Source organism: Micromonospora sp. NPDC049044 (assembly GCF_040649215.1).
In the GTDB taxonomy this organism is placed as follows: Bacteria; Actinomycetota; Actinomycetes; order Mycobacteriales; family Micromonosporaceae; genus Micromonospora.
The window spans coordinates 57,672-252,299 of the sequence record NZ_JBEZFA010000004.1; the positions used below are offsets into that span (position 1 = coordinate 57,672).

General features: G+C 71.4%; 183 protein-coding genes, 1 tRNA gene and 2 pseudogenes. 86 read left to right on the forward strand and 100 right to left on the reverse strand.

Features of this window, described 5'->3' with window-relative positions:
- Nucleotides 1–50: 50 nt before the first annotated feature.
- From ccrA to AB0B85_RS04260, 3 genes are read left to right on the forward strand one after another with little or no spacing between them, the layout of a single operon-like run.
- A complete protein-coding gene (gene ccrA, locus AB0B85_RS04250) occupies nucleotides 51–1,382 on the forward strand; it encodes a crotonyl-CoA carboxylase/reductase (RefSeq protein ID WP_357403400.1) in 1,332 nt (443 codons plus the stop codon).
- The gene (locus AB0B85_RS04255; RefSeq protein WP_357403402.1) at nucleotides 1,379–2,377 is read left to right on the forward strand and encodes a ketoacyl-ACP synthase III; all 999 of its coding nucleotides are present in this window, start codon (nucleotides 1,379–1,381) and stop codon (nucleotides 2,375–2,377) included. Before ccrA ends, AB0B85_RS04255 begins: the two co-directional genes overlap by 4 nt.
- Nucleotides 2,365–3,234: a 3-hydroxybutyryl-CoA dehydrogenase gene (locus AB0B85_RS04260; RefSeq protein WP_357403404.1), complete on the forward strand. Its 870-nt coding sequence runs from the start codon at nucleotides 2,365–2,367 to the stop codon at nucleotides 3,232–3,234. The genes AB0B85_RS04255 and AB0B85_RS04260 overlap by 13 nt, the downstream gene beginning before the upstream one ends.
- Before the next feature lie 64 nt (nucleotides 3,235–3,298).
- Here the strand turns inward: AB0B85_RS04260 and AB0B85_RS04265 are convergent, their stop codons facing one another.
- Complete coding sequence (locus AB0B85_RS04265; protein ID WP_357403406.1) at nucleotides 3,299–3,856, reverse strand: MarR family transcriptional regulator; 558 nt, start codon at nucleotides 3,854–3,856, stop codon at nucleotides 3,299–3,301.
- 222 nt (nucleotides 3,857–4,078) lie between these two features.
- On the opposite strand from AB0B85_RS04265, the gene AB0B85_RS04270 reads away from it, so the two are divergent.
- Nucleotides 4,079–4,891, forward strand: a complete 813-nt coding sequence (locus AB0B85_RS04270; RefSeq protein WP_357403408.1) for an alpha/beta fold hydrolase — start codon at nucleotides 4,079–4,081, stop codon at nucleotides 4,889–4,891.
- 175 nt (nucleotides 4,892–5,066) lie between these two features.
- On the opposite strand, the gene AB0B85_RS04275 is transcribed toward AB0B85_RS04270, so the two are convergent.
- Nucleotides 5,067–6,650 carry an MFS transporter gene (locus tag AB0B85_RS04275; RefSeq protein WP_357403410.1) on the reverse strand — a complete coding sequence of 528 codons (1,584 nt, stop codon included), beginning with the start codon at nucleotides 6,648–6,650 and terminating at the stop codon, nucleotides 5,067–5,069.
- 186 nt (nucleotides 6,651–6,836) lie between these two features.
- Between AB0B85_RS04275 and AB0B85_RS04280 the strand changes: the two genes are divergently transcribed.
- From AB0B85_RS04280 to AB0B85_RS04290, 3 genes are all read left to right on the forward strand, one after another.
- The gene (locus tag AB0B85_RS04280; protein ID WP_357403412.1) at nucleotides 6,837–7,211 is read left to right on the forward strand and encodes a cupin domain-containing protein; all 375 of its coding nucleotides are present in this window, start codon (nucleotides 6,837–6,839) and stop codon (nucleotides 7,209–7,211) included.
- Between the two features lie 160 nt (nucleotides 7,212–7,371).
- The gene (locus AB0B85_RS04285) at nucleotides 7,372–8,577 is read left to right on the forward strand and encodes a cytochrome P450 (protein ID WP_357403414.1); all 1,206 of its coding nucleotides are present in this window, start codon (nucleotides 7,372–7,374) and stop codon (nucleotides 8,575–8,577) included.
- Nucleotides 8,578–8,588: 11 nt separating this feature from the next.
- Nucleotides 8,589–8,789 carry a ferredoxin gene (locus AB0B85_RS04290; RefSeq protein WP_357403416.1) on the forward strand — a complete coding sequence of 67 codons (201 nt, stop codon included), beginning with the start codon at nucleotides 8,589–8,591 and terminating at the stop codon, nucleotides 8,787–8,789.
- A 455-nt stretch (nucleotides 8,790–9,244) separates the two neighbouring features.
- Here the strand turns inward: AB0B85_RS04290 and AB0B85_RS04295 are convergent, their stop codons facing one another.
- The gene (locus tag AB0B85_RS04295) at nucleotides 9,245–10,324 is read right to left on the reverse strand and encodes a beta-ketoacyl synthase N-terminal-like domain-containing protein (protein WP_357403418.1); all 1,080 of its coding nucleotides are present in this window, start codon (nucleotides 10,322–10,324) and stop codon (nucleotides 9,245–9,247) included.
- 160 nt (nucleotides 10,325–10,484) lie between these two features.
- Between AB0B85_RS04295 and AB0B85_RS04300 the strand changes: the two genes are divergently transcribed.
- From AB0B85_RS04300 to AB0B85_RS04340, 9 genes are read left to right on the forward strand one after another with little or no spacing between them, the layout of a single operon-like run.
- On the forward strand, nucleotides 10,485–10,742 hold the full coding sequence (locus AB0B85_RS04300) for an acyl carrier protein (protein WP_357403420.1): 258 nt from the start codon (nucleotides 10,485–10,487) through the stop codon (nucleotides 10,740–10,742).
- A gap of 6 nt (nucleotides 10,743–10,748) precedes the next feature.
- Complete coding sequence (locus tag AB0B85_RS04305; RefSeq protein WP_357403422.1) at nucleotides 10,749–11,981, forward strand: beta-ketoacyl-[acyl-carrier-protein] synthase family protein; 1,233 nt, start codon at nucleotides 10,749–10,751, stop codon at nucleotides 11,979–11,981.
- A complete protein-coding gene (locus AB0B85_RS04310) occupies nucleotides 11,978–14,068 on the forward strand; it encodes a beta-ketoacyl synthase N-terminal-like domain-containing protein (RefSeq protein ID WP_357403424.1) in 2,091 nt (696 codons plus the stop codon). Before AB0B85_RS04305 ends, AB0B85_RS04310 begins: the two co-directional genes overlap by 4 nt.
- Complete coding sequence (locus tag AB0B85_RS04315; protein ID WP_357403426.1) at nucleotides 14,062–14,889, forward strand: alpha/beta hydrolase; 828 nt, start codon at nucleotides 14,062–14,064, stop codon at nucleotides 14,887–14,889. Before AB0B85_RS04310 ends, AB0B85_RS04315 begins: the two co-directional genes overlap by 7 nt.
- Nucleotides 14,889–15,788 (forward strand): thioesterase family protein, encoded by a 900-nt coding sequence (locus AB0B85_RS04320; RefSeq protein ID WP_357403428.1) that lies wholly within the window; start codon nucleotides 14,889–14,891, stop codon nucleotides 15,786–15,788. The genes AB0B85_RS04315 and AB0B85_RS04320 overlap by 1 nt, the downstream gene beginning before the upstream one ends.
- The gene (locus AB0B85_RS04325) at nucleotides 15,785–16,189 is read left to right on the forward strand and encodes a nuclear transport factor 2 family protein (protein WP_357403430.1); all 405 of its coding nucleotides are present in this window, start codon (nucleotides 15,785–15,787) and stop codon (nucleotides 16,187–16,189) included. The genes AB0B85_RS04320 and AB0B85_RS04325 overlap by 4 nt, the downstream gene beginning before the upstream one ends.
- A 35-nt stretch (nucleotides 16,190–16,224) precedes the next feature.
- Nucleotides 16,225–16,653, forward strand: a complete 429-nt coding sequence (locus tag AB0B85_RS04330; RefSeq protein ID WP_357403432.1) for a nuclear transport factor 2 family protein — start codon at nucleotides 16,225–16,227, stop codon at nucleotides 16,651–16,653.
- 8 nt (nucleotides 16,654–16,661) lie between these two features.
- Nucleotides 16,662–16,937 (forward strand): ubiquitin-like small modifier protein 1, encoded by a 276-nt coding sequence (locus tag AB0B85_RS04335; RefSeq protein ID WP_357403435.1) that lies wholly within the window; start codon nucleotides 16,662–16,664, stop codon nucleotides 16,935–16,937.
- 5 nt (nucleotides 16,938–16,942) lie between these two features.
- The gene (locus AB0B85_RS04340) at nucleotides 16,943–18,199 is read left to right on the forward strand and encodes an NAD(P)/FAD-dependent oxidoreductase (RefSeq protein WP_357403437.1); all 1,257 of its coding nucleotides are present in this window, start codon (nucleotides 16,943–16,945) and stop codon (nucleotides 18,197–18,199) included.
- 5 nt (nucleotides 18,200–18,204) lie between these two features.
- Here the strand turns inward: AB0B85_RS04340 and AB0B85_RS04345 are convergent, their stop codons facing one another.
- The 3 genes from AB0B85_RS04345 to AB0B85_RS04355 are packed head-to-tail and all read right to left on the reverse strand — an operon-like array spanning nucleotide 18,205 to nucleotide 21,023.
- The gene (locus tag AB0B85_RS04345) at nucleotides 18,205–18,999 is read right to left on the reverse strand and encodes an SDR family oxidoreductase (RefSeq protein ID WP_357403439.1); all 795 of its coding nucleotides are present in this window, start codon (nucleotides 18,997–18,999) and stop codon (nucleotides 18,205–18,207) included.
- 24 nt (nucleotides 19,000–19,023) lie between these two features.
- Complete coding sequence (locus AB0B85_RS04350) at nucleotides 19,024–19,830, reverse strand: beta-ketoacyl synthase N-terminal-like domain-containing protein (protein ID WP_357403441.1); 807 nt, start codon at nucleotides 19,828–19,830, stop codon at nucleotides 19,024–19,026.
- Entirely contained in the window at nucleotides 19,827–21,023 is a 1,197-nt protein-coding gene (locus AB0B85_RS04355) for a beta-ketoacyl synthase N-terminal-like domain-containing protein (RefSeq protein WP_357403443.1), read from the reverse strand. Before AB0B85_RS04355 ends, AB0B85_RS04350 begins: the two co-directional genes overlap by 4 nt.
- A 58-nt stretch (nucleotides 21,024–21,081) precedes the next feature.
- On the opposite strand from AB0B85_RS04355, the gene AB0B85_RS04360 reads away from it, so the two are divergent.
- Nucleotides 21,082–22,284, forward strand: coding sequence for a cytochrome P450 (locus AB0B85_RS04360; RefSeq protein ID WP_357403445.1), 1,203 nt, complete (start codon nucleotides 21,082–21,084; stop codon nucleotides 22,282–22,284).
- A 382-nt stretch (nucleotides 22,285–22,666) separates the two neighbouring features.
- Here the strand turns inward: AB0B85_RS04360 and AB0B85_RS04365 are convergent, their stop codons facing one another.
- From AB0B85_RS04365 to AB0B85_RS04385, 5 genes are all read right to left on the reverse strand, one after another.
- Nucleotides 22,667–22,924, reverse strand: coding sequence for an acyl carrier protein (locus tag AB0B85_RS04365; protein WP_357403447.1), 258 nt, complete (start codon nucleotides 22,922–22,924; stop codon nucleotides 22,667–22,669).
- Between the two features lie 112 nt (nucleotides 22,925–23,036).
- Nucleotides 23,037–23,405, reverse strand: a complete 369-nt coding sequence (locus AB0B85_RS04370) for a hypothetical protein (protein WP_357403449.1) — start codon at nucleotides 23,403–23,405, stop codon at nucleotides 23,037–23,039.
- Between the two features lie 5 nt (nucleotides 23,406–23,410).
- Nucleotides 23,411–23,818 (reverse strand): hypothetical protein, encoded by a 408-nt coding sequence (locus tag AB0B85_RS04375; protein ID WP_357403451.1) that lies wholly within the window; start codon nucleotides 23,816–23,818, stop codon nucleotides 23,411–23,413.
- A 1-nt stretch (nucleotide 23,819) separates the two neighbouring features.
- Nucleotides 23,820–24,137, reverse strand: a complete 318-nt coding sequence (locus AB0B85_RS04380) for a hypothetical protein (protein ID WP_357403453.1) — start codon at nucleotides 24,135–24,137, stop codon at nucleotides 23,820–23,822.
- Nucleotides 24,138–24,142: 5 nt separating this feature from the next.
- On the reverse strand, nucleotides 24,143–25,117 hold the full coding sequence (locus AB0B85_RS04385; protein ID WP_357403455.1) for an alpha/beta fold hydrolase: 975 nt from the start codon (nucleotides 25,115–25,117) through the stop codon (nucleotides 24,143–24,145).
- A 157-nt stretch (nucleotides 25,118–25,274) separates the two neighbouring features.
- On the opposite strand from AB0B85_RS04385, the gene AB0B85_RS04390 reads away from it, so the two are divergent.
- From AB0B85_RS04390 to AB0B85_RS04405, 4 genes are read left to right on the forward strand one after another with little or no spacing between them, the layout of a single operon-like run.
- Nucleotides 25,275–25,664, forward strand: a complete 390-nt coding sequence (locus AB0B85_RS04390) for a FabA/FabZ family ACP-dehydratase (protein WP_357403457.1) — start codon at nucleotides 25,275–25,277, stop codon at nucleotides 25,662–25,664.
- Entirely contained in the window at nucleotides 25,651–26,118 is a 468-nt protein-coding gene (locus AB0B85_RS04395) for a beta-hydroxyacyl-ACP dehydratase (protein WP_357403459.1), read from the forward strand. The genes AB0B85_RS04390 and AB0B85_RS04395 overlap by 14 nt, the downstream gene beginning before the upstream one ends.
- Nucleotides 26,119–26,148: 30 nt before the next feature.
- Complete coding sequence (fabG, locus tag AB0B85_RS04400) at nucleotides 26,149–26,892, forward strand: 3-oxoacyl-[acyl-carrier-protein] reductase (protein ID WP_357403461.1); 744 nt, start codon at nucleotides 26,149–26,151, stop codon at nucleotides 26,890–26,892.
- On the forward strand, nucleotides 26,889–27,617 hold the full coding sequence (locus tag AB0B85_RS04405; RefSeq protein WP_357403464.1) for a DsbA family protein: 729 nt from the start codon (nucleotides 26,889–26,891) through the stop codon (nucleotides 27,615–27,617). The genes fabG and AB0B85_RS04405 overlap by 4 nt, the downstream gene beginning before the upstream one ends.
- 24 nt (nucleotides 27,618–27,641) lie before the next feature.
- Here the strand turns inward: AB0B85_RS04405 and AB0B85_RS04410 are convergent, their stop codons facing one another.
- The 3 genes from AB0B85_RS04410 to AB0B85_RS04420 all read right to left on the reverse strand — a co-directional run bounded on the left by AB0B85_RS04410 (nucleotide 27,642) and on the right by AB0B85_RS04420 (nucleotide 30,788).
- Nucleotides 27,642–29,057: a DHA2 family efflux MFS transporter permease subunit gene (locus AB0B85_RS04410; RefSeq protein WP_357403466.1), complete on the reverse strand. Its 1,416-nt coding sequence runs from the start codon at nucleotides 29,055–29,057 to the stop codon at nucleotides 27,642–27,644.
- A gap of 56 nt (nucleotides 29,058–29,113) precedes the next feature.
- A complete protein-coding gene (locus AB0B85_RS04415; RefSeq protein WP_357403468.1) occupies nucleotides 29,114–29,473 on the reverse strand; it encodes a nuclear transport factor 2 family protein in 360 nt (119 codons plus the stop codon).
- Between the two features lie 151 nt (nucleotides 29,474–29,624).
- A complete protein-coding gene (locus AB0B85_RS04420) occupies nucleotides 29,625–30,788 on the reverse strand; it encodes an acyl-CoA dehydrogenase family protein (RefSeq protein WP_357403470.1) in 1,164 nt (387 codons plus the stop codon).
- A 250-nt stretch (nucleotides 30,789–31,038) separates the two neighbouring features.
- Here AB0B85_RS04420 and AB0B85_RS04425 point away from each other — a divergent pair, with 250 nt between their 5' ends.
- The 3 genes from AB0B85_RS04425 (at nucleotide 31,039) to AB0B85_RS04435 (ending at nucleotide 38,139) form a co-directional block, all read left to right on the forward strand.
- A complete protein-coding gene (locus AB0B85_RS04425; RefSeq protein ID WP_357403472.1) occupies nucleotides 31,039–32,466 on the forward strand; it encodes a UDP-glucose/GDP-mannose dehydrogenase family protein in 1,428 nt (475 codons plus the stop codon).
- Nucleotides 32,467–32,615: 149 nt separating this feature from the next.
- On the forward strand, nucleotides 32,616–37,505 hold the full coding sequence (locus AB0B85_RS04430; RefSeq protein ID WP_357403474.1) for a permease: 4,890 nt from the start codon (nucleotides 32,616–32,618) through the stop codon (nucleotides 37,503–37,505).
- 118 nt (nucleotides 37,506–37,623) lie between these two features.
- Complete coding sequence (locus tag AB0B85_RS04435) at nucleotides 37,624–38,139, forward strand: hypothetical protein (protein WP_357403476.1); 516 nt, start codon at nucleotides 37,624–37,626, stop codon at nucleotides 38,137–38,139.
- Between the two features lie 69 nt (nucleotides 38,140–38,208).
- Here AB0B85_RS04435 and purE read toward each other — a convergent pair whose 3' ends face one another.
- The 6 genes from purE to mca all read right to left on the reverse strand — a co-directional run bounded on the left by purE (nucleotide 38,209) and on the right by mca (nucleotide 46,143).
- Nucleotides 38,209–38,700, reverse strand: coding sequence for a 5-(carboxyamino)imidazole ribonucleotide mutase (purE, locus tag AB0B85_RS04440; protein ID WP_357403749.1), 492 nt, complete (start codon nucleotides 38,698–38,700; stop codon nucleotides 38,209–38,211).
- A 26-nt stretch (nucleotides 38,701–38,726) separates the two neighbouring features.
- Nucleotides 38,727–39,902, reverse strand: a complete 1,176-nt coding sequence (locus AB0B85_RS04445) for a 5-(carboxyamino)imidazole ribonucleotide synthase (RefSeq protein ID WP_357403478.1) — start codon at nucleotides 39,900–39,902, stop codon at nucleotides 38,727–38,729.
- A gap of 121 nt (nucleotides 39,903–40,023) precedes the next feature.
- Nucleotides 40,024–42,117: a thioredoxin domain-containing protein gene (locus AB0B85_RS04450; RefSeq protein ID WP_357403481.1), complete on the reverse strand. Its 2,094-nt coding sequence runs from the start codon at nucleotides 42,115–42,117 to the stop codon at nucleotides 40,024–40,026.
- Between the two features lie 93 nt (nucleotides 42,118–42,210).
- Entirely contained in the window at nucleotides 42,211–44,742 is a 2,532-nt protein-coding gene (locus tag AB0B85_RS04455) for a bifunctional diguanylate cyclase/phosphodiesterase (RefSeq protein WP_357403483.1), read from the reverse strand.
- Between the two features lie 178 nt (nucleotides 44,743–44,920).
- Nucleotides 44,921–45,214, reverse strand: coding sequence for a hypothetical protein (locus AB0B85_RS04460; RefSeq protein WP_357403486.1), 294 nt, complete (start codon nucleotides 45,212–45,214; stop codon nucleotides 44,921–44,923).
- Between the two features lie 47 nt (nucleotides 45,215–45,261).
- Complete coding sequence (mca, locus tag AB0B85_RS04465) at nucleotides 45,262–46,143, reverse strand: mycothiol conjugate amidase Mca (protein ID WP_357403488.1); 882 nt, start codon at nucleotides 46,141–46,143, stop codon at nucleotides 45,262–45,264.
- Nucleotides 46,144–46,345: 202 nt separating this feature from the next.
- On the opposite strand from mca, the gene AB0B85_RS04470 reads away from it, so the two are divergent.
- Nucleotides 46,346–46,786 carry a DUF4307 domain-containing protein gene (locus AB0B85_RS04470; protein WP_357403751.1) on the forward strand — a complete coding sequence of 147 codons (441 nt, stop codon included), beginning with the start codon at nucleotides 46,346–46,348 and terminating at the stop codon, nucleotides 46,784–46,786.
- 156 nt (nucleotides 46,787–46,942) lie between these two features.
- A complete protein-coding gene (gene greA / locus AB0B85_RS04475) occupies nucleotides 46,943–47,440 on the forward strand; it encodes a transcription elongation factor GreA (RefSeq protein WP_357403490.1) in 498 nt (165 codons plus the stop codon).
- Nucleotides 47,441–47,499: 59 nt separating this feature from the next.
- On the opposite strand, the gene ilvA is transcribed toward greA, so the two are convergent.
- From ilvA to AB0B85_RS04495, 4 genes are all read right to left on the reverse strand, one after another.
- Nucleotides 47,500–48,720 carry a threonine ammonia-lyase gene (gene ilvA / locus AB0B85_RS04480; protein ID WP_357403491.1) on the reverse strand — a complete coding sequence of 407 codons (1,221 nt, stop codon included), beginning with the start codon at nucleotides 48,718–48,720 and terminating at the stop codon, nucleotides 47,500–47,502.
- 134 nt (nucleotides 48,721–48,854) lie between these two features.
- The gene (locus AB0B85_RS04485; protein WP_357403492.1) at nucleotides 48,855–50,273 is read right to left on the reverse strand and encodes an amidase; all 1,419 of its coding nucleotides are present in this window, start codon (nucleotides 50,271–50,273) and stop codon (nucleotides 48,855–48,857) included.
- 12 nt (nucleotides 50,274–50,285) lie between these two features.
- Complete coding sequence (locus AB0B85_RS04490; protein WP_357403494.1) at nucleotides 50,286–51,428, reverse strand: cystathionine gamma-synthase; 1,143 nt, start codon at nucleotides 51,426–51,428, stop codon at nucleotides 50,286–50,288.
- A 113-nt stretch (nucleotides 51,429–51,541) separates the two neighbouring features.
- Nucleotides 51,542–52,591, reverse strand: coding sequence for a hypothetical protein (locus AB0B85_RS04495; protein ID WP_357403496.1), 1,050 nt, complete (start codon nucleotides 52,589–52,591; stop codon nucleotides 51,542–51,544).
- A gap of 227 nt (nucleotides 52,592–52,818) precedes the next feature.
- Between AB0B85_RS04495 and AB0B85_RS04500 the strand changes: the two genes are divergently transcribed.
- The 4 genes from AB0B85_RS04500 to AB0B85_RS04515 all read left to right on the forward strand — a co-directional run bounded on the left by AB0B85_RS04500 (nucleotide 52,819) and on the right by AB0B85_RS04515 (nucleotide 55,780).
- Nucleotides 52,819–53,241, forward strand: a complete 423-nt coding sequence (locus AB0B85_RS04500) for an HIT family protein (protein ID WP_357403499.1) — start codon at nucleotides 52,819–52,821, stop codon at nucleotides 53,239–53,241.
- Nucleotides 53,242–53,316: 75 nt separating this feature from the next.
- A complete protein-coding gene (msrA, locus tag AB0B85_RS04505) occupies nucleotides 53,317–53,979 on the forward strand; it encodes a peptide-methionine (S)-S-oxide reductase MsrA (protein WP_357403502.1) in 663 nt (220 codons plus the stop codon).
- A 365-nt stretch (nucleotides 53,980–54,344) separates the two neighbouring features.
- Complete coding sequence (locus AB0B85_RS04510; protein WP_357403504.1) at nucleotides 54,345–55,274, forward strand: ribonuclease Z; 930 nt, start codon at nucleotides 54,345–54,347, stop codon at nucleotides 55,272–55,274.
- Nucleotides 55,271–55,780, forward strand: a complete 510-nt coding sequence (locus AB0B85_RS04515; RefSeq protein ID WP_357403506.1) for a GNAT family N-acetyltransferase — start codon at nucleotides 55,271–55,273, stop codon at nucleotides 55,778–55,780. Before AB0B85_RS04510 ends, AB0B85_RS04515 begins: the two co-directional genes overlap by 4 nt.
- A 232-nt stretch (nucleotides 55,781–56,012) precedes the next feature.
- Here the strand turns inward: AB0B85_RS04515 and AB0B85_RS04520 are convergent, their stop codons facing one another.
- The gene (locus AB0B85_RS04520) at nucleotides 56,013–57,383 is read right to left on the reverse strand and encodes a cystathionine beta-synthase (protein WP_357403508.1); all 1,371 of its coding nucleotides are present in this window, start codon (nucleotides 57,381–57,383) and stop codon (nucleotides 56,013–56,015) included.
- A gap of 72 nt (nucleotides 57,384–57,455) precedes the next feature.
- On the reverse strand, nucleotides 57,456–57,812 hold the full coding sequence (locus tag AB0B85_RS04525; protein WP_357403510.1) for a YkvA family protein: 357 nt from the start codon (nucleotides 57,810–57,812) through the stop codon (nucleotides 57,456–57,458).
- 151 nt (nucleotides 57,813–57,963) lie between these two features.
- Here AB0B85_RS04525 and AB0B85_RS04530 point away from each other — a divergent pair.
- The 3 genes and pseudogenes from AB0B85_RS04530 to AB0B85_RS04540 all read left to right on the forward strand — a co-directional run.
- Nucleotides 57,964–59,042: pseudogene (locus AB0B85_RS04530) on the forward strand (SGNH/GDSL hydrolase family protein); the annotation flags it as partial.
- Between the two features lie 39 nt (nucleotides 59,043–59,081).
- Nucleotides 59,082–59,822 (forward strand): SGNH/GDSL hydrolase family protein, encoded by a 741-nt coding sequence (locus tag AB0B85_RS04535; protein ID WP_357403753.1) that lies wholly within the window; start codon nucleotides 59,082–59,084, stop codon nucleotides 59,820–59,822.
- Nucleotides 59,823–59,899: 77 nt separating this feature from the next.
- Complete coding sequence (locus AB0B85_RS04540; protein WP_357403513.1) at nucleotides 59,900–61,162, forward strand: acetyl-CoA C-acetyltransferase; 1,263 nt, start codon at nucleotides 59,900–59,902, stop codon at nucleotides 61,160–61,162.
- 38 nt (nucleotides 61,163–61,200) lie between these two features.
- Here the strand turns inward: AB0B85_RS04540 and AB0B85_RS04545 are convergent, their stop codons facing one another.
- From AB0B85_RS04545 to AB0B85_RS04560, 4 genes are all read right to left on the reverse strand, one after another.
- Nucleotides 61,201–61,521, reverse strand: coding sequence for a hypothetical protein (locus AB0B85_RS04545; protein WP_357403515.1), 321 nt, complete (start codon nucleotides 61,519–61,521; stop codon nucleotides 61,201–61,203).
- 249 nt (nucleotides 61,522–61,770) lie between these two features.
- Entirely contained in the window at nucleotides 61,771–62,529 is a 759-nt protein-coding gene (locus AB0B85_RS04550; protein ID WP_357403517.1) for a Bax inhibitor-1/YccA family protein, read from the reverse strand.
- Nucleotides 62,530–62,679: 150 nt separating this feature from the next.
- Nucleotides 62,680–63,495, reverse strand: a complete 816-nt coding sequence (locus AB0B85_RS04555; RefSeq protein WP_357403519.1) for a Bax inhibitor-1/YccA family protein — start codon at nucleotides 63,493–63,495, stop codon at nucleotides 62,680–62,682.
- A gap of 107 nt (nucleotides 63,496–63,602) precedes the next feature.
- Nucleotides 63,603–63,683: transfer RNA gene (locus AB0B85_RS04560), tRNA-Leu, on the reverse strand.
- 101 nt (nucleotides 63,684–63,784) lie between these two features.
- On the opposite strand from AB0B85_RS04560, the gene AB0B85_RS04565 reads away from it, so the two are divergent.
- Complete coding sequence (locus AB0B85_RS04565) at nucleotides 63,785–65,644, forward strand: hypothetical protein (RefSeq protein WP_357403521.1); 1,860 nt, start codon at nucleotides 63,785–63,787, stop codon at nucleotides 65,642–65,644.
- 64 nt (nucleotides 65,645–65,708) lie between these two features.
- On the opposite strand, the gene AB0B85_RS04570 is transcribed toward AB0B85_RS04565, so the two are convergent.
- The 13 genes from AB0B85_RS04570 to AB0B85_RS04630 all read right to left on the reverse strand — a co-directional run bounded on the left by AB0B85_RS04570 (nucleotide 65,709) and on the right by AB0B85_RS04630 (nucleotide 77,545).
- Nucleotides 65,709–67,040 carry an NAD(P)/FAD-dependent oxidoreductase gene (locus tag AB0B85_RS04570; protein WP_357403523.1) on the reverse strand — a complete coding sequence of 444 codons (1,332 nt, stop codon included), beginning with the start codon at nucleotides 67,038–67,040 and terminating at the stop codon, nucleotides 65,709–65,711.
- A 102-nt stretch (nucleotides 67,041–67,142) separates the two neighbouring features.
- On the reverse strand, nucleotides 67,143–67,706 hold the full coding sequence (locus tag AB0B85_RS04575; RefSeq protein WP_357403525.1) for a hypothetical protein: 564 nt from the start codon (nucleotides 67,704–67,706) through the stop codon (nucleotides 67,143–67,145).
- Nucleotides 67,703–69,142: a DUF58 domain-containing protein gene (locus tag AB0B85_RS04580; protein ID WP_357403527.1), complete on the reverse strand. Its 1,440-nt coding sequence runs from the start codon at nucleotides 69,140–69,142 to the stop codon at nucleotides 67,703–67,705. The genes AB0B85_RS04575 and AB0B85_RS04580 overlap by 4 nt, the downstream gene beginning before the upstream one ends.
- The gene (locus AB0B85_RS04585) at nucleotides 69,142–70,149 is read right to left on the reverse strand and encodes a MoxR family ATPase (protein WP_357403529.1); all 1,008 of its coding nucleotides are present in this window, start codon (nucleotides 70,147–70,149) and stop codon (nucleotides 69,142–69,144) included. Before AB0B85_RS04585 ends, AB0B85_RS04580 begins: the two co-directional genes overlap by 1 nt.
- On the reverse strand, nucleotides 70,149–70,730 hold the full coding sequence (locus tag AB0B85_RS04590) for a hypothetical protein (protein ID WP_357403531.1): 582 nt from the start codon (nucleotides 70,728–70,730) through the stop codon (nucleotides 70,149–70,151). Before AB0B85_RS04590 ends, AB0B85_RS04585 begins: the two co-directional genes overlap by 1 nt.
- Nucleotides 70,727–71,509: a DUF4129 domain-containing protein gene (locus AB0B85_RS04595; protein ID WP_357403533.1), complete on the reverse strand. Its 783-nt coding sequence runs from the start codon at nucleotides 71,507–71,509 to the stop codon at nucleotides 70,727–70,729. Before AB0B85_RS04595 ends, AB0B85_RS04590 begins: the two co-directional genes overlap by 4 nt.
- 21 nt (nucleotides 71,510–71,530) lie before the next feature.
- On the reverse strand, nucleotides 71,531–72,244 hold the full coding sequence (locus tag AB0B85_RS04600) for a uracil-DNA glycosylase (protein ID WP_357403535.1): 714 nt from the start codon (nucleotides 72,242–72,244) through the stop codon (nucleotides 71,531–71,533).
- 19 nt (nucleotides 72,245–72,263) lie between these two features.
- Nucleotides 72,264–72,950, reverse strand: coding sequence for a dienelactone hydrolase family protein (locus tag AB0B85_RS04605; RefSeq protein WP_357403537.1), 687 nt, complete (start codon nucleotides 72,948–72,950; stop codon nucleotides 72,264–72,266).
- A gap of 197 nt (nucleotides 72,951–73,147) precedes the next feature.
- Complete coding sequence (locus AB0B85_RS04610; RefSeq protein WP_357403539.1) at nucleotides 73,148–73,873, reverse strand: hypothetical protein; 726 nt, start codon at nucleotides 73,871–73,873, stop codon at nucleotides 73,148–73,150.
- Nucleotides 73,874–74,004: 131 nt separating this feature from the next.
- On the reverse strand, nucleotides 74,005–75,054 hold the full coding sequence (locus tag AB0B85_RS04615) for a hypothetical protein (RefSeq protein WP_357403541.1): 1,050 nt from the start codon (nucleotides 75,052–75,054) through the stop codon (nucleotides 74,005–74,007).
- The gene (locus tag AB0B85_RS04620) at nucleotides 75,051–75,383 is read right to left on the reverse strand and encodes a PadR family transcriptional regulator (protein ID WP_030328782.1); all 333 of its coding nucleotides are present in this window, start codon (nucleotides 75,381–75,383) and stop codon (nucleotides 75,051–75,053) included. Before AB0B85_RS04620 ends, AB0B85_RS04615 begins: the two co-directional genes overlap by 4 nt.
- A 160-nt stretch (nucleotides 75,384–75,543) precedes the next feature.
- On the reverse strand, nucleotides 75,544–76,485 hold the full coding sequence (locus AB0B85_RS04625; RefSeq protein WP_357403755.1) for a Ppx/GppA phosphatase family protein: 942 nt from the start codon (nucleotides 76,483–76,485) through the stop codon (nucleotides 75,544–75,546).
- A 22-nt stretch (nucleotides 76,486–76,507) separates the two neighbouring features.
- Nucleotides 76,508–77,545 (reverse strand): helix-turn-helix domain-containing protein, encoded by a 1,038-nt coding sequence (locus AB0B85_RS04630; RefSeq protein WP_357403543.1) that lies wholly within the window; start codon nucleotides 77,543–77,545, stop codon nucleotides 76,508–76,510.
- A gap of 97 nt (nucleotides 77,546–77,642) precedes the next feature.
- Here AB0B85_RS04630 and AB0B85_RS04635 point away from each other — a divergent pair, with 97 nt between their 5' ends.
- Complete coding sequence (locus tag AB0B85_RS04635; RefSeq protein ID WP_357403545.1) at nucleotides 77,643–78,533, forward strand: PHB depolymerase family esterase; 891 nt, start codon at nucleotides 77,643–77,645, stop codon at nucleotides 78,531–78,533.
- On the opposite strand, the gene AB0B85_RS04640 is transcribed toward AB0B85_RS04635, so the two are convergent.
- Genes AB0B85_RS04640 through eno form a run of 4 tightly spaced genes read right to left on the reverse strand, consistent with a single transcriptional unit; the run spans nucleotide 78,534 to nucleotide 81,597 of the window.
- Nucleotides 78,534–79,055 carry an amino-acid N-acetyltransferase gene (locus AB0B85_RS04640; RefSeq protein ID WP_357403547.1) on the reverse strand — a complete coding sequence of 174 codons (522 nt, stop codon included), beginning with the start codon at nucleotides 79,053–79,055 and terminating at the stop codon, nucleotides 78,534–78,536.
- A complete protein-coding gene (locus tag AB0B85_RS04645; RefSeq protein WP_357403549.1) occupies nucleotides 79,052–79,609 on the reverse strand; it encodes a DUF501 domain-containing protein in 558 nt (185 codons plus the stop codon). The genes AB0B85_RS04640 and AB0B85_RS04645 overlap by 4 nt, the downstream gene beginning before the upstream one ends.
- A 34-nt stretch (nucleotides 79,610–79,643) precedes the next feature.
- Nucleotides 79,644–80,282 (reverse strand): septum formation initiator family protein, encoded by a 639-nt coding sequence (locus tag AB0B85_RS04650; protein WP_357403551.1) that lies wholly within the window; start codon nucleotides 80,280–80,282, stop codon nucleotides 79,644–79,646.
- A 31-nt stretch (nucleotides 80,283–80,313) separates the two neighbouring features.
- Complete coding sequence (gene eno, locus AB0B85_RS04655; protein ID WP_357403553.1) at nucleotides 80,314–81,597, reverse strand: phosphopyruvate hydratase; 1,284 nt, start codon at nucleotides 81,595–81,597, stop codon at nucleotides 80,314–80,316.
- Between the two features lie 213 nt (nucleotides 81,598–81,810).
- Here eno and AB0B85_RS04660 point away from each other — a divergent pair, with 213 nt between their 5' ends.
- Both AB0B85_RS04660 and AB0B85_RS04665 read left to right on the forward strand, forming a co-directional pair.
- Nucleotides 81,811–82,506 (forward strand): hypothetical protein, encoded by a 696-nt coding sequence (locus tag AB0B85_RS04660; RefSeq protein WP_357403555.1) that lies wholly within the window; start codon nucleotides 81,811–81,813, stop codon nucleotides 82,504–82,506.
- A complete protein-coding gene (locus AB0B85_RS04665; protein ID WP_357403557.1) occupies nucleotides 82,503–83,423 on the forward strand; it encodes an NUDIX domain-containing protein in 921 nt (306 codons plus the stop codon). Before AB0B85_RS04660 ends, AB0B85_RS04665 begins: the two co-directional genes overlap by 4 nt.
- Nucleotides 83,424–83,476: 53 nt before the next feature.
- Here AB0B85_RS04665 and AB0B85_RS04670 read toward each other — a convergent pair whose 3' ends face one another.
- Nucleotides 83,477–85,096 carry a DUF885 domain-containing protein gene (locus AB0B85_RS04670; protein WP_357403559.1) on the reverse strand — a complete coding sequence of 540 codons (1,620 nt, stop codon included), beginning with the start codon at nucleotides 85,094–85,096 and terminating at the stop codon, nucleotides 83,477–83,479.
- Nucleotides 85,097–85,312: 216 nt separating this feature from the next.
- On the opposite strand from AB0B85_RS04670, the gene AB0B85_RS04675 reads away from it, so the two are divergent.
- Complete coding sequence (locus AB0B85_RS04675; protein ID WP_357403561.1) at nucleotides 85,313–85,756, forward strand: SUKH-3 domain-containing protein; 444 nt, start codon at nucleotides 85,313–85,315, stop codon at nucleotides 85,754–85,756.
- Nucleotides 85,757–85,772: 16 nt separating this feature from the next.
- On the opposite strand, the gene AB0B85_RS04680 is transcribed toward AB0B85_RS04675, so the two are convergent.
- The 3 genes from AB0B85_RS04680 to mfd all read right to left on the reverse strand — a co-directional run bounded on the left by AB0B85_RS04680 (nucleotide 85,773) and on the right by mfd (nucleotide 91,302).
- A complete protein-coding gene (locus tag AB0B85_RS04680; protein ID WP_357403563.1) occupies nucleotides 85,773–86,771 on the reverse strand; it encodes a nucleoside triphosphate pyrophosphohydrolase in 999 nt (332 codons plus the stop codon).
- 2 nt (nucleotides 86,772–86,773) lie between these two features.
- A complete protein-coding gene (locus AB0B85_RS04685) occupies nucleotides 86,774–87,580 on the reverse strand; it encodes a hypothetical protein (RefSeq protein ID WP_357403565.1) in 807 nt (268 codons plus the stop codon).
- Between the two features lie 80 nt (nucleotides 87,581–87,660).
- The gene (gene mfd / locus AB0B85_RS04690) at nucleotides 87,661–91,302 is read right to left on the reverse strand and encodes a transcription-repair coupling factor (protein ID WP_357403567.1); all 3,642 of its coding nucleotides are present in this window, start codon (nucleotides 91,300–91,302) and stop codon (nucleotides 87,661–87,663) included.
- A 443-nt stretch (nucleotides 91,303–91,745) separates the two neighbouring features.
- Here mfd and AB0B85_RS04695 point away from each other — a divergent pair, with 443 nt between their 5' ends.
- Nucleotides 91,746–92,660 (forward strand): cyclase family protein, encoded by a 915-nt coding sequence (locus AB0B85_RS04695; RefSeq protein ID WP_357403569.1) that lies wholly within the window; start codon nucleotides 91,746–91,748, stop codon nucleotides 92,658–92,660.
- 32 nt (nucleotides 92,661–92,692) lie between these two features.
- Nucleotides 92,693–93,628, forward strand: coding sequence for an AraC family transcriptional regulator (locus AB0B85_RS04700; protein ID WP_357403571.1), 936 nt, complete (start codon nucleotides 92,693–92,695; stop codon nucleotides 93,626–93,628).
- A 220-nt stretch (nucleotides 93,629–93,848) separates the two neighbouring features.
- On the opposite strand, the gene AB0B85_RS04705 is transcribed toward AB0B85_RS04700, so the two are convergent.
- Complete coding sequence (locus tag AB0B85_RS04705) at nucleotides 93,849–94,889, reverse strand: S66 peptidase family protein (protein WP_357403573.1); 1,041 nt, start codon at nucleotides 94,887–94,889, stop codon at nucleotides 93,849–93,851.
- A gap of 71 nt (nucleotides 94,890–94,960) precedes the next feature.
- Here AB0B85_RS04705 and AB0B85_RS04710 point away from each other — a divergent pair, with 71 nt between their 5' ends.
- Nucleotides 94,961–96,010, forward strand: a complete 1,050-nt coding sequence (locus tag AB0B85_RS04710; RefSeq protein ID WP_357403576.1) for a hypothetical protein — start codon at nucleotides 94,961–94,963, stop codon at nucleotides 96,008–96,010.
- 129 nt (nucleotides 96,011–96,139) lie between these two features.
- Nucleotides 96,140–98,926, forward strand: a complete 2,787-nt coding sequence (ppc, locus tag AB0B85_RS04715; RefSeq protein ID WP_357403578.1) for a phosphoenolpyruvate carboxylase — start codon at nucleotides 96,140–96,142, stop codon at nucleotides 98,924–98,926.
- Nucleotides 98,927–99,038: 112 nt separating this feature from the next.
- Here the strand turns inward: ppc and AB0B85_RS04720 are convergent, their stop codons facing one another.
- Nucleotides 99,039–99,872 (reverse strand): hypothetical protein, encoded by an 834-nt coding sequence (locus AB0B85_RS04720; protein ID WP_357403580.1) that lies wholly within the window; start codon nucleotides 99,870–99,872, stop codon nucleotides 99,039–99,041.
- Nucleotides 99,873–99,926: 54 nt separating this feature from the next.
- On the opposite strand from AB0B85_RS04720, the gene AB0B85_RS04725 reads away from it, so the two are divergent.
- Nucleotides 99,927–101,090 carry a DNA recombination protein RmuC gene (locus AB0B85_RS04725; RefSeq protein WP_357403582.1) on the forward strand — a complete coding sequence of 388 codons (1,164 nt, stop codon included), beginning with the start codon at nucleotides 99,927–99,929 and terminating at the stop codon, nucleotides 101,088–101,090.
- Between the two features lie 10 nt (nucleotides 101,091–101,100).
- Here the strand turns inward: AB0B85_RS04725 and AB0B85_RS04730 are convergent, their stop codons facing one another.
- Nucleotides 101,101–101,595, reverse strand: a complete 495-nt coding sequence (locus AB0B85_RS04730; protein ID WP_357403584.1) for a hypothetical protein — start codon at nucleotides 101,593–101,595, stop codon at nucleotides 101,101–101,103.
- Between the two features lie 40 nt (nucleotides 101,596–101,635).
- The gene (locus AB0B85_RS04735) at nucleotides 101,636–102,622 is read right to left on the reverse strand and encodes a 4-hydroxy-3-methylbut-2-enyl diphosphate reductase (protein ID WP_357403586.1); all 987 of its coding nucleotides are present in this window, start codon (nucleotides 102,620–102,622) and stop codon (nucleotides 101,636–101,638) included.
- Between the two features lie 257 nt (nucleotides 102,623–102,879).
- Between AB0B85_RS04735 and xseA the strand changes: the two genes are divergently transcribed.
- Nucleotides 102,880–104,106 carry an exodeoxyribonuclease VII large subunit gene (gene xseA / locus AB0B85_RS04740; protein WP_357403588.1) on the forward strand — a complete coding sequence of 409 codons (1,227 nt, stop codon included), beginning with the start codon at nucleotides 102,880–102,882 and terminating at the stop codon, nucleotides 104,104–104,106.
- Nucleotides 104,107–104,127: 21 nt separating this feature from the next.
- On the opposite strand, the gene AB0B85_RS04745 is transcribed toward xseA, so the two are convergent.
- Nucleotides 104,128–104,403 carry a DUF3349 domain-containing protein gene (locus tag AB0B85_RS04745; protein WP_357403590.1) on the reverse strand — a complete coding sequence of 92 codons (276 nt, stop codon included), beginning with the start codon at nucleotides 104,401–104,403 and terminating at the stop codon, nucleotides 104,128–104,130.
- Between the two features lie 196 nt (nucleotides 104,404–104,599).
- On the opposite strand from AB0B85_RS04745, the gene AB0B85_RS04750 reads away from it, so the two are divergent.
- Entirely contained in the window at nucleotides 104,600–104,821 is a 222-nt protein-coding gene (locus AB0B85_RS04750) for an exodeoxyribonuclease VII small subunit (RefSeq protein WP_357403592.1), read from the forward strand.
- A 42-nt stretch (nucleotides 104,822–104,863) separates the two neighbouring features.
- On the opposite strand, the gene AB0B85_RS04755 is transcribed toward AB0B85_RS04750, so the two are convergent.
- The 3 genes from AB0B85_RS04755 to AB0B85_RS04765 all read right to left on the reverse strand — a co-directional run bounded on the left by AB0B85_RS04755 (nucleotide 104,864) and on the right by AB0B85_RS04765 (nucleotide 107,742).
- Nucleotides 104,864–105,715 carry a hypothetical protein gene (locus AB0B85_RS04755; protein ID WP_357403594.1) on the reverse strand — a complete coding sequence of 284 codons (852 nt, stop codon included), beginning with the start codon at nucleotides 105,713–105,715 and terminating at the stop codon, nucleotides 104,864–104,866.
- Nucleotides 105,716–105,949: 234 nt separating this feature from the next.
- Nucleotides 105,950–106,762: a hypothetical protein gene (locus AB0B85_RS04760; RefSeq protein WP_357403596.1), complete on the reverse strand. Its 813-nt coding sequence runs from the start codon at nucleotides 106,760–106,762 to the stop codon at nucleotides 105,950–105,952.
- Between the two features lie 116 nt (nucleotides 106,763–106,878).
- Nucleotides 106,879–107,742, reverse strand: coding sequence for a DUF4245 family protein (locus tag AB0B85_RS04765; protein WP_357403598.1), 864 nt, complete (start codon nucleotides 107,740–107,742; stop codon nucleotides 106,879–106,881).
- Between the two features lie 158 nt (nucleotides 107,743–107,900).
- On the opposite strand from AB0B85_RS04765, the gene glpX reads away from it, so the two are divergent.
- A complete protein-coding gene (gene glpX, locus AB0B85_RS04770) occupies nucleotides 107,901–108,932 on the forward strand; it encodes a class II fructose-bisphosphatase (RefSeq protein ID WP_355027794.1) in 1,032 nt (343 codons plus the stop codon).
- A 29-nt stretch (nucleotides 108,933–108,961) separates the two neighbouring features.
- Nucleotides 108,962–109,900, forward strand: coding sequence for a DMT family transporter (locus AB0B85_RS04775; RefSeq protein WP_357403757.1), 939 nt, complete (start codon nucleotides 108,962–108,964; stop codon nucleotides 109,898–109,900).
- Nucleotides 109,901–109,919: 19 nt separating this feature from the next.
- Here the strand turns inward: AB0B85_RS04775 and AB0B85_RS04780 are convergent, their stop codons facing one another.
- From AB0B85_RS04780 to AB0B85_RS04810, 7 genes are all read right to left on the reverse strand, one after another.
- A complete protein-coding gene (locus AB0B85_RS04780; RefSeq protein ID WP_357403601.1) occupies nucleotides 109,920–111,707 on the reverse strand; it encodes a hypothetical protein in 1,788 nt (595 codons plus the stop codon).
- A 65-nt stretch (nucleotides 111,708–111,772) separates the two neighbouring features.
- The gene (locus AB0B85_RS04785; RefSeq protein WP_357403603.1) at nucleotides 111,773–112,741 is read right to left on the reverse strand and encodes an NAD(P)/FAD-dependent oxidoreductase; all 969 of its coding nucleotides are present in this window, start codon (nucleotides 112,739–112,741) and stop codon (nucleotides 111,773–111,775) included.
- Nucleotides 112,742–112,847: 106 nt separating this feature from the next.
- The gene (locus tag AB0B85_RS04790) at nucleotides 112,848–113,501 is read right to left on the reverse strand and encodes a rhomboid family intramembrane serine protease (protein WP_357403605.1); all 654 of its coding nucleotides are present in this window, start codon (nucleotides 113,499–113,501) and stop codon (nucleotides 112,848–112,850) included.
- Between the two features lie 112 nt (nucleotides 113,502–113,613).
- Entirely contained in the window at nucleotides 113,614–114,291 is a 678-nt protein-coding gene (locus AB0B85_RS04795; protein ID WP_357403607.1) for a lytic transglycosylase domain-containing protein, read from the reverse strand.
- A gap of 276 nt (nucleotides 114,292–114,567) precedes the next feature.
- Nucleotides 114,568–115,983, reverse strand: a complete 1,416-nt coding sequence (locus AB0B85_RS04800) for a PhoH family protein (protein ID WP_357403609.1) — start codon at nucleotides 115,981–115,983, stop codon at nucleotides 114,568–114,570.
- Nucleotides 115,984–116,397: 414 nt separating this feature from the next.
- Nucleotides 116,398–116,733: a hypothetical protein gene (locus AB0B85_RS04805; RefSeq protein WP_357076516.1), complete on the reverse strand. Its 336-nt coding sequence runs from the start codon at nucleotides 116,731–116,733 to the stop codon at nucleotides 116,398–116,400.
- A gap of 31 nt (nucleotides 116,734–116,764) precedes the next feature.
- Nucleotides 116,765–117,109 carry a hypothetical protein gene (locus tag AB0B85_RS04810; protein ID WP_354995764.1) on the reverse strand — a complete coding sequence of 115 codons (345 nt, stop codon included), beginning with the start codon at nucleotides 117,107–117,109 and terminating at the stop codon, nucleotides 116,765–116,767.
- 264 nt (nucleotides 117,110–117,373) lie between these two features.
- Between AB0B85_RS04810 and AB0B85_RS04815 the strand changes: the two genes are divergently transcribed.
- From AB0B85_RS04815 to otsB, 3 genes are all read left to right on the forward strand, one after another.
- The gene (locus AB0B85_RS04815) at nucleotides 117,374–117,817 is read left to right on the forward strand and encodes an XRE family transcriptional regulator (protein ID WP_357403611.1); all 444 of its coding nucleotides are present in this window, start codon (nucleotides 117,374–117,376) and stop codon (nucleotides 117,815–117,817) included.
- A gap of 162 nt (nucleotides 117,818–117,979) precedes the next feature.
- Nucleotides 117,980–118,333 (forward strand): hypothetical protein, encoded by a 354-nt coding sequence (locus AB0B85_RS04820; protein WP_357403613.1) that lies wholly within the window; start codon nucleotides 117,980–117,982, stop codon nucleotides 118,331–118,333.
- A 67-nt stretch (nucleotides 118,334–118,400) separates the two neighbouring features.
- A complete protein-coding gene (gene otsB / locus AB0B85_RS04825; RefSeq protein ID WP_357403615.1) occupies nucleotides 118,401–119,225 on the forward strand; it encodes a trehalose-phosphatase in 825 nt (274 codons plus the stop codon).
- A 40-nt stretch (nucleotides 119,226–119,265) separates the two neighbouring features.
- Here the strand turns inward: otsB and AB0B85_RS04830 are convergent, their stop codons facing one another.
- From AB0B85_RS04830 to AB0B85_RS04865, 8 genes are all read right to left on the reverse strand, one after another.
- Complete coding sequence (locus AB0B85_RS04830; protein ID WP_357403617.1) at nucleotides 119,266–120,036, reverse strand: isoprenyl transferase; 771 nt, start codon at nucleotides 120,034–120,036, stop codon at nucleotides 119,266–119,268.
- Nucleotides 120,037–120,067: 31 nt separating this feature from the next.
- Nucleotides 120,068–121,210 (reverse strand): geranylgeranyl reductase family protein, encoded by a 1,143-nt coding sequence (locus tag AB0B85_RS04835; protein WP_357403619.1) that lies wholly within the window; start codon nucleotides 121,208–121,210, stop codon nucleotides 120,068–120,070.
- A gap of 280 nt (nucleotides 121,211–121,490) precedes the next feature.
- Nucleotides 121,491–122,096: a response regulator transcription factor gene (locus tag AB0B85_RS04840; RefSeq protein WP_357403621.1), complete on the reverse strand. Its 606-nt coding sequence runs from the start codon at nucleotides 122,094–122,096 to the stop codon at nucleotides 121,491–121,493.
- Nucleotides 122,093–123,265, reverse strand: coding sequence for a sensor histidine kinase (locus AB0B85_RS04845; RefSeq protein ID WP_357403623.1), 1,173 nt, complete (start codon nucleotides 123,263–123,265; stop codon nucleotides 122,093–122,095). The genes AB0B85_RS04840 and AB0B85_RS04845 overlap by 4 nt, the downstream gene beginning before the upstream one ends.
- A gap of 20 nt (nucleotides 123,266–123,285) precedes the next feature.
- Nucleotides 123,286–124,017, reverse strand: a complete 732-nt coding sequence (locus AB0B85_RS04850) for an ABC transporter permease (protein WP_357403625.1) — start codon at nucleotides 124,015–124,017, stop codon at nucleotides 123,286–123,288.
- A 1-nt stretch (nucleotide 124,018) separates the two neighbouring features.
- Nucleotides 124,019–124,909 (reverse strand): ABC transporter ATP-binding protein, encoded by an 891-nt coding sequence (locus AB0B85_RS04855; RefSeq protein WP_357403627.1) that lies wholly within the window; start codon nucleotides 124,907–124,909, stop codon nucleotides 124,019–124,021.
- Between the two features lie 182 nt (nucleotides 124,910–125,091).
- Nucleotides 125,092–125,955, reverse strand: a complete 864-nt coding sequence (locus AB0B85_RS04860; protein ID WP_357403629.1) for a hypothetical protein — start codon at nucleotides 125,953–125,955, stop codon at nucleotides 125,092–125,094.
- Nucleotides 125,956–125,992: 37 nt separating this feature from the next.
- Nucleotides 125,993–127,837 carry a phosphoenolpyruvate carboxykinase (GTP) gene (locus AB0B85_RS04865; protein ID WP_357403631.1) on the reverse strand — a complete coding sequence of 615 codons (1,845 nt, stop codon included), beginning with the start codon at nucleotides 127,835–127,837 and terminating at the stop codon, nucleotides 125,993–125,995.
- 427 nt (nucleotides 127,838–128,264) lie between these two features.
- Between AB0B85_RS04865 and AB0B85_RS04870 the strand changes: the two genes are divergently transcribed.
- The 3 genes from AB0B85_RS04870 (at nucleotide 128,265) to AB0B85_RS04880 (ending at nucleotide 130,291) form a co-directional block, all read left to right on the forward strand.
- Nucleotides 128,265–128,813 (forward strand): GtrA family protein, encoded by a 549-nt coding sequence (locus AB0B85_RS04870; RefSeq protein ID WP_357403633.1) that lies wholly within the window; start codon nucleotides 128,265–128,267, stop codon nucleotides 128,811–128,813.
- 63 nt (nucleotides 128,814–128,876) lie between these two features.
- On the forward strand, nucleotides 128,877–129,575 hold the full coding sequence (locus AB0B85_RS04875; protein WP_357403635.1) for a GtrA family protein: 699 nt from the start codon (nucleotides 128,877–128,879) through the stop codon (nucleotides 129,573–129,575).
- A complete protein-coding gene (locus AB0B85_RS04880) occupies nucleotides 129,572–130,291 on the forward strand; it encodes a MaoC/PaaZ C-terminal domain-containing protein (RefSeq protein WP_357403637.1) in 720 nt (239 codons plus the stop codon). The genes AB0B85_RS04875 and AB0B85_RS04880 overlap by 4 nt, the downstream gene beginning before the upstream one ends.
- A gap of 102 nt (nucleotides 130,292–130,393) precedes the next feature.
- Here AB0B85_RS04880 and AB0B85_RS04885 read toward each other — a convergent pair whose 3' ends face one another.
- Together AB0B85_RS04885 and AB0B85_RS04890 are read right to left on the reverse strand one after the other, a co-directional pair.
- Complete coding sequence (locus AB0B85_RS04885) at nucleotides 130,394–130,966, reverse strand: PH domain-containing protein (RefSeq protein ID WP_357403639.1); 573 nt, start codon at nucleotides 130,964–130,966, stop codon at nucleotides 130,394–130,396.
- A 186-nt stretch (nucleotides 130,967–131,152) separates the two neighbouring features.
- A complete protein-coding gene (locus AB0B85_RS04890; protein ID WP_357403641.1) occupies nucleotides 131,153–132,028 on the reverse strand; it encodes a biotin--[acetyl-CoA-carboxylase] ligase in 876 nt (291 codons plus the stop codon).
- An 84-nt stretch (nucleotides 132,029–132,112) separates the two neighbouring features.
- On the opposite strand from AB0B85_RS04890, the gene AB0B85_RS04895 reads away from it, so the two are divergent.
- A complete protein-coding gene (locus AB0B85_RS04895) occupies nucleotides 132,113–133,696 on the forward strand; it encodes an acyl-CoA carboxylase subunit beta (RefSeq protein ID WP_357403643.1) in 1,584 nt (527 codons plus the stop codon).
- Nucleotides 133,697–133,707: 11 nt separating this feature from the next.
- Here AB0B85_RS04895 and AB0B85_RS04900 read toward each other — a convergent pair whose 3' ends face one another.
- The 4 genes from AB0B85_RS04900 to AB0B85_RS04915 form a co-directional block, all read right to left on the reverse strand.
- On the reverse strand, nucleotides 133,708–134,562 hold the full coding sequence (locus AB0B85_RS04900) for a hypothetical protein (protein ID WP_357403645.1): 855 nt from the start codon (nucleotides 134,560–134,562) through the stop codon (nucleotides 133,708–133,710).
- Nucleotides 134,555–135,055, reverse strand: coding sequence for a SigE family RNA polymerase sigma factor (locus AB0B85_RS04905; protein WP_357403647.1), 501 nt, complete (start codon nucleotides 135,053–135,055; stop codon nucleotides 134,555–134,557). Before AB0B85_RS04905 ends, AB0B85_RS04900 begins: the two co-directional genes overlap by 8 nt.
- Before the next feature lie 62 nt (nucleotides 135,056–135,117).
- Nucleotides 135,118–136,101, reverse strand: coding sequence for a 2-dehydropantoate 2-reductase N-terminal domain-containing protein (locus tag AB0B85_RS04910; RefSeq protein ID WP_357403649.1), 984 nt, complete (start codon nucleotides 136,099–136,101; stop codon nucleotides 135,118–135,120).
- Between the two features lie 165 nt (nucleotides 136,102–136,266).
- The gene (locus AB0B85_RS04915; RefSeq protein ID WP_357403651.1) at nucleotides 136,267–137,010 is read right to left on the reverse strand and encodes a M50 family metallopeptidase; all 744 of its coding nucleotides are present in this window, start codon (nucleotides 137,008–137,010) and stop codon (nucleotides 136,267–136,269) included.
- A gap of 101 nt (nucleotides 137,011–137,111) precedes the next feature.
- On the opposite strand from AB0B85_RS04915, the gene AB0B85_RS04920 reads away from it, so the two are divergent.
- Both AB0B85_RS04920 and AB0B85_RS04925 read left to right on the forward strand, forming a co-directional pair.
- Nucleotides 137,112–137,663: a Uma2 family endonuclease gene (locus tag AB0B85_RS04920; protein ID WP_357403653.1), complete on the forward strand. Its 552-nt coding sequence runs from the start codon at nucleotides 137,112–137,114 to the stop codon at nucleotides 137,661–137,663.
- Between the two features lie 125 nt (nucleotides 137,664–137,788).
- Nucleotides 137,789–138,541 (forward strand): GH25 family lysozyme, encoded by a 753-nt coding sequence (locus tag AB0B85_RS04925; protein WP_357403655.1) that lies wholly within the window; start codon nucleotides 137,789–137,791, stop codon nucleotides 138,539–138,541.
- 81 nt (nucleotides 138,542–138,622) lie between these two features.
- Here the strand turns inward: AB0B85_RS04925 and AB0B85_RS04930 are convergent, their stop codons facing one another.
- The gene (locus AB0B85_RS04930) at nucleotides 138,623–138,850 is read right to left on the reverse strand and encodes a hypothetical protein (RefSeq protein WP_196928367.1); all 228 of its coding nucleotides are present in this window, start codon (nucleotides 138,848–138,850) and stop codon (nucleotides 138,623–138,625) included.
- Nucleotides 138,851–138,915: 65 nt separating this feature from the next.
- Complete coding sequence (locus tag AB0B85_RS04935) at nucleotides 138,916–140,916, reverse strand: protein kinase (protein WP_357403657.1); 2,001 nt, start codon at nucleotides 140,914–140,916, stop codon at nucleotides 138,916–138,918.
- Between the two features lie 90 nt (nucleotides 140,917–141,006).
- Here AB0B85_RS04935 and AB0B85_RS04940 point away from each other — a divergent pair, with 90 nt between their 5' ends.
- From AB0B85_RS04940 to AB0B85_RS04960, 5 genes are all read left to right on the forward strand, one after another.
- Nucleotides 141,007–141,201 (forward strand): acyl-CoA carboxylase subunit epsilon, encoded by a 195-nt coding sequence (locus AB0B85_RS04940; RefSeq protein WP_357403659.1) that lies wholly within the window; start codon nucleotides 141,007–141,009, stop codon nucleotides 141,199–141,201.
- Between the two features lie 89 nt (nucleotides 141,202–141,290).
- Nucleotides 141,291–141,749 (forward strand): hypothetical protein, encoded by a 459-nt coding sequence (locus AB0B85_RS04945; RefSeq protein ID WP_357403661.1) that lies wholly within the window; start codon nucleotides 141,291–141,293, stop codon nucleotides 141,747–141,749.
- A gap of 1,369 nt (nucleotides 141,750–143,118) precedes the next feature.
- The gene (locus tag AB0B85_RS04950) at nucleotides 143,119–144,258 is read left to right on the forward strand and encodes a S8 family serine peptidase (RefSeq protein WP_357403663.1); all 1,140 of its coding nucleotides are present in this window, start codon (nucleotides 143,119–143,121) and stop codon (nucleotides 144,256–144,258) included.
- A gap of 204 nt (nucleotides 144,259–144,462) precedes the next feature.
- Entirely contained in the window at nucleotides 144,463–145,131 is a 669-nt protein-coding gene (locus AB0B85_RS04955; RefSeq protein ID WP_357403665.1) for a Maf family protein, read from the forward strand.
- On the forward strand, nucleotides 145,128–145,781 hold the full coding sequence (locus AB0B85_RS04960) for an O-methyltransferase (protein ID WP_357403667.1): 654 nt from the start codon (nucleotides 145,128–145,130) through the stop codon (nucleotides 145,779–145,781). The genes AB0B85_RS04955 and AB0B85_RS04960 overlap by 4 nt, the downstream gene beginning before the upstream one ends.
- Before the next feature lie 201 nt (nucleotides 145,782–145,982).
- On the opposite strand, the gene AB0B85_RS04965 is transcribed toward AB0B85_RS04960, so the two are convergent.
- The 3 genes from AB0B85_RS04965 to AB0B85_RS04975 form a co-directional block, all read right to left on the reverse strand.
- Complete coding sequence (locus tag AB0B85_RS04965; RefSeq protein ID WP_357403669.1) at nucleotides 145,983–146,738, reverse strand: ABC transporter permease; 756 nt, start codon at nucleotides 146,736–146,738, stop codon at nucleotides 145,983–145,985.
- A 17-nt stretch (nucleotides 146,739–146,755) separates the two neighbouring features.
- On the reverse strand, nucleotides 146,756–147,715 hold the full coding sequence (locus tag AB0B85_RS04970) for an ATP-binding cassette domain-containing protein (protein ID WP_357403671.1): 960 nt from the start codon (nucleotides 147,713–147,715) through the stop codon (nucleotides 146,756–146,758).
- Nucleotides 147,716–147,838: 123 nt separating this feature from the next.
- The gene (locus AB0B85_RS04975) at nucleotides 147,839–148,447 is read right to left on the reverse strand and encodes a PadR family transcriptional regulator (RefSeq protein WP_357403759.1); all 609 of its coding nucleotides are present in this window, start codon (nucleotides 148,445–148,447) and stop codon (nucleotides 147,839–147,841) included.
- A gap of 139 nt (nucleotides 148,448–148,586) precedes the next feature.
- On the opposite strand from AB0B85_RS04975, the gene AB0B85_RS04980 reads away from it, so the two are divergent.
- Both AB0B85_RS04980 and AB0B85_RS04985 read left to right on the forward strand, forming a co-directional pair.
- Complete coding sequence (locus AB0B85_RS04980) at nucleotides 148,587–150,338, forward strand: biotin carboxylase N-terminal domain-containing protein (protein ID WP_357403673.1); 1,752 nt, start codon at nucleotides 148,587–148,589, stop codon at nucleotides 150,336–150,338.
- Between the two features lie 124 nt (nucleotides 150,339–150,462).
- Nucleotides 150,463–151,902 (forward strand): GuaB1 family IMP dehydrogenase-related protein, encoded by a 1,440-nt coding sequence (locus AB0B85_RS04985; protein ID WP_357403675.1) that lies wholly within the window; start codon nucleotides 150,463–150,465, stop codon nucleotides 151,900–151,902.
- A 157-nt stretch (nucleotides 151,903–152,059) separates the two neighbouring features.
- On the opposite strand, the gene AB0B85_RS04990 is transcribed toward AB0B85_RS04985, so the two are convergent.
- Nucleotides 152,060–152,611, reverse strand: a complete 552-nt coding sequence (locus AB0B85_RS04990; protein WP_357403677.1) for a TetR/AcrR family transcriptional regulator — start codon at nucleotides 152,609–152,611, stop codon at nucleotides 152,060–152,062.
- Nucleotides 152,612–152,695: 84 nt separating this feature from the next.
- Here AB0B85_RS04990 and AB0B85_RS04995 point away from each other — a divergent pair, with 84 nt between their 5' ends.
- The 4 genes from AB0B85_RS04995 to AB0B85_RS05010 all read left to right on the forward strand — a co-directional run bounded on the left by AB0B85_RS04995 (nucleotide 152,696) and on the right by AB0B85_RS05010 (nucleotide 157,445).
- Nucleotides 152,696–153,142, forward strand: a complete 447-nt coding sequence (locus tag AB0B85_RS04995; protein ID WP_357403679.1) for a DoxX family membrane protein — start codon at nucleotides 152,696–152,698, stop codon at nucleotides 153,140–153,142.
- A 24-nt stretch (nucleotides 153,143–153,166) separates the two neighbouring features.
- Complete coding sequence (locus AB0B85_RS05000; protein WP_357403681.1) at nucleotides 153,167–153,649, forward strand: MarR family transcriptional regulator; 483 nt, start codon at nucleotides 153,167–153,169, stop codon at nucleotides 153,647–153,649.
- On the forward strand, nucleotides 153,643–155,376 hold the full coding sequence (locus AB0B85_RS05005) for an ABC transporter ATP-binding protein (protein ID WP_357403683.1): 1,734 nt from the start codon (nucleotides 153,643–153,645) through the stop codon (nucleotides 155,374–155,376). Before AB0B85_RS05000 ends, AB0B85_RS05005 begins: the two co-directional genes overlap by 7 nt.
- 146 nt (nucleotides 155,377–155,522) lie before the next feature.
- Nucleotides 155,523–157,445: an ABC transporter ATP-binding protein gene (locus AB0B85_RS05010; protein WP_357403761.1), complete on the forward strand. Its 1,923-nt coding sequence runs from the start codon at nucleotides 155,523–155,525 to the stop codon at nucleotides 157,443–157,445.
- Nucleotides 157,446–157,508: 63 nt separating this feature from the next.
- Here AB0B85_RS05010 and thrS read toward each other — a convergent pair whose 3' ends face one another.
- A complete protein-coding gene (gene thrS, locus AB0B85_RS05015) occupies nucleotides 157,509–158,726 on the reverse strand; it encodes a threonine--tRNA ligase (protein ID WP_357403685.1) in 1,218 nt (405 codons plus the stop codon).
- A gap of 520 nt (nucleotides 158,727–159,246) precedes the next feature.
- Between thrS and AB0B85_RS05020 the strand changes: the two genes are divergently transcribed.
- The 3 genes from AB0B85_RS05020 (at nucleotide 159,247) to AB0B85_RS05030 (ending at nucleotide 161,511) form a co-directional block, all read left to right on the forward strand.
- The gene (locus tag AB0B85_RS05020; RefSeq protein WP_357403687.1) at nucleotides 159,247–159,867 is read left to right on the forward strand and encodes a DedA family protein; all 621 of its coding nucleotides are present in this window, start codon (nucleotides 159,247–159,249) and stop codon (nucleotides 159,865–159,867) included.
- 94 nt (nucleotides 159,868–159,961) lie between these two features.
- Nucleotides 159,962–160,708 carry a phosphotransferase gene (locus tag AB0B85_RS05025; protein ID WP_357403689.1) on the forward strand — a complete coding sequence of 249 codons (747 nt, stop codon included), beginning with the start codon at nucleotides 159,962–159,964 and terminating at the stop codon, nucleotides 160,706–160,708.
- Between the two features lie 149 nt (nucleotides 160,709–160,857).
- A complete protein-coding gene (locus AB0B85_RS05030) occupies nucleotides 160,858–161,511 on the forward strand; it encodes a DUF998 domain-containing protein (protein WP_357403691.1) in 654 nt (217 codons plus the stop codon).
- A 40-nt stretch (nucleotides 161,512–161,551) separates the two neighbouring features.
- Here AB0B85_RS05030 and AB0B85_RS05035 read toward each other — a convergent pair whose 3' ends face one another.
- Entirely contained in the window at nucleotides 161,552–162,955 is a 1,404-nt protein-coding gene (locus AB0B85_RS05035) for an NAD(P)H-quinone dehydrogenase (protein ID WP_357403693.1), read from the reverse strand.
- Between the two features lie 106 nt (nucleotides 162,956–163,061).
- Between AB0B85_RS05035 and AB0B85_RS05040 the strand changes: the two genes are divergently transcribed.
- Entirely contained in the window at nucleotides 163,062–163,517 is a 456-nt protein-coding gene (locus AB0B85_RS05040) for a gamma-glutamylcyclotransferase (protein ID WP_357403695.1), read from the forward strand.
- 75 nt (nucleotides 163,518–163,592) lie between these two features.
- Here AB0B85_RS05040 and AB0B85_RS05045 read toward each other — a convergent pair whose 3' ends face one another.
- The 3 genes from AB0B85_RS05045 to AB0B85_RS05055 all read right to left on the reverse strand — a co-directional run bounded on the left by AB0B85_RS05045 (nucleotide 163,593) and on the right by AB0B85_RS05055 (nucleotide 166,028).
- A complete protein-coding gene (locus tag AB0B85_RS05045; protein ID WP_357403697.1) occupies nucleotides 163,593–164,336 on the reverse strand; it encodes a hypothetical protein in 744 nt (247 codons plus the stop codon).
- Between the two features lie 80 nt (nucleotides 164,337–164,416).
- Nucleotides 164,417–165,391, reverse strand: a complete 975-nt coding sequence (locus AB0B85_RS05050; RefSeq protein ID WP_357403699.1) for a hypothetical protein — start codon at nucleotides 165,389–165,391, stop codon at nucleotides 164,417–164,419.
- A gap of 4 nt (nucleotides 165,392–165,395) precedes the next feature.
- On the reverse strand, nucleotides 165,396–166,028 hold the full coding sequence (locus AB0B85_RS05055; RefSeq protein WP_357403701.1) for an MBL fold metallo-hydrolase: 633 nt from the start codon (nucleotides 166,026–166,028) through the stop codon (nucleotides 165,396–165,398).
- 113 nt (nucleotides 166,029–166,141) lie between these two features.
- Here AB0B85_RS05055 and AB0B85_RS05060 point away from each other — a divergent pair, with 113 nt between their 5' ends.
- Entirely contained in the window at nucleotides 166,142–167,185 is a 1,044-nt protein-coding gene (locus AB0B85_RS05060) for a DUF4349 domain-containing protein (RefSeq protein ID WP_357403703.1), read from the forward strand.
- On the opposite strand, the gene AB0B85_RS05065 is transcribed toward AB0B85_RS05060, so the two are convergent.
- Both AB0B85_RS05065 and AB0B85_RS05070 read right to left on the reverse strand, forming a co-directional pair.
- Entirely contained in the window at nucleotides 167,142–168,401 is a 1,260-nt protein-coding gene (locus AB0B85_RS05065) for an amidohydrolase (protein ID WP_357403705.1), read from the reverse strand. The two genes, AB0B85_RS05060 and AB0B85_RS05065, sit on opposite strands and share 44 nt — an antisense overlap.
- 444 nt (nucleotides 168,402–168,845) lie before the next feature.
- Complete coding sequence (locus AB0B85_RS05070) at nucleotides 168,846–170,429, reverse strand: methylmalonyl-CoA mutase family protein (RefSeq protein WP_357403707.1); 1,584 nt, start codon at nucleotides 170,427–170,429, stop codon at nucleotides 168,846–168,848.
- Between the two features lie 205 nt (nucleotides 170,430–170,634).
- On the opposite strand from AB0B85_RS05070, the gene AB0B85_RS05075 reads away from it, so the two are divergent.
- Together AB0B85_RS05075 and AB0B85_RS05080 are read left to right on the forward strand one after the other, a co-directional pair.
- Nucleotides 170,635–172,695 carry a serine/threonine-protein kinase gene (locus AB0B85_RS05075; RefSeq protein WP_357403709.1) on the forward strand — a complete coding sequence of 687 codons (2,061 nt, stop codon included), beginning with the start codon at nucleotides 170,635–170,637 and terminating at the stop codon, nucleotides 172,693–172,695.
- A gap of 47 nt (nucleotides 172,696–172,742) precedes the next feature.
- Nucleotides 172,743–174,419, forward strand: coding sequence for a phospho-sugar mutase (locus AB0B85_RS05080; protein ID WP_357403711.1), 1,677 nt, complete (start codon nucleotides 172,743–172,745; stop codon nucleotides 174,417–174,419).
- A 130-nt stretch (nucleotides 174,420–174,549) separates the two neighbouring features.
- Here the strand turns inward: AB0B85_RS05080 and AB0B85_RS05085 are convergent, their stop codons facing one another.
- On the reverse strand, nucleotides 174,550–175,227 hold the full coding sequence (locus tag AB0B85_RS05085; protein WP_357403713.1) for a GPP34 family phosphoprotein: 678 nt from the start codon (nucleotides 175,225–175,227) through the stop codon (nucleotides 174,550–174,552).
- Between the two features lie 74 nt (nucleotides 175,228–175,301).
- Nucleotides 175,302–175,934, reverse strand: a complete 633-nt coding sequence (gene upp, locus AB0B85_RS05090; RefSeq protein WP_357403715.1) for a uracil phosphoribosyltransferase — start codon at nucleotides 175,932–175,934, stop codon at nucleotides 175,302–175,304.
- 123 nt (nucleotides 175,935–176,057) lie between these two features.
- On the opposite strand from upp, the gene deoC reads away from it, so the two are divergent.
- The 10 genes from deoC (at nucleotide 176,058) to AB0B85_RS05140 (ending at nucleotide 187,909) form a co-directional block, all read left to right on the forward strand.
- Nucleotides 176,058–177,017, forward strand: a complete 960-nt coding sequence (gene deoC / locus AB0B85_RS05095; protein ID WP_357403717.1) for a deoxyribose-phosphate aldolase — start codon at nucleotides 176,058–176,060, stop codon at nucleotides 177,015–177,017.
- A gap of 6 nt (nucleotides 177,018–177,023) precedes the next feature.
- Complete coding sequence (locus tag AB0B85_RS05100) at nucleotides 177,024–178,454, forward strand: aldehyde dehydrogenase family protein (RefSeq protein WP_357403719.1); 1,431 nt, start codon at nucleotides 177,024–177,026, stop codon at nucleotides 178,452–178,454.
- Nucleotides 178,447–179,271 carry an aldehyde dehydrogenase family protein gene (locus AB0B85_RS05105; protein WP_357403721.1) on the forward strand — a complete coding sequence of 275 codons (825 nt, stop codon included), beginning with the start codon at nucleotides 178,447–178,449 and terminating at the stop codon, nucleotides 179,269–179,271. The genes AB0B85_RS05100 and AB0B85_RS05105 overlap by 8 nt, the downstream gene beginning before the upstream one ends.
- Before the next feature lie 438 nt (nucleotides 179,272–179,709).
- Nucleotides 179,710–180,171, forward strand: a complete 462-nt coding sequence (locus AB0B85_RS05110; RefSeq protein ID WP_357403723.1) for a BlaI/MecI/CopY family transcriptional regulator — start codon at nucleotides 179,710–179,712, stop codon at nucleotides 180,169–180,171.
- 10 nt (nucleotides 180,172–180,181) lie between these two features.
- Nucleotides 180,182–181,087, forward strand: coding sequence for a M56 family metallopeptidase (locus tag AB0B85_RS05115; protein WP_357403725.1), 906 nt, complete (start codon nucleotides 180,182–180,184; stop codon nucleotides 181,085–181,087).
- 325 nt (nucleotides 181,088–181,412) lie between these two features.
- A complete protein-coding gene (locus AB0B85_RS05120; RefSeq protein WP_357403727.1) occupies nucleotides 181,413–182,666 on the forward strand; it encodes a cytochrome ubiquinol oxidase subunit I in 1,254 nt (417 codons plus the stop codon).
- 18 nt (nucleotides 182,667–182,684) lie between these two features.
- Nucleotides 182,685–183,692: a cytochrome d ubiquinol oxidase subunit II gene (locus AB0B85_RS05125; RefSeq protein ID WP_357403729.1), complete on the forward strand. Its 1,008-nt coding sequence runs from the start codon at nucleotides 182,685–182,687 to the stop codon at nucleotides 183,690–183,692.
- A complete protein-coding gene (cydD, locus tag AB0B85_RS05130; protein WP_357403731.1) occupies nucleotides 183,689–185,365 on the forward strand; it encodes a thiol reductant ABC exporter subunit CydD in 1,677 nt (558 codons plus the stop codon). The genes AB0B85_RS05125 and cydD overlap by 4 nt, the downstream gene beginning before the upstream one ends.
- Nucleotides 185,362–187,167 carry a thiol reductant ABC exporter subunit CydC gene (gene cydC, locus AB0B85_RS05135; protein WP_357403733.1) on the forward strand — a complete coding sequence of 602 codons (1,806 nt, stop codon included), beginning with the start codon at nucleotides 185,362–185,364 and terminating at the stop codon, nucleotides 187,165–187,167. Before cydD ends, cydC begins: the two co-directional genes overlap by 4 nt.
- Before the next feature lie 67 nt (nucleotides 187,168–187,234).
- On the forward strand, nucleotides 187,235–187,909 hold the full coding sequence (locus tag AB0B85_RS05140; RefSeq protein WP_357403735.1) for a permease prefix domain 1-containing protein: 675 nt from the start codon (nucleotides 187,235–187,237) through the stop codon (nucleotides 187,907–187,909).
- Nucleotides 187,910–188,003: 94 nt separating this feature from the next.
- Here the strand turns inward: AB0B85_RS05140 and AB0B85_RS05145 are convergent, their stop codons facing one another.
- Entirely contained in the window at nucleotides 188,004–188,345 is a 342-nt protein-coding gene (locus AB0B85_RS05145; protein ID WP_357403737.1) for a helix-turn-helix transcriptional regulator, read from the reverse strand.
- A 160-nt stretch (nucleotides 188,346–188,505) separates the two neighbouring features.
- Here AB0B85_RS05145 and AB0B85_RS05150 point away from each other — a divergent pair, with 160 nt between their 5' ends.
- A complete protein-coding gene (locus tag AB0B85_RS05150; protein WP_357403739.1) occupies nucleotides 188,506–189,462 on the forward strand; it encodes a DNA primase in 957 nt (318 codons plus the stop codon).
- A 39-nt stretch (nucleotides 189,463–189,501) separates the two neighbouring features.
- Nucleotides 189,502–191,928 carry a transposase gene (locus AB0B85_RS05155; protein WP_357403763.1) on the forward strand — a complete coding sequence of 809 codons (2,427 nt, stop codon included), beginning with the start codon at nucleotides 189,502–189,504 and terminating at the stop codon, nucleotides 191,926–191,928.
- A gap of 255 nt (nucleotides 191,929–192,183) precedes the next feature.
- On the opposite strand, the gene AB0B85_RS05160 is transcribed toward AB0B85_RS05155, so the two are convergent.
- From AB0B85_RS05160 to AB0B85_RS05175, 4 genes and pseudogenes are all read right to left on the reverse strand, one after another.
- Nucleotides 192,184–192,777 carry an ATP/GTP-binding protein gene (locus AB0B85_RS05160; RefSeq protein ID WP_007455465.1) on the reverse strand — a complete coding sequence of 198 codons (594 nt, stop codon included), beginning with the start codon at nucleotides 192,775–192,777 and terminating at the stop codon, nucleotides 192,184–192,186.
- A 1-nt stretch (nucleotide 192,778) separates the two neighbouring features.
- Nucleotides 192,779–193,156 (reverse strand): DUF742 domain-containing protein, encoded by a 378-nt coding sequence (locus AB0B85_RS05165; RefSeq protein ID WP_030329021.1) that lies wholly within the window; start codon nucleotides 193,154–193,156, stop codon nucleotides 192,779–192,781.
- Nucleotides 193,157–193,254: 98 nt separating this feature from the next.
- Complete coding sequence (locus AB0B85_RS05170; RefSeq protein ID WP_030329023.1) at nucleotides 193,255–193,659, reverse strand: roadblock/LC7 domain-containing protein; 405 nt, start codon at nucleotides 193,657–193,659, stop codon at nucleotides 193,255–193,257.
- Nucleotides 193,656–194,552, reverse strand: a pseudogene (locus AB0B85_RS05175) (ATPase); the annotation flags it as partial. The gene AB0B85_RS05170 and the pseudogene AB0B85_RS05175, both read right to left, overlap by 4 nt.
- Nucleotides 194,553–194,628: the final 76 nt, after the last annotated feature.

Consider the following 194,628-nt stretch of genomic DNA (forward strand, 5'->3'; position numbering starts at 1 on the left):
GGGCAGCGCTCCGGGGTGACCTCTACCGCCCGCCGAAGGGGACGACCGAGATGGATGAACTCTCCGCCGCCGTGGTCGCCGGCGCCGCGCCCGACCAGCTCGCGGCGCTTCCGGTACCAGCCACGTACGTGGCCGCCCACACGCGTGTCGAGGATGTCGGGATGTTCAACGGGACCGCCGACAAGGACGTCCGCAAGTCCCTGCGGGTCGGGCCGGTGGACATGCCCCGGATCGCGCCCGACGAGGTTCTGGTCGCCGTGATGGCGAGCTGCGTCAACTACAACACCGTGTGGTCGGCGACCTTCGAGCCACTGCCCACCTTCGACTTCCTGCGGAACCTGGCGAAGCAGGGCGGGTGGGAGCGCCGACACGACCAGCCGTTCCACGCGCTCGGCTCGGACGGCGCCGGCGTCATCGTGCGCGTCGGCGAGGCGGTACGGCGGTGGAAGGTCGGCGACCGCGTGGTGCTCAGCCCGGTGCAGGCCGACGACCAGGAACCGGCGACGCACGCGGACGGCATGCTCGGGGTGGAGCAGCGCGCTTGGGGTTATGAGACCAACTTCGGTGGCCTCGCACACTACGCCGTCGTACGGGCCACCCAGCTGATCCCCAAGCCCACGCACCTGACCTGGGAGGAGGCGGCAAGCATCCCGGCGTGCGCGGGCACCGCGTACCGGATGTTGATCAGTGACCGCGGCGCCCGGATGAAGCAGGGCGACGTGGTGTTGATCTGGGGTGCCACCGGCGGTCTCGGGGTCCACGCGGTCCAACTCGTCCGCAGCGGCGGCGGCATCGCGGTCGGTGTGGTCGGCTCCGAGGAGAAGGCCGAGGTGCTGCGCCGACTCGGCTGCGACGTCGTGATCAACCGAAACGAGCTGGGGATCGGCCGCGACCTGGACGACCCGGCGACGGTGGTGCAGGCGGGCAAGCGCCTTGGCGCGATCATCCGTCGCGAGACCGGCGAGGACCCGCACATCGTCTTCGAGTACGTGGGCCGGGCCACGTTCGGCATCTCGATGTTCGTCACCCGCCGAGGCGGCACGGTGGTCACCTGCGGTTCCAGTTCGGGCTACCGGCACCAGTACGACAACCGCTACCTGTGGATGAAGCTGAAGCGCATCGTCGGCAGTCACGGCGCCAACATCCAGGAGATGTGGGAGACCAACCGGCTGGTCAACCTGGGCCGGATCAAGCCCGTGCTCTCCGCCCTGCACCCCTTGACCGAGGTGGCCGAGGCGACTCGCACGGTGCAGACCAACAGCCACTTCGGCAAGGTGGGCGTGCTGTGCCTGGCACCGGAAGCCGGCCTCGGAATCACCGATCCCGCGCTCCGGGACGAGTTGGGTACGGGGCGCGCCAACCCGTTTGGAGCAGGGATTTGAGTTCTCTCAGAAACGGCACCGGAATTCTTGGGACCGGCTCCTACCTGCCCCGCAAGGAATTGACGAACGACGAGATCGCGGAACGGTTCGACGTCACCGAGGAATGGATCCTCCGCAAGACCCGGATTCGGTCCCGACGGTACGCCTCGCCCAGCGAGGCGGTCTCCGACCTGGCGGTCAAGGCGGGGCGGCAGGCGCTGCGGGCGGCCGGGATCACCGCCGACCAGATCGACTATCTGATCGTGACCACCGGCACCGGCGACCACCCCTTCCCGCCCACCTCCTGCCTGGTACAGGCGATGCTCGGCGCCGAGCGGGCCGCCTGCTTCGACGTGAACATCGGGTGCAGCGGCTTCGTCTACGGTGTCGCCATCGCCCGCGGCCTGAGCACGTTCAAGCCGGACGCGTACTCGCTTGTCATATCGGCCGACCTCTACTCCCGGTTCGTCGACCCGGACGATCTCGGCGTGGTGGTGCTGCTCGCCGACGGTGCGGGCGCGGCAGTACTCGGCCCCGTCGCCGAATCGGCCGGCATCCTCGACGTCGAGCTGCGGGGCCGTGGCGACCGGAGTGAGTTGTTGAAGATCGAGGCCGGTGGCAGCCGCCGTCCGGCGTCGCTGAGCACGCTCGCGGAGGGCGGCCACTACCTGCGGATGATGGGCCGTGAGGTGACCTCGTTCGTGATGGAGACCGTGCCCGGCTCGGTGAGCGTCCTGCTCGACCGGGCCGGCGTCGACCCGTCCGACGTCGACCATTTCGTGCCCCACCAGGCCAACGGCGTCATCCTCGAACGGCTCGCCGACCTCCTCGAGCTGAAGAAGGCCCAGATCCACCGCACCATCGAGCGCTACGGCAACATGGGCAGCGCGTCGTTGGCGGTGACCCTGGACGAGGCCAACCGGGCCGGCCACCTGCACGACGGCGACCTGGTGATGCTCTCCGGGTTCGGCGGCGGGATGGCGCTCGGCAACTGTCTGCTGCGTTGGGCCGCCTGATGCCGGTCGAGGAGATCGCGAAGGTCGGCGTGGTGGGCTGCGGTGTCATGGGCGCTGGCCTGGTCGAGCTGTGCGCGCGGGCCGGTCTTCCGGTACGCGTCGCCGCGTCCAGCCGGCAGTCGGCCGAACGCGGACGGCGACGGCTGGCGTCCTGCTACACGGCGGCTGTCGAACGTGGCCGGATGTCGCTTGCCGAACGCGCCCGGGCCGAGGAACTGACGTCGTTCTCGGCCGACCTGGCCGACCTCGCCGACTGCGATCTGGTGATCGAGTCGGTCACCGAGGTCGAGGAACTGAAGGTCACGATCTTCAAAGGTCTGAGCACAGTCGTACCCTCCGGCACGGTGCTCGCGTCGAACACCTCGTCGATCCCACTTGACGCCCTGGTCGCTGCGGCCGGCGGGGTTCCGGTGCTGGGTCTGCACTTCTTCAACCCCGTACCGGTGATGCCGCTGGTGGAGCTTGCCCGGCCGGCGTCGACCGACGAGTCGGTGGCGAAGCGGGTGAGCGTCTTTCTCGCCGAGCGGCTCGGCAAGGAGGTGATCCGGTCCGCCAACCGGCCGGGCCTGATCGTCAACGCCCTGCTCGTGCCCTACCTGCTCGACGCGATCCGGATGGTCGAATCGGGCCACGCCACCGCCGACGACATCGACCGTGGGATGGTCGCCGGGTGCGGCTATCCGATGGGGCCGCTACGCCTCGCCGACATGGTCGGGCTGGACACGCTCGTCGAGGTGGCGGAGCGGCTCTTCCTGGAGCTCGCGAACCCCTCCTACAAGGCGCCCGCACTGTTGTTCGCGATGGTCGCCGAGGGGCGGCTGGGCCGCAAGTCCGGGCACGGCTTCTACCGGTACTGATCGCACGCCGTGACGGCCCGCCCGGCTTCCGGGCGGGCCGTCGCGTGTCGGTCGGGAACTCCGCTCACCAGAGGGGCCGCAGCGGCGGGATCACGTCACCCGCGCAGTTGCGGATCAGCCGGGCCAGCTGCGTCTGGAGCATCGCGAGCCGGTCCGGGCCGAGCTGGTGGGCGATCTGGCTCTCCAACTCGTGCAGGGTGCGGCCGGCGATCGCCAGGTGCGTCATCGCCTTGTCGGTCATCACGATGAGCCGCCGGCGGCCGCCCTGCGGGTGCGGTTTACGGGTCACATAGCCGCGTTCGGCCAGGAAGTCGACGATCTGGCCGATGGCCTGCTTGGTGACCCCCAGCTTCTCGGCTAGCTCGGTGCTGGTCGCGCCCTGCAGCCCGAGGGACTGGAAGAGCATGCCGTGCACCGGCCGCAGCTCGTGGTAGCCGAGGTCGTTCATCCGCAGCACGAATTCGCCGTGCACCAGCTGGAACGCCATGCCCAGCAGGAAGGTCAGCTCGGCATTGGCCAGCGGATCGGTGGAATTCGTGTCGGGCTGCACAGGTGCCGCACCAGCTGTGGCATCCGGAGTGGACAGTGCCCGAAGCCCTGCTGGATCCGTGTTGTCGGTCACGTGACGTCCCTCCTTCCACCGCCGTAGGCGGGTGCTGATCGTGTCGCCGCCGAGCCTTGATCGACCCGGGGTAAGCCTTGGCTCAGTTTAGCTTTGTCGCAGGTGAGACCCGACGGGAGCGCCCCTTACCGTCAAGTCTGGGGTTCCGGTAGGGGGTCGCACCGGGTTCTCCCGAGGAGATGCCGAACCTAGGCTGGCACCCACCGGGAAGGGAGCCCCCACATGTCCATCGGCACCGAACGATCGGGCGGCGCGGCGCCCCGGGCTGCCGATTCTTGGCTGCGTACCTTCCAGCCGGCACCGCAGGCCACCGTCCGGTTGATCTGCTTCCCGCACGCCGGCGGCTCGGCCACCTACTACCTGGCGACCGCCCGGGCACTCGCGCCCGAGATCGAGGTGGTGGCCGTGCAGTATCCCGGCCGCCAGGACCGGCTCGCCGAGCCGTGCATCGAAGCGATGCCCGACCTTGCCGAAGCGATCTTCGACGCGATCGGTGCCGTTTCCGGGCCGATCGCGCTCTTCGGCCACAGCATGGGTGCCACGCTGGCCTTCGAGGTGGCGCACCGCCTGGAAGCGGCCGGCCGCATCCCGGTCTGTCTGATCGCATCGGGCCGCCGTGCCCCGTCGCGGCACACCAACAGCGGGTTGCACCTGCTCGACGACGACGCGCTGCTCGCCGACCTGCGCCGGCTGAGCGGGACCAGCGCCGGCATCCTCGCGGACGCCGAGCTGATCCGGCTCTACCTGCCCGTCATCCGCTCCGACTACCGGGCCATCGAAACCTGCCCGCCCCGCGCTGACGTGAAGCTGCGCTGCCCGATCGTCGCCATCGGCGGCGACCGCGACCCACAGGCAAGCATCGACGACGTCCGCGCCTGGGCCGACCACGCCGGCGGGGGCTTCTCGTTCCGCGCCTTCAGCGGTGGTCACTTCTTCCTCGACAACCACGCTTCCGCCATCCTTGATCTGGTCCGGGCCGCCGTGCGGCGGTCTGCTCGACCGGTCGGCCCGGAGGCGTCGGCGCTCGGGGATTGAGCGTCCGGGGACCGAGCAGCGACTGGCTGAGGCGCGGCTCAGGTCTTCGGACTCACTCGGGGTCGGGTGGCGGCTGAGAAACCGCCACCCGGCCCCGAGATCCTGTCGGCAACACCGCCTTGACCCAGGGATTACGGCCGTCGGTCGGGACGGGCGGTGAGGGATCATCGACTGCTCAGGCTCCCGGGGCCGACCCTGGCCGGCCGGCGGGCTCCGGCTCGGCCGGGACGGCCGGCGAGACCGGGGCCGCGGCGACGGGCGGGGCCGGGGGCCGGCCGGGGAGGCGCAGGGCGACCAGCACCGCGAGCAGGGCGAACCCGGCGCAGATCAGCAGCCCCACCTGCATACCGGAGTGGTAGGCGTCGAAGACCTGGCCCCGCAGGCCGCCGACATCGCCGTCTCCGAGCACGTTCAGCGCACCGCCGATCGAGCCGGTTGCCTCGTCGCGCGAGCCGGCGGGCAACACGTCGGCCGCGTTGCCGAGCGAGTCGCGGTAGACAACGCCCAGGATGCTGCCGATCACCGCGACACCGAGTGCGCCAGCGACCTGCCGCACGGTGTTGGCCACGGCCTGACCCGCGCCGGCCTTGGCCATCGGGACCACTGACATCAGCGCCGCGGTTGCCGGCGCCAACACCACACCCCAGCCGAGGCCGAGCAGCACCTGCGCGGCGACGAGGACCACCGTGGGGGTGTCCCGCACGGCCAAGCTGAAGATCACCAGCGACGCGGTCATGCCGAGGGTGCCGGCGGCCACGACGCCACGGATACCGAAGCGCTTGATCAGCCGGGGGATCACGAACGAGACAGCGAATGCCGCAGCACCCATGGGGAGCATGAGCAGACCTGCCTGAGCCGGCTCGAGTCCGCGGACCGCCTGGAAGTAGACAGCGGTGACGAAGATGCCGCCGAGCAGGGCGAAGAATGCCAACGCGATGACGCTGGTGCCGGCCGCGAACCGCGTGTTGCCAAGCAGTACGACGTCGAGGGCGGGCGTCGCCATCCGGCGCTCGGTAAGCACCAGCACGAGGAGCAGGACGAGCCCGGCGGCAATCGGGCCGATCGAGTCGCCCGCCAGCCAGTCGTTGTCCTCGCCGCCGCGGACGATGCCGAAGGTCAACGAGCCGACGCCGAGCAGCGACAGCAGCACGCCGAGCGGGTCGAACTTCGCGTACTGCGGGTTGCGGGACTCCGGCACCAACCAGATGATCATAACCAGGCTGACCAGGATCAGGGGCACGTTGATCATGAAGATCGAGCCCCACCAGAACTTTTCGAGAAGTAGACCGCCGACGACCGGCCCGAAGGCGGTGCCGATGCCCGCCGCGCCGGCCCAGCCGGCGATCGCCTTGGGCCGCTCGGCCGGCGGGAAGACGTTGATCAGAATTGCCAGCGTGACGGTGGGCAGCGCGGCCGCACCAACACCCATCAACGCCCGCCAGACGATCAGCTGGTCGATCGAGCCGGACTGCGCCGCGAACAGCGACGTGATGCCGAAGATCAGCAGGCAGGCGATGAGCACTCTCTTGCGACCAAACCGGTCGGCGAGGACGCCCATGGTGAAGATGAAGGCCGCGAAGGTGATCAGGTACGAGTCGAGAGACCACTGAAGGTCGGCGTTGGACGCGTCGAGCTCGCGCTGGATCGTGGTCAGCGCGACGTTGAGGATCGTCAGATCCATAATCACGACCAGGACCGTCAACGCGAGCACCCACAAGATCAAGGGGCGCTTGCGCGCGTCGACTTCAGGAGTTTCCATCGTTAATCCTTCGATGTCGTGACACCGGGCTCCACACCGCGGTCGGGAAACTAAGTAAACTCGCTTTCCTCATGTGGGTCAAGCAGCTTTCCTTACCACCCCTACCGGGTATCGTCTGGGGTTGACAATGTCAAAGTCAAGAAGGTTTACTCGCCCAGTACCTCAAGTCTCAGCCCAGGAGTTGCCATGCCTGTCATCAGCGAAACCGAAGACCGCATCACCAGGAACCCCGCCGGCCTCGCGGCGGCACTCGCCGGCCCGAGCCAGGGCAGCAACCAGGTCAGCACGTGGCGGGTCGAGATGGCCGCCGGCACCGACGCCCCGGTCCACATGATCACCAAGGACCAGGTGTGGATGCCGATCAGCGGCGCTTTCGAGTTCGTCGTGGACGACGAGACCCTGCTGGTTCAGTCCGGCCAGGCCATCGTCATCCCGGCAGATGTCAAGCGCACGTTCCACGCCGTGGACGGCAAGGCCGAGGCGCTGGTTGCCATGGCCGTCGGAGGCGAGGCCTACGTGCCGGGCAGTGACGCCCGTCAGCAGCTGCCCTGGGCCAACTGAGGCCAGCGACATCATCGGTCCGTTCGGGAGGCACCTCGCACCCGAAACGGACCAGCTCGTCGGCAACAGCTAGGAGATGTGACCGCCCGCCCGGATCGCCGGCATGGGCAGGGCGGTCACATCTTCCTTCATTGCACCGGTCATCAACGGGAGGAAAATCATGACCGAAGCACAGGTCAAGGTGAGTTTTCCGATGGAAAGGAAATGCCCTTTCCAGCCGCCGGCGGAGTATGCCGAACTGCGCGAGAGCGAGCCGATCGCACTTGTCGACCGCGCGGCCGGCGGCACGACCTGGGTCGCCACCAAGCATGAGTACGTCCGTAAGCTCCTCGCCGATCCGCGGGTCAGTTCCGACCGCTCCCGGCCCAACAACCCCAGCCTGGTGCCGATCCCCCCGCAGTTCCTCCAACCCATAAACCGGCCATTGGTCATCCTCGACCCTCCCGAGCACACCCGGCACCGTCGTCTGATCATCAACGAGTTCACGATGAAGCGGGTGCAGAACCTGCGCCCCAACATCCAGCGCATCGTTGACACCTGCATCGACGACATCCTCGCCGGCGAGAATCCGACCGACCTGGTGGAAAATCTGGCTCGGCCGGTGCCCACCCTGGTGATCTGCGAGCTGCTCGGCATCTCGTACGAGGAGCGCAAGATCTTCTGGGATGCCAGCTCCCGGGTCTTCCGCGAGACAAGCACCCCGCAGGAGATCGGCGCGGCCTTCCAGGAGCTACGCGGCTTCCTCGACGCCCAGATCGCGGCGAAGGAGGCCAACCCGGGCGACGACCTGCTCAGCCGCCTGGTGGTCCGCTACCAGGAGGAGGGCATCTACGAGCGGGCGCGCATCATCAGCACGGCGCTCGGCCTGCTGGTGGCGGGTCACGAGACCACGGCAAACATGATCGGGTTGGGTGCCGCGGCGCTGCTGAGCCACCCAGATCAGCTCGCCGAGTTCCGGGCCGACCCCGCGCTTGCCGCACAGACGGTCGAGGAGCTGTTGCGCTACTGCAGCATCACCGACGTGATCACCGCCCGGACGGTCACCGAGGACATCGAGATCGGCGGGGTGACGCTGCAGGCCGGCGACGGCGTGGTGGCGCTCGGCGGTGCGGCCAACCGCGACCCCGAGGTCTTCCCCGAACCGGACACGTTCGACATCCACCGCACCAGCCGTCAGCACGTCGCCTTCGGCTACGGCCCGCACCAGTGCCTCGGTGCCAACCTGGCCCGGGTCGAGCTTGAGATCGTCTACACCACGCTCTTCAAGCGCATCCCCACGCTGCGCCTGACCGTGCCGCTCGAAGAACTCCCGTTCAAGAACCTGGCCCCTGTCTACGGCCTGCGTTCCCTGCCGGCAGCCTGGTGAGGGCGCCGGCCATGGCCCGAGTGACAATCGAGCGCGGCCGTTGCACAGGGGCGGCGACCTGTGTGTCCATGAGCCCGGACATCTTCGACCAGGACCAGGACGACGGCATGGTGCTGTTGCTCATCGACGAGGTCGGCCCGGACCGCGTCGAGGAACTCCGCGACGTGGTGGCCGCCTGCCCCACCCGCACCATCACCCTCCACGGGGCCTGACCGCCGATCGAGGCGGACTGGTCCACGGGCACGACGGCGAACCGCCCAGGCACCCGCCACCGACTGCCGCAGCGTCCACAAGTTCGGCGTTCGGCAGCTCGGGGCGGGCGCATGTCGCACCTGACCCGGGCACACCGCGAGGTGTACCCGGAGCACGCCGCCGTGCGCCAGAGCGTGCGGCCGGGAAGCGCACCCCGCCACCCCCGAGGGGCGTGCACCCCGGCCGCACGCGGGGCCAGCATCCTGAGCGGTAAACAATGTTGGCGAATCGCCCGGTTGGAATGATCCGTCAAGTAACCGACGCAGTGGGCACCTATTAGTCGATGGTATTGGCGCGAGCGGACCGCCGGCCGCACCGACGAGCCCCTGGCCCGGAATTGATCAGGAGCCTACCGATGATTGTGGGCAATGGGTCGAAAAGTACTGTCTCGCCCATTCAGCTCGAATCAATCGACTTAGACGATCACCAGTGCGCAGGAGACGGCCCCGTCCACTCCCATCGACGTCACCAGAGCTGGTCTGCCCAATTTTCGATCACCGTGAGCGGCGGCGAGCAGGGTCGCCACCTGGAATGCACCCAATGCGCTAAAACTGTTACCGATCTTCCGGCTGGGGGTCAACAGCAGCGGACGAGCCGACCCGAGCGCCCGCTCCACGGCGAGGCTCTCCGCGCGGTCCGCGTCGCCGTCCCCACTCTGCCCGAGGCTGACCGCCCAGAGGTCGGCCGGGTCGACGCCGGCTCGGCGCAGCAGGGTGCCGATCGCCTCGGCGAGCGCCTGCGCACCGTCGGCGAGCGGTGCCGTGCCGGCCTGGAAACCGGCGAGCCGGGCCACCGGAGGCGCGGTCTGGGAGCCCTCCGCGCGGGCGCGTTCGACGAGGAACAGAACGCAGCCCTCACCCATCGGCACCCGCTCGCCAGCGGGCCCGGCCGCGCTCCGCATGTGGTGCGCCGCCCAGGCGATCGGGGGCGAGAGCTCCTCGACGGCACCGACCAGCAACCGCTCGGCGTACCCACGGCGGATCATCCGGCTGGCGTACCGCAGAGCGGCGATTCCGGTGCTGTGACCTGCGGAAATGGTGCTGTTCAGCCCGCGCAGGCTATGCCAGATGGCGGTACGACCGGCGGCCCCGTTCATCACCGTGTTGGGGAAGTGCGCGGGGTTGACGAAGTACGGCTTGTCCTGGACGAAGGTGTCGCGCAGGAAGGTGGTGATGCTGTCGATGCTGCCGGCGCTGGTGCCGAGGACCAGGCCGGTGTCGGGCACCGCGGCCGCTGGTTGCTCGTCCAACAGCATGGTGCTCGTGGCGAGGACCATCATCGTCATCCGGTCCAACGTGCGGGTGCCCTTGCCACGCACCAGACCGGCCAGGTTGTCGGCGTCGATCAGATAACCGGGCGGCGGACCACCGTCGCCAACCACCGGCCCCGAGCGCCCCGGACGATCGGAGCGGAAGCCCTCCACGAAGGACTCGCGGCCGACGCCCCAGGGCGAGAGAGCAGACCATCCGACGATGCACGGCGCCGTCGTAAACACCACACCTCCCCGTTTACCGCCTGATTCGGACCGAATTTTGAACGGTGACAAGCGGCTTTTCAAACACTACACTCACTCACGAAGCTTTTGAAGCCACGGGGGGCCTGAGAGCGGGCGTCCGATCGCGTGGTTATCGCACAAGATCATGTGAGGTCGACGCATGTCTGTATTGAGCGAAACGAATCGGAAGCGCATCACCGACATCGTTTCCGAAATCCTCGAGATCGACCCCGACGAAATGTCCGAAACGAGTCTCTTCAAAGAAGATCACGACGCCGACTCACTGCGCGCCATCGAGATTTTGGCGGCCCTGGAGCGTGAGTTCAAGGTTGAGATCGACCAGGCCGAGCTGGCCCGGATGGTCAACCTGGCCGGCATCTACCAGGTGGTCGACGAGGCCGCCTCGGCCAAGGGCTGAGCGCTGATGCCGATGGTGGCCACTCCCGACGCGGAGCGGGTGGTGGTGACCGGGCTCGGCCCGGTCACCAGCATCGGCGTGGGGCTCGACGCCTTCGCCGCCGGGCTGGCCGCCGGGCGCAGCGGTGTGCGGCCGATCTCGGTCTTCGACACCGCCGGGTTCGGCCACGCCAACGGGTGCGAGGTGACCGACTTCAAGCCCGACTTCGACAACGTGCCGGCCGAGCGGCTCGGTCGAGCGTCCCGGTTCTCGGTCGCCGCCGCCGGGCTGGCGCTCCGCGACGCCGGGGTCCGGCCGGCCGACCTGGCCGGCAGGCCCGGCCTGGTCACCGTCGGCACGACCGACGGCGAGTCCGCCGACATCGACGCGCTCACCGAGCTCGCCGTTCGCAGCGGTCCCGAACATCTGCCCGCGGACGTGGTCGGGCGGGTCGCGGCCAGTTGGCTGTCCACCTCGGTGGCCCGGGAGTACGACCTGCGCGGCGCGGAGACGGCCACCCTGGCCACCGCCTGCGCGGCCGGCAACTACGCAATCGGGTACGCGTACGACACCCTGCGTCTCGGTGAGGCGGAGTACGCCCTGTGCGGGGGCGCGGACGCGATGTGCCGCAAGACCTTCGCCGGCTTCTACCGGCTGGGCACTATCGCGCCGACGGTGTGCCAGCCGTTCGACGCCGACCGCTCCGGCATCCTGACCGGCGAGGGCTCCGGCATGCTCTTCCTGGAGACGCTGGCGAGCGCGAAACGCCGCGGCGCCCGGGTCCACGCCGAGATCCTGGGGTACGGCATGACCTGCGACGCCAGCCATCCGGTCGCGCCCGACGGCGTCAGCATCGCGGCCTGCATCAGCAACGCGCACCGCAACGCGGGCATCGAACCGGGGCAGGTCGATCTGATCTCGGCGCACGGCACCGGCACCAGGGCCAACGACCTCACCGAGGCGGCCGCGATCCGCGCGGTGTTCGGCGAGACACCGCCGCCGACAGTGTCGATGAAGTCGATGATCGGCCACACCATGGGCGCGGCGAGCGCACTGGCCGCGATCGGCTGTGCGATCGCCATCGAGCGGGGGTTCATCCCGCCCACCATCAACCACCGGCGCACCGACCCGCAGATCGGTCTCGACTGTGTGCCAAACGAGGCGCGTCCCGCCGAGCTGCGCGTGGTACAGAACAACGGGTTCGCGTTCGGCGGCAACAACGCGATCCTGGTGCTGGCCCGGCCCGGCGGTGCGCGATGAACCTCGTCATCACTGGCCTGGGCATGGTCAGCGCGCTGGGCGGGGACGTGCGCTCGTCGTTCGACGCCTTCGTCGCCGGGCACACCGCCCGACGCCCGCTGCAGCAGTTCGACCCGACGCTGTACCGGGTGCGCCACGCATACCAGATCGACGGGCCCGACGAGCCCGGCCGGCCCGGCCGATGGCTCGCCGCCGCCGTCGAGGAGGCGCTGAGCCAGGCCGGCCTGCCCGCCGGCGTCCAACCGCCGGCCCTGGTCGGCACCGGTTTGGCCGAGCAACGCTCGATGGAGCTCTGGCACACCGCCGGCGCCACCGTGACCCTGGACGACCTGCACTTCGCCGGGGCGCTCGCCAACTCGACCGGCCTGTCGAGCGTTGTCACCTTCGTCAACGCGTGCGCGGCCAGCCTCAGCGCACTGGCCGCCGCGTCCGACCTCCTGGCGCTCGGCGAGGCCGAGGCGGTGGTGGTCGCCGGCACCGACGGGCTTTCCGAGAGCATGTTCGGCCTGCTGGACCGGGTGAACCCGAGGCCACCGGCCGAGGTCCGACCGTTCGACGCCGGCCGGGTGGGCGTCATCCTCGGCGAGGGCGCGGCAGCCGTGGTGCTCGAGCGTGCCGACCGCGCCGCCGCCCGGGGGGCCGTCGCCCTCGCGACCCTACGGGGCGTGGCCGCCACCTGCGACGCCTACCACGTGACAGCCCCGCTGCGCAGCGGGATCGGGCGCGCGTTCACCGACGCGTACCAGCGGGCAGGTGTGCGGCCCGAGGACGTCGACCTGGTGTTCGCGCACGGCACGGGCACGGTGCTCAACGATGCGACCGAGGCCGAGGCGCTCGGCGACGCGTACGCCGCAGCCCCCAGCCGCCCGGCGGTGACCGCACTGAAGTCCCTGATCGGGCACACGAGCGGCGCCTCTGGTCTGATGAGCCTGATCACCGCGGTGTGCGCGATGGCCGACGGCCAGGTGCCGCCGACCCGTAACCACACCGACCCGATCGAGCCGATCCGGCCGTTCCCGGTGGTGACCGGCGCGGCCCGGCACGCCGCGGTCGGGACGGCCCAGGTCGACGCGTTCGGTTTCGGCGGGGTGAACGCGGTGGCCGTGCTGGAACGCCCGTCCCCGACACCGCCGACGGGCGCAGGTCCGGCCGCGGCTGATGTGGTGATCACCGGGACCGGCGTCGAGGTGCGCGGCATCGCCAACGCCGCCGGGCTGTCCGGAGCGACGCCGTCCGGAGCCGACTTCGACCCCGTGCCGCTGTTGGGCCGCCGCGGTCTGCGCTACAAGGACCGGGCCACTCTTCTCGCCCTCTGCGCCGCGACGAAAGCGCTGACAGCAGCCGGGCTGAGCCGCCCGGCCGGACCGGCGCGACACTCCACCGACCCGCCCGACGACCAGTTCGGCGTGGTGGTCAGCACCGACCTCGCTCTGCTCGACACGGTCTGTCGCGTGGTCGACGAGTTGCACGCCGGCGGGGTTGTCGGCACCAGCCCGATGGACCTGCCCAACGTCTCCGGCAACGTGGCCGCCTCGCAGTTGGCGATCTGGTTCGGGCTCGGCGGGGTCAACCTGACCGTCTCGGCGGGTGCCACCTCGGGGCTGGAAGCGCTACGGCACGCTGCGGCCGCCATCCGTGCCGGCCGGGTACGCCGGATGCTCGTCGTCGGGGTGGAGCCGGACGGCCCGGCCGTGCGACGGCTGCTCGCCGACACGGCGAAGCGGCACGGCGGCCCGGTGCCGGCCGCGTTCGACGGCGCGGCCGCGGTGGTGCTCGAGGCCGCCGACCCGGAGCGCCGGCCGATGGCCACCCTGCGCAGGTACGACCGGTCCGGCGCGCCGACAGCGCCCGGCAGCGGGTTGTGGGGCCCGCCCTGCGCGGCACACGGCTCCCCCCGTCCTCCGGCCGGTGTCGACACGCTCGACCTGAGTGGGCTCGGCGAGGCGCGCGGGGCGTACGGGGTGTTGCAGGTCGCCGCCGCGGCGGACCTGCTCGCGGCTGGCTCGGCGACGCACTCGCTGCTCACCGCGGGCGGCTGTTGGGGCGCACCGTACGCGTCACTGACGTTGGAGGGCCCACGATGCTGAACGAGGTCGTGAGCGCTCGGCTGGTGCGTCCCGCGACCAGCACCCCGTCGACGATCACCGGGCTTCTGCACGGGCTGGGTTCGGGCACGAGTGTCTGGGAGGGGCTGCTTCCGCTGCTTCCACCTCAGCTCGAGGTGTGGGCCTACCAACTGCCGTGGGACACCGCCGGCGGCAGCGGCTGGGCCGAGCACCGGGACAGCCGGGTGTGGCTGGAGCGGGCGTTCGACAGCGCACCGGTGCGACCCGAACTCGTCGTGGCGCACTCGTTCGGAGCCAACGTCCTGCTCGACGCCATCTGTGCCGGTGCGGCGAGGCTGGGACGCGGCCTGGTCCTGATCTCGCCCTTCTATCGGCCGGCGCCACGGGCCTTCGACTGGGCCGCGATGAGCCACTACATGAACGACTTCGACGAGCTGATCCGCTCCGGCATCAAGGCCCGGCGCGGGCCGCGACTGGGCACCGCGTTCACCTCGGCCGGCGAGGACGACCTGCTGGAGGCCATGGTGGCGAAGGTCCGCGAGCGCATCGGACCGTACGGCTGGCTGCGGTTCTTCGACCTGTTCACCCAGACACCGTTCCTCGACCTGTCCGCCGTCGACGTGCCGTGCCTGGTCTTGGGCGGCGGTCGGGACACCGCCGCCTACCCGGCCGACGTACGCAGCCTCGGCGGCGCGTTGCCGGACGCCCAAACGCACATCCTGCCGGATTCCGGCCACTTCTCGATGATCGACGACACCGCTGGAGTCGCCGCGCTTGCCGGGCCATTCCTCGGTGGGCTGAGCACCGGCGTCATGAACCGCCAAGAGGGGAGCAGGACCTGATGGCCACCACGATGCCGGCGGCGCGCACCGAAGTGTTCGGTCGCCCGCGCTTCGAGGGATCGAACATCTGCACCTGGATCGGCTTCAAACACGTCATGTACCTGATCGAGGAGGCGGTGCTGGGCCACCTCCGGGAGGTCGGTTCGGTGCCCCGCCAGCTCTACGAGGAGCAGGGTCTGGGCGTGGAGATCGTGGAGAGCGACGCCCGGATCGCTTCGGCGTTGCACATGGACGACGAGGTCCGCACCGAGGTGACGGCCGGGGCACCGGAAGCCGACGGGACGCTTCTGCTCCGTACCCGATCGTTCGTCGACCGTCCCAAGGGCACCGTTCGCGCGGTGACCGCAACGGTTCGGGTCGCCATCCGTGAGCCTGGTCCGGCGGTGGCGTTGCCACCGGCACCGGCGAATCTTTTCGGACGCGGCAGCCTGGCCCCGGACCCGGACGTGGCGAAGCTGATCGAGGGAACCAACGCGGTGGCCTGGCGTTGGCGGATCCCCTACTTCTACTGCCACTTCTCCCGGCACATCCAACACTCCGGCTACCTACGGGTGATGGAAGAGGTCGTCGACCTGTTCCTGGCCGAGCGGGGCATCTCCATCCGGTCCTACCTGGACGGGCGGGCGTGGATCCCGGTGGTGCCGCGCGCCTCGGTGCGCATCCTCGAAGACGCGCTCATGGAAGAGGAGCTGCACACCGTCTACTCGGTCGAGGAGATCTACAAGGACTTCACCTACACATCCCGGATGGACTGCTACGTCAAGCGCGACGGGCGCCTGATCCCCACCGCGACCGGTCGCATCACCCACGGCTACGCGAAGGTGCTCAACCGCGCCGACTGGGAGCTGGTCCCCTTCGACGCGCGGACGTTGACCGCGCTGAGCGGGGGTGCGCGATGACCGGCACCACGCTCAACCTGCAGGCGGCCAAGCTCGCGATCGAGCTGTTCCACTCCGGCAAGGTCGAGCTGATGCGACAGATGCTCGCCGAGGATGTCGTGTGGAAGGTTCCGCACGTCAACCCGCTGGCCGCCGACATCATCGGGGTCGACGAGGTTCTCGAGTTCTTCCGGCGGGTGCAGACCGAAACCGCTGGCACGTTCGGTGCCGAGGTCCTGGAGATCGCTGCCAACCAGAACGCCGTCTTCTGCCTGATGCGGGTCCATGGCAAGCGCAACGGCAAGACCCTCGACCAGAAAGTCATAAACGTCTGGAAGCTCCGCGAATCGGACGGCAAGGTGACCGAACGCGAGCTGTTCATGGAGGACCAGCCTGCCTCAGACGAGTTCTGGGCCTACTGAAAATTGTCTGTTCAACCACGGAAGGGACACATCACATGACCGCGGGCACCACTGAGAAGACGGCGGCGGACAACCGCTTCATCCGGCTCCTGACCATCGGGCACGCCCGGTTCTACACGGCCCACCTCGAGCGCCTCAGCGAGGGGATCGACGAGAACGTCGTGTGGTACACGCCCGGCAACCACCCGCTGTCCGGGCGTATCGACGGGCTTCCCGGTGTGCTGGAGTGGCTGCGCAAGAGCGCGGAGGTCACCAACGGGACGTTCCGCGCCGAGACTCACAAGATCGTCGCCGACGGCGACACCGCCGTCGTGATCGCGACCTGGCGGGGCGAACGCAAGGGCCTGACCCTCGAGATGCCCGGCGTGCACGTTTTCAAGATCAACCCGGAGACCGAGAAGGTCGTCGAGGCACGCATCTGGGTCTACGACGACGTCTTCGTCAACAAGTTCTGGTCCGCCTAGGAGGCGACGTGAGAGTGCGGCTGCCCGCATCGCTGAGCCAGAGCGGCAAGGCCGGCATGGTTGACGTCGACGTACCGGCGGTCACCACGCTACGTGCCGTGCTGGCCGAGATCGAGCGAAAGATCCCCGGGGCCACCCGCAGGATCATGGACGAGGAGGGCAAGCTCTACCGCTTCGTCAACCTGTACGTCAACGGCGACGACATCCGGAACAGCGACGGCATCGACACCACGGTCCACAGCACCGACGAGGTGCTGATCCTGCCCGCGGTTAGCGGCGGATGAGCATCGTGCAACCAGCTGCAGCGAGCCGGGCGCCCGACTACGACGTGATCGTGGTGGGCGCCCGGACGGCCGGGTCGCCGACAGCGATGCTGCTGGCCCGCCGTGGATGGCGAGTGTTGCTCGTCGATCGGATGACCTTTCCGAGCGACATGATGTCGTCACACTTCATCCATGCCTACGGGGTGGCCCGCCTGGCCCGGTGGGGCCTGCTGGACCGCCTGCTCAAGACGGGTTGCCCGCCGGTCGACCGGTTGGCCTCCGACTGGGGGCCGATCCAGCTGACCGGCACTCCCCCGCCCTACGAGGGGTACCGGTTCGGGGTCTGCCCGCGCCGCATCGTGCTCGACCACCTGCTGCTCCAGGCGGCACAGGAGGCCGGCGTCGAGGTCGAGCAGGCCGCCGGGGTGACCGGCCTGCTCGGTGACGCCGACCGGGTCACCGGTGTCCGGCTGCGCCGGCAGGGCCGGGCCCCGGTCGACGTCACCGCGCGCTACGTGGTCGGGGCGGACGGAATGCGCTCCTTCGTCGCCCGCACTGTCAACGCCGAGGAATACCACACGATCCCGTCGCTGACCACGACGTACCTGACGTACTGGGAGAACCTCCCGATGGACCGGCTGCTGATCCACTGGCGGCCGGGCCGGTGCGTGCCCGCGATCCCCACCCACGACGGGCTCACAGTGGTCCTCTCCGGCTGGTCGCACGACGAATGGCGGCGCTACCGCAGCGACGTCGAGGGCAACTACCTGGAGACCGTGCGCACCCAGACCAGCCCGGAGTTCGCGGAGCGGTTCCAGGACGCGCGGCGGGTGCACAAGTTCGTCGGCACACATGACGTGCCGAACTTCTTCCGGAGGCCGTACGGGCCGGGCTGGGCGCTTGTCGGCGACGCCGGCTATCACAAGGATCCGGTGACCGCTCTCGGCATCTCCGACGCCTTCCGGGACGTGGAGCTGGTCAGCGACGCGCTGCACCAGAGCCTGGCCGGCGAGCGCACCGAGGAGGAGGCGTTCGGGCACTACCAGCGGCGACGCGACGAGTTGGCCGAGCCGATCTTCCGCTACACCATCGAGCAGGCCCGCTATCTGCCGCTGACCAACATGCAGATGCTGGTGCTGCGGGCCCTCGAGATCGACGACAACGCGCGGGACCGGTTCTTCGGGGTGCTCGCGGGCAGCGTGCACCCCGACGAGTTCGGCTCACTGTCCAGTGTGGCGACATTGCTGATGCGGACCGGTCTGATGCCCGGAGGGGCCAAATGACCTCGTCAGACGGTCAGGAACTCACCACCGTCGACGCCGATCACATTGCCGGTGATCCAGGACGATCGCGCCCGCGACAGCAGCACTACCGCCTCGGCCACGTCCTCTGGCGTGGTCAGACGACCGTGCGGGTTACCCAGACTGGCCCGCTCGCTCAGAGCGTCGCTGCCGGGGATGCGCCGGAACGACTCGGTGAGCGTGATGCCGGCCCGCAACGCGTTCACGCTGATCCCGTGCGGTGCCGCTTCCACGGCGAGCTGGCGCACGTGGCTCTCCAGAGCCGCCTTGGCCGCCGAGACCGGCCCGTAGTGGCTGGTGAAGCGTGCCGTGCCGGCACTGGTCATGGCGAAGACCTTCGAGCCGTCGACGAGCAGTCCCGCGGCGAACAGATCCTGGAACCAGTAGATCAGGCTGTTGGCCATCACGTTGAACGTCATGTCGATCTGCCTCGCGGTGGCGCCGGGCTGCTCGGGCAAGGGCAGCAGCGGCACCAGCGACCCGAAGGCCAGCGAGTGCATAAGCACCCGCACACCCGCCCCGTCGGTCAGCTTGCCCAGCTTGGCAACCACCTCGGCGCGGACGGAGGCGCTCGCCGCGTTGGCGTTGAAGAATTCGACGCGTACGCCGAAGGCACGCAACTCCTCGACCAACTGATCGACCTCGTGTTGCCGGCCCGACGTGTCGAGATGTACCCCGGCGATGTTGCAGCCGGCCGCCGCCAGACCGAGCGCGGTGCTCCGTCCCATTCCGGCCGAGACCCCGAGGATCAAGCTCCACTGGCCGTTCAACACGTCGTCCATCCGGTCCTCCTCGTTCCGTGCCGCTCAGCGGTCGCTCAACGTCAGTGCTGCCAGGTTGCCGTGCGGACTCGACGCGACCACGGTGGCCCGGCCGTGCACAGCCAGCAGGTCGAGCGCGGCGAGCAGGGGTGCGAGGGTCAGGTATGGCGCGTCGGCGGGGACGATCACCCAGGGCGTCCCGTCATCCTCCGGAGGCCGACCGTGGAAGCGACTGAAGCCGCCCGCCACTGTGGCCAACGGGGTGGCGCCCCGCTCGATCGCCGTCTGCCGCGACTCGAGCACCAGACAACACGCCCCTTCCCCGGCCATACCGCCCCCAGGTCGGTAGGCGGTGGGCCTTTCCTCGGTCGCACCGGCGAGGCCGAGTCGGGCCCGACCCCGTCGGATCGCCCCGGCCATCGTCAGGACCGCGTCGATGCCGGCGACCATCGGATTGGTCAGGGTCAGATTGAAGGCGCGCATCGCCCATCTCATCGACACGTGGCTGGCCGCCAGGTTCACCGAGAAGTTGGGCGCCTCGGCGGGGCTGAGCCAGTGCGCGCCCTCGGTGCGTACCGTCTGGTCGAGCCGACCGACGACCGGATCCGCGGCGAAGTTGGTGCCGACGGCCACACCCATCGACTCGGGTGCCATGGTCGCCGGGTCCAGCTTCGCGTCGGCCATCGCGAGCTGGGCGGTGGCGAGCAGAAACCGGGTTGCCGGCGTGAGGTACTTCCAGCCGCGGGCCCCGAGGTGCTCGGCCGGGTCGAACCAGCCGGCGGCACCGTCCGACGGGGCCGTTTCCGGTGAGACGAGAGAGGCCGATCCGGTCAACACCACGTCGCCGCTCATGCCACGCTCCCCAGCAGCACCGAGATGTTGTTGCCGCCGAACGCGTAGGCGTTGACCAGGGCGTGCCGTGCCCGGGTCGTGGACGCCACCTCCGGGAGGCGGATCGGGCAGGCGGGATCGGGATCGGCGAGCGGCACGTTGGGCGGGATCTCCCGACGCGCGACGATCAGCGCGGCGGTCAACAGGGCGAAGGCGCCGGCGGCTCCGCCGGTGTGGCCGAGCATCGCCTTCAGGCTGTACGCCGGCAGGGCGTCACCGGCCCCGAAGACCGCACCGAGGGCGCGGGCTTCGACCTCGTCGTTGAGCGGAGTGCCGGTTCCGTGCGGGACGACACAGTCGACCTCGTCTGGGCTGGCACCTGCCTCGGCCAGGGCGTCGCGCATCGCACGGACGATCTGCTGGGCGCCCCGGTCCGGCGCGGTCGGGTGGTGCCCGTCGCAGCTCCAGCCGGCTCCGGCCACCGTCGCGTAGCCGCGACGGCCGCGACGGCGGGCGCTCGACTCGGACTCGACCACCATCATCGCGGCGCCCTCACCGAAGATCGTGCCGCGGCGACCGGCGTCGAACGGCCGGCACACCACCGGGTCGAGCGCACCCATCCGGTTGAAGCAGGCCACCCCGACCCGCGTGTATCCGTCGGCACCGCCGGCGAGCACGATGTCCGCCGCGCCGTCACGGATCAGGTCGGCGGCCAAACTGACGCTGTACGCCGAGGCGGAGCACGCGGTGCTCACGCTGGTGACCGGACCGCCGAGACCGAGGCCGCTCGCGAGCGTCGCGGCGACCTTGAACGGGAACGCTGTGACGCCCTCCGGCCCGGGACCGTCGTCCGGTGCCCACTCGAAGAGGCTGACGTCGCCCACGCCGGTGCCCACGCTCACGCCGACCTCGGCGAGGTCGCCACCGGCCAGGCCCGCGTCGGCGAGCGCCTCCCGGGCCGCGGCGAGCGCGAAGGTCGACGTACGCCCCGGAGTGCCGGCACCGGAGTCGGATTCGACGGGCATCGGCGGCACCGCGTAGAGCAGCCGATTGTCCATGTCGGCCCGGGGATCGTCGACGGGTGCGGGAACGCTGCGCGCACTGGCGAGCCCGGCCCAATAGGCGTCCACCCCGTTTCCGACGCAAGAGGTGACGCCCAGGCCGGTAATGAGTATCCGCTCCAACTGTGCCCCCCGCGCCGCGAATTTCGACAACCGCTTCGAGTATAGGTATGCAACGCCGTGAACAACAGTCTCTGAGGGAGCCGCAGACGTGGAGCACGAAGTCGTTACCTACAACCCGATGTCGCCCGGATATTTCGCTGATCCCTATCCGCACTATTCGCAACTTCGGGCCGAGAACCCGGTTCACCTGACCAAATTCGGATTTTTTATCGTCACTCGATACGAGGATGTGCTGGCCGCGTACGAAAATCCGCTGCTCTCCCGCGACACGCGTGGCTGGAACGGATTCCGCGATTGGCGGCGCAGCCCCGACGACGGGCCGCTGGAGAAGATGATGAGCAACTGGCTCGTCATGATCGATCCGCCTCGACACACGCCACTGCGGGAGATCCACGAACGCGCGCTGAGCCCCGCCGTGCTGGCCGGCTGCCGTCCCGCGGTCGCCGCCCTGGTGCACGAACTGCTCGCGCCGGGGCTCGCGGCCGGCGGGCTGGACCTGGTCGGCGACTTCGCCAACCCGCTCCCGGTCTACGTGATCAATCATCTGCTCGGCCTACCTCGGGCCGACTGGGAGCAGTTCGTGGCCTGGTCCCGGGCCATCTCGCTGACGTCGGAGCCGATGCTGACCCGCAAGGTGCTCCAGGCCGGGCAGGACGCGTTGACCGCCATGTACGAGTACTTCGGATCACTCGTCGACAGGCGCACCGCACACCCCGGCGACGATGTCCTGAGCCTGCTCGCCCAGGGCACGACGAACGCCCGGATGACCCGGGAGGAGTTGCTGGACAGCCTCGTGTTCCTCTACCAGGCGAGTCACCCGACCGGCACCCAGATGCTCGCGCTGGGGCTGTTGTCGCTGGTCAACCACCCCGACCAACTGGCCGCACTGCGCGCCGACCCGGGCCTGCTGCCGACCGCGATCGAGGAACTCCAGCGTTTTGACGGCCCGGTGCAGATGAACGACCGAGTCGCGAGCGTCGATCTCGACCTCTTCGGCCAGCACATTGAGGCGGGCCAGCTGGTGCGACTCTGCCTCGCCTCGGCCAACCGCGACCCGGACGCGCTACCCGGCGCCGAGGAACTGGACATCACCCGCGAGAAGCCCCGCCACTTCGGGTACGGGCACGGTCTGCACTACTGCGTGGCCGCGGCGCTGGGGAGGATACAGACCCAGGAGAGCTTCGCCGCGCTGCTGGCCGGAGCACCTGACCTGCGAATCCCTGACGTCAAGCTGCGTTTCCTGCCGTCGGCGAGCAACCGGGGTCTGGCCGCCCTGCCGGTGTCGTTCTGACGGTCCGGTCCGAGCCGGGGCGGCAATTCCGCCCCGGCCACCGGGCCGTCCACGCGCGATCGCGCCCACCAGGGATCGCGCGGCCAGGCCCTCGGGCGCGCCGCGCGTCCCAGCCGGTCGGGCGCGCCCCGCGTCCTGGCCATCAGGGCGTGCCGTGCGTCCCGGCCATCGGGCGCCCCGCGCGTCCCGGCCGCCGTGATGGCGCACCCGGTGCCTGCGCCGCCCGGGTGCGACGTCGCCCTGGCCGATGTCGACGTGCCGGGCACCCAGGTCGACAAGCACTTGTAGGCGTGTCGGGCTGCGGTCGGGGCCGCGCCCGCGGAGCCTCCCCGGACATGGCGACGCGGCCGCAACGCTGCGGCCGCGTGGCACATGGGGCTGGTCAGGCTGCCGCCAGCTTCTCCTCGACCATCTCGCGCACCTCTCCGAACGAGGTCATGTCGCGCACCTCGTCCTCCGAGATCTTGATCTCGTATTTGCGCTCGAGCGCGACCAGCACCTCCAAGGCCTTCAGCGAGTCGACGCCAAGCTCGGCGACGAAATTCGCATCGTCGGTCACGCTTTCCGGATCGAGGTCGAGCACGTCGGCAACGAAACGGCGCAGCTCTTCCGGATCGAGTGTTCTAACGCTCGAGGACATCCGTCGACTCCTATTCAATCGCATCAGGACGCGACCCCCCGATGAGGACGCAAAAGCCGAATTCAGGTTACCCTGGAAGGGCAGTCGGACAACAGGGCTTGAGTGGTTCATATCAAAGGAACAAGATGCGCTCCGCAATGATCAACAGCTTGGTTATTTCATGATCCTCGGATACCCCTAGTCCCGGCAACAATCGCTTGTCCGACATTCCGAGCCGATCCAGCGCGCTAGCCGACACCAGCACTCGCGCGTCATCGTCGAGCAGTCGCCGGATGGCCGCCCGGTAGTCGGGATAGACACCCCAACCGGCGCCGCCCAGCTCGATCGGCCCCGGCGGTGCGGTGTCGATCGCATACGTCGCGGCGAGCCCGCGCAGCAGCACCACCATCGGGGACTGTCGGTGCAGGCCGTGCGCCAGCCACAACTCGTGCGCGTACTGCTCCTCGATCGCGCCGCGGTGGGCCCGCTCCAGAATCGCCACTGTCGTCATTTGGTCCCCAGCACCAGGCTCACGTCGGCTGCCCGGGAGCGCTCGACGAACTCGTACGGCGGACGGATGCGCACCGCCGGGATCTGCGCCGACGCCCCCCGCTCCTCGGCGCAGTAGCGGCAGACCAGCCACGCCAGCCGACCGGCGGACCAGTCGATCAGGTGTGTGGCGAGCGCAGCGGACGACGGGTAGTCGCGGTCCCACTCGGTCAGGTTGCGTGGCTTGGTCGGGGCCAGGCCGGTAACCGTCAGCGCGGTCGAGTAACCGCAGGTCCAGAGAGTCGTCTGATGGCCCTGCCGGACCGCCTCCTCGGCCATACGGACCGCCGTGGTGAAGAGATCCGACTCGTACGGCGCTCCGATCAACCCCAGAAACAGGGACCGGCCATCGGCAGGGGCAGCCATCTCAGTGCCACACCGGGACGCAGCCCGCCGCCATGAGCATGCTTACCAGATTGGGCATACCGCCCAGGCGAACGCCCTCGGGGTAGTCCTCGGGGAGAAGACCACGGGTGCGCACCGAACTCTCGTCGGCCCAGACCTCGACGCCGGCGTCGACCAGGCTCGTCACCGCCGGGGCACGTGCGCCGATCACGGCGTTCTGGATGAGGAAGACGGTCACCGGATGACCGGCGCGGCGCAACCCGGTGCCGAGCTCGAAGAACCGCGGCACGTCCGGGCTCTCCTGCTCGGCGCGGCTCTCCACCAGGAGGTACGACCGCACGACACTCACCCCGCCGGCCGCTGGAACGTGTCGCTGAGCAACGCCAGCACGCGCTTGTCGTACTCGTCGGTGGCGATCAGGCGCGCGGTCGTGTGGCTGGCACCGGGAACCCACCACACCTCGGCCTCCGGATAGTGCTTCAGCTGCGCACGGATGTCCTCCGGCCGGGCAACCGGGTCGGCCTCCCCCGCGATGAACAGCAGCCGGACGGAGTGATCGGATAGTTCCTGCGGCCAGGGCGCGGGCTTGAGGAAGAAGAGCGATGCCCGGGTGAAGAAGAAACGGGAGGCGGCCCGCATCGCCGGGCCGGCCAGGAAGCGCGGCAGCTTCGTCATCGTGGCGTCGAAGGTCCGCTTGATGGTGCCCTCGATGTCCAGAGTCGGCCCGCTGTCGCAGACCACCGCGCGGACCAGGCCCGGCTCGAGTCGGGCGCACTCCAGCGAGGTCCAGGCTGACATCGAGAAGCCGACGCAGGCGACCCGGAAGTCCCCAAGGTCGGACCGCGACCGCAACGAGGTCACGACGTTGTGGTGGTCGATCGCGTAGCGCGGGGACTGGCCTCGGAACAGTCGGTCGTCGGCGCTGTCGCCGTGGTTGCGCATGTCGAAGGTGAGGACGTGGTAACCCGCCTCGTGCAGGGTCTTGGCCAACGGCATGAGCATGCCGCTGTTGCGGCCCATGCCGTGGCCGAGGACGACGACGACCTGCTGTTGCCCGGCTTCCTCGGCGGTCTGCGCCACGGTGTCGCCGCCCGCCTCCGGAGCTGGGATGAACCAGCAGGCCAGGGCGACGCCGTCGGCACCGGCAACGGTGATTCGCTCGGCCGGCAGGTCGAACGACGCCGGTGTCTGCCGAACCGCTCGGCGCTTGGGGTGATAGACGCTCCAGGCTGCGCGGGTCATGACCCAGGCCGCCACGCCCAACGGGACGATCGTCACCACGCTCGCCAGGTCGACCAACCGGGACGGCTTAGCCCGCAAGTGCCTCACCCCCATTTTCCCATTGCATCCACTCTACATTTAGGGGTACCCCGAAAGACCACCCCTATCTTCAACTTCGGGGTGATCAACGATGGTGCACAGTGCTCAATGTCGGATACATCTCCGGTAGGCTCGTGGCCTCACGAGGGAAGGGGAAGTGTTGATCTCCAGAGCCACGCCTCTCTCACACTCGCCGCAGGTCGTGAGCCGCCACCCCGGCGGGCTCGTGTGCACAATGGATATTGATCCAGCCGAGCCGGTGCTCGCCGGCCACTTCCCCGGCTTTCCGATCTTCCCTGGCGTCTGCCTGGTCGAATGCGCTCTGCAGGCCGCCTACCAGCACCGACCGGCCGCCCAGTTGACAAGTGTCCACCGGGTCAGGTTCATCAAACCGGTGTTCCCGGGTGATCGGTTGACCATCAACATCGACTTTCCGGCTGATGCTTGCTCGGCCCAGATCTCGACCGGTCGACCTGACGGTTTGGTCAGCGAGGCGGCCTTGATCGTCCTACGTTTCGCGGAGGGCGGGGAGAATGGACACCGCTGAGATCAAGCGGATACTGCCGCACCGATTCCCGATGCTGTTGATTGATCGCGTCGACTCCATGATTCCGGGCGATTCGCTGATTGCGACAAAGGCCGTCACTGCGAATGAACCGTGCTATGCCGGCCTGCCCGACGAAGCGGCCGACTATTCCTATCCGTTCACCCTGCTCGTCGAGTCGTGGTGCCAGGCGGCCGGGGTCCTCGCCGTCCACGGCACGCCCAACCCCGACGTGCTCGCCGGTCGGGTGACGCTGTTCGGGGCGATCAACCGCATCGAGGTGCTCGCGCCGGTCCACCCGGGTGACCAGGTGACCCATCACGTGCGGGCACTCAAGCTGCTCTCCGACGCGGCGGTGTTCACCGGCGAGTCCACTGTGGCCGACGTTCCGGTGTTGCGGGTCGGTCAAGTGATCATCGCGCTACGCGAGGCTGCCGAGCTGCGCAGCCCCGCGTGACCCCGCAAGACTCGAGCTCGGGAGGTTGAGATGGACGAACGACGGCCGACCGCGGTGGTCACCGGCGGGTCACGCGGGATCGGGGCCGCGATCGTGCGACGCCTCGCCGCCGACGGCTTCGACGTGAGTTTCTGCTACCACGCCAGTCCCGTCGCGGCCGAACAGGTGCGCGAGGCGGCGTCCGCCGGTGGCACCCGGATCCGCGCCCACCAGGTGGACGTCCGCGACTACGCCGCGGTGAAGAAGTTCGTGGACGCCGCGGAGGAGGATCTCGGCCCGGTCGACGTGATGGTCACCAGCGCTGGCATCGTGCGTGACAACCCGATGGTGATGATGCGCCCGGAGGACTGGCGCGAGGTCGTCGACGTGAACCTCGACGGCACCTATAACGCCTGCCGGGCCACGATCTTCTCGATGATGAAGCGCCGCTCGGGCTGCCTCGTCACGCTCTCCTCCGTGGTCGGCCTGCGGGGCAACGCCACCCAGACCAACTACTCGGCCAGCAAGGCGGGCATCATCGGGTTGACCCAGTCGCTGGCCAAGGAGGTCGCCCAGTTCGGTATCCGGGCGAACGTGGTGGCCCCCGGCATGATCGAGACGGAGATGACGGCGGCGCTCACCGGACGGATCCGCGAGCGGGCGCTCAAACAGATCCCCATGGGTCGGATGGGCACGGCCGACGAGGTCGCCGACCTCGTCTCGTTCCTCGCCTCGGACCGGGCGCGGTACATCACCGGCCAGGTCTTCGCGGTGGACGGTGGGATCGTGCTGTGAAGGCCGCACGCTTCTACTTCTCGCTACGCAGCCCGTACTCGTGGCTTGCCTACCGCGATCTCGTGAGCGTCCACACCGACGTCGCCGACGTCATCGAGTGGCGGCCCTTCTGGGAGCCCGACGAGGAGTCGCGGGCAGCGCTCACCGACAGCGGCGGCGCATTTCCCTATGTGAACATGTCCCGCGCCAAGGCGCTCTACATCCTGCAGGACGTGCGCCGGCTCGCCCAGCGCCGCGGTCTCGCCATCACGTGGCCGGTCGACCGCGCCCCGCATTGGGAGGTGGCCCACCTGGCCTACCTCGCCGCCGAACGCCTCGGCCGGGGCCGCGCCTTCATCGATGTCGTCTACCGCGCGCGCTGGGAGGAGGGCCGCGACATCAGCGACCCCGCCACGATGGCCGCTATCGCCATCGAACTGCAGCTGAGCCCGGAAGAATTAAGCAATGCGGTATCCGACCCGCAGTTGCGCGCCGACGGGCTCGTCGCCCTCCGCCGCATCGACAAGGACGGCGTCTTCGGCGTTCCGTTCTTCGTGCACGGCCGCGAGAAGTTCTGGGGGCTGGACCGCCTCCCCGACTTCGTCGCCGCGGTTCGCGCCGACCGGCGGTCGGACAGCGAATCGGCGAAGCTGGTCGCGGCGACCGCCCCGACCAGCACGGACGACCAGGTATCCGTCACCGTGAGCCCGGGAGGCGATCAGGGCCACGCCGGTGGTTGCGGATAAGCGACACCCACAACCGCGGCCGGGTCAGACAGTCGTTTTCGAGACCGGCCGGGCCGGGGCGGGTTGGGGACGGCTCGGCGTGACGAGGAAGACACCGACCACACCGGCCAGAACCGCGAGAAGTGCGCAGAAGCCGAAGACCTCACGGTAGGCCGTCAGGCGAGCGGCGTCCTGCCCGGCGAGGACCGCAGCCAGGACGGCGACGCCGAGGGCTCCGCCGATCTGCCGAGCGGTCTGGTTGAGGCCGGTGGCGGCGGCGAAGCGCTGGGGCTGCACGGAGAGGGCGGCCGCCGTGGAGACGCCGGTGGTGATCACGCCGATGCCCACGGCGCCGAGCGCCGCGGCCGGGAGGAAGAAGGACGCGAAGTGGGGTGTGTCGGGTGCCCACAGCGCGAAGAGCCCGGCGCCCGCGGCCATGACGAAGGCGCCGAGGAGCACGGCGGCGCGCAGACCGAGCCGGTGGATGAAGCGGCCGGTCAGGACCGCGACCACTGCGGTCAGCACAGCGGTGGGACTCATCGCCAGGCCCGCCCGCAACTCGCGGTAGTGCCAGATCTCGGTCAGATACAACACCGAGCAGAGCATCCAGGCGAAGAGGGCCCCGCCGTACAGCAGGGAGGCGAGGTTGGACACGGCGAACCCGCGGTTGCGCCAGAGCGCGATCTCGATCGTCGGCACCGGATGGCGCAGCGACCGCCACACCGTGAGCGCTCCGGCCGCGACAGCTCCGGCCAGGCAGGCGATCGTCCGGAGGTCGCCCCAGCCCCAGTCACCGCCCTCGGTGACGCCGAGGACGGCCAGGCCGACCGCGCCCGCGAGCAGTGTCGTGCCGATCAGGTCGGGCAGACGGCCGCCCGCGCTCCGGCCGGCCGGCAGCACCACGGCCCCGAGCACGATGAGCACCCCGAGCGGCAGGTTGATCACGAAGACGGAGCGCCAGCCGAACGCGTCGACCAGGATGCCGCCAAGCGCCGGGCCGAGCGCCGCGGCGAGGGCACCCGCCGCGCTCCACGCCCCGATCGCGGCCCCGCGCCGGGCCGCCGAGGTGTCGTGCAGGACGATGGCGAGCGACGCCGGGATCATGGCGGCGGCACCGACCGCTTGGAGGCCCCGGCCGACCAGCAGTACGGCCAGGTTGGGCGCGAGCGCGTCGAGCAGCGACATCGCGGTGAAGATGCCGACGCCGGTCATGAAGAGAGCCCGCCGGCCGATCACGTCCGCGATGCGGCCCGCCGGCGCCAGCAGCGCGGCGAAAACCGTGGCGTAAATGGTGATGACCCAGGAGGCGTCGGCAACCGTCACGCCTGGGTACGACGTGATCAGATCGGGAATCGCCAGATTGACTACTGTGACATCGAGAAGAGCGAGAAATGCCGCTCCGCAGGACAACAGGAGAGGGAGCGAGGCTGATTTACCGACGACTGGAGCTTCATCCGGCACAATCCCGCCCCCGTCCGAGTCAACGCGGTTTACACTAGGTCGCGGCCGGAGTGGCGTCAAGACCCAGCGCTGTCCGCACCAACACTCATCGTGATCTCGCTGACCGCGACCATCCCGTCCCGCCAGCGGGTGAGCATCGCCCCCGGTGTGCCGTCATCCCACCTGAGCTGCACATGCGCGGTGTCCGGGCTCTCGATGCGCACCCCGTCGAGCACCATCGTCTGCTGCGGCGGACGCCGCCGGTAGGCCGCGGCGAGCGCGTCCCGCCCGACGATCGGTGGCACCGGAAGATCAGTGAATGTCACTCGCGCATCCTCGGTGAATGTCTGCGCGAACGCCTGCCAGTCGCCCGACCGCACGCATTCGTTGAACAATGCCGTGTGCGCCTCGACGGCTTGTCGCAAATCCTCGGCCATGCCGGCAGCTTACCGCCGCAATCGCGCCGCACCACCCCCGACGCGGGCCGATTCGCCATATCCGACGGCTGGTCCAATGATCCAGCAGACCCAACGAAGAGACGGCCACCTCGGACGTGTCCGAGGTGGCCGTCTGATCGCGAACCGCGCGTCAGCCCTTCAGGAGCTGCCGCGCCATCACGATGCGCTGCACCTGGTTGGTGCCCTCGTAGATCTGGGTGATCTTGGCGTCACGCATCATCCGCTCGACGGGGTAGTCCCGCGTGTAGCCGTAACCGCCGAGCAACTGCACCGCATCGGTGGTGATCTCCATGGCCGCGTCCGAGGCGAAGCACTTGGCCGCCGCGCCGAAGTAGGTGAGGTCCGCGTCGCCCCGCTCGGACCTGCCGGCGGCCGCGTACGTGAGCTGCCGGGCCGCCTCCAGCTTCATGCCCATGTCGGCGAGCATGAACTGGATGCCCTGGAACTCCGCCACCGCCTTGCCGAACTGTCGACGCTCGGCCACGTACCCCTTGGCGTAGTCGAGCGCGCCCTGCGCGATCCCGACGGCCTGCGCGGCGATGGTGACCCGGGTGTGGTCCAGGGTCGTCATCGCGGTGGCGAAGCCGGTGCCCTCCGCGCCGATCATCCGGTCGGCGGGAATCCGCACGTTGTCGAGGTAGACCTCGCGGGTGGGCGAGCCCTTGACGCCGAGCTTCTTCTCCGGTGCGCCGAAGCTCACACCGGCGTCGGACTTCTCCACCACGAAGGCCGAGATGCCCCGGGAACGGGCCGCCGGGTCGGTGACGGCGAAGACGGTGTAGAAATCGGAGACGCCCGCGTTGGTGATCCACCGCTTCACGCCGTTGAGCACCCAGTGATCCCCGTCACGCGCCGCCCGGGTCGTCATCGAGGCGGCGTCGCTGCCCGCCTCCGGCTCGGAGAGGCAGTACGAGAACATCGCCTCCCCGGCCGCGACCGGAGTCAGGTAGCGGCGCTTGAGCTCCTCGGAACCGGACAACAACAGCGGCATGGTGCCGAGCTTGTTCACCGCAGGGATCAGCGAGGAGGACGCACAGGCGGCGGCCACCTCCTCGATCACGATGGCCGTGGCCAGCGCGTCAGCGCCCGCGCCGCCGTACTCCTCGGGGATGTGCGGGGCGTGGAAGTCGGCCGCCCGCAGCGCGTCGTAGGACGCCTTGGGAAACTCCCCGGTCTCGTCGGCCTCGGCGGCGTGCGGGGCGACCTTCGCCGCGCAGACCTCACGAACCGCCTCGCGGATGGCCTGGTGCTCCTCGGGCAACCGGTAGACGTCGAACAACTCGCCTGCGGCCATGTTGGGCCCCTCCCCTTCACCGCTATCATGCGCAGTCTGTGACGACTCCTGACCGCCGACCGCGCAGACTGAAGACTACCGACTGCAGTTCAGGTGATGTTACCGGCGCGTAGGTATGGGCATGGGGGTGCACCCACGCCGCTGGGCGATGATGGAAGACAACAGTGAGCCACCCCTCCGGTGCCCGGCCAGGCGCCGCAGCAGAATGCGACGCGACGACGCGCCGCCAGTGCGAGCGGAGAAGACAGGCGTGACGATCCCCTACCCCACCATCCAGCCGACCCCCGCCATCGCCGCGGTCGCACCGCCCTCGGGCGCGCCTCGACCGCGGGTGACGTTCCTGGGGACCGGCTACCTCGGTGCGACGTACGCCATCTGCTACGCCGAGCTGGGCTACGACGTGCTCGGGTTCGACGTCGACGCCGACAAGATCGCGATGCTGAACGCCGGACAGGTGCCGATCCACGAGCCCGGCCTGGACGAGCTGCTGCGGCGCAACCTCGCCGCCGGTCGCCTCCGGTTCAGCACCGACATCGCCGAGACCGCCGACTTCGGTGACGTGCACTTCATCTGCGTGGGCACCCCACAGCGGGCCGACGGGATGGGCGCCGACCTGTCGTACGTCGAGGCGTCGGTGACCAGCCTCGCGCAGCACCTCACCCGCAAGGCGCTCATCGTCGGCAAGTCCACCGTGCCGGTCGGCACCGCCGACTGGGTGGAGCAACTGGTCGGCAAGCACACCCCCCACGACCTGGGCGTCGAGGTGGCGTGGAGCCCCGAGTTCCTGCAGGAGGGCTTCGCCGTCGACGACGTCCTGCGCCCCAACCGGATCGTGGTCGGCGTGAAGAGCGAGTGGGCCAACGGCATGCTCTACGCCGCGCACAAGGGCGTGTTCGACCTGGCCGCCACCGAGGACCGCGAGGTGCCGCTGGTGGTCACCGACTTCGCCACCGCCGAGCTGGTCAAGGTCGCCGCGAACGCCTTCCTGGCCACCAAGATCTCCTTCATCAACGCGATGGCCGAGGTGTGCGAGGCCTCCGGTGGCGATGTCAGCCAGCTCGCCCGCGCGATCGGCTACGACCCACGGATCGGCAACCGGTTCCTCCAGGCCGGCCTCGGCTTCGGCGGCGCCTGCCTGCCCAAGGACATCCGGGCCTTCCAGGCCCGCGCCCAGGAGCTGGGTGCCGGCGAGGCGCTGCGCTTCCTGCACGAGGTCGACCTGATCAACCTGCGCCGTCGTACCCGGGTGTTGCAACTCGCCTCGGATCTGCTCGGCCGCCGCTCCGGTCCGGCCGGTCCGGACTTCTCCGGCACCCGGATCGCCGTGCTCGGTGCGACCTTCAAGCCCAACACCGACGACGTCCGCGACGCTCCGGCGCTCGCCGTCGCCGCGCTGTTGCACAAGGCCGGCGCCGAGGTGCACGTGTACGACCCGCAGGGCACCGAGAACGCCCGCCGCGCGGTGCCCGAGCTGACCTACGAGACCGGCATCAACGAGGCGGTCACCGGGGCGGACCTGGTCTGCGTCCTCACCGAGTGGGCCGACTTCCGCAACGCCGACCCGGTCGCCCTCGGCGAGTTGGTGAACGGTCGCAAGGTGGTCGACGGTCGAAACTGCCTCGACTCGGCGCTCTGGACCCAGGCCGGTTGGGAATACCGGGGCATGGGCCGCCCCTGATCGGAGCACTCCCGCCGGTCGGCCACCGAACCTCTCGGTGGCCGGCCGGTGTCGTTGTTTGCCCCGGACCCGCCGACAACAGTCGAAATCCGGGCCAGCTTTGGGCATGCTGCGACAGTGGAAGTCCACAGTGCGGGTGGAGGGGTGTCGTGGCGAACTTTCAATGCTCCTCGTGCGGCCGGGAGATCAAGCCGGCCGTCCACTGCCCACACTGCGGGGCTGACCAGCCGCAATGGGTAGAACACCTGGCGGACATCGAGCGTTCCATAGCGGAGATGAAGGCGCGCGACGCCGCCATCGCCCGCGAGCAGCGGCAGATCGCCGCGAAGATGCAGGCCGCGCTCTTCCAGCGGGACATCCTCGCGCACGCCGGTGAGGAGCGGCTCAAGCAGGCCACCCGGCCCCGCCGGGTGCTCCGCCGCCGCCCCGGCCGGCGGCCACCGACCGCCGGCACGTCGGCGCCACCCCGGGTGCCCCGCCAGGGCACCCCGGCCGCCCCCGCGGACCCGCCCCCGCCGGGGCCGAGCTGGCTGGACGCTGACGATCCGGCGCACCCGCCGGAGGCCTCGTCGCGCGAGGTGCAGAACATCCCCCTCGGGCTCGGCGCGTTGCTGCTCGCGGTGGCCGCGGTGGTCTTCGCCGCGGTCGCCACCAGCTCGATGGACGCGCTGGCCCGGCTCGGCATCCTGGTCCTGGCCACGGTGCTGATGTTGCTCGCCCCACCGGCGCTGGCCCGGCGCGGGCTCACCTCCACCGCCGAGACCATCGCCGCGGTGGGCCTGCTGCTGGTGCCGCTCGCCGGCAACGCCCTCTGGGCCGTGGACCGGATCGGCGCCGGCGGCGCCTCCGGCACTGTCTTCGCCGGGGTGCTCTTCGCGGTCACCGCCGCCGTCGCCCTCGGGTACGCCGGCTGGACCGGTCTGCGCGCACCCCGGTTCGCCACAGTGCTCGCCGCGCAGCCGGTGCTGCCGCTGTTGGCGTACGACCAGGTCACCGGTCCGGGCGGCTGGGCTCTGGTGCTGGCCCTGGTCGCCCTCATCGACCTCTGGCTGGCCCGTTCCGGGGTGACCCTGGAACGCCCCGTCCGGCAGGACGTGCCATCGACGGGCACCACCTCGGCGCCCCGCCCGCGCAGCGCCGAGACCCGGCCGGAGGGCGACCCGGAGGAGGCCGGCGAGCTGATCGACGCCGGCGCGGGTTCCGCCGACACCCGGCCGACCCGCCCCGTCCCCGGGCTGGGCGAGCTGACCTGGGTGCTGCACGCGGTGGCGGTCGCGGTCGCGCTGGCGTACGCGGTCACCGCCCTGCTCCGGGCGCAGACCGTGCCGACCGCCACCGGGGCCGGGGTGGTGCTGCTGCTGGCCGCCACGATCGGGCTGGCCGGCGCGCTGGTGCTGCGTCGCCCGCCGCTGCCCGACGTCGCGGCAGGCATCGTCACGCTTGCCGTGATCGGGGCGCTGAGCCGGATCGCCTCGGTGGCCGTCCCGGGCCGGGCACTGCTGCTGATCGCCGCTGTCATCACGGTGACCGGGCTGGCCGTGCGTGCGGTCCCCGAGGCGGCCCGACGTGGCCCGCAGCTCGCCTCGGCGGTGGCGCTTACCGTCAGCGGGCTGGTGGTCGCCGGTGGCGCGCTGCGCGCCGGGGTGGCGCCGGTTCGGGCGGCACTGCCCGCCTGGGATGCCGACCTCGACAGTTATCCGGCCGAGTTGGCCGCCGCGGTCGGGCCGACCACGTGGCAGCTCGCGGCTGCCGCCTTCCTGCTCACCATCGCGGCGGTGCTGGCCCTGCCCACGGAGATCCGCCGGGAATTCGCGGTGGCCGGCGCGGCGCTCACCGCGTTGGCCGTGCCGGCCTCGCTCGGTCTCGGTTGGGCCACGGCACCCTGGCCGATGGTGATCACCGCGATCGGCATCGGCGTGATCGGGCTCTCCGCCCGCACCGACCGGGCGGCGACGGCACACGCCATCGGGGCGGCCGTGGTGGGCCTGCTCGGCGCGGGTGCCAGCCTGTCACGCCCCACCCTCACCGCAGCGGTCCTGCTCACTCTGTTCGTGGCCGGCACGCTTGTCACGCTGGCACCCCGGATCCGGATCGCCTCGGCCGCCTCCGACACGGTCACCGCCTGGGCCGCCGGTGGCGCGGCGTTCGCGCTGCCCGGGGCGGTGGCCGCGTTCGTGGCCGCCAACGTCCCCACCGACCCGACCCCCACCCCGGCCAGCCTCCGGGAGGCGACGGTTCCGGTCCTGGCGGCAAGCTTCCTGGCGGTCTGCGCGACCCTCGGCTACGCCGCCGTCGTGCAGGTCTCCCAGCGGCGCATCCCCGCACCGCTCTCGGTGGGCACCGGGCTTGGCGCGTTGCTCGTGACCGCCGCCGCGTTCGGGGCGCCCGGCGCGACCGTCGCCGACGCCTGGGTGGGCGCGCTGCTGCTGGTCGCCGCGGTGCTGCTGTTCCTGGCCCCATCCATCGACGCCGGCCGGCGCGCCGACCTCACCCTCGACGGCTCGGACCTGGCCGCCGCAGCGGTCACCACCGCCCTGATCGCCACGCTGGTGCGGATCGGGGCGGTGCTCGCCCCGGGCGGGCAGTTGGCGATGGCCGCCGCACTGGTCCTGGTGGTCGCCGTGGGCGCACGCACCATGCCGGAGGAGTGGCGACGCGGACCGATCCTCGGTCTCGCCGCCGGCGGGCTGCTGATCGGCGTACTCGCCGGTTGGTCGGCGGTGCGCGGTGGGGTCGGCGTGCTGGCCACCCCCGGCCCGATCTGGCGGGGCGACCTGAGCGGCTGGCCGGCCTCGCCCGTCGGTGGGGCCACCTGGCAGGCACCGGTCGCGCTGGCACTGTTGGCCCTCGCCGCCGGCATCCTGCTCCCGCCGCCCTGGCGGTGGGACGTGTCCGGCGGGGCCGTGGTGCTCGCCACTATCGGCGCCCCGGCCGCGTTCGATCTGGCCTGGTGGTCGCCGGTCCTGGTCGGCGGGATGGTCGCCACCGTGTACGGGATGGCCGCGGTGGCCACCGAGGAGCCACGCGCCGCGCTGTCCCGGGCCACAGTGGCCGGGGTGGTCGCGCTGCACGCCGCCGGAGCCGGCCTGGTCCGGCCCTGGACGACGGCGCTGGCCCTGGGCAGCATCGCGCTCATCGGGGTGGTGGTGGCGACGCTGGCCCGCGTGCTGGCCGGCCCACAGGTGACCGACATCGACACCGAGGGGATGCCACCGCACCTGGTGCAGATCGGTGGCGCGGCGATCGGTGCCGCGCTGCTGGCCCTCCCCGGAGCGGTGGCGGCGCTTGCCGCCGAATTCGACAACTCGGCGCAGGTGGTGCTGACCGCCGCGCTTGCCGCGTCCAGCCTCGGTCTGGCCGCCGTGGCCGCGGTCCGCCGGCAGGTGCCGCAATACCTGCCCTGGGTCAGCGTCGCGGTGGTCGGCGGGGCCAGCATCAGCGCTCTCGCCGCCATCCCCACCGGCCTCCCGGCGGGCGTCTACGCGGCCGCCGCCGCCCTGCTCGGCGTGTTGGCCGAGCTGATCCGAGCGGCCACCGTGCCGCCCACCGGCTCCGCCCAGCCGGTCCGACGCTGGGCGGTACGGCTCGACGGGGCACTGCGGCGACTGCCGGACGATCCGCAGCGGCGTCGGTGGCGGGTCAACCCGGCTGCGGGCGCACTTGCGGCGGCGGCCCTGCCGACCGCCCTGGCCCTCGCCTCGATCGCACCGGCGCTGGTCGTCGCACTGGTCGAGCCCCACCGCACCCTGACCCGGATCTGGCAGGGCCCGCCGCCGGAGTTGCTCACCCCGCCGGCCGATGTGGTCAACCCGACGCACGTGCTGACGGCGCTGCTGCTCACCGCGACCGCGGCGCTGGCCGCCACCGGGTTCAGCGGCGGTCGGCGTTCCCGGGCCGTGCCGGTGGTGCTGCCCGGGGCGGCCGTCACCCTGCTCATCGCACCCATCGCGTTGGGCCTGGGCTGGCCCGCCAGCACCGTCGCCGCGCTCTCCGTCTTCACCATCGCGATGCTCGGTCTCGCGCTTACCCCGCCGCCGCCGCTCGCCGAACGGGCCCGTTCGCTACGGCTGGCCCGGGTGCTGGTGTTCGTCATCGGTCTGGCCGGCGGCAGCGCCGGGCTGGCCGGCAGCCTGGCCGACCGGCAGCTGACCCTGTTCACCCTGGGCAGCGGTGTCGGGGTGGGCGCGGTCGGGGCGCTGTTCGGCACCACCCAGCGGGCGCGCATCCTCGGCTGGCTCTTCGCCTCCCTCATGGCGCAGCTCTTCGTCCTCACCGCCGGTCTGGTCGCCGGGCTGGCCGCGGTCTGGTCCGCGTTCGGGGTGCTCGCGGTCGGGGCGGTCCTGCAGGTGCTCGCCGCGACCCTGCCCCGGCTGCGCCGCCCCGAGGCGCAGCGGGAAGCATCCACTGTGGAGTGGACTGGTTACGCTGCCGCGCTGATCGCGTTGGCCCTGGCCTTCGACTCGCCGCGACACATCGCCGCCCTGCTCGCCGCCTGGGGTGCGGTCCTCGGTGTCGCGGCGACCCGGCCCGGCCGCCGCCCGGTGGAACGCCGGATCCTGTTCTGGGCCGTGGTGGTCTGCGAGATCACCGCGTGGTGGATCCTGATGCGGGTCGCCAACGTGGCGCTGCCCGAGGCGTACACGCTGCCGTTCGCCGCGTTGGCCCTGCTCGTCGGCGTCCTGGAGCTGCGCCACCGAGCGGACCTGAGCAGTTGGGTCGCGTACGGGCCGGCACTTGTCGCCGCGTTTGTCCCGACGCTGGCCATCGTGCTGGCCACCGAGTCCAGCACGGTGCGGCAGATGCTGCTGCTACTCGGCGCGGTCGCGGTGTTGATCTTCGGATCGTCCAGCCGGCAACAGGCACCGGTGATCGTCGGCGCCTCGGTCACCGCGATCGCCGCGATCCACGCACTCGTCAGCCTCGGCCCGTGGCTGGCGCTCATCCCGGTGGGCATCCTGCTACTCGTGCTCGGTGCGAGCAACGAGCGCCGCCGCCGGGCACAGGAACGCCTCCAGACCGCGCTCCGCGGCATGAGATGAACCGGAGGGCCACGGCGGGGTGGGTGCCGACGCAGGGTGAGTGGGCGCGGCTCAGGGCCCGGTTGGGTAGGGTCCGCCGAGTGATCTTTGCGGGCGCTGCTGACCGACGCGACCTACCGTGACCTCGATATCGCGGTGGCCGCTGCGCACGCCGGCAGCGGCGGTCGGGCTGCTGGCACTCGCCCTCACGCTCAGCGCCGCGACTATCTGCTACGACCTGACGAACTACGACGCGCTGTTCTACGTGCGCCCCGATGAGGCCGCCAACCGGAACGGCGTGGTGGATCTCGGCATCCAGGTCGTCATCCAGGTGACCTTGGCGGTGTGCGCGCTGAGCGTGGCTGGCTTGCTGCTGTGCATGGTGGGCCTCCTGCGCGGCCGCAGGTGGGCCCATGTGACGACCTGCATCCTGGCCACTCCGTACGCGCTCTGCGGCGGCCTGACTGTCGTCAACGATCCGGGCTCCTTCAGCAGCCAGCCGCAGCACGCATCGGCGCCGGCCTGGGTTCGCGTTGGAGACGCGCTGGCGCCGCCTCTGGTAGTAGCTGCGGCGATCGTCACGCTGATTCTGCTGTTCGTCCCGGTGGTGCACCGGCGCTTCCACCCACCGCAGATACCGGTGCGGCGCAGCTAGACGGGGCATGTGCCCGACTGTCTCCGCCGGCCACAGCCCTCGAGCCGGGGTGAGCGCCGGACCGGTGCGTTACCTGAGGCTCGCCTGGAGGGCGGCTTCCTTCTCCGCGACAAGCTTCTCCAGGTCCTGCTGGTAGGCCGCCATCCTGGCGCGCAACCCCTCGTCGGAGGCACCGAGGATCCGCACGGCGAGCAGGCCGGCGTTGCGGGCGTTGCCGATCGACACGGTGGCGACCGGGATCCCGGCCGGCATCTGCACGATGGACAGCAGCGAGTCCATGCCGTCGAGGTGCTTCAGGGGCACCGGCACGCCGATCACCGGCAGCGGCGTCACCGAGGCGACCATGCCCGGCAGCGCGGCAGCGCCCCCAGCCCCAGCGATGATCACCTGAAGGCCCCGGTCCGCGGCGGCCCGACCGTACTCGATCATTGCGACCGGAGTGCGGTGCGCCGAGATCACCCGCACCTCGTACGCCACGCCGAAATCGTCAAGCACCTCGGCGGCGGCCCGCATGGTTGGCCAGTCCGAGTCGCTGCCCATGATCAACCCGACAGTGGTCACCGTGGTCTCCTTCTCCACCGGGGCAGTCACTCCCGCCCCTCGCGCAGCCAGCGGGCGGCCCGCGCGGCGCGCGCCCGTACGTCGTCCAGGTCGTCGCCGAGCACCGTGACGTGCCCGATCTTCCGGCCGGGCCGTACCTGCTTGCCGTAGAGATGCACCTTGGCGCCGGGCTCGGCGGCGAAGAGGTGGTGCAACCGCTCGTCGATCGAGATGCCGCCCGGCTCGCCGCCGAGCACGTTCGCCATCACCACCACCGGCGCGGTGAGCCCGGTGTCGCCCATCGGGTAGTCCAGCACCGCCCGCAGGTGTTGCTCGAACTGCGAGGTCCGGGCGCCCTCGATGGTCCAGTGCCCGGAGTTGTGCGGGCGCATCGCCAGCTCGTTCACCACGATCGCGGGGCGACCGGCCTCGTCGCGCACCTCGAACAGCTCCACGGCCAGCAGGCCGATCACGCCGAGCGCGGTGGCCAGGTCGATGGCGAGTTGCTGGGCGGCGAGCGCCAACTCCTCGTCCAGGCCGGGCGCCGGGGCCAGCACCTCCACGTTGATGCCGTCGGACTGCACCGTCTCCACCACCGGGTACGCGGCCACCTGACCGAACGGCGACCGGGCGACCTGCACTGCCAACTCCCGGCGCAACGGCACCCGCTCCTCGACGATCAGCCGGGTGCCGCCGGCCAGCAGCGTGGCCGCCAGCTCGGTGGCCTGGGTGGCGTCGTCGACCATCCAGACGCCCCGGCCGTCGTAGCCGCCGCGCGCCGCCTTGAGCACCACCGGCCAGCCGACCTGCTCGCCGAAACCGACAAGGTCCGCGGGCTCACCAACCGGCCGCCACGCCGGGTTGGGCGCGCCCAGCTCGGTCAGGCGTTCCCGCATCACCTGCTTGTCCTGGGCGTGCAGCAGCGCGTCCGCCGGCGGGTAGAGGGTCACCCCTTCCGCCGCCAGCGTCCGGATGTGCTCCGAGGGCACGTGCTCGTGATCGAAGGTGACGACGTCGCAGCCCTTGGCGAAGGTGCGCAGCGCGGCCAGGTCGGTGTGGGCACCGAGCTGGACGTCGGCGGCGACAAGCGCCGCGCCGTCGTCGGGGGCGCTGGCGAGCACACGCAGTGACTGGCCGAGGGCGATCGCGGCCTGGTGGGTCATCCGGGCCAACTGGCCGCCACCCACCATGCCGACAACAGGCAGACCGGTACGGGAATCCATAGCGCGGCCAGCCTATCCGGGCCGCCGACCGGCCTACCCGGAGGGCCGGCGACCACGTCGTCGACCGGCCTGGCCACGCCGGTGCCCGGCGCGCGAGCAACTACCGGCAGTGGCCATGCGCTCAGCCCAGCTCGGCGACCAACTCCTCGACGGAAGTGACAGGCCGCTGGCAGACGAACCCCCGGCAGACGTACGCGGCGGACCGCGCGTCGACAAACGGGCGGTCCGCGAGCAGCGGCACCCCCGGCTGGTCCGGTTGCCCGGCGACGACCACCGCACCGGGCGGGGCGTGCCGGCGGGCCGCGGCCACCAGGGGGTCCCCCGCCGGGTCGTCGGTCACCACCGCGATCTCGTACGGCCCGGAGAGCAGCGCCTCGCCGACCATTGCCGCGTACCCGGTGAACCGGGGGTGCTGCCCGACGATCGGCGCGACAGTGGCGAGCGCCGCCTCGGCTGCCTCCCGGTAGCGGGTCTCACCGGTCAGCGCCGAGTACGCCACCAGAGCGGCGATCAACGCCGACCGGCCGGACGGGGTGGCGTTGTCGGTCGGGTCGGCGGGCCGGGCCACCAGCCGTTCGGCGTCGTCGGCGGTGTCGTGGAAGGCGCCACCGGGGGCGGCGAAGTGCGCCAACGCGGTGTCCAGCAGCTCGCCGGCGAGCGTGAGCCAGCGTCCCTCGCCGGTGAGCTGGTGCAGCGCGCAGAACGCCTCGGCCACACAGCCGTAGTCCTCCAGGACGCCGGCCGGCTCGCCGACCTTGCCGTCCCGGGAGACCCGGCGCAGCCGGCCGTCCACCAGGTGCACGGTGGCCAGGTGCTCAGCGGCGTCCCGCATCGCCCCGTCGGCGACGATCGTCACGCCCTCCATCAGGTTGAAGTCCTCGTCCTGCGGAGCCGCGTACAACGCGGCCACCTGGAGGAACTCGACGATGGCGGTGATCGCCAGGCCGTTCCAGGCAGCCACCACCTTGTCGTCGCGGGCCGGCTGGGGGCGGGTGTCGCGGACCGTGAGCAGCTGTCCGACCACCTGCTGCCAACGGACCCGGACCTCGGGGGCGGCGTCGTCGACGTCCCGGGCCAGCCTGAGCACGCTCATGCCGTGGTCGACGCCCTCTTTTCCGTCCGGAGTGCCGCCTTGCCGCCCGGAGAGGGAATGGAGGGCGAAGGTGCCCTCGTCGGTCACCGTGAACAGGTCGGCGGCGAACCGGCCGTCCTCCTCGCCCAGCGCCTCCACCAGCTGTGCGGGTGTCCAGGCGTAGGTGAGCCCCTCGACGCCCTCGGTGTCGGCGTCCAACGCGGACGCGAAACCCTCCCCCGGCCGGTGCAGCTCGTCGGCGAGGAACCGGGCGGTGTCCCGGGCCACCCGGCGGGCCAGCGGATCACCGGTGAGCCGCCACAGCTGGGTGTAGAGCCGCAGCAGCAGCGCGTTGTCGTAGAGCATCTTCTCGAAGTGCGGCACCGTCCAGTGCGCGTCCACCGAGTAGCGAGCGAAGCCGCCGGCGAGCTGGTCGTAGATGCCACCACGGGCCATCGCCTCGGCGGTGTGGCGGGTGATCTCCAGGCTGCGTGGGTCGCCGGTGCGCTGGTGGTGGCGCAGCAGGAAGAGCAGGTTCATGTGTGGTGGGAACTTCGGGGCGCCGCCGAAGCCGCCGTTCGTCGCGTCGTACTCGACGGCCAGCCGGCCGGCCGCGGCATCGAGCAGCGGCGCGTCAAGCGGGGCGGTGGGGCCACCCACTGCCTGCGCGCCGCCGATCGCCTCGACCACCGCGGCGCCCTGGCGCAGCACCTCCTCGCGCTGCTCCCGCCAGGCGGTGGTGACCGACTGGAGCAACTGGACGAAGTTCGGTCGCGGAAAGTAGGTGCCGCAGAAGAATGGGGTGCCGTCGGGGGCGGCGAAGACGGTCATCGGCCAGCCGCCCTGGCCGGTCATCGCCTGGGTCGCGGTCATGTAGACCGCGTCCACGTCCGGGCGCTCCTCGCGATCCACCTTGATCGATACGAAGTTGTCGTTCAGCAGGGCTGCGACCTGCTCGTTCTCGAACGACTCGTGGGCCATCACGTGACACCAGTGACAACTCGAATACCCAACCGAGATGAGCACCGGAACGTCGCGCCGCTTCGCCTCGGCGAACGCCTCCTCCGACCAGGGCCACCAGTCGACCGGGTTGTCGGCGTGCTGAAGCAGGTACGGGCTGGTGGCGTCGACGAGTCGGTTCACGTCACGACCATAACCAGCCCCGGCGCGCACCGCGCGGGCTCCACCGGACGTCCGCTACCCGGTGGCCCCCGGCAGGAGCCGGGCCGGCAACGGTCAGGAGGCGCCGTCGGCGCGCAGCCGGAAAACGTTCGACTCGGCCGAGTCGCGCAGCGACCCGAGCACCGCGCCGATCTTGTCGGCTGGCATCGGCTTGAAGAAGTGGTAGCCCTGCGCGGAGGTGCAACCAAGCTCGGCCAGGGCCAGCCGCTGCTCGGCGGTCTCCACCCCTTCGGCGACCACCCGCAGCCCCAGCTCGTGGGCGAGCCCCACTGTCGTCCGGACGATCGCGGCGGCCTCCGGTGAGTCCGCCATCCGGATCACGAACGAGCGATCCACCTTCAGCTCGTCCACAGTGATCCGGGTGAGGAAGGTGAGCGACGAGAAGCCGGTGCCGAAATCGTCGACGGCGAGCTGCACACCCATCGACCGGAGCGTGGCCAGCACCTCGTCGATGATCTCCAGCTCGCTCATCACCACCGTCTCGGTGATCTCCAGAACCAGCCGGCGCGGTGGCACCTGATGGCGGCGCAACGCCTCGGCGATCTCCGCCGGTAACCGGGGGTCGAGCAGGCTGCGCGCCGACAGGTTGACCGAGATCGGGACGTCGAGGCCCTCCCGGGCCCAGCCGGCGGCCACGCCGAGGGCCTTGTCCAGCACGTAGCGGGTGAAGGTGCCGAGCTGCTCGCTGTTTTCCACAGGGCGGATGAAATCGGCCGGGTTCAGCCATCCGCGCCGCGGATGATGCCAGCGGATCAGCGCCTCCACCCCGGTGGGTGCGCCGGTGGCCAGGTCGACAGCCGGTTGCAACGCCAGCACCAGTTGGTCGTCGACCTTCAACGCCTCGCGTAGCTCGGCAAGCAGGGCCAGCTGATCGGTGCTGGCCGCGTCGCGGGTGCCGTCGTACGCGGCGACGTTGCCGCCGCCCTCCTTGGCCTGGTACATGGCGATGTCGGCCCGGCGCAGCAGCTCGGTCAGGTCTGCGGTGCCGGCGTCGGCCACCACCACCCCGACGGAGACCTCGATCGACATCCGGACGCCGGCCACCTCGGTCGGCGCGGCAAGTCGTTCGGCGATCTCGCGGGCCTGACGCAGGGCGTGGGCCATCGGGGCGGCCCGGTCGCCGAGCACCGGCACCGCGGTGAGCAGCAGCGCGAACTCGTCGCCGCCGAGGCGGCCGAGCAGGTCGCCGGGGCGGGCCAGCGCGTTGAGCCGGTTGGCGGTCAGTCGTAGCAGTTGGTCGCCGGCGGCGTGACCGAGGGTGTCGTTCACTTCCTTGAACTGGTTGATGTCCAGCAGCAGCAGCGCCACCGGGTGATCGTGCGCGAGTTGCCGCAGCGACTGATCGCCCTTGCCGAGCATCGCCGCCCGGTTCGCCAGCCCGGTGAGCGGGTCGTGCACCGCCTCGTACGACGAACGGGCGGTGACCAGCCGCAGCTCCCGGTGGGTAGCGGCGTCGTGCAGCGCGGCGGCGAGCGCGTCACCGAACGCGGCCACCGCGTCGCGTTCCCGGGCGTTGGGCGGGGCGGAGCGGGGGAACCGGACCCGCAGCCGACCGACCGGAGCGGCACCCACCGACAGTTCCCGGCTCAGCTCGTGTTCGTCCGGCTCGGCCCGGTCTGGTGGGTCCGTCTCCCGGTCGACGAACTGGCCGGTGGCGTCTCCCCGGTACCGGTGCCAGCGGCCGTCGGTCCGCGCCACGTCGACGTCCACGAGCTCGGCGTTGAACAGCGTCAGCGCCCCGGTGACCGCGGCACTTGCCACACCCCGTTCGTCGAGCTGGTTGAGGGCCGCGGTGGCCTCGGCGAACGCCCGCCAGGTGCGGTGCTCCTGATCGGAGCGCAGCCGGTAGCGGTAGGTCTGCTGCAGCAGCCACAACAGCGGCGGCAGCAACAGCAACCACCGTGGGTCGATTTCCAGCAGGGCGACGACCACGAGGCCGACCGCGACGTTGCCGACGAACATCAGCAGCTTGCCGCGCAGCGCGGCGAGCAACGGCGGCCCGATCGGCAGCCCGTGCCGCAGGCCCAGCGTCACCCCGCCCAGCCAGGCGGTCACCAGGAGGTAGGTCACCGACCCGGCGATCACCGCCAACGCCAGCATCGGGGTGGGCGCGGCGAGCAACGGTCGCCCGAGCGCGGTGGTCACCGAGACGGCCAGTGCCGTCGCGGCGGCCAGCGACGCGGCGATCCGGACGATCTCCAGGACCGGACGGCGGTCGGTGTGCAGCGAGAGCATCGTCCAGGCCAGGCCGGTGCCGAGTAGCGTGGCGGACGGCAGCCAGCCGGCCGGCGTCAGGTGCAGGCAGACGATCAACGCCGCCTCGCCCCAGGTGATGCTGACCATGCCCGCGGCCGAGCGGAACCGTAGCCGAGCGAGTTGGGCGAGGGCGACAACGGCGACCGCGATGCCGAAACGGGCCGGCCCGCCGAGCGGGTCGTCGGCCGGCAGCCGGGCGGGAAGGGCCAACCCGACCGCGGCGGCGACAAGGGCGGTCAGTGTGACGGCGGCGGTGAGCACGAGCAGGCGGCCCGGTGTGCCCCGCACCCCGAGCCGGTCGAACGGGTCGCCGGCCGGACCGGAGGTCATCGACCTCCCCCGTCAGTCGACCGACCGACGATACGGCGGGCGGCCGGTGCTGTGCTGGTCATCGACGCCCCCTCCCGCACACGGCTCGGGGACTTTTGGTCCCCCGGCGGAAGGCTAAGCCAAACCGGGTGGTCGCAACAGGGGGCGACCACCCGGTTCGGCGTGATTCACGCGCTGGCTACCCGTTCCGGTGCTGCTGGTGCCCATTGGGGCCGGCAGTGGATGAATCACGCCCTCCGGTCCCGTCTGTCGGATCGACGACTGAAGCGTCGGCCCTGGTCGGATCGGCCGGCCTCGCCTGCTGCGGGAACCGGTCCGGCAGGCGGCGCAGCCGAGAGTTCATGTTGCGGATCAGCAGGATGGTCGCGGCGGCCAGCAGCAGGATGAGGAAGAGGCCCATCGGCCCGGCCAGACCACCCGTGCGGGTGTCTCCGAAGTTGTTCTCCGCGAGCACCTGGGCAGCGGTCAGCATGGCGTTCCTCCGATGTGCGGTTGGTAATCAGGGTAGCTCCGCCGGAATCAGCGTGCGTGCGCCGTCTCCCGCACCCCCGCGAAGAGGTCGGACTCGGGCAGCGGGCTGTCGACCATCGATCGAGCCAGCTCGAAGTCCTCGGTTGGCCAGGCGCGGCGCTGCAACTCCATCGGCACGTGGAACCAGAAGCCGTCCGGGTCGACCTGGGTGGCGTGGGCGCGCAGCGCGTCGTCGCGGACGGGGAAGAACTCGGCGCACTCCACCCGCGTGGTGATCCGCGGCCCCTTGTCGGGCCGGTCCTCCCAGCGCTTGATCCACTCTTCGTAGGGCGACTCCTTGCCCGCGGCCAGCATGCCCTCGTGCAGCGCCATGATCTTGGCCTTGGAGAAGCCGATGTCGTAGTAGAGCTTCAGCGGCTGCCAGGGCGTGCCCAGCTCCGGGTAGCGCTCCGGGTCACCGGCGGCCTCGAATGCGGCAACGCTCACCTTGTGGCACATGATGTGGTCCGGGTGCGGGTAGCCACCCTCCTCGTCGTACGTGGTCACCACGTGCGGACGGAACTCGCGCATCAGCCGCACCAGTGGGCCGGCGGCCACCTCGACGTCCTGCAGGGCGAAACAGCCCTCGGGCAGCGGCGGCAGCGGGTCACCCTCGGGCAGCCCGGAGTCGACGAAGCCGAGCCAGGCCTGCTCGACGCCGAGGATCGTCCGGGCGGCGTCCATCTCCGCGCGGCGGATCTCGCCGATGTTGGCCCAGACGTCGGGACGGTCGAGCTTGGGGTTGAGCACGCTGCCGCGCTCTCCGCCGGTGCACGTCACGACCAGGACGTCCACGCCCTCGGCGACGTACTTGGCCATGGTCGCCGCACCCTTGCTCGACTCGTCGTCGGGGTGCGCGTGCACGGCCATGAGTCGCAGCTGCTCTGCCAACGTTGGCGCTCCTCGTCTGTGCCAGCCGGTGGACCCGACCGGGCTCGACCGGCTGACCTGCCGGGATCCTCGCCCACCGCACCCTGTCGCCGGCCTGCACCGCAGGGCATGACCTGCCATTCCTGCCGCTGGACGGGGTGGGAGGATGGACTCTGTCATTCTTGCCGATGCCGCCGACAACAACGCCAGGAGATACCCGCCGGTGACTGAGACGCCCGCCACAATTTCATCCGGCGCTCCGGTTTTTCCCGCCGGACGCTACGGCCACCGCCGGGCACCTGGCGGCGAGCGTCGTCGCAACGTGCTCACCGCGCTGGTGCTGCTGGCGCTCGTGGCGGCGCTCACCCTGATCTCGGTGCGGCTCTACCGTCAGTACGGCGATCCGGTCTACGACGCCCACGTGATCACTTACACCGACATCACGGACAACCAGGTGTTTGTCGACTTTCGGGTAACCGTGCCGAAGGGCGGTTCGGCGGTCTGCGTGCTGCGCGCCCGGGACCGCGCGGGTGCCGAGGTGGCCCGTGACGAGATCACCGTCACCGCCCAGCCCGGCGACCGGCACGTCACCACCCGGCACCGCCTGACCACCACGGCGCGGCCGTTCATCGGCGAGGTCCTGCGCTGTCGGCAACCGGTCTGAGCTGCTACGACAGCCGCCACGACGAGCCTCGGCGGGCGCTTACCAGGGGTGTCGGATCCGGGCACCGGCGGTGATGGCCGACACGCTGTGTCGTACCGCACTGGTAACTTGGTAGTTCACCTGTCAGCCAGCCACGCACAACTGAGGAGAACGCCTGTGTCCACTGGCAACGAGGCGCCCGCCACCTGGCTGTCGCAGGACGCGCACGACCGCCTCCAGGCCGAGCTCGACGAGCACATCGCCAACCGTCCGGCGATCGCCGCCGAGATCAACGCCCGGCGCGAGGAGGGCGACCTGCGGGAGAACGGTGGCTACCACGCCGCCCGCGAGGAGCAGGGCAAGGCTGAGGGACGCATCCGCTACCTGCAGGAGTTGCTGCGCACCGCGAAGGTCGGCACGGCGCCGACCGCGGACGCGGTGTCGCCCGGCATGGTCGTGACGATCTACTTCGACGACGACACCGACGACACCGAGACCTTCCTGCTCGGCTCGCGGGAGATCGCGGCCACCACCGACCTGACCGTCTACAGCCCCGAGTCGGCGCTCGGCAAGGCGATCCTGGGCGGGCGCCCCGGGCAGACCTGCACCTACACGGCACCCAGCGGGGCCGACATCAAGGTGACAGTGGTCAGCTTCGAGCCCTTCTCCGGCTGACGTCGCCGGCTCCACCGCAGGCCCAGACGCACCGCCCCGAGGCGTGGCACCCACCGGTGTCACGCCTCGGCGGCGAAGACCACCTGGTAGCCGCTGGCCCGCAGGGCGCTGATCAAGGTGTCCGAGTGCTCCACACCCCGGGTCTCCACCGACAGCGCCACCTCCACCTCGCCGAGGCTGAGGTGCGGGTTGGCGCGCTGGTGCTCCACGTCCACCACGTTGGCCCGGTGCTCGGCGATCTGACTGAGCAGCGACGCCAGCTGCCCCGGCCGGTCCGAGCAGCGCACCGTCACCCGCAGGTAGCGACCCGCGGCGGCCAGCCCGTGCTCGATCACCCGGAGCATCAGCAGCGGGTCGATGTTGCCGCCGGAGAGCACCGCGACCACCGGCGTCTCCACCTCTACCGCGCCGGCCAGCAGCGCGGCGACGGCGACCGCCCCGGCCGGTTCGACCACCTGCTTACCGCGCTCCAGCAACATCAACAGCGCCCGGGAGATGTCCTCCTCGGAGACCGTGACGATCTCGTCGACCAGTTTGCGCACGTGGTTGAAGGTGATCTCGCCCGGCCGACCGACAGCGATGCCGTCGGCGATCGTGAAGAACGCCGGCAGCCGGACCGGCTCCCCGGCCACCAGCGAGGGAGGGAACGCCGCCGCACCGGCCGCCTGGACGCCGATGATCCGGACGTCCGGTCGCAACGCCTTCGCGGCGACCGCCATGCCTGAGATGAGGCCGCCGCCGCCGACCCCCGTGATGATCGTCTTCACCTCCGGGCACTGTTCGAGGATCTCCAGTGCCACGGTGCCCTGACCGGCGATCACGTCCGGGTGGTCGAACGGGTGGATCAGCACCGCTCCGGTGCGCTCGGCGTAGGTGTGCGCGGCGACAAGTGACTCGTCGACGGTGTTACCGGCGAACTCGACCTGCGCGCCGTACCCCTTGGTGGCGGCCACCTTCGGCAGCGGCGCGTTGACCGGCATGAAGACTGTGGCGTGCGTACCGACCAGGCCCGCCGCGAGGGCCACGCCCTGCGCGTGGTTGCCCGCGCTGGCCGCGACCACGCCGCGCTCCCGCTCCGCCGCCGACAGCCGGGAGATCCGCACGTACGCGCCGCGCACCTTGTACGAGCCGGCCCGCTGCACGTTCTCGCACTTGAGCCAGGTCGGCCCGCCAAGTGCCGCGCTGAGCGGACGGGAGGGCTCCAGCGGGGTGGTCCGGATGACCCCGGCCAGCAGTTCCCGTGCCGCCCGCACGTCGTCGAGACCGACCAGTTCCGTCATGCCCCGATCGTGCCACCCGGCCCCGGAGCCCTCTGCGGCGACACCGGCGTGGACGACGTTGATCCGCTCGACGTCGCTGCGACCGGGCCTCGACAGCGCGTTTCGCGGCCCGGGGTGGAGCGGACCGGAGTGGATCAGCCCTGGGACTGGACCTCCGGGGCCCCGAGACCGACCCGGGGGTAGCCGGGGGCGTGCCGCGCCCACGGTGCGGCCATCTCGAACTGGCCGGCCACACCGAGCAGCAGCAGCTCCGATCCCGGCGGACCGACGAGCTGCACGGCGACCGGCAGACCGTCCGGGCGACGCCCGACCGGCACCACGATCGCCGGCAGACCGGCGATGTTCCACGGAGCGGCGTACGGGGCGTACCTGATGTTGGTCGTCATGTTCGTCCGCCAGGACCGGTCGGACCAGCGGGCCGCCTCTGGCGGTGCAGTGGCCAGCGCCGGGGTGAGCAGCAGGTCGACCGAGTGGTCGGTGAAGAAGTCGACAGACCGTTGCCGCCACGCGGCCCGGTCCGCCTCCCGCACGTAGCCGCGACGCTGCGCCCACTCGCCCAACGCGACGTGCCGCCGGGTACGTCGTTGCAGACCCCGGCGGTCCAACCCGGCGGCCCGCACGTCGGTGGCGGCGGCGGCGAGCCAGGTGGCGATGCCCTGCAAGCCCAGCGCGGTGGGGTAGACCGGATCGGCCGGCACGGTGTCGTGCCCGGCTGCGGCCAGCAACCGACCTGCGGCGGCGACCGCATCGCGGTTGGGTGCGTCCGGCGCGACACCCCGCACCGGGGAACGCAGCGAGACACCCACCCGCAGCCGCTGCGGCGGGACCAGCTTCTCGGGACGCCGGCCGGCGAGCACCGAGAAGCCCACCGCCGCGTCGGCGACAGTGCTGGTCAGCATGCCGTGCTCGGTGAGGCCGAACCAGTCGTCGGCGCCGAGCTGGCAGGGGATCACGCCCCGACCCGGTTTGAGCCCGACCAGCCCACAACAGGCCGCCGGGATCCGGATCGAGCCGAGACCGTCGTTGCCGTGCGCGATCGGCACCAGCCCGGCGGCCACCGCGGCGGCCGCGCCACCGGAGGACCCACCGGGGGTACGCGTGCTGTCCCAGGGATTGCGGGTCACCGCGTTGTCGTCGTCGGTGACCGCCCACAGCCCCAACTCCGGCATCCGGGTCACCCCGAGGATCACCGCACCGGCACCGCGTAACCGGCGTACCACCTCGTGGTCGGCCTCCGCGACGTCGCCACGGGCCGCCGCAGACCCGTTCCAGGTGGGCAGGCCGGCGACCGGAGTGTTCTCCTTGACCGCCACCGGCACCCCGGCCAGCGGCAGGTTTGCCAGGTCCTCCTGCTCGTCGACCTTCTCCGCCTCGGTGATCGCCTCGCCGCCGCGGACGGCCCGGAACGCGGCCAGCTCACCGTCGGCGCGGGAGATGTACTCGAGGTGGTCGGCCACCACCTGGGTGGCCGACACGTCACCTCGGCGTACGCCCCGGGCGATCTGTTTGGCGGTCGCCCCGACCCAGGTCGCCATGATGTCCTGCACGGCCATCCTCCCCAGCGGTCAGCCCAGCGCCTGCTCCAGATCGGCGAGTAGGTCGTCGACCGTCTCGATGCCGACAGACAGTCGCACGAGATCGCCGGGAACTTCAAGCGGCGAGCCGGCAGCACTTGCGTGTGTCATCCGACCCGGGTGTTCGATCAGGGATTCCACGCCCCCCAGCGACTCGGCGAGCACGAAGAGCCTGGTGCGGTTGCAGATGTCCACTGCGTGCTCCTCACCACCGGCGGCACGGAACGAGATCATGCCGCCGAACCTGCGCATCTGCTTGGCGGCGACCTCGTGACCGGGGTGCGACGGCAGCCCGGGATAGAGCACCTGCGCCACCTCGGCGTGCCCGTCGAGGTACGCGGCGAGCCGTTCGGCGTTGTCGCAGTGCCGGTCCATGCGTACCCCGAGGGTCTTGATGCCACGCAGGGTGAGCCAGGCGTCGAACGGACCGTTGATCGCGCCCATCGCGTTCTGGTGGTACCGCAGTTCTTCCCCGAGCGCGGCGTCCGCGACGACGAGCGCACCACCCACCACGTCGGAGTGCCCGCCGATGTACTTGGTGGTGGAGTGCACCACGACGTCCGCGCCGAGCGCGATCGGCTGTTGCAGGTACGGCGAGGCGAAGGTGTTGTCCACCACCAGCAGCGCGCCCGCGTCGTGCGCCACGGCGGCCAGGGCGGCGATGTCGGCGATGCCCAGTAGCGGGTTGGTCGGCGTCTCCAGCCAGACGATCTTCGTGCGACCGGGCCGCACCGCCGCCCGGATCGCCGCCGGGTCCGAGACCTTCGCCGGGGTGAACTCCAGACCCCAGCGCTGGGCGACCCGGGCGAAGAGCCGGTACGTGCCGCCGTAGGCGTCGTCCGGGATCACCACGTGGTCGCCCGGCTGGCAGACGGTGCGCAGCAGGGCGTCCTCCGCCGCCAGACCACTGGCGAAGGCGAGCCCCACCGGCCCACCCTCAAGCGCTGCCAGGCACTCCTGGAGCGCATCCCGGGTCGGGTTGCCGGAGCGGCTGTACTCGTAGCCGAGCCGGGGCGCCCCGACGGCGTCCTGGGCGTACGTGCTGGTCTGGTAGATGGGTGGGATCACGGCGCCGGTCCGCGCCTCGGGGTCCTGACCGGCGTGGATCGCGAGTGTGTCGAAGCCGTGGGTCATTCTGGTGAGGCTAGTGCCCCGGCGGAGACGGCTGGAACGGAACCCGCGCTCCTGGGCGGGGCCGGACCCGCAGGCCCGGCCCCGCGCCCGCCGACCATCCGTCGGCGGGCCGGTCAGCCGGCCGGAACGGGCAGGACGTGCAGGGTGACCGGGCGGGTGCCGGTCCAGTCGTAGGAGACCGCGTAGACCCGGGTGCCGTTGGGCGCCCAGGCCAGCGCACCCGGGCTGAGCTCGTCGCCCAGCTCGAAGTGGGCCAGCTCGGTGCCGTCGGCCTGGAAGACGAAGACGTCCGGGTCATAGGAGGCGTCCGCTCCGCCGGCGATCCTGGTGCCGTCGCGGGACACCTCGACCGCATTCGGGTACGCGCCGGTGGGATAGGTCGCCGATGGGGTGCTGATGTCGGCGAACGGGAACGCCTGCACCTCGTACGGGGCACCGGAGGCGGTGAACACCGTGGTGCCGGTGGGGTCGAGCGCGACGTCGCGCAGGTTGCTGCCGACCGCCATGAAGGCGTTGGTCCGGGGTGCGCTCAGTGTGCCGCCGGTGCCGATCTCGTAGGCGTACACCGACGCGGGGCTCAATCCGGGCTGCCCGGCCAGCAGCACCGCGCGGTTCTGGCTCGCGGCGGTCAGCAGCGGGGCGTCGTAGAAGTCCTGGCCGGTGGCCACGCCGGTGGTGACCCGGGCCGGTTGGCGGCCGAGGTCGATCCGGCCGATGTTGCCGCCCCACTGGTCGCAGCCGTAGCCGAACCACAGATACCGCCCGGTCAACGCGAGCGACGACGGGCACTCCCCCGCGCCGGTGTCGTACCGGGCCGACTCGACAAGCGATCCGGTGTCGAAGGCGGCGATGGCGTTGGCGCTGGGCAGCGCCACGTAGAGGGTCTGCCGGTCGGCGCTGAGCAGCAGATCGGTGGGGCCGGGCAGCCCGGACAGGGCGCCGACCACAGTGCCCGTCGCGCTTGTCACCAGGACGTCGGTCGAGGAGCGGCCACCGCTGACGAAGACCCGGTCACCGGCCGACACCACATCGGCCGCCCCCGGCAGCGACAGCGGGGTGGCCGTCTGCGCGGGGGCCGCCTGGGCGGGGGCGGGGATCACTGCGGTCAGCAGCCCGACGGTCAGGGCGGCCAGCGCCACGGTCGGGCCTCTTCTGATGCGCAAGGTGCGTCCTTTCGGAGTGTCGACGGGCGACCCCGACGGCCGGGATCGCCGGGTCGCAGCGAGGTGTCTGGTCGGCGTGCGGGCGGCAGCGCGCCTCGGCCGGGCGGCACCGGCCGCGACAGCACGTCTCCCCCGTTTACTTATCCAGACCCGTCTATGACTATCACAGTCGGCGCGCGCCTGGGGGGCACCGCTACCGGTCCGCCCGCCGGGCATAGCCTGGGCCGATGAGTGGGTGCGTGTTCTGCGGAATCGTGGCGGGTGAGGTGCCGGCGTTCCGGGTCGCCGACACCCCGGACGGGGTGGCGTTCCTGGACACCCGGCCAGTGTTCATGGGGCATGTGCTCGTGGTGCCGCGCGTCCACCTGGTGACGCTTGCCGAGTTGCCGGCGGACCTACTGCCCGGCTACTTCGCGCTGGTCCAGCGCGTGGCAGTGGCAGTGGAGACCGGCCTGGGGGCCGGTGGGACGTTTGTGGCGATGAACAACAAGGTGTCCCAGTCGGTGCCCCACCTGCACACCCACGTCGTGCCACGGACCAAGGGCGACGGACTGCGTGGCTTCTTCTGGCCGCGCACCCGCTACCAGGACGACGCCGAGGCCCAGAGCCACGCGGACCGGGTGGCCGCCGCACTTCCGGGCGGGGCCTGACTCACACGGGCACGGGTAAGGAAGGTGGACCCACCGGTGTTACACGCTGGGAGAGGTACGAGAGGAGATCCCCACGTGTTTTTGCGCCGTATGAACGCTGAGATGGTTTCGCCCGACCAGGCCCTGCCGGGCCGGCCGATCGCCATGCCGGTCGCGGACCGCCACGAGGTGCTGGGCACCCCGCTGAAGGGCCCGTTCCCGGAGGGCCTGCAGGTAGCGGTCTTCGGCATGGGCTGTTTCTGGGGCGCCGAGCGGCTGTTCTGGACGCTTCCGGGTGTCTACACCACCTCCGCCGGCTATGCGGGTGGCATCACCAAGAACCCGACGTACGAGGAGACGTGTTCCGGCCGGACCGGGCACGCCGAGGTCGTCCAGGTGGTGTACGACCCCAGCAAGATCAATTACGAGGATCTGCTGAAGGTCTTCTGGGAGAACCACGACCCGACCCAGGGCATGCGCCAGGGCAACGACGTGGGCACCCAGTACCGGTCGGCGATCTACACGACCACCGACGAGCAGCGGACCATCGCGGAGTCGTCCCGCGACGCGTTCCAGCCGATCGTGAAGCGGGCCGGCAAGGGTGAGATCACCACCGAGATCGCTCCACTCGGCAGCTACTACTTCGCAGAGGACTACCACCAGCAGTACCTGGCACCGACCAAGAACCCGAACGGGTACTGCAACCACGGCCCGAACGGGCTGAGCTGCCCCGTCGGCGTGGCCCGCGTCGCCGGCTGACCACCACACCCGCACCCGCGTACTGCCCGGTCACCGGTGAGGTGGCCGGGCATTCCCGTTCGGCCCTGTGATCGAAATCTGTTGCCGAGCCCGACGAGAACTCGATAACGTGACCGTACACGTGAAAGGAGGTGGTCCAGACTTGTATAGCAATCGGACTCGTGAGGTGGCTGTCAGCTAGCCGCTGTCCTCGACAGTGATCGGTCCGCCGCGAGGCGGGCACCAGCACCATCGTCGAGACCGTGTGGCAGCGGTGCGGCGAATCCACGACAGCCACCCGACCCCCGGGGTGCCGGCCAAGTCCAGCCGGCCCGCGCACCAGCGCGGAGCGCCCCGGGGGTCGCTCCATATCCGGAGGACCGGCGATGTCCATGCGCGAACTGGTGGTGCTGGGCACGGCCAGCCAGGCGCCGACCCGTCAACGCAACCACAACGGGTACGTGCTGCGCTGGGACGACGAGGTGATCCTCTTCGACCCGGGTGAGGGCAGCCAGCGCCAACTCCTGCACACCACGGTCACGGCCAGCGACCTGACCCGCATCTGTGTCACCCACTTCCACGGCGACCACTGCCTCGGCCTGCCCGGCACCATCCAGCGGCTCTCCCTGGACCGGGTCCCGCACCCGGTCGCCGTGCACTTCCCGGCGGGCGGCGCCGAGTACTTCGCCCGACTGCGGCATGCCACCTCCTTTTACGAGACCGCCGAGTTGCAGGTCACCCCGATCGAGGAGGACGGGCAGCGGATCGCGCTGAGCTGCGGCACCCTGGAGGCACGCCGGCTGCGGCATCCCATCGAGACGTACGGCTATCGCCTGGTCGAACCGGACGGCCACCGGATGCTGCCGGAGAAGCTTGCCGCGTACGGCATCGCCGGGCCGGCCGTCGGCGAGCTGATCCGCGTCGGGCACCTGGACCTCGACGGGCGGCGCGTCACCCGCGACGAGGTGAGCGAGCCCCGGCACGGGCAGCGGTTCGCGTTCGTGATGGACACCGGCCTCTGCGACGGGGTGTACGCCCTCGCCGAGCACGCCGACCTGCTGGTCATCGAGTCGACCTTCCTGGAGTCGGAGGCCGCGCTCGCCGCCGAGGTCGGCCACCTGACCGCGGCGCAGGCCGCCCGGGTGGCCACCGAGTCCGGGGTACGCCGGCTCGTGCTCACCCATTTCTCCCAGCGCTACGCCGACCCGCGCCGGTTCCACGACGAGGCTCGCGCGCACTTCGACGGCGACCTGATCATTGCCGAGGACCTGACCACGGTGCAGCTCCCACCCCGCCGGGTAGCCTCGGCCGGGTGACCGTCACGCTTCGCTCCGCGACCGGCGACGACCTGATGGCGGTGGGTGCCCTGCACCAGCGCTCCCGGGTCGCCGCATACTCCGCCTTCCTCCCGGTCGAAGCCCTGGCCGACCCGACACCGGAGGCGATGGGGCGGTACTGGATCGAGCGGTGGCGCTGGGAGCGGGACAACCACCGGATGACAGTGGCCGAGCGGGCCGGGACAGTTGTCGGGTTCAGTTACCTGGGTCCGGACGACGAGGACGACCCGGGCACCGGGCTGCTCAACGCCATTCATCTCGACCCGCGCGAACAGGGCCGGGGCATCGGTCGGGCGCTGATGGTGGACGCCCTGGACGCCATGCGCGCCCGGGATTGGCGTCGCGCGGTGCTCTGGGTGCTCCGGGAGAACGCCCACGCCCGCGCCTTCTACGAGCGCGGCGGCTGGACGTCGACGGGCGTGGAGCGCGAAGAGCACATCGGCACCGCCCTAACCCCCCAAATCCGCTACACCCGCCCCCTGTAACCCCCCAGCCTCCCCGCCCCCGCCCCCGCCCCCGGCCCCGGCCCCTGCCCTGCCCCGCACCCCAACTCCGGCGTCGATCATGGAGTTGTGGTGGGCGATTCAGGTGCTTATGCCGCTTCTGTGCGGCACCACAACTCCATGATCGACCGGGCGAGGGTGGACGGGGTTGGGGTTGGGGTTGGGGTTGGGGTTGGGGTTGGGTTGGGGTTGGGGTTGGGGCGGGGCGGCGGGGTTAGTGGGCGCCTAGGTGGGCTAGGAGGTCCTGGCGGGTTAGGACGCCCTTGGGCTTGCCGTCGACCAGGACCAGGGCGGCGTCGGACTTCTCCAGCAGGCCGACGGCCTCGCTCACCGGCTGACCACCGCCGATCATCGGCAGCGGGTCGCCCATGTGCCGCTCGATGGTGTCGTGCAGGTGCGCCTGGCCGGTGAAGAGCGCGTCGAGGAGGTCCCGCTCGGCGATCGAGCCGGCCACCTCGCCGGTCACCACGGGCGGCTCCGCCTTGAGCACCGGCAGCTGCGAGACGCCGTACTCGCGCATGTAGTCGATCGCGTCGCGGACCGTCTCGGTCGGGTGCACGTGCACCAGCTCGGGCAGGCCACCCGGCTTGCTGGCCAGGGCGTCGGCCACCGTCGGCTCGGCGCCGGAGTTGTCGAGGAAGCCGTACCGGGCCATCCACGAGTCGTTGAAGATCTTGGAAAGGTAACCCCGGCCGCCGTCCGGAAGCAGCACCACCACCACGTCGTCCGGGCCGGCCCGGCGGGCGACCTCCAGCGCGGCGACCACCGCCATCCCGCACGAGCCGCCGACCAGCAGCCCTTCCTCGCGGGCCAACCGCCGGGTCATCTCGAAGGACGCCTTGTCGGAGACCTCGACGATCTCGTCCGCGATGGCCCGGTCGTACGTCTCCGGCCAGAAGTCCTCGCCGACGCCCTCCACCAGGTACGGCCGGCCGGTGCCGCCGGAGTAGACCGAACCCTCCGGGTCGGCCCCGACGATGCGCACCCGACCCTCGGAGGCCTCCTTCAGGTACCGCCCGATGCCGGAGATGGTGCCGCCGGTGCCCACGCCGGTCACGAAGTGGGTGAGCCCGCCCTCGGTCTGCTTCCACAGCTCCGGGCCGGTGGTCTCGTAGTGCGAGCGCGGGTTGGCCGGGTTGCTGTACTGGTTGGGCTTCCAGGCGCCGGGGATCTCGCGGGTCAGCCGGTCGGACACGTTGTAGTACGAGCGCGGATCCTCCGGGGCGACAGCGGTCGGGCAGACCACCACCTCGGCGCCGTACGCCCGGAGCACGTCCTGCTTGTCCTGGCTGACCTTGTCGGGGCAGACGAACACGCACTTGTAGCCCTTGAGCTGGGCCACCAGGGCCAGCCCGACACCTGTGTTGCCGCTGGTCGGCTCGACGATGGTGCCGCCGGGCTTGAGCAGGCCGGCGGCCTCGGCGTCCTCCACCATCCGCAGCGCGATCCGGTCCTTCACCGAGCCGCCCGGGTTGACGTACTCCACCTTGGCCAGCACGGTGGCCTGGATGCCCGCTGTGACGTTACGCAGACGCACCAGCGGGGTGTTGCCGATCATGTCGACGACGTTGTCGTAGAACTGCACGGTGTGCCCTTCGTTGCGGCGCCGGCAACGACGGCCGGGCAGACGTTTCCTCGCCGCCCAGCGTACGTGCCGTCAGGGCACCAGGCCCCCGGGGATGACCGAGCTGCGGACGGCCTCCCACTTGAGGAAGCGCTCGGTCTCGGCGAGCACGCTGCCGGCCAACCACGTGATCATGACGGCGTCGTCGGCCAGCCCGAAGATCGCCAGCGGGATCTCCGGGAGCAGGTCGATCGGGGAGACGATATACGCCGTCGCCGCGGTCATCAGGGCCAGCCGAAGGCCGCCGTCGTACTCCCCCTTGGTGGTGGCCCGGATCATCCGGGGTAGGGCGGCCAGCCGGGTGCCCAGCGACGGCCCGCCGCGTGCCCCTGCCGTCAGTGCCCGCGCCAGTGCCGTGAAGGCCGCGCTGCGCTTCAGTGTCTTACCCATCGTCGCGCTCCTCTCCGCCGAATCAGCGTGGCGGGTCGGCGCAAGTCGGCCGGCCTCTGCCCTACCGATACCCCGCCGCGTCGGTTTCCAGGCACCCCGGGTGGCAGCACGACGACAGCGGCATGTCGGGGCGGCGCGATAATGTCGCGGTATGGGGGTGGCTGATTCCGTCGTACCCGATGAACGCTGGCGGCAGACCCTGCGGTTCGCCCGCCTGGCGGCGATCGGGACGCTCGCCACCGCGGCGGCCGCGGTGGCGACCGGCGGAGTGCTGCTCGGCCAGGCCCGACAGGCCCGACGCACCATCCCGATGGCCGAGGCACCACCACCGCGCTGCGACGGGGTCTACGGCGCGAAGTTCCCCGGCCCAACCCTCACCATGGTCGTGCTCGGTGACTCGTCGGCCGCAGGCTACGGGGTGCACCGCCGTCGGGAGACGCCCGGCGCGCTGCTCGCCACCGGCCTGTCCCGCCGACTGCACCGGCCGGTGCGGCTGCACCGCTTCGCGGTGGTCGGTGCCATCTCGGCGGCGCTCCGTCACCAGGTGGAGGCGGCACTGGAGTGCCAACCCGACATCGCGGTGATCCTCATCGGCGGCAACGACATCACCAACCGGACCCCGCGTGGGCTGGCGGTGCGTTACCTCGTCGAGGCGGTGCACACGCTGCGGGACGCCGGCTGCGAGGTGGTCGTCGGCACCTGCCCCGACCTGGGTGCGATCCGCCCGATCCAACCCCCGCTGCGGTGGCTGGCGCACCGGTGGAGCCGGCAGCTGGCCGCCGCCCAGACGGTCGCGGTGGTGGAGGCGGGCGGTTGGACGGTCTCCCTCGGTGATCTCCTCGGCCCCCGGTTCGCGGCCGAGCCGACCCGGATGTTCGCGTGGGACCGGTTCCATCCCTCCGCCGTGGGGTACGCGATGGCCGCCGCCGCGCTCCTGCCGACGGTGCTGTCCGCGCTCGGCGCAGGGCAGGAACGACGGGCCACACCGACGTGGGCAGAGGGCGTACGGTCGCTGCCAGAGGCCGCACAGGAGGCGGCCCGGCACGCCGGCACCGAGGTCAGCGGCGTCCAGGTCCGGGGCCGCGACCGGGGGCCGGCCGGCCGGTGGGCGCAGTTGCGCCGCAGGGCCTTCTTCGGCGTCGGCGCGGTGCCGCAGCACGGGACCGCCCCGGACACCTCGACAGTGGAGGAGCTGGCATGAACGAGCGCAGCGAGCGGGGCGCAGCCGCCGGCCTCGCCGGCCGACTGGGTCGGGCGGCGGCGTTCTCGCTGCTCGCCGGCACCGTGGGCGGCGCTGCCGTCCTGGCGGGTGAGGCGTTCGTCGCCCGGCACCGGCGCTATGCCCAACCGGAGCTGGGGCTGGCCCTGCGGGCCACTGTCGGCCGGGCGGGCGCTCCGCCGCTGCGGCTGGTGTTGCTCGGCGACTCGTCGGCGCTCGGCGTGGGCGTCGACCGGCTGGAGGACACCATCGGCGGGCAGTTGGCCAACCTGCTCGCCGAGGGCCCGGCCGGCCGACGCGTCCACCTGTCAAGCGTCGGCGTCTCGGGTTCCCGCTCGACGGACCTGGCCACCCAGGTCGCCCGAGCCCTACTCGGTGAACGGCCCGACGTGGCGCTGATCCTGATCGGCGCGAACGACGCCACCGGGTTGCGCCGCCCCTCCGACGCGGCGGCCTATCTCGCCGCCGCGGTGCACCGGCTGCGGGAGGCGCGGGTCGAGGTGGTGGTGGGCACCTGCCCCGACCTCGGCGCGGTGCGTGCCATCGCGCCGCCGCTGCGCCAGGTGGTCGGCTGGTCCGGGCGTCGGATGGCCCGCGCGCAGACCGCCGCCGTGCTTGACGCGGGTGGCTCGGTGGTCGATCTCGCCACCGAGACCGGGCCGGTTTTCCGGGCCGACGCGGGGACGCTCTGCCACGACGGCTTCCACCCCTCCGCCGACGGCTACCGGGTGTGGGCGCACGCGCTGCTGCCCGCCATCGTCGCCGCGGCAACTGTCGCGACCCGGCGCTAGATCGTTCCGGCCAGGGTGACATTTCCCGCCGCGCCGGCTCCTTCCGCGCCATGTTACTGACGGGTTAACGTTGGCTCATGCCGATTGAGTCGTCCCGCGACGCCGTCATCGTCGCCACCGCCCGCTCCCCCATCGGCCGGGCGCACAAGGGGTCCCTGCGCGACGTCCGCTCCGACGACCTCGCCGCGACAATCGTCCAGGCGGCTCTGGACAAGATCCCCGCGCTCGATCCGACCACCATCGACGACCTCTACCTCGGGTGCGGCCTGCCCGGCGGCGAGCAGGGCTTCAACATGGCCCGGGTGGTGTCCACCCTGCTCGGTCTGGACACTGTGCCCGGTGCCACGCTCACCCGCTACTGCGCCTCGTCGTTGCAGACCACCCGGATGGCGATGCACGCGATCCGGGCCGGCGAGGGCGACGTGTTCGTCTCCGCCGGTGTGGAGATGGTTTCCCGTTACGCCCGGGGCAGCTCGGACGGGCTACCCCCGGAGGCGCAGGCGCTCGTCGGCGGCGGTTGGGAAAATCCCCGCTTCGGAGCGGCCGGCGAGCGCTCGAAGCGCCGCGCGCAGGCCGGCGCCGAGGTCTGGACCGACCCACGTGACAGCGGCGAGCTGCCCGACATCTACCTGACCATGGGGCAGACCGCGGAGAACCTGGCCCAGGTGTACGACGTGACCCGCGACGACATGGACGAGTTCGGCGTACGCAGCCAGAACCTCGCCGAGAAGGCCATCGCCGACGGCTTCTGGGCCCGGGAGATCACCCCGGTCAGCACGCCGGACGGCACAGTGGTGAGCACCGACGACGGCCCCCGGGCGGGCGTCACCCTGGACGCGGTCGCCGGTCTGAAGCCGGTGTTCCGTCCGGACGGCCGGATCACCGCGGGCAACTGCTGCCCGCTCAACGACGGCGCCGCCGCCGTGGTGGTGATGAGCGCCCAGCGGGCCGAGGAGTTGGGGCTGACCCCGTTGGCCCGGATCGTCTCCACCGGCGTGACCGCCCTGTCACCGGAGATCATGGGCCTCGGGCCGGTCGAGGCGTCCCGGCAGGCGCTGCGCCGGGCCGGCATGACAATCGACGACGTCGACCTCGTCGAGATCAACGAGGCGTTCGCGGCCCAGGTCATTCCCTCCTACCGCGAGCTGGGCATCCCGGAGGAGAAGCTGAACGTGATGGGCGGCGCGATCGCCGTCGGTCACCCGTTCGGAATGACCGGCGCCCGGATCACCGGCACCCTGCTCAACGCCCTTGAGTGGCACGACAAGACCATCGGTCTGGAGACCATGTGTGTGGGCGGTGGCCAGGGCATGGCCATGGTGCTCGAACGGCTCAGCTGAGCTGACGCCGGCCCGCCCCGCAGCTGGCGGGGTGGACCTCATAGCGCGCTGCGGGTCGCCGTCACCTCGGCGGCGGCCCGCGCCAGCACCTCGTCGCTGGCGCCGGTAGCCCGCAGGTCGGCCGTCACCACCCGCAACTGATCGGGCAACGCCAGGTCGTTGTCGAGCCGGGGTACGGCCCGACGCGGTTCGCCCTCGGCGTCGGCGGCCAGGTTGGCGATTTCCTGCACCAACCGGTGCACCAGGTCGGCGCGGGGCACGTTGCCGGTGGCCGCGACCGCCGCCCAGCGCGGCTGCTCCCAGTGCCCGACCTGACGGACCAGCAACTGCACTGCCTGATCCAACTCCGCTGCGCTCATCGCCATCGAGTCTACGGCCGGCCGGCGCCGCGCCCGAGATCGACTCGGCCTCCGGGAAACCGGGGTATCACCGCGCCCCGGACACCCCGCATCGAAGAAAACCGAGTCGATCACGCCGGTCGGGCCGAAGGACAGGCCGCCGGGAGAAAGGCCGTCGTGGGTAGGGCCGGTCGGCCGGAGGGCGGGTCGCCGGGGGCCGCTCGGCCGGAGGGCGGGTCGCCGGGGGCAGTGCGGTCGCGGGGGCGGCGGTCACCGGCGCAGGTAGCTGAGCAGCCGCAGTAGCTGCCAGTAGAGGAAGACCAGGCCGGTGAGCAGGCCGAACGCGCTCAGCCACGCGTACCGGCGGGGTCGACCGTCGCGCACCGACCGTTCAACGAGGTCGAAGTCCAGGATGAAACTGAACGCCCCGGCGATGATCGCCACCACCGAGAAGGCGTACGGCAGCCAGCCCACCTGCCCACTGACGCTGTAGACGGCCAGGCCCGGCCGGCCGGAGATCAGGTACGACACCAGGTTGACCACGCTGAGCACGGCGATCCCGAGCAACGTCCCGATCACCAGGCGGGCCAGCCGGGGCGTCGCCCGGATCACCCGGGCCCGGTAGAGCGCCGCCATGCCGAGGAAGACGCCGAACGTGCCGGCCACCGCCTGCACCACGATGCCCGGGTAGACCTGCTCGAAGGTGCGACTCGCCACCCCGAGCAGCAGGCCCTGAAGTACTGCGTACCCGACGATCGGCACCGGGTTGGTGATGCCCCGCAACGAGATGACCAGCACCAGCGCGATCGAGGCGAGCGCGCTGCCGGCCAGCGCGGCGCCGAGCCAGACCGCGTCCGGGATCACCAGCCACGACACCGTCGCCGCCACCCCGGTGACCAGCAACAACCCGACGGTACGGATCACCACGTCGTCGACAGTCATCGGCTCGACGTCGCGGGCACCGAGCACCCGGGCCTCCACCCGGCCGGTCTCGTCCAGCCGGTTGAGCACCGGGTTGTCGCTGCGCACCGCTGCCTCCTCCGCCCGCGTACCCCAGGGGTGTGTGCCCTTGCAGTCACTCTGCCCCGGGCGGACCGGCGGCGGCGGGGAAACGGCGTTGACGACGGCGCCCGCCCCCGCCGAAGCGGGAGCGGGCGCCGGTCGGCAGTGCGGACGAGGTCAGTCGTCGCCCTGGAAGTAGCTCAGCAGGCGCAGGATCTCGATGTAGAGCCAGACCAGGCTGACCAGGATGCCGAACGCGGCCACCCAGGAGTAGCGCTGCGGCAGGCCCATCCGGACGCCGTCCTCGATCTCCTTGAAGCTGAGCACGAAGCTCAGCGAGGCGACCACGATGCAGACCAGGCTGAAGCCGATGGCCAGCGGGCTGCCGTCACGCAGGCCGGTGTTGACGCCGAACAGCGCCAGCACCAGGTTGATCAACATGACCGCGAAGAGGCCGGTCATCACCGCGATCATGCCCTTGACGAACGCCGGGGTGGCCCGGATGACCTTCGCCCGGTAGAGCATCGCCATCAGGAAGAAGATGCCGAAGCTGGCCGCTGCGGCCTGGAGCACGATGCCGTCGTACGCCGTCTCGAAGGCCTTGCTGACCATGCCGACGAAGACACCCTCGACGACCGCGTACGCGATGACGAGCGCCGGGTTGGCCATCCGGGAGAACGAGATGATCATGCCGAGGACCAGGCCGACCACCGCCGCGCCGATCCAGGCGGTGCCGACGAGCGCGTCGGGCACGAGCACCCAGGCTGCCGCGGCGGTGATGCCGAGGATGCCGAGCAGAGCGACGGTCTTGACGACGACGTCGTCAACTGTCATCGGCGCCACGGTGGGCGGCGCGGCCGGGTAACCGGCCTGGGACGGGTACTGCTGGGGAATGCCGGGCTGTCCGTACGGCCCGGCCGGGGCGTACCCGGCGGAGCGCTCCCGCTCGGCCGCCTGGCCGAGCCGGGCGAGCACCGGGTTCGAGGTCTTCACTGTCTGGCCTCCCTCAGGGGGTCGTTTGCACGTGAACGTGCCCTCCAAGAGTAGACGGCGCGGCCAAGCCCGGGTGATCACGAATGAGAATGTGTCGAGCTGGAAGGTGCCCGGGGCGGGGGTCGAACCCGCACGCCTTGCGGCAGCCGCTTTTAAGGCGGCCGTGTCTGCCGTTCCACCACCCGGGCGGGTGGCACCGGCGCGTCGACACGCGCGGTGCAGTGTCACCGTAACCGGTTAGCGGCGACCCGACGTACCCAGCAGGGCATGCCACATTAGGGTCGGTGCCGTGAGCAGCGCAGCCCCGACGGCCCCCGACGCCGCCCCTGAGCAGGCCCTGCGCCTCGCCCGACGGGTCGACCGCCGGCCGCGGGCCGCCCGGCTGCTGGCCGCCGTGCACCGACACCGGGCGGATCTGCTCGTCGGTCTGGCCTGGGTGGCGCTGGCCGGCTGGCTCACCCACGGGCTGTGGCCCGATCCGGCCGGCCGCACCCTGGCGCTCAACCCAGAAGACCAGACCCTCTACGAATGGTTCCTGGCGGTCGACGCCCGTGCGCTGCTCGGGGACTTCGACCTGCTCACCGACCGGCTCAACGCGCCCGACGGCGTCAACCTGATGGCCAACACCACGGTGATCGCGCTCGGTGTCGTCGTCGCGCCGGTCACCCTGCTGCTTGGCGCACCGGTCAGCTTCGCGCTGCTCGCCGCCGCCAACCTCGCCGGCACCGCCGTCGCCTGGTACCTGCTGTTGCACCGGATGCTGCGTGCCCGCCGGCTGGCTGCCGCGCTCGGCGCGGGCCTGTGCGGCTTCGGCCCCGGCATGGTCTCGCAGACAAACAGCCACCTGCACATGACCGCCCAGTGGCTGGTGCCGGTGATCGTCTGGCTGGTGGTCCGGCTGCTGCGGGCGGCCGACCCCGGGCCGGTGACACCCGACCAGAGCGGGCCGGTCCGACCCGAGAGCCCGGATCGCCGCCGGATGGTCACCTCGGCGGTCGGGCTGGCCGGCGCGGTGAGCGCGCAGGTCTTCATCGGCGAGGAGGTGCTCTTCCTGGCCGCCCTCACCCTGCTGGTGATGGCGATCGGCTACGCCGTGGCGGACCGGGACCTGGCCCGGCGGGCACTGCCCGGCTTCGCCGGTGGGCTGGCCATCGCCGCCGGGCTCGCCCTGCTGGTGCTCGGCTATCCGCTGTGGTTCCAGTTCGCCGGGCCGCAGGGGGTCGCCGACGGCATGTTCACCCCTGCCTACTTCTCCGCCGACCTGAGCAGCTGGTGGGCGGTGTCCCCGCTGTCGGTGGCCGGCAGCGACGAGGCGGCCCGGCTGACCACCGGTCCGGCCGAGTACAACACCTTCCTCGGCTGGCCCCTCCTGCTTGTCACGGTGGCCTGCGCGATCTGGGCCGGGCGACGCCGACTCGTCTTCGCCTGCGTCGTGGCCGGCCTCGTGATGGGTGCGCTCTCGCTCGGCCCCGAGGTGGTGCTCGGTGGCACCAAGACCGCGCTCCCCGGCCCGTACGCGCTTGTCGGCGGGCTACCGGTGGTGGACGGCGCGTTGCCGATGCGGTTCGCGCTGGCGTTGCTGCCGATCGTCGCGACGCTGCTCGTGCTCGCCGTCGACCGGGCTCTGCGCAGCACCGGTCGAGCCCGGCGGCTGGTGCCACTGGCCGTCGGCGCGGCGCTGCTGCCGATCTTCCCCACTCCGCTGCCGACCGCCGACCGACCCGCAGTGCCGGAGTTCGTCACCGGCGGCCACTGGCGGCAGTGCGTACCACCCGGTGGAGTGTTGGTTCCGGTGCCGCTGCCCACGCCCAAGGAACCCGGGCCGATGCGCTGGGCCACCGCCGCCGACGCCGCCTTCAGCCTGCCCGAAGGGTTCTTCATCGGCCCGTACGGGCGGGGCGGCACCGCGGCGATGGGCACCTTCAAGCAGCCCACGTCCGCACTGCTGGCGGACGTCGCCCGGCGCGGTGACCAACCGGCCATCGGTGACGAGCAGCGCCGGCAGGCCGCCCGGGACGCGGACTTCTGGGGCGCCTCCTGCGTGGCGCTGGCCGACGACGCCCCACACGCGGAGAGTCTGCGGGCGACCCTGGAACAGCTCTACGGCCCGGCCACCCGGATCGCCGACGCCTGGACCTGGCGGGTCTGACGGTCTGTCCAGGCGTACGGAAGGACCCCTTCCAGATCGGAAGGGGCCCTTCGCTACAGCTGGGTCAGACGCGCGGGGCGCCGACCGGCTGGGATGCCTCGGAGAACTCCTCGCGCGGGTCGTGCAGCTGCCCGAGGGCTACCACCTCACGCTTGAGGACGAACGCCAGCGTCCAGTCCACCACCACGCGGACCTTGCGGTTGAACGACGGGATCCGGCTCATGTGGTACGTCCGGTGCATGACCCACGCCGGCCAGCCGGTCATCTTGATCCCGTACACCTGGGCGACGCCCTTGTGCAGACCGAGGCTCGCGACGCTACCGACGTGCTTGTGCTTGTAGTTGACCGGCTCACGGCCCCGGACCACGGCCACGATGTTGTCGGCCATCCGGGCGGCCTGGCGCACCGCGTGCTGCGCGCTCGGCGAGCAGAAGTTGCCCGGCTCCTTGGTGAGGTCCGGCACCGCGGCGCAGTCACCGGCGCTCCACGCGCCCTCGACCACCTGGTCGCCGTCGACCACCTGGAGAGTTGGCAGGCAGGTGATCCGCCGACGGTCGTCGCGCGGGAAGTCGGTCGCGTCGAGCATCGGCGACGGCTTCACGCCGGCCGTCCACACGATGGTGTCGGACCGGAAGCTGTCCCCGTCGGAGAGCTTGACCACCCCGTCGACGCAGGACTCGAGCCGGGTGTCCAGCCGGATGTCCATGTTGCGCTTCATCAGCTGCTGCACCGTGTAGGCGCCCATGTCCCGGTCGACCTCGGGCAGCACCCGCTGGGTCGCCTCGACGAGCACCCAGCGCACCTCGTCCTGGTTCAGCTCCGGGTAGTAGCGCAGGGCGTCGCGAGCCATGTCCTCCATCTCGGCGAGCGCCTCGATGCCGGCGTACCCACCACCGACGAAGGTGAAGGTGAGCGCCGAACGGCGAACGTCCGCATCCGCCGTGGCGGCCGCGACGTCGAGCCGGTCCAGGACGTGGTTGCGCAGGTAGATCGCCTCGCCGATGGTCTTGAACCCGATGCCCTGCTCGTGCAGGCCGGGGATCGGCAGGGTGCGGGACACCGACCCCGGGGCCACGACCACGTGGTCGTACGTGATCTCCCGGGCCGGGCCGCTGATCGGCTGGACGGTGGCCACCTTGCGGTCGTGCTCGATCCGCGTGACAGTGCCGGCCACCATCTTGCACCGCCGCAACTCCCGCCGCAGCGGCACCACGGAGTGCCGTGGGGAGATGTTGCCCGCCGCCGCCTCGGGCAGGAACGGCTGATAGGTCATGTGCGGCTGGGGGTCCACCACCATAACCTCAGCCTCACGGGAGCTGAGCTTCTTCGACAGGCGCAGCGCCGCGTACAGACCGACGTGCCCGGCACCCACCACAAGGATCCGCTTCGGATTCACGTTGTCTATCTTTCCCCGGCCGGCTCAGGTAATGCCGCTCGCGGCCCCCATCTGTGACGGAGCACAACCCATGTGACCTGCGTAACCCTCAGGTCGCAGCGGTCACCGCCGTCGCAACAGCCAGCCCAGCAACGCCGCCGTCGCCACGGCCAGCACCAGCCCCAGCACCGTCACCCACTGGTATCCGGCCTCCCCACCCATCCCCGCGGCCTGCAACAACAGCACAGCGAGCACCGCGGTGCCCAGCAGGACGCCGCCCGCCCGCAGCAACCACCGGCTGACCAGCGCCGGGTCCACCACCGCGTCGTAGGGCAGCAGGGCGGCAAGCGCGCAGAGGGTGTGCGCCAGGTAGAGCAGGGCGGCGACGGCGAGCAGCCGCCAGAGGGCGACCGGGCGGCCGTACCCGTCGGTGGCGAGCAGCCAACCGCCAACCGTGACCAACGCCGTGAAGACCGCCCAGAGCCGGCGCGGACCGAATGCGGGCAACAGCGCGGCGAACGCCAGGAAGAGGAGCGGCCGGCCGGAAAGCGCCTCGGCGGGGAAGGCCAGGGCGAAACCGGCAAACACGATGACGAAGATCCCGGCCCGGACCAGCAGCGGGGCGAGGCTGATGCGGGCCACCGCGTTCTGGGCGGCCCGCACCCGCCCGGTTACCGCCTCGATCATCTGCCACCAACCCTCGGAGCCGTCGCCAACCGGGCCACGTCCCGCAGCACCTGATCCAGACTGCCGGCGCCGGCCCAGCGCACCACAGGTACGCCGTGCTCCCGGAGCTGCCCGATCATGACGTCCCGGTCCAGGCGCCACAGCCGGTACGCCACCTCGGCCCAGCCCTGGTTCTTCGGCGACGCCAGGTCGGTCGGCAGGGTGTCGACTGCCACCACGAACCGTCCGGCGCGGGCCAGCCGGGCGAGCATCTGCGCCGACCGTTCGTCAAGCAGCGGGGTCAACACCACCACAAGCGCGTCCGAGGAGAGCAGTTGCGGGCCGAAGACCTGGTCGTACGGCTCGTGCGAGGAGGGTTGGACCTGCACGTCGAGCAGCCACTCCAGCACTGTCAGGTACTGCCGACGCCCGGCCGCCGGACGCAACCGGCGAGCTGCCGGCCCGTACTCCAACAGCGAGACCCGGTCGCCACGGTGCAGGTAGTGCTCGGCGATCGCGGCAGTGGCCCGGACCGTGGTGTCGAGCACCGAGGCGGCGCCACTCACCCCGCCGGAGCGGCCGGCCTCGGCGAGCACGTCGAGCAGCACCACCACCTCCGCGTCGCGGTCGGAGAGCGTGGCTGCCACGTGCAACTGCCGGGCGCGCAACGACACCCGCCAGTCGATGCGACGCAGCCGGTCCCCCGGCGCGAAGATCCGTACCCCGGCCAGCTCGCCACCCTCGCCGGGTCGGCGGGAGTGGTGCGCCCCGACCAGCCCGGCGGCGCGGGGCATGGCCTCGACGGCCTCGAACGGCTCGGTACGCGGGTACACCCGCACCCGGACCGGCTCGGTCAGCACCGCCCGGGAGACCAGCAGGCCGCCGGCCGTGGCGACCCGGGCACCGGCCGGTCCCACCGGATGCCGGCCCCAGCGCGTGGCCTGGCCGGCGAGTTCCAGATCCGCCACCGTCGCGGTGGGCACCGTCGTCACGAACGGTCGGTCGGCGAGGGAACGGCCCCTGCCGGCCGGGGCCCCACCGGCGGCCGCCGTGGTGGCGGCCGGTGGCACGTCGTCGGCGACGCCGTCCTGGGCGAAGCCGGCCCGGTCGATGCGCAGCCACGGCGACACCCGGGAACGCACCACCACCAGGTCGTAGTCGACAGTGTCCGGATTGCCGACGCTCACCAACGCCGTCACGTCGCCGCCCTCGACAAGCGGCCCGTCCGCACCCTGGGTGATCCACACCTGCGGCAGCGCCGTGGGCCGCCGACGCAGCGCGTACGCGGTGCCCAGCGCGAACGGGGCGGCCAGCACGATCAGGTCGACCCGCCCCAGCAGCACCCCCGCCACCAGCAGCAGACCGGCGAGCAGCACCGCCCGGCCGAGCGCACGGGTGGGCGCCCAGCCGGCAGCCGGTTCCGGCTCGGTGGCCGTCGGCACTGTCGGTACGGTCATCAGAGCCGAGGCCCGCCAGCGGCGTAGCTGGGCAGCGCGCCGCTCGCCGGAGCGGGGGTTGACTCCAGCACCTCGCCGACCACGAACGCCGGGTCTACCCGGCGCAACCACATCTCCGGGCGCAGGGTGATCCGGTGGGCCAGGGCGGGCGCCGCCACCTCCTTGACGTCCTCCGGCACCACGTAGTCCCGGCCGCCGAACACCGCGCGGACCCGGGCCAGCAGCAGCAGCGCCAACGATCCACGCGGGGAGGCGCCGACAAGCACCGACGGGTGCTCCCGGGTGGCCGCGGTGAGGGCGACGATGTAGCGGCCGATGGAGTCCTCCACCACCACGTCTTCCAGGGCGGCCTGCATGGCCCGCAGGGTGGCGGCGTCGACCACCGCCTTGATGTCGGCCTCCTCACGGCGGCGGCTCATCCGGCGGCGGAGCACCTCCCACTCCTCCTCGTGCTGCGGATAGCCGAAGGAGACCCGCAGCAGGAACCGGTCCAGCTGGGCTTCGGGCAGCGGGTACGTGCCCTCGTACTCGATCGGGTTGGCGGTGGCCAGCACGTGGAACGGCTCGTCCAGCTTGTAGGTCACCCCCTCCACCGAGACCTGCTTCTCCTGCATCGCCTCCAGCAGCGCGGACTGCGTCTTCGGTGGCGTCCGGTTGATCTCGTCGGCGAGCAGCAGGTTGGTGAAGACCGGCCCGGCCCGGAAGGTGAAGTCGCCGTTGCGCTGGTCGTAGAGGAACGAACCGGTGACGTCGGCGGGGAGCAGGTCGGGAGTGAACTGCAACCGGCGGAAGTCCAGGCCCAGCGCCTGGGCGAACGAACGTGCGGTGAGCGTCTTGCCCAGCCCCGGCAGATCTTCGAGCAGCACGTGACCGCCCGCCAGGATGCCGGCGAGGACCAACTCCAACGCGTCCCGCTTGCCGACCACGACGGTGCCGACCGCGTCCAGCACCGCCCGAGCCAGGTGGCCTACCTCGGCGGGGGCAATGCTCCGGTCCACGTCGTTCATCAGATCTTCTCCAGTTCGGCGACGATCACCGCGAGGTCGCGTGGCGACGGGGTGCGGCGAGGCGGGGTCTCCAGGAACGTCCACAGCAGGTCACCCAGCAGGACACGGGCGCGGGCCGGGTCCGACTCGCGGGTGACGCCGTGCTTCAGGCGCATCCGTTCGTCGGCCAGTTCAGCGATGCGGGGCAGGACCACCCCGGTGAAACGTTCGGGTCGGCTCGTGGACCAGTCCAGCGGCCATTCCCAGCGATTGATCGCGGCGCGCACCGCGTCCCGGGCACCCCAGTTGTAGCTGCCGTCCTCCTCACCCGTCCCGCTCCGGCCAGCCACCGGCAACGGCGGCGGCGCGAGCAGGGCGCTGACCCGGCGGACCGCCAGCACGGCGAGCACCCCGGCGATGAGGACGGGCAGCGAGACCTGGAGGCCAACCGCGCGGAGGCCGACGAGCAACACCGCGACGACAGCGGCGGCCCACGCGAGGGCGCGCACCACCGGGCCGATCCGGGAGCGGGGCGGCTCCGGCCCTCTCGGCGCCGGCTCCTCCTCGAACGTGAGCAGGTCGTCGATGCTTGTGCTGCTCATGCCGTCACCGCCGTGAGCTCTCCGCGCAGCCGACGAAGCGCGGCGCGGGCCTGGTCGCGGGTGCGTTCGTCGACCGGGCGGGTGGCGTAGCGGGCCTCCCGGTAGACGTGTGCGAACTCGGCGAGCACGTCGGCGCTGACGATGGCCGGGACGCCGGCCGCCGGGTCACCCTGCAGCAGCCGGCTGACCAGGTCGGTGGGGGTGTCCCCGGCGAGCCGTGGCACGCCGGCCGCGGCGGCGGCCTCCTCCAGGCGCACCCAGCACGCGATCACCGCCACCCGGGGATCGGTGTCCCGGTCGTCGAGCTCCACCAGGCCGGCGTCGAGGGCAGCCACCACCTCACGGGCGGTGCCCTCGGCGGTACGTCGGGCCCGCTGCGCCGGCAGGGCCCGGGTGCCGCGGCGCAGTGCGCCCCGGATCAGAATCCAGGACAGGTAACCGAGGGCGGCGAGGATGGCCAGCCCCAGCAGCACCAGTGCCACTGTGGCGACCCACTGCGGGATGTGCGCCTGAGTGGCCTCACCGGCGGTACGCGGCTCGACCGGAATGGACGGCGACGGCTCGGCGGTCGGGTACTCGGGCACCCACGGGACGTTCTCCGCGGCCGGCGGGATGCGGCTGGCCCCGATCGACGAGTGCGCGGACGCCAGCGCGGCACCGGCGAGCAGCGCGGCGACCGTGACGACCGGCCACCACCGGCGCAGCAGACCGAGCGCCGGGCGCACCACCCCAGGCTCGGCGGCCCGCACCGGGGTGGCGGGGCGTGTTCCGTCTGTCATCGCCACCACCCCACGCGCGTCTCAGTCCACCCCGGCCAGCTGCTTAGCCTGGTCGAAGACATCGTCCAGCATCTCTGGTGTCAGCCGCCCGGTGAAGGTGTTCTGCTGGCTGACGTGATAGCAGCCCAGCACGTCCGGAGCGGCTGTGCCGGACCAGTGTGCCCCATGACCGAACGCCGGTCGCGGGCTGGGCGGGCGCTGCCCGTACACCTGGCGAAGCACCGGCCACCACGCGGCCCAGGCGAACGCACCGAGCGCGACGACGACACGCAGCGTGGGCTGGATCAGCGTGACCTCGCGGTGCAGCCAGGGCGCGCAATTGTCCCGCTCCGACGGGGTCGGCTTGTTGTCCGGCGGCGCACACCGGACAGCCGAGAAGATCCGCAGGTCCCGCAGGGTGAGCCCGTCGTCGGCGGCGACGCTTGTCGGCTGGTTGGCCAGCCCGGCCCGGTGCAGCGCGGCGAACAGCACGTCACCGGACCGGTCACCGGTGAAGATCCGGCCGGTGCGGTTGCCGCCGTGCGCGGCGGGGGCCAACCCGAGGATGGCGATCCGCGCGTCGCCGGTGCCGAAGCCCGGCACCGGGCGGCCCCAGTATTCCTGGTCACGGAAGGCCGCCCGGCGGGTGCGAGCGACCTCTTCCCGCCACCGGACCAGCCGGGGGCAGGCGAAACAGTCGCTCACCGCTGCGTCCAGGTCGGCCAGGTCGGTCGCCCGCGCTGCGCGGGCGACCACCTGCTCGGGGGTACGCGACTCAGCCAAGCTTGGCCCGGAAGAGTTCGAGGGTGCGGGCCCAGGCACTGGCGGCGGCGCGCTGGTCGAACGCCTCCGGTCGGTCGTCGTTGAAGAAGGCGTGCGAGGTGCCCGGATAGTCGTAGAGGTGGCAGTCGCCGCCGGCTTCCTCGATGGCCCGGCGGGCCGTCTGGATGCCCTCGGCGGTCGAGGTGCCGTCCTCTTCGGAGCAGTGGATGACCGCGGCCTTGCCGGCGTAGTCGGCCCAGTCGGGGCGCATCGACTCCCACGGCAGCACCGGATAGAAACCGGCGGTAGCGACGATCCGCTCGGAGACGGTGGCCGACCACAGCGCGAGGCTGCCACCGGCGCAGAAGCCCACCGCACCGACCTTACCGGTGACCTCGGGCCGCCCGGCGAGATAGTCGGCAGCGCCGGCGATGTCCTTCGCCGCCTCGTCCATCCGCATCGCCATCAGCAGCCGCTGCGCCTCGTCCGGCTCGCTTGTCGTCTCCCCGTGGTAGAAGTCCGGGGCGAGAGCGACGAAGCCGGCCTCGGCGAACCGCTCCGCAACCGACCGGATGTGCGGAACCAGGCCCCACCATTCCTGGATGACGATGACGGCGGGGCTGGCCATGCCACTGGCGGGTATCGCGAGATACCCCTCGCTCGTACCCCCGTTGCTGCGGTAGGTCACCATTTCGCCCATGGGCCGTCCTCCTAGCGGTCAGTCATCGTTGGCTGGTCGCCCAGTGGTCCTAGTGCCGAAAGCCTGCCATGCCGCGCCGCCGCCGGGAAGACGCCGGAACAGTGGCATTCACCTCCCGTTTGCCCGCCGGTGACGTCGGGTACGCCGACGGCGGCGGGGTAGGCCCCCGCCGCCGTCGATGTCGAGTTGCCCCTTGGTCAGGCCTTCTTGGTCAGGCAGAGCACGTAGCCCGTCTTGCCGGGCAAGATGCTTGAGTAGATGTAGCCCTCTTCTTCCGGCTTGAAGTACTGCTCGCACGCGGTGTCGGCTCGGGCCTGGGCCTCGGTCTGGTCGTTGACCCGACCAACCACGTTGTACGCCGCCTCGGTGGAGCTGCACTCGACGATCCGGGCGTCGGTGACCTTCTCCTGCTTCGTGCCGGTGACCTCGGGCAGCTCGGCGATGCAGTCTCCGGCCTTGGCGGCAGCCGTCTCGTCCTTGTTGACGACGTTGGCGATCGCCGAGACGACACCGAACTTCAGGCCGGCGACGACGACGACCGCGAGGACCGCGCCGACGATGCCGAGGATCTTCGTCGCACCGGACTTCTTCACCTCCGGCTCAGCCGACTGCAGCTCAGCCGACTGCAGCTCAGCGGACTCCGGCTCGGCCGACTTCGCCTCAGCGGACTCCGGCTCAGCGGACTCCGCCTCAGCCGACTTCGGCTCAGCCGACTTCGACTCAGCCGACTCGGGCTCAACGGACTTCGACTCAGCGGACTTCGACTCAGCCGACTCCGACTCAGCCGACTTCGGCTCGGCCGGGCGCGGCTCCGACTCGGCCGGACGTGACACCGCCGCCTGCGGCTCGGTCGGCTGCGTCTCGACGGCCGGCTCAGCCGGTGCGGCGTCGGACGCGGGTGGCGATGCGACCTGCTCTGGCACGGGGGGTTCCTTCCGAGGGGTTGATGAGCAGACGACACCGTAACGATCATTGATTTCCGGTGCCGTCCCGCTCGCCTCGTCCGTTCAGTTATTTTCCAGCCTCGCCCGCATGATCCAATTCACACCGTAAATCAACTCGTCGGGGTGGGGCTCGGCGTGCCGGCCGGCGTCGCGGTCGGCTCCCCCGAGGGTCGGTCGGTCGCCGTTCCGCTCGGCGTCGGCGTGCTTGTGGGCTCGGCCGTCGGCGTGCTTGTCGGCTCCGCCGTTGGCGTGCTGGTCGGCTCCGCCGTCGGCGTGCTGGGCAGCGTCGCGGCGGGGTCGGACCCGGCCGGCCCGCGGGGGCCGAAGGGCGCCCGGTCCACGCAGTACGGGTACGGCCGCAGCAGCGGATTGCCGTCCTCGCTGACCGGACCACAGTCCGGGTAGCCCAGGCGGATCGGGTTGCCGTCCTGGTCGAAGAGCCGGGCATTCTCCACCAGCCGGCCCTCACTGTCGTAGACGAAGACGTCCCGGACCCGGACGTACTGGCTGTCGGTTGAGGTCTGGTCGTAGTAGTAGTCGTTGGCGTGCTGACCCTCGGCGTTGACGAGCCCGACGAGCGCGAAGATCACAAGCACCGCGCTGGCCACCTGCACCGCCGAGCGCGGCCAGCGGGTCAGCTGGGCGGACCGGCGACCGAGCCAGATCGAGGCGAGGACGAAGCCGACCAGCATGATCAGGCCCGCCAGCAGCTCGCCACCGAAGCGGGGCAGCAGACCGAAACTGTCGCCGGTGCTCATCACGGTGACCAGCATCGCCGCCAGGTAGCCGCGCAGCACCCACCAGCCCGGGCGCAACAGACGGAGGAAGTCGCTGGCCGTCGCGTACCCCAGGGGTGGGCCGAACTGGGTGTCGATCGCGTTCAGGCGGCGGCGGAGTCGGACCATCGCGGTAGCGACCCGCTGGTCGAGATTGCGCCCGCCACTGCCCGGCGCGGCACCGGCCGCGGCGCGCAGCTCGGCCGCGTACGTCTCGGGCTCGCCCAGCCGCTCGACGAGGGTGCCCTCGGCCTCGGCGGCGACCTCGCTGAGGTGGTCGGCGAGGTCCTCGGTCAGCTCGTCGCGTTGGGTGGCCGGCAGGTCGGCCAGGGCGGCCCGGACCCGCGCCACATAGTCGGTGATTTCCTGCTGCACGACGGTCATGCCGCCATCCCCCGATCGTCGAGCAGACTGTCCATTGTGGTGGCGAACGAGCGCCAGAGCTTGCCGGAGCGGGTCAACTGGTCCCGCCCCGCGGCGTTCAGTGAGTAGTACTTGCGGTGCGGCCCGGATTCGCTCGGCACGACGTAGGTGGTGAGCAGACCGGCGGCGAAGAGGCGGCGCAGCGTCCCGTAGACCGAGGCGTCGCCGACCTCCTCCAGGCCGGCCTCACGCAACCGGCGCAGGATGTCGTAACCGTAGCCGTCCTCCTCCCGGAGGACGGCCAGGACGGCCATGTCGAGCACGCCCTTCAGCAACTGTGTGGTGTCCACGCATTGCACACTACTGTGCAATGCGAAGTAGCGTCAACGATGTCGCCCCGACACGCGCCGGCACGGGCGCTGGCGTGATCCACTCGGGTTCCTGGAAGTCGGGGCGTCAACCCGACCCGGACACCCCGACGTTACGAAACCGAGTCGATCACGCGCTCGGCTAGCGCCCGGAGGGCTGGAGACTCCAGGCGATGCCGTCGAGGATGTCGTGCTCCGAGGCCACCACCGACGGCATCCCGGCCCGCTCCATGATCACGCGGAGCACCAGCGCGCCCGCGCCGATCACATCGGCCCGGCCGGGGTGCATCACCGGGTTCGCCAACCGTTGCGCACGGGTCTGACCCAGCAGGTCCGCTGTCACCTGGGCAACCGCCTCGTACGACACCCGGGCGTGGTGGATGCGCTCCGGTTCGTACCCCCGCAGGCCCTGCGCGATGGCCACCACAGTGGTGACCGACCCGGCGAGGCCGACCAGGGTGGCCGCCGCGCGGCCGGGCACCACGGCGAGCGCCCGGTCCACCGCAGCCGCGATGTCGGCCTCTGCCGCCTTGACCTGGTCGGACGTCGGCGGGTCGGCGGGCAGGTGCCGCTCGGTCATCCGGACACAGCCGATGTCCACCGAGATCGCCGCCTGCACCCCCGCGCCCCGGTCACCGACCACGAACTCGGTGGAGCCACCGCCGATGTCGACGACCAGGAACGGCTCCTTCGCGTCGGCTGGCAGGCCGCGCACCGCGCCGGTGAACGACAGTCGGGCCTCCTCGTCGCCGGTGACGACCTCGGGTGTGACGCCGAGCGTGCCCCGCACCATCTCGGTGAAGTCGTCGGCGTTCGTGGCATCCCGGGAGGCCGAGGTGGCGCACATGCGCACCCGCTGCGCACCCAGCTTCTCGATGTCCGCCGCGTACGACGCCAGCGCCACCCGGGTCCGTTCGATCGCCTCCGGGGCCAACCGGCCGGTGCTGTCGACGCCCTGCCCCAGCCGGACGATCTCCATCCGCCGGGTCAGGTCGACAAGCGGCGCCTGCGGCCCGGCCGACGCGTCGGGCAGGTCGGCCACCAGCAGCCGGATCGAGTTGGTCCCGCAGTCGATGGCCGCCACACGCGTTGTCACGGCAGCAACCTTACGGCAGGACGGGCGCGCACTCCGCTGCCTGGCCGGGTGGCTGCCGGTCGGGTGATTCGGCGGACGAGCAGTTCGCCAACGCCGCGCCGAGCGCGGTCAGGTGATGCCGAACCGCCCCGCCCTCGCGCTCGCTGGCCACCAGACCGGCGGACCGCAGCGCGGAGGCGTGCTCCGAGGCCGAGGAGAGACTGATCCCGACGGCCCGGGACAGCACGGTGGTGGTCAACGCGCCGTCGACCGCCAGCCGACGAAGCACGAGCGCCCGGGTGGCGCCGAGCAGCCGACCGAGGGAATCACCCTCGGTGGTTGCCCCGAGCGTGGGCAGCACCGTCGGATAGACAAGCAGGATCGGGTGACCGGGCTGCACCAGCACCCGTGGGCGGGGTCCGGCCAACGGGGAGGGCAGCAGGGTCAGCCCGTGGCCGGTGCCGGGCAGATTTCCGCTCCACCACGTCCGCACCTCGAGCACCGGCTCCCGCCACCGGATCATCGGGTGCAACCCCGCGAAGAGCCCGTCCAGGCCATGCTGCGCCAGCCGCTGGCCGGCACAGGTCACCTGCTGGCGGTACGCGCCGGTCAGCTCGGGCCAGAGCGGGGCCAGGACCGCGTCGAACCAGGTCCGGACGGCTCCGCCGAACAGGTCAAGCACCTCCTGGTCGGCAGCCGCGAACCGTCGCCGTAGCGGGGTGACCGCCGTGTGCGCGTACGCGGCGGTGGCCTCGGCACGGATCCGCCGTGCCGGTGTGGCCCGGATCGCCGCCAGGCCCGCCTCGACCGACTCCCGGCCGGACAACGGGGTGACGAAATCCGGCAGGCGCCCCCGGGCCGGCAGCAGGTGCCGCAGCGTCGCGGTGGCGGCCCGCGCGGCGCCGGTGCCCTCGACCGCCGCCGCCCGGTCGGCAAGTGCCGGTGCCAACGCCGCAACCGTCGGGTCCCGTAACCACTGACCGGCCAGCAGCGCGGTGCCGACCGGGTGCAGCCGGTCGGCGAACCGCACCCGGCAGAGGTCGGCAGACCCGAGCTGGAGACGAAGCATGAGTCACAGCCTGCCTCCCTTCGCCCAGGGCCGAAAGGGTTGATCCGCCAGCGGGCCGCCCCCAGTGTGGATTCGGGTCGAACGGGGGGTGGTCGACGTGCGGCGGACGGCGGCGGTGTTGACGGCGGTCTGCGTGACTGTCATGGCTACGGCCTGTGGTGAGCGGGGGCGGCCCGCGCCGGCCCCGCCAACCGCATCCCCGCCGCCGAGTGAACGGCCCGCCCCGGGCGACCACGACCTCACCCTCAGCCACAACGGCCTGGACCGCACCTACCTGCTGCACGCGCCACCCGGGTACGAGCCGAGCCGGTCGCCCGCGCTGGTCATCGCGTTGCACTTCTATCCCGGAAGCGCCTCCTCGATGCGGGAGCTGGCCGGTCTGGACGCCAAGGCCGACAAGGACGACGTGCTGGTGGCCTACCCCGACGGGGTGGACGGCGGCTTCAACGCGCTGGTCTGCTGCGGCAAGGCCGACGACGTCGGCTTTCTCACCGCCCTCACCGAGCACCTGGTGCAGACCTGGCACGCCGACCCCAACCGGGTCTTCCTCACCGGCATCTCGAACGGCGGCGACATGAGCTTCCGGGCGGCGGTGGAGAGCACCGGCACGTTCGCCGCGATCGGGGTGGTGAGCGGTGGTTACAGCGGACAGCTGACCACGGCCGCGGACTACGTGCCGAAGCGCCCGGTCTCCGTGATCACCTTCATCGGCGGCCAGGACCGGTACGCCTCGACGTTCCAGACCGGCATGCAGACCTGGCAGCAGCGGCTCACCTGCCGGCCGAGCCCGAAGGCGTCCGGGGTGGCGGGCGTGACGCACACGGTGGCGGGCTGCGCGGACGGCAGCGAGGTGAGCGTCTACACCCTGCCCGAGATGGGCCACAGCTGGCCGGGGGCGAAGACCGGTTCGCTCGCCGCATCGTCCGCGGGCTTGTCGGCCACCGACCTGATGTGGCAGTTCTTCGCGGCGCACCCGCGCAGGGCCTGACTACAGCCGCAGCAGCATCCGGGTGTTGCCGAGGGTGTTCGGCTTCACCCGCTCCAGATCCAGGAACTCCGCGACACCCTCGTCGTACGAGCGCAGCAGCTGCTCGTACACCGGTTGCGGCACCGGTGCGCCGTCGATCTCCCGAAAACCGAACGCGCCGAAGAACTGCGTCTCGAAGGTGAGCACGAAGATCCGCGCCACGCCCAACTCCCGGGCCGCGTCGATCAGCTCGCCGACCAGCCGGTGCCCGATGCGCCGGCCCCGACAGGACGGGTCCACGGCCACCGTGCGGATCTCGGCCAGGTCCTCCCACATGACGTGCACCGCGCCGCAGCCCACCACGACGTCGTCCTCGGCCCGGACCGCGACCCGGAACTCCTGCACCTGCTCGTAGAGGGTGACTGTCGCCTTGCTCAACAGTCGCCGGTCGTTCGTGTAGGTGTCGACGAGCCGCCGAATGCCGCGCACGTCGCCGGTGCGAGCCCGCCGTACCGTGATTTGATCCGCCGTCTGCGCGTTCACTCGCCCGCCGGGACGTCCACGCACGGGCCCGCCGTCCACCAGGGCTCGACCAGTTCCAACGTCTCGTCCCCGAACGGGTTGACCCCGGGGCCGGCGCCCAGCGCGTGCCCCAGGTGCACGTGCAGGCACTTGACCCGGCCCGGCATGCCGCCCGCCGAGATGCCGGCGATCTCCGCCACCTCGCCGATCGCCTCGCGGCGGGCGAGGTAGTCCTCGTGCGCGGCCCGGTAGTGGGCGGCCAACTCGGGGTCCGTCGTCAGCCGGTCCGCCATCTCCTTCATCAGCCCCGCCGACTCCAGCCGGCTGCACGCAGCTGTGGCCCGGGGGCAGGTCAGGTAGTAGAGCGTGGGAAACGGCGTGCCGTCGGCGAGGCGGGGGGTCGTCTCCACCACGTCCGGGAGTCCACACGGGCAGCGGTGCGCCACCGCCCGGGTGCCCCGGGGCGTGCGGCCGAGCTGCGCGGCCACGGCGGCCAGGTCGGCCTCGGTGGCCGGCTCACGCTGCGGCAGGGGTACGGAATCCGCCGCCGGCTCCGACGGTGGTACGACAGTCACGGTGCCCATCTCTCCTGGTGTGCTGATCGGTGGATCACTTGCCCGGCTGTTGGCTGTCCGCCGCCTGCACGCTCGACCAGAGCGTGTCGTACCAGGTCGATGGCCCGGCCGGGGCGGCCGAACCGGCCAATTTCCCGGCGTCCCGGGCGGCGCCCTCCGGGTCGTGCAGCACCACCATCATCTTCTCGCCCGGCGGGCCCAGGAAGAACCGCTCCCGGGCCTGGGTCTTGATGTACGCCGGGTCCTTCCAGTTGGCGGCCTCGGCGGCCAGCTTGGCGATCTCCGCCTCCTGCACCGCCTGGGCCGCCTCCATCCGCTCGATGTCGGCCTGCTGGTCGAGGTAGACCCGGACCGGATAGGTGTAGGCCAGCGCGAGCGCGATCAGGACCGCGAACAGCACTGTGGCCCGACCGGTGAAGCGACGGGGGTGGGGTGCGGTGAGCCGTTTGACGGCACCACCGGCGGCAGTACGCCGAGCGGCGCCCGGACGATTCGCGGAGCGCACGCCCTCGGCGCCCCGGGCAGCACCCGGTGCGCGACCGCCCGCGCGCGGCTCGGCGCGGACGCCGGTCTCGCGGACCGATCCACGGGTGGCCCGGCCACCGCCCGGCCGGCCGGACTGAACCGGCCGGCGGGCGGGACGTTGACCACCCGGTGTGCGGCGCTGCTGCATCGTCACACCCCTCCCCCGAGGCTTCGCGCGCTCAGGCCGAACGGTAGCGCGGGAACGCGCCGGCGCCGGCGTAGCGCGCCGCGTCGGCCAGCTCCTCCTCGATCCGGAGCAGCTGGTTGTACTTCGCGACGCGGTCCGAGCGGGCCGGTGCGCCGGTCTTGATCTGGCCGCAGCCGGTGGCCACCGCCAGGTCGGCGATCGTGGTGTCCTCGGTCTCGCCGGAACGGTGGCTCATCATGCACTTGAAGCCGGCCCGGTGGGCCAGGTCCACCGCGTCCAGGGTCTCGGTGAGCGAACCGATCTGGTTGACCTTGACCAGGACCGCGTTCGCGGACTTCTCCGCGATGCCGCGGGCGATGCGCTGCGGGTTGGTCACGAACAGGTCGTCGCCGACGATCTGCACCCGGTCACCGATCGAGGCGGTGAGCGTCTGCCAGCCACTCCAGTCGTCCTCCGCCAGCGGGTCCTCGATCGACACGATCGGGTAGTCGCCGGCCAGCTTCGTGTAGTAGTTGCTCATGTCCTCGGCGGACTTCGCGGCACCCTCGAAGGTGTACGTGCCGTTGTCGAAGAACTCGGTCGCCGCCACGTCGAGCGCGAACACGATGTCGGTGCCGAGCCGGTAACCGGCCTTCTCGACCGCCTCGGCGATCAGGTCCAGGGCTGCCGCGTTGGTCGGCAGGTTCGGCGCGAAACCACCCTCGTCGCCGAGCCCGGTCGACAGGCCCTTCTTCTTCAGGACCGACTTGAGCGCGTGGTAGACCTCCGCGCCCGAGCGCAGCGCCTCCCGGAAGGTCGGAGCGCCGATCGGCGCGATCATGAACTCCTGGATGTCGACGTTCGAGTCGGCGTGCGCGCCACCGTTGAGGATGTTCATCATCGGCACCGGCAGGAGGTGGGCGTTCGGGCCGCCCAGGTAACGGAAGAGGCTCAGCTCGGCGCTGCCGGCAGCGGCCTTCGCCACCGCCAGGGAGACCCCGAGGATGGCGTTCGCGCCCAGCTCCGACTTGCTGTCCGTGCCGTCGATGTCGAGCATCTTCTGGTCGATCAGCCGCTGCTCGCTGGCCTCGTACCCGATGATCTGGTCGACGATCTTGTCTTCGACGTTGGAGACCGCCTTCTCCACGCCCTTGCCCTGGTAGCGGTCGGCGTCACCGTCGCGCAGCTCGATCGCCTCGAAGGCGCCGGTGGAGGCGCCGGAGGGCACGGCGGCGCGGGCGACCGTGCCGTCGTCCAGGCCGACCTCGACCTCGACCGTCGGGTTGCCCCGCGAGTCGAGAATCTCCCGGGCGACGATTCCCTCGATGGTTGCCACTAAGTCGCTCCTCGTTGTTGTGATCCGGTCCGTGGGTGGGCCGCGACGGTGCGGCTGAGGCAGGTGTTGAACGCAGCGTATCGGGCCGCGCGAACGGGCACGGCGTCGCCCGCGCACCCGACTCGCCCCACGCTGCCGGACATTCCCGGATTTCCGGGCGTCAACCGGCAACGGGTTTGCGCTGCGCGGACCAGATCCACCAGGCTGGTCGGCATGCCCGCCGCCTCGACCACCCTCCGCATGCTCGCCGTGTCGGTCATCGCGTCGCTCACGGTCACCGGCTGTCAGACATTCGAGGACGCCGGAGTCGCCATGGGCCGCTCGGAACTCGTCAACGACCTCGCCGCCCGGCTGGACCGGGCGCTGGAGCTGACCTACTCGGCCGACTACCAACTCCCGGGCGGCCAGAGCGCCGCGATCGTGCAGGCGCAGGATCCGGCCCGGTCCGCGTACACCTATCCGGGCGGGCGACTCACCGTCACCCCGGAGGCGATCACCCGGTGTACGACGACCGGCGCCCGCCCCGAGTGCACGCTCGTCGCCCCGCCGACCCCGGGAAGCAAGCCCACCGTGACGCTCTTCGGTGAGGCCAACCAGCAGGGCCTCGCCACCCCACCGGTGGTGGTCGGGCTGCTGACCGCCGCCGCCCTCGACCCGCAGGCGGTCATCAAGCAGAGCGACAGCACTGTCGCCGGGCACCACGCCGCCTGCGTCGAGGTGCAGGGCTCGTCGTCCGGCGACTTCACCGCCTGCGTGACCACCGAGGGCGTGCTCGGCAGCTTCACCGGCCCGATCGACGGCAAGCCCATGGAGCTCGCGCTGAGCCGCTACACCGAAAGTGTGGACAACAGCGCGTTCGACGTGCCGGCCGGGGCCGGTGTGGTCGACCGCCGGCCGGGCGGCGCGTGACCGGGCCGGCCGTCGGGTCCGCGTCCGCCGCAGCACACGGCGGGCCCGCGTCCGCCACGCCACCCGGCGGGTTCCTGCCCGCCACGCCACCCGGCGGGTTCCTGCCGGGGGCAGACCGGAGCCGGCCGCCGGCCGCCGGTGATCTGGCCCTGCCGGTGACCGGCGCGAAGGTGCTGACCAGCTCCGCCGGTGGGCTGCTGCGGGTCGCTGACCTACCCGCCGACACCGACTGGGTGCCGCTGGGCACCCTCGACGGAACACCCGCGTGGGCCACCGACGTGTCCACCGCCGACGAGCTGCCCGGCCAGGCGCGGGGCTGGGCCGCGCTCGCCGGCGAGGTGCCGGAGCCACACGCCACGCTCGCCGGCCGGGCGTTGGCCGTGGTCACCTGGCGGCGTACCCACAGGTGGTGCGGGGCCTGCCGAGCCGAGCTGGCCGACGTCCCCGGCGAGTCGTCCCGGCGCTGCCCCGACTGCGGCCTGTACGTGCCGATGCAGCTCTCCGCAGCGGTGCTTGTCGCGATCACCCGGCCCGGTCCGGCCGGCCAACCCGACGAGCTGCTGCTGGTGCGGCACGCCACCGGACCGACCGGGCTGTGGGCGCTGGTCGCCGGTTTCGTCGAGGCCGGCGAGGCGCTGGAGGCCGCCGCGCACCGCGAGGTCCGCGAGGAAGTCGGGCTGAGCCTCGACCCACCGACCTACTTCGGCAGCCAGCCGTGGGCCCTCTCCGGCCCCGGCGTGCTGCTCGCCGGTTTCACCGCCACCGCCGCCGACCCGCACGCCGAGCCGGTGGTAGACGGGCGGGAGCTGACCGAGGCCCGCTGGTTCGGCCTGGATGCGCTGCCGGCGGAACTGCCGCCCGCGTACTCCATCTCGCGCTGGCTGATCGACGCGACGGTGACCGCCGGGCGGCATTGACCCCGCCGGGCGCGGCGATGTCCGCGCCCGGCGGGCCGATCGGGGCGGGGCGCTCAGAGACCGAGCAGCGTGCGCAGGTGGCGCGGGGGCGGGCAGTCGTGGGCCAGCATCGCGTCGTGCCAGTCGCGGACCGACACCCCGTCCGGGCGGGCCGCGGCGATCTCGGCCATCTCGCTGTACCCGACGAAGTAGGTGGAGAGCTGGGTGGAGGTGAGCAGCGCCCGACGCCACTTGCCGGCAGCCTCGCCCTCCTCCTGGAAACCGCGTTGGGTCATCAGCGCCATCGCCTCGGCCTCGGGCAGGTCCTCGGCGTGCACCAACTGGTCGAGCAACGCGTTGATGGTCATCCGGAGCTGCATCTTGAGTTGCTGCAACCGGACCGGGAGGCCGCCGAAGCCGAGCCCGGCCATCACCTCCTCCGCGTACACCGCCCAGCCCTCGATGAACGGCCCGGACTCGGCCAGGGCCCGGACCCGGGTGGCACCGACGTAGCGGCGGGCGTGGGCGAGCTGGAGGAAGTGCCCCGGCATCGCCTCGTGCACGGTCAGGTTGCGGATCATGTGGTCGTTGTACTCCCGGTAGAACGACTCGACCCGCTGCGCCGACCAGTCCGCCGGGGTCGGCGCGATGCAGTAGAAGGTGGGCACGGGGGCGGTCTCCAGCGGACCTGGCGAGTCGCAGTAGGCCACCGCGACGCCCCTGGCGAACTCCGGCATCTCCTGGATCACGCACCGGTCGTCGACGAGGGTGACCAGGTCGTGCGCGCGGACGAAGTCGGTGGCCTCGTCGAGCGTGCTGCTGGCCAGGTCGACGATGGTCCCGTCGTCCGGGTGCTCGGCGGCGAGCAGGTCGAGTGCCCGGCGGACGGCCGCGTCGTCGGCGGGGCCGCCGACCAGCTCGACGGCCGCCTCCCGGATCTCGGCGGTGACCCGGTCCAGGTTGGCCCAGGCGCGGCGCTGGATCTCGGCGGCGCCCAGCTCGGTGTCGAGGGTGTGCCAGAGGCGGGCCTCCCAGCGGCGGCGGCCCAGACGCGGATCACGGCCCGGGGCGGCGTCGGCGGCCAGGCCGGCCCGCAGCCAGGCGACGAACTCCTCAAGTGCGGCGATCGCCGCGGTCGCCGCCGGCTCGACCCGGTCGAGGGTGTGCGGCGCCTGGGCGAGCAGCGCCGGCACCTCGTCGCGGATCAGCGCCGCCGTGCCGGTGAACTGCCCGACCGCCGTCTCGGCGTGGATCCGCGGCATGTCCCGCAGCGTCGCGCGGGCGGTGGCGAGAGCGTCCGGTACGGCGGCGAGTCGGCCGGCGAGGCTGGTCAGCCGGACCTCCACCGGCGCGAACGGGCGGGCGAGGAGGGCGTGCAGGAGCGGGCCAGGATTGTGCGCCAGCGGGTCCCACTCGTGGGCCCGCATCTCGGTCGACTCGAACAACCCCCTGTCGACGAGCGAGCTGAGCAGCGCGTGGTCGACCTGCTCGGCGAGGTCCAGAGCAGCGGGATCGATGTCGGAGAGCGCGTCGGCGGCCTCCTTGAGCATCGCCCGGTCGGCGGCGACCCCGTCGGCGGAGAGGTCCGGCAGTCGGTCGTCGTAACTGTGGTCCCCCACGGAGGTGGCGAGGCCGGGCCGGCTCTCCAACACCGCGTCGACGATCCGCTCAGCCAAAGGCACGAAGGACTCCATGCCCCGACCCTAGACGGCACCTCTGACCCAATCCGCCGCAGCAACCCCCGGTACGTCCGGTCGAGCGGTCGGCCACCGGCACGGGGCTGACTGGTCCGCCGGTTGTGGATAGCCTCATCCACCGGCGACGTCAGGTCGGCTGCGGAGCGGGTGGACGCGCTGATCCAGCAGGTGAGCGTCGCTCTCCGAGGTACCGGATCGCAGAAGGGGCGGGCGATGGCCGAGGCACACGACTGGGCGTCGGAGGTCGTCGCGCACCTGACCGCCGCCGGCTGGCGGCCCGACCGGCAGATCGACCTGCGCGACTGGGCTCGGCAACTGGCCGATGGCAGTGGCTTCCACCTGCATGCCGCGGCAGCGCGCTTCCTCGGCGAGTTCGGCGGGCTCAACGTGCCCCAACGCCGTGACCGCGGGCAGGACGTCGCCTCGGTCACCTTCGAGCTGGATCCCCGCAACGGCGCGGGCCGCCGGGACTGGTTCCGTGCTCTCGGCTGCCCGGCTCACGGGGCGCTCTACCCGATCGGTGACGCCGGTGGCGGGCACGCCATCCTCGCCATCGACGAGGACTCCACGGTGTTCATGCTCTTCGGCACCGAGTGCCGGCGGATCGGCACCGGCCCGGAGGCGGTCGCCAACCTGGTGACCGGACGACGCCCCTGAGCCGCCCGCCGCCAGGTCAGGGGGCGGGGAGATCCGGCGGCGGTGAGTCGGATTCGGCGGCGCGCACGGCCTCGGCGTAGGCGAGGGTGGCGCGGCGAAGGGCCGCCTCCGGGTCGATTCCCGCCTCACGGGCTGCCGCGACAGTCGCCAGCAGGCTGGCGCCCAGCCGCGCTTCCGGGTCCACCTGGCTGTCGGCAAGTGGCGGCGGGACCGCTCGACCGGCGCGGGCGGCGCGGGCCAGGATCTGCGCGGCAAGGGCCAGCGCGGGCTGGCTCAGGGCCACCCCGTCCAGCACCGAACTCCGTGCCTTCTCCGCCCGCTTGATCCGCTCCCAGTTCTCGGTGATCTCCTCGAGCGTGCCCGCCTGCGCCCCGGCGAAGACGTGCGGGTTGCGCCTGATCATCTTGTCGACCAGGCCACCCGCCACGTCGTCGATGGTCCACCGCTCGTCCTCGGGCAACTCCTCGGCGAGCCGCGCGTGCAGGACCACCTGCAACAGCACGTCGCCCAACTCCTCGCGCAGCGCGTCGGTGTCGTCGGCGCTTATCGCGTCGTACGCCTCGTAACTCTCCTCAAGCAGGTAACCGGCGAGGCTGCGGTGCGTCTGCGCCCGCTTCCACGGGTCGCCACCCGGTGAGGCGAGTCGGTCCAGCACGGCCACCGCGTCGAGCAGCCGGGCGCCCGGCGGGTCCCACGAGCCGTACATCAACTCCATCTCGGCCAACCCGGGCTGCCGGGCCAGCCGCAGACCCAACTCGCGGGCCAGCGCCTCGTCACCCGCGGGGCCGGCCAACCACACAGCAGTGCCGTGGGTGGCCACCGCGTCCAGCAGCGGCTGCGTCGCCGGACCGTCCACCACTGTGACCTCGGCGCCCGCCTGGCGCACGGCCGTGGCCAACTCGCTCTCCGCGCCGGTCAACACCGGGTGCTGGCGTACGACGTCCCAGGCCGCGGAGGTCAACAGGCCGGCCGGCAACCGGGGTGAGGTGACAAGCAGGACGATCCGTGCCGTCATGCTCAGCTGGCCGTGCCCTGGTCCGGCGCCGGGCCATCGGCACTCGGGGAGCCGGTCGACGGCACCGCTTCGGGGGTGGAGATGTCGGTGACCGGACCGTCCTCGTTGATGTAGGGCAGTGAGTAGAAGACCGGCGTCTGGCCCTTGTTCACAGTCGACGGCACCCCGACCGCCCGGAAGCGCGGGTTGATCGAGACCTTGGCCCGGGTCGCCTCTTCTTCGAGCACGGCGCTCAACGCGGTGGCGCTGCGGACGAAACCACCGTCGCCGAACGCCTGGCGGACGTCGCTCACCGGCATTCCGGCCGGGATCGCGTCGACCTTCACCAGGGCGTCGTAGACGGCCATCAGCGATTCGTCGCTCAGCTCGGCCGGTGGCAGCTGCTGGCTGAGCACCGCGGACAGGTCTGCCCACTCGGCCCAGAGCTTCGCGTACTCGGTGGTCGCCGGCACCCGCAGGCTCTGCTCGATCTGCTCTGCGGTGATCTGGTCGGTCACCTGCACGTTCTTCGCCGCCACCACCCGCTTGCCCAGGTCCAGGCTGATGAGCAGGTCGACCACGTCCTGCCGGGTGACGGTGGAGCGCAACTGCTCCGGCGACGGCGTCGCCCCCGCCTGAGCACCCTGCTGCCGGACCGCGTCGCCGTACTTCGCCTGCACATCGGCGTAGATCGCGTCGACCCGCTTCAACGAGTAGGTGGTGTCACCGACGTACGCGGCGACGTCCGGCGCGGACCTGCCGCAGGCGGCGAGGGAGAGGACACCCAGCGCCGCGACGCTGGCGGCGACGATCACACGACGAGCACGCATGCCCGTCACTCTCTCATGCCCTCGTCCGTGCTGTGACGGCCCCCACCGCAACCCGGCCCCACCTCATCCCGGCCCCCACCTCATCCCGCCGCGACGGCGAGCGGGGCGGGGGCACCCAGCACATCGGAGAGCAACTGCGCGCACCACTGGAGCAGCGCCTGGTCACGCAGCGGCTCGCCACCGACCCGACGGGTGCTCGGGCGGGGCACGCTCACCTGGTCGGTGGCCAGCTTGTAGACGGCGTCCGGGTGGTAGCGCTTGAGCCGCAGCTGCTTCGAATCCGGCAACGGCAGCGGGCCGAACCGGACGTGCTTGCCCTGCATTGACACGTCGGTGAGGCCGTACCGGCGGGCCAGCAGGCGGAACCGGGCAACCTCCACCAGGTTCTGCACCGGGGCCGGCGGCTCGCCGTACCTGTCGGTCATCTCGGCGACCACCTCGCCCAGCCGCTCCTCGTCGCGGGCCTCGGCCAGCTTGCGGTACATCTCCAGGCGCAGCCGTTCCACGCTCACGTAGTCGTGCGGCAGGTGCGCGTCGATCGGCAGGTCGATCTTGACGTCCGGCTCGTCCTCCGACCGCTCACCCTTGAACGCGGAGACCGCCTCGCCGACCATCCGCACGTACAGGTCGAAGCCGACGCCCTCGATGTGCCCGGACTGCTCGCCGCCGAGCAGGTTGCCGGCGCCCCGGATCTCCAGGTCCTTCATCGCCACGTACATGCCGGCGCCCAACTCGGTGTGCTGGGCGATGGTCGCCAGCCGCTCGTGGGCGTGTTCGGTGAGCGGCTTCTCCGGCGGGTAGAGGAAGTACGCGTACGCCCGCTCCCGACCCCGGCCGACCCGGCCCCGGATCTGGTGCAGTTGGGCCAGGCCGAGCAGGTCGGCCCGCTCCACGATCAGGGTGTTGGCGTTCGGGATGTCGATGCCCGACTCCACGATCGTCGTGCAGACCAGGACGTCGAACTCCTTCTCCCAGAAGCCGACCATCACCTTCTCCAGGGCCTCTTCGCTCATCTGGCCGTGCGCCACGGCGACTCGCGCCTCGGGCACCAGCTCCCGCAGCCGCCGCGCCGCCCGGTCGATCGACTCGACCCGGTTGTGCAGGTAGAAGACCTGCCCGTCACGGAGCAACTCACGGTGGATGGACGCCGCCACCTGCCGGTCGTCCTGCGCGCCCACGAAGGTCAGCACCGGGTGCCGCTCCTCCGGCGGGGTGGCGATAGTGGACATCTCCCGGATGCCGGTGATGGCCATCTCCAGGGTGCGCGGGATCGGGGTGGCCGACATGCTCAGCACGTCGACGGACGCGCGCAGCGTCTTCAGGTGCTCCTTGTGCTCGACACCGAAGCGCTGCTCCTCGTCGACGATCACCAGCCCGAGCTGCTTGAACCGGGTGGCCGTCTGCAACAGCCGGTGGGTGCCGATGACGATGTCGACGGTGCCGTCGGCGACCATCTCCAGCGTCCGCTCGGTCTCCTTCGGGGTCTGGAACCGCGACAGTTGCCGGATCTGCACCGGGAACTGGCTCATCCGCTCGGCGAACGTGTTGTAGTGCTGCTGCACCAGCAGCGTGGTCGGCACCAGCACCGCCACCTGCTTGCCGTCCTGCACCGCCTTGAACGCCGCCCGGACCGCGATCTCGGTCTTGCCGTAGCCGACGTCGCCGCAGATCAGCCGGTCCATCGGGACGGTCTGCTCCATGTCCCGCTTGACCTCGTCGATCGCGGCGAGCTGGTCCGGCGTCTCCTGCCACGGGAACGCGTCCTCCAGCTCCCGCTGCCACGGCGTGTCCGGGCCGAACGAGTGGCCCTTGGACGCCTTGCGGGCGGCGTACAGCTGGATGAGCTGGGCGGCGATCTCCCGGACCGCCTTGCGGGCGCGGGCCTTGGACTTCTGCCAGTCCGAGCCGCCCATCTTGTGCAGGGTCGGCTGCTCGCCGCCGACGTAGCGGGAGAGCTGGTCGAGCTGGTCGGTCGGCACGAACAGCCGGTCGCCCGGCTGACCCCGCTTGCTCGCCGCGTACTCGATGACCAGGTATTCGCGGCTGGCGCCGTTGACGGTGCGCTGCACCAACTCGACGTACCGGCCGATGCCGTGCTGCTCGTGCACCACGTGGTCGCCGGCCTTCAACTCCAGCGGGTCGATGGTGTTGCGCCGCCGGCTCGGCATCTTGCGCATGTCCCGCGTCGAGGTGCCCCGACCGCCTGTCACGTCGTTGCCGGTGAGCAGCACGAAGCGGGATGCCTCGTCGACGAACCCGCTGCTCAGCGCGCCGCAGGTGACCACCAGCTCGCCGGGGGCGGGTGCGGTCGGCACCTCCTCGGTCAACCGGGCACCCAGCCCGGCGTCGCGCAGCACCTCCACCGCCCGTTGGGCGGGGCCGTGCCCCTCGAACACCAGCGCGATCGACCAGCCCTCGCCGGCCCAGCGCTTGAGGTCGTCGACCACCCGCGAGGTCTCACCGTGATAGAGCGGCGCCGGCTGGGCGGACAGGGTCACCGCGATGGCGTCGTCCGGGGTTACGGCGGCCTGCTCCGGCGCGTCCTCCCAGGGCTGCCGCGTCTCGGCGGTCTCCCCCTCCACCAGACCGAACGGGGACAGCGTCCACCATGGCTGGCCGAGCTTGCCCGCGGCGGCGCGTACCTCGCCGAGGGTGCGGAAGGCGGCGGCGCCGACGTCCACCGGGGCTTGACCGCCGACCGCGGCGGCGGCCCAGCTGGCCTGCAGGAACTCCTCCGAGGTACGCACCAGGTCGTGCGCCCTGGTGCGGATCCGCTCCGGGTCGCACAGCAGCACGTGGGTGCCGGCCGGCATGGCGTCCAGCAGCAGCTCAAGTGAGTCGGGGCCGACAAGCACCGGAGCGAGGGACTCCATCCCCTCCACCGGGATGCCCTCGGCCAGCTTGTCCAGGATCTCGGCCAGCTCGGGGTGCTGCTCGGCGAGCGCGGCGGCCCGCTCCCGCACCGCCGGGGTCAGCAGCAGCTCCCGGCAGGGCGGCGCCCACAGCAGCGGCACCTGCTCGATGGTGCGCTGGTCGGCGACGGCGAAGGTGCGGATCTCCTCCACCTCGTCGCCCCAGAACTCGACCCGGGACGGGTGCTCGTCGGTCGGCGGGAAGACGTCCAGGATGCCGCCGCGCACCGCGAACTCACCGCGCTTGGTGACCAGGTCGACCCGGGCGTACGCCATGTCGACAAGGCGGTGGGCGACCTCTTCGAGGTCGGCCTCCTCGCCTGCGGCGAGCTGCACCGGCTCCAGGTCGCCGAGCCCCTTGAGCTGCGGTTGGAGCAGCGAACGAACCGGGGCCACGACCACCCGCAGCGGCCCGGTGCCGCCGTGCGCGTCTGTCGACTCCGGGTGCGCCAGGCGGCGCAGCACGGCCAGCCGTCGACCCACCGTGTCGGAGCGGGGCGAGAGCCGCTCGTGCGGCAGCGTCTCCCAGGAGGGGAAGACCACCACCTGGTCGGCCGGCAGCAGCCCACCCAGGGCGGCGGCCAGGTCGTCGGCCTCGCGGGTGGTGGCGGTAACGGCCAGCACCGGTCGCCCGGCCCCACCCGCGGTGCCGTCAGGGTCGGCCGCGACGGCGGCGACCGCGAACGGGCGCAACGCCGCCGGAGCGGTGATGTCGAGGCCGTCGACCTGGGCGGCACCGGAGCGCGCCAGGTCACGCGCCCGGGTCAGCCCGGGGTCGGCCAGGGCGGCGGAGAACAGACCGGTGAGCAAGGGAATCCTTCCAGGGAGCCGACGCACACGACGGCGGCCCCTCGTCCAGCCGGACGGGGGGTGCACGACTACAAGCCTATCCCCGTCCACCGACACCCACCCCCTTCCGCCCAGGTCCGCCACGCGCCGAACGCAACGCCCCGCCCCGCGCGTCCCGTCGCCCCGTCGCCCCGCCGCCCCGCCCCGCCGTGCCCCGTGCCCCACGCCCCACGCCCCACGCCCCACGCCCCACGCCCCACGCCCCACGCCATGATCGTGCTCAATCCTGGATGTAGTGGCCTCGCCGACGCGTCGTCACCACTACTTCCTGGTTCTTGCGCGATCTTGGGGGCGGGACGACCTTCGGCCGAGCATCCCGGCGCACGAAGCCCGCCGACCGTGGCCCCAGCCATCATCGACGCGCGGATCTTGACCGCCGCCGGTCAGCGTGTTCGGGTTGGGGGATGAGTGAGCAGTGGCGGGCACAGTTCGACGCGGAGGTGAGCTTCGCCAACGGCGGAGGGCTGCGTACCGAGGGATTCCGGCTGGACATCCCGGGGCGGGAGATCACCGACGACGACCTGGCGGCGTTGTTCGTCAGGCATCTCGGGTTGCTGATGGTCGCCGAGGTCCGGATCAGCGAAAAGTCGATCATTCAGGAGCCGCACAAGGGTGGCCGGGGCGTGACGGTCGATCAGCCCACTCCCGGCCGCAGACTGGTCGAGCTGAGCCACGTGATCAGCGAAGGGATGACGACCCTGCCCGGTTGGCCCGGCCCCCGGATCACCGACTGGCTGACCTTCGCGGCGTCCAGGGACCGGTACGCGCCGGGCACCGAGTTCCACGTCGCGCGGATCGACCTGCTCGCCAACACCGGCACGTACGTGGACACTCCCGCCCACCGCTGGTCCGGTGCCGACGACCTGACCGGGATGTCGCTGGACCGCCTCGCCGACCTACCTGGGGTGGTGGTCCGGGTGCCGGCCGGCACCCGAGCGGTGGATCGGCTGATGCTCGCCCCGTACGAGGTGACCGGGCGCGCGGTGCTGCTGCACACCGGGTGGGATGCGCACTTCGGCACCGAGCGGTACGGCGCGCCGGAGGCGCCGTACCTGACCGGGGACGCCGCCCGGGCGCTGGCCGACGCGGGTGCGGCACTGGTCGGCATCGACTCGATCAACATCGACGACATGACCCCGGCGGCCGGCGGCGAACGCCCCGCGCACAGCACGCTGCTCGCCGCCGGCATCCCGATCGTGGAGCACCTGACCGGCCTGGACGCGCTGCCGCCGACCGGCTTCCGGTTCACCGCGGCCCCGCCGATGGTGGCCGGTATGGGCACCTTCCCGGTCCGCGCCTTCGCCGTCCTCAACCCCTGACGCCGCCCAACCCCCAACCGTCAGGAGGAACGATGCCCGCCGAGGGAGTCGGCAGTGATCCGCGTCGCCGTACCACCCCCGCCCGGTGGCGGGTCCTGGGTCATCCCCCCGGGATGCTGATCTACCAGGTGCGGTGCATCGTCGAGAACCACGGCTGGACGGAGCCGGCCGCGGTGGGCCGTCACCAGGTCCTGCTGGGGCGCTCCGGGGTGTACCGGCGCCGGCTCAACGGTCACGTCGAGTTGTCCGATGCCACGTCGGTGCTGCTGACCCGCCCCGGTGACGAGCTGTCCGTCGCGCACCCCTTCGGGTGCGGTGACTCGTACACCTGCCTGGAGATCGATCCGACGGTGCTGGCGGAACGGTCGGACGCGGCGGGTTGGCTGCGCAAGGACGGCTGGTCCGGTGCCTCGGACGCCGCGCTGGACCTCGCGCACCGGCTGTTGGTCGCCGAGTTCCGGCGTGGGGTGGACGGCTTCGAGATGGCCGAGCGGCTGCATCGGTTCCTGGCGCACCTGCTGCGGCACAGTGCCCTCGGCACCGACACGGCGGGCGACGAGGTCGATCGTTCGGTACGTCGGCGGCCGGCGACGCTCGCCGCGCACCGGCGGCTTGCCGATCGGGCCCGGGAGGTGCTGGCGGGCTCGGACTACACGCTCGGCCTGAACGAGGTGGCCCGGGAGGTCGGCAGCTCACCGCACCACCTCAGCCGGGTGTTCCAGCGGATGACCGGCAGCAGTCTGACCGCCTACCGCAACCGGCTTCGGGTGCGGGAGGTGCTGGACACTCTCGCCGAGCCGGACGGACGTCCGCTCGGTGCGCTCGCCAACGAGTACGGGTTCGCCGACCAGGCGCACCTGACCCGGGTGGTCAGGGAGCAGGTGGGCCACCCGCCGGCCCGGCTGCGCCGCCTGCTCACGCCGTCCGCAGAGGGAGCCCGAGCGGGACGAGCGACCACGAAGGCGTGACCGCGTCCGCGGGAGGTCTCGCGGCTCGACACCGCGCGACCTCCGCCCGAACGGTCGCACCGGAGGGCCGGCCGGGAGTCGGGCCTCCCCGAAAAGGTCCGCGTACCCGGCTTCGACACCCACCCACGTGGACGCCCTCCGAACCGACGTGAACCATCTTCGAATCGCGGGGGCGTCCCGGTCTTGAAGAAAATTGCGCGAACGCCGGGCGCGGCCGGTGTCAGTAGCGCACCGAGATCCGGCGCTCGACGGCGTCCACCCGGATCTCCCCTCCGTACGGGACGATGACCTGCGGGTCGGTGTGGCCGAGGTCGACGTCGAAGACCACCACCGCGTCGGCGTTGTACGGCGTGAGCGCCCGCGTGATCGCCTCCCGTTGCGCCTCGCCCCACGCCTGTCGTTCCGGCACCGTCAGCGGCTTGCCGAAGTCCCACGCCTTGGGGCGGCCGACCAGGACGGCGGGGAAGGCGGCGAGCAGGCCCCGCTCCCCCATGTTCCGCACGATCCGGAACACCTCCTGGGCGCTCGGCATCTCCTGGGAGGTCTCGATGACCAGCACAGACCCGGTCAGTTCGGCGGCGGTCGGCACCCGGTCGGCGGCCGACAGCCAGTGCAGGATCTCCAGGTTGCCGCCCCAGGTGCGTCCCCGCACCACCCGTTGCGGCCCCTGCCAGCGCCAACCCTCGCCGGGCAGCATCTCCGGCTCGTACGCCAGCGTCTCCGGCTCGGTCCACGGGTTCGGCCGGTCACCCCATTCCCGGGCGGGCGTCAGCTCGTACCAGTCGCTGCTGAACAGGGCCGCGCGCAGCGACGCGAAGGTCAACGGGTGCGGTGCGCCCGGCCGACCGAGGTGCACCAGCACCGATCCGCCGTGGTAGGCGACGATGCCCAGCCGGTACAGGTGGTTGAGCACGTTGGTGTTGTCGGAGTAGCCGAAGTAGGGCTTGGGGTTGGCCCGCAGCACGTCGTCGTCGAGGTGCGGGGTGACCGTGATCAGGTCGTCGCCGCCGACCGTGGCGAGCACGGCGGTGATGCTCGGGTCGGCGAACGCGGCGGTCAGGTCGCGGGCCCGGTCGCGCGGGTCCGCACCGATGGCCCGGGTCGTCGGGTACTCCACCGGCTCCAGGCCGAACTCGTCGCGCAGGCGGCGCACTCCCAACTCGTACACGTGCGGGAAGAGTCCCGGCAGGCCGGCGGAGGGTGAGACGACCGCGACCCGGTCGCCCGGCCGTGGTTTCGGTGGATAGATCGGTGTCCCCATGATCGAAGGCTAACCACCCGGCCAACCGGTTTCGGTCCTGCCGTTCACCGAACGGACATTAGGCTCCTCATGTGGATGAAGCACCGCAAAGGCCCGACCGTGACTGGGCGCCGCGCAGCATCGGGCTGCTCATCGGCACGCTCGCGCTGGCCACCGCGTTCATCGCGGCCTACGTCGGGGCACTGCACAAACCCACACCCCACGACCTGCCGATCGGCGTCGTCGCCGGCGACCAACGCGCGCGGGCGACGCTCGACGCCGTGCGCGAGCAGACCGACATCCTCGAACCCATCGAGTACGACGACCCGCCCGCCGCCGAGCACGGCCTGCTCAGCCGGGCGGTGTACGCCGTGCTCAGCAGCGGCCCCGACAACGGCCTGCGCCTCACCGTCGCGAGCGCCTCCGGCCCCTCGGCCACCAGCGCGATCAGGGAGGTCCTCAGCACCGCGGCCACCCGCGCCGGCACCCCGTTGCAGGTCGTCGACCAGGTGCCGGTCACCCCGGACGACCCGCGCGGGGTGGTGCCCTTCTACCTGAACGTCGGGTACGTACTCGGCGGCTACCTGGCCTCGACGGTGCTCGGGATCTCCGCAGGCACCACCCCACGGACGGCGCGTCGGGCGGGCCTCCGCATCGCCGCCCTGGCGGTCTACAGCGTGCTGCTCGGCATCGCCGGCGCGATAGTGGTCGGGCCGGTGCTGGACATCTGGCAGCACGACGTACCGACGATCGCCGCTGTCGGCGCGCTGGCCGTCTTCGCCGCCGCGATGTTCGCCAGCGCCATCCAGGGTTGGCTCGGCGTCGCGGGCACCGCGCTGGTCATCCTGTTGCTGGTGGTGCTCGGCAACCCCGGCTCCGGTGGCATCTACGCGCCGGAGTTCCTGCCCGGGGTGCTGCGCGGCATGCACCGCTGGAACATCCCCGGGCTCGCCAACGACCTGACCAAGGCGGCTGTGTACTTCGACTGGCGGTCCGCCGGCTGGCCCGCGACCGCCCTCGCGCTCTGGACGGCGCTCGGCATCGTCGGGTTGGTCAGCGCCAGCGTCGTCCGCGGTCGCCGGGCCGCCGCCCACCACGGATCGCCCCGTCCGGACGCCGCTGCCAACCGGCACGGTGGTTGAGATCACGCCCGAAAACGCCGCCTCGGCGACAGTGGATCACCAGGGGGCCCTCCAGACACCCGGTGCGCGCGGATACCATCCAGTAAGTCGGACAGCGCTGTCCTTCGTAACCACGTGAGGGAGCGCACCGTGACTGACCAGCACGACCACGACGGCCCCGACGCCGCGCTGCGTGCCGACATCCGCCGGCTCGGCACCCTGCTCGGGCAGACGCTGGCCCGCCAGGAGGGCCGACCACTCCTCGACCTCGTCGAGGAGATCCGCGCCCAGGTCCGCAGCGACGTTCCGGCAGCCGCCCACCGCCTCGGCGGGCTCGACGTCACCACCGGCACCAAGCTGGCCCGCGCCTTCTCCACCTACTTCCACCTGGCGAACATCACCGAGCAGGTGCACCGGGCGCGGGATCTGCGCCGCCGCCGCGCGATGCAGGGCGGCTGGCTGGACCAGGCCGCCAAGATGATCGCCGAGCGCGGGGTGCCGGCCGAGGAGATCGCCAACGCGGCCCGTCGGCTGGCGGTGCGCCCGGTCTTCACCGCCCACCCGACCGAGGCGGCCCGCCGCTCGATCCTGTCCAAGCTGCGGGCGATCGCCGACGAGTTGGACACCGAGACCGCAAACGCGATCCTCTACGGCGCCAGCGACGAGGGCCCGGCCAACCGCCGGCTGGCCGAGCTGCTCGATCTGATGTGGCAGACCGACGAGCTGCGCCTCGACCGGCCGGACCCGACCGACGAGGCCCGCAACGCCATCTACTACCTGCGCGACCTCTACGCCGAGGCCGCCCCGCAGGTGCTCGACGACCTGGCCGACACGCTGCGCACCCTCGGCGTGGAGACGTCACCGACGGCCCGGCCGCTGAGCTTCGGCACCTGGATCGGCGGCGACCGCGACGGCAACCCGTTCGTCACCCCGGCGGTCACCCGCGAGGTGCTGACCATCCAACACGAGCACGGCATCGCGGCCACCGAGAAGGCGATGGACCACCTCATCAACGAGGTCTCCGTCTCCCGCCGGCTGCGCGGGGTGTCCCTGGACCTCTCCGCCAGCCTCGCCGCCGACCTGGACGCGCTGCCCGAGGTGGCGACGCGGTTCCGGCGGGTCAACGCGGAGGAGCCGTACCGGCTCAAGGCACGCTGTGTGAAGGCGAAGCTCGCCAACACCCGGCAGCGGCTGCGGCAGGGCACCGCGCACGTACCGGGCCGGGACTACCGGGGCTCCGCCGAGCTGATCGCCGACCTGGACCTGCTGCGCGCCTCGCTGGCCCGCAACTCCGGGCAGCTCACCGCCGTCGGCCGGCTGGCCTCCACCATCCGCACGGTCTCCGCGTTCGGCCTGCACCTGGCCACCATGGACGTCCGGGAGCACGCCGAGGCACACCACGCGGTGCTCGCCCAGCTCTACGAGGCCGTCGGCGAGGTCTCCGACTATCCGGCGCTGACCCGGCTGGAACGCACCAAGCTGCTGGCCGACGAGCTGACCGGCCGCCGACCGCTCTCCACCCTCGACACGCCCCTCACCGAGCCCACCCGCAAGACGTTCGACGTGTTCAGCACGATCCGGGAGGCCCAGGACCGGTTCGGCACCGAGGTCATCGAGTCGTACATCATCTCGATGACAATGGGTATCGACGACGTGCTGGCCGCTGTGGTGCTGGCCCGCGAGGCCGGCCTCGTGGACGTGCACAGCGGGCGGGCCCGGATCGGGTTCGTGCCGCTGCTGGAGACCCCGGCCGAGCTGAACGCCGGCGGCGAACTCCTCGACGACCTGCTGTCGCTGCCCGCGTACCGGGCCCTGGTGAGCGCCCGCGGCGACGTGCAGGAGGTCATGCTCGGCTACTCCGACTCGAACAAGGAAGCCGGGATCACCACCAGCCAGTGGTCGATCCACCGGGCGCAGCGCGCGTTGCGCGACGTGGCCGCCCGACACGGGGTGCACCTGCGGCTGTTCCACGGCCGGGGTGGCACGGTCGGGCGCGGCGGCGGCCCGACGCACGAGGCGATCCTGGCTCAGCCGTACGGCACGTTGGACGGCGCGATCAAGGTGACCGAGCAGGGCGAGGTGATCTCCGACAAGTACACCCTGCCGTCACTGGCCCGGGAGAACCTGGAACTCACCCTCGCCGCTGTGCTCCAGGCGACCCTGCTGCACACCGCACCACGGCAGCCGGCCGAGATGTTGGAGCGCTGGGACGCCACAATGGACGTGGTCTCCGAGTCGGCGTACCGGTCCTACCGCTCGCTCGTCGAGGACCCGGACCTGCCGGCGTACTTCTGGGCGTCCACCCCCACCGAGCTGCTCGGCGCGCTGAACATCGGCTCCCGGCCGGCGAAGCGCCCGAACACCGGCGCGGGGCTCTCCGGCCTGCGGGCCATTCCATGGGTGTTCGGGTGGACGCAGACCCGGCAGATCGTGCCTGGTTGGTTCGGCGTGGGTTCCGGGCTGGCCGCCGCCCGCGAGGCAGGCCTGGCGGACGTGCTCGCCGAGATGCACCGCAACTGGCACTTCTTCCGTACGTTCCTGTCGAACGTCGAGATGATGGTGACAAAGACCGACCTGAGCATCGCCCGCCGGTACGTCGAGACCCTGGTGCCGAAGAAGTTGCACCCGATCTTCGAACAGATCGAGCAGGAGTACGAGCTGACCAAGCGGGAGGTGCTGGCGGTGACCGCCTCGCCCGCCCTGCTGGAAAACTCGCCGGTGCTCCAGCGCACCCTGGCCGTACGCGACACCTACCTGGAGCCGCTGCACCATCTCCAGGTGGCGCTGCTGCGGCAGTACCGGGAGTCCGGTGCCGCCGGCCGGGCGGTGGCCACCGCACCTGGCGGCCGACGCGCGCCGAGCGACGGCACCGCCCTGGAGCGGGCACTGCTCACCACTGTGAACGGCATCGCCGCCGGGATGCGCAACACCGGCTGACCAGGCAGAACCGACCGTCGACCTAGTCGATCATGGAGTTGTGGTGGCCGCTTCGCCCTCGTAAGAGGCTTTTGCGGGGCACCACAACTCCATGATCGACCGACTGGGCAGGTTAGAAGTCGCCACCACCGAAATCGCCACCACCGAAATCGCCGCCACCGAAGTCCCCAAAACCGCCGAAGTCGCCAGCGGCGTAGTCCCCGCCGCCGTAATCCCCGCCGGAGTCCCCACCCTGGTCGCTGCCGCCGAAGTCCCCACCCTGGTCGCCGCCGTCGCCGCCCTGGTCGAAACCGTCCCCGAAGCCCTCCTGGTAGCCGGCGTCATAGCCGTACCCGGGGTCGGCGAAGGCCGGCGAGAACAGCGCGTCGGCGATCAGGATGCCGCCGAGCACACCGGCGCCGGCGCCCAGTGCCGTCTTCCACCACGGCGTCGAGTACCAACCGGCCGGCACCGGCCGACCCTGATAACGCCCACCGGGGTAGTAGTAGGGCGTGTCCCGGCCGGGCTGCGGGCCGGCGCGGAAGGTCTGCCCCTGCACGTCGACCTCGCGCTCCTTGGTGAGCTGCCCCACGCCGCGGGCGGCGGCCAGCGTCGGCACCTCCGGGCCCGGGTCGATACCCAGCGCGGTACGCGCCGCCCGGATGTACGCCAGCCCTTCCAGCGCGGTTTCCCGGGCCAACCCGAACTGGTGCGGCGTACGGGCCTGCTCCAACTGCGAGCCGGCCGCGTTGTACCGCTCACCGGCGTCGGCAAGCGCCTGGCGGACCGCTGGTTCGTCACCGTGCAGGTTCATCAACTGGCCGCCGAGACGCTCGTACCACCGCTGCGCCTCCGCACGGGCGTCGCCGAGCGCGGTGCGTTGGCGGGCACTGGCCTGGGCGCGGACGAGCGCCGCGGCACCCAACGCGCCAACCAGCACGACGGCGAGGCAGAGCACAAGTTCCATGACAACGAACGTACCCCCGGCCCGCACGTCGTACCGGTCTGGCAAGCTCCGGTGATGGACGTCTCGACGCTGCTCGTCGTGATCGTGTGCCTCGGTGCCGGCGGCGCGGTGGGTTGGCTCGCGGCCCGGTCCCGTTCGGCAGCGGACATCGCCCGCCTCGATGCCACCCTGGCCGCCACCAGGGAGGGCGAGGGCCGGCTGGAGCAGTCGATGCGGGCGTTGGGTTACGAGGCCACCGCGCAGTCTCAGGAGGCGGTGGCCCGGGCGGTCGCGCCGCTGCACGACACCCTGCGTCGCTACGAGCAGCGGGTGGCCGAGCTGGAACACGACCGGGTCGACGCGTACGCCGAGCTGCGTGAGCAGGTCCGGTCGATGACCGCCGTCTCCGGTGAGCTGCGCACCGAGACCAAGCAACTGGTGGCGGCGCTGCGCGCGCCGCAGGTGCGCGGGCGGTGGGGTGAGCACCAGCTGCGCCGGATCGTCGAGGCGGCCGGGATGCTGGAGCACTGCGACTTCGCCGAGCAGGTCACCGCCGCCACCGACCAGCAGGTGGTCCGACCGGATCTGGTGGTCCGGCTGCACGGCGGCCGATCGGTGGTGGTGGACGCCAAGGCGCCGTTCGACGCGTACCTGACGGCCATGGAGGCCCGGGACGAGCGTGGTCGCGACACCCACCTCGACGCGCACGCCCGGCACCTGCGGGGGCACGTCGACGCGCTGGCGGCCAAGTCGTACTGGTCGGCGTTCGACAACTCGCCGGAGTTCGTGGTGCTGTTCGTCCCCGCCGATCCGTTCCTCGACGTCGCACTCCAGCGTGACCCGACGCTGCTGGAGCACGCCTTCACCCGCAACGTGGTGCTTGCCACGCCGGCGACGCTCGTCGCCCTGCTCCGCACTGTCGCCTACTCGTGGCGGCAGGAGGCGCTGGCCCGCAACGCGCTCGCTGTGCACACCCTCGCCCGCGAGCTCTACGGTCGGCTCTCCACCCTGGGCGACCACGTGGGCAAGCTCGGGTCGTCGCTGGCCGGGGCGGTGACCGCGTACAACCGGGCGGTCGGCTCGTTGGAGGCCCGGGTGCTGGTCAGCGCCCGTAAGCTCGCCGAGTTGGGCGTGTCGGACGAGGAGTTGGCCACGCCCGCGCAGGTCGAGTTGACGCCCCGACAGCCGCAGGCACCCGAGCTTGCCGATCCGGCAGACGACGAGGTCACGGCCCGCTAATCGGCGCCGGTCAGGAGCGGTTGGCGTTCGACACGACGAACGGGGTGCCCTGCTGACAGGTGGTCATCATGCCGGGCTCGGCCCGGCCGGTGACCTCCACCCGCGTGCCCGGGGTGAGCACGTCCCGCGGCCCGCCGAGCAGCAGGTAGCCGTCGAGCAGGACGCACTTTGGCTCCACCCCGGCCCGCACGACGCCGCTCAGGGTGGTGGCCCGAACCCCCGGGGGCGTGCTCGGACCGCCCGGCTTCGGCCGCGACGGCGTGCTGCTCGGGGCGGGGTCGACGATCGACGGCGTGCTGCTCGGGGCGGGGTCGACGATCGACGGCGTGCTGCTCGGGGCGGTGGTGGTCGGGTCGGTGGTGGTCGGGCTGGTCACCGGCTGCGTCTCCGTGGGCGTTGCCGGCGGGGTCGCAGTGGGGGTGCCGCCTCCGGCGTTCCCGCTGCCGCAGGCGCTCAGCGCCACGCAGATGGTCAGCGCGGAGACGGCGAGCCGAAAGGTCCTCATGCCGGATCTGACGTACGCCGGGTCGACTTCGTTCCCGCGATCAGCCGCGCGCCGCCGCTGCCTTCATGTCCCGCTTCAGCTCCTGCGGGAGGGAGAACGTGAGCCGCTCGTTCGCGGTGGTGATTTCCTCGACGTCGGCGAAGCCCCGGGCGGCGAGGTAGGCGAGCACCTCCTGGACCAGGTCGTCCGGGACGCTCGCGCCGGAGGTCAGGCCGACAGTGTTGGCCCCCTCCAGCCAGGCGTCGTCGATCTCGTGGGCGAAGTCGACAAGGTGACCGGCGCGGGCGCCCGCGTCCAGGGCGACCTCGACCAGTCGGACCGAGTTGGAGGAGTTCGTCGAGCCGACCACGATCACCACGTCGCACTCGGGGGCGATCTCCTTGACCACGTGCTGCCGGTTGGAGGTGGCGTAGCAGATGTCGTCGCTGGGTGGGGACTGCAGCAGCGGCAGCCGCTGCTTGAGCCGGGCCACCGTCTCCAGCGTCTCGTCGACCGAGAGCGTGGTCTGGGAGAGCCAGACCACCTTCTCCGGGTCGCGGACGGTGACCTTGTCAGCGCCGTCCGGCCCGTCGACAAGTTGGATGTGCGCGGGGGCCTCACCGGCGGTGCCGACGACCTCCTCGTGCCCCTCGTGGCCGATGAGCAGGATGTCGTAGTCCTCGGCGGCGAACCGCTTCGCCTCGTGGTGCACCTTGGTGACCAGCGGGCAGGTCGCGTCGATCGCCTTCAGCGAGCGCTGCCTGGCCTGCTCGTAGACCTCGGGGGCGACGCCGTGCGCGGAGAAGATGACGGTGGACCCCTCCGGCACCTCCTCGTTCTCCTCCACGAAGATCGCGCCCTGGGCCTCCAGGGTCTGCACCACGTGCTTGTTGTGCACGATCTGCTTGCGCACGTAGATCGGGGCGCCGTAGAGCTTCAGTGCTTCCTCGACGGTCTGCACCGCGCGGTCCACGCCGGCGCAGTAGCCGCGCGGCTTCGCCAGGAGCACGCGCTTGCCGGTCCGGAGAGTCGCCTCAGCCTCAGTCACCCACCCATCGTACGTGCCAACCCCCCAACGGCCACCACACCACAACCCCACCCCGAACCCACCCCCACCTTCGTCGATCATGAAGTTAGCGCTGCGACACGCCGACACAGAGGGCAATAACTTCATGATCGACGGGTCAGGCGGGCCGGGTCAGGCGGGCCGGGTCGTAGGGTGGGCGGGTGAGCTTGGGGGCTGGGGCTGGGGCTGGGGCTGGGGCGGGGGCTGGGGTGGGGACTGGGACTGGGACTGGGGCTGGGATGGGGACTGGGGCTGGGGGCGGGGCCCGGAGCAGCGCTGAGGAGCCCTGGCCCGTTCGGGTCGTGTCGCAGAAGGTGGGGGCATGGATCGCCAAGCTGGGCTGGGTGTGGGTGGATGGGCAGGTGGCGCAGATCAGCCGCCGCCCCGGGGCCAGCACCGTCTTCCTCACCCTGCGTGACCCGTCGGCCGACCTGAGCCTGACCGTCACCACCAACCGGGACGTACTGGACGCCGGCGCCCCGGAGCTGCGCGAGGGTGCCCGCGTGGTGCTGCACGCCAAGCCGGAGTTCTACGCCGCCCGGGGCACCCTGAGCCTGCGCGCCGACGAGATCCGCCAGGTGGGGCTCGGTGAGCTGCTGGCCCGGTTGGAGAAGCTCAAGAAGCTGCTCGCCGCCGAAGGGCTCTTCGACCGGACGCGTAAGCGTCGGCTGCCGTTCCTCCCCAACCGGATCGGGCTGATCACGGGCCGTGCGTCGGCCGCCGAGCGGGACGTGCTGACCAATGCCCGGCGGCGCTGGCCGGCGGTGGAGTTCCGCACCGTCAACGTGGCCGTACAGGGGGCCGCCGCGGTGCCCGACATCGTCGCGGCGCTGAAGGTGCTCGACGCCGACGAGAGCATCGACGTGATCGTCATCGCCCGGGGCGGTGGCGGCATCGAGGACCTGCTCCCCTTCTCCGACGAGGCGCTCTGCCGGGCCGTCTTCGCCTGCCGTACCCCGGTGGTCAGCGCCATCGGCCACGAGACCGACGCGCCACTCATCGACTACGTCGCCGACCTGCGGGCCTCCACCCCCACCGACGCGGCCAAGCGGATCGTCCCCGACCTCACCGAGGAGGTACGCCTCATCGGCCAGGCCCGGCACCGCCTCGAACGGGCGGTCCGCAACCTGGTGGACCGGGAGACGCACCGGCTCGACGGGCTGCGGTCGCGGCCGGTGCTGGCCCGCCCGCAGGTGATGGTGGAGCATCGGGCCACCGAGCTGGCCGCGCTGCGCCAGCGGGCCGGCCGCTGCCTGGATCACCGGCTCACCGCCGCCGACGATGATCTGCGGCACACCCTCGCCCGGCTGCGCGCGCTCTCCCCCGCCGCCACCCTCGACCGGGGGTACGCGATCGTGCAGCGCACGGACGGCCACGTGGTGCGCGCGGCGGCCGAGGTGGGCAAGGGCGACCCCCTGCGGGTACGCCTCGCCGAGGGCGAGCTGAGCGCGACCGTCGACGGCTGAGCCTGGGCATCCCCGCCCGTGTCACACGTCCGGCTCGTAACCCGATGCGGCCAGGTGAGCCCGAACGCGCTCCACCTCCGCCGGCAGTGGCCGTCGGGTGCTCAGCGCCGCAGCGGCATCGTTCTCCACGACCACTACCTCACCGTCGACGAACTCCGCGACCAGGCGGGCAAGCCCTCGTTCGGAGAAATCCTCGGACATCACGACGAGAAGTGGCAGGTAGTCCTTCTCCGGCAGGCCGTCCGGATAGGCCCGACGGAGGACGTGCAGGGACGGCAGGAGCCAGTCCGGCAGCACGACGACCTCCTGAACGAGTTCGACTGATGGACTGCGACGTCGAGATCCACCTCGGGGCGACTGCGCCCCGCGAGGTCGCAGTCAGCGGTGCGGATCGGATCGCGCTCGGACGGGACGTCTCGCGTGCCACGACGCGCCGGCCGGCAGGCGGACCCGCGGCCGGGCAGCCCGCCGCCGGTGTGGTGGGATGGGTGCGATGAGCGACGAGAAGGATGCCGGGCCGGACGAGCGGCTCAGTTACGAGCAGGCCCGCGCCGAGCTGGCGTCGGTGGTCGAACGGCTGGAGGCCGGCGGCACGTCCCTGGAGGAGTCGCTGGCGCTCTGGGAGCGTGGTGAGGCGCTGACGGTGATCTGTCAACGCTGGCTGGACGGCGCGCGGGCACGCATCGACGCCGCCCGGCCGGAGCCCGGGTCCTGACCGACGCCGGTGGGGCGGCCGGAGCCGCCCCACGCGGGCAGGTCAGTTGTTGAACAGGCTGTACAGCTCGGCCGGCGCCTCGACGACCTGGTCCGCTGGCGGCTTCTGCGCGGCGGTGGCGGCGTCGTAGTCGGAGTACGTCATCTTGATCTCCTGGGCGGCGGTCTGCCCGGCGGCTGGCAACTGCAGCACCAGTTCGCTGAGCCGGCCCTGCGGGTCCACCTTCGCGGTGAACGGGACCGTCTTCGCCTGGGTGCCCAGCGCGGCGATCGTGGCCGCGTTCAGCGAGCCCGCCTCGGCGGCCTTGGTGATGTCGATGGTGCCCGCGTACGCGCCGGTGCCGGTGCTGCGGACCTCGGTGATGCCCTGGGTCAGCACCGCGCTGCCGGCCGGGTCGACCTTGTCGAAGTCGAAGCCGAGGTTGCGGTTGCCCTTGATCCGGGCCTGGTCCAGGTGCTGGTACTTGCCGAGGTTGAGCTGTTTGATGGCGGGCAGGCTGTCGGCGGTCGGTCCGGTCAGCTCCAGTTTCACCCAGCTGTCCGGCTTGAAGTGGATCACGTCGAGCTTCATCGCGAGGTCGGATGAGGGGCCGCCGATGGCGAACTTCATCGCCGCGCTCTGGCTCGGCTGGTGCACCTGCCCCTCGGCCGTGGAGCCGGCACCGGCGAGGGTGAACCGGAAGTTTCCGTTGCTGATCGCCTTGGTGGAGTCGAGCAGCGCCTGCTTGGCGTCACCAGCCGCCGGGGCACCGGAGGGGGCCGCCGTGCCGGACGCGGTCACCGTCGGGGCGGCGGTCGAGCCGGTGGTGCCGTTTCCGCCGCTGGCGCAGGCGGCCAGCGCGGGCGTGATCAGGGCGGCGGCCAGCAGGCCGGCGCTGAGTCGTCGAACAGTCATATGTGTCTCCCAAGAGGGTCACCCGACCACCTTGACGGCGCCGGACACCGGGCGACGCGGCAGCACCGTCGGCCACGCCGCGCGATCCGGGCCGAGCAACGCGCCCGGGTCACTCCCTCCTTGTTCCCAGTCGACGCGTCGAACAATCACCCTTATCGTCCGGTTGCTCGCGCCAACCTGCCCCGAAAAGCGGGATCGGGGTGGCCCAGGGCCACCCCGATCCGTCGTGCCGACCTACTTGAACATCTCGTACGTCGCAGCCGAGGCCTCGACGACCTTGTCCGCCGGCGGCTTCTTCGCGCCGGTGCCGGCGCCGTAGCCGGCGTACCCGATCTTGATGTCGTGCGCGGCGGTCTCGCCGGCGGCCGGCACCGAGATGACCAACTCGGTGAGGCGACCCTGCGGGTCCAGTTTGGCGGTGAACGGCAGCGCCTTGGCCTGCGCGCCCAGCGCGGTGACGACATCCTCGTCGAGAGCGACCGACTCGGCGGAGGCGCTGATGTCGATCTTGCCGGCGTAGGTGCCCTCGCCGGTCTTCTGCACGTCCGTCACGGCCTTGACCAGCGTCTCGCTGTCGGTCGGGTCGAGCGCCTCCGGGTCGAGCTGGAGGTCCTTGATGCCCTTGACCTTGGTCTTGTCGAGGTGCTGGTACTTGCCCTTGTTCTTCGCCATTTCGGGGACCATGGCGGCCATGGCACCGCCGACGTCCAACTTCACCCAGCTCTCCGAGTCGATGTAGATGAGGTCCATCTCCATCGACACGTCCTGGGAGGCGTCGCCCAGCTTCATGGTCAACTGCGCGCTGTTGCTCGGCTTGTGCACCAGGCCGCTGCCGGCCAGGTTGGCGCCCGCCAGCGTGAAGGTGAAGTCGCCCTTGGCGGCCTCCTTCGTGGAGGCGAGCAGCGCCTCCTTCGGGTCGGCCGGCACGGCCGGCGCGGCCGGGCTGGATGCGGCGGCCGGCTCGGCAGCGTCGGACTTGCACGCGGCCAGGCCGGGGACGAGCAGGGTGGCGGCGAGGAAGCCGAAGCTCCACCGTCGAATGTTCACTGAGATCTCACTTCACCAGGATGGACATGGCCCGGCCGCATCGTGCGGACCGGACCGAGCCGAGGGAGCGTAACGGATCCCGCCCGGCGATGCGGGGGCGTATCGATCTCAGGCTGTCAGCGCAGCGCGCCAGCGAGTTCGCGCAGCTCGTTGTCCCGGGCGTCACCGACGACGAGCACTGTGCGGGTCGGTTCCAGCAGAACCAGCGCCTGCTGGTTCCCCCGGGCCGTGTAGCGCTGCCAGGTGCGCCCGGCCAGCTCCGTCGGACCCTGTGGCTGACTCTGGTCGGTCAGCTCGACGGGGAGCAGTCGCTCTGCGGGGACGTTGCTCTGCAGCAGCTGGACACCCCGCCCCTCCGGCGTCAGGTAGCCGATCCGCAGGTTCGCGCCGCCCTCGACGGTCTGGTAGCGGGCGCTGACCGTACGCCAGCCGGAGCCAAGCCCCTGCGGCTCACTCACCGGGAAGGTGTTCGCCGAGCGCGCCTGCTCGATCGCCGGGGCCGCATCGACAGTGGTGGGCTGGTCGCCGCCGAGGAAACCCCTGTAGAACGCCAGCAGCAGCGCGATCGGGATCAGCAGCACCAACAGCGAGATCGCCATGTCCTTGGGCGAGCGCTCGGCCTTGGTCGACGCCGCAGCCACCCGTGGCGGTGGGGCGGGCCGCTCACCGGTCCCCGTGGCATCGGCGGCATCACCCGGTCGGGCGACCGAAGGCCGCGCCGACGGGTCCGGCGCCGGCTCACCAGCAGCCGGCGCTCGCTCACCAGCGACGAGGGCCGGCTCGCCGGCAGCCGGAGACGAGCCACCGACGACATGGGCCGGCTCGTCGGCAGACGGAGACGACTCACCGGCGACAAGGGCCGGCTCGCCGGTGGCCGGCGCCGTCGGACCGGTCGCGGCGGGCTCGGCGTCGACCGGCGGCTGACCGTCGGGTGGCGTGCGGTCGGCGGGTACGCGGTCGGCAGGCTGTGCGGGTTCCACCCCACCATCTTCGCAGCCGCCCGACCGGCGGTATCCAGGCCATCACCGCCCCGCGCCGACGCCCGGTCGGCCATCGTGTGAGGATCAGCGACAAAGCCGGCAGCGGGTCCGCTCCGCCGCCGGCCGTCCCCGCACCGTCGCGAGGAGGAGCAGCCGTCATGACGAACACCAGGACGCGGATCCCACAGGATCTCGACCGTAACCTCGCCCTCGACCTGGTCCGGGTCACCGAGGCCGCCGCGATGGCGGCCGGTCGGTGGGTGGGTCGGGGAGACAAGGAGGGCGGCGATGGCGCGGCCGTCGACGCCATGCGCAAGCTGATCAACTCGATCCAGATGCGCGGCGTGGTGGTGATCGGTGAGGGCGAAAAAGACAACGCCCCGATGCTCTTCAACGGCGAACACGTCGGCGACGGCACCGGCCCCGAGGTGGACGTCGCCGTCGACCCGGTCGACGGCACCACGCTGATGAGCAAGGGCATGCCGAACGCCGTCGCGGTGCTGGCCGTCTCCGAACGGGGCGCCATGTTCGACCCCAGCGCCGTCTTCTACATGGAGAAGCTCGCCGTCGGGCCGGCGTACGCCGACGTGGTGGACATCAACGCCGGGGTGGCCGAAAATCTGCGCCGGATCGCCAAGGTCAAGGGCACCGACGTCTCCGAGGTCACGGTCTGCGTGCTGGACCGCAGCCGCCACGACGACCTGGTCACCCAGATCCGCCGGACCGGGGCGGGCATCCGGTTCATCTCCGACGGTGACATCGCGGGCTCCATCGCGGCCGCCCGGGGCGAGTCGGAGGTCGACGTGCTGATGGGCATCGGCGGCACGCCGGAGGGCATCATCTCCGCCTGCGCCCTGAAGTGCATGGGCGGTGCGATGCAGGCCAAACTCTGGCCGCGCGACGAGCAGGAGCGGGAGAAGGCGCTCGCCGCCGGGCACGACCTGGACCGGGTGCTGGGCACCGACGACCTGGTCACCGGGGACAACTGCTTCTTCGTGGCGACCGGGGTGACCTCCGGGGACCTGCTGCGCGGGGTGCGGTACCGGGCCGGCGGCGCGTACACCCAGTCGATCGTGATGCGGTCGAAGAGCGGCACCATCCGGGTGATCGACTCGTACCACCGGCTGGAGAAGTTGGCGCTCTACTCCGCTGTCGACTTCGACGGTCGTCCGTTGGCCGAGCAGGAGTGACAGCCGTCCACACGGAAACACCGCAGAGCCTGTCGGCCGCCCGCCGGATCACCGGCGTCGCGCTGGCGTCCGTCTCCGGGGTCGCGGTGGCGTTGCAGTCCCGGATCAACGGCGAGTTGGGAGTACGCCTCGGCGACGGCTTCGCCGCCGCGATCATCTCGTTCGGCATCGGCCTGTTGGTGCTCCTGGTGCTGGTGCCCGCCACCGCGGCCGGACGGCGGGGCCTGATCCGGGTGCGGCGTGCGCTCACCACTGGCACGCTGCGGCCGTGGCAGTGCCTCGGTGGCATGTGCGGCGCATTCCTGGTGGCCTCCCAGGGCCTCACCATCGGCACGCTGGGCGTCGCGGTCTTCACCGTGGCCGTGGTCGCCGGTCAGTCCGGTAGCAGCCTCGCCGTGGACCGGGCCGGCATCGGTCCGACCGGTCGACAGCCGGTGACCCGGCAACGGCTGGCCGGCGCGGCGCTCACCGTGCTCGCTGTCGGCCTGGCGGTCGGCGACCGGCTCGGCACCCCGGGCACGCTGGCGCTGGCCCTGCTGCCGCTGGTCGCCGGGATGGGCACCGCCTGGCAGCAGGCGGTGAACGGGCGGGTCCGGGCGGCGGCCGACAGCGCGTTGACCGCGACACTCGTCAACTTCGCCGTCGGCACCGTCACCCTGCTCGTGGCGTTCGCCATCGACCTCGCGGTACGCGGTTGGCCGACCGGTCACCTGCCGAGCGAGCCGTGGCTCTACCTGGGCGGCCCGATCGGCATCGTGTTCATCGCGATCGCCGCCGCGATCGTGCGGTTCACCGGGGTACTGCTGCTCGGCCTGGCCACGATCGCCGGCCAGATCGTGGGGGCGGTCCTGCTGGACCTGGTGCTGCCCACGGCGGCCTCCCACCCGGGCCTGAACACCCTGCTCGGTGCCGCGCTGACAATGGTGGCGGTGCTGATCGCGGCGTTGGCACCACCGGCCCGCCGCTGACCGGGGCGTCGCCGAACGGTCAGTCCGGCGGGAGCTGCGCCGGGTAGGGCGGCCGGAGCTGCGGCGGAGGCGGGTCAGGTGCCGCCGGTAGGCGCGGAGGGTGGGGTGCGTTCGGGTAGGGCGGATCGGACGCCGCCGGCGGACGCGGAGGGTGGGGCGCGCTCGGGTACGGCAGATCAGACGCCGCCGGCGGACGCGGAGGGTAGGGCGCGCTCGGGTAGGGCGGATAGGGCGGGCGCGGCGGGTACCTGTTCTCGAACGCGCGGACCGGGTCGACCAACCCGGCGATCCGGAGGGCCAGCAGCATGCCCGGCACCGTGCCCAACAGGGCGAGCAACACCGCGAACCGGGTCTGCGACGGGGTGCCGTGCAGCCAACCGATGAGCGGCAGCCCGGCCATGACGACGGTGAGCAGGAGCCCGGCCAGGGCCCATCCGATCCAGCGGGGCAGCGCCCCCTGGTAGGAGGCTCGGACCATCAGGGTCACCGCCGTCAGGAGGCACGCCGGCAGAACGACGACCATCAGGGAATCGAATGTCGAGTAGTCGTCGTTGCGCTCCCAGGCCAGGGCCAGCACGATCCCCGCGGCCAGCATCACCCCGCTGCCGGCGACTCCCCACCAGCGTGGCCCTCCAGCACGTCGGATCGCCAGGTGGGCGGCGAGCACTGTGACAGTGACACCGAGGCTCAGCGCGAGCGCGAAGGCGAGCAACACATCGGTCTGGCGGTCGCCGGGCTCGCCCCGTTCCAGCACTGTCGGATCGTTCCAGCGGGTGTCCGGGGTGTCCCGCTGGCCGGGGAAGCCGTCCCGTCGCCACCCGCCGTCCGACCCCCGGCGCAGGAAGCCGTCCCGACCGTTTGCGACAAGCACCTCGTGGCCACCGGCGCCGGCGGGATAGACGATCAGATCACGGGAGGCGAAGTGCTGGCTGATGTCGCCCGGACTGTCGAACCGGCGGGCGAACGCCTCCCGACGCGTGTCCGACACCTCCCAGGCCACCTGCCACGTCGTACCGGCGTCGTCGCTCTGCTCCACCCGCAGGTGATTGGGGACCACCCGGTAACACCGCTGCGGCTGGGCCGGCACGCACGCCTGCCGCTGCCCGACCTCCGGCCCTGACAACAGCTGTTCCTCGGCGACCTCGGCGGGTCGCCAGGTGTTCCCCCCGTCCGCACTCACCGACCACTTGCCGTCGGCTGGCTCAACCGGCCAACTCTCATTGTCGTAGCCCGAGCCGATCGACACCGCCGGCTGACCGTCGAGCAGAGCGGTGCCCACCGCGTACGGGAAGTGCAGCACGCTCGTCGCGGCCACCGCCAGCACCGCCGGCGGCAGCAGCACGAACAGTCGGACCAGCCGGGCGGTGCGTCGGCGCACCGGTCGGCGACGTGACCGGGTCCAACTCCACAGGGCCAGACCGAGCGCCGGCAGGGTCAGCAGGTCGGTCCGGTCGGCCCGGACCAGCGACGGCCCGGCCAGCACGGTCCAGGCCGACGAGGCCACCTCGGCGGCGTACCCGCTGGATTTGACGAGCGCGAACCCGGCGCCCACCGCGACCAGCCCGCTCAGCGCGGCCACCCGAGCCGGCAACCGCGGCACCAGGAGGGTCAGCAGCACCGCGACCAGCGGCGGGGCGAGCACCAGGCCGGCGACGTCGCTCAGCTTGCCGGTCAGCGGGCCGGGGAAGGCCGGCTTCAGCACATGGTCGTTGACAGGCAGCAGGACCAGGGCGAGCAGGGTGGTGGGGTGGCCGAGCCAGGAAAGGGTCGTCGGTGCGCCGTCGTGCCGTGCCTCGGGGCCGGTCATCCTCTCAGGGTCCGACCGAGGTGTCTCGATCCGGACACGGGTCGGTCCGAGTCCGATACCGACGGTCAGCCGGCGTCGGAGGAGTGCCCCGGAAAAAGGTGTGCGCTCGGGTCGATGGCCACCGCCGCGTTGTTGACCGCCGTCGCCGCCTCACCGAAGCCGGTGGCGATCAGCCGCACCTTGCCCGGGTATTCGGTGATGTCGCCCGCGGCGAACACCCGGGGCAGGTTGGTGGCCATCGCGCTGTCCACCAGGATGTGCCGGCGGTCCAGCCGTAGCCCCCACTCGGCCAGCGGGCCCAGGTCGGCGGTGAAGCCCAGCGCGGCGACCACGGTGTCCACCGGCAGCGTTTCGGTGGCACCACCGCGGACGGTCACCTCGGCGGCGGTCACCGCGCCCTCCCCGATCAGGCGGCTGACCTCGGCGTTCACCACCACCCGTACCGGTAGGGAGAGCACTCGGGCGACCGTCGAGGCGTGCGCCCGGAACTTTTCCCGGCGGTGCACCAGGGTCACCGATCGGGCGAGTGGTTGCAGCGCCAACGCCCAGTCGAAGGCGGAGTCGCCACCACCGACGATCAGCACGTCCCGGTCGGCGAGCTCGGCCGGCTGGGTGACGAAGTAGACGATCCCGGTGCCGGGAGCGCCGTCGGCGCACGGCAGTGGGCGCGGGCTGAAGCTGCCGAGGCCGCCGGTGATCACGACCGCGCCGCAGCTGAGCTGCTCGCCCCCGGCCAGGCCGAGCACCGGGCGGCCGTCGGCGTACGAGAGTTTCTCGGCACGGGTGTTGAGGAGGTACCGGGGTGCGAACGGGGCGGCCTGGGCGACCAGGTTGGCCACCAGGTCCCGGCCCTTGATGGCGGGGAAGCCGGCCACGTCGAGGATCAGCTTTTCCGGGTACATGGCGGTGACCTGACCACCGGGCTCGGGCAGCGCGTCGATCACCGCCACCGACAGCCCCCGGAACCCGGCGTAGTACGCGGCGAAGAGACCGGCCGGACCGGCCCCGATCACGGCGATATCGACCTCACGCATGGCGTACCGTCGCTTTCCGCTTACGGATCAACGCTTGCTGATCTCGACCGTAGGCGGGCGGCGGCGGTCCGGCAAGCACGTCTCAGGAGCCACGCCGGGGAATTGGTCAGGGCATGCTGAGCGTGGAACCGGAGTAGTCCGGCCCGTCCACCGTCGGGCGTCGACGACGGAACAGGATCGCCGCCACCACCCCACCGAGCAGGCCGAACAGGTGGCCCTGCCAGGAGATCCGCTCGTCGGTGGGGAGGATGCCGACAAGTTGCCAGCCGTAGAGCAGGCCGACAAGCAGGAAGACCGCGAAGTTCCACCAGCTGCGTTCGACGATGCCCCGGGTGAGCAGGATGCCGAGGTAGCCGAAGATGACTCCGCTGGCGCCGACAACCACCGAGTTGGGCGAGCCGGTGAACCAGACGCCGAGCCCGCTGACCAGGATGATGATCAGGGTCGACCAGAGGAAGCGGCGGGCGCCAGCCGCCAGCACGAAGGTGCCCAGCAGGATCAGCGGGATGCTGTTGCTGTAGAGGTGGTCGAAGCCGTGGTGCAGGAACGGGGAGAAGAAGACCCCGTCCAACCCTTCGATGCGCTGCGGGATGATGCCGGCGTTGGCGTCCAGGCCGAACGCGAGCCCCTGGTCGACGGCCTCGATGAGGAAGAGGAACGGGACCACCGCGCACATGGCGACGAACGCCCGGCCGAGCGCGGCGTAGAACGCCTCGGTGCCGAACCGGTTGGGGTCGCCGCTTGGCGGGTGCAGGGTCACCTGACAACTGCTATCAGCAAATGCGGCCGACCGCCACTCGCGTCCCGGCTGAGGACGACGTACGCGCGACGGCGGGGCGGGTGGTCGTCCACCCGCCCCGCCGTCGACGTCGTCAGTAGTGGCCGTGACTCTGGAAGTAACTCCAGGCACCGCAGGGCGAGTTGTACCTGCCCTTGATGTAGCCCAGCCCCCACGTGATCTGGGTGGCCGGGTTGGTCCGCCAGTCCGCGGCGACCGTCCCCATCTTGCTGCCCGGCAGGGCCTGCGGGATGCCGTACGCACCGGACGAGGTGTTGGCGGCCTTGTGGTTCCAGCCGCTCTCCTTGGTCCAGAGCTTCTCCAGGCAGGGGAACTCGGAGATGCCGAAGCCCTTGTCGATCATCAGGGCGCAGCCGATCTTGCGGTTGCCGCTGAACTCCTCGCAGGACGCCGGGATCGGCCCCTCGTACGGCTTGGCGGGCGCGTTGGCAGCGGCCCGCTCGCGCTTGCGGGACGCCGCGGCGGCCTCGGCCTTGCGGGCTCGCTCGGCGGCCTCCTTGGCGGCCTGGGCCGCCCGCAGCTTGGCCTGGTATTCGGCGGCCCGCTGCTTGGAGAACTGCACCTGGTGGGCGGCCTGCCGCTCGCGCTGGTACGCGAGGTCGGCCTGGTCGACCTCGCGGCTGACCTGCTCGGTCAGCCCCTGTTGCTGGGTTTCCCGGTTTTCGCCCAGGTAGAAGCCGCCGGCAACGCCCACGGAGAGCAGCGCCACAGCAGCCGTACGGGCGCCCAACCGGCTCCACAGCCGACTCACGAAGTGGTCCCTTCGTCGGGGGCACGGACGCGGCGCGGAGCGGCCACAGGTGGACCGTCAGCCGTGCCACGAGCGCCCCGACCGTCTGCCGGTCGCGGCGACGCACCGACCGCCGCCGATGTCGTCCGCCTCGCGACGTTCGATCACCAACGATCCTCGTGGTGCGTGGACGCTCGTGGGACACGATTGCGCACAGTGAGGCTGATGGGAAACCAACAGCACTGTTTGTGATCTGCGCCACACTAAAAATGCGGACAAAAGCCCACATAAACACCGTCAGATCGGGATGTCCTCCAGGAGATCCGTGACCATCGCGGCGATCGGCGACCGCTCCGACCGGCTGAGCGTGACGTGGGCGAAGAGCGGGTGACCCTTGAGCGCCTCGATGACCGCTGTCACCCCGTCGTGCCGGCCGACCCGCAGATTGTCCCGCTGCGCCACATCGTGGGTGAGCACCACCCGGGAGCCCTGCCCGATCCGGGACAGCACTGTCAACAACACCCCGCGCTCGAGTGACTGGGCCTCGTCCACGATCACGTAGGCGTCGTGCAGGCTGCGCCCCCGGATGTGGGTGAGCGGCAGCACCTCCAGGATGCCCCGCGAGGTGACCTCCTCAAGCACGTTCTCGTGCACCACAGCACCGAGCGTGTCGAAGACCGCCTGGGCCCACGGCGACATCTTCTCCGACTCCGAGCCCGGCAGGTAGCCCAACTCCTGGCCGCCGACGGCGTACAGCGGGCGGAACACGATCACCTTCTTGTGCCGGCGGCGCTCCATCACCGCCTCCAGCCCGGCGCAGAGCGCCAACGCCGACTTGCCGGTGCCGGCCCGGCCGCCCAGCGAGACGATCCCGATGGACTCGTCGAGCAGCAGATCGAGGGCGATGCGCTGCTCGGCGGAGCGGCCGTGCAGACCGAACGCCTCACGGTCGCCGCGGACCAGCCGGACCGACTTGTCCGGCAGCACCCGACCGAGCGCGGAGCCCCGCCCCGAGTGCAGCACCAGGCCGGTGTGACAGGGCAGACCGGCCGCCTCGTCGAGGTCGAGTGTCTCGCCGGCGTACAACCGACCGATCTGCTCGTCGCCCAGGTTCAGCTCGGACATGCCGGTCCAGGTCGGATCGCTGGCCTGGCCGTGGCGGTACTCGTCGGCGCGCAGGCCCACCGACGCCGCCTTGACCCGCAGCGGCATGTCCTTGCTGACCAGGGTCACCTCCCGCCCCTCGGCGGCGAGGTTGAGCGCGACGGAGAGGATCCGGGCGTCGTTGCTCTCGGTCCGGAAACCGGGCGGCAGCACGCCGTCGTCGGTGTGGTTGAGCTCCACCCGCAGGGTGCCGCCCACGTCGTTGGCGGGCACCGGCGTGTCCAGCCGGCCGTGGCGGACGCGCAGGTCGTCGAGCATCCGCAGCGACTGACGGGCGAACCAACCCAGCTCGGGATGGTGCCGCTTGCCCTCCAGTTCGGTGATGACCACCAGGGGCAGCACCACCTCGTGCTCCGCGAACCGGTGGAACGCCGCCGGGTCGGAGAGCAGCACGGAAGTGTCCAGGACGAAGGCCTGGCCGGCTGGTCGCGGCTCCTTCGGGTCGGCCGGCGCGGCGGCCGCCGAACGGCGGCTCCGGGTGGCACGGCGGGTCGTGGCAGTCGCGGCCGGGCTCTGGTCGGCACCGGCGGTGGTACGGCGAGTCGTCACAGGCCTGCTCCGACGGATGGGCACCCGCCACCCGTGTTCCGCCTCCTCCGGTGCCCGGGGACACGGGGTCGGATGCGGAACCCCGTGCGCGAGGTCGCAGATCCGGGCGGACCGGCTGGCTCGGGAGAACCCCGTGCCATGCCTAGACGCTAGCCCCGACTGACCCTTCCGGCTAGGGGTCGGACGTGGATCTACCTAGACGGGCGGGTGAACGCGGCTTCCCCGGGCCGCTGACCACCACGAAGGCCAGTGGCGGGCAGGGCGGAACCGGCCGGGATGCATGCCCCCTGCGCGCACCCCGGCCGGTTGGGGTCACTGTCACCGGTCTGACGTGACCCCGACGGTGCGTGTCCGCCGCGGACGACGCACCGCGTCGGTGGTGCCGGTCGGCGGGCGCACGCTCGCCGACCGACCTCAACCGGTACGTCGAACGAGCGTGCCGGTCGGGTGCCGCCCGGTGATCGGGGCGGCCGGCGCGCTGAACGACGAGCCGGTGTACGTGGTGCCGGGTCGGGCGACGGTGCTGGCCGAGCGGACGACGCCCGCCGGGGAGACCGACAGGGCGGAGGCGATCGCGGCCTGGGCGTCGCGGCGCCGCCGGTTCCAGGCGCCCCGGTCACCGTCGAAGTAACCCTGCCGGTAGCCGAAGCGGTAGCCGATGCGGTAACTGAGCTGCCCGTGCAACCGGCCGGCCGCGTAGCTTGTCGCGCCGAGCACGAGGACGAGGAATACCGCGAGGAACGGGCTCATCGGGCGACCCCGGCCCGGCCCGGAAGCCCGGTCATCGCTCCTCCGGCTCGATCGTTGTGGGATCCGCGACGAGTAGCCGGTCCAGGTCGTCGGTGCTGACCTCCTCGACCAACTCGACGCTGATCCGGCAGCCGTCCAGCACGATCTCGGCCACCGAGGAACGGCGGATCTCACCGCCGGCGTCGTAGACCCGGACGCTCAACTCCGGGCAGCCGAGGTGGGTACGCCAGGCGTTCCACTCGGCGCGGTCGCCGACGCTCAGCGACAGGTAGCGGCAGCCTCGGGCGAGGTAGAGGCGCCAGGGGGCGGTCAGCCCCGCGGCCACCCCCTCGGCGATCAGCCCGAAGGCCTGGGCGCGGGTGGCGAGCTCGGTCACCACACCCCCTCGGAACCGGGGGCGTGACGCATGTGAGCACCAATCGTCTCATGCACGTGACACACCGTAGATTGTCCCATGGGCGTGACAGTATCAGCTTTTCGTCCGCTTACGCTCACCACTACGGGCATCTATTCTGCCCGCGTGACACCCCTCAACAGTGGCACTGAATCGTTTACCGGAAATCCGAAGATCCCGTCACGTATGCGTGACAGTGGCGAGCCGGGGCGCACGCCCACCACCGGCTGGCCGTACGGTCACGGGGTGACCGAGACGGCCAATGCGCGGAAGATCGCCTTCGCCACCTTCGTCCGCCGCGCCCTGGACGAGGCACGCGCGACCCGAGCCTGGAGTGGCACCGAGGTTTCCCGGCGCACCGGGGTCTCCCGACAGACCATCAACCGGTGGGTCCGGGGCGACTGGGCCAGCGACCCGGAGGCCGAACGGGTGGTCGCCTTCTGCGAGGGCCTGGGGCTGAACCCGGCCGCCGCCTTCGCCGCGCTCGGCTGGGACCGCACCGCGACCGGCCCGCGCGGTGGCCAGCCCACCCCTCCGATGGACCCGGACGTGGAAGCCCTGCTCCGCCGACTTGTCGATCCGAACGTCTCGGACGCGGAGAAGTTCCACATCCGGGAAACCATCAGATATCTCGCATACCGCCCAACGCTGCCGGTCGATGTCCGAAATAGAGGCAATCAAGCAGGCTAGTTCCTCAGATGGCGAAAGAACGCCTGGTCAGGTTCATTCGTTTGCCTCCGGGGCCGGAACGGGCACGCTAGCGTCCGTACTCGTACTGCTTGGGCTCGTCATCGGCGGGGGGACGGGACAAGGCCGAACCCAGCCCTGCGGGACAAAAGGAGGGGTCTGTCCATGACCCTGAAGTGGTTGGCAGTCGTGGTCGCGACCGTGTCGATGACACTGTGGGCGACCGGCAACGCGGTGACCCTCGCGGTCAACGGCGGGCAGCTTCCGCTGCTCGTCAACCTTTTCGTACTCATCACCGCCGGCACCGCGGTCATCCTGGCCGTCGTCGCCGAGCTGCACGAGCGGATGAACGACCGGATCAGCGCGCTCACCGAGTTCCTGGTGGCCCGGCTCAACGAGATCGAGAACCACACCGGAGATCGCAACACCGGGTTCGTGGAGGGCTACCTGTTGAGCCACGGCCAGGACGCGGCCGTGGTGCCGTTCGGCCGGCGTGGACGAGGAGCCGCCGAACGCTGATCGCCCACCGCGCAACGGGTCCGCTCGGCCAGGAATGAGCCTGGATCGCCGGGGTACGCTGACGCGCGTGCCGCCGTTGAATCTGGGCAATCACCAGCCGAGAACCCCGTTGAACGCCGACCAGGCCTGGCGGACCACCGCCCGCCGGGCGGCCGGTACCGTGCTCTTCTTCGACTTCGACGGCACGCTCGCGCCCGTCGACGACGATCCGAGCGCGGTACGACCGGCGCCCAAGGCGTTGGCCGCGATCGAGGCACTGGCCCTGGTCGTGCAGCGGGTCGCGATCGTCTCCGCCCGGCCCGTCGAGTTCCTCCGGGATCAGCTCGGCGGGCTCGAAGGCGTGGACCTCTACGGCCTCTACGGGCTGGAGCACAGCCACTCCGGCGGGGAGACCGTCACCGAGCCGGCCGCGTTGCCCTGGGTGCCGACAATGGTGGAGCTGGCCGACCTCGCCCGGGCGGAGCTGCCGCCCGGCACGCTCGTGGAATACAAGCGGCTCTCCGTCGCCCTGCACTGGCGTACCGCCCCGCAGCTCGGCTCGACGGTGCAGCAGTGGGGGCAGGCCCAGGCCGACCGACTGGGGCTGCGCGTGCAGGCCGGGCGGATGGTGCTGGAGCTCAAACCACCTGTCGACCGGGACAAGGGCATGGTGATCGGCGAGGCGATCAAGGGCGCCACCGGCGCCTGGTACTTCGGCGACGACGTCTCGGACATCAAGGCCTTCGCCGCGCTGCGCGCCCGCGCCACCGCCGACCCGGACTTCCTCGGCGTCTGCGTGGCGGTGGCCAACCCGGAGACCGGCCACGAGGTGGCGAACGCCGCCGACCTGACGATCGAGTCCCCGGCCGCCCTTGGCGACTTCCTCACCCAGGCACTGACCCACCTGCCCTGACCCGGCCGGCGCGACGACAGGCGCGTCGCCCGCCGCCGGCTCAGACGCCGTAGCGGCGTTGTCTGGTCGCGTACGAGCGCAGTGCGCGCAGGAAGTCGATGTGCCGGAAATCCGGCCAGTTGAGCTCGCAGAAGTAGAACTCCGAGTGCGCGGACTGCCAGAGCATGAAGCCGGACAGCCGCTGCTCTCCGCTGGTGCGGATGACCAGGTCGGGATCGGGCTGGCCACGGGTGTAGAGGTGCTCGGAGATGTGCTCGACGTCAAGCACCTCGGCCAACTCCTCGAGCGTGCCGCCGGCGGCGGCGTGCTCCAACAGCAGTGAGCGGACCGCGTCGGTGATCTCCCGGCGACCGCCGTAGCCCACCGCGATGTTGACCTCCGCGCCGCCGGTGCGCTCGCGGGTGCGTTCCTCGGCGCCCTTGAGCGCCGCCGCGGTCTGCGCCGGGAGCAGATCGAGCGCCCCGACGATGCGCAGCCGCCAGGGATTGCCCTCCTCCGACAGCTCCACCACCAGGTCCTCGATGATCTTGAGGAGTGGGTCCAGCTCGCTGGCCGGCCGGCGCAGGTTGTCGGTGGCCAGCAGGTAGAGCGTCACGTGCCCGACGCCGGCCTGGTCACACCAGCCGAGAACATGCTTGATCTTTGCCGCGCCGACCCGGTGCCCGTCGTTCGGGTCGACGAAGCCCATCTCCTTCGCCCAGCGGCGGTTGCCGTCGCACATCACCCCGACGTGCCGGGGCACCGGCTTACCCGCGAGCTTCGCCGTGAGCCGGCGCTCGTACACGGAGTAGATAAGGTTCCGCAGCGTCATCACCTAGCAGCGTAGCGACCCTTCGACCAGATCACCGCCTCGGAGCCCCATCCCCGCCCGGCAGACCGATGCCGATCATCGCCAGCGTACGGGCGGTGAGGCGTCCGTCACCCAGTCCCAGCTCGACCACGTCATAGAACACCCGGTCGTCGCGCCGGGCCGCCCGGACCGCCGCGTCCACCACTCGACGACGCCGGGCCAACCAGGCCGCGACCGAGCTGTGCCGCAGGTGGGTGCCGAGACGGCGGCGCAACCCGTGGGCGTAGCGCTGCGCGGCCGCCTCGGGTGCCTGGGCCGCTGCCGCACCGGCGAGCGCACCGGAGAGCAACGCGTAGAAGATGCCCTCCCCGGTGAACGGATTGATAAGTGACAGCGCGTCTCCGGCGAGCAACGCGCGACCCCGCCCCGGTGTCGGTCGGTGGGTGGACAGCGGCAGGTGATGGGCGCGCAGCGCGGTCACCGTCCCCGGATCGGTGTCGGGCAGTAGCGCGGCCAGCCGGTCCAGCAGGTAGGCCCGGCTCAACGGCTCACCGCGCAGCACCTCCCCGTACCCGACGTTGGCCCGTCCGTCGCCGATCGGAAACGACCAGGCGTACGCCGGCCAGCGCGCCCGCGACGTGACGATGAGCTGCTCGGACGGGCCGGGCAGGGCCGGCGCGTACCCCCGGATGGCAAGCGCCAGGTGCCGGTCGGGATTCTGCGGGTGGCCGAGCGCCCGGCGTACCACCGAACCGGCGCCGTCGGCACCCACCACCACGCGCCCCGACAACTCGCCGTCGAGCACCACCCGGTCGGCGCGCGGCTCGACCCGGCGCACTGTGTGCCTGCGCAACTGCGCGCCGGCCGCCACGGCCGCCGCCACCAGCCGCGCGTCGAAAACCTCCCGGGGCACCGTGTACGCGGGTCGGGGCAGCGCCCGCGCCACGGCGCCGCCACCCGGCGCGATCATGCGTAACGCGGGCAGCGGCGCGTAGCCCGCCACCGCCTCGCTCACCCCCAACTCGGCAAGTACGTCCACCGAGTGCGCGGCGATCCCGTCGCCACACGCCTTGTCCCGGGGGAAGTCGGCCCGGTCCAGCAGCAGCACGCTGGCGCCCGCCCGGCGTGCCGTCAACGCGGCGGCCGCCCCGGCCGGCCCCGCGCCCACCACCACCACGTCGAACTCGTCGCTCACCGCGCCTCCCTCTGTTCGGTGGGCGGCCGGTTCCTACCCCGTCCGGCGATCCGCCCGCGTCGCGGACGCCAGCCGCTGTGGCCGACGCCACCCGCCATCCTGCCCCCCGCCCGCTCACCAGTACCGATGCCGCACGGCGCGGTTCCCGGACTCGCGACGTCGATCATGGAGTTGTGGTGGTAGACGTAATACGCGCACAGTGGCAAGCCGGGCACCACGACTCCATGATCGACGCGGTCGGGGTCGGGGCGGGGGCGTGGCGCACCAGGGCGGGTTGACGTCAGATCCAGCCGTTGGCGCGGGCGTGGTGGGCCGCCTCGATCCGGTTGCGGGTTCCGGTCTTGCCGATGGCGGCCGACAGATAGTTGCGGACGGTGCTCTCGGACAGGTGCAGGCGGGCGGCGATGTCGGCGATGGTGGCACCGTCCACGGCAGCGGTCAGCACGTCCCGCTCCCGCTCGGTGAGCGGGTTCGGGCCGGCCGACAGCGCCGCCGCCGCGAGCGCCGGATCGATCACCCGCTCGCCGGCCAGCACCCGGCGGACGGCGACCGCGAGCTGCTCGACCGGCCCGTCCTTGACCAGGAAGCCCGCCGCGCCGGCCTCCATCGCCTGTCGCAGGTAACCGGGACGACCGAACGTGGTGAGGATCAGCACCCGGCACTCGGGCAACTGCTCCCGCAGGATCGCCGCGGTGTCCAGACCGCTGCCGTCGGGCATCTCGATGTCGAGCAGTGCCACGTCCGGACGGCTCGTGCGGGCCGCCTCCAACGACTCGGCCACGGTGCGGGCCTCGGCGACCACCTGCATGTCGGCCTCAAGGTTCAACAACAGGGCCAGCGCGCCGCGCATCATGCCCTGGTCCTCCGCGAGCAGCAGCCGGATCATCCGGTCACCGTCGCGATCCGGCTCGTGGGAACCCGGACGGTGAGCAGCAGACCTCCGCCGCGCGCCGGACCGACCTCCAGGGTGCCGCCCGCCTGCTCCAGCCGCTCGGTGAGACCACGCAGACCGTTGCCGAAGGTCGGCCGGCCACCCACCCCGTTGTCCCGAACGGTGAGCACCGATCCGTCGGCGTCGGTGTCGATCCTGATGTCGCACCGTGACGCCCGACTGTGTCGCAGCACGTTCGTCACCCCCTCCCGGAGCACCCACGCGAACACGTCGTCGGTCTCGACGTCGAGCTGCCCTCCCATCCGCACGCTGACCGCGATGCCGACATCCGCCAGGACGGTACGGGCGTTGTCCAACTCCCGGCCGAAGCTGTGCTCGCGGTAGCCGGTGACCGCCTCCCGTACCTCGGCGAGGGCGGTGCGACCGATCCGCTCGATGTCGGCTGCCTCCACGGTGGCCCGCTGGGGGTCTGTCGGAGCCAGCCTGCGTACCACCTCGGCCTTGACCACGACCAGCGACAACGTGTGGCCGAGCAGGTCGTGCAGGTCCTTGGCGAACCGGAGTCGTTCCCGCTCCACCACCGTGCGGGCCAGCTCTCGCTGGGTGCGGCGCAACTCGTCGACCAGACGGGCCACCCGGGCGAACGCCAGCGTCATGGCACCCGCGAGCAGCGTGATCAGCGCGATCTGGGCCATGTTGTCGGCTGGCAGACGTCGGGCCACCCCGATCACCAGCACCGCCACGACGCTGCCACCGACCCAGCCGAAGCCCCACCCGACCTGGACCAGTCCCACCGCGCCGGCGGAGCACACGTACATCAGCAGGGCCAGCCAGCCCTCCGAGGCACCGGCGTACGCGGTAGCGAGCGTCACCCCGAGCAGCGCGAGCAGGGCCAGCCCGGCGTGGTGCAGGGCCGGTCGGATGGTCAGTCCGACCACGGGGACCGCCACCAGGGCGAGATAGAGCAGGGCGAAGAGGGCCAGCCCGGCCGCTGCCATCGCCACCGGGTGGACCTCTCCCCGCACGATCGTGGCGGCCGGGGGCAGCAGCAACCACAGCCACAACGTGTGAGCCAACACGAGCACGACGCCGCGGCGCCGCCGACTGCGGTCGACGGACACCGTCGTGTCGGCGGTACCAGGCAGGTCGGCCGCATCAGGCATGGCGAAAACCGTATCGGTGGTCAACGGCCCACGGCCGCGCGCCGGTAGGCCCACGCCGCGACCGCTGCGAAGAGCAGGGTCCAGGCCAGGAGCAGGCCCAACCCGGACGGGGTGGGCGGCAGCCCGGCGACCGACCGCCAGCCGAGTTCGGCGTACCGGTAGGTCGGCAGCAGGTGCGCCAGGTGCCGCAACGCGGCGGGGAAGTACGTCACCGGCAGCAGCAGGCCACCAAGGACCGACAGGCCGAGGAAGGCCAGGAAATTGACCACCTGGGCCACCTGCGGGGCGAGCCCGTAGCCGATGGCGAGCCCGACCAGGGCGAACGGTATCGAGCCGGCCCACAACAGCAGCAGGAGCGCGGTCCAGCGGGCCGCGTCCAGGTGGACGTCCTGTTGCAGCCGCCCGGCGACACCGACCGCGACCACCGACGGCACCCCGGTCAGGGTGCTGACCAGCGCCTTCGTCACGACTGCCCGCCAGGGCGGCAACGGGGTGACGCGGAGCTGGTGCAGCCAGCCGACCGCCCGCTCCTGGGCGACCGCCGACCCCACCGAGAGCACGCCCGCGACGGCGCCGTATCCGGCCAGGCCGACCATGAGCGCGGCGGGCGCGGCCACGCCCTCCAGTTGGTCACCGCTACCGGCGAACCCGGAGAAGATCAGGTACGTGAGCACCGGCCCCAGGACGGAGAACAGCATGAGACGCGGGTCCCGGATCAGCCGACGCACCTCGAATCGTAGATAGGCGCGCATGTCAGTTGTCCCCTCCGGCGTCGGTGAGAGTGAGGAAGGCGGGCTCCAGCGCGACGGAGACCTCCAGTCCGCGGAAACCGCGGGTGCCCGCCAACGCGATGACTGTGGCGTCGGCATCGTCGGTGGTGAGCACCACCCGGTCGCCCCGCACCTCCACCGAGCGGACACCGGGCAGCGACTCCAGCCCGGTGATCGCTGCGCCGGCAACGTCGAAGGCGACGGTACGGCTACCCGCGAGGGCACGGATCTGGGCGGGCGGCGCGTCGGCAACCACCCGGCCGGCGGCCAGCACCACGATCCGATCGGCGTACTCGTCGGCCTCGTGCAACTGGTGCGTGCTGAACAGGACGGTGTTGCCCTCGGCGGCGTACCGGCGCAGGGCAGCCCAGAATTCCCTCCGGGCGGCGACGTCCATGCTCGCGGTGGGTTCGTCGAGGACCAACAGCTCCGGGCCGCCGGCCAACGCGAACGCGAACCGGGCCCGCTGCGCCTCCCCACCGGAGAGTCGGTCCAGCCGACGATTCGCCTGGCCGGTCAGCCCCGCCGTCGTCAGGATCCGATCGGTGGCCGACGGGCGCGGATACAACGCGCGGGCCAGCTCGATCACCTCTCGAACGGTGGCGGCGGACACGACCCCGGCCCCCTGCGGCATCGCGCCGACCCGGCCGGCCCGGGCCGCCTCGGTGGGAGACCCACCGAACAGGGCCACGGTCCCGGCATCGGCCGGGGCGAGACCGAGCATGATCGAGATGGCTGTCGTCTTGCCCGCGCCGTTGGGCCCGAGCAGCGCGACGATGCTGCCCCGCGCGATGCTCAGGTCGATGCCGGCAAGGGCTCGCACAGGTCCGAACGATCGGGTCAGTCCAGTGAGACGTACAACGATGTCACCCATGCCCAGAACGCTACGAACGCCCAGAGCCCGCCGGCAGAGCCGCCAATACCGGCCGGGCAGTGACAAATGTCCCGGGCTACGGCCCCCGACCGCTATTTTGCACTTCTGTCGCCGGTTAGCACCTTTCGCACCTGTTTGTCGCGACAGAGCCGTGCAAGATCGACGGGGGCCAGGGTGGGGGGTCAGGGTGGGGTTGGGGCGGGGTGCGGGGCGTGGGCCGCGCGGCGCAGGCCGTAGAGCGTCAGCGCCGCGGCGGCGAGCAGCGGGGCGCCGTCGCGGACCAGGCCGTCCACGCCCAGCAGCCACCAGCACAGCGGCAGATCCACGGCGAGCACTACCACTGTGACACCGACGAGCAGGCCCCGCGCCCAGTCCTTGCCGCGCATCAGGAACGCGGTGCAGAACAGCACCGCGTAGCTGGCCGCGATGCCGGCGCCGAACCAGAACAGCACGGCCGGCAGCGCGGTCAGTCGACCGTCCAGGATCGAACCACCGGCCACCAGGGCTGGCACCAGCATCAGCGGGCTGTAGGTGAACGCCGCCACCCGGCTGGTCAACAGCCAGGCGTTCGCCTCCGGCCGGCGCGGCGGGGTTTCCCGCCAGGAGAAACCGTCGCGGTCGATGACCAGCCGGGGCCGGTGTCGGACGAGGTGCCCGGCGAGCGCCGACGAGCGGTACAACAGCCAGACCACCGCCACGCAGAGCGTGGTGAGCACGGCGAAGCCGAGCAGGCCGGGCAGCGGCGGCACCCCCTGCCGGGGCACGATCAGCCGCCCGACCGCGAAGACCGTGGTGACCGCGAGGATCAGCCCGAACGGGCGGGCCACCGTCCGACCCCGACGCACGTGCCCGATCAGCAACAGGAAGCCGAACGAGCGCAGCATCGCCCAGCCGGTCCGCACGGCCAGCCCGAAGCCCTGCTCCGGGGCGTACCACCAGTTGAGCAGCTCGACCACGACGGTGGCCGCGGCCGTGGTGGCGAGCAGGATGGTGAGCACCCGGACGGCGGACGGCCGCCGGACCTGGGTCTCGGCGGCCGTCCTCATGGGATCAGATGATGCCCGCGTGGGGCGATCTTCACACCTACCGCTGCGGCTGCGTGGCGTCCAGGCGGGCGCGCAGCGCGTCCAACTCGGCCCAGAGCACGCCCGGCAGCTTGTCACCGAACTTCTCGAACCACTCGGTGATCATCGGCAGCTCGTTGCGCCACTCGTCGGGGTCGACCTTCAGCGCGATGCGGACGTCCTCCGGGGTCATGTCCAGACCCTCGACGTCGAGCGCGTCCTGTGCCGGGACCATGCCGACCGGCGTCTCGACCGCGTCGGCAGTGCCCTCGATCCGCTCGACGATCCACTTGAGCACCCGGGAGTTCTCCCCGAAACCCGGCCAGAGGAACGAGCCGTCGGGGTCCTTGCGGAACCAGTTGACGTAGTAGATCTTCGGCAGCTTCGCCTCGTCGCCGTCGGTGCCCTTGCCCATCTCGATCCAGTGCCGGAAGTAGTCGCCCGCGTGGTAGCCGATGAACGGCAGCATCGCCATCGGGTCCCGGCGGACCACGCCGACCGCGCCGGACGCGGCGGCCGTCGTCTCCGACGACAAGGTCGCACCCATGTAGACGCCGTGCACCCAGTCGCGGGCCTCGGTCACCAACGGGATGGTGTCCTTGCGCCGGCCACCGAAGAGGATCGCGTCGATCGGTACGCCGTTCGGGTCGAAGTACTCGTCGGCGAGGATCGGGCACTGGGTGATCGGGGTGCAGAACCGGCTGTTCGCGTGGGAGGAGAGGCTGTCGCTCTCCGGCGTCCAGTCGTTGCCCTTCCAGTCGATCAGGTGCGCCGGTGGCTCCCCCATGCCCTCCCACCAGACGTCCCCGTCGTCGGTGAGGCCGACGTTGGTGAAGACGGAGTTGCCCCGGTCCAGGGTGCGCATGGCGTTGGCGTTGGTCTTCCAGTCGGTGCCGGGCGCGACGCCGAACAGGCCGTACTCCGGGTTGACCGCGTAGAGGCGGCCATCCGGGCCGAACCGCATCCAGGCGATGTCGTCGCCGATGGTCTCGACCTTCCAACCCGGGATGGTCGGCTCCACCATGGCCAGGTTGGTCTTGCCGCAGGCCGAGGGGAACGCGCCGGCGATGTGGTGGACCTTGCCCTCCGGCGAGGTGATCTTGAGGATCAGCATGTGCTCGGCGAGCCAGCCCTCGTCGCGACCCATCACGCTGGCGATCCGCAGCGAGTAGCACTTCTTGCCGAGCAGCGAGTTACCGCCGTAGCCGGAGCCGTACGACCAGATCTCCCGGGTCTCCGGGAAGTGCGAGATGTACTTGGTCTCGTTGCACGGCCAGGCGACGTCCTGCTGACCGGGGGCGAGCGGGGCGCCGATCGAGTGCAACGCGTGCACGAAATTGGCGTCGTCGCCCATCGCCTCCAGGACGCGGGTGCCCATCCGCGTCATGATGCGCATCGAGGCGACCACGTACGGGCTGTCCGTGATCTCGACACCGAACATCGGGGACTCGGCCTCGACCGGGCCCATCACGAACGGGATCACGTACATGGTCCGGCCCCGCATCGAGCCGCGGTACAGCTCGGTCATCGTCCGCTTCATCTCGGCCGGCGCCATCCAGTTGTTGGTGGGGCCGGCGTCCGCCTCGTCGACGGAGCAGATGAAGGTGCGTTCCTCGACCCGGGCCACGTCGGTCGGGTCGGTACGCGCGTAGAACGAGTTGGGCTTCTTCTCCGGGTTCAGCCGGATCAGGGTGCCGGCTTCGACCAGCTCGTCGGTGAGGCGGCGCCACTCCTCGTCGGACCCGTCCACCCAGACGACCCGGTCGGGGGTGGTCAGTTCCGCGACCTCGCGGACCCAGGCGAGCAGTTTCGGATGGGACGTCGGGGCCTGATCAATACCCCGCACAACAGCCGGAGCAACCATGACACATCTCCTTGTGGTCGACGCTGACCGATCTATGGGATGCACGAGACTCGGCGGCGCGATGCGTCGCCTTCGTGGAAACCTGGGATTGGCCTCAGCGTAAACCGGGCAGCCTTCCGAGTCAGTGGGACTGGTTGTGAAGAACTGCACAAGCTACGGTCACGCTGCGGCATCACGATCTGATACCCGCTTTCCTGCGCAGTTTCACGCAAATCTTGTTGTGCACCCCGGCAGACGCTTGGTGTGGTCGGGCCGTGGACCTGCCCCGCCGACCGGTGCGTGGATTCCCGCTCCGAGCCGCGTCAGTCCTCCCAATTGGTTACGCTGCGTACGACGGTTTCGCGCACGGTGATCAGCTCCGTCGGCCGACCACGCCCGCTTGCGGTAGCTACCCCGCTGACCGGTCCAGAGCCGGTAGGCTCGCTCCGTGGCCGCCACGATGACCGGGGAGCAACCGGGTCCCCGGCAGACCCGACGGGGTCTCGCTGGCAAGCTGCTGGACCGCTTCGGTCACCTCGTCCGCGAGCTGAGCAAGTTCGCCACGGTGGGTGGCATCGCCTTCCTCGTCGACTTCGCGCTCTTCAACTACCTGACGAGCACCCGCGACGTCGAGGAGCTGACCGCGAAGACGGTCTCCACCGTCATCGCGGCCACCGTCGCCTTCGTGGGCAACCGGTTCTGGACCTGGCGGCACCGCCAGCGCAGCAACCCGGCCCGCGAGTACGCGCTGTTCTTCTTCTTCAACGTGGTCGGCCTCGGCATCGCGGTGGCCTGCCTGGCCATCAGCCGGTACGGGCTCGGCAGCATCTGGCCGGCAGTGTTCCAGACGCGCCTGGCGGACAACGTCGCCAGCTACATCGTCGGCACCGGCCTCGGCACGCTGTTCCGATTCTGGTCGTACCGGCGGTTCGTCTTCGTCGAAGCGGGAACCCGAACCGTTCCGCAGGTAAGACCCGACCCCGACCTCGGGGCGTGACCTGCCGCTCACCCCGTTTGGCCGGTGATCGCCGGTCACACCGACTGCCCTAAGGTGTTTCGCATGCGTCTTGTCCGTCTGCTGCCTGAGCGCTGGCAGAAGTTCATCCACGAGGCGCTCAAGTTCGGCATCGTCGGTGGCATCAACACCGTCATCAATTACGCGGTGTTCAATGCCCTTGCACTAACCGTTTTCGTCAACGGTCAGCTGAAGGCGACGGTGATTGCGACAGTCGTCGCCACTATCACCTCGTATCTGATGAATCGGCACTGGACGTACCGGGATCGCCCGAAATCGGCGTTGCGCCGGGAGTACGTCCTGTTCTTCCTGTTCAACGGGGCTGGCCTGCTCATCGAGCTGGGTGCCGTGGCGGCCGCCAAGTACGGCCTCGGCGTCCATGGCCTGCTGGCGCTGAACGTGGCAAAGACCGCCGGCGTCCTGCTGGCCACGCTGTTCCGCTTCTGGTCGTACCGGACCTTCGTCTTCCAGCCCGTCACTGGCGAGGACGAGACGAAGCCCGAGCCCACCTGGCACGACATCCCGCGCGACGAGTGGGACACCATGGCGGGGATGGACCCGGTCGCCGAGCTTGCCGAGTCCGTCTCGGAGTTGGAAGAGGCGGAGGCCGCGCGCCGCGCCGACCCACCGCCCGGCGCACCCACCCAGGGCCGCCCCCGCTTGAGTGTCAGCCCCGCCGCCGACCTTGACGCGGAACTCGCCGCGGAGTTGCACGTCGGCACTCGCCGCGCGCCCCGCCGGTGACGTCTCCCGACGCCCGCTCCGGCACCGGGCAACCCGCCGAGCTGTTCTTCGAAGATCTTGTCCCGGGGCTCACCGTCGACCTCGGTGTGGTCACCGTGGAGGGCGACGAGATGGTCGCCTTCGCCCGCCGCTTCGACCCGCAGTGGTACCACGTCGACGCCGACCTGGCCGGGGCCAGCCGGCACGGTGGGCTGATCGCCAGCGGCTTCTACACGGTAAGCCTGTTCATGCGCGCCTACGTCGACCATCTGCTGTCCCGGGCGGCCGCGGACGCGTCCCCCGGCCTGGAGGAGCTGCGCTGGCTCGCCCCGGTACGCGCCGGTGACCGGCTGGCCGTTCGGGTCGACGTGATGGGCGCCCGACCGTCGACCGCCCGTCCGGGGCTCGGCACCGTCAGCCTCACCGGCACCATGCTGCGTCTCGGCCCGGACGGCAGGCCCGAGCAGGAGGTGCTGCGGACCCGCTTCCGCGGCTGGTTCGCCGTCCGGCCAGCCGACGCCGACCCAGCCGCAGTTGACCCAGCCGCAGTTGACCCCACCGGGGCCGATCCAGCCGCAGCCGACCCCACCGCAGCCGGCCCGGCCAAGACCGACCCCGCCGAGGGTGGATCGTCCGACGCCGGCCCGTCGGCCGGTGGGCCAGCCGACGCGGGCCCGGCCGAGATCAGCCCCGAACGACCAGGAAACGGCCCGCCCCGGACCGAACCACCCGACTGACCCGCCCCGACCCTTGGGGTCCGGTTCATAAGAGCTGGCCGGCCGCCCTTATGAAACAGACCCTGGGCCCCAGGGGCGGGCCTCGACCGCGGTCGACCCGGATCAGGTGGTGGTGTCCCGCAGCGGCTTGCCCTCGCGCATGTCGGCGAGGATGTCGCGCATCTCCCCGTCGCCCAGCGAGTGCTTGTCGTGCTGCGCCTCGACCAGCTCGTAGAGGGTGGTCTGCACCCGGCTGACACCCGGCACGTCGGCGAGCACCGACTGGCCCCGTTCGCCTGCCGACTCGATGGTGAGCGTGCCGCAGCCGAGCAGACGCTCGACGAACCGCTGGTTCATCGAGTGGTCGTTGACCCGGGTGAGCGGGAGATCCCGCCGGTCGCGGGAGAAGACACCCTGCTGGATCAGCACCCGCTCGTTGGTGAACAGGTAGTGGGTGGTGCGCCAGACCAGGAACGGCCACAGCCCGAGCCAGAGCACCCCGACCAGGGCGATCACTCCGATCACGGCCAGCGCGATCGAACCACCGCTGCTCTCGGGCAACAGGAGCACACCGACCACCACCGCGGCGATGGCCAGCACCAGCACCACGATCGGCCGAATCAACGCCTTCCAGTGCGGGTGCAGATGGAGCACGACATGCTCGTCCGCGGTGAGCACGTCTTCAGGAAACGCCACGACAACCTCCATCGCCATTTTTCCGACGCGCAGACGGTAAGCCCCCAGGACGCGCCAGCACATCCGCCACGCGGCCCCACCCGAGTCTTCACGATCTTGCGCGCCGCTCGCCGCTCGCCGCGCGCCGCTCGCTGGCCTCCGCCCGTTCGACCCGGGGCAGCGGGCGCGGCGCCCCGGATCGGGTGGTCAGCGCAGGTGCAGGACGTCGCCGGCCGCGAGCGTCCGGGGCCCCGTCGGGGTGCTGAGCTGGAGTTGGCCGTCCGGGTCCACGCCGGTGGCGGTGCCGGTCAGGGTCTCGCCGTCGGGGAGCAGGACGCGTACCTCACGGCCGACCGTCGCGCAGGCCGCCAGGTAGGCGTCGCGCAGGCCGCTGGCCACCGCGTCCCCACCCGCCGAGCGCCAGCGGTCGTACCAGTCGGCGACCCCCCGCAACAGCGCCCGCAACAGCGGATCCCGGTCGGTCGCCGCCGCACCGGCCAGTTGGAGCGAGGTGGCCGACAGCCCGGTCGGGTTCACCGGCAACTCGTCGGCGCGCAGCGTCACGTTCAGCCCGATGCCCAGCACGATTGCCGGCGGCTGCTCCGGTGCCCGACCGGGCACCGCCTCGGCCAGCACGCCCGCGCACTTCGCGTCGTCGACAAGCAGGTCGTTCGGCCACTTCAGGGTGGCGTCCAGCTCGGCCAGCCGGGCCACCGCCTCGACCAGCGCCACGCCGGCCAGCAACGGCAGCCACCCGTACCCGGTGGGTGGCACCGGCAGCCAGTCGCGGTCCGGCACTGCCGCACCGGGCCGCAGCAGCACGCTCGTCGCGATGCCGGCCCGCGCCGGTGACTGCCAGACCCGTCCGCGCCGACCACGCCCGGCGGTCTGCCGCTCGGCCACCACCACCAGACCCTCGGGTTCGCCGGACCGGGCCGCCTCGGCCACGTCGGCGTTCGTGGAGCCGGTCTCGGCGCGCAACTCCAGGCGGGCCCACGGTCCGTTCGGCGCGACCAACGCCCGGCGCAGCCGGGCCGCCGACAGCGGCGGACGGTCCAGATCGGTGTACGGGGAGCCCGACATTCCGCCAGCCTACGACGGTGGCGGCGTCGACACTGAGGGGTACTGCACAGCGGCACCTACCTGAACCATCGTTATATTCCGTGGGTGACTACCGAGACCGGGACCAACATCCACAGCACCGCGGGCAAGCTGGCGGACCTGGAGCGCCGGGTCGACGAGGCGGTGCACGCCGGGTCGGCCCGTGCCGTGGAGAAGCAGCACGCCCGCGGCAAGAAGACCGCCCGCGAGCGGATCGAGATGCTGCTCGACGAGGGCTCCTTCGTCGAACTCGACGAGCTGGCCCGGCACCGCTCCACGGCGTTCGGGCTGGAGCGCAACCGCCCGTACGGCGACGGTGTGGTCACCGGCTACGGCACTGTCGACGGCCGGCAGGTGTGCGTGTTCGCGCAGGACTTCACGGTCTTCGGCGGTTCGCTCGGCGAGGTCTTCGGCGAGAAGATCGTCAAGGTGATGGATCTGGCCATGAAGATCGGCTGCCCGGTGGTCGGCATCAACGACTCCGGCGGTGCCCGCATCCAGGAGGGAGTGGTCTCGCTCGGTCTCTACGGCGAGATCTTCTTCCGCAACGTGCGGGCCTCCGGTGTCATCCCGCAGATCTCCCTGGTGGTCGGGCCCTGCGCGGGCGGCGCGGTCTACTCCCCGGCGGTCACCGACTTCACGGTGATGGTCGACCAGACCTCGCACATGTTCATCACCGGCCCGGACGTGATCAAGACGGTGACCGGCGAGGACGTCGGCATGGAGGAGCTGGGCGGGGCCCGCACGCACAACACGCGCAGCGGCAACGCGCACTACCTCGCCACGGACGAGGACGACGCCGTCGACTACGTCAAGGCGCTGCTGTCGTACCTTCCGTCGAACAACCTCGACGAGCCGGTGGTCTTCGAGGCGCCGGCCGACCTGGCGATCAGCGACGAGGACCGGGAGTTGGACACGCTGATCCCGGACTCGGCCAACCAGCCGTACGACATCCACACCGTCATCGACCACGTCCTGGACGACGGGGAGTTCCTGGAGGTCCAGCCGCTCTACGCGCAGAACATCGTCATCGGCTACGGCCGGGTCGAGGGCCGGCCGGTGGGCGTGGTCGCCAACCAGCCGATGCACTTCGCCGGCACCCTGGACATCGCCGCGTCGGAGAAGGCCGCCCGGTTCGTGCGCACCTGCGACGCGTTCAACATCCCGGTGCTGACCTTCGTGGACGTGCCCGGCTTCCTGCCCGGCACCGGCCAGGAGTGGGACGGCATCATCCGCCGGGGCGCCAAGCTCATCTACGCGTACGCCGAGGCGACAGTCCCGAAGGTCACCGTGATCACCCGCAAGGCGTACGGCGGGGCGTACGACGTGATGGGTTCCAAGCACCTCGGCGCGGACCTGAACTTCGCGTGGCCGACCGCCCAGATCGCGGTGATGGGCGCGCAGGGCGCGGTGAACATCCTCTACCGCTCCGAGCTGGCCGGTGCCGACGATCCGGCGGCGGTCCGGGCCGAGAAGATCGCCGAGTACGAGGACACCCTGGCCAACCCGTACGTGGCCGCCGAGCGCGGGTACGTCGACGCGGTGATCCCGCCGCACGAGACGCGTACCCAGATCGTCCGCGCACTGCGGGTGCTGCGCACCAAGCGGGAGACGTTGCCGCCGAAGAAGCACGGCAACATCCCGCTCTGATCGGGCCGGGGTCAGCAGGCCGGGTTGGCGGCGACGCACATCCGGCGCGCGGCGACCTCCGCCAGCTCGCGTAGTTCCCGCTCGGTGCCGGCCTGCCCCAGGCTGAGCACGGTGATCAGATCGCCCACCCGGACCACAGCCGTGGTGGTCGGCCGGGGGGCCGCACCGATCGGCTCGCCCGTCTTCTGGTCGACGGGCGGCGAACCGGTGTGCCGCAGCAGCGCGGCCCCGTCGCCGGCGAAACCCCGTTGGACCACCGTCCAGCGGTGCGTCGCCGCTCCGGTGCCCGTCGCACCCCCCACCTTGTACCCTCCGACGCTTGTCCACTCGGCGCACGGGGCGACCACGTCGTCCAGGGTGGCGAGCAACTGGACGGCCTCGTCGGGAGTCAGCCGGAAGAGATCCTGCGTGACCAGACCGTCCGCCTCGGTGAGGATCGTCGAAGCTCGCTTCGGCAGCAGGGTCTGCGAGCGGGACAGGATTGACATCTGCCAGCCGTCCGACAGCCCCTGGCTCGTCCGGCACGAGCCGAGCATCGAATCCAGCAGCACCGGCTCGCCCAGCCCTGACTGGCTGAGCTGCACGTGAACCGGCTGCGGCAGGTCGGCCGGCTGCAACAGGGCGTCGGTGGTGATCTCGTGCCGGGCCGGCGGGGCCGAGGCGACCGGCTGAACCGGTGGCGGGGACTGCCGCGGCGCGGCGACCGCCACGGCGGACACCCCGGCGACGGCCAGCACGACGGTGGCCACCACCACTCGGCGCTGGCTGCGGCGGCGGGCCCTGGAACGGAGTTCCTCCGGGGCCAGCCAGCGCACGTCCCGCAGGTCCCGCTGAACCTGTTCGACGAATCCCGGTTCGTCACGCATCGGTGGCCTCCTCCAGATCAGAGACGGCAAGCAGCCCGGCGAGCGCGGTCCGCCCCCGGGAGAGTCGGGCCTTGACCGTGCCCACCGGCGCGGCGGTCTCCCGCGCCACCTCGGCGACCGGCATACCCACCAGGTAGTAGAGGGCGATCGCGACGCGTTGCTCCTCGGGCAGCCGACGCAGGGCGGCAACGACCTCGACGGTGTCGGTGCCTGGCCCGGGAACGGTTTCGGTGGCCCCGTGCCGCAGGTACGCGCGGGCGCGGCTGCGCAGACTGCGCCACCGGCTGACCGCGATCCGGCTGGCCACCACCCGCACCCACGCCTCCGGTTCGTCGTACGCACGGACCGTCGACCAGCGCTGCCACGCCCGGATGTACGCCTCCTGCACGGCGTCCTGAGCCTCGACCCGGTCACCGGTCAGGGCGTAGACGAACCCGAGCAGCCGTTGCCGGCTCCCCCGGTAGAACTCGTCGAACTCGTCGACGTCCGGCACCCGCTACCTCCCCGTGTCGGTCGCAGGGAACACGCGCCGCGACGGGCCGTCGGTTGCCCCGATCAGGAGATCATCTTGTCCAGTTCGGCGAGCGGGAACGCGCCGGCCGCGATCCGCTCCCGAACCGCCCGGCGTACGGCCCGCTGGACGGCCACGTTTGCCGGCGTCGGTACGCCGTGCAGCCGGCCGAGCAGCGCGATCTCACCGTTGAGGTGGTCGACCTCTGTCGAGCCGGCGCCCCGGGCCAGACTCTGCCAGGTGGAGCCACCGGAGCGGGCCTCGCCGTCGACCGGGCGGTGCTGCACCAGGTCACCGCGTTCGGCCTGCTCCTGCTCCGGCGTGGTGTGCGCGATCCCGGCCGCGGCAAGCGCGGCGACACCTTCGGCGCGTACCCGCTCGGCCAACGCGTCCGGGATGTCCCGGCCGAGCAGCGCCTGGAGGCCGTTGCCGAGGTTGCTGAGCAGCTTGCCGTACTTCCAGCGCAGCACGTCCGCGCGGACCGGTGCGACGAACCCGGCGGCGCGCAGATCGGCGGCGATGGCCCGGTCGGTGTCGTCGGCCCTCTCCGGGTACCGTCCGATGTGGAGCATCCCCGGGTGCGGGTAGCCGTTGGCAACCACCACACCCGGGTCCAGGTGGGTGGCCGGCAACCAGACGCAGACCGGGTGCACGTCGGCGAAGAGCCGCAGCGCGGCCCGCTCGTTCGCCACCCCGTTCTGGGCGGTCACCAGGGGCAGCCGCTCTCCCGCCGTGCCGCCACCGACCACCGGCGCGTCCACCCAAGCGGCCAGCGCAGCTGCGGTGTCCTGCGACTTGACGGTGAGGATCAGCACGGTATCCGCCGGCAACGGCTGGTCGCCGGGCCCGGCCAGGGCGGCGAGCCGGGCGGTGACCTCCCCGTCGGGCTGCCGCAGGGTCAATCCCCGCGCCCGGATCGCCTCCAGGTGGGCACCACGGGCCACCACTGTCACGTCCCGCCCGGCCCCAGCCAGCCGCACGCCGATGGTCCCGCCAACCGCCCCAGCCCCGACAATCACGTATCGCATGCGCCTAATCCTCCCCTCCCCGCCCCCCGTCCCGCCCCACCCTCCAACCCCGTCGATCATGGAGTTGTGGTGCCCGAGTCAGGAGTTTTTGCGGCTTTTATTACCACCACAACTCCATGATCGACCGCGTGAGGGGGCGGGGGTGGGGGCGGGGGCGGGGGGCGGTCAGAGCGTGGGGTCGGGGTTGGTGACGATGGGGCCGGCTAGCAGGAGCGCCCCGGCGACCAGGGCGAGCACGTTGACAATGGCGAAGACCGTCACCCAGAAGAACGCCGGAAACGGGGTGAGGCCGGCGAGCTGGTCGGCGTCGGAGGCGGGCATCCGGCCCCGCGACCGCAGCCGTTGCAGCTCGACCACCGGTCGCACCCCGCCGAGCAGCAGGAACCACACCCCGGTGTACGCGAACGCGGCCTGGACCTGCGGTGTCGCGTACCACGAGACGGCGAACACCAACGCGCCGGTGACAAGCAGTGACACCACGCCGAAGGCGTTGCGGATCATGATCAGCATGGCGAGCAACAGCACCACCGCCACCCAGAGCAGCAGGGTGATCCGGTTGCCGCCGAGCAGCCAGGCACCGGCCAGCCCGACCAGCGGCGGGGCGACGTAACCGGCGAGCAGGGTGAGGATCATGCCCGGTCCGGTGGGACGGCCGGCGGAGAGCGTCAGGCCCGAGGTGTCCGAGTGCAGCCGGATGCCGCGCAGCTTGCGGCCCGTGAGCAGGGCGACGAGGGCGTGCCCACCCTCGTGCGCGATGGTGATGGCGTTGCGGGCGATCCGCCACGGCAGCCGGGTCGACACCACCACCAACGCGACAGCCGCGGTGATCAGCACCAGCAGCGGGGGCGGGTCCGGCTGAGCGCCGAACAGCGTGTCCCACTTCTCGCCCAGCCCGTCGATCGACATCATGGGGCGCGAGCCTACCGGCGGCGTTCCGGGTCGCTCCCGGAGCACCGGCTCGTATCCTGGAAGACTGATCGGGTGGCGAGTGAAACGGGAGGTGAGCGCCGATGAGTGCGGAACCCCTGGAACACCACGTCGGGCTCTGGACCGAGGCCGATTATTTCGCCCTGGGCGAGACGCCGGACCGCATCGAACTGCTCGACGGGAGCCTGCTGGCGAGCCCTGCCCCGAGCCGACGGCACCAGCGGGTGTCGCGCCGGCTGGCGAACAGCATCGAGGCCGCAGCAGATCCCAATGGCCTCCTGGTCTACGACGCGATCAACGTCCGGCTCGGCATCGACCGGGTCGTCATACCGGATCTCGTCGTGACCGACTTGGACGACGAGGGCACTTTTCTCGACGCCGACCGGGTGTGCCTGGTTGGGGAGGTCGTCTCGCCCGGCAACGCCGCCGCGGACCGGCTGGTCAAGATGCAGCTCTACGCCATCGCGCGGATCCCCTGGTATCTGCTTGTCGAGCAGGACGGCGACGACCATTCGTTGCGGCTGTTTCGGCTCGACGGTGAGCACTACGTCGAGGACCAGGTGGCCAAGCCCGGAGAGACGCTGAGCGTCGTCGAGCCGTTCCGTTGGCAGCTCGACCCGGCCACGCTGCGCTGACCCGTCCCGCCCCGGCCATCGGGCCTTCACGATCCGTCAATGAAGCTTTTTTCAGTCACCCTTGCGATCTAGGGCACTTATCTCCAAAGATGGTTGTCGATAGAGCGACCCTCTTGGAGGCACTCATGGCCCGTACCCCGTCATCGCTGCGCCGCGCCCTCGCGGCCAGCCTCACCGTCCTCGCCACCGCGGCGGCGGCCCTGGTCGCGACCGCCGGACCGGCCGCCGCCGCCACCACAGCCGGCGTCGACGTGTCCCGCTACCAGGGCAGCATCAACTGGACAAGCGTCCGCAACGCGGGTATCGAGTTCGCGTTCATCAAGGCGACCGAGGGCACCAGCTACAAGGACCCCAACTTCAACGCCAACTACGTCAACGCGTACAACGCCGGGGTGATCCGCGGGGCGTACCACTTCGCCCGGCCCAACATCTCCGCCGGCTCCACCCAGGCCAACTACCTGGCCTCCAACGGCGGCGCCTGGTCGGCGGACAGCCGCACCCTGCCCGCCGCGCTGGACATCGAGGGCAACCCGTACGCCGGTGGCTACTGCTACGGCCTCAGCACGACCGGCATGCGCAACTGGGTACAGGACTTCCTGAACACCTACCGCTCCCGCACCGGCCGGTACGCGGTCATCTACACCACCACGAGCTGGTGGAACCAGTGCACCGGCAGCTGGACCGGCCCGTGGGCGAACCACCCGCTCTGGCTGGCCCGCTGGGCGAGCGCGCCCGGCACCCTGCCGGCCGGCGCTCCGGTGTGGAGCTTCTGGCAGTACACGAGCAGCGGCGCCGTCTCGGGGATCAGCGGCAACGTGGACCGGAACTACTGGAACGGTGACCGCAGCCGACTCATCGCACTGGCCAACAACACCTGATCGGGTCGTTGGCGGCAGCGGGATCGACGGTCACCACACGGTTGACAATCGGTCCGGCTGCCGCCACACACCGGTTGCGGGTCAGGCCCGCCGTCGGCTCAACGCCGGCACCACGGCTTCCTCGCGGGCCAGCGCGCCCCGGCGGGTCAACCGCCAGGCGGCCACGCCAAAGCCGGCAACGATCACGACGCCGAGCAGTGCGACGAGCACCGAAACCCCCGCGCTGACCAGCAGCAGGATCGCGTCGCCGAGCGCCACGAGCATCCACAGTGCCAGCCGAGGCCGGGTGTCCCTCCGTCGGTAACCCATGTCGTGCCTCCCTCCGTCGTCGACTGTCAATTACCCAGAACGACAGAGAGTCATGCGAATGAGTTTCAGTCCTGGCGGTCGGGCACGAACCCCTTGGCGATCCGGTCGAAGTTGGGCAGGTTGGCCTGCCAGTCCTTCTCCGCGATCTCCCACCGCAGTGCGTAGCCGCGGTTACTCGCAGTCACGAACCCGCGGTTACGAACGTGGATGCGCGTCCCGTCGCGGGTCTCCAGCCACTCCCAGTCGGCGCAGGTCTTCCAGAAGTTGCAGTGCTCGATGCTGAGGTACTGGTAGTTCGTGACTTCGTCCTTGCGGTAGCCCTCGATGCTTTGCCAGTCGGCATATGCGTCCTTCTTCGGCGTGGGGGTCCACTGCACGAGCAGCTCCCCCGGCCCGTTGGACTCGTCGAAGACGACGGTGTCGCTGCGGGGCTGCCGGCGCACCCAACCGTCGGGGATCGGCAGGGCGAAGCCGGCCGGGTCCTTGTGCAGCTTCCAACCCGCCGGCAACGCGTTCGGGTCGACCGAGGGCGAGGCCGAAGGTGTCGGACTCGGTGCGCCAGCGGTGGGTGGGGGCACCGCAGCGGCCGAGGTCGGCGCCGCTGCCGATGTCGCGGCGGCCCCGGTCGGGTCGGCCTGCGGGGTCTTGTCGTCGTCGCCTTTGCTGAGCAACGGCACGACCACCGCGAGGCCGATCAACAGCAGGACGACCACCGCCCCGATCAGCAGGTTGCGCCGGGTGTTGTCCGGCTTCGTGCCGTCCTGCAGCGGCACCGCCGCACGACCGGAGGGACCCACCGGGGGCATCAGCGCCGTGGGCGTCGACGGCTTGCGCTGCTCCGGTGCCACCGGCGGACCGTCGACGACAGTCGGCTCGTCGTCGTCGGTCGTCGTACCCCCGCCGGTCGTGTCGCTCGTCGCCGTGACCTTCGCGGTCGGGTCGGCGTCGGACGAGGCCGGTCGGTCGATCGTGGCGGTCGGCTCCGACGTGGCCGGGTCGGCGGCCGCACCGGACGCAACCACTGCGGTGGGGGTGGCGTCGGTGGCCGTCGGCGTGGCGGCGGCCGGAGCCGGGTCAGCGGCCGGGGTGACGGCGGCGGCCGAAGCGGCGGCGGCCGGTGGCGGCGACACCGGGCGGTCGGCCCGCTCGGCCGGTCGCGGTGCCGGCACCAACGGCGGGCGCGGCTCGCGCGGACCGTTCGGCCCCGGTCGGCGTACGCCATCAAGCAGCGAGATCCCCCGCGCACGCTTGCCACCGGCGCGGCGCAGCAGGCGTTCGGCCACCTCGGCGGTGATCCGCTCGTTCGGATCCTTCCGCAGCAGCCCGTTGAGCACCGCCTTGAGTGGACCGGCGTTCTTCGGCGGCGGAATCGGCTCCGTCGCCAGCGCCGCGAGGGTGCCGATCGCCGACGGCCGGGCGTAGGGCGACTTACCCTCGACCGCCGCGTAGAGGGTCGCGCCCAACGACCACAGGTCCGCCTCCGGACCGGCGGTGCCGTCGCGGGCCCGCTCCGGCGAGATGTACGCGGGCGAGCCCAGCACCATGCCGGTGCGGGTCACGTTCGGGTCGCCCGGGATGGTGGCGAGACCGAAATCGGTGAGCACCACCCGACCGTCCTCGCCCAGCAACACGTTGCCGGGCTTGACGTCGCGGTGCATGACGCCCGCCTTGTGCGCGGCGCTGAGCGCACCGAGCACGCCGAGGCCGATCTCCACAGTGCGGGCCACCGACACGGGACCATCTTCGGCGAGGGTGTCCTGCAACGACTTCGACGCCACGTACTCCATCACGATCCACGGATCGCCATCGGTGCGCAGCACGTCGAAGATGCGGACGACGTTCGCGTGGTTGAGGCGGGCGATGGCCCGCGCCTCCCGCAACGAGCGCTCGCGCATCTCCCGGCGCTCCTCGTCGGTGAGACCCGGCGGCGGCACCAACTCCTTGATGGCGACGTCCCGGTGCAGCACCTCGTCGCGCGCCTTCCACACCCGGCCCATGCCACCCTGGCCGAGCGGCGACAGAAGCCGGTATCGGTCAGCGACGAGTTGGGGAAGCGCGTTCGACATCGGTGAGACGGTACCCGGACCCGCCGACGCTCACACCGCCGGCACGCCACTGTCCGCATCCCGTAACTTCGCGCCGCGTACCCTGGCGTCATGTCTGCCGAAGAGCCGCTGTTCCGGGTCGTCCGGGGCGTGCCCACCGCGGAGGAATTAGCCGCCCTGGTGGGGGCGGTCATCATGCGATCCCGCCCCGCCGCCGCACCCACGCCGCCGGCCACGTCCGCCTGGGCGCGCAGCGGCCGGCCGGTCGGCCCCGGCGGGTGGCGCAGCGCCGGCCTGCCCCGCTGACCCGACCCTCCCGGGCGGGGGCTGCCAGGGGCGCGTGCAGCGGTTACCCTCACTCAGGGAGACGGCGTCGTGACAGTTAGGGAGGGCCCGTGATCCCCGAAGAGGACCGGCCAGCGCCCTGGTTACGCGACTACGGCGGCATCGAGGCCGACATCAGCCAGCTCAGAGAGTTCGCCGACCGGCTCGCCGACGAGGTCGAGAGCAACTACGCGCCGCACCTTCCGTACATCGCCGAAGACATGTCCGCACGGCTACCCAACCCGTGCGACGCCTTCATCGAGCTGGTCCACTTCCTGCACGCGCACCACGAGACACAACAGGCCACCGCCGACATGGTCTACGCGGTCCGCGGCGCCACCGGCCACCTGGCCGCCGCCGCCAACCAGGTCGCCACCCGGTACGCCGACAGCGACGCCTTCACCGCCGCGCGAGTGGTGGACGTCCGACAGGCCCTCGCCGACCCGACAAGCATGCTGCCCGGCGGCCCGACACCGCTGCTTACCGACCCGACCGGCCCCGACGTCGAAGGCCCGGTGATCCTGCCATGATCGAACGGGGCGCCGGCCGCACCTCCGGCCTCACCGACTGGCAACTGATGGACGTCAACAGCATGTGGGCGTGCCTTCAGGACCACGACACCGACAACCACTGGAAGCAGGTCGCCGGCTGGCGCAAGGTCTGCGACCTGGCGCAAACCCACCTCAGCCGCCTCCAGGAATACCGGCGCGGGCTCGCCGCGGCATGGCCGCCCGAAACCAGCGCCGCCGCCAGCGTCTACCTCGCCGAACTCGACGAGCTGATCGACAAGGTGCAGCGCACCCACGACGCCGCCGCCGCGAACTACACGGCGCTCGCCGCCGCCACCCAGGCCATCGGCACCACCCGCGCCGCGCTCCGCAAGATCCACGAGGAGTACGCGACCAAGTCCCAACAGAAGCAGGCATTCGAATCGATGGCCGCCGACCCGAAGGCGGTGATGGGTAATCGGGTCACCGAAACGCCCGTTACCGACGGGGACCTGGAACGGCTCAACGTTCAGGCCCGGACAGCCATGTTCAACCTCAGCGGCGAACTCCAACAAGCCCAAGCAACCCTCCAAAAACCACCAGCAGCGCCACGAAGCGCGAGGCAGCCGGAAGATTCCGATGTGTATGGCGGTTATCCGGCCCCGGTGATTCCGCCTATCGTGCCAGCGCCTTTGTCCACTGCCCCAATGGCTCAGACGGCCAGCGGAAGCGCTGGGAGGGTCGGGCCCGTATCCCTGGCACCAGCAACCGGGCCAGTTCTCGGGAGTGCCGTAGCGGGAGTCTCATCGCCATCGCCTATCACTGCCACGCCCACGATTCAGACATCAGCGACAGCCGGCCCGCTAACCGCCGGGTCTGGGCTCGCACAAGCGACCCCCCTTAGCCCTCCGATGAACTCGTCACCCTCGCCTGCATTGCGGGCAAGTCAACCAGGGTCGCTGGGAAGGCCAGTCCATGACGGCACCGATGGAAGCGCAGCGCGACCCACGCCGCCTGCCCGCCCCGCCCCCTCTGCTGGAGGGGTGATCGGAGGTGCGCCAGGGTTGGGTACTGGTCAAACTTCGGGGAACGCGGGTGCCCCCAGAAGAGTCAATCCCGTTGGCGGGGTCATCGGCGGCGGTGGCGCAGGTACAGCGCCCACCGGTTCAGCAGGAAGCCGACCAGGTGGGGGACGCGGCATTAATGGAAGCGTAGGCGGTTTCCCAATAGGTGGTGCACCTGGGGCACCCGCAGGCGCTGGGCGCCCAGGAACGCGGCCTGAGATCGACCAAAATTTCCGTCAATGGGATCCAGACAACCCCTGGGAAACCGACAAAGGCGTTCCTCCAGTGGTCCGACCTCCGGACCGGGATGATCCGATCGACCCTGGGCCGGCAATCGGTTTTAGTAGATGATTGGGCAGTTCCTGGCAGGAGCATTGGGGGTAGCGCTGGCCGGGGTGCTACTACCCGGGGGCATTGCCGCCCCAACACAAGAGGCGGACCTCATCCGGAGCGACCAATGGCATCTTCCATTCCTCCACATTGACCGGGCACATCTGTTGAGCCAAGGGTCTGGCGTGATCGTTGCGGTGCCGGACACAGGAGTCGACGCCCATCCCGATTTACGCGGAAACTTACTCGAAGGAACAGACGTCATTCCTGGCGGAAGCGGCGATGGGCGCCAAGATCGAGACAGTCATGGAACTTCGATGGCGGGGTTAATAGCCGCACATGGAGGGGAAGACGGTCGGGGAGCTCTTGGCATCGCGCCTAGAGCAAGGATTCTTCCGATCTTTGACACGCCACCGAACGGCTTGGGTGATCCTGATGCACTGGCATCCGGTATCGAATTCGCGATCGCGAGGGGCGCCGACGTTATTAGCATCTCGGCGGTCGCTGGTGCCAGCGTGCGACTTCAGCAAGCAATTTTGTCCGCCCAGAATGCGGACGTTGTAGTGGTGGCCGCGGCAGGTAATCGACCCATGGACACCCTTGTGGGTTATCCGGCAAGCGAAGAGGGCGTAATCGCCGTTGGGGGTATCGGTCGAGACGGACTGCATGCCGCCATCTCGGTGACCGGGCCCAGAGTCGACGTGGCTGCTCCCGCTGTTGACATCTACAGCACCAGTTACGACGGAAAGTATTCGAAGGGTACTGGCACATCTAGCGCCACGGCGATTGTGGCGGGGGCGGCGGCGTTGATTCGGTCCAAGTACCCGCACCTGCCGGCGCGGGAGGTGGCGCACCGGCTCACTGCGACGGCGATCGACAAGGGTGCGCCTGGGCGTGACGACGAGTACGGCTATGGCGTGATCGATCTGGTGGCGGCGCTGACTGCGGACGTACCGCCGCTGGGGTTTGAATCTGTGACCGCGTCGGCTGGTGCTGGCCCGACGACGGCTGTTGCACAGCCCGGCGGCGACGAGGGTGCCGCGACGGCGCGCGGGCTGGCCACGCTTGGGGTGATTTTGGCCGCGGGGGTCGGATGGGCGGTGGTGGCGCGGCGGCGTCGGCGCGGTGATGATCCGCCGCCCAGGATTAGCCGCTGATTGGTCGGCGGTCTGGCGATCAACTCGGGTTTCTTGATGTCGCGGTGTCCGGGTCGCTGGGATGCCCCGATATCAGCGAAGGCGAGTCGATCATCGCGCGGCGGGCGCGGCGGACAGCGGACAGCGGGCACGGCGGGCGCGGGCGCGCGGTGGTTGCGTGGCGGGAGGTCGTTGTGGGGGTGGGTAGCCGGTAACGTCGGATGGGTGTCTGAGAATCTGCCGCTCCGCCTTGTGCTCGCCTCGGCGAGCCCCGCTCGTCGCAAGTCCCTCCAGGCTGCCGGGATTGAGCCAGATGTGCTGGTCAGCGGGGTGGACGAGTCGTTGGTGGTGACCGATCGGGCTGAGGAGTTGTGCCTGGAGTTGGCGCGGCTCAAGGCGCAGGCGGTGTTGACCCGGCTGAGCCCCGGCGCCGACCAGCGGACGCTGGTGATCGGCTGCGACTCGGTGCTCGAGTTCGACGGGGAGATTCTCGGCAAGCCAGCGGATCCGACGGACGCTACCGGGAGGTGGCTGCGGATGCGGGGGCGCAGCGGCGTGCTGCACAGTGGGCACTGCCTCGTCGACGTCACCGCCGGCCGGCGCGCGGAGGCGGTCGCCTCGACAATTGTCCACTTCGCTGACATCAGCGACGACGAGATCGCCGCGTACGTGGCAAGTGGCGAGCCGCTGGCGGTGGCCGGCGCGTTCACGATCGACGGGTTGGGCGGGCCATTCGTGGAGCGGATCGAAGGTGACCCGGGGACGGTGGTCGGGCTGTCGATGCCGTTGCTGCGTCGACTCCTCGCGGAACTCGGCCTACGGATCATTGACCTGTGGACGAAGGTCGCGCCGGGGGGTCAGTCGGTCGATCCGGTCGGTAACGTCCGGTCATGACCACCAAGTCGATCCCGCTGACTGACGAGCTGCACGCCTACCTGGTCGCCCACGGTTCCCCGCCGGACGAGATCATTCAGGATCTGGCCGAGGAGACCCGGTCGGTGCTGCCAGAACACGCCACGATGCAGGTGGCACCCGAGCAGGCGGCCTTTCTGACGTTCCTCACCCGGCTCCTCGACGTACGGCAGGCGGTCGAGGTCGGCACGTTCACCGGCCTCTCGTCGCTGGCGATCGCCCGTGGCCTACCCGAGGGCGGGCGGTTGACCTGCTTCGACATCTCCGAGGAGTTCACCGGCATCGCCCGGCGTTACTGGGCGCGGGCCGGCGTACAGGACCGGATCGAGCTGCGCATCGGCCCGGCCGGTGAGACGTTGCGGGAGTTACCGCACGAGCGCTACCTGGACTTCGCGTTCATTGACGCCGACAAGACGGGCTACCCGGTCTACTGGGCGGAGTTGGTGCCCCGGATGCGCCCCGGTGGAGTGATCGCAGTCGACAATGTCCTGCGCGGCGGACGGATCGTCGCGCCGCAAGACGAGGGCGACCGGGCGATCGCCGCGTTCAACGATGCGGTGTTGGCCGACGTACGGGTGGACCCGGTGATGCTGCCGATCGCGGACGGCCTCACCCTCGCCCGGGTGCGCTGAGCGGCGACGCCACCCCTTGATCCTCTCGGTTTCCTGAAAGTCGCGGCATCCCACGCGGTAGGACACCCCGACTTTCAGGAAACCGAGTCGATCACGCCGGGCCGGGCCGGCACTCCGAGCGACCGGGCCCGCCGAGCCAGCCAGGCACGCCGAGCCAACCGGGCACACCGAGCCGGCCGAGCACGGCCGGGCACGAGCGGGTCAGCGGACGCTGCGGGCGAACTGGCGGGCGGCCCAGTAGACGCCCAGCGCGGCGAGCACTGCGGTGATGCCGAGGCCCTGCCAGACCTTGTCGCTGGCCAGGTCACCGGCGAAGAGCGCCCGGGTGCCGTCGACCGCCCAGGAGAACGGGTTCCAGTTGGCGATGCCCTGCAACCAGCCGGGGGCGTAGGTGAGCGGCAGCAGGATGCCGGACAGCAACAGCACCGGCTGCGCCACCGTGTTCATCAGGGGAGCCAGCGCGTCCTCGCTCTTGACCTTGAGGGCGACGCCGTAGGAGACGGCCGAGGTCATGAGGGCGATCAGGGCGAGCATCAGGTACGCCAGCAGCAGGTCTCCGATGAACACCCGCAGGTCGAACAGGAGCGCCAGCAGGGTGATGATGACCGCCTGCACGATGAGCGACACGACGTCGCGCAGCGAGCGGCCGAGGAGCAGGGCGAACCGGCTGATCGGGGTGACCCGGGAGCGTTCGATGACCCCGGCGCGCAGCTCGGCGATCAGGCCGAAGCCCTGGAACAGCCCACCGAAGATCGCCAGTAGCACCAACAGACCGGGTACGAAGATCTTGTAGGCGGCGGCCTGGGTGGGCGCGTTCAGGGCCGGCTTGAGCAGCGGGGCGAAGAGCAGTAGGTACATGACCGGCTGGAACACCCCGACGAAGACCCATACCGGGTTGCGCAGCAGGAGTTGAGTCTGGCGTTGGAAGATCAGCCAGGTGTCACGGGCGAATTTCATGAGTGATCTCCGGATTGTCAGGACTCGCGCAGCGAGCGACCGGTCTTGGTGAGGAAGACGTCGTCCAGGCTGGGGCGGTGCAGCTCGATCGAGCGCAGCTCCAGGCCCGCGTGGTCGAGTCGGCGCAGCACCTGCGGGATGGCGGTGGCGCCCTCGTCGACGTAGAGGCGCAGGCCGCCCTCGTCGACGGTCTCCAGCTTGTTGACGAACGGTTCGCCGTCGAGGGCCTTGGCGGCCTGCGGGGTGGCGGTCAGGTCGAGGCCGACAAGCACCACGTCGCCGGAGATCTCGCGCTTGAGTTCGGTGGGGGTGCCCTCGGCCACGACCTCGCCGTTGTCCATGATCGCGATCCGGTCGCAGAGCGCGTCGGCCTCGTCCAGGTAGTGGGTGGTGATGAAGACGGTCATCCCGTCGGCGCGTAGCCGCCGGATCTCGTCCCACATGTGCGCGCGGCTCTGCGGGTCGAGGCCGGTGGTCGGCTCGTCCAGGAAGACGATCTTCGGCTCGTGGATGATGCCGAGGGCGATCTCGACCCGCCGACGCTGCCCGCCGGAGTAGGTCTTGCACTTGCGGTCCGCGTACTCGGAGAGCTGGAAGGCGTCCAGCGCGCGGACGGCGCGGCGCTGCGCGTCGGCCTTGCCGATGCCGTACATGCGGGCGTGCAGCACCAGCTCCTCGCGCGCGGTGGACTCGTCCCAGGTGCTGCCGCCCTGCGGGACGTAGCCGATGCGACGGCGTACCTCGGCCGGGTCCTTGCGGAGGTCCGCGCCGGCGATGGTGGCTTCGCCGCCGTCCGGCTCGATGAGCGTGGCGAGCATCCGCAGCGTGGTGGTCTTGCCGGCGCCGTTGGGACCGAGGAAGCCGAAGATCTCGCCCTCGGCGACCTCAAGGTTGACGCCCCGCACGGCGTCCACCGTCTTCGTCTCTCGACCCGCGCGGGAGCGGAACGACTTCCGCAGCCCCCTGGTCTCGATCATTTTCGCTCCTGGTCGTTCGGGCCGGTCGAGCCGGCCGCCGAGTGGGACGACGCCGGACGGCGCACTCCCCCGCTGTGCCACAGCAGGGTAACGCGATATAACTTTCTTAGTCAACGTTGATTATTACGCGCTGGGCGCGGGTCGCTCCTCGCCGTCCCGCCACCCCGACCAACCATCCGCGTTCTCCATCTGAGCAGGCAGGTACGACACACCGGACTCGACCCGTTCCGCGATTCGCTCGCACCACGCCACCTCCGCCTCGGCGCGGGCGGACCAGAGCTCCACCATCCAGCTGACGTGCACCGGCTTGGCGTTTCGGACCCAGTCCGATTCGAGCGAGGCACGCATCGAGGCGACGTTGGCCCGGAGCAGGTTGGCCCGGTTCCGCAGGGCGGCCGCCGCCTCCGAACGGGGCATCGCCGGCAGGAAGGAGAACGCCGCCGCGAACGGGTCGGGCGGCTCGCTGAGGTTCCACCAGAGGTTGCGCAGCAACGTCTCGAACTCGTCCTCCCCCTTGGGGGTCACCTCATAGGTCGTCCGCGCCGGACGTCCGCCGACCTGCTCGGTCGCGACGGCGTTGAGCAGCCCTTCCTCGGTCAGTTTGCGCAACGCGTGGTAGATCGAGCCGGGCTGCACGTTCGCCCACTTGTCGGCACTCCAGCTCAACAGCTCACGGCGCACGTCGTAGCCGTGCACGGGCTGCATCCACCGCACCAGACCAAGGATCATCATTCGAGTCGCAGACACCCCGCAAGCGTAATAGCCAAGTTTGACTATAGTGAGTGCCACATTCCACACTGAGCGATCGTTAGGGCAACCGAGGCGGCCGATACACTCCCGGTCAGTAACCTGCCGGGGAGGAGCCACGAAGGTGCGCAAGGTACTCATCGCCAACCGCGGCGAGATCGCCGTCCGGGTGATCCGTGCGTGCCGCGACGCCGGCCTGGGCAGCGTCGCCGTGTACGCGGACTCCGACCGCGACGCGCTGCACGCCACGCTCGCGGACGAGGCGTACGCCCTCGGCGGAGACAGCGCGACCGACACGTACCTGCGCATCGACAAGCTGCTCGACGTCGCCGCCCGGGCCGGCGCCGACGCCGTACACCCGGGTTATGGCTTCCTCAGCGAGAACGCCGACTTCGCCCAGGCCGTCATCGACGCCGGGCTGACCTGGATCGGCCCCACCCCGCAGGCGATCCGCGACCTGGGTGACAAGGTCACCGCCCGGCACATCGCCCAGCGCGCCGGCGCTCCGCTGGTCCCCGGCACCCCGGACCCGGTGGCCAGCCCGGACGAGGTGATTGCGTTCGCCGTCGACCACGGCCTGCCGGTCGCCATCAAGGCCGCCTTCGGCGGTGGCGGACGCGGCCTCAAGGTCGCCCGGACGATGGAGGAGATCCCCCAACTGTTCGAGTCGGCCACCCGGGAGGCGGTAGCGGCGTTCGGCCGGGGCGAGTGCTTCGTCGAGCGCTACCTGGACCAGCCCCGCCACGTCGAGGCTCAGGTCCTCGCCGACCAGCACGGCAACGTAATCGTGGTCGGCACCCGCGACTGCTCGCTGCAACGCCGGCACCAGAAGCTGGTCGAGGAGGCCCCCGCGCCGTTCCTCACCGACGCCCAGCGTGCCCAGATCCACGACAGCGCCAAGGCGATCTGCCGCGAGGCCGGCTACCACGGCGCCGGCACTGTCGAATACCTGGTCGGCAGGGACGGCACCATCTCCTTCCTGGAGGTCAACACCCGGCTCCAGGTCGAGCACCCGGTCACCGAGGAGACCGCCGGCATCGACCTGGTCCGCGAGCAGTTCCGGATCGCCGACGGCGAGAAGCTGCGGAGCACCGAGGACCCGACGCCGCGCGGCCACGCCATCGAGTTCCGGATCAACGGCGAGGACCCGGGTCGCAGCTTCCTGCCCGCCCCGGGCACTGTCACCGCGCTGCGGCTGCCCTCGGGGCCCGGCGTCCGGGTGGACACCGGCATCTCGGCCGGCGACGTGATCGGCGGCAACTTCGACTCGCTGCTCGCCAAGGTGATCATCATCGGTGAGACGCGGACCGAGGCACTTGAGCGCGCCCGCCGCGCACTTGACGAGATGGTGGTCGACGGGATGGCCACCGCGCTGCCGTTCCACCGCCTGGTGGTGCGCGACGAGGCGTTCACCGCCGAACCGTTCACCGTGCACACCCGATGGATCGAGACCGAGTTCGACAACACCGTGCCGCCGTTCACCGCCGCCGCCGGCGCCGTCGACGCGCCGGCCGAACGCGACACCGTCGTGGTCGAGGTGGGCGGCAAGCGCATCGAGGTCAGCCTCCCCGCCGGCTTCGGCGGGAGTACGACCACCGCCGCACCCGCCACCCGCAAGCCGACTCGGCGCGGTGGCGCGGGCAAGGCGGGCGCGCCGGTAGGCGGCGACGCCCTCGCCTCCCCCATGCAGGGCACCATCGTCAAGATCGCGGTCGCCGAGGGGGACACGGTGGCCGAGGGCGACCTGGTGGTGGTGCTGGAGGCGATGAAGATGGAGCAGCCGTTGCACGCCCACAAGGCGGGCACGGTCAGCGGGCTCACCGCCGAGGTCGGTGCCGTGATCACCGCCGGTGCACCCATCTGCACCATCACCTGAAGGAAGGCGCCGGGCGCATAGGAACGGGCCCTTCCTTACGCTTTGTCGGGCTGCAGGGCGTGCGGCCGGGTGGTTTGCGGCACCGACGTGGGCGATGGCGACCGAGGGCGGGAATGATGGCCGGGTGCGGTTCCTACACGGCGCGGTTCCCGCGCACGACCTGACCTATACCGACGTCTTCATGGCGCCGGCCCGTTCCGACCTCGGTTCCCGGCTCGACGTCGACCTGTCCACCAGCGACGGCACCGGCACCACCATCCCGCTCGTGGTGTCGAACATGACAGCGGTCGCCGGCCGGCGGATGGCCGAGACGGTGGCCCGTCGGGGCGCGATCGCGGTGATTCCGCAGGACATCCCGATCGAGGTGGTGGCGAATGTCGTCGCCTGGGTCAAGCAGCGGCACCTGGTCTACGACACGCCCATCACGCTTGGCCCGACGGAGACCGTCGGGGACGCCATCCACCTGCTGCCGAAGCGCTCGCACGGCGCGGTGATCGTGGTCGACGAGGCCGGCCGGCCGGTGGGCGTGGTCACCGAGGCGGATACCACCGGGGTGGACCGGTTCGCCCAGCTACGTCATGTCATGTCCACCGAGCTGCACACCGTGCCGGCGGACGCCGACCCGCGTACCGGTTTCGACAGGCTCTCCGCCGGCCGTCGCCGGCTCGCTCCGGTGGTGGACGCCGACGGTCGGCTGGTCGGGGTACTGACCCGCCAGGGCGCGCTGCGCGCCACCCTCTACACGCCGGCGGTGGACGACCGGGACCGGCTGCGCATCGCGGCTGCCGTCGGGATCAACGGCGACGTCACGGGCAAGGCCCGCGCCCTGCTGGAAGCGGGGGTGGACACGCTTGTCGTGGACACCGCACACGGCCACCAGGAGCGGATGATCTCGGCGTTGCGGGCGGTCCGCAAGCTGGACCCGGGCGTCCCGGTGGCGGCTGGCAACGTGGTCACCGCCGAGGGGGTACGCGACCTGGTGGAGGCCGGCGCGGACATCATCAAGGTCGGCGTCGGGCCGGGCGCGATGTGCACCACCCGGATGATGACCGGCGTGGGCCGGCCGCAGTTCTCCGCAGTGCTCGACTGCTCGACGGCGGCCCGGGAGCTGGGCCGGCACGTCTGGGCCGACGGCGGGGTGCGGCACCCCCGCGACGTGGCACTCGCCCTCGCCGCCGGCGCGTCGAACGTGATGATCGGCTCCTGGTTCGCCGGCACCTACGAGTCTCCCGGTGACCTCTACACCGAGCCGGACGGTCGGCGGTACAAGGAGAGCTTCGGGATGGCCTCGGCGCGGGCGGTCAGTGCGCGTACCGCCGACGACAGCCCGTACGACAGGGCCCGCAAGGCGGTGTTCGAGGAGGGCATCTCCTCGGCGCGGATGTATCTGGACCCGACCCGACCCGGCGTCGAGGACCTGATCGACGAGATCATCGCCGGGGTACGCAGCGCCTTCACCTACGCCGGCGCGCGGGACCTGACGCAGTTCCACGAGCGGGCGATCGTCGGTGTCCAGAGTGCCGCCGGCTTCACCGAGGGAATGCCCCTCCCCACCAGCTGGTAACCCCACCCCCACCCCCACCCCACCCCACCCCCACCGCTCCACCTCGTTGATCATGAAGTTATTGCCCCGACACGCCGATGCGGAAGGCAATAACTTCATGATCAACCAGAGAGGGCGGGGGGCCGGGGGGCCGGGGGGCCGGGGGCCGGGGGTGGGGTTAGGGGGTTAGGCGGCTTAGGACTTGGCGGGCTGCTTTGCTCGGGTTGTTGCCTACCCGGGCCGGGAGGGCGTTGGCCAGCCAGAGGGTTGCGAAACCGTGGGCGATCGACCAGGCGGCGAGGGCATCCCGGTCGGCGTCGCCTCCGGCTGGCAGTGCGGCGACCCCGGAACGCAGGGCGGCGCCAGCGCGCTCCCGAGCGGCGACCAGCTCCGCATCGTCGGCCCGGTACAGCTCGGGCCGGAACATCACCTCGAAGTGCGCGCGGTGCCCGACGGCGAAGTCGACGTACGCGACTCCGGCGGCCAGCAGGTCGTCTCCCGCCGCGCTCAACGCCTGGGCAAGCAGGTCGAAGCCCTGAGCGGCGAGGGCGGTGAGCAGGCCGGCCTTGTCGCCGAAGTGGTGGGCGGGCGCGGCGTGCGAGACACCGGCCCGACGTGCCAGGTCGCGCAGGCTCAACGCGGCCGGCCCGACCTCCTCGATCGCGTCGAGTGCCGCTGCGAGCAGGGTGCGCCGGAGGTCGCCGTGGTGGTAGCCGCGCGTCTCGGTCATGCCCAAATCCTATCTTGTCATTGACAAGATGCCACTCCGTCGCGCAATCTTGCCAATGACAAGATTGCGCTGAGGAGGATTTCGATGGCACCCCTGATGGCCCTTTTGATCGGCACCACGATGGCCCGACTGGCTGGCCTGGCCGGTGTCGCCGCACTCGACGGCTGGCACCCCGCACTGCGGGTCGGGCTGGCACTGCTGTTCCTGGTGACCGGCCTCGCGCACTTCGTCGGCAAGCGCCGGGACGGCCTGATCGCGATGGTCCCGCCCGGCCTGCCCCGGCCGGATCTGCTGGTCACCGTCACCGGCGCGCTGGAGCTGGTTGGCGCCGTCGGGCTGCTGATCCCGGCCACCGCCCGGTTGGCCGCGGCCGGACTCGGCCTGCTCATGCTCGCGATGTTCCCGGCCAACGTCTCGGCCGCGCGCCGGAGGCTGACCCTCGCCGGACGCCCGGTCACTCCGCTCGCGCAGCGCACCGTCCTGCAACTCGTGTTCGTCGCCACGGCTGCCGTTATTTCGTTTGGCCCCTGACTATCAGGGGGCTAATGTACCCCCGTGGAACTCATCACCCTCCAGGATGTGCCGCTCGGCCGGCTGCTGGTGGTGGCCGGGCACCTCGTTGGGCAGCGGTGGAACCGCTACCTCGCCGAGGAGCACGGCCTCACCCAGGCCGGCATGATCACCCTGATGACGCTCGCCCGACACGGCGAGCTGCCCCATCGCCAGGTCGCCGAGAAGGGGTTCGTCCGCCCGGCGACCCTGACCGGCATCGTCGACACACTCGAACGCGACGGTCTGGTCGAGCGGCAGCGCGACGACAGCGACCGGCGCAGCATCCGACTCGCCATCACCCCCGCCGGGCGGGAGCGGGTAGCCGCGCTCGGCGCCCTCATGCACACCGGACGCCCACTCACCTCGGTCGACGCCGACCCGGCGAAGGCCCAGGTGATCCGGGAGTTCCTACTCGAGGTCATCGGCAGCGGAGACGACCCGCGGATGACCGGACGACCCACCGACGCGGAGGAACCGTCGTGCTGATCCAACTGTTGCGCGGCCAACTGCGCCCGTACTCCAGACCGCTGTTGGCGGTGGTGCTGCTCCAGTTCGTGGGCACCATGGCCTCGCTCTACCTGCCCAGCCTCAACGCCGACATCATCGACAAGGGCGTGGCGCGGGGCGACACCGACTACATCGTGCACACCGGCGGCTGGATGCTGCTTGTCAGTCTGATCCAGATCATCTGCTCGATCGCCGCGGTCTACCTCGGCGCGCGGATCGCGATGGGCTTCGGTCGGGACGTCCGGGCCACGTTGTTCGGGCACATCAACCGTTTCTCCGCCCGCGAGGTGGCCCGGTTCGGGGCACCCTCGTTGATCACACGGAACACCAACGATGTGCAACAGGTGCAGATGCTCGTCCTGATGAGCTGCACCATGCTGGTCGCCGCGCCGATCATGAGCGTCGGTGGCGTGGTGATGGCGCTGCGCGAGGACGTCGGGCTCTCCTGGCTGATGCTGGTGAGCGTGCCGGTCCTGGCCGTCGCGCTGAGCGCCATCATCCGCCGGATGGTGCCGGGCTTCCGGTTGATGCAGACCCGGATCGACACCGTCAACCGGGTGCTGCGCGAGCAGATCACCGGCATCCGGGTCGTCCGTGCCTTCGTCCGGGAGCCGTACGAGACGGACCGCTTCGGTGTCGCCAACGCCGACCTGACCGCCACCGCCCTGCGGACCGGACGACTGATGGCGTTGATCTTCCCGGTGGTCATGTTGGTGCTGAACGTGTCGAGCGTGGCGGTGCTCTGGTTCGGCGCCCAGCGGGTCGACTCGGGTGCGATCGAGATCGGCGCGCTCACCGCGTTCCTGGCGTACCTGATGCAGATCCTGATGGCCGTGATGATGGCCACGTTCATGCTGATGATGGTGCCCCGGGCCGCGGTCTGCGCCGAGCGGATCGTCGAGGTGCTGGACACCGAGTCCTCGGTGGTCCCCGCCGCCGCGCCGGTCAGCGAGCTGACCACCCGGGCCGAGTTGGAGCTGCGCGGGGTGCGCTTCCAGTACCCGGGCGCGGTCGAACCGGTGCTGCGCGACATCTCCTTCCGGGCCACCCCGGGCACCACCACGGCGATCATCGGCAGCACCGGCGCCGGCAAGACGACACTGCTGTCGCTGATCCCCCGCCTGGTCGACGTCACAGCGGGCGCGGTGCTTGTCGACGGGGTGGACGTGCGGCAGTTGGCGCCGGACGAGTTGTGGCGGCGGATCGGCCTGGTGCCGCAGCGGCCGTACCTGTTCACCGGAACTGTCGCCAGCAACCTGCGCTACGGCAATCCGGACGCCACCGACGAGGAGCTGTGGGCGGCACTGGAGATCGCCCAGGCCCGGGACTTCGTGGCCCAGATGCCCGGCGGCCTGGAGGCACCGATCGCCCAGGGCGGCACCACCGTCTCCGGTGGACAACGGCAACGCCTGGCCATCGCCCGGGCGCTGGTCCGGCAGCCGGAGATCTACCTCTTCGACGACTCGTTCTCGGCGCTCGACCTGGGCACCGACGCGCGGCTGAGAGCCGCTCTGCGGCCGGTCACCGCGCAGTCCGCGGTGGTGATCGTGGCCCAGCGGGTCTCCACGATCATCGACGCCGACCAGATCGTCGTGCTTGAGAACGGAGGGGTCGTCGGCGTGGGACGACACGCGGAGTTGTTGGAGTCCTGCCCGACGTACGCCGAGATCGTGGCGTCCCAGCAGACCACGGAGGTGGCGGCGTGAGCGAGCGCGACGAGCCGCGCACTGCGGCCGTACCCAGTCAGAAGCCCAGCGGGGAGACCGGGCCGCAACCCGGCGGCGACGCGGCGACGCCGAAGCGGCTGCCGGCCGGCCGGCCGGGCGGCGGTCCAGCCTGGATGAGTGCCGGGATGCCCGCCGAGAAGTCGATGAATTTCGGGCCCTCGGCCCGGCGGTTGCTCGGCCGGCTGCGTTCGCACCGGCTGCACCTGGCCGCGATCATCACCCTGGCCCTGGTCAGCGTCGGTTTCAGCGTGGCCGGTCCGAAGATCCTCGGCCACGCCACAGACATCATCTTCAGTGGCGTGATCGGTCGGCGACTGGAGGCGGGCACCACCGCCGAGCAGGCCGTCGCCGCAGCCCGGGCCAGCGGCAACGACAGCTTCGCCGACATGCTGGCCCGGATGGACGTGGTGCCCGGGATGGGCATCGACTTCGACGCCCTGGGCCGGGTACTGCTGCTGGCGCTCGGGCTCTATCTGGCCGCGAGCGTGCTGTCCTGGTGGCAGGGTTGGCTGCTCAACGGGGTGGTCCAGCGCACCGTGCTGCGGCTGCGCGCCGAGGTGGAGGAGAAGCTCAACCGGCTACCGCTGCCCTACTTCGACAGGCAGCCCCGAGGCGAGCTGCTCAGCCGGGTCACCAATGACATCGACAACATCTCGACGAGCCTCCAGCAGACCCTCAGCCAGCTGCTCACCTCGCTGCTGACGGTCATCGGCGTGCTGGCCGTGATGTTCTGGATCTCGCCGCTGCTGGCCCTGGTGGCGCTGATCGCGGTGCCGCTGTCGGTGCTCGTCACCCAGCGCATCGCGAAGCGGTCACAGAAACAGTTCGTGGCCCAGTGGACGCACACCGGCGCGTTGAACGGTCAGATCGAGGAGGCGTACACCGGTCACGAGCTGGTGAAGGTCTTCGGCCGGCAGCGTGAGGTGGAGGCCGCGTTCCACGCGAAGAACGAGGAGTTGTTCCGGGCGAGCTTCGGGGCGCAGTTCATCTCCGGGATCATCATGCCGTCGATGATGTTCATCGGAAACCTGAGCTACGTGGCGATCGCCGTGGTCGGTGGGCTGCGGGTCGCCTCCGGCACGATGAGCCTCGGTGACGTACAGGCGTTCATCCAGTACTCCCGCCAGTTCACCCAGCCGCTCACCCAGCTCGCCTCGATGGCCAACCTGCTCCAGTCCGGGGTGGCGTCGGCCGAGCGGGTCTTCGCGGTGCTCGACGCCGACGAGCAGACCCCCGACCCGGTCGCGCCGGCCCGGGTCACCGACCCGCACGGGCGGGTCGAGTTCGAGCACGTCTCGTTCCGCTACGAGCCGGACAAGCCGCTGATCGACGACCTGTCGCTGGTCGCCGAGCCGGGGCACACGGTGGCGATCGTCGGCCCGACCGGTGCCGGCAAGACCACACTTGTCAACCTGGTCATGCGCTTCTACGAGCTGGACGCCGGCCGGATCACGCTCGACGGGGTGGACATCACAGCGATGCGCCGCGACGACCTGCGGGGCCGGATCGGCATGGTGCTCCAGGACACCTGGCTCTTCGGCGGCACCATCCGCGACAACATCGCCTACGGGCGGCCGGATGCCACCGAGGAGGAGATCCTCGCCGCGGCCCGGGCCACCTTCGTGGACCGGTTCGTGCGTAGCCTGCCGGACGGCTACGACACGGTGATCGACGAGGAGGGCAGCAACGTCAGCGCCGGCGAGAAGCAGCTCATCACCATCGCCCGCGCGTTCCTCGCCGAACCGTCACTGCTGATCCTCGACGAGGCCACCAGCTCGGTGGACACCCGCACCGAGGTGCTGCTGCAACGGGCGATGGCCGCGCTGCGTTCCGACCGGACCAGCTTCGTCATCGCGCACCGGCTCTCCACCATTCGGGACGCCGACCTGATCCTGATGATGGAGAACGGCCGGATCGTCGAGCAGGGCACCCACGAGCAGTTGCTCGCGGCGCACGGCGCGTACCACCGGCTCTACCGCTCCCAGTTCACCGGCGCGGTGGCCGACGAGGAACCGGCCGACCCCGCCGCCCAGCCGGCGACGGTCTGAGAACGGGTCGCCGCCGTGCGCGCCAAACGACCGGCGGCGACCCACCCCGGCTCAGCGAGGGAGTCAGCCCACCGGGAGCAGCTCGGTGGCCCGGGCGGCGACCTGCCCGCCGATCAGGGCCAGCGCCGCGGCGGCGGGCATCGGGTCCAGGGCCCGGCCGCCGCGCAGGCGCAGCGCGAGGAGGCCGTCGGCCGCCTCCCGGGCACCCACCACCCCGAGGTACGGGACGCGGCGGCGGGCCGCGTCCCGGATCCGGGCACCCAGCGAGCCGGTGGCGTCCACCTCGACCCGCAGGCCGGCGTCGACGGCTCGGCGGGCCAGGTCGGCCGCCGCGTCGGCCTGCCCGTCGTCGACCGGCAGCAGGACCAGTTGGACCGGCGCGTACCAGGCCGGGAAGGCGCCCTCGTGCACCTCGATCAGGTACGCGAAGAGCCGCTCCATGCTGCCGACCAGGCTGCGGTGCACCATGACCGGGCGACGCCGGCTGCCGTCCGAGGCGGTGTACGACAGGTCGAACCGTTCCGGCTTGTCGAAGTCGAGCTGGATGGTGGAGATGGTCGACTCCCGACCGGCCGCGTCGACGATCTGAATGTCGATCTTCGGGCCGTAGAAGGCGGCCTCACCGGGTGCCTCGACATACTCCACCCCGGCCAGCGCGCCCCGGAGCAGCTCCTGGGCGTGGGCCCACTGCGCGTCGTCGCCTACGTACTTCTCTCCCGGCCCGCGCAACGAGAGGCGGAAGCCGGCCGGGCGGACGCCGAGCGCGGCGTGCGCGGCGCGGATCAGCCCGAGGATCTCGACGACCTCCGCGCCGACCTGCTCGGGGGCGCAGAAGGTGTGCGCGTCGTTGAGCGAGATGGCCCGCACCCGGGACAGCCCGCCGAGCACCCCGGAACGCTCCGAGCGGTACATCCCGCCCAGCTCCGCGATCCGCAGCGGCAGCTCGCGGTAGGAGCGGCCCCGGGCGCGAAAGACCAGGGCGTGGTGCGGGCAGAGCGCCGGCCGGAGCACGAACTCGTCGTCGGCGCTCAGCCGCATCGGCGGAAACATGTCGTCGGCGAAGTAGCCGAGGTGCCCGGAGAGTTCGAAGAGTTCCCGCTTACCCAGTGGGGGCGAGTAGACGTGCTGGTGGCCGGAGCGGCGCTCCAACTCCCGGACGTACTCCTCGACGGCGTGCCGGGCGGCGGCGCCGGCGGGCAGCCAGATCGGCAGGCCGGCACCGGCCAGCGGGTCGGAGACGAAGAGGTCCAGCTCGCGGCCGAGCCTGCGGTGGTCGATCATGTCGGGCTCCTGGATCGGGTACGACCCGGAGGCGACCTGGTCTCCGAACGGCGCGCGGCCCTCGGGGGCGGATCGCCCCGGGGCCTGGTCGACTGTGGTTACGTCAGAGCGGCACGCCGGGGATTCCCGGCGTCGTGGTCACCACTACCGCGCTGCGCATACGGCGACCGTACTCGCGGGGCAGCCGGGGACGCACCCGGATTTGCGGCGGCGAGCAGAGAGATGGGCCGCCGGCGCGGGACCCGCCGGCGGCCCTCGCGGCCCGAATCGTCAGGAACGGGGGACCCGACGGGCATGGGCCGCGCGCGTCAACGGTACGCCGACGTACGCCGATCCGCCGACCGGTACCGGACGGGTGGGACAGGCGGTGAACCCGTCACCCGGGATCGGTTCGACTCGTTGTGCCTGGGTGGCCCCTGTCGTGTCGACCGTCACGACGGGCCGGGCCTGTTCTCGGTGACGCCGGACACGCCGTCAGGCTCAAGACACCCAATCGGCCGCATCCGGCGAGGTGGCAGGCGTGCCCGAACTACTCACTGACGTCGCATCGCCGACGTGGGCGTACCTGGTGCTGCTCGCCCTACTGGTCGCGGACGCCTTCGTACCGGTGATCCCCACCCAGATCGTCATGATCACCAGCGGCGCGCTCACCGTCTACGGCGGGCTCAACCTGCCCGTCACCATCGCCGTCGGCGCACTCGGCGTCTTCGTCGGCGACCTGGCCTGCTACCTGCTCGGACGGCTCGCACCGGACCGGCGGTCGCCCCGGCACGCCGAGCTGAGCCGGGCCCGCCGGATGGCGAGCCGGGTCACCCAGGGGCTCCGACAACCCGGACCGCTTGTCATCCTGCTCTGCCGGTTCGTGCCCGGCGGCCGGATGGCGGCCTGCTTCTCGGCCGGCCGCAGCCGTTACCCGTACCGGTTGTTCGTGCTCTACGAGGCAGTCGCCGCGCTGGGCTGGGCCAGCTACGGCGCGTTTGTCGGGCACCTCGGCGGCACCGCGCTCACCGAGTCGGCGTGGCGACTGGCCATCATCGCCACCGCCGCGGCGGCCGGCTTCGCCGCGGCAGGCTGGGCCATGACGCTGGTCAGCGCCCGGCACGCCCGCGCCGCCGCCGCAGCCAACATCCCGATCGACTGAGCTGACCCCACCGCAGGGCGTCGTCCGGACGGAGCGGAACCGACGGCGGTAAAGTCGGGCGACATCGGCAGCTGTCATTGCCAGGATGGCCGGTATGGACGAGGTTGAAGTCGTCGTCGCCCACCGCCAGCGGGCGACGCTGCGCGTCGGCGACGTGTTCCTGAAGGTCGACGGCGACCCCGCGCACGCCGACGTGGAGGTACGGGCGATGGCGATGGCGCCGGTACCGACCCCGGCGATCCGCTGGCACCAGCCGCCCGTGCTCGCCATCGCCGCCGTGCCGGGCACCGCGCTCGGCCTGCTCGGCGAACCGTCGTCCGCGTCGCCGGCGGCCTGGGCCGCGGCGGGTGCCACCATCCGGCGGCTGCACGACGCGCCGCTGCCGCCGTGGCCGGGGCGCCGGCTCGACGACGCGGCGGCGGAGCTGGACAGCGAGTGCGCGTGGCTGCTCGCCAACGCCGTGCTGCCGGTCGAGGTGATCCGGCGTAACCGCGAGATCGCCGAGGCCGCGCTCCGGCCGTGGAGACCGGTGTTCATCCACGGCGACCTGCAGATCACCCACGTGTTCGTGGACGGCGACGAGGTGACCGGCGTCATCGACTGGTCCGAAGCCGCCCCCGGCGACGCCATGTTCGACCTCGCCATCCTGACGCTCGGGCACGAGGAACGCCTGGACGACCTGCTCGCCGGGTACGGGCCCGACGCGGACCGGGAGGTGATCCGCGCCTGGTGGTCACTGCGCAGCCTGGTGGCGTCACGCTGGCTGATCGAACACGGCTTCGATCCGGACGCGCCGGGATGCGAATTCGACGTGCTCAGATCCCGGATGCGGGACCCCTAGGGTCCGCCGGGTGCGCTGATCACGTGGAACTCCGGGCCCGACCGCTCGGGTCGTCCCCGCCCGAACCGACTGACTAGGGGTGGTCCCGGGGTCCGAATTCGGTGGCCGTCCCGGATTCGGCTCGGGCGCCCCCGGCGACAGGCTGAGGCATGCCCGGAACCCGGAACACCGGTGTGCTGGCCCTCGGCGGAATCGCCCTGGCGGCGCTGCTCACCGTGATCGGCCACCTCGAAGTGAACGACGACCTCAACCCGTGGGCGCTGACCGTCAGCGACTTCGCCGTCTCCGACCGGGGCGGCGTCATCGACATCGCCATGGTGGTGCTGGCGCTCGCCACTGTGGCGCTGCTGTACGGGCTACGTCGCACCGGCCCACCACGGCCCGGTCGGCCGGTCGAGGTGCTGCTCGGGGGGTGGGTGGCCGGGCTGCTGCTGGCCGCGGTGGTGCCGACGAACGAGCCGGGCACCGCCATGACCACCGCCGCGTACGTGCACCGGTACGCCTCGGTGGTCGCCTTCCTCGCCCTGCCGGCGGCCGGTTGGCTGCTCGCCCGGCGACCCGACCTGGCCCCCGCTGCCCGGACGCTACGCACCCTGGTCCTCCTGAGCCTGACCCTCGCGGCGGCGATGATCTGGTCCGCCTACCCCGGTGACCGTCTGCTGATCGGCCTGGCCGAACGCCTCCTCATCCTCACCGAGGTGGCGGTGCTGGCGACCGTAGCCCTGACCCAAACCCGGTCAGCCACCGCTCACGCCGTCGATCATGGAGTTGTGGTGCCCCACAAAAGGGGCGTGACGACGTGAACCGCCCACCACAAGTCCATGATCGACGAGTGGGGGTGGGTTACTCCAGCTCGTGGAGCATTAGCTGGCGGGCCGCTTCGGTGATCGAACCGGACAGGCTCGGGTAGATGGTGATGGTCTGGGCCAGCTCGTTGACGGTGAGGTTGTTCTCCACCGCCATGGTGATGGGCAGGATCAGCTCGCTGGCCTTCGGGGCGACCACCACCCCGCCGATCACCTGGCCGCTCGCCGGACGGCAGAACAACTTCACGAAACCGTCGGCGAGATCGTCCATCTTCGCCCGGGCGTTGCCGGAGAGCGGCAGCATCACCTGCCGGGCCGGCACCTTGCCCGCGTCCACCTCGTCCTGCGAGACACCCACGGTGGCCAGCTCCGGGTCGGTGAAGACGTTCGCCGCGACGGTACGCAGCCGCAGCGGGCGCACCGCCTCGCCGAGCGCGTGCCACATGGCGATCCGGCCCTGCATCGCGGCGACACTCGCCAACAGCAGCACACCCGTGCAGTCGCCGGCGGCGTAGATGCCTGGCACGTTGGTCCGGGAGACCCGGTCGACAGTCACGTAGCCGCCCCGGCCCAGCTCGACCCCGTACTCGGCCAGGCCCAGGTTGGCAGTGTTCGGGACCGATCCGACAGTGATCAGCGCGTGCGAGCCGGTGACCTTCCGGCCGTCGGAGAGCTCCACCTCGACGCCGTCGGCGGTACGCCGGACCGCGTCGGCCCGGGAGTTGTTGAGGATCTCCATGCCCCGGTTGCGGAACACCCGCTCGATGGCGGACGCGGCATCGGCGTCCTCGTGCGGCATCACCCGGTCCCGGCTGGACACCAGGGTGACCTGGACCCCCATCGCCAGGTACGCGCTGGCGAACTCCGCGCCGGTGACCCCGGAGCCGACCACGATCAGGTGCTCGGGCAGCTCCGGCAGGTCGTACACCTGGCGCCAGGTCAGGATGCGCTCACCGTCCGGTACGGCGGTGGGCAGCTGGCGGGGTGTCGAACCGGTGGCCACCAGCACTGTGGTCGCGGCGATGGAGTATTCCTCGCCGCCGTCCGCGGGGGTCACGACGACCAGGTGGGTGTGCCCGAGGGCGTCCTCGCCGAGCCGGGCGGTGCCGGCCACGAAGGTGACCCCGGCCTTGAGCAGCTTGGCGTGGATGTCGGCGGACTGCGCCAACGCCAGTCGCTTGACCCGCTCGTGCACGGCCCGCGCGTCGACGGTGACCGCCTCCAGGCCGTCCGAGTGCACTCCGAACTCCTCGGTGTCCCGGTAACCGGTGACCACCCCGGAGCTGGCGATGAAGGTCTTCGACGGTACGCAGTCGGAGAGCACACAGGCCCCGCCGGCGCCGTCGGCCTCCACCACTGTGACATCGGCGTCCAACTGGGCGGCGACAAGCGCCGCCTCGTACCCGGCCGGCCCCCCACCGATGATCACGATCCGGCTCACAGCGTTTGCCCTTCGTCAGTGCTCACAGTGACTTTGTTCTCCCGAGCGCATCCGACACGCACCGTCGTATTCTCCCCCACCCGTCGACCGGGCTATCGTCATCGCCGTGCGTCATCACGCCGCCTACGGCTCAAATCTCGACCCTGCCCGGATGCGTGCCTACTGTCCGCATTCGCCGATGGTGGGCACCGGCTGGCTGGAAGGCTGGCGGCTGACCTTCGCCGGGGCGGACGTGATCGGCTGGGAGGGCGCGGTGAGCACCCTTGTCGAGTCGCCGGGTGACCGGGTCTTCGTGGCCCTCTACGACATCCACCCGTACGACGCGGGCCAGCTCGACGAGATCGAGGGGGTGACCGCCGGCACCTACCGCAAGCTGCACGTTCGGGTCTCCACCCTCGACGGCGACGTGACCGCGTGGATCTACGTCTTCAACGGGTACGAGGGTGGCCTGCCGACGTCGTGGTATCTGTCCGAGATCGCGAGCGCCGCCGAGAAGGCGGGCGCCCCGGACGACTACGTCACCGAGCTGCGGTCCCGCCCCACCGGCACCGCGTCGGCGTAGCAGCGCGTATCGCACCCCGCCAGTCTGCTACCACCGCCGACCGGAGCGCGGATCGGGTGCGCCGGGGGTCGTCAATCACACACCGGCGGCGAGCTCGGCCCGGGTGCGGTGCAGCAACTCGACAAGCTCGGCCCCGGCAGCCGGGCCGAGGGCCGTGAACGCCGGGGCGACGAGACGATTGGTCACCGCCTCCGCCCAGAGGCGCCGGCGCACCAACGGCCCGACCGGCGGGTAGGGCGGCGGCCAGCCGCAGGCCACCGCCCCGGCCTCGCCCTCGGGCCCGGCCAGCACGGCCTCCAGCGGGGTCATCCCGGCGGCGCGTACCGCCAGCAGGTAGGCACCTGTGAAGTGTTCGCGCAGCAGTCGCAGCCCGGCGGCGCTGCGGGCCCCGGCGGAGAGATCCGGCAGCGGCATGGCCCGCCACGCGGCGAAGAGCGGCATCGCGCTGGCGTCCGCAGCCACCACGGCCCGCTCGACGAGGACCGCCAGGCGTTCGGTGGCGGGCCGGGCGTCGAGCTGCTGCGCGCCCCACCGGCAGCACTCGGCGAGGCTCGCCGCCGCCACCTCGATCGGTGGGACGACCCGGGCGGCGGCGTCCCACCCGTCGGCGACCGCGTCCGGGGCGATGAACCCGAGCGCCGCGGCGGCCGTCTCGGCCCGCACGTCGCCGAGCGCACCCGCCCGGCCACTTATGTAGAACGCCCAGCCGGAGATGCCGAGCAGCCGGGCCCGCCGCAGGGTGGCCGGGTCCCTGGTGAACGCGTCGCCGAGGTCGAGCACGACCGGCTTACTTGCGGCGGCGACCTGCTCCGGCGTCATCCGGGCGGCCCGCTCGGGCAGGCCGGTCCGGCGTCCACGACAAGACCCCGGCCCGCGCACTCGTCGTCGTCCATCGATTGTCAGTCTGCCGCGCCACCGCCCGTGTCCGCATTCCCCTCTTCGGCCGCCAACGCCTCGACCGCCGCCTCAACCTCGCCGGCGCGCCGCCGAGCCACGGTTACCGCACGCTCGGCGGCACGCCGAGCGAGCTTGGCCCGGCTGAGATCCTGCTCGGCGACCGCCCGCCGCCGCTCCAGCTCGGCCAGTTCAGCCTCGATCGCATCGAGTACGGCAGCATCGTCGCGCTCCCGTCCGGCCGCCTCGGTCAGCTCGGCCGCCGCGCGCTGCTCGTCGGTCCGGGCCTTGGCCAACTCCCGATCCAGGGCGCGGCGCTGCCGGGCCCGCTCGGCCCGGGCGGCCCGCTGTGCGGCCTGCTCGGCGCGTTCCGCGGCCCGATCCGGGCGGGGCACCGGCTCGGGACGCCCTCGCTGGGTGTCCGGTCGGCGGGCCGGACGTTCCTCGTCGGGCTCCTCGTCGTCGCCGGTGACCAACCTCAGCTGCGGCCGGGGCACCTCGCCGAAGCCGGCGTAGCTGGCCGCCCGGAGCAGGCGGCCCGCCCGGACCTGCTCGGCGACCTCGACGTCGGAGAACGCCGCGTTCAGTGTCGACTCCACCTCGGCCAGGGGCAGCCGACCGGCCGGTGGCGCGTCCGGCTCGGCCGCCGCGAGCTTGCGGACCTCGGCGACCAGGGCGCCGACCACCGCCCGGCGCTGCGCCGACAACTCCCGCAGTCGGGGCCCGCGCAGCTCCCGCTGGGCCGTCCGCAGGGCGTCGGCGAGCTGGACCAGGTCGGCGACCAGCTCCGGACGTTGGATGGCGAGCAGGTTCACCAGCCAGGCCGCCACCGTCGGGCGACGCAGCCGGGCCAACTGTCGGGCGGTGCCCGGATCGCCGGCACTGCGGGCGTCGGCCACTGCGGCGTCCCGGGCGGCCACGAACCGGTCCGGTGGGATGCGGTAGAGCTGCTGCACCAGCTCCGCTGGGGGGCCGGGCATCAGGTCAGACGTCGATCCGGCTACCGGGCTCCAGCCGCTGGTAGTCGGTGCCGGACATCGCGGCGTACTGCCGGTTCAGCACGCCCAGACCGTTGTCGTTGAGCAGGGCGTCGTGCAGGGCGTACGCCCGCCGGGGCGCGACCGCGCGGATGAAGTCGAGCACCTCGGAGAACTTCGACCAGGGGGCGTGGATCGGTGCGAAGAGCGTGTCGACGGGTGTCTCGTCCGGCACCACCAGGGAGTCGCCGGGGTGAAAGACCACGTCGTTGATCAGGTAGCCGAGGTTGTCCACCACCGGGATGTCGGGGTGGATCACCGCGTGTTTCCCGCCGTACGCCCGGACGGCGACACCGGCTGCGGTGAACGACTCACCGGGGGCGACCGGGTGCAGCACCTCGGCCGCGTCGCCAAGGGTCTCGGCGAGCGAGGCGGGACCGTGGATCGGCAGCGGCTGCTTGTCGAGGCGCTGGCGCACCGCCGCCAGGTCGAGGTGGTCGGGGTGCTGGTGGGTGATGAGCACCGCGTCCGCGCCGGCCAACGCCGTCGCGGAGTCGCTGAACACACCGGGGTCGACGACGAGCACTCCCCCGTCGTGTTCCACCCGCAGGCAGGAGTGGGCGTATTTGGTGAGCCGCATCGTGACTCCTCAATTATCGAATCGTGACGTCCTCAGCGCAGTCTGCCGGAACCAGCCGACGTGCGCGCTGCGTCCGAGCTATCGCCACACCGGACGACAACGAGGGAGCGGGGATGGACGGACAGGTCATACGACGCCGCGGCGGACTGCTGGCGGTGACGGCACTGACGGCGGTATTCGCGTTGACCGGCTGCGGGGCCGGCGACAGCGGGTCGGCGGACACCGCGGCCGTGGCCCCGGCGAACGGGGACGTCGCCCAGCAGGACAAGGCGGCCGGCGCACCCGAGGCGGCCCGGGAGGCGCAACCGCAGCAGGGTGGGGCCGGGGCACCCCAGGAGGCCGGCGCACCCGAGGCGGCCCGGGAGGCGCAACCGCAGCAGGGTGGGGCCGGGGCACCCCAGGAGGCCGGCACCGGGGCACCGGACCTGCGCGTCGACCAGCGGGCCATCATCTACACAGGCTCGATGCGGGTGCAGGTGGACGATGTGGACGCCGCTGCCCGCGAGGTGAGCGCGCTGGTCACCCGCTCCGGCGGCTTCATCGGTGGCGACAACCGGCGCAGTGCCGACGCCGACGCGGTGGCCGAGTTGCAGCTGCGGGTGCCGGCCGCGAAGTTCACGGCGGTGGTGGACGAGATCGCGAAACTCGGCAAGCAACAGAGCCGGGAGATCAGCACCGAGGACGCCACCGAGGCGATCGTCGACCTCGACGCGCGGATCACCACTCAGCAGGCCCGGGTGGAGAGTGCACGGCGGTTGCTGGCCCGCGCCACCTCGATCACCGACCTGGTGTCGTTGGAGAACGAGCTGGGCCGTCGTGAGGCCGACCTGGCGTCGTTGGAGGCCAAGAAACGGCGACTGGCCGACCTGACCGCGCTCTCCACGATCACCGTGGCACTGGCCGGGCCGGCGGCCAAGGTCACCGAGGAGAAGACCGAGACCGGTTTCCTGGCCGGGCTCAGGGGCGGTTGGCAGGCGTTCGCCGCCTCGTTGACCGTCCTGCTCACCGTGCTCGGGGCACTACTGCCGTGGCTGGTGCTGGTCGGCGTGCCGGTGGCGGTGCTGCTGCTGGTGCTGCGGCGGCGGAAGCGGACGTCGGCCCCGACCGCTGCGGTCAGCGCGCCGCCGCCAGTGCCCGCAGCGCGGTCTGCACCATGACGCGTACGCCGGCGGGGATGGCCCGCTCGTCCACGTCGAAGCTGGCCCGGTGCAGGTCGACGTTGGGACCCGAGCGGCCCACCCCGAGCCGGGCGAGGGCGCCCGGGACATACTCCAGATACCAGGAGAAGTCCTCGCCGCCCATGCTCTGCGGTGTCTCGGCGATCCCTTCCGGACCGAGCGCGGCGGCGGTGGCCGCCGTCAACACCTGGATGGCCCGCGAGTCGTTCGACACCGGCGGCCGGCCGCGCAGGTATTCCAGGTCGACAGTGGCGCCGGTCGGCGCGATGACGTCCCGGACCACCTGAGCGACGATCTTCGGCGCCTGCTCCCAGGTGTCGCGGTCCATCACCCGCAGGGTGCCGGAGGCACTCGCCTCCGAGGGGATGACGTTGTAGCGGGTGCCGGCCGAGGCGTGGCCGAAGACCAGCAGCAGGCCGCTGTTGGCCGGCACCCGGCGGCTGACCAGGGCGGGCACCTCGGTGACCAACCGGCCGAGCGCGTCGACCAGGTCCACGGTCAGGTGCGGCCGGGCGGTGTGCCCACCCGGGCCGGAGAGTCGGACGGTGACGTTGTCGGCAGCCGCGGTGATCGGACCGACCCGCAGGCCGACCCGCCCGACCGGCAGGTTCGGGTCACAGTGCAGCGCGAAGATCTGCACCACGTCGTCCAGGCCGCCGGCCTCGATGACCTCCAGCGAGCCGCAGGGCAGGATCTCCTCGGCCGGCTGGAAGATCAGCCGGACCCGCCCGTCCAACTCGCCCAGGTCGGCGAGTTGGGCCAGCAGCATGCCGACGCCGAGCAGGATCGAGGTGTGCACGTCGTGCCCGCAGGCGTGGCAGACGCCCGCCACCGTCGACCGGTAGGGCACGTCCTTGACGTCGTCGAGGGGCAGGGCGTCGATGTCGGCGCGCAGCGCGACAACGGGGCCGTCCGGGCGACCGTTGACGTCGCAGATCACGCCGTTGCCCTTGGGCAGCAGGCGCGGGTTGAGCCCGGCCAGCGAGAGTTCCCGGGCGATCAGGGCGGCCGTCTCGAACTCGTTGCCGGACAACTCGGGGTGCGAGTGGAGGTGACGGCGCGTAGCGATAAGCCCCGGAACCCGCAGGGCGAGGAGGTGGTCCAGGTCGCGGGGCAGCGGCTGGGAGCCTGGCGACGTCTCCAGCCAGGACGACGCCAGCTGGCCATCCGTGGGCAGCGTCAACGCACTCGTCACGTCGAATTCTCGATCACTAGAGATGGATGGATCATCGGGGACAGCAGACAGCCTAGACCTCCGACGGTGACGCTGCGCAACCTCGTTACGGTAATGATCAGACCGCGCAGCGTCAGGAATGCCCTGCTCGGGGCGCTCAGAGATGTGTGGGACAGCAGGTAGATCGCTATCGAACGCCGACATCCGCCCCTCACCTCCTACAACGCGTAACCGATCGCGGAGGCTCCGGATTCGGCGGAACACGTGCGGCTCCTGGTGCAAATTGTCGCATTAGTCGGTGTGATGAACTGACACTCCGACAATTAGCCGACCACACTCCGCAACGCGCCGGATAGGGACGCTCACACGGCGTCGCCCACCACGGGCGCACACCCTGTGCGTCCGCGCTCCGCCAACCCGGTACCCGCCGAACGCGATGGACACACCGCCGCGGCGAACGGACGCTCAGAACCGATCGGACGGCCGGTACAGCCCCCACACCTCGCGCAGCGTCCCGCAGACCTCACCCACCGTGGCCCGGGCCCGCAGCGCCTCCTTCATCGGGTAGAGCACGTTGTCCGAGCCCTCCGCGGCGGCCCGCAGCTCGGCGAGCGCCCGCGTCACTGCCGCACCGTCCCGCTCGGCGCGCAACCGCGCCAGCCGCTCGGCCTGGGCCGCCTCGATCGTCGGGTCGACGCGCAGCGGCTCGTACGGCTCCTCCTCGTCCACGGTGAACCGGTTGAGCCCGACCACCACCCGCTCAGCCGAGTCGATCTCCTGCGCGATCCGGTACGCGGACTGCTCGATCTCCCGCTTCTGGAACCCGGCTTCGATTGCGTCCACCGCCGAGCCGTGATCGGCCACCCGCTCCATCAACTCGAGCGCGGCGGCCTCGATCTCGGCGGTCATCGCCTCCACCACGTACGACCCGGCGAACGGGTCGACGGTGGCGGTCAGGTCGGTCTCGTACGCCAGCACCTGCTGGGTGCGCAGCGCGAGCCGGGCCGCCTTCTCGGTGGGCAGCGCGATGGCCTCGTCGAAGCTGTTCGTGTGCAGCGACTGCGTGCCGCCGAGCACCGCGGCCAGCCCTTGCACCGCCACCCGGACCAGGTTCACCTCCGGCTGCTGGGCGGTGAGCTGCACGCCAGCGGTCTGGGTGTGGAACCGCAGCATCATCGACTTCGGATCCTTCGCGCCGAAGTCGTCGTGCATCAGTCGGGCCCAGATCCGCCGGGCGGCGCGGAACTTCGCCACCTCCTCCAGCAGGGTGGTGCGGGCCACGAAGAAGAACGACAGCCGGGGCGCGAAATCGTCAACCGCGAGCCCGGCGGCGAGCGCCGCCCGCACGTACTCCACGCCGTTGGCCAGGGTGAACGCGATCTCCTGCGCGGGCGTCGCGCCGGCCTCGGCCATGTGGTAGCCGGAGATGGAGATGGTGTTCCACTTCGGCACCTCCTTGCGGCAGTACGCGAACGTGTCGGCAACCAGGCGCAGCGACGGCTTCGGCGGGAAGATGTACGTGCCCCGGGCGATGTACTCCTTGAGGATGTCGTTCTGGATCGTGCCGTTGAGCGCCGAGCCGGGCACCCCGTTCTCCTCGGCCACGAGCTGGTAGAGCAGCAGCAGCACCGAGCCGGGCGCGTTGATGGTCATCGAGGTGGAGACCTTGTCCAGCGGAATGTCGGCGAAGAGCAGCCGCATGTCCTCGATGGAGTCGATGGCGACACCCACCTTGCCGACCTCGCCGTGCGCGATCGGATCGTCGGAGTCGTAGCCCATCTGGGTCGGCAGGTCGAACGCCACCGACAGGCCCATCGTGCCGGCCCGCAACAGATGGTGGTACCGCGCGTTGGACTCGGTGGCGGTGCCGAAGCCGGCGTACTGACGCATGGTCCACGGACGGGAGGTGTACATGGTGGGGTAGACGCCCCGGGTGTACGGGAACTCGCCGGGCGCGCCCAGCCTGGAGTCCAGATCCTCCGGGAGGTCCGCGCCCGTGTAGACGTCCTGGATCGGGAAACCGGACTCGCTTGACCGCCGTTCGTTCATCCCCGGATGGTAGGACGCCCGGGCATCTCGGCGGGTGAGGGATACCGCACAGCCCGTCCCGAACCGTCGACAGGAGGTGAACGACGTGGCACTTTCTGTCGACTTGAATAAACGTCCGCCGCGTCGGCTTTCGCATCAGGCGTCGGAACCAGCAAGATAGGGGGGTTGTGTCCCAGCCCCCTCGATTTCCCCCGGTGGCTTTTCTGTGACTCAGATCCCGACGTGGAGCGGCGGACCGGTAAGTCCCGCCAACGGCCGCGCAGCACCCGGCACCACCATCGGTGACCGGTACTCGCTGCGGTCCTCGGTGGGCAACGGCGGCATGGGCACGGTGTGGCGTGCCACCGACACCCTGCTGCGCCGCGACGTGGCGGTGAAGGAGGTCGTCCTGCCCCCAGGGCTGGCCCCCAGCGACCGCGACGCCATGTACGAACGCACCCTGCGCGAGGCGCGGGCCGCCGCCGCCATCCAGCACCCGGCAGTGGTGCAGGTGTACGACGTGGTCACCGAGGCCGGTCGGCCGTGGATCGTGATGGAGCTGCTGGACGCCCGCAGCCTCGCCGACATGGTGATCGAGGACGGGCCGGTCGCACCCCGCGCCGTCGCCAAGATCGGCATAGCGCTGCTCGGCGCGTTGGAGGTGGCGCACGCGATCGGCGTGCTGCACCGCGACGTCAAACCGGCAAACGTGTTGATCTGCTCCGACGGGCGGTGCGTGCTCACCGACTTCGGGGTCGCCCGGATGCCCACCGACGTGCAGCTCACCACCCCCGGCATGGTGCTCGGCTCGCCGCACTTCATCTCGCCCGAGCGGGCCATGGGCCAGGAGTTCGGCCCGCCGAGCGATCTCTTCTCGCTCGGGGTGACGCTCTACACGGCGGTGGAGGGGCGTCCCCCGTTCGACAAGGGTGACCCGATCGAGACCATGCACGCGGTGGTCGAGGACCCACCGGCCCCGCCGCAGCGCAGCGGGCCGCTGACCCGCGTACTGATGGGCCTGCTGGAAAAGGACCCGGCCCGCCGGCTGGACGTGCACACCTCCCGGGCCATGCTGCGCGAGCTGCTCGCCGGCCCGCTCGGCAGCACCGCCACCGCTGTGCACTCGGTCACCGACCCGTACGCGGTGGTGCCGGTGCAGCAACGCCCGGTGCCGGTCCTCCCGCCGCCTGCGGCAGAGCCGAAGTCGGACAACCAGATCGGTGGCCCGGCGATGCTGGCCCCGAACGAGTCCCTTACCGACCGGCTGGCCGCGCTACGCCGGGGTGAGCGTCCACGGCCGGCCGCGTCGGCCGGTGCCACCGGGTTCGACGAGACGAGCGCCGACGCGTTGGCCGGTCCGCTGCACACGCCCACCGGCGCGATGCCCGGCCCCGACCGGCCGCTCTCCGCGCGCACCTACGGTGGCAGCGCCGACACCACCCAGCGGGTGGACGCCGGCGGGCACCCGGACGCCACCCAGCGGGTCAGCTACGGCAGCCCGGCCGAGGCCACCCAGCAGGTCGGATACGGCGGCGCGCCGGAGGCCACCCAGCGCGTCGGCGGCACCTACGGTGGCGGCAACCAGTGGTCGGTGCCGGGCACCGGTCAGCCCTGGGCCACCCCGCCCGCCGCTTCGGACGGCGGCGCGCTCGGCAAGGTCCGCGCCACCGGTGGTCAGCTCGTCCGCACGGTGCAGGGCTGGCCTCGCAAGACGCAGCTCGCCGCGGCCGGCGGGTTGGTCGTCGTGCTGCTACTCACCGTGGTGGCCCTGTCCAGCGGCGACGACCCGCCGCCGAGCACCCCGGCCGCGCTGCCCACCGCGTCCGCCCCGGCGGCTCCCCCGGTCGAGATGCAGGAGCACGCGGCCCGCGGCATCCAGGTCATGGTGCCGAAGGGCTGGAAGAAGGCCACCGGCCCTACGTACACCGACTACATCGACCCGGAGGACAGCGGCCGCAAGGTCCGCATCATCACCGAGAAGTGGTCGACCGACTCCAACCGCTGGGCGGAGACGGCGGAGAACGGTCTCAAGACCAGGAGCACCTCCTGCGTCAAGCCGTACCAGCAGATCAACGCCGCCGAGACCGAGCTGGCCAGCAAGCCGGCGGCCGAATTCGAATACACCTGCGGCCAGGGCGACGTCATGCGGCACGGCGTCTGGCGTGGCGTGGCCGAGGGCGGCAAGGCGTACTCGTTCTACCTGACCGCCACGGACGCCAAGTTCGCGGAGAGCAAGCCGATCTTCGACGAGATGGTGCGCACGTTCCAGCTCACCGGCGACGGCTGAGCCGAGGGAACCGGCAGCGGTGATCCGCCGTCGTGCTATCAAGGGGCATGGCGGCGGACACCACTGACATCGACGACATTCGCGAGCAAGCCAGGCGCTGGCTGGCTGACGACCCCGACCCGGCGAGCCGGGACGAGCTGACGGCGGTACTCGACGGGCTGCCGGCGAGCGCCCCGGAGCTGGCCGACCGGTTCGCCGGCCCGCTGACCTTCGGCACGGCCGGCCTGCGCGGTCCGCTGCGCGCCGGCCCGAACGGCATGAACCTCGCCGTGGTCACCCAGGCCGCTGCCGGCCTGGTCACCTGGCTCGCGGCCCAGGGTGGCACCGGCCCGCTGGTGATCGGGTACGACGCTCGGCACGGCTCCCGGCAGTTCGCCGAACGCACCGCCCAGGTGGCCACCGGCGCTGGCCGTCCGGCGCTGCTGCTGCCCCGCCCGCTGCCCACCCCGGTGCTGGCGTACGCCGTGCGTCACCTCGGCGGGGTCGCCGGAGTGATGGTCACGGCCAGCCACAATCCGCCGCAGGACAACGGCTACAAGGTCTACCTCGGCGCGGAGCTGGGCGGGGAGCTGGGCGCCGGCGCGCAGATCGTGCCGCCCGCCGACGCCGGGATCGAGGCGGCCATCCGGTCGGTCGGACCGCTGACCCAGGTGCCGCTCGGCGGGCCCGGTCAGGTGCTCGGCGACGACCTGGTCGCCTCGTACGTCGAACGGGCCACCGCGGTGATCGACCCGGACGGGCCCCGGGACCTGACTGTGGCGTACACCCCGCTGCACGGGGTGGGCGCGGCCGTGCTCACCGCCGCGTTCGCCAGCGCGGGTTTCCCGACCCCCGGTGTGGTGCCCGACCAGGCCGAACCGGACCCGGCGTTCCCCACCGTGTCGTTCCCCAACCCGGAGGAGCCGGGTGCGGTGGACCGACTGATCGCCCTTGCCGACTCCACCGGCGCGGACCTCGCCATCGCCAACGACCCGGACGCCGACCGGTGCGCGGTGGTCGTCCGCGACAGCGTGGGCGACGGGCAGACCTGGCGGATGCTGCGGGGCGACGAGGTGGGCGTGCTGCTCGCCGACCACCTGATGCGCCGTGGGGTGACCGGGCTCTACGCCACCACCATCGTGTCGTCGTCACTGCTGCGGGCGATGTGCGCGGCGCGGGGCCTGCCCTACGACGAGACACTTACCGGCTTCAAGTGGATCGTGCGGGCCGGCGGTGGCAGCACGCCGCTCGTCTTCGGCTACGAGGAGGCGCTCGGCTACTGCGTCGCCCCGGAGCACGTCCGGGACAAGGACGGCATCACCGCCGCGTTGACAGTGGCCGAGTTGGCCGCCGGGCTGAAGACGCAGGGCCGCACGCTCACCGACCGGCTTGACGAGTTGGCAGCCGAGTTCGGCGTGCACCACACCGACCAGCTCTCCGTCCGGGTGGACGACCTGCGGGTGATCACCGACGCGATGGCCCGGATCCGGGCGGCCACGCCGACCACCCTGCTCGGGCAACCTGTCGACAGCGTCCGGGACCTGCTACCCGAGGCGGACGTGGTGATCCTGCGTACCGCGGAGGCCCGGGTGGTGATCCGCCCTTCCGGGACCGAGCCGAAGCTCAAGGCGTACCTCGAGGTGGTGGAGCCGGTGCCGGACGGCGATGTCGCGGCCGCGCGCAGCCGGGCCGGCGCGGCGGTCGCGCGGTTGCGGGCCGACGTCGCCGCCGCCCTCGGCATCTGACCACGACCGACCCCACCTCCCTGTCCTGCCCCCTTTGCTCTGCTTCAGCGGAGGCAACACCCGGCAGCCGTTTGTGTTGCGTGGGTTGAAGCAGAGCAAAGGGAACAGCGGAGGCGGGCTGGCCCGGCGGTCAGGCGCGCTTGCCGAGCGCCGCGTCGACCGCCGTGGCCAGGGCGGCGACGACCAGGCCGACCGAGGGGCGGACCACGGAGTCGTCGGTGCTCACCTGACCGGAGAAGCCCGCACCGGTGGCGATCTCCTCCAACCGCCGGCGGGCGGTGGCGGCCTCCTCGCCGCTCACCCCCAGCGCGGACTCCATCCGCAGCACCGCGACCAGGGTGGCCAACGCGGCGGTCCGCTCGTCCGGGGCCGCCGCGCCGGTGAGCGCGTCGGCCAGCCGCTGCCGGGTCTCCGCCTCGACCGAGGAGTCCACCACCGGATACCGGTGTACGTGAATGAAGCCCAACTCGGTCTCGTCGACGTCCTGCACGACGCCCCGGGCGCACAGGTCACCGAGGATGCGGTCGCGCAGTCCGTGCCGCAGGCGCTGCACCCAGGAGGCCGGGGTGTGCGGGGTGTCGGCGGCGATCCGGCCGAGCACCTCGTCGGCGACCGGCTCGCCGGTGGGCGTGGGGTCGATCATCGCCAACGATCCGTCGGCGTACGCGATCCGGCCGGCCAGGGCCAGCTCGACCAGCACCGCGGCGGCCATGCCCAGGTCCAGGCTGATTCGCGGCATGGTCGCCTTGCCGGTCGTGTCGTCGTAGGCGAGGAGCAACAGTTCCTCGGCGAGCGCAACACCAGTCATGGCCGGAGACGGTAGCGGGTCCGTGCACGACTGCGCACGGACCCGCCCGACCCGGTGCCGACCGGGTGCGGTTCTCAGAAGCGGGGCATGCCGCCGAACTGGCGGTCGCCAGCGTCCCCGAGGCCGGGGACGATGAACATGCGGTCGTTGAGCCCTTCGTCGATCGAGGCCGTGACCAGGCGCAGCGGCAGGCCGGAGCGTTCCAGCCGCTCGATGCCGACCGGCGCGGCGAGCACGCAGAGCACTGTGATGTCGGTGCAGCCCCGGTCGGCGAGCAGCCGGCAGGAGTGCTCAAGCGAGCCACCGGTGGCCAGCATCGGGTCCAGCACCAGCACCGGCAGCCCGGCCAGATCCCGGGGCAGCGACTCCATGTAGGCGCGCGGCTTGTAGGTCTCCTCGTCGCGGGCCAGGCCGACGAAGCCCATCGAGGACTCCGGCAGCAGGCCGAGCGCGGCGTCCGCCATGCCCAGACCGGCCCGCAGCACCGGGACGAGCAGCGGCGGGTTGGCCAGCCGGGTGCCCTCGGTGCTGGTGACCGGCGTCTGCACCGGGTACCGCTCGACGGGGAAGGTGCGCGCCGCCTCGTACACCAGCATGGTGGTCAGTTCGTGCAGGGCGGCCCGGAACGTCGAGGAATCGGTGCGCGCGTCCCGCATGGCGGTCAGTCTCGACTGGGCCAGCGGGTGGTCAATGACGTGTACGTCCACGATCGCTCAACCTACCGGTCCGTTCGGCGCGCTGGTGCGGGTGCGGTCGGACCGGCGACGCCGCTCACGTCGGGCCAACCGTGACCAAGATCACTCAGGGGTTCCGTGCGTAGACTTCTGGGCATGACGGCGACAACGACGTCGGCCCGGTCGGAGCTCTCCGAGCTGGGACGATCCGAGACCGCTCTGCGGACCTTCCTGCACGGCCTACCGGGCGTGGACCAGGTCGGCGCGGAGCAGCGGGCGGCACAGCTCGGCACCCGATCCATCAAGACCACCGCCAAGGCCCAGGCGATCGACCTGGCGATCCGGATGGTCGACCTGACCACCCTGGAAGGGGCGGACACCCCGGGCAAGGTGCGCGCGCTGGCCGCGAAGGCGCTGCGCCCCGACCCGGCCGACCCGTCCTGCCCGCACGTCGGCGCGGTCTGCGTCTACCCGGCGATGGTCCCGTACGTCGCCGAGGTGCTGCGCGGATCCGGCGTGCACCTGGCCAGCGTGGCGACCGCGTTCCCGTCCGGTCAGGCGCCGTTGGAGATCAAGCTGGCCGACACCCGGGCCGCCGTGGCGGCCGGCGCCGACGAGATCGACATGGTGATCAACCGTGGCGCGTTCCTGGCCGGGCGGTACAAGGAGGTCTACGACGAGATCGTGGCCACCAAGGAGGCCTGCGGGGACGCCCACCTCAAGGTCATCCTGGAGACCGGCGAGCTGGCCACGTACGACAACGTGCGCCGCGCCTCGTGGCTGGCCATGCTGGCCGGCGGTGACTTCATCAAGACCTCCACCGGCAAGGTTCCGGTAGCGGCGACGATGCCGGTGACCCTGGTGATGCTGGAGGCGGTCCGCGACTTCCGGGCGGCCACCGGACGACAGGTGGGCGTGAAGCCCGCCGGTGGCATCAAGACCACCAAGGACGCCATCAAGTACCTGGTGATGGTCAACGAGACAGTCGGTCCGGACTGGCTCGACCCGGACTGGTTCCGCTTCGGCGCGTCCAGCCTGCTCAACGACCTGCTGATGCAGCGCACCAAGCTGACGACCGGCGTCTACTCCGGTCCCGACTACTTCACCCTGGACTGATAGCCGATGTTCGAATACGCCCCCGCCCCCGAGTCCCGCTCGGTGGTGGACCTCAAACCCTCGTACGGGCTGTTCATCGACGGTGCCTTCGTCGACCCGACCGACGGCGGCAGCTTCAAGTCGATCAACCCCGCCTCCGAGGAGGTGCTCGCCGAGATCGCCGAGGCCGGCGCGGCCGACGTGGAGCGCGCGGTGCGTGCCGCCCGCACGGCGTACGACAAGGTGTGGGGTCCGATGCCGGGCCGGGACCGGGCGAAGTACCTGTACCGGATCGCCCGGCTCATCCAGGAGCGCTCCCGCGAGCTGGCCGTCCTGGAGTCCCTGGACAACGGCAAGCCGATCCGGGAGTCCCGCGACGTCGACCTGCCGCTGGTCGCCGCGCACTTCTTCTACTACGCGGGGTGGGCCGACAAGCTGGGCCACGCGGGCTTCGGGCCGAACCCCCAGCCGATCGGGGTGGCCGCGCAGGTCATCCCGTGGAACTTCCCGCTGCTCATGCTGGCCTGGAAGATCGCCCCGGCGCTCGCCGCGGGCAACACCGTGGTGCTCAAGCCGGCCGAGACGACCCCGCTGACCGCGCTGCTCTTCGCCGAGATCTGCCAGCAGGCCGACCTGCCGGCCGGTGTGGTCAACATCCTCACCGGCGCCGGTGACACCGGCCGCGCCCTTGTCGAACACCCCGGCGTGGACAAGGTGGCCTTCACCGGCTCCACCGACGTCGGCCGGGCCATCGCCCGGTCCGTGGCCGGCACCCGCAAGAAGCTCACCCTGGAGCTGGGCGGCAAGGCCGCCAACATCGTCTTCGACGACGCCCCCATCGACCAGGCCGTCGAGGGCATCGTCAACGGCATCTTCTTCAACCAGGGGCACGTCTGCTGCGCCGGCTCCCGACTGCTGGTGCAGGAGAACGTGGCCGACCGGGTGCTGGAGTCGCTCAAGCGGCGAATGGCCCAGCTGCGGGTCGGCGACCCACTGGACAAGAACACCGACGTCGGCGCGATCAACTCGGCCGCCCAGCTGGAGCGGATCCGCGAGCTGTCCGACGCCGGCTCCGCCGAGGGCGCCGAGCGCTGGTCACCGCCGTGCGAGCTGCCCGAGCAGGGCTTCTGGTTCGCGCCGACGATCTTCACCGGCGTCACCCAGGCCCATCGGATCGCCCGCGAGGAGATCTTCGGCCCGGTGCTGTCGGTGCTCACCTTCCGCACCCCGGCCGAGGCCGTGGAGAAGGCGAACAACACGCCGTACGGGCTGTCGGCCGGGATCTGGACCGACAAGGGCTCCCGCATCCTGTGGATGGCCGACCGGCTGCGCGCCGGTGTGGTCTGGGCCAACACGTTCAACAAGTTCGACCCCACCTCGCCGTTCGGTGGTTACAAGGAGTCGGGCTACGGTCGCGAGGGCGGCCGGCACGGGCTGGAGGGCTACCTCAATGTCTGAGCGGGTCGCGGTACGCAAGACGTACAAGCTCTTCATCGGCGGGAAGTTCCCGCGCAGCGAGTCGGGACGGTCGTATCTCGTGCAGTCCTTGAATGTGTCACTGGCCTCCCGCAAGGACGCCCGGGACGCGGTGGTCGCCGCCCGCGCCGCCGTCAAGGGCTGGGCCGGTGCTACCGCGTACAACAGGGGTCAGATCCTCTACCGGGCCGCCGAGATGCTGGAGGGCCGCCGCGAGCAGTTCGTCGCCCTGGGCATCCCCGGCGACGAGGTGGACGCGGCGGTGGACCGCTGGGTCTGGTACGCCGGCTGGGCCGACAAGCTCGCCCAGGTGTACGGCGGCGCCAACCCGGTCGCCGGCCCGTACTTCAACATCTCCGCCCCGGAGCCGACGGGCGTGGTCGCTGTGGTCGCCCCGGACCGCCCGGCACTGCTCGGCCTGGTCAGCGTGATCGCCCCGGCGATCGTCACCGGCAACACGGTGGTAGTGGCGGCCTCGCCGTCGGAGCCGCTGGCGGCGGTGACGCTTGCCGAGGTGCTGGCCACCTCGGACCTGCCCGGCGGTGTGGTCAACATCCTCACCGGCGCGATCACCGAGACCGTGCCGGCGTTGGCCGCGCACATGGACGTCAACGCGCTCGACCTGACCGGGGTGACCGACGCCTCGCTCGCCACCGACTTGGAGATCAAGGCTGCGGAGAACCTCAAGCGGGTGCTCCGACCGGCCCCGGCCGACCACGACTGGTCCGCCGATCCGGGCCTGGCGCCGATGACCGCGCTCCTGGAGACCAAGACGGTGTGGCACCCCAAGGGGGTGTGATCGCCTGTCTCTCGGCCTTGGGGTTTTCCGGGGGAGCCCGCCCACTCCGGGCGGTCAGGCTTGATCCCTGCGTGGGCGGGCTCCCCCGGAAAACCTGACGTGGCCATAGCCCGTCGGGTGGGTCAGCTCACGGGTCTTGCCTCGGGTCGGCTTGCGGTCGACGGGGTTGCCGGGTCGGGCCGCGCGCCGGGCCGCGCCGCGGCGGGTCGCGGCGGGTCGCGGCGGGTCGCGCCAAGATTCACGCAACATCAGGGATGTTGCTGCTTCCGGAGCGCTGGAGGCAACAACATCCCCGTTCTTGTGCGGATCTTGGGGTGCGCGGCGCGCGCGGGAGCGGATCTTGGGGTGCGTGGCGCATGGGGTGCGGATCTTGGGGGCGCGGCGCGGGCTTCGGGTCGGGGGTGAGCTGCGTTCTACTACCGGGGGTAGGATTGGGGCGTGACTCGGCTGGGCGATCTTGAGCGTGCGGTGATGGACGTGCTGTGGGACGTGGTCCCCGGCACGTCGGACGGTGTGACAGTGCGCGAGGTCGCCGACGCGCTGGACGGTCGCGAGCTGGCGTACACCACGGTGATGACAGTGCTGGACCGGCTCGCCGGCAAGGGCATGGTGCAGCGGGAACGCGAGGGCCGGGCCTGGCGGTACCGGCCGGCGGCCAGCCGTGAGGCGCACATCGCCCAGCTCATGCTCGACGCCCTCGACCTCGGCGGCAGCCGGGACGCCGCGCTCGTGCGGTTCGCCCGTTCGGTGACTGGCACCGAGGCCGAGGTGCTGCGCGCGGCCCTGGGCAGCGAGGCCGGGCTGGCCGGTCCGGGTTCCGCCGACGGCGGCTCCGAGCTGACCGACCGCCTGGACGGGCCGGCGGGCCGCCGGCCCGCCGGCGAGGCAGCGGAGCGGTAGGACACACGCCATGGCGTACGCCGTGCACTTCGCCGCCACCATGCTGGCCTGCTATCTGACCGCTCAGGTGCTGGCCCGCTCCACCTGGACGTGGCGCAGTCCCCGGGTGGCGATCGTCTGCTGGCAGGCCGTCGGTCTGGCGCTGGGCCTGTCCGCGATGGGTCTGCCGATGGCTCTCGGGTTGAGCGCGTACGACCTGCCGACCGGGAGCGCGCTGCTCGCCCTGACCTCCGATCTCGCGCACGGCACCCTGCCCGTCGGGGAGACCGCCTTCCACCTGGCTGGGGTCGGGGTGGGCTTCGGCATCGGCGCGGTGCTGCTCACCACTACCGTGCGCAGCATCCACGGCACCGTACGCGCCCAGCGCCGCCACCGGGACCTGCTCACCCTTGTCGCCCGGGACGACCCGGCCGCCCCCGGCGCGCTGGTGCTCGACCACCCGAGCGCCGCCGCGTACTGCCTGCCCGGCGTGAAGCCGCGGGTGGTGGTGAGTGCCGGCACGTTGAGCCTGCTGGACCACGCCGAGTTGGCGGCGGTGCTCAGTCACGAGCGGGCGCACGCCCACGAACGGCACGATCTGGTGCTGTTGCCGTTCACCGCGCTGTGCCGGGCGTTGCCCTGGTTCGGCTGGGTCCGCGACGCCCACGAGCGGGTCGCCCTGCTTGTCGAGATGCGCGCCGACGACAAGGCTCGTGAGCTGCACGCGGATGCGCCGCTGGCAGGCGCGCTGCGCCGGTTCGCCGCCGCCGGTCACCGGATCACCCCGGCCGGCGCGTTGGGCGTGGGCGACCGGGATCTCGACGTACGGGTGCAGCGGCTTCTGGTCAGCGACCGGCCGCCCCGGGTGCTCGGCGCAACCGCCCTCGCGGTCGCCAGCACGCTTGTCGCCCTCCCGATCACCCTCTTCCTGTCCTGAGCTGACCCGGCACCCCCACGCGGGGCCGCCTGGGCCCCTGCCCTGCAACCCGCGCCGCGCCCTGCCCCGCGCCGCGCCCTGCCCCGCGCCGCGCCCTGCGCTGCGCGTGCCGCCCCCCAGGCCCGAGATCGCGCTCGATCCAGGATCGAGTGGCATCCCGGGCGGACGAGGCCACTACATCCAGGATCGAGCGCGATCTTCCCGGACGCACAACTACTACGGCTTGTCGTAAACTTTTCTACGACAGGTTGTAGTAGGCGGACATGTAGTGAAGCTACGTGTAGGGTGCCTATGACAAGGGAGCCAACACTACGGAGAGCTGGCCATGGACACCCTGCTCCTCGCCCGCCTGCAGTTCGCCACCACCACCTCGATCCACTTCCTGTTCGTGGTAGTCACGCTCGGGCTGGTCACCCTGCTGGTCGGGATGCAGACCGCCTGGGTGCTCACCGGCAACCCGAAGTGGGAGCGGCTGACCCGGTTCTGGGGCCAGCTCTACGTGATCAATTACGTGCTCGGCATCGTCACCGGCCTCGTGATGGAGTTCCAGTTCGGGCTGAACTGGAGTGGCCTGTCGCGCTACGTCGGCAACGTCTTCGGTGCGCCGTTGGCCATCGAGACGCTCGTGGCGTTCTTCCTGGAGTCCACGTTCCTCGGGATGTGGATCTTCGGCTGGCACCGGCTCGGCAAGGGTGTCCACCTGGCGCTGCTCTGGGGCGTGGCGGTCACCGCGTACGCGTCGGCCTTCTGGATCATGGTGGCCAACTCCTGGCTGCAGCACCCGGTCGGGTACGAGGTCCGCGACGGGATCGCCCACCTCACCGACTTCGGCGCTCTGCTCACCAACCCCAGCCTCGGCATGGCGTTCGGGCACGTGGTCTCGGCGGCGTTGCTGGTGGGCGGAATGCTGATGGCGGCGGTAAGCGCCTGGCACCTGATCCGGCGCACTCCGGACTTCGCGCTCTTCCGCACCTCGCTGCGGATCGGCGTGACCACGTCGGCCTTCGCGATCACCATGGTGCAGGGCTTCGGCTTCGCGCAGTTCGGCCCGGTCGGCGCGGTACAGCCCACCAAATTCGGCGGCCAGAGCCCGGAGGCCCAGGCGCAGATCGCCGAGTGGACCGCCCGGTTCGGCTCCGGCGACTACACGCCGCCGGTGCTGGCCAGCGTCGGGCTGGGCTTCATGATCCTGATCGGCTTCACCCTCGGCTGCGTGTGGTTCCTGCTCCCGCTGCTCTTCCGCGACTGGATCATCCGACTGCGCTTCCCGCTCTGGCTGGTCCTGCTGGCCCTGCCGCTGCCGTTCGTCGCGGTGATCCTCGGCTGGATCGCCCGCGAGGTCGGCCGCCAACCCTGGGTGGCGTACGGGTTGCTCCCCACCGAACAGGCCGTCTCCGGAGTCGGCGCGCCGGTGATGCTCACCTCGCTGATCGGGTTCAGCTTGCTGCTCGGCACCCTCGCCGTCACCAACTGGATGCTGCTCGCCCGGCACGCCGCCCGAGGCGCCGCCGACCCGGCGCTGGGCCGCCCACCCGCGCCCCCGAACGAGTCGGCCCACCCCGAACCCGCCCTCGTCTGAGCACCTGAGGAGAAGACAGTGGACCTCGCCTGGTACGCCCTACTCGGCTTCTTCTTCGCCACCTACCTGGTGCTCGCCGGCTACGACTACGGCGTTGGACTGCTGCTCGCGCGAGGCGGAAGCCCGGCCGGTCGGCGGGCCGCGCTCACCGCCCTCGGCCCGTTCTTCCTGGGCAACGAGGTCTGGCTGGTGGCCGCCGTGGGCATCCTGTTCGGCGCGTTTCCGGTGCTGGAGGGTGAACTGCTCGCCGGCTGCTATCCGGCCGTCGCCGGCGCTCTGGTCGGCGTCATCCTGGTCACCGCTGGGGTGCAACTGCGCAGCCGCAACGCCGATGAGCGGGTCCGCGCCCGCTGGGACCGCATCGTGACGATCGGCAGCGCGCTTGCCGCACTGGGCTGGGGCACGGTGCTCGCCGCGCTGCTCCAGGGCGTGCCCCGCCAGGCCGACGGGCACGTCGCCGGGATATCGCACCTGGCCACCCCGTTCGCGGCCGCCGCCGGGCTGGCCATGGTCACGCTCGTCGCGGTACACGGTGCGACCTTCCTCACCCTGCGACTGCCGACCGCCGAGGCCGCCGCTGTCGGCCGCACGGCCCGCCGACTGGTGCCGGTGGCACTCACCGCTGTCGCGCTGGCCACCGTCGTGGGCGTGCTCTCCGCCCGGGTACGCGACGCGGTCCAACGGCCGACGGTGGCCGTACTCCTGCCGGTGCTGCTCGTGATGGCGCTGCTGGCGGCCCGCGCGGCGTTGGCACGGCGGCGGCCGGGGTGGGCTCTGGTCGCCACCGGCGCGGCCCTGGCGCTGCCGGTGGTGCTTGTCGGCGCCGCCCTCTGGCCCTACGTGCTGGTGTCCACTACCGATCCGGGTGCCTCGCTGACGGTGGCCGACGCCGCCGCTAGCGCACCGACCCTGCGGCTGCTGGGCTGGGTGGCGCTGCCGCTACTTCCGGCCCTACTAGGCTTCCAGGCGATGTGTTTGTGGGTTTTCCGAGGACGGACCGACAGTAGGGCACCGGTGTACTGGTGAACCGCCGTCCGTTCGACAGGCGTCTGCTGCACCGGGTCCCCGCGGCCCGGCGCGACCTCGCCGTGCTCGCGCTGCTCGGGGTGCTCGCCGCCGGCTTGATCGTCGCGCAGGCCACCGCGCTGGCGGCGGTGCTTGCCACCGCCGTCGACGGGCGGCTCGACCGACAGGCGCTGGCCGGCTTCGTGCTCGCGGTCGCCGCCCGTTCGGCGCTGGTCTGGGCGCAGGGCACCGTCTCCGCGCGGGTCGCCGCAACGGTCAAGGCCACGCTGCGGGCCGACCTGCTCGGCGCGGTCGGCCGGCACGGCCCCGGCTGGGTGGCCGGGCAGCGGGCCGGCGAGATCGCCACCCTGGCTGGGCGCGGGTTGGACGCGCTTGACGCGTACTTCACCGGTTACCTGCCGCAGCTGGTGCTCAGCGTGACAGTGCCGCTGGCGGTGCTGGCCCGGGTCGTCTTCGCCGACTGGAGCTCAGCGGTGATCATCGCGCTGACCCTGCCGCTGATCCCGGTCTTCGGCGCACTGCTCGGCTGGCAGGCGCAGGCCGCCACCGAACGGCAGTGGCGGCGGCTGTCGCTGCTCGGCGGTCACTTCCTGGACATGGTCGCCGGGCTGCCCACGCTGCGCGCCTTCGGGCGGGCCCGCGCACAGACCGACGTGGTGCGCCGGATGGCCGACGGGCACCGCGTCGCCACCATGAAGACGCTGCGCATCGCGTTCCTCTCCGCGCTCGTGCTGGAGCTTGTCGCCACCCTCTCGGTGGCCCTGGTCGCGGTGCCGGTCGGCATCCGGCTGCTCGGCGGCGGGCTGGCCCTGCAGACCGCGCTGCTGGTGCTGCTGCTCACCCCGGAGGCGTACCTGCCGTTGCGGTCCGCGGGCAGCCGCTTCCACGCCAGCATGGAGGGGCTCACCGCGCTGGACGAGGCGCTGACCATCTCGGCCGCGCCCGTCGCACCCCGCGCCGCCGAGGGCGCCGCCACCCCTGATGCGCGAGGCGAGATCCGGTTCGAGGGGGTGACAGTGGCGTACGAGCGGACCACCGCGCTGCGCGACGTCACACTGACCATCCGACCCGGTGAACGGATCGCCATCATCGGCCCCAGCGGCGCTGGCAAGAGCACACTGCTCGGCCTGCTGCTCGGCTTCGTGACACCGACCAGCGGCCGGGTCACCGTGGGCGGGGTCGATCTCGCCACCGCCGACCCGGACGCCTGGCGCCGGCAGCTCGCCTGGGTGCCGCAACGGGCCCACCTCTTCGCCGCCTCGCTCGCCGACAACATCCGGCTCGGCGCACCGGAAACCCCGCCCGACGTCCTGGCCGCGGCGGTGCGCGCTGCCGCCCTGGACGACGTGGTGGCCGGCCTACCGGACGGTCTGGACACCCTGCTCGGCGAACGCGGGCACGGGCTGTCCAGCGGGCAACGGCAGCGGGTCGCCCTGGCGCGGGCCTTCCTGCGCGCCGCACCGCTGGTGCTGCTCGACGAACCCACCGCCCGGCTGGACACGGCCGCCGAGGCGGTGGTGCTCGACGCCACCCGCCGGCTGGTCGCCGGGCGGACCGCGCTGTTGGTCGCCCACCGACCGGCGCTACTCGCCGACGCCGACCGGATCCTGCGGGTCGAGGACGGTCGGGTCACCGAACTGACCCCCGAGCCGGCCGGAAAGGCGCCCCGATGAGCGCGGCACCCGGGCCTGGCCCGGCAGACCCGACGCGGGTCGCCGACCCGGCACCGCGCGGGCGGGCCGACGCCGAACGGGCAGTGCTGCGGCTGGCCCGGCCCTACCTGGGCCGCCTGATCGGTGCCGGGCTGCTCGCGGCGGCCACCGAGTTCGCCGGGCTGGCACTGATGGCCACTGCCACCTGGCTGCTGATGAGCGCCGCCGGCCAACCCCCGCTGGACCGGCTCACCGTGGCGATCGTCGCGGTCCGGGCGCTGGCGATCGGTCGGGGCGTGCTGCGCTACACCGAACGACTCGCCGGGCACGACGCGGTGCTCCGCATGATCACCGACGTGCGGGCCCGGGTCTTCGGCACCCTCGCGGCCCGGCGCGGCGCCGTGCACCGCTCGGGAGACGTGCTGAGCCGGCTTGTCTCCGACGTCGAGGCGGTCCAGGACCTGCTGCTGCGGGTGCTGGTCCCGGGCGCGGGCGCGGCCCTGGTCGGTGTGCTGGCGGTCGCCGGGGCCGCGCTGATCTCACCGCCGGCCGCCGGAGTGCTCGCCGTCGGGCTGCTGGTCGCCGGCGTGGGGCTGCCCGCGCTGGCCACCGCTGTCACCCGCCGCAGCGCGGCCGAGGTGGCACCGCTGCGCGGCGCACTCGCCACGGACGCGGTCGACCTCACCCACGGCGCCGCCGACCTGGCCGCGTTCGGGGCGACCGACGGTGCGCTGCACGCCGCCGAGGAGCGCGCCGGTCGGCTGGCCCGACTGGAACGTCGGCTGGCCGCCACCGGGTTCGCTGTGGACGCGGCCGGGGTGCTGACCGCCGGGTTGACCGCCGCGGCGGTGGTGCTTGCCGCGCTGGCCGCCGACGTGCCCGGGGTGCTGGTGGGCGTCCTGGCCGTCGGGGTGCTGGCCGCCGTCGAGGTGACCCTGGCGCTCGTCACGGCGGCCCGACAGTGGACCCAGCTGCGGCCCGGCCTGGCCCGGGTGGCCGCCCTGCTCGACGCCGGGCCCCCGACGCGCCCGGCCCCGAGCGACGGCACCGACCTGACCGGGCCCGCCGAGCTGCGCTTCGACGACGTGACGGTGCGGTACCGGGCCGGCGCGGCGCCCGCCCTCGACGGCATCAGCCTGGACCTGCCGGCCGGGCGGCGGATCGCGGTGGTGGGCCCGAGCGGCGCCGGCAAGAGCACTGTGGCCGCCGTGCTGACCGGCACCGTCCGGCCGGTGTCCGGCCGGGTCATCCTGAACGGCCGGGACCTGTCGGCGTACGCCGAGGAGGAGTTGCCCCGCGCGGTCGGCGGGCTACTCGCCGAGGCGTACGTCTTCCATGCCACGGTGCGGGAGAACCTGCTGCTCGGGCGGGCCGGGGCCGACGAGGAGGAGTTGACAGCGGCCACCGCGGCGGCCGGCCTGTTGGAGTGGGTACGCGCCCAGCCGGCGGGCTGGGACACGCTCGTCGGCGAGGAGGGCGGGCAACTCTCCGGCGGCCAACGGCAGCGGCTGGCGCTGGCTCGGGCACTGCTCGCCGCACCGCCGGTGCTGGTGCTGGACGAGCCCACCGAAGGGCTGGATCCGGCCGCCGCGGACGCGGTGCTCGCGTCCGCCCTCGCCGCCACCCCCGCCGGGCACTCGGTGCTGCTGATCACCCACCGGCTCAGCGGGCTCGCCGACCTGGACGAGATCGTCGTGCTGGACGGCGGTCGGGTGATCCAGCGCGGCCGGCATGCCGACCTGGTCACCACCGACGGTTGGTACCGGGACCAGTGGCTGCTCCAGGCGGCGGCCGAACGGGGTTACCTGGCGCTCGCACCCTGACCGGCTCGGGGACGGACCAGGGTTCTCCCCGACGTCGGGGCTCCGGTGTCCGTGGCAGGGTGGTGCCATGCCGCGCTGTGAGGATGGGTTTGTCGACGAGCACCTGCGGGATCTGGCCGCCCGGTTGCAGGGTCCGGCGCGACTCAAGTCCGACCTGCTGACCGAGGCCCGGCACGGGCTGTGGGACGCGGTCGAGGCGTACCAGGAGAGCGGCGTGCCGCCCACCGAGGCGCAGCGGCGGGCGGTTGTCGAGTTCGGCTCACCGGCGCAACTGCTGCCCTCCTGGCAGGCCGAGCTGGCCGTGGGCGCGCTGCGGGGCCTCTCTCTCCGGATGCTTGCCGTCGCCGGGGTGGGGATGGCGGCCGGCGACCTGACCTGGCGTGGGGCCAGTTGGAGCGACGGCCCGCGCCCGCCGGCCGGTTACCTGCTGCTCGCCAACTCGGTCGACTGGATCTGGATGAGCACGCTGCTGCTCTCGGTGGCCGGTCTGCTCGTGGTCGCGGCGAGCGCCCGGTCGGCCCGACCGGGCCTGGTCGTGGCGCAACGCGCGGTGGGCGCCGGCCTGACCGGCCTGCTGGCCCTGGCCATGGTGACCGGGTGTGCCCTCTTCGGCTGGTCACTCAGCCTCTGGGAGGCGGCGTTGAGCTGGCCACCGATGATCATCGGCGCGGTGCTGGTCAGCGCTGCGTACTTCTCGCTCACCCGGGCGACGCGCGGCTGGTTGCTGGCCGTCGCCCGCTGACCCGCGCCACCCCGCCGCGCCGCCCACCCCCGCCCTGCCGCGTCGGACGCGGGCCGGACACTCCCGGTCGGTCGACAACAGCCGGCCGGCGGGATCAGGCCGGGGTGGTGGGTGGGTTGCCGGGATCGAGGAACCGGCCAACTGTCAGTCGGAACTCGTGCCAACCGGCGCGCTCTCCGGCCAACGCCCGTCGGCCCGAGTCGGTGAGCTGGTACGTCCGCCGCTCCCTACCGTTCACCGTGCTCCAGGTGCTCGCCACGTGCCCGGCACGCTCCAGGCGACGGAGCGCGGGATAGATCGTGCCGGTGGGCAGATCGAGGCTGCCGTCACTGCGCTCACGTAGCGCCTCGATGATGGCGTAGCCGTGCAGCTCGCCCTGCTCCAGCACGGCGAGCAGCAGAGCGTCGAGATGGCCGTGCAACGACTGGGCCTTCATGTGTAGCTACGCTACTTGTCGAGCGGCCCGTCCGCCAGCGCCAGCTACCAGCAGGTCGAACCCGTGCACCAGCCGACCACCGGGGTGCGGGCATCGGCCACCCAGGTCTGCCGACTAGGGTATGTGCCCAGAGTCACTCGTCGGACAGAGACCCCGGCGGGTGGGCAACCCGAAGCACACGGAGGTCAGCGTGGCCCGCCAGTCGCCCCAACGGCCCGACGCCGACGAGCCAGAGCTCGACGACACCACGAGCGCGGCCGAGCCAGATGAGGCCGCGGAGACGGACCGCCCGTCGGCTTCGGTCGACAGGTCGCTCTGGGACGAGCTGCGCATCGATCCGGTGGAGATCGCCCTGCCCGCCGGCACCGGCTTCACGCTGCGGGCGTACCGGCCGGCCAGCTCGCTGACCCCGACCGATGTGACCGAACGCGACCAGGACGACCCGTTCCTCGCCCGCCGCCAGGTCGTCGAGGACGAGGACGACGAGACGGTAGTCATCCTCGACGAGGAGCTGGCCGAGGAGTTCGCCGACAGCGACGAGGACGAGGCGACGCGCCGACGCGCCGACGCCACCGCCGACGATGAGGCCGACGGCGAGGCCGACGAGGACGTCCCGGACGAGGCGGACGACGAGGAGGTGCCGGTCTTCCTCAGCAACCAGGGCAAGCTGCTGCTGTTCAAGACCCCCGAGTCGCTCGTCAGTTTCATCAGGTCCGGTGCGCCGAACGATCTGTCCCAACTGGACAGCTGGAATGAATTGGCCGAACGGGTGGAGCCGGCCGACATCGCCCCACTCGACGAGGACACCTACGAACTCGACCTGGTCGTGGAGAACCTGCGCGGCGGTCACGACACCTGGGATTCGACCCTGCTGATCGAGGCCGGCGAGATCGCACGTGACATCTCGTACGCGTTGCGGCTGCCTGCGGTCCTGGACATGCTCTCCGCCGGCTCCAGCCTCGACGACCTGGACGAGGCACTGCGGGCCACCGCCAACGGTGGCATCGGTGCTTTCATGGGTCGGCGACGGCTGAAGAAGATCGGAGCGCAGACCGCGAGTTTGGGTTGGCGCACCATTGTCGGCAAGATCTCTGCGGTGGTGGACTGGCGCGACTGACCCGTACCGGGGAGCATCAGTTGCTGGCAGAGGAAAGACCTGTCCCGGGAGGAGGACGACGCCGTGGCGCTCGTGCGCGTTTACTGCGGTCTGGCCTCGGCGGATCCGGCTGACCGACCGGCCTCCGCCGGTTCGACGCTGACGTCCGCTGTGGTCGACGACGCAGGCCGTCTGCTGCATGTCTGCGAGATCAGCGACGACGCCGCTGGCTACGCCCAGCTCGTCGCGCTGCTCGTGGAGCGGTCAGGCGGGCCGAGCGGTGCGGCAATCGCCGCCGACAGCGACGACCACACCGTCACGTCGCTGTTGAGCGCGGCGGGTCGACCCTTGGCCATCGCCGACGACGATTCGGTGGACGACTTCGCCGAGCGGTTCGCCGACGACGACTCGCTGGAGGAGATGCAGTCACCTCCGGCCGAACGACGGGCCGTCGGCTTGGCCCGCGCGTTGCAGGCCGGCGCGCTCTCCGCCGTCACCCTGCCGGCACCCCGGGACCTCGCCGGCTACAAGCAGGTGCTCGCCGCCCACGCCGCCCTGGCCAGCGGTCGACACTCCGCGGCCGTGGCGCTGCGTGAGGTGCTGCGTGAGCTCTACCCGGCGGCCCTGCGGGCGTACCCGGACCCGGCCGAGCCGGTCTCGCTGGCGGTGCTTGACGCGCTGCCCGAGCCGGGCATGCTCGGCGGCACCGTCGCCCGGGGCCGTGAGGTGTCGGTCGCGGCGGATGCGATAGCCGCGCACCTCGCCGCCGACGGAGTCGCCGACGCCGAGGAGATCAACGAGGCGGTCACCGCGCTACGGGTCGCCATCTCCGAGACGCCGCGCCGCGCCGCTGTCAATCGGGCGCTCACGTCCGCGGTGGCCGAGACGGTCCGCCAGGCCGTCGCCTCCGTGCGGGCCTGCGACGCGGGCTGTGAGGCGCTGGTGAGCGCGCTCAACTCCCGGGTCAGCACACCGGACCAGGCACCTGGCCGCCGCGCCGCCGCCCGCCGTGGCGAGTCGGTCGGCGAGTTGACAGGTCTGGCCGGCACCGGTGCCGGTCTGCGGTCGGTCCGACCCACCCCGCCCGCTGTCGAGCCCGCGCCCGCCGTCGGGCGCCGCAGCCGCCCCGAGCCGATTCCGGGTAACGCACCACTGGCGTCGCCCCGTCCACTCGGGCCGCCACCGGTCGCCCCACCGCCGGTCACGCCGCCGCCTGTCGCACCCGCGCCGATGGCCCCGGCAGCGATGGCCGCTCCGCAACCGCCCACCCTGCCCGGGCGCGGTGAGCAGGTCGCCAACCGGATCGACGGTCCGACCAACCGACCGGTCTCGTCGCCGCCTCCCCCGCCGCCCGGGATCACCCCGATCGCACCCGCGCAGCGGGGTCTGGTGCCGCCGGCCGAGGCCGGTGAGCCGTTCCGGCCGACGCTCACCACCGCCGCGATCAACCACGCGCGGGCGGAACGGCAGCGTACGGTCATCCCGCCCCGGCCGAAGACGAACGGCGAGCCCCGGCCGAGTCACCTGCAACGCCCGGTCGACGAGCCACCGACGGGCGGGTTCAGCGCCACCGACCTGAGCATTCCGGTGCCGGCACCCCGGCCCGGTCAGGAGTCGGCGCCGCCCGGCTCCCGCGCCAACTGGCCGCTCGTCAACAACCCGGAGGACCCGGCCGACACTCCGGCGAACAACCCGGCGCCCTACTCCTACGGCGGCAGTCGCGGCATCGAGGCTCCGACCGACCCGGGTCGCGCCGACGGTCGGGTCACCCCGCCCTGGTTGGCGGACGATTTGCCGCAGGAGCCGCCCATGCTGCGGCTGGTGGAGCCACCGCCACTCGCTGACCGGGCGCTGCGCGAGGGGCTCAACCCGCCGGCGGACCCGCACCTGGAGACGCCGCCGCTGCGGCTTGTCGACCGGGAGCAGGCCGCTCGGAACGGCCGGGCAGCCACCCGTGCCGCCGAGCACCGGCCAACGCCCCCGGTGGAGCACCGGCCACCACCGTTGCCGCACCGGCAGCCCCCGGTCGAGCACCGGCCACCGCCGGTCGCCGACGAGGGCGACGGCGACCTGCTGATCTTCGCCCAGACCAAGTCGGCCTGGTTCGTGGGGCAGGCCGAGGAGACCGACCTGGACTGGTCGACAACTGCCGACACGGGCTGGCAGGCCGCCGAGCAGGCAGCTCGCCCCGCGGTGGGTGCCGAGACCAACGCCGGGCTCCCCAAGCGCGTGCCACAGGCCAATCTGGTCCCTGGTTCCCCGCTGCGCGAGGAGCGCCCATTGCGGATAGTGCGTGATGCGGCAAGCCTTGCGGAAAACACCACGGGCTACTTCCGCGGTTGGCGACGCGGGCAGGAGATCGGTGGTTTCGCGGTGGGCGGCCGGCCGGGTCGCGAGGCAGCCGGTGGCTGGGACTTCAGCCGCGACCACGGTGACCGCGACGACGACCGGGAGTACGAGTACCGCTCCGCCGGTTACCAGTCCTGACCGTCAGCTCTCTTCCACACCCGCGAATCGCGCCCCCGGTCGGTCGACCGGGGGCGCGCTCGTGTCAGCGGGATGGGTGCCGAGCGGCACGGAAACGCCGCCCCGCGCAGACCCGAGGGCCGGCCCACCCCGGAGCGGGGCGGACGGCTTCCAGATCTTCAGAGGGCGGCGTGGGGCCCGCCGGCACGAGCAGTGCGGCGGACAGCGCGAAACGCCCGGTGGCGGCCGGAGCCACCACCGGGCTTGCGACGGCGATCAGGCCGGGGCCACCGCGCGGGTACGGCGCATGGTGAGCACGTACTCGACAAGCGAGATCAGCACGTGCTTCGTCGACTCCCGGTTACGGGCGTCGCAGGCCACCACCGGCACGTCGCTTGAGATCGCCAAGGCGTCCCGGACGTCCTGCGGGTCGTGGTACTGCATCCCGTCGAAGCAGTTGATCGCCACCAGGTACGGAAGGCGTCGGTGCTCGAAGAAGTCGATCGCCGCGAAGCAGTCGGCCAGCCGGCGAGTGTCCACCAGTACCACCGCACCGATGGCACCCCGGACCAGTTCGTCCCACATGAACCAGAACCGGGTCTGACCCGGCGTACCGAACAGGTACAGAATCAGGTCACGGTCGATCGAGATCCGGCCGAAGTCCATAGCCACCGTGGTCGTCGTCTTACCCGGCACCTGCCGGGTGTCATCGACGCCCACGCCGGCAGAGGTCATGATGGCCTCGGTGGTCAGCGGCGTGATCTCCGAGACCGAGCCGACCAGCGTCGTTTTGCCGACGCCGAATCCACCGGCGATAACGATCTTCGCCGACGTCACGCGCCCACTCGGGTTCGGTGGGCGGTGCGACATGTCAGAGCCTGCGAAGTCCACTCAGCACCCTCTCCAGCAGTTCAGTGCCCACCGCGTCGTCGGAGTCGTCCAAAATGGTCGGCTCGTGGACCGCGACTAGGCCGTCCGTCGCCATGTCGGCGATGAGCACCCGGGCCACACCGAGCGGCAGCTGCATCCGCGCCGCGATCTCTGCGAGCGATTGCACGCGACCGTCACACAGCGCGGCGATGTACTGGTGTTCGCGGCCCTGGCCGCCGTTGCCATTGGCAGCGGCCCGGCCGCGCACCGTCGTCTCGACGAGCGCCTCCAGCGCGATGTCGAGCCGGGGACGGGTACGACCACGGGTCACGGCGTATGGACGGACCAACGCTCCGGTTGGTTCGTCACGATCAGCCATCTCGCCGTTCACCTCCTTCGCACCCGCTACCGGCTCCCACCGGTGAAACCCGTCGTTGTCGTCGTTGCAGTCGTGCCGACCTCACGATCGGCGAGGCGTCAGCCCAGCATGCCCGCGGCCGCACGCGGCTGCGGGGTCAGCGCGTCGCCCACCCGGTCGACGAGCAGCGCCATCTCGTAGCCGACCTGGCCCACGTCGGAGCTGCGGGCGGCCAACACGGCGAAGGACGAGCCGTCCGAGATGGACATCAGGAACAGGAAGCCATTGTCCATCTCCACGACGGTCTGCAACACCGCCCCTCCCTCGAAGCAGCGGGCTGCACCCTGGGTCAGGCTGACCAGACCCGATGAGATCGCGGCAAGCTGATCTGCCCGGTCGCGCGGCAGATCCCGTGACGACGCGAGGAGTAGGCCGTCCGCCGAGACGGCGACCGCATGCGCGACGCCGGGCACCCGGTCAGCGAAGTTGGCAAGCAGCCAACCAAGATCCTGCGTAGTTGTCATCCTTCTTGCTCCTTCTGCCCGCTCCCGGCCACCGGGCCTGAGCCAGACTGCGAGGATTGCCCTCCCGGAGTTGCCTCCGGGCTGGTCGGGTTGTCCGAGGTGCTACGCCCTCGCTGCACGCCCCGGTGGTAGGCGGAGAGCAGGCCGCGGACTGCTTCCGGGGATCGGCGCTGGACCGAGGGGGCGGGCTTCTCCACCGCACCCGGCACCAGCTGCGCCATCGGCTTGCGCTTGGGCAGACCGGTGGTGGTGGTCTCGCTCACCGGTACCGCACCGGCGGCCGCCGAGGCGGCACGCCAGCCGTCGTCAGCAGCGGTCTGCCAGCCGTTGCTCTGCGGTTGGGGCCGGCGGTTCGGCAGGCTCTCGGCGAGGCCGGGGCGGTTGCCCTCGTTCGCTGTGGAGCTGTTGTCCCGCGGCGCTCCTCCGGCCATCGGAGTGTCTGCCATCGGTGTGTTACCTGTCGTCCCGGGTGCTGTCTTCTGGACTGTCCGACCGGTGGCCTCGACCGCGGCGAACTGCTGGGTCGCGGTGTCGCCGTTCGTGCTCGGCTGGGCGCCAGCCGCGGACTCCTCCGAGCCCGGACGGCGGGTGCGGAACCAGGCCGACTCCAGCTCCCGGAAGATCGGCAACTCCATCGTCTCGTCCGCGTACCGCTGCCGGTTCTGCGCCTGCGGTTGCTGCGGCGCCGGTCGGGCCGGCGGTGCCGCGGCCGGAGCTGGTGCCGGCACCGGAGGTTGGGCTGCGGCGGCCGGCTGCTCGCCGGGTCGCGGCACCCGTGGCAGCTCCGTCGTCATGTCCAGAGCGGCAGCGAGCCGCTCGGGCACCGGCGGAGTGGCCACGTCCCGGTCGCCGCCCGGCACCGGCGGCCAGGCCGGCGGTGCGGGTGACCGACGTGCTCGGCCCGGCGGACGGCACCGTCGACCCGGGGCTGCTGGGTGGGCTGCGTCGACGCCTCGCCGAGGCGCGGCC

What these genes read in the sequence shown, in the direction of transcription:
- ccrA (WP_357403400.1), top strand. Translation starts at nt 51, where the DNA reads ATGGATGAACTCTCCGCCGCCGTGGTCGCCGGCGCCGCGCCCGACCAG.
- AB0B85_RS04270 (WP_357403408.1), top strand. Translation starts at nt 4,079, where the DNA reads ATGTCCATCGGCACCGAACGATCGGGCGGCGCGGCGCCCCGGGCTGCC.
- AB0B85_RS04275 (WP_357403410.1), bottom strand. Translation starts at nt 6,650, where the DNA reads ATGGAAACTCCTGAAGTCGACGCGCGCAAGCGCCCCTTGATCTTGTGG.
- AB0B85_RS04280 (WP_357403412.1), top strand. Translation starts at nt 6,837, where the DNA reads ATGCCTGTCATCAGCGAAACCGAAGACCGCATCACCAGGAACCCCGCC.
- AB0B85_RS04285 (WP_357403414.1), top strand. Translation starts at nt 7,372, where the DNA reads ATGACCGAAGCACAGGTCAAGGTGAGTTTTCCGATGGAAAGGAAATGC.
- AB0B85_RS04290 (WP_357403416.1), top strand. Translation starts at nt 8,589, where the DNA reads ATGGCCCGAGTGACAATCGAGCGCGGCCGTTGCACAGGGGCGGCGACC.
- AB0B85_RS04300 (WP_357403420.1), top strand. Translation starts at nt 10,485, where the DNA reads ATGTCTGTATTGAGCGAAACGAATCGGAAGCGCATCACCGACATCGTT.
- AB0B85_RS04305 (WP_357403422.1), top strand. Translation starts at nt 10,749, where the DNA reads ATGCCGATGGTGGCCACTCCCGACGCGGAGCGGGTGGTGGTGACCGGG.
- AB0B85_RS04310 (WP_357403424.1), top strand. Translation starts at nt 11,978, where the DNA reads ATGAACCTCGTCATCACTGGCCTGGGCATGGTCAGCGCGCTGGGCGGG.
- AB0B85_RS04315 (WP_357403426.1), top strand. Translation starts at nt 14,062, where the DNA reads ATGCTGAACGAGGTCGTGAGCGCTCGGCTGGTGCGTCCCGCGACCAGC.
- AB0B85_RS04320 (WP_357403428.1), top strand. Translation starts at nt 14,889, where the DNA reads ATGGCCACCACGATGCCGGCGGCGCGCACCGAAGTGTTCGGTCGCCCG.
- AB0B85_RS04325 (WP_357403430.1), top strand. Translation starts at nt 15,785, where the DNA reads ATGACCGGCACCACGCTCAACCTGCAGGCGGCCAAGCTCGCGATCGAG.
- AB0B85_RS04330 (WP_357403432.1), top strand. Translation starts at nt 16,225, where the DNA reads ATGACCGCGGGCACCACTGAGAAGACGGCGGCGGACAACCGCTTCATC.
- AB0B85_RS04345 (WP_357403439.1), bottom strand. Translation starts at nt 18,999, where the DNA reads ATGGACGACGTGTTGAACGGCCAGTGGAGCTTGATCCTCGGGGTCTCG.
- AB0B85_RS04350 (WP_357403441.1), bottom strand. Translation starts at nt 19,830, where the DNA reads ATGAGCGGCGACGTGGTGTTGACCGGATCGGCCTCTCTCGTCTCACCG.
- AB0B85_RS04365 (WP_357403447.1), bottom strand. Translation starts at nt 22,924, where the DNA reads ATGTCCTCGAGCGTTAGAACACTCGATCCGGAAGAGCTGCGCCGTTTC.
- AB0B85_RS04375 (WP_357403451.1), bottom strand. Translation starts at nt 23,818, where the DNA reads ATGGCTGCCCCTGCCGATGGCCGGTCCCTGTTTCTGGGGTTGATCGGA.
- AB0B85_RS04395 (WP_357403459.1), top strand. Translation starts at nt 25,651, where the DNA reads ATGGACACCGCTGAGATCAAGCGGATACTGCCGCACCGATTCCCGATG.
- fabG (WP_357403461.1), top strand. Translation starts at nt 26,149, where the DNA reads ATGGACGAACGACGGCCGACCGCGGTGGTCACCGGCGGGTCACGCGGG.
- AB0B85_RS04415 (WP_357403468.1), bottom strand. Translation starts at nt 29,473, where the DNA reads ATGGCCGAGGATTTGCGACAAGCCGTCGAGGCGCACACGGCATTGTTC.
- AB0B85_RS04420 (WP_357403470.1), bottom strand. Translation starts at nt 30,788, where the DNA reads ATGGCCGCAGGCGAGTTGTTCGACGTCTACCGGTTGCCCGAGGAGCAC.
- AB0B85_RS04445 (WP_357403478.1), bottom strand. Translation starts at nt 39,902, where the DNA reads ATGGATTCCCGTACCGGTCTGCCTGTTGTCGGCATGGTGGGTGGCGGC.
- AB0B85_RS04455 (WP_357403483.1), bottom strand. Translation starts at nt 44,742, where the DNA reads ATGACCTCCGGTCCGGCCGGCGACCCGTTCGACCGGCTCGGGGTGCGG.
- AB0B85_RS04460 (WP_357403486.1), bottom strand. Translation starts at nt 45,214, where the DNA reads ATGCTGACCGCTGCCCAGGTGCTCGCGGAGAACAACTTCGGAGACACC.
- ilvA (WP_357403491.1), bottom strand. Translation starts at nt 48,720, where the DNA reads ATGACGGAACTGGTCGGTCTCGACGACGTGCGGGCGGCACGGGAACTG.
- AB0B85_RS04485 (WP_357403492.1), bottom strand. Translation starts at nt 50,273, where the DNA reads ATGGCCGTGCAGGACATCATGGCGACCTGGGTCGGGGCGACCGCCAAA.
- AB0B85_RS04490 (WP_357403494.1), bottom strand. Translation starts at nt 51,428, where the DNA reads ATGACCCACGGCTTCGACACACTCGCGATCCACGCCGGTCAGGACCCC.
- AB0B85_RS04500 (WP_357403499.1), top strand. Translation starts at nt 52,819, where the DNA reads ATGAGTGGGTGCGTGTTCTGCGGAATCGTGGCGGGTGAGGTGCCGGCG.
- AB0B85_RS04510 (WP_357403504.1), top strand. Translation starts at nt 54,345, where the DNA reads ATGTCCATGCGCGAACTGGTGGTGCTGGGCACGGCCAGCCAGGCGCCG.
- AB0B85_RS04525 (WP_357403510.1), bottom strand. Translation starts at nt 57,812, where the DNA reads ATGGGTAAGACACTGAAGCGCAGCGCGGCCTTCACGGCACTGGCGCGG.
- AB0B85_RS04540 (WP_357403513.1), top strand. Translation starts at nt 59,900, where the DNA reads ATGCCGATTGAGTCGTCCCGCGACGCCGTCATCGTCGCCACCGCCCGC.
- AB0B85_RS04545 (WP_357403515.1), bottom strand. Translation starts at nt 61,521, where the DNA reads ATGAGCGCAGCGGAGTTGGATCAGGCAGTGCAGTTGCTGGTCCGTCAG.
- AB0B85_RS04575 (WP_357403525.1), bottom strand. Translation starts at nt 67,706, where the DNA reads ATGATCGAGGCGGTAACCGGGCGGGTGCGGGCCGCCCAGAACGCGGTG.
- AB0B85_RS04580 (WP_357403527.1), bottom strand. Translation starts at nt 69,142, where the DNA reads ATGACCGTACCGACAGTGCCGACGGCCACCGAGCCGGAACCGGCTGCC.
- AB0B85_RS04585 (WP_357403529.1), bottom strand. Translation starts at nt 70,149, where the DNA reads ATGAACGACGTGGACCGGAGCATTGCCCCCGCCGAGGTAGGCCACCTG.
- AB0B85_RS04590 (WP_357403531.1), bottom strand. Translation starts at nt 70,730, where the DNA reads ATGAGCAGCACAAGCATCGACGACCTGCTCACGTTCGAGGAGGAGCCG.
- AB0B85_RS04595 (WP_357403533.1), bottom strand. Translation starts at nt 71,509, where the DNA reads ATGACAGACGGAACACGCCCCGCCACCCCGGTGCGGGCCGCCGAGCCT.
- AB0B85_RS04605 (WP_357403537.1), bottom strand. Translation starts at nt 72,950, where the DNA reads ATGGGCGAAATGGTGACCTACCGCAGCAACGGGGGTACGAGCGAGGGG.
- AB0B85_RS04615 (WP_357403541.1), bottom strand. Translation starts at nt 75,054, where the DNA reads ATGACCGTCGTGCAGCAGGAAATCACCGACTATGTGGCGCGGGTCCGG.
- AB0B85_RS04630 (WP_357403543.1), bottom strand. Translation starts at nt 77,545, where the DNA reads ATGCTTCGTCTCCAGCTCGGGTCTGCCGACCTCTGCCGGGTGCGGTTC.
- AB0B85_RS04650 (WP_357403551.1), bottom strand. Translation starts at nt 80,282, where the DNA reads ATGCAGCAGCGCCGCACACCGGGTGGTCAACGTCCCGCCCGCCGGCCG.
- AB0B85_RS04660 (WP_357403555.1), top strand. Translation starts at nt 81,811, where the DNA reads ATGCCCGCCGCCTCGACCACCCTCCGCATGCTCGCCGTGTCGGTCATC.
- AB0B85_RS04670 (WP_357403559.1), bottom strand. Translation starts at nt 85,096, where the DNA reads ATGGAGTCCTTCGTGCCTTTGGCTGAGCGGATCGTCGACGCGGTGTTG.
- AB0B85_RS04675 (WP_357403561.1), top strand. Translation starts at nt 85,313, where the DNA reads ATGGCCGAGGCACACGACTGGGCGTCGGAGGTCGTCGCGCACCTGACC.
- AB0B85_RS04680 (WP_357403563.1), bottom strand. Translation starts at nt 86,771, where the DNA reads ATGACGGCACGGATCGTCCTGCTTGTCACCTCACCCCGGTTGCCGGCC.
- AB0B85_RS04685 (WP_357403565.1), bottom strand. Translation starts at nt 87,580, where the DNA reads ATGCGTGCTCGTCGTGTGATCGTCGCCGCCAGCGTCGCGGCGCTGGGT.
- AB0B85_RS04695 (WP_357403569.1), top strand. Translation starts at nt 91,746, where the DNA reads ATGAGTGAGCAGTGGCGGGCACAGTTCGACGCGGAGGTGAGCTTCGCC.
- AB0B85_RS04700 (WP_357403571.1), top strand. Translation starts at nt 92,693, where the DNA reads ATGCCCGCCGAGGGAGTCGGCAGTGATCCGCGTCGCCGTACCACCCCC.
- AB0B85_RS04705 (WP_357403573.1), bottom strand. Translation starts at nt 94,889, where the DNA reads ATGGGGACACCGATCTATCCACCGAAACCACGGCCGGGCGACCGGGTC.
- AB0B85_RS04720 (WP_357403580.1), bottom strand. Translation starts at nt 99,872, where the DNA reads ATGGAACTTGTGCTCTGCCTCGCCGTCGTGCTGGTTGGCGCGTTGGGT.
- AB0B85_RS04725 (WP_357403582.1), top strand. Translation starts at nt 99,927, where the DNA reads ATGGACGTCTCGACGCTGCTCGTCGTGATCGTGTGCCTCGGTGCCGGC.
- AB0B85_RS04730 (WP_357403584.1), bottom strand. Translation starts at nt 101,595, where the DNA reads ATGAGGACCTTTCGGCTCGCCGTCTCCGCGCTGACCATCTGCGTGGCG.
- xseA (WP_357403588.1), top strand. Translation starts at nt 102,880, where the DNA reads ATGGGGACTGGGGCTGGGGGCGGGGCCCGGAGCAGCGCTGAGGAGCCC.
- AB0B85_RS04750 (WP_357403592.1), top strand. Translation starts at nt 104,600, where the DNA reads ATGAGCGACGAGAAGGATGCCGGGCCGGACGAGCGGCTCAGTTACGAG.
- AB0B85_RS04755 (WP_357403594.1), bottom strand. Translation starts at nt 105,715, where the DNA reads ATGACTGTTCGACGACTCAGCGCCGGCCTGCTGGCCGCCGCCCTGATC.
- glpX (WP_355027794.1), top strand. Translation starts at nt 107,901, where the DNA reads ATGACGAACACCAGGACGCGGATCCCACAGGATCTCGACCGTAACCTC.
- AB0B85_RS04780 (WP_357403601.1), bottom strand. Translation starts at nt 111,707, where the DNA reads ATGACCGGCCCCGAGGCACGGCACGACGGCGCACCGACGACCCTTTCC.
- AB0B85_RS04785 (WP_357403603.1), bottom strand. Translation starts at nt 112,741, where the DNA reads ATGCGTGAGGTCGATATCGCCGTGATCGGGGCCGGTCCGGCCGGTCTC.
- AB0B85_RS04805 (WP_357076516.1), bottom strand. Translation starts at nt 116,733, where the DNA reads ATGAGCCCGTTCCTCGCGGTATTCCTCGTCCTCGTGCTCGGCGCGACA.
- AB0B85_RS04820 (WP_357403613.1), top strand. Translation starts at nt 117,980, where the DNA reads ATGACCCTGAAGTGGTTGGCAGTCGTGGTCGCGACCGTGTCGATGACA.
- AB0B85_RS04830 (WP_357403617.1), bottom strand. Translation starts at nt 120,036, where the DNA reads ATGACGCTGCGGAACCTTATCTACTCCGTGTACGAGCGCCGGCTCACG.
- AB0B85_RS04840 (WP_357403621.1), bottom strand. Translation starts at nt 122,096, where the DNA reads ATGATCCGGCTGCTGCTCGCGGAGGACCAGGGCATGATGCGCGGCGCG.
- AB0B85_RS04845 (WP_357403623.1), bottom strand. Translation starts at nt 123,265, where the DNA reads ATGCCTGATGCGGCCGACCTGCCTGGTACCGCCGACACGACGGTGTCC.
- AB0B85_RS04850 (WP_357403625.1), bottom strand. Translation starts at nt 124,017, where the DNA reads ATGCGCGCCTATCTACGATTCGAGGTGCGTCGGCTGATCCGGGACCCG.
- AB0B85_RS04855 (WP_357403627.1), bottom strand. Translation starts at nt 124,909, where the DNA reads ATGGGTGACATCGTTGTACGTCTCACTGGACTGACCCGATCGTTCGGA.
- AB0B85_RS04860 (WP_357403629.1), bottom strand. Translation starts at nt 125,955, where the DNA reads ATGAGGACGGCCGCCGAGACCCAGGTCCGGCGGCCGTCCGCCGTCCGG.
- AB0B85_RS04865 (WP_357403631.1), bottom strand. Translation starts at nt 127,837, where the DNA reads ATGGTTGCTCCGGCTGTTGTGCGGGGTATTGATCAGGCCCCGACGTCC.
- AB0B85_RS04875 (WP_357403635.1), top strand. Translation starts at nt 128,877, where the DNA reads ATGCGTCTTGTCCGTCTGCTGCCTGAGCGCTGGCAGAAGTTCATCCAC.
- AB0B85_RS04890 (WP_357403641.1), bottom strand. Translation starts at nt 132,028, where the DNA reads ATGTCGGGCTCCCCGTACACCGATCTGGACCGTCCGCCGCTGTCGGCG.
- AB0B85_RS04900 (WP_357403645.1), bottom strand. Translation starts at nt 134,562, where the DNA reads ATGCGTGACGAACCGGGATTCGTCGAACAGGTTCAGCGGGACCTGCGG.
- AB0B85_RS04910 (WP_357403649.1), bottom strand. Translation starts at nt 136,101, where the DNA reads ATGCGATACGTGATTGTCGGGGCTGGGGCGGTTGGCGGGACCATCGGC.
- AB0B85_RS04915 (WP_357403651.1), bottom strand. Translation starts at nt 137,010, where the DNA reads ATGATGTCGATCGACGGGCTGGGCGAGAAGTGGGACACGCTGTTCGGC.
- AB0B85_RS04920 (WP_357403653.1), top strand. Translation starts at nt 137,112, where the DNA reads ATGAGTGCGGAACCCCTGGAACACCACGTCGGGCTCTGGACCGAGGCC.
- AB0B85_RS04925 (WP_357403655.1), top strand. Translation starts at nt 137,789, where the DNA reads ATGGCCCGTACCCCGTCATCGCTGCGCCGCGCCCTCGCGGCCAGCCTC.
- AB0B85_RS04930 (WP_196928367.1), bottom strand. Translation starts at nt 138,850, where the DNA reads ATGGGTTACCGACGGAGGGACACCCGGCCTCGGCTGGCACTGTGGATG.
- AB0B85_RS04935 (WP_357403657.1), bottom strand. Translation starts at nt 140,916, where the DNA reads ATGTCGAACGCGCTTCCCCAACTCGTCGCTGACCGATACCGGCTTCTG.
- AB0B85_RS04940 (WP_357403659.1), top strand. Translation starts at nt 141,007, where the DNA reads ATGTCTGCCGAAGAGCCGCTGTTCCGGGTCGTCCGGGGCGTGCCCACC.
- AB0B85_RS04950 (WP_357403663.1), top strand. Translation starts at nt 143,119, where the DNA reads ATGATTGGGCAGTTCCTGGCAGGAGCATTGGGGGTAGCGCTGGCCGGG.
- AB0B85_RS04960 (WP_357403667.1), top strand. Translation starts at nt 145,128, where the DNA reads ATGACCACCAAGTCGATCCCGCTGACTGACGAGCTGCACGCCTACCTG.
- AB0B85_RS04965 (WP_357403669.1), bottom strand. Translation starts at nt 146,738, where the DNA reads ATGAAATTCGCCCGTGACACCTGGCTGATCTTCCAACGCCAGACTCAA.
- AB0B85_RS04970 (WP_357403671.1), bottom strand. Translation starts at nt 147,715, where the DNA reads ATGATCGAGACCAGGGGGCTGCGGAAGTCGTTCCGCTCCCGCGCGGGT.
- AB0B85_RS04975 (WP_357403759.1), bottom strand. Translation starts at nt 148,447, where the DNA reads ATGATGATCCTTGGTCTGGTGCGGTGGATGCAGCCCGTGCACGGCTAC.
- AB0B85_RS04990 (WP_357403677.1), bottom strand. Translation starts at nt 152,611, where the DNA reads ATGACCGAGACGCGCGGCTACCACCACGGCGACCTCCGGCGCACCCTG.
- AB0B85_RS04995 (WP_357403679.1), top strand. Translation starts at nt 152,696, where the DNA reads ATGGCACCCCTGATGGCCCTTTTGATCGGCACCACGATGGCCCGACTG.
- AB0B85_RS05010 (WP_357403761.1), top strand. Translation starts at nt 155,523, where the DNA reads ATGCCCGCCGAGAAGTCGATGAATTTCGGGCCCTCGGCCCGGCGGTTG.
- thrS (WP_357403685.1), bottom strand. Translation starts at nt 158,726, where the DNA reads ATGATCGACCACCGCAGGCTCGGCCGCGAGCTGGACCTCTTCGTCTCC.
- AB0B85_RS05025 (WP_357403689.1), top strand. Translation starts at nt 159,962, where the DNA reads ATGGACGAGGTTGAAGTCGTCGTCGCCCACCGCCAGCGGGCGACGCTG.
- AB0B85_RS05030 (WP_357403691.1), top strand. Translation starts at nt 160,858, where the DNA reads ATGCCCGGAACCCGGAACACCGGTGTGCTGGCCCTCGGCGGAATCGCC.
- AB0B85_RS05045 (WP_357403697.1), bottom strand. Translation starts at nt 164,336, where the DNA reads ATGACGCCGGAGCAGGTCGCCGCCGCAAGTAAGCCGGTCGTGCTCGAC.
- AB0B85_RS05050 (WP_357403699.1), bottom strand. Translation starts at nt 165,391, where the DNA reads ATGCCCGGCCCCCCAGCGGAGCTGGTGCAGCAGCTCTACCGCATCCCA.
- AB0B85_RS05055 (WP_357403701.1), bottom strand. Translation starts at nt 166,028, where the DNA reads ATGCGGCTCACCAAATACGCCCACTCCTGCCTGCGGGTGGAACACGAC.
- AB0B85_RS05060 (WP_357403703.1), top strand. Translation starts at nt 166,142, where the DNA reads ATGGACGGACAGGTCATACGACGCCGCGGCGGACTGCTGGCGGTGACG.
- AB0B85_RS05070 (WP_357403707.1), bottom strand. Translation starts at nt 170,429, where the DNA reads ATGAACGAACGGCGGTCAAGCGAGTCCGGTTTCCCGATCCAGGACGTC.
- AB0B85_RS05080 (WP_357403711.1), top strand. Translation starts at nt 172,743, where the DNA reads ATGGCGGCGGACACCACTGACATCGACGACATTCGCGAGCAAGCCAGG.
- AB0B85_RS05085 (WP_357403713.1), bottom strand. Translation starts at nt 175,227, where the DNA reads ATGACTGGTGTTGCGCTCGCCGAGGAACTGTTGCTCCTCGCCTACGAC.
- deoC (WP_357403717.1), top strand. Translation starts at nt 176,058, where the DNA reads ATGACGGCGACAACGACGTCGGCCCGGTCGGAGCTCTCCGAGCTGGGA.
- AB0B85_RS05100 (WP_357403719.1), top strand. Translation starts at nt 177,024, where the DNA reads ATGTTCGAATACGCCCCCGCCCCCGAGTCCCGCTCGGTGGTGGACCTC.
- AB0B85_RS05105 (WP_357403721.1), top strand. Translation starts at nt 178,447, where the DNA reads ATGTCTGAGCGGGTCGCGGTACGCAAGACGTACAAGCTCTTCATCGGC.
- AB0B85_RS05115 (WP_357403725.1), top strand. Translation starts at nt 180,182, where the DNA reads ATGGCGTACGCCGTGCACTTCGCCGCCACCATGCTGGCCTGCTATCTG.
- AB0B85_RS05120 (WP_357403727.1), top strand. Translation starts at nt 181,413, where the DNA reads ATGGACACCCTGCTCCTCGCCCGCCTGCAGTTCGCCACCACCACCTCG.
- cydC (WP_357403733.1), top strand. Translation starts at nt 185,362, where the DNA reads ATGAGCGCGGCACCCGGGCCTGGCCCGGCAGACCCGACGCGGGTCGCC.
- AB0B85_RS05140 (WP_357403735.1), top strand. Translation starts at nt 187,235, where the DNA reads ATGCCGCGCTGTGAGGATGGGTTTGTCGACGAGCACCTGCGGGATCTG.
- AB0B85_RS05145 (WP_357403737.1), bottom strand. Translation starts at nt 188,345, where the DNA reads ATGAAGGCCCAGTCGTTGCACGGCCATCTCGACGCTCTGCTGCTCGCC.
- AB0B85_RS05160 (WP_007455465.1), bottom strand. Translation starts at nt 192,777, where the DNA reads ATGTCGCACCGCCCACCGAACCCGAGTGGGCGCGTGACGTCGGCGAAG.
- AB0B85_RS05165 (WP_030329021.1), bottom strand. Translation starts at nt 193,156, where the DNA reads ATGGCTGATCGTGACGAACCAACCGGAGCGTTGGTCCGTCCATACGCC.
- AB0B85_RS05170 (WP_030329023.1), bottom strand. Translation starts at nt 193,659, where the DNA reads ATGACAACTACGCAGGATCTTGGTTGGCTGCTTGCCAACTTCGCTGAC.